Origin of the sequence: Stenotrophomonas panacihumi (genome assembly GCF_001431645.1) — a bacterium.
Classification (GTDB): Bacteria; Pseudomonadota; Gammaproteobacteria; order Xanthomonadales; family Xanthomonadaceae; genus Stenotrophomonas_A; species Stenotrophomonas_A panacihumi.
This window is the reverse complement of the sequence record NZ_LLXU01000074.1, coordinates 1-170,109: the sequence shown is the minus strand read 5'-3', so window position 1 is coordinate 170,109 and position 170,109 is coordinate 1. Positions and strand designations below refer to the sequence as shown.

General features: G+C 68.5%; 155 protein-coding genes and 4 pseudogenes. 94 read left to right on the top strand and 65 right to left on the bottom strand.

What is annotated here, in order from left to right; genetic code table 11:
* The first annotated feature begins 245 nt into the window (after nucleotides 1-245).
* Both ARC20_RS08890 and ARC20_RS08885 read left to right on the top strand, forming a co-directional pair.
* Nucleotides 246-689: a DUF1801 domain-containing protein gene (locus ARC20_RS08890; protein ID WP_057646420.1), complete on the top strand. Its 444-nt coding sequence runs from the start codon at nucleotides 246-248 to the stop codon at nucleotides 687-689.
* Between the two features lie 31 nt (nucleotides 690-720).
* On the top strand, nucleotides 721-1,125 hold the full coding sequence (locus ARC20_RS08885) for a DUF1801 domain-containing protein (protein WP_057646419.1): 405 nt from the start codon (nucleotides 721-723) through the stop codon (nucleotides 1,123-1,125).
* A gap of 15 nt (nucleotides 1,126-1,140) precedes the next feature.
* On the opposite strand, the gene ARC20_RS08880 is transcribed toward ARC20_RS08885, so the two are convergent.
* The 4 genes from ARC20_RS08880 to ARC20_RS08865 are packed head-to-tail and all read right to left on the bottom strand — an operon-like array spanning nucleotide 1,141 to nucleotide 6,762.
* The gene (locus ARC20_RS08880) at nucleotides 1,141-2,259 is read right to left on the bottom strand and encodes a hybrid sensor histidine kinase/response regulator (protein WP_057646418.1); all 1,119 of its coding nucleotides are present in this window, start codon (nucleotides 2,257-2,259) and stop codon (nucleotides 1,141-1,143) included.
* Nucleotides 2,256-2,840, bottom strand: a complete 585-nt coding sequence (locus ARC20_RS08875) for a chemotaxis protein CheB (protein WP_057646417.1) — start codon at nucleotides 2,838-2,840, stop codon at nucleotides 2,256-2,258. Before ARC20_RS08875 ends, ARC20_RS08880 begins: the two co-directional genes overlap by 4 nt.
* On the bottom strand, nucleotides 2,837-3,661 hold the full coding sequence (locus tag ARC20_RS08870) for a CheR family methyltransferase (RefSeq protein ID WP_057646416.1): 825 nt from the start codon (nucleotides 3,659-3,661) through the stop codon (nucleotides 2,837-2,839). The genes ARC20_RS08875 and ARC20_RS08870 overlap by 4 nt, the downstream gene beginning before the upstream one ends.
* On the bottom strand, nucleotides 3,658-6,762 hold the full coding sequence (locus tag ARC20_RS08865; RefSeq protein WP_057646415.1) for a response regulator: 3,105 nt from the start codon (nucleotides 6,760-6,762) through the stop codon (nucleotides 3,658-3,660). The genes ARC20_RS08870 and ARC20_RS08865 overlap by 4 nt, the downstream gene beginning before the upstream one ends.
* 187 nt (nucleotides 6,763-6,949) lie before the next feature.
* Here ARC20_RS08865 and ARC20_RS08860 point away from each other — a divergent pair, with 187 nt between their 5' ends.
* Nucleotides 6,950-7,309 carry a response regulator gene (locus ARC20_RS08860; protein ID WP_057646414.1) on the top strand — a complete coding sequence of 120 codons (360 nt, stop codon included), beginning with the start codon at nucleotides 6,950-6,952 and terminating at the stop codon, nucleotides 7,307-7,309.
* 5 nt (nucleotides 7,310-7,314) lie between these two features.
* Here the strand turns inward: ARC20_RS08860 and ARC20_RS08855 are convergent, their stop codons facing one another.
* Entirely contained in the window at nucleotides 7,315-9,060 is a 1,746-nt protein-coding gene (locus ARC20_RS08855; protein ID WP_057646413.1) for an SH3 domain-containing protein, read from the bottom strand.
* A gap of 151 nt (nucleotides 9,061-9,211) precedes the next feature.
* Here ARC20_RS08855 and ARC20_RS08850 point away from each other — a divergent pair, with 151 nt between their 5' ends.
* Nucleotides 9,212-9,406: a hypothetical protein gene (locus ARC20_RS08850; RefSeq protein ID WP_057646412.1), complete on the top strand. Its 195-nt coding sequence runs from the start codon at nucleotides 9,212-9,214 to the stop codon at nucleotides 9,404-9,406.
* Between the two features lie 12 nt (nucleotides 9,407-9,418).
* On the opposite strand, the gene ARC20_RS08845 is transcribed toward ARC20_RS08850, so the two are convergent.
* Entirely contained in the window at nucleotides 9,419-10,621 is a 1,203-nt protein-coding gene (locus ARC20_RS08845; RefSeq protein ID WP_057646411.1) for an FAD-dependent oxidoreductase, read from the bottom strand.
* Nucleotides 10,622-10,826: 205 nt separating this feature from the next.
* Between ARC20_RS08845 and ARC20_RS08840 the strand changes: the two genes are divergently transcribed.
* The 4 genes from ARC20_RS08840 (at nucleotide 10,827) to ARC20_RS08825 (ending at nucleotide 15,070) form a co-directional block, all read left to right on the top strand.
* A complete protein-coding gene (locus ARC20_RS08840) occupies nucleotides 10,827-12,182 on the top strand; it encodes a histidine kinase (RefSeq protein WP_081418107.1) in 1,356 nt (451 codons plus the stop codon).
* A gap of 2 nt (nucleotides 12,183-12,184) precedes the next feature.
* Nucleotides 12,185-12,961, top strand: a complete 777-nt coding sequence (locus ARC20_RS08835) for a LytR/AlgR family response regulator transcription factor (RefSeq protein WP_081418106.1) — start codon at nucleotides 12,185-12,187, stop codon at nucleotides 12,959-12,961.
* Between the two features lie 25 nt (nucleotides 12,962-12,986).
* The gene (locus tag ARC20_RS08830; protein WP_057646409.1) at nucleotides 12,987-13,343 is read left to right on the top strand and encodes a hypothetical protein; all 357 of its coding nucleotides are present in this window, start codon (nucleotides 12,987-12,989) and stop codon (nucleotides 13,341-13,343) included.
* A 116-nt stretch (nucleotides 13,344-13,459) separates the two neighbouring features.
* On the top strand, nucleotides 13,460-15,070 hold the full coding sequence (locus ARC20_RS08825; RefSeq protein WP_057646408.1) for an APC family permease: 1,611 nt from the start codon (nucleotides 13,460-13,462) through the stop codon (nucleotides 15,068-15,070).
* Nucleotides 15,071-15,163: 93 nt separating this feature from the next.
* On the opposite strand, the gene ARC20_RS08820 is transcribed toward ARC20_RS08825, so the two are convergent.
* Nucleotides 15,164-15,763 (bottom strand): hypothetical protein, encoded by a 600-nt coding sequence (locus ARC20_RS08820; RefSeq protein ID WP_057646407.1) that lies wholly within the window; start codon nucleotides 15,761-15,763, stop codon nucleotides 15,164-15,166.
* Nucleotides 15,764-15,992: 229 nt separating this feature from the next.
* Between ARC20_RS08820 and ARC20_RS08815 the strand changes: the two genes are divergently transcribed.
* A complete protein-coding gene (locus ARC20_RS08815) occupies nucleotides 15,993-16,910 on the top strand; it encodes an oxygenase MpaB family protein (protein ID WP_057646406.1) in 918 nt (305 codons plus the stop codon).
* Nucleotides 16,911-16,980: 70 nt separating this feature from the next.
* On the opposite strand, the gene ARC20_RS08810 is transcribed toward ARC20_RS08815, so the two are convergent.
* The gene (locus ARC20_RS08810; protein WP_057646405.1) at nucleotides 16,981-19,086 is read right to left on the bottom strand and encodes a M13 family metallopeptidase; all 2,106 of its coding nucleotides are present in this window, start codon (nucleotides 19,084-19,086) and stop codon (nucleotides 16,981-16,983) included.
* 196 nt (nucleotides 19,087-19,282) lie between these two features.
* Here ARC20_RS08810 and ARC20_RS08805 point away from each other — a divergent pair, with 196 nt between their 5' ends.
* On the top strand, nucleotides 19,283-22,261 hold the full coding sequence (locus ARC20_RS08805; protein WP_081418103.1) for a bifunctional diguanylate cyclase/phosphodiesterase: 2,979 nt from the start codon (nucleotides 19,283-19,285) through the stop codon (nucleotides 22,259-22,261).
* A gap of 22 nt (nucleotides 22,262-22,283) precedes the next feature.
* Here ARC20_RS08805 and ARC20_RS08800 read toward each other — a convergent pair whose 3' ends face one another.
* Complete coding sequence (locus tag ARC20_RS08800; RefSeq protein WP_057646404.1) at nucleotides 22,284-23,279, bottom strand: aldo/keto reductase; 996 nt, start codon at nucleotides 23,277-23,279, stop codon at nucleotides 22,284-22,286.
* Between the two features lie 360 nt (nucleotides 23,280-23,639).
* Between ARC20_RS08800 and ARC20_RS08795 the strand changes: the two genes are divergently transcribed.
* Nucleotides 23,640-24,452, top strand: a complete 813-nt coding sequence (locus ARC20_RS08795; RefSeq protein ID WP_057646403.1) for a DODA-type extradiol aromatic ring-opening family dioxygenase — start codon at nucleotides 23,640-23,642, stop codon at nucleotides 24,450-24,452.
* A gap of 1 nt (nucleotide 24,453) precedes the next feature.
* Here ARC20_RS08795 and ARC20_RS08790 read toward each other — a convergent pair whose 3' ends face one another.
* Nucleotides 24,454-24,840 carry a YciI family protein gene (locus ARC20_RS08790; protein ID WP_057646402.1) on the bottom strand — a complete coding sequence of 129 codons (387 nt, stop codon included), beginning with the start codon at nucleotides 24,838-24,840 and terminating at the stop codon, nucleotides 24,454-24,456.
* Between the two features lie 164 nt (nucleotides 24,841-25,004).
* On the opposite strand from ARC20_RS08790, the gene ARC20_RS08785 reads away from it, so the two are divergent.
* The 3 genes from ARC20_RS08785 (at nucleotide 25,005) to ARC20_RS08775 (ending at nucleotide 28,433) form a co-directional block, all read left to right on the top strand.
* Complete coding sequence (locus tag ARC20_RS08785) at nucleotides 25,005-26,639, top strand: Na+/H+ antiporter (protein WP_057646401.1); 1,635 nt, start codon at nucleotides 25,005-25,007, stop codon at nucleotides 26,637-26,639.
* A 100-nt stretch (nucleotides 26,640-26,739) separates the two neighbouring features.
* Nucleotides 26,740-27,675: an ABC transporter ATP-binding protein gene (locus ARC20_RS08780; RefSeq protein ID WP_057646400.1), complete on the top strand. Its 936-nt coding sequence runs from the start codon at nucleotides 26,740-26,742 to the stop codon at nucleotides 27,673-27,675.
* A complete protein-coding gene (locus ARC20_RS08775; RefSeq protein ID WP_057646399.1) occupies nucleotides 27,672-28,433 on the top strand; it encodes an ABC transporter permease in 762 nt (253 codons plus the stop codon). Before ARC20_RS08780 ends, ARC20_RS08775 begins: the two co-directional genes overlap by 4 nt.
* A gap of 159 nt (nucleotides 28,434-28,592) precedes the next feature.
* Here ARC20_RS08775 and ARC20_RS08770 read toward each other — a convergent pair whose 3' ends face one another.
* Nucleotides 28,593-28,847 carry a DUF3297 family protein gene (locus tag ARC20_RS08770; RefSeq protein ID WP_057646398.1) on the bottom strand — a complete coding sequence of 85 codons (255 nt, stop codon included), beginning with the start codon at nucleotides 28,845-28,847 and terminating at the stop codon, nucleotides 28,593-28,595.
* Nucleotides 28,848-28,970: 123 nt separating this feature from the next.
* On the opposite strand from ARC20_RS08770, the gene ARC20_RS08765 reads away from it, so the two are divergent.
* Complete coding sequence (locus ARC20_RS08765) at nucleotides 28,971-29,516, top strand: DUF6630 family protein (RefSeq protein ID WP_057646397.1); 546 nt, start codon at nucleotides 28,971-28,973, stop codon at nucleotides 29,514-29,516.
* 7 nt (nucleotides 29,517-29,523) lie between these two features.
* On the opposite strand, the gene ARC20_RS08760 is transcribed toward ARC20_RS08765, so the two are convergent.
* Nucleotides 29,524-29,808: a DUF4031 domain-containing protein gene (locus ARC20_RS08760; protein WP_057646396.1), complete on the bottom strand. Its 285-nt coding sequence runs from the start codon at nucleotides 29,806-29,808 to the stop codon at nucleotides 29,524-29,526.
* Between the two features lie 32 nt (nucleotides 29,809-29,840).
* Nucleotides 29,841-30,293: pseudogene (locus ARC20_RS08755) on the bottom strand (hypothetical protein); the annotation flags it as partial.
* A 122-nt stretch (nucleotides 30,294-30,415) separates the two neighbouring features.
* On the opposite strand from ARC20_RS08755, the gene ARC20_RS08750 reads away from it, so the two are divergent.
* Nucleotides 30,416-30,802, top strand: a complete 387-nt coding sequence (locus tag ARC20_RS08750) for a BlaI/MecI/CopY family transcriptional regulator (RefSeq protein WP_057646395.1) — start codon at nucleotides 30,416-30,418, stop codon at nucleotides 30,800-30,802.
* A gap of 1 nt (nucleotide 30,803) precedes the next feature.
* The gene (locus tag ARC20_RS08745) at nucleotides 30,804-32,849 is read left to right on the top strand and encodes a M56 family metallopeptidase (RefSeq protein ID WP_057646394.1); all 2,046 of its coding nucleotides are present in this window, start codon (nucleotides 30,804-30,806) and stop codon (nucleotides 32,847-32,849) included.
* Between the two features lie 24 nt (nucleotides 32,850-32,873).
* On the opposite strand, the pseudogene motB reads toward ARC20_RS08745, so the two are convergent.
* The 4 genes and pseudogenes from motB to msrB all read right to left on the bottom strand — a co-directional run.
* Nucleotides 32,874-33,893 (bottom strand): annotated as a pseudogene (gene motB / locus ARC20_RS08740) (flagellar motor protein MotB); the annotation flags it as partial.
* A 13-nt stretch (nucleotides 33,894-33,906) separates the two neighbouring features.
* Nucleotides 33,907-34,761, bottom strand: a complete 855-nt coding sequence (gene motA / locus ARC20_RS08735) for a flagellar motor stator protein MotA (RefSeq protein ID WP_057646393.1) — start codon at nucleotides 34,759-34,761, stop codon at nucleotides 33,907-33,909.
* Nucleotides 34,762-34,858: 97 nt separating this feature from the next.
* Complete coding sequence (locus ARC20_RS08730) at nucleotides 34,859-35,326, bottom strand: MliC family protein (protein ID WP_057646392.1); 468 nt, start codon at nucleotides 35,324-35,326, stop codon at nucleotides 34,859-34,861.
* A 74-nt stretch (nucleotides 35,327-35,400) separates the two neighbouring features.
* Complete coding sequence (gene msrB / locus ARC20_RS08725; RefSeq protein ID WP_057646391.1) at nucleotides 35,401-35,865, bottom strand: peptide-methionine (R)-S-oxide reductase MsrB; 465 nt, start codon at nucleotides 35,863-35,865, stop codon at nucleotides 35,401-35,403.
* Between the two features lie 83 nt (nucleotides 35,866-35,948).
* On the opposite strand from msrB, the gene ARC20_RS08720 reads away from it, so the two are divergent.
* The 3 genes from ARC20_RS08720 (at nucleotide 35,949) to ARC20_RS08710 (ending at nucleotide 37,214) form a co-directional block, all read left to right on the top strand.
* Entirely contained in the window at nucleotides 35,949-36,416 is a 468-nt protein-coding gene (locus ARC20_RS08720; RefSeq protein ID WP_237642541.1) for a DUF3224 domain-containing protein, read from the top strand.
* 3 nt (nucleotides 36,417-36,419) lie between these two features.
* Nucleotides 36,420-36,845: a hypothetical protein gene (locus ARC20_RS08715; RefSeq protein WP_057646390.1), complete on the top strand. Its 426-nt coding sequence runs from the start codon at nucleotides 36,420-36,422 to the stop codon at nucleotides 36,843-36,845.
* A gap of 183 nt (nucleotides 36,846-37,028) precedes the next feature.
* Nucleotides 37,029-37,214, top strand: a complete 186-nt coding sequence (locus ARC20_RS08710; RefSeq protein ID WP_057646389.1) for a hypothetical protein — start codon at nucleotides 37,029-37,031, stop codon at nucleotides 37,212-37,214.
* A gap of 66 nt (nucleotides 37,215-37,280) precedes the next feature.
* Here the strand turns inward: ARC20_RS08710 and ARC20_RS08705 are convergent, their stop codons facing one another.
* Nucleotides 37,281-37,760 (bottom strand): winged helix-turn-helix transcriptional regulator, encoded by a 480-nt coding sequence (locus ARC20_RS08705; protein ID WP_057646388.1) that lies wholly within the window; start codon nucleotides 37,758-37,760, stop codon nucleotides 37,281-37,283.
* A 147-nt stretch (nucleotides 37,761-37,907) separates the two neighbouring features.
* Between ARC20_RS08705 and ARC20_RS08700 the strand changes: the two genes are divergently transcribed.
* Together ARC20_RS08700 and alr are read left to right on the top strand one after the other, a co-directional pair.
* On the top strand, nucleotides 37,908-39,215 hold the full coding sequence (locus ARC20_RS08700) for a D-amino acid dehydrogenase (RefSeq protein ID WP_057646387.1): 1,308 nt from the start codon (nucleotides 37,908-37,910) through the stop codon (nucleotides 39,213-39,215).
* The gene (gene alr / locus ARC20_RS08695) at nucleotides 39,194-40,273 is read left to right on the top strand and encodes an alanine racemase (RefSeq protein WP_057646386.1); all 1,080 of its coding nucleotides are present in this window, start codon (nucleotides 39,194-39,196) and stop codon (nucleotides 40,271-40,273) included. Before ARC20_RS08700 ends, alr begins: the two co-directional genes overlap by 22 nt.
* Nucleotides 40,274-40,315: 42 nt before the next feature.
* Here the strand turns inward: alr and ARC20_RS08690 are convergent, their stop codons facing one another.
* Nucleotides 40,316-40,885, bottom strand: a complete 570-nt coding sequence (locus tag ARC20_RS08690) for a DUF3016 domain-containing protein (RefSeq protein ID WP_057646385.1) — start codon at nucleotides 40,883-40,885, stop codon at nucleotides 40,316-40,318.
* A 194-nt stretch (nucleotides 40,886-41,079) separates the two neighbouring features.
* On the opposite strand from ARC20_RS08690, the gene ARC20_RS08685 reads away from it, so the two are divergent.
* The 5 genes from ARC20_RS08685 (at nucleotide 41,080) to ARC20_RS08665 (ending at nucleotide 45,758) form a co-directional block, all read left to right on the top strand.
* Complete coding sequence (locus ARC20_RS08685) at nucleotides 41,080-41,529, top strand: hypothetical protein (RefSeq protein WP_057646384.1); 450 nt, start codon at nucleotides 41,080-41,082, stop codon at nucleotides 41,527-41,529.
* 4 nt (nucleotides 41,530-41,533) lie between these two features.
* Entirely contained in the window at nucleotides 41,534-41,785 is a 252-nt protein-coding gene (locus tag ARC20_RS08680) for a hypothetical protein (RefSeq protein WP_057646383.1), read from the top strand.
* A gap of 154 nt (nucleotides 41,786-41,939) precedes the next feature.
* Nucleotides 41,940-43,913: a hybrid sensor histidine kinase/response regulator gene (locus ARC20_RS08675; protein WP_425478472.1), complete on the top strand. Its 1,974-nt coding sequence runs from the start codon at nucleotides 41,940-41,942 to the stop codon at nucleotides 43,911-43,913.
* A 68-nt stretch (nucleotides 43,914-43,981) separates the two neighbouring features.
* The gene (locus ARC20_RS08670) at nucleotides 43,982-44,275 is read left to right on the top strand and encodes a DUF3247 family protein (RefSeq protein ID WP_057646381.1); all 294 of its coding nucleotides are present in this window, start codon (nucleotides 43,982-43,984) and stop codon (nucleotides 44,273-44,275) included.
* Nucleotides 44,276-44,399: 124 nt separating this feature from the next.
* Nucleotides 44,400-45,758 carry a PQQ-dependent sugar dehydrogenase gene (locus tag ARC20_RS08665; protein WP_237642540.1) on the top strand — a complete coding sequence of 453 codons (1,359 nt, stop codon included), beginning with the start codon at nucleotides 44,400-44,402 and terminating at the stop codon, nucleotides 45,756-45,758.
* Between the two features lie 19 nt (nucleotides 45,759-45,777).
* Here ARC20_RS08665 and ARC20_RS08660 read toward each other — a convergent pair whose 3' ends face one another.
* Complete coding sequence (locus tag ARC20_RS08660; protein ID WP_057646379.1) at nucleotides 45,778-46,041, bottom strand: hypothetical protein; 264 nt, start codon at nucleotides 46,039-46,041, stop codon at nucleotides 45,778-45,780.
* Between the two features lie 143 nt (nucleotides 46,042-46,184).
* On the opposite strand from ARC20_RS08660, the gene ARC20_RS08655 reads away from it, so the two are divergent.
* The 4 genes from ARC20_RS08655 to ARC20_RS08640 all read left to right on the top strand — a co-directional run bounded on the left by ARC20_RS08655 (nucleotide 46,185) and on the right by ARC20_RS08640 (nucleotide 49,503).
* Nucleotides 46,185-47,240 carry a class I SAM-dependent methyltransferase gene (locus ARC20_RS08655; protein ID WP_057646378.1) on the top strand — a complete coding sequence of 352 codons (1,056 nt, stop codon included), beginning with the start codon at nucleotides 46,185-46,187 and terminating at the stop codon, nucleotides 47,238-47,240.
* Complete coding sequence (locus ARC20_RS08650) at nucleotides 47,237-47,944, top strand: pseudouridine synthase (protein WP_057646377.1); 708 nt, start codon at nucleotides 47,237-47,239, stop codon at nucleotides 47,942-47,944. Before ARC20_RS08655 ends, ARC20_RS08650 begins: the two co-directional genes overlap by 4 nt.
* The gene (locus ARC20_RS08645; protein ID WP_081418101.1) at nucleotides 47,890-48,624 is read left to right on the top strand and encodes an HAD family hydrolase; all 735 of its coding nucleotides are present in this window, start codon (nucleotides 47,890-47,892) and stop codon (nucleotides 48,622-48,624) included. Before ARC20_RS08650 ends, ARC20_RS08645 begins: the two co-directional genes overlap by 55 nt.
* A gap of 180 nt (nucleotides 48,625-48,804) precedes the next feature.
* Nucleotides 48,805-49,503: an NYN domain-containing protein gene (locus ARC20_RS08640; protein WP_081418100.1), complete on the top strand. Its 699-nt coding sequence runs from the start codon at nucleotides 48,805-48,807 to the stop codon at nucleotides 49,501-49,503.
* A gap of 5 nt (nucleotides 49,504-49,508) precedes the next feature.
* Here ARC20_RS08640 and ARC20_RS08635 read toward each other — a convergent pair whose 3' ends face one another.
* From ARC20_RS08635 to ARC20_RS18770, 4 genes are all read right to left on the bottom strand, one after another.
* Entirely contained in the window at nucleotides 49,509-50,315 is an 807-nt protein-coding gene (locus tag ARC20_RS08635; protein ID WP_081418099.1) for an SDR family oxidoreductase, read from the bottom strand.
* 62 nt (nucleotides 50,316-50,377) lie between these two features.
* Nucleotides 50,378-50,941, bottom strand: a complete 564-nt coding sequence (locus ARC20_RS08630; protein ID WP_237642539.1) for a DUF1415 domain-containing protein — start codon at nucleotides 50,939-50,941, stop codon at nucleotides 50,378-50,380.
* Nucleotides 50,934-51,416, bottom strand: a complete 483-nt coding sequence (locus ARC20_RS08625; RefSeq protein WP_057646374.1) for a YajQ family cyclic di-GMP-binding protein — start codon at nucleotides 51,414-51,416, stop codon at nucleotides 50,934-50,936. Before ARC20_RS08625 ends, ARC20_RS08630 begins: the two co-directional genes overlap by 8 nt.
* A gap of 33 nt (nucleotides 51,417-51,449) precedes the next feature.
* Nucleotides 51,450-51,587 carry a hypothetical protein gene (locus ARC20_RS18770; RefSeq protein ID WP_237642544.1) on the bottom strand — a complete coding sequence of 46 codons (138 nt, stop codon included), beginning with the start codon at nucleotides 51,585-51,587 and terminating at the stop codon, nucleotides 51,450-51,452.
* On the opposite strand from ARC20_RS18770, the gene ARC20_RS08620 reads away from it, so the two are divergent.
* The 4 genes from ARC20_RS08620 to ARC20_RS08605 all read left to right on the top strand — a co-directional run bounded on the left by ARC20_RS08620 (nucleotide 51,544) and on the right by ARC20_RS08605 (nucleotide 55,121).
* The gene (locus ARC20_RS08620; protein ID WP_237642543.1) at nucleotides 51,544-52,401 is read left to right on the top strand and encodes a DMT family transporter; all 858 of its coding nucleotides are present in this window, start codon (nucleotides 51,544-51,546) and stop codon (nucleotides 52,399-52,401) included. The two genes, ARC20_RS18770 and ARC20_RS08620, sit on opposite strands and share 44 nt — an antisense overlap.
* A gap of 112 nt (nucleotides 52,402-52,513) precedes the next feature.
* Nucleotides 52,514-53,521 carry a methionine ABC transporter ATP-binding protein gene (locus tag ARC20_RS08615; RefSeq protein WP_057646372.1) on the top strand — a complete coding sequence of 336 codons (1,008 nt, stop codon included), beginning with the start codon at nucleotides 52,514-52,516 and terminating at the stop codon, nucleotides 53,519-53,521.
* Nucleotides 53,518-54,216, top strand: a complete 699-nt coding sequence (locus tag ARC20_RS08610) for a methionine ABC transporter permease (RefSeq protein WP_057646371.1) — start codon at nucleotides 53,518-53,520, stop codon at nucleotides 54,214-54,216. The genes ARC20_RS08615 and ARC20_RS08610 overlap by 4 nt, the downstream gene beginning before the upstream one ends.
* Nucleotides 54,217-54,317: 101 nt before the next feature.
* Entirely contained in the window at nucleotides 54,318-55,121 is an 804-nt protein-coding gene (locus ARC20_RS08605) for a MetQ/NlpA family ABC transporter substrate-binding protein (protein WP_057646370.1), read from the top strand.
* A 77-nt stretch (nucleotides 55,122-55,198) separates the two neighbouring features.
* On the opposite strand, the gene ARC20_RS08600 is transcribed toward ARC20_RS08605, so the two are convergent.
* Nucleotides 55,199-55,840 (bottom strand): OmpW/AlkL family protein, encoded by a 642-nt coding sequence (locus tag ARC20_RS08600; protein ID WP_057646369.1) that lies wholly within the window; start codon nucleotides 55,838-55,840, stop codon nucleotides 55,199-55,201.
* A 185-nt stretch (nucleotides 55,841-56,025) separates the two neighbouring features.
* On the opposite strand from ARC20_RS08600, the gene ARC20_RS08595 reads away from it, so the two are divergent.
* The 4 genes and pseudogenes from ARC20_RS08595 (at nucleotide 56,026) to lpdA (ending at nucleotide 60,597) form a co-directional block, all read left to right on the top strand.
* A complete protein-coding gene (locus ARC20_RS08595) occupies nucleotides 56,026-56,556 on the top strand; it encodes a DNA-deoxyinosine glycosylase (protein ID WP_057646368.1) in 531 nt (176 codons plus the stop codon).
* A 98-nt stretch (nucleotides 56,557-56,654) separates the two neighbouring features.
* A pseudogene (aceF, locus tag ARC20_RS08590) lies at nucleotides 56,655-58,109 on the top strand (dihydrolipoyllysine-residue acetyltransferase); the annotation flags it as partial.
* Entirely contained in the window at nucleotides 58,106-58,759 is a 654-nt protein-coding gene (locus ARC20_RS08585) for a hypothetical protein (protein WP_057646367.1), read from the top strand. The pseudogene aceF and the gene ARC20_RS08585, both read left to right, overlap by 4 nt.
* Nucleotides 58,760-58,779: 20 nt before the next feature.
* Nucleotides 58,780-60,597, top strand: coding sequence for a dihydrolipoyl dehydrogenase (lpdA, locus tag ARC20_RS08580; RefSeq protein WP_057646366.1), 1,818 nt, complete (start codon nucleotides 58,780-58,782; stop codon nucleotides 60,595-60,597).
* A gap of 121 nt (nucleotides 60,598-60,718) precedes the next feature.
* Here the strand turns inward: lpdA and ARC20_RS08575 are convergent, their stop codons facing one another.
* Nucleotides 60,719-61,534, bottom strand: a complete 816-nt coding sequence (locus ARC20_RS08575) for an outer membrane beta-barrel protein (protein WP_057646365.1) — start codon at nucleotides 61,532-61,534, stop codon at nucleotides 60,719-60,721.
* A gap of 408 nt (nucleotides 61,535-61,942) precedes the next feature.
* On the opposite strand from ARC20_RS08575, the gene ARC20_RS08570 reads away from it, so the two are divergent.
* From ARC20_RS08570 to ARC20_RS08530, 9 genes are all read left to right on the top strand, one after another.
* A complete protein-coding gene (locus ARC20_RS08570) occupies nucleotides 61,943-62,311 on the top strand; it encodes an ATP synthase subunit I (protein WP_181360131.1) in 369 nt (122 codons plus the stop codon).
* A 29-nt stretch (nucleotides 62,312-62,340) separates the two neighbouring features.
* A complete protein-coding gene (gene atpB, locus ARC20_RS08565; protein WP_057646363.1) occupies nucleotides 62,341-63,135 on the top strand; it encodes a F0F1 ATP synthase subunit A in 795 nt (264 codons plus the stop codon).
* Nucleotides 63,136-63,198: 63 nt separating this feature from the next.
* Nucleotides 63,199-63,504, top strand: a complete 306-nt coding sequence (atpE, locus tag ARC20_RS08560) for a F0F1 ATP synthase subunit C (protein ID WP_057646362.1) — start codon at nucleotides 63,199-63,201, stop codon at nucleotides 63,502-63,504.
* Between the two features lie 121 nt (nucleotides 63,505-63,625).
* Nucleotides 63,626-64,096 (top strand): F0F1 ATP synthase subunit B, encoded by a 471-nt coding sequence (locus ARC20_RS08555; protein ID WP_057646361.1) that lies wholly within the window; start codon nucleotides 63,626-63,628, stop codon nucleotides 64,094-64,096.
* Nucleotides 64,097-64,099: 3 nt separating this feature from the next.
* The gene (locus tag ARC20_RS08550) at nucleotides 64,100-64,627 is read left to right on the top strand and encodes a F0F1 ATP synthase subunit delta (RefSeq protein WP_057646360.1); all 528 of its coding nucleotides are present in this window, start codon (nucleotides 64,100-64,102) and stop codon (nucleotides 64,625-64,627) included.
* Between the two features lie 46 nt (nucleotides 64,628-64,673).
* The gene (gene atpA / locus ARC20_RS08545; RefSeq protein WP_057646359.1) at nucleotides 64,674-66,221 is read left to right on the top strand and encodes a F0F1 ATP synthase subunit alpha; all 1,548 of its coding nucleotides are present in this window, start codon (nucleotides 64,674-64,676) and stop codon (nucleotides 66,219-66,221) included.
* 76 nt (nucleotides 66,222-66,297) lie between these two features.
* Nucleotides 66,298-67,161, top strand: a complete 864-nt coding sequence (atpG, locus tag ARC20_RS08540) for a F0F1 ATP synthase subunit gamma (protein WP_057646358.1) — start codon at nucleotides 66,298-66,300, stop codon at nucleotides 67,159-67,161.
* A gap of 40 nt (nucleotides 67,162-67,201) precedes the next feature.
* A complete protein-coding gene (gene atpD / locus ARC20_RS08535) occupies nucleotides 67,202-68,629 on the top strand; it encodes a F0F1 ATP synthase subunit beta (RefSeq protein ID WP_057646357.1) in 1,428 nt (475 codons plus the stop codon).
* Between the two features lie 65 nt (nucleotides 68,630-68,694).
* Nucleotides 68,695-69,120 (top strand): F0F1 ATP synthase subunit epsilon, encoded by a 426-nt coding sequence (locus tag ARC20_RS08530; protein ID WP_057646356.1) that lies wholly within the window; start codon nucleotides 68,695-68,697, stop codon nucleotides 69,118-69,120.
* A 63-nt stretch (nucleotides 69,121-69,183) separates the two neighbouring features.
* Here ARC20_RS08530 and ARC20_RS08525 read toward each other — a convergent pair whose 3' ends face one another.
* The gene (locus ARC20_RS08525; protein ID WP_057646355.1) at nucleotides 69,184-69,564 is read right to left on the bottom strand and encodes a GtrA family protein; all 381 of its coding nucleotides are present in this window, start codon (nucleotides 69,562-69,564) and stop codon (nucleotides 69,184-69,186) included.
* 84 nt (nucleotides 69,565-69,648) lie between these two features.
* Between ARC20_RS08525 and glmU the strand changes: the two genes are divergently transcribed.
* Entirely contained in the window at nucleotides 69,649-71,013 is a 1,365-nt protein-coding gene (glmU, locus tag ARC20_RS08520) for a bifunctional UDP-N-acetylglucosamine diphosphorylase/glucosamine-1-phosphate N-acetyltransferase GlmU (RefSeq protein WP_057646354.1), read from the top strand.
* Between the two features lie 40 nt (nucleotides 71,014-71,053).
* Here the strand turns inward: glmU and ARC20_RS08515 are convergent, their stop codons facing one another.
* The 7 genes from ARC20_RS08515 to ARC20_RS08485 form a co-directional block, all read right to left on the bottom strand.
* A complete protein-coding gene (locus ARC20_RS08515) occupies nucleotides 71,054-72,394 on the bottom strand; it encodes a sensor histidine kinase (protein ID WP_057646353.1) in 1,341 nt (446 codons plus the stop codon).
* The gene (locus tag ARC20_RS08510; RefSeq protein WP_057646352.1) at nucleotides 72,391-73,734 is read right to left on the bottom strand and encodes a sigma-54-dependent transcriptional regulator; all 1,344 of its coding nucleotides are present in this window, start codon (nucleotides 73,732-73,734) and stop codon (nucleotides 72,391-72,393) included. Before ARC20_RS08510 ends, ARC20_RS08515 begins: the two co-directional genes overlap by 4 nt.
* A gap of 81 nt (nucleotides 73,735-73,815) precedes the next feature.
* On the bottom strand, nucleotides 73,816-74,997 hold the full coding sequence (locus ARC20_RS08505; RefSeq protein WP_057646351.1) for an ABC transporter permease: 1,182 nt from the start codon (nucleotides 74,995-74,997) through the stop codon (nucleotides 73,816-73,818).
* A gap of 13 nt (nucleotides 74,998-75,010) precedes the next feature.
* Nucleotides 75,011-76,225 (bottom strand): ABC transporter permease, encoded by a 1,215-nt coding sequence (locus ARC20_RS08500; protein ID WP_057646350.1) that lies wholly within the window; start codon nucleotides 76,223-76,225, stop codon nucleotides 75,011-75,013.
* A 78-nt stretch (nucleotides 76,226-76,303) separates the two neighbouring features.
* Nucleotides 76,304-77,605, bottom strand: a complete 1,302-nt coding sequence (locus ARC20_RS08495; RefSeq protein WP_057646349.1) for an ABC transporter permease — start codon at nucleotides 77,603-77,605, stop codon at nucleotides 76,304-76,306.
* 10 nt (nucleotides 77,606-77,615) lie between these two features.
* Entirely contained in the window at nucleotides 77,616-78,341 is a 726-nt protein-coding gene (locus ARC20_RS08490) for an ABC transporter ATP-binding protein (RefSeq protein WP_057646348.1), read from the bottom strand.
* 44 nt (nucleotides 78,342-78,385) lie between these two features.
* Nucleotides 78,386-79,660, bottom strand: coding sequence for an efflux RND transporter periplasmic adaptor subunit (locus ARC20_RS08485; RefSeq protein WP_057646347.1), 1,275 nt, complete (start codon nucleotides 79,658-79,660; stop codon nucleotides 78,386-78,388).
* 202 nt (nucleotides 79,661-79,862) lie between these two features.
* Here ARC20_RS08485 and glmS point away from each other — a divergent pair, with 202 nt between their 5' ends.
* Nucleotides 79,863-81,692, top strand: a complete 1,830-nt coding sequence (glmS, locus tag ARC20_RS08480) for a glutamine--fructose-6-phosphate transaminase (isomerizing) (protein WP_057646346.1) — start codon at nucleotides 79,863-79,865, stop codon at nucleotides 81,690-81,692.
* A gap of 32 nt (nucleotides 81,693-81,724) precedes the next feature.
* Here glmS and ARC20_RS17945 read toward each other — a convergent pair whose 3' ends face one another.
* Both ARC20_RS17945 and ARC20_RS08470 read right to left on the bottom strand, forming a co-directional pair.
* Nucleotides 81,725-84,520 (bottom strand): PAS domain-containing hybrid sensor histidine kinase/response regulator, encoded by a 2,796-nt coding sequence (locus tag ARC20_RS17945; protein ID WP_237642538.1) that lies wholly within the window; start codon nucleotides 84,518-84,520, stop codon nucleotides 81,725-81,727.
* Nucleotides 84,521-84,648: 128 nt separating this feature from the next.
* Nucleotides 84,649-87,105: a mechanosensitive ion channel domain-containing protein gene (locus ARC20_RS08470; protein ID WP_057646345.1), complete on the bottom strand. Its 2,457-nt coding sequence runs from the start codon at nucleotides 87,103-87,105 to the stop codon at nucleotides 84,649-84,651.
* 256 nt (nucleotides 87,106-87,361) lie between these two features.
* On the opposite strand from ARC20_RS08470, the gene ARC20_RS08465 reads away from it, so the two are divergent.
* Both ARC20_RS08465 and ARC20_RS08460 read left to right on the top strand, forming a co-directional pair.
* On the top strand, nucleotides 87,362-88,606 hold the full coding sequence (locus ARC20_RS08465; protein ID WP_057646344.1) for a putative DNA modification/repair radical SAM protein: 1,245 nt from the start codon (nucleotides 87,362-87,364) through the stop codon (nucleotides 88,604-88,606).
* Between the two features lie 6 nt (nucleotides 88,607-88,612).
* Nucleotides 88,613-90,055, top strand: a complete 1,443-nt coding sequence (locus tag ARC20_RS08460; RefSeq protein WP_057646343.1) for a UdgX family uracil-DNA binding protein — start codon at nucleotides 88,613-88,615, stop codon at nucleotides 90,053-90,055.
* 15 nt (nucleotides 90,056-90,070) lie between these two features.
* Here ARC20_RS08460 and def read toward each other — a convergent pair whose 3' ends face one another.
* From def to ARC20_RS08435, 5 genes are all read right to left on the bottom strand, one after another.
* Complete coding sequence (gene def / locus ARC20_RS08455; RefSeq protein ID WP_057646342.1) at nucleotides 90,071-90,583, bottom strand: peptide deformylase; 513 nt, start codon at nucleotides 90,581-90,583, stop codon at nucleotides 90,071-90,073.
* A 65-nt stretch (nucleotides 90,584-90,648) separates the two neighbouring features.
* On the bottom strand, nucleotides 90,649-91,179 hold the full coding sequence (gloA, locus tag ARC20_RS08450; RefSeq protein ID WP_057646341.1) for a lactoylglutathione lyase: 531 nt from the start codon (nucleotides 91,177-91,179) through the stop codon (nucleotides 90,649-90,651).
* Between the two features lie 91 nt (nucleotides 91,180-91,270).
* Nucleotides 91,271-92,239: a copper resistance protein B gene (locus tag ARC20_RS08445; protein WP_057646340.1), complete on the bottom strand. Its 969-nt coding sequence runs from the start codon at nucleotides 92,237-92,239 to the stop codon at nucleotides 91,271-91,273.
* The gene (locus ARC20_RS08440) at nucleotides 92,236-93,987 is read right to left on the bottom strand and encodes a copper resistance system multicopper oxidase (protein ID WP_057646339.1); all 1,752 of its coding nucleotides are present in this window, start codon (nucleotides 93,985-93,987) and stop codon (nucleotides 92,236-92,238) included. The genes ARC20_RS08445 and ARC20_RS08440 overlap by 4 nt, the downstream gene beginning before the upstream one ends.
* A gap of 114 nt (nucleotides 93,988-94,101) precedes the next feature.
* Nucleotides 94,102-94,494: a CopL family metal-binding regulatory protein gene (locus ARC20_RS08435; protein ID WP_057646338.1), complete on the bottom strand. Its 393-nt coding sequence runs from the start codon at nucleotides 94,492-94,494 to the stop codon at nucleotides 94,102-94,104.
* 106 nt (nucleotides 94,495-94,600) lie between these two features.
* Between ARC20_RS08435 and ARC20_RS08430 the strand changes: the two genes are divergently transcribed.
* Both ARC20_RS08430 and ARC20_RS08425 read left to right on the top strand, forming a co-directional pair.
* Complete coding sequence (locus ARC20_RS08430; protein ID WP_057646337.1) at nucleotides 94,601-95,707, top strand: PLP-dependent cysteine synthase family protein; 1,107 nt, start codon at nucleotides 94,601-94,603, stop codon at nucleotides 95,705-95,707.
* Nucleotides 95,708-95,753: 46 nt separating this feature from the next.
* Nucleotides 95,754-97,778, top strand: coding sequence for a M3 family metallopeptidase (locus ARC20_RS08425; protein WP_057646336.1), 2,025 nt, complete (start codon nucleotides 95,754-95,756; stop codon nucleotides 97,776-97,778).
* A gap of 43 nt (nucleotides 97,779-97,821) precedes the next feature.
* Here ARC20_RS08425 and fabB read toward each other — a convergent pair whose 3' ends face one another.
* Both fabB and fabA read right to left on the bottom strand, forming a co-directional pair.
* Entirely contained in the window at nucleotides 97,822-99,033 is a 1,212-nt protein-coding gene (gene fabB / locus ARC20_RS08420) for a beta-ketoacyl-ACP synthase I (RefSeq protein WP_057646335.1), read from the bottom strand.
* 2 nt (nucleotides 99,034-99,035) lie between these two features.
* Nucleotides 99,036-99,551 (bottom strand): 3-hydroxyacyl-[acyl-carrier-protein] dehydratase FabA, encoded by a 516-nt coding sequence (gene fabA / locus ARC20_RS08415; protein ID WP_057646334.1) that lies wholly within the window; start codon nucleotides 99,549-99,551, stop codon nucleotides 99,036-99,038.
* Nucleotides 99,552-99,765: 214 nt separating this feature from the next.
* Here fabA and dinB point away from each other — a divergent pair, with 214 nt between their 5' ends.
* Together dinB and gph are read left to right on the top strand one after the other, a co-directional pair.
* The gene (dinB, locus tag ARC20_RS08410) at nucleotides 99,766-100,851 is read left to right on the top strand and encodes a DNA polymerase IV (protein WP_057646333.1); all 1,086 of its coding nucleotides are present in this window, start codon (nucleotides 99,766-99,768) and stop codon (nucleotides 100,849-100,851) included.
* A gap of 40 nt (nucleotides 100,852-100,891) precedes the next feature.
* A complete protein-coding gene (gene gph / locus ARC20_RS08405) occupies nucleotides 100,892-101,554 on the top strand; it encodes a phosphoglycolate phosphatase (protein WP_057646332.1) in 663 nt (220 codons plus the stop codon).
* 7 nt (nucleotides 101,555-101,561) lie between these two features.
* Here gph and ARC20_RS08400 read toward each other — a convergent pair whose 3' ends face one another.
* Both ARC20_RS08400 and ARC20_RS08395 read right to left on the bottom strand, forming a co-directional pair.
* Nucleotides 101,562-101,945: a TfoX/Sxy family protein gene (locus ARC20_RS08400; protein WP_057646331.1), complete on the bottom strand. Its 384-nt coding sequence runs from the start codon at nucleotides 101,943-101,945 to the stop codon at nucleotides 101,562-101,564.
* Nucleotides 101,942-102,424, bottom strand: a complete 483-nt coding sequence (locus ARC20_RS08395; RefSeq protein ID WP_057646330.1) for a GAF domain-containing protein — start codon at nucleotides 102,422-102,424, stop codon at nucleotides 101,942-101,944. The genes ARC20_RS08400 and ARC20_RS08395 overlap by 4 nt, the downstream gene beginning before the upstream one ends.
* A gap of 86 nt (nucleotides 102,425-102,510) precedes the next feature.
* On the opposite strand from ARC20_RS08395, the gene bioD reads away from it, so the two are divergent.
* Entirely contained in the window at nucleotides 102,511-103,188 is a 678-nt protein-coding gene (gene bioD, locus ARC20_RS08390; protein ID WP_057646329.1) for a dethiobiotin synthase, read from the top strand.
* A gap of 94 nt (nucleotides 103,189-103,282) precedes the next feature.
* Here the strand turns inward: bioD and ARC20_RS08385 are convergent, their stop codons facing one another.
* Nucleotides 103,283-103,672: a phasin family protein gene (locus ARC20_RS08385; RefSeq protein WP_057646328.1), complete on the bottom strand. Its 390-nt coding sequence runs from the start codon at nucleotides 103,670-103,672 to the stop codon at nucleotides 103,283-103,285.
* A gap of 139 nt (nucleotides 103,673-103,811) precedes the next feature.
* The gene (gene queD, locus ARC20_RS08380; RefSeq protein ID WP_057646327.1) at nucleotides 103,812-104,168 is read right to left on the bottom strand and encodes a 6-carboxytetrahydropterin synthase QueD; all 357 of its coding nucleotides are present in this window, start codon (nucleotides 104,166-104,168) and stop codon (nucleotides 103,812-103,814) included.
* Nucleotides 104,169-104,310: 142 nt separating this feature from the next.
* Between queD and ARC20_RS08375 the strand changes: the two genes are divergently transcribed.
* The 3 genes from ARC20_RS08375 (at nucleotide 104,311) to ARC20_RS08365 (ending at nucleotide 108,212) form a co-directional block, all read left to right on the top strand.
* Nucleotides 104,311-105,105, top strand: a complete 795-nt coding sequence (locus ARC20_RS08375) for a DUF4198 domain-containing protein (RefSeq protein ID WP_057646326.1) — start codon at nucleotides 104,311-104,313, stop codon at nucleotides 105,103-105,105.
* 26 nt (nucleotides 105,106-105,131) lie between these two features.
* The gene (locus tag ARC20_RS08370) at nucleotides 105,132-105,659 is read left to right on the top strand and encodes an EF-hand domain-containing protein (RefSeq protein WP_057646325.1); all 528 of its coding nucleotides are present in this window, start codon (nucleotides 105,132-105,134) and stop codon (nucleotides 105,657-105,659) included.
* A gap of 180 nt (nucleotides 105,660-105,839) precedes the next feature.
* Nucleotides 105,840-108,212 carry a TonB-dependent hemoglobin/transferrin/lactoferrin family receptor gene (locus ARC20_RS08365; RefSeq protein WP_057646324.1) on the top strand — a complete coding sequence of 791 codons (2,373 nt, stop codon included), beginning with the start codon at nucleotides 105,840-105,842 and terminating at the stop codon, nucleotides 108,210-108,212.
* An 87-nt stretch (nucleotides 108,213-108,299) separates the two neighbouring features.
* Here ARC20_RS08365 and ARC20_RS08360 read toward each other — a convergent pair whose 3' ends face one another.
* Nucleotides 108,300-109,679, bottom strand: coding sequence for a DEAD/DEAH box helicase (locus ARC20_RS08360; RefSeq protein WP_057646323.1), 1,380 nt, complete (start codon nucleotides 109,677-109,679; stop codon nucleotides 108,300-108,302).
* A 366-nt stretch (nucleotides 109,680-110,045) separates the two neighbouring features.
* On the opposite strand from ARC20_RS08360, the gene ARC20_RS08355 reads away from it, so the two are divergent.
* Nucleotides 110,046-111,035: a fumarylacetoacetate hydrolase family protein gene (locus ARC20_RS08355; RefSeq protein ID WP_057646322.1), complete on the top strand. Its 990-nt coding sequence runs from the start codon at nucleotides 110,046-110,048 to the stop codon at nucleotides 111,033-111,035.
* Between the two features lie 17 nt (nucleotides 111,036-111,052).
* Nucleotides 111,053-111,709: a maleylacetoacetate isomerase gene (gene maiA / locus ARC20_RS08350; protein ID WP_057646321.1), complete on the top strand. Its 657-nt coding sequence runs from the start codon at nucleotides 111,053-111,055 to the stop codon at nucleotides 111,707-111,709.
* A gap of 37 nt (nucleotides 111,710-111,746) precedes the next feature.
* On the opposite strand, the gene ARC20_RS08345 is transcribed toward maiA, so the two are convergent.
* Nucleotides 111,747-112,880 carry a PilT/PilU family type 4a pilus ATPase gene (locus tag ARC20_RS08345; RefSeq protein WP_057646320.1) on the bottom strand — a complete coding sequence of 378 codons (1,134 nt, stop codon included), beginning with the start codon at nucleotides 112,878-112,880 and terminating at the stop codon, nucleotides 111,747-111,749.
* 98 nt (nucleotides 112,881-112,978) lie between these two features.
* Between ARC20_RS08345 and ARC20_RS08340 the strand changes: the two genes are divergently transcribed.
* The 20 genes from ARC20_RS08340 (at nucleotide 112,979) to ARC20_RS08245 (ending at nucleotide 138,354) form a co-directional block, all read left to right on the top strand.
* Nucleotides 112,979-113,359 carry a DUF4398 domain-containing protein gene (locus ARC20_RS08340; RefSeq protein ID WP_057646319.1) on the top strand — a complete coding sequence of 127 codons (381 nt, stop codon included), beginning with the start codon at nucleotides 112,979-112,981 and terminating at the stop codon, nucleotides 113,357-113,359.
* Complete coding sequence (locus ARC20_RS08335) at nucleotides 113,359-114,246, top strand: coiled-coil domain-containing protein (RefSeq protein ID WP_057646318.1); 888 nt, start codon at nucleotides 113,359-113,361, stop codon at nucleotides 114,244-114,246. The genes ARC20_RS08340 and ARC20_RS08335 overlap by 1 nt, the downstream gene beginning before the upstream one ends.
* Before the next feature lie 335 nt (nucleotides 114,247-114,581).
* The gene (locus ARC20_RS08330; RefSeq protein ID WP_057646317.1) at nucleotides 114,582-114,800 is read left to right on the top strand and encodes an HP1242/YdcH family protein; all 219 of its coding nucleotides are present in this window, start codon (nucleotides 114,582-114,584) and stop codon (nucleotides 114,798-114,800) included.
* Nucleotides 114,801-114,984: 184 nt separating this feature from the next.
* Complete coding sequence (locus ARC20_RS08325) at nucleotides 114,985-116,355, top strand: pyridoxal-phosphate dependent enzyme (protein WP_057646316.1); 1,371 nt, start codon at nucleotides 114,985-114,987, stop codon at nucleotides 116,353-116,355.
* Between the two features lie 82 nt (nucleotides 116,356-116,437).
* Nucleotides 116,438-117,622 (top strand): cystathionine gamma-synthase, encoded by a 1,185-nt coding sequence (locus ARC20_RS08320; protein WP_057646315.1) that lies wholly within the window; start codon nucleotides 116,438-116,440, stop codon nucleotides 117,620-117,622.
* A 64-nt stretch (nucleotides 117,623-117,686) separates the two neighbouring features.
* Nucleotides 117,687-119,018, top strand: a complete 1,332-nt coding sequence (locus ARC20_RS08315) for a glycosyltransferase (protein WP_108143372.1) — start codon at nucleotides 117,687-117,689, stop codon at nucleotides 119,016-119,018.
* Nucleotides 119,011-119,805, top strand: coding sequence for an ABC transporter permease (locus ARC20_RS08310; protein ID WP_108143361.1), 795 nt, complete (start codon nucleotides 119,011-119,013; stop codon nucleotides 119,803-119,805). The genes ARC20_RS08315 and ARC20_RS08310 overlap by 8 nt, the downstream gene beginning before the upstream one ends.
* On the top strand, nucleotides 119,802-121,046 hold the full coding sequence (locus tag ARC20_RS08305; protein ID WP_057646312.1) for an ABC transporter ATP-binding protein: 1,245 nt from the start codon (nucleotides 119,802-119,804) through the stop codon (nucleotides 121,044-121,046). The genes ARC20_RS08310 and ARC20_RS08305 overlap by 4 nt, the downstream gene beginning before the upstream one ends.
* 10 nt (nucleotides 121,047-121,056) lie before the next feature.
* Nucleotides 121,057-122,880, top strand: a complete 1,824-nt coding sequence (locus ARC20_RS08300; RefSeq protein WP_057646311.1) for a methyltransferase domain-containing protein — start codon at nucleotides 121,057-121,059, stop codon at nucleotides 122,878-122,880.
* The gene (locus ARC20_RS08295) at nucleotides 122,877-123,797 is read left to right on the top strand and encodes a GDP-mannose 4,6-dehydratase (RefSeq protein WP_057646310.1); all 921 of its coding nucleotides are present in this window, start codon (nucleotides 122,877-122,879) and stop codon (nucleotides 123,795-123,797) included. Before ARC20_RS08300 ends, ARC20_RS08295 begins: the two co-directional genes overlap by 4 nt.
* Nucleotides 123,797-124,762: a GDP-mannose 4,6-dehydratase gene (locus ARC20_RS08290; RefSeq protein ID WP_057646309.1), complete on the top strand. Its 966-nt coding sequence runs from the start codon at nucleotides 123,797-123,799 to the stop codon at nucleotides 124,760-124,762. Before ARC20_RS08295 ends, ARC20_RS08290 begins: the two co-directional genes overlap by 1 nt.
* Nucleotides 124,763-124,788: 26 nt before the next feature.
* Complete coding sequence (locus tag ARC20_RS08285; RefSeq protein WP_057646308.1) at nucleotides 124,789-128,490, top strand: glycosyltransferase; 3,702 nt, start codon at nucleotides 124,789-124,791, stop codon at nucleotides 128,488-128,490.
* 148 nt (nucleotides 128,491-128,638) lie between these two features.
* Nucleotides 128,639-129,589 (top strand): UDP-glucuronic acid decarboxylase family protein, encoded by a 951-nt coding sequence (locus ARC20_RS08280; RefSeq protein WP_057646307.1) that lies wholly within the window; start codon nucleotides 128,639-128,641, stop codon nucleotides 129,587-129,589.
* A 29-nt stretch (nucleotides 129,590-129,618) separates the two neighbouring features.
* Nucleotides 129,619-130,539, top strand: coding sequence for a glycosyltransferase (locus ARC20_RS08275; protein WP_108143360.1), 921 nt, complete (start codon nucleotides 129,619-129,621; stop codon nucleotides 130,537-130,539).
* Nucleotides 130,523-130,921 carry a GtrA family protein gene (locus ARC20_RS08270; RefSeq protein WP_057646305.1) on the top strand — a complete coding sequence of 133 codons (399 nt, stop codon included), beginning with the start codon at nucleotides 130,523-130,525 and terminating at the stop codon, nucleotides 130,919-130,921. The genes ARC20_RS08275 and ARC20_RS08270 overlap by 17 nt, the downstream gene beginning before the upstream one ends.
* A gap of 25 nt (nucleotides 130,922-130,946) precedes the next feature.
* Nucleotides 130,947-132,605 carry a DUF6311 domain-containing protein gene (locus tag ARC20_RS08265; protein WP_146165812.1) on the top strand — a complete coding sequence of 553 codons (1,659 nt, stop codon included), beginning with the start codon at nucleotides 130,947-130,949 and terminating at the stop codon, nucleotides 132,603-132,605.
* A gap of 79 nt (nucleotides 132,606-132,684) precedes the next feature.
* The gene (locus ARC20_RS08260) at nucleotides 132,685-133,284 is read left to right on the top strand and encodes a hypothetical protein (RefSeq protein WP_057646303.1); all 600 of its coding nucleotides are present in this window, start codon (nucleotides 132,685-132,687) and stop codon (nucleotides 133,282-133,284) included.
* A 13-nt stretch (nucleotides 133,285-133,297) separates the two neighbouring features.
* Complete coding sequence (locus ARC20_RS08255; protein ID WP_057646302.1) at nucleotides 133,298-135,349, top strand: DUF6311 domain-containing protein; 2,052 nt, start codon at nucleotides 133,298-133,300, stop codon at nucleotides 135,347-135,349.
* Nucleotides 135,350-135,529: 180 nt separating this feature from the next.
* Nucleotides 135,530-137,191 carry a hypothetical protein gene (locus tag ARC20_RS08250; RefSeq protein ID WP_057646301.1) on the top strand — a complete coding sequence of 554 codons (1,662 nt, stop codon included), beginning with the start codon at nucleotides 135,530-135,532 and terminating at the stop codon, nucleotides 137,189-137,191.
* Entirely contained in the window at nucleotides 137,188-138,354 is a 1,167-nt protein-coding gene (locus ARC20_RS08245; RefSeq protein ID WP_057646300.1) for a nucleotide sugar dehydrogenase, read from the top strand. The genes ARC20_RS08250 and ARC20_RS08245 overlap by 4 nt, the downstream gene beginning before the upstream one ends.
* Before the next feature lie 39 nt (nucleotides 138,355-138,393).
* On the opposite strand, the gene ARC20_RS08240 is transcribed toward ARC20_RS08245, so the two are convergent.
* The 4 genes from ARC20_RS08240 to ARC20_RS08225 all read right to left on the bottom strand — a co-directional run bounded on the left by ARC20_RS08240 (nucleotide 138,394) and on the right by ARC20_RS08225 (nucleotide 143,677).
* Nucleotides 138,394-140,802 (bottom strand): glycosyltransferase family 39 protein, encoded by a 2,409-nt coding sequence (locus ARC20_RS08240; protein WP_057646299.1) that lies wholly within the window; start codon nucleotides 140,800-140,802, stop codon nucleotides 138,394-138,396.
* A 5-nt stretch (nucleotides 140,803-140,807) separates the two neighbouring features.
* The gene (locus tag ARC20_RS08235) at nucleotides 140,808-141,872 is read right to left on the bottom strand and encodes an FkbM family methyltransferase (RefSeq protein ID WP_057646298.1); all 1,065 of its coding nucleotides are present in this window, start codon (nucleotides 141,870-141,872) and stop codon (nucleotides 140,808-140,810) included.
* 117 nt (nucleotides 141,873-141,989) lie between these two features.
* Nucleotides 141,990-142,931: an electron transfer flavoprotein subunit alpha/FixB family protein gene (locus ARC20_RS08230; RefSeq protein WP_057646297.1), complete on the bottom strand. Its 942-nt coding sequence runs from the start codon at nucleotides 142,929-142,931 to the stop codon at nucleotides 141,990-141,992.
* Complete coding sequence (locus ARC20_RS08225; RefSeq protein ID WP_057646296.1) at nucleotides 142,931-143,677, bottom strand: electron transfer flavoprotein subunit beta/FixA family protein; 747 nt, start codon at nucleotides 143,675-143,677, stop codon at nucleotides 142,931-142,933. The genes ARC20_RS08230 and ARC20_RS08225 overlap by 1 nt, the downstream gene beginning before the upstream one ends.
* Nucleotides 143,678-143,875: 198 nt before the next feature.
* On the opposite strand from ARC20_RS08225, the gene rfbB reads away from it, so the two are divergent.
* Genes rfbB through ARC20_RS08200 form a run of 5 tightly spaced genes read left to right on the top strand, consistent with a single transcriptional unit; the run spans nucleotide 143,876 to nucleotide 148,574 of the window.
* Nucleotides 143,876-144,931 carry a dTDP-glucose 4,6-dehydratase gene (gene rfbB, locus ARC20_RS08220; RefSeq protein ID WP_057646295.1) on the top strand — a complete coding sequence of 352 codons (1,056 nt, stop codon included), beginning with the start codon at nucleotides 143,876-143,878 and terminating at the stop codon, nucleotides 144,929-144,931.
* Nucleotides 144,932-144,951: 20 nt separating this feature from the next.
* The gene (gene rfbA, locus ARC20_RS08215) at nucleotides 144,952-145,839 is read left to right on the top strand and encodes a glucose-1-phosphate thymidylyltransferase RfbA (RefSeq protein ID WP_057646421.1); all 888 of its coding nucleotides are present in this window, start codon (nucleotides 144,952-144,954) and stop codon (nucleotides 145,837-145,839) included.
* Nucleotides 145,836-146,393, top strand: coding sequence for a dTDP-4-dehydrorhamnose 3,5-epimerase (gene rfbC, locus ARC20_RS08210; protein WP_057646294.1), 558 nt, complete (start codon nucleotides 145,836-145,838; stop codon nucleotides 146,391-146,393). Before rfbA ends, rfbC begins: the two co-directional genes overlap by 4 nt.
* On the top strand, nucleotides 146,390-147,313 hold the full coding sequence (gene rfbD / locus ARC20_RS08205; protein ID WP_057646293.1) for a dTDP-4-dehydrorhamnose reductase: 924 nt from the start codon (nucleotides 146,390-146,392) through the stop codon (nucleotides 147,311-147,313). The genes rfbC and rfbD overlap by 4 nt, the downstream gene beginning before the upstream one ends.
* A gap of 43 nt (nucleotides 147,314-147,356) precedes the next feature.
* The gene (locus ARC20_RS08200; protein WP_161809477.1) at nucleotides 147,357-148,574 is read left to right on the top strand and encodes a sulfotransferase family 2 domain-containing protein; all 1,218 of its coding nucleotides are present in this window, start codon (nucleotides 147,357-147,359) and stop codon (nucleotides 148,572-148,574) included.
* 53 nt (nucleotides 148,575-148,627) lie between these two features.
* Here ARC20_RS08200 and ARC20_RS08195 read toward each other — a convergent pair whose 3' ends face one another.
* Together ARC20_RS08195 and ARC20_RS08190 are read right to left on the bottom strand one after the other, a co-directional pair.
* Nucleotides 148,628-150,031 carry a mannose-1-phosphate guanylyltransferase/mannose-6-phosphate isomerase gene (locus tag ARC20_RS08195; RefSeq protein WP_057646291.1) on the bottom strand — a complete coding sequence of 468 codons (1,404 nt, stop codon included), beginning with the start codon at nucleotides 150,029-150,031 and terminating at the stop codon, nucleotides 148,628-148,630.
* 23 nt (nucleotides 150,032-150,054) lie between these two features.
* Nucleotides 150,055-151,404 carry a phosphohexomutase domain-containing protein gene (locus ARC20_RS08190; protein WP_057646290.1) on the bottom strand — a complete coding sequence of 450 codons (1,350 nt, stop codon included), beginning with the start codon at nucleotides 151,402-151,404 and terminating at the stop codon, nucleotides 150,055-150,057.
* 148 nt (nucleotides 151,405-151,552) lie between these two features.
* Here ARC20_RS08190 and ARC20_RS08185 point away from each other — a divergent pair, with 148 nt between their 5' ends.
* Together ARC20_RS08185 and ARC20_RS08180 are read left to right on the top strand one after the other, a co-directional pair.
* Nucleotides 151,553-152,284 (top strand): CoA transferase subunit A, encoded by a 732-nt coding sequence (locus ARC20_RS08185; protein WP_057646289.1) that lies wholly within the window; start codon nucleotides 151,553-151,555, stop codon nucleotides 152,282-152,284.
* Entirely contained in the window at nucleotides 152,284-152,913 is a 630-nt protein-coding gene (locus ARC20_RS08180) for a CoA transferase subunit B (RefSeq protein ID WP_057646288.1), read from the top strand. The genes ARC20_RS08185 and ARC20_RS08180 overlap by 1 nt, the downstream gene beginning before the upstream one ends.
* Before the next feature lie 8 nt (nucleotides 152,914-152,921).
* On the opposite strand, the gene ARC20_RS08175 is transcribed toward ARC20_RS08180, so the two are convergent.
* Both ARC20_RS08175 and ARC20_RS08170 read right to left on the bottom strand, forming a co-directional pair.
* Nucleotides 152,922-155,732: a rhamnan synthesis F family protein gene (locus ARC20_RS08175; protein ID WP_057646287.1), complete on the bottom strand. Its 2,811-nt coding sequence runs from the start codon at nucleotides 155,730-155,732 to the stop codon at nucleotides 152,922-152,924.
* Nucleotides 155,733-155,745: 13 nt separating this feature from the next.
* On the bottom strand, nucleotides 155,746-157,395 hold the full coding sequence (locus ARC20_RS08170; RefSeq protein WP_057646286.1) for an electron transfer flavoprotein-ubiquinone oxidoreductase: 1,650 nt from the start codon (nucleotides 157,393-157,395) through the stop codon (nucleotides 155,746-155,748).
* Between the two features lie 116 nt (nucleotides 157,396-157,511).
* Here ARC20_RS08170 and ARC20_RS08165 point away from each other — a divergent pair, with 116 nt between their 5' ends.
* Nucleotides 157,512-158,090, top strand: coding sequence for an alpha-ketoglutarate-dependent dioxygenase AlkB family protein (locus tag ARC20_RS08165; protein WP_057646285.1), 579 nt, complete (start codon nucleotides 157,512-157,514; stop codon nucleotides 158,088-158,090).
* A gap of 2 nt (nucleotides 158,091-158,092) precedes the next feature.
* On the opposite strand, the gene ARC20_RS08160 is transcribed toward ARC20_RS08165, so the two are convergent.
* From ARC20_RS08160 to ARC20_RS08145, 4 genes are read right to left on the bottom strand one after another with little or no spacing between them, the layout of a single operon-like run.
* Nucleotides 158,093-158,731: an ABC-type transport auxiliary lipoprotein family protein gene (locus ARC20_RS08160; protein WP_057646284.1), complete on the bottom strand. Its 639-nt coding sequence runs from the start codon at nucleotides 158,729-158,731 to the stop codon at nucleotides 158,093-158,095.
* Nucleotides 158,728-159,654 (bottom strand): MlaD family protein, encoded by a 927-nt coding sequence (locus tag ARC20_RS08155; protein WP_057646283.1) that lies wholly within the window; start codon nucleotides 159,652-159,654, stop codon nucleotides 158,728-158,730. Before ARC20_RS08155 ends, ARC20_RS08160 begins: the two co-directional genes overlap by 4 nt.
* 1 nt (nucleotide 159,655) lies before the next feature.
* Entirely contained in the window at nucleotides 159,656-160,480 is an 825-nt protein-coding gene (locus ARC20_RS08150) for an ABC transporter ATP-binding protein (protein WP_057646282.1), read from the bottom strand.
* Nucleotides 160,480-161,601 (bottom strand): ABC transporter permease, encoded by a 1,122-nt coding sequence (locus ARC20_RS08145; protein WP_057646281.1) that lies wholly within the window; start codon nucleotides 161,599-161,601, stop codon nucleotides 160,480-160,482. The genes ARC20_RS08150 and ARC20_RS08145 overlap by 1 nt, the downstream gene beginning before the upstream one ends.
* 162 nt (nucleotides 161,602-161,763) lie before the next feature.
* Here ARC20_RS08145 and ARC20_RS08140 point away from each other — a divergent pair, with 162 nt between their 5' ends.
* Nucleotides 161,764-163,023, top strand: a complete 1,260-nt coding sequence (locus tag ARC20_RS08140) for a threonine/serine exporter family protein (protein WP_057646280.1) — start codon at nucleotides 161,764-161,766, stop codon at nucleotides 163,021-163,023.
* Between the two features lie 61 nt (nucleotides 163,024-163,084).
* Here ARC20_RS08140 and ARC20_RS08135 read toward each other — a convergent pair.
* The 3 genes and pseudogenes from ARC20_RS08135 to ARC20_RS08125 all read right to left on the bottom strand — a co-directional run.
* Nucleotides 163,085-163,459 (bottom strand): annotated as a pseudogene (locus ARC20_RS08135) (H-NS histone family protein); the annotation flags it as partial.
* Between the two features lie 175 nt (nucleotides 163,460-163,634).
* Nucleotides 163,635-165,332, bottom strand: a complete 1,698-nt coding sequence (locus ARC20_RS08130; RefSeq protein WP_057646278.1) for a proline--tRNA ligase — start codon at nucleotides 165,330-165,332, stop codon at nucleotides 163,635-163,637.
* Nucleotides 165,333-165,433: 101 nt separating this feature from the next.
* Nucleotides 165,434-165,814 (bottom strand): DUF4124 domain-containing protein, encoded by a 381-nt coding sequence (locus tag ARC20_RS08125; RefSeq protein WP_057646277.1) that lies wholly within the window; start codon nucleotides 165,812-165,814, stop codon nucleotides 165,434-165,436.
* A gap of 148 nt (nucleotides 165,815-165,962) precedes the next feature.
* Here ARC20_RS08125 and pssA point away from each other — a divergent pair, with 148 nt between their 5' ends.
* Genes pssA through rimI form a run of 3 tightly spaced genes read left to right on the top strand, consistent with a single transcriptional unit; the run spans nucleotide 165,963 to nucleotide 167,664 of the window.
* A complete protein-coding gene (gene pssA, locus ARC20_RS08120) occupies nucleotides 165,963-166,739 on the top strand; it encodes a CDP-diacylglycerol--serine O-phosphatidyltransferase (RefSeq protein ID WP_057646276.1) in 777 nt (258 codons plus the stop codon).
* Nucleotides 166,736-167,185, top strand: coding sequence for a hypothetical protein (locus tag ARC20_RS08115; protein ID WP_057646275.1), 450 nt, complete (start codon nucleotides 166,736-166,738; stop codon nucleotides 167,183-167,185). Before pssA ends, ARC20_RS08115 begins: the two co-directional genes overlap by 4 nt.
* Entirely contained in the window at nucleotides 167,182-167,664 is a 483-nt protein-coding gene (gene rimI / locus ARC20_RS08110; protein WP_057646274.1) for a ribosomal protein S18-alanine N-acetyltransferase, read from the top strand. Before ARC20_RS08115 ends, rimI begins: the two co-directional genes overlap by 4 nt.
* Before the next feature lie 59 nt (nucleotides 167,665-167,723).
* Here rimI and ARC20_RS08105 read toward each other — a convergent pair.
* The coding region (locus ARC20_RS08105; RefSeq protein ID WP_057646273.1) for a valine--tRNA ligase at nucleotides 167,724-170,109 on the bottom strand (2,386 nt) is incomplete at its 5' end.

Below are 170,109 nucleotides of genomic sequence, written 5' to 3'. Positions count from 1 at the left end.
TCGGCAGCGTCAAGTGTGTATAAGAGTCAGGTTTGGGCTGTTGGCGGTGGCTGCACGGCCCGGGGGGCTGGGGCCTTTTCGGGACACGCCGTAAACCCATCCATGGGGGCTCGATGGCGACATCCATGTCGCCAACGGTCCCGAAAAGGCCCCGCCCCCGCAGACCCCACGGTTTACCTCGACCGGATGACAAAAGCGGAGGGCTTCTGCGCTAGATTGGTTTCCCTTGCTGATGGAGCGCTCGCATGCCTGCAAAGCGTTCACCGGATGTCTTGCCGTCTGCATCGCCCAAGCTGTTGTCGGGTGGCAATCCGCAGATTCCCAAGGGCGAGGGCGATGCGCCCGTGCAGGCGTATATCGCGGCGATGCCGGGCTGGAAGCAGACGGTGGGGCGCGAGCTCGATGCGCTGATCAGTCAGGCGGTGCCTGGCGTGCGCAAGGCGGTGAAGTGGAATTCGCCCTTCTATGGCGCGCCCGACGGGGAGGGCTGGTTCCTCGGTTTTCATTGCTTCGCGCGCTACGTGAAAGTCGCGTTCTTTCGCGGCGCAGCCTTGGATCCGCCGCCGCCGGAAACATCGCGGCAGGCCGGGGTGTGCTACTTCCATGTCCATGAAGGCGATGCCATCGACCCGGCGCGGTTTGGCGATTGGGTGAAGCAGGCCAGCCAATTGCCCGGCGAGACGATGTAATGTCTGCGCCACCGCCGATGCCAGGATCGACATGAGCCCCAAGCCCGTGCAGTCAGAAGATGATTCCCAGGCCGATGCGCCGCAGCGCATCGATGCCCGCATCGCCGAGTTGGGCGACTGGCGCGGCGAGGCACTGGCCAGGGTGCGCGCGCTCATCCACGCCGCCGACCCGCAGGTGGTGGAGGAGATCAAATGGCGCGGCACGCCGGTGTGGTCGCACGACGGCATCCTGTGCACCGGCGAAAGCTACAAGGACAAGATCAAGCTGACCTTCGCCAAGGGCGCGAAGCTCGCCGATCCCAAGGGCCTGTTCAATTCGAGCCTGGACGGCAATACGCGCCGCGCGCTGGACATCTTCGCCGGCGACAAGCTCGACGAGGCCGCCTTCAAGGCGCTCATCAAGGCGGCCGTGGCCGCCAACCAGAAGAAGCGCTGAGCCCCCGCGGCGAGGTCAGACGCCCCGGCGCGGCAGGCGCATCTCGAAGCGCACTTCGTCCTCGACATTGGCGGCGGTCAACTCGCCGCCATGCGCCAGCACGAACTGGTGGGCGATGAACAGGCCCAGCCCCAGGCCGTGGCTGGCGTGGAAGCGCGTCTTGAACGGCTCGAACAGGCGCGGCAACAGGTCTTCGTCGATCCGCCCGCGGTTGCTCACCCGCAGCCACACGCGCGCGCCTTCGCGTCCGTCGATCTCGATGCGCACCGGGGCGCCGCCGCCATGGATCAGCGCGTTGCCCACCAGGTTGGAGACGATCTGCGAGATGCGGTCGGCGTCGGCATGCACCATCAGGTCGCCTTCGACCTGCACGTCCAGCACCGCGTCGGCGTGCAGGCCGCGCGCTTCCTCCAGCACCGCTTGCACCACCTCGCCGCAATGGCACGGGCCCGGCTGCACCGCGATGCCGCCGGTGCGGATGCGCGAGAAGTCCAGCAGCTGCTCCACCATGCGCGCCATGCGCAGGCCGCTGCTCTCCATCTGGCCGAGCGTGCGCTGCACCGGGGCCTCCGGCGGCAGCTGCATGGCCAGTTTCTCGGCGCACAGCAGCACCACCGACAGCGGCGTGCGCAGGTCGTGGGTGAGCACGGCCATCATGGTTTCGTTGAGCTTGAGCGCGCGTTCCAGCGATTCGTTGCGCAGCTTCAGCAGCCGGCGCTGCTGGTAGAGCTCGATGAAAACGTTGATCTTGCCGAGGATGACGTGCGGCTCGATCGGCTTGTGCAGGAAATCCACCGCGCCGGCGCCATAGCCCTGGAACGAGCGCATCGGGTCGCTTGGGGAAGCGGTGAGGAAGATGATCGGCACTTCGCGGCTGCGCGCGGCGCCGCGCATCAGCTCGGCCAGCGAGAAGCCGTCCATCTCCGGCATGTGCACGTCGAGCAGCGCCACGGCCACTTCGTGCTGCAGCAGCAGTTCCAGCGCCTCGGCGCCCGAGCGCGCGCACAGCACGCGCACGCCGTCGCGGCGCAGCAGCGCTTCCATTGCGATCAGGTTTTCCGCGACGTCATCCACCACCAGGACATTGACGGTCTCGGTGGCATCGGGTGGCAGCGTGGGGGCAACCAGGTTCATGGGTGGAACTCCGCCAGTCGTTGGCACAGGGCGTCCAGGGTCAGCACCGCATCGGCACCGGCATGGGCCAGGGCCGAGGCCGGCATCAGCGGGGCCACGGCGTCGGCCGGCTGCTGGATCCAGGCGGTGCCGCCGTGCTCGCGCACCGCGGCCACGCCCTGGCTGCCGTCGCTGCTGGCGCCGGTGAGCAGCACGGCCAGCAGGCGTTCGCCGAAAGTGTCCGCGGCGCTCTCGAACAGCGGATCGATCGCCGGCCGCGAGAATAGCACCGGCTCGTCCACGGAAAGCGCGAGCGTGTCGCGGTCCTCGACCAGCAGGTGGTAATCCGGCGGGGCAAAGGTGACCGTGCCGGGCAGCAGGGGCTGTTTGTCGATGGCCTCGCGCACGGGCAGGGCGCAGTCGCCGTCGAGCACCTCGCTGATGCTGCTGGGCCGGTCGCGCGGCAGGTGGATCACGATCAGCACCGGCACCGGCAGGTCCGCGGGCAGGGCGCCGAGCACGTCGCGCAACGCAGCCACGCCGCCGGCGGAGGCGCCGATGACGATGGCATCGAAGTGGCGGGCCAGGGCCGAGGCGCTCATGCCAGCTTCCGGTACAGGCGCTGTTCGCGCGCGCAGGATTCGAACGACCCGGCGTGCGCGCCGAACTGCAGGCTTTCCTTGCTGCCCAGCCCCAGGAAGCCGCGGTGCACCAGCGCTTCGCTGAACAGGCCGACCGCGCGGTCCTGCAGGCCGCGGTTGAAGTAGATCAGCACGTTGCGGCACGAGACCAGGTGGACTTCGGAAAACACGTTGTCCGTGGCCAGGCTGTGGTCGGCGAACACGACCTGGCGCTTGAGGCGGCGGTCGAACAGCGCGCCGTTGTAGGCGGTGCTGTAGTAATCCGAAAGCGAGGCGCGGCCGCCGGCCAGGTGGTAGCTGCGGCTGAACTGCGCCATGCGCGAGATGTCGTAGACGCCGGCTTCGGCGGCGGCCAGGGCCTCGGGGTTGATGTCGGTGGCGTAGATCAGCGTGCGGTCGAGCAGGCCTTCCTCGTGCAGCAGGATCGCCAGCGACCACACTTCCTCGCCGGTGCTGCAGCCGGCCACCCAGATCTTGCTCGAGGGATACGTGCGCAGCACCGGCACCACCTGCTCGCGCAGGACGCGGAAGTAGTCCGGGTCACGGAACATCTCCGAGACCTGCACGGTGAAGTACTGCATCGCCTGCGCGAACAGGTCCGGCTCGTGCAGTAGGCGGTGCTGCAGGTCGGCCACGCGCGGGCAGTCGAAGCGGCCCATCGCCTGGCGCACGCGGCGGCGCAGCGAGGACACCGCGTACTGGCGGAAGTCGTAGTGGTAGCGGCGATACACCGCTTCCAGCAGGACCCCCAGTTCCAGGTCGAACAACGCGCTTTCGCTCATTGCCGGGCGCACCACACGCGGCACAGCGAGACCAGCTTGTCCACGTCGATGGGCTTGGCGATGTAGTCGTTGGCGCCGGCGGCCAGGCAGTGCTCGCGGTCGTCGGCCATCGCCTTGGCGGTCAGCGCGATCACCGGCAGGCTCTGCCATTCCGGCTTGCGGCGGATCTCGCGCATCGCGGCCAGGCCGTCCATCTCCGGCATCATGATGTCCATCAGCACCAGGTCGACGTCGCGTTCGGCCAGGCGCTCCAGCGCCTCGCGGCCGTTGCGCGCGATCTCCAGCTTCACGCCGAGTGGTTCGAGCACGCTGGAGAGGGCGAAGATGTTGCGCACGTCGTCCTCGGCCAGCAGCACGGTGCGGCCATCGAGCACGGCGTCGCGGCGGCGTGCTTCGCGCAGCAGGCGCTGCTGGTCGGTGGGCAGCGAGGCCTCCACGCTGTGCAGGAACAGCGTCACTTCGTCGAGCAGGCGCTCGGGCGAACGCGCGCCCTTGATGATGATGCTCTTGGAATAACGGCGCAGGCGCTGTTCCTCGTCGCGGGTGAGCGCGCGGCCGGTGTAGACGATCACCGGCGGGAAGGCGACGGCATCGTGGCCGGCCATGCGCTCGAGCAGGTCGTAGCCGCTGCCGTCGGGCAGCGCCAGGTCGGTGATCATGCAGTCGAACGGCGTGCCCACCAGCTGGTCGATCGCCTCGGCGATGGTGCCCACGCCGACGATCTCCAGCTGCTCGCGCGCCAGCAGGCGCTGCAGGTTCTGCCGCAGGTCTTCGTCGTCCTCGACGATGAGCAGGCGGCGCACCGCGCGGGCGCTGGTTTCTTCCAGCTGCGCGATGGCGCTGGCCAGCCGCTCGCGCGTGGCCGGCTTGATGAGGTAGCCGACCGCGCCCAGCTCCATCGCCACCTGGCTGCGTTCAAGCGCCGAGACGACGTGCACGGGGATGTGGCGGGTGGCCGGGTCGCGCTTGAGGCGTTCGAGCACGCTCAGGCCGGAGACGTCGGGCAGGCCGATGTCGAGCAGGATGCCGCTGGGACGCAGCTCGACGGCCAGCGCCAGGGCTTCCTCGGCGGTGCCGGCGACCACGCAGTCGAAATCCAGCTCATGGGCCAGGTTGACCAGGGCGCGGGCGAACTCGACATCGTCCTCGACCACGAGGATCAAACGGCCCGGGCGCCGCCGCTGGCCACGGTCGTCATCGACGCTGGCCGGCGCGAGCGCGGCCGCCACCGGCGCCACCGCTTCCACGCGCGCGGCGATCTCCTGCATCGCGCTTTCCACGCGCGCCTGCACCGGCGGCGGCAGGGGGGCCTGCGCTGCGTCGGCCGGCGCGCCGTCGGCCGGCAGCTCCAGGGTGAAGCAGCTGCCGCGGCCCGGTTCGCTCTGCACGGTGATGCCGCCGCCCATGCGCAGGGCCAGGTCGCGCGAGATCGACAGGCCCAGGCCGGTGCCGCCGAAGCGGCGACGCGTGCTGCCATCGGCCTGGCGGAAGGCCTCGAAGATCACCTCGGTCTGGTCGCGCGCGATGCCGATGCCGGTGTCGTTGACCACGAAGCGCAGGCGGCGCGGGCCATGCGCCTGCACGCGCAGCGAGACGCTGCCGTGTTCGGTGAACTTCAGCGCGTTGGCCAGCAGGTTCTTCAGGATCTGCTGCAGGCGCTGGCCGTCGGCGACGAAGTGTGCGGGCGCGCCAGCATCGCTGCCGATGTCCAGCTGCAGGCCCTTCTGCCGCGCGAGCGGTTCGAAGGTGTCGCGCAGGCGCGCCAGCAGGGTATCGGTGGCCAGCGTGTCGTCGGCCAGCTCGACGTGGCCGGCCTCGATCTTGGAGAGATCGAGGATGTCGTTGATCAGCGCCAGCAGGTCGTTGTTCGACGAGTGGATCGCCTGCGCGTACTTCACCTGCTCGGCGGTGAGCGTGCCGTCGCGGTTGTCGGCCAGCAGCTTGGCCAGGATCAGCGAGCTGTTCAGCGGCGTGCGGAGCTCGTGCGACATGTTGGCCAGGAACTCGGACTTGTAGCGCGAGGCGCTCGCCAGCTCCGCGCCGCTGCGCACCAGGTCGGCCTGCGCCACGAGCAGGTGCTGGCGCTGCGATTCCAGCTCGTGCGTGCGCTCTTCCAGCTGCACGTTGGTCTGTTCCAGCTCGGCCTGCTGCTGTTCGAGGTTGACCTGCGAGTGCTGCAGGCTGCGGCTCTGCTCTTCCAGTTCCTCATTGGCCACGCGCAGTTCTTCCTGCTGGGCCTGCAGCTCCTCGCCCTGGCGCTGCGTTTCTTCCAGCAGTTCGAGCAGCTCGGCGCGCAGCAGCGCGGTGCGCAGCGCCACGCCGATGGTCTCGCCGCAGCGGCCGAGCAGTTCCAGCGCGCTGCCATCATGCCTGGCGCCGGCGACGCGGCCGATTTCCAGCACGCCCACCAGCTTGCCGTCCACGCTGATCGGTGCCATCAGCAGCTCGTTCGGCGCGCTGCGGCCCAATGCGGAGGTGATCGGCAGGTGCGAAGCGTCCACGCCATGGATGCGGCGCGCGGTGGCCATGCGCAGCGTTTCGCCCAGCTGCCCTTCGCGTGCGGAGAGTTCGCGCGGGACCTGCGGCGACAACGCCACGCCGCCGGACAGCAGCAGGCGCTCGCCTTCCAGCCGGTACAGCGCACCGACCTGCGCGCCGGCATAGGCGCACAGCACGCCGAGCGCGGACTGCGCCAGTTCGTGCGGCGCCTGTTCGCCCTGCAGGCTCAGCGCCACGCCGTTTTCGCCTTCCTGCAGCCACAGCGAGCGCTCGGCCTGGCGGCGCGCGCGGATGGCCTGCATCACCACGAAGGCGGTGAGCAGGAAGCAGGTGCCACCGATGCTGCGGTTGACGAAGGAGAACGCCGAGTTGGTGCTCGACGGGGCGATGTTGTAGCCCACCACCAGCAGGACGCACGAGAGCACGGCCATCGCCAGCGGCAACGAGGTGCGGTTCTGGAAGACCGTGACGGCCACGGCCATGAAATACAGCAGCCACACCGCGTAGCCGAGCGGCGTGATCGATTCCAGACCGATGGTGGCCAGGGCGAGCGCACATGCTGTCGCGCCGATCGCCGTATCGCGGCCGGTGGCTTGTTTCATGGTCCCTGTTCCGATGCGGAAAACACGCGATACTAACCGAACGATCCCGGCTGCCGCGCAGCCCGGGCCGGGAGGCACGGCCTCCACGCGGCCTTCACGCGGCGATCGGAATCCTTCTGCGTTTTTCCGTCCAGGGGGGCACCATGCACGACGATCGACAGGCACCGGCACGCGCCGGGCAAGGCCGATGAGCACGCCCATCCGGGTGCTGCTGGTCGAGGACCAGGAGGACCTGCGCGAGCTGCTCGCCGACGTGATCCAGGGCGCGGGCGCGGAAGTACGCACCGCCGAGACGGCCAATGCGGCGATGGCGCTGTTGCGCGAGGGCTATCGCTGCGACGTGCTTTTCAGCGACATCCACATGCCCGGCACGCTCAGCGGCGCGGACCTGGCCAGCTACGTGCAGCGCACCTTGCCGGAAGCCACGGTGATCCTCGCCTCCGGGCATCCGCGCTTCCAGCTCGCGCCGCTGCCGGCCGGCACGCTGTTCCTGCAGAAGCCGTTCCGCCTCAACCAGTTCATGGAACTGATCCAGCCCCGCGCCTGAAACCTTCAGGCGTGGATCCAGAAGGCAAACTCGGCAAAGGTCTCGCGGTTCCACCACGCGCCTTGCCCGGTGCCGTAGCGGAAGTTGCTGGCGCCTGCCTGGCTCTGCAGCGGCGCGGTGACGCTGCCGGCGGCGTCGCGCCGCGCACGTTGCGCATCGGTTTCCGGCACCACCATCACGATATGGCCGGAGCGGCCATCCTCCTTGCGCCGCGCCACGATCAGGCCAAGCGCGCCCTGGTTGGCGGCCAGCTGCAGCTTGTCCAGCGTGCCGGTCTGGCGCCAGCCGAAATCCGCGCCGAAATCGCGTAGCCAGCGGAACAGGTCATTGGCGCGCATCTCGCGCAACGTGTCGCCGATCAGCGGCTGCACCGTCTGACCTTGTTGCCATTTCAGCAGGGCCGGCGAGGACCACCACACGCGCGGCAGGTAGGCGCCGGCAAGGTGGCAGAAGTCGTGGGTGTAGATGTTGCAGAAGGTCAGCCCGTTGCGCGGCTGGTAGCGCTTGTAGGCGGGATTCTCGCTGTCGAGCCAGGCGATGATCGCCGCGATCTCCTTGCGCAGATCCTCCGGCGTGGTGCCCTGGCGGCCGGGCTGCCCGGTTTCGTTGAGCGAGTGCGCGTCCGCCGGCGCGGTGCGGCGGGTGATGCTGTTGCCCGCGCGCGGCATCCACACGGCGGGAATGGGGCCACTCGGCACGGTGCGGGTATCGGCGGCACCCGGCGCGGTGGTGGTGGCCGGTGGCGGGGGCAGCACGGGGATCTCGTGCAGGTCCGGCGCCGGCACCAGGTAGCGGGTGGCGGCCCAGCCGCGCAGCAGCGCGCCGGCCAGGCTGGTTTCGACGGCGAGGAAGCCGTTGACCGGCGTGTCGTCCAGTGCGCGAACCGGCTGGCCGTCGGGCAGTTCGCCGACGACATTGGCGCGGGTGGGCGTGCTGATCTTCGGCGCGCTGCGCAGGTAGAGCGTGGACACGCGCGTGTCCACGCGCAGGATCGCCCCGGTCGCGGTGACCGGCGAGGGCGGCGGCACGATGGCTTCGCCGGGCGCGGCGGCGGGAATCAACGCCGGTGCGCCGCCGCCGGCGACGGTCTCGCTCAGGCGCAGGTAGTCGAACACCGATTCGCCGTAGTACTTGCCGCCGGGTGGCCGATAGCCCTGCTTGAGCCCCTTGCGCGGATCGTAGCGGCCGGTGTTGTAGGCGATGGCGATGGCGACCATGTCGAGCACGCTGAGCGGGTCGACATGATCCAGGCCGATGCGCTTGCGCTTGTCCACCAGTTCCTGCAGCGCATGGGCGAGGGTGTCCTGGAATTGGGCATAGCGTTGCTGCAGGAAATACTGCGGATCGGTCTTGAAGAACTGCAGGTCGCGCTGGAACAGGCCGAAGCCGTGGCAGAACTTGTCGGGCTTCTTCGCCGGCGGGCGGTACTCTGGAACGTACTGCGCCATCTCCACCAGCGCCTGCCGCGCAATCTGGAACATCTGCGGCCCCTGCGGCGCGGCTTCCAGTTCGGCGCGGGTGCGGGGGAACGCGCCGCGGCCGGCGCTGGCGTCGAGCGTATCGCCCACGCACAGCGCGAGGATCTTCGCTTCCGGCAGGCCGGCACGGCGCAGCAGCGGCCACACCTCGCCGGTTTCCTGGCAGGCGAGGGCGACGAGGAAGTCGAGGCTGAAAGGCGTGCCCGCGAGGGCGGCCTGCAGGCGCGTGGCGAACGTCTGCTTGAACCACGCGATGTCTTCCCGGTTCGGCATGACACGGCTCCCTGGAGGGACGGGTGGCTTCCTGCGCTGTATGGCCGGCCACATCGGGGACAACGCCGATGGGCGGGAGGGGCGGACAGCGCTGACGCGGGAATCACCCCCGCTGCGGCAGGTTGGCGGCGGGTCTTCGGAGGAATGCGTGATGACGCCGCTGGACAAGCCGCTGCGCCGCGAACTGCAGGTGGAAGGGCGTGCCTACACGCTTACCGTGGATCCTGAAGGGTTGAAGCTGGTGGAGAAGGGCCACCGCAAGGGCGTGGCCCTGGCGTGGGTGGACCTGCTCAATGGCGATGCCGCGCTGGCGGCGGCGCTGCAGGCTTCGGTGCAGGGGCGTTGAGGCTGGCGGCCCTCAGCCCGCCGTACCGAACAACTTCGCCAGCTGCGCCACGGCCTGCTCCGACAACGCGCGGTCCGGCGTGATGTCCGGGTTGTCGTAGTCGTCATCGCGCTGCGCCTGCACCAGGATGCCGTCGCGACGGGGAATCACGTTGAGGTTGTGCCCGCGCCAGAACAGCGAGTAGTCCACCTCCGGCTGCGGCACCAGGCGCGCGGTCTGCCCGCGCACCGGCACGATGCTGTCATCGCCCAGCAGCGCCCGCGCGCCGTAGCCGGTGGCATTGAAGACCACCTTCTCGCGCAGGTCGGCGAACTGTCGCGGGCTCTCGAACTCGCGCGTATGCAGCGTGCCGCCGTTGGCGAGGAAGTCGTCCATCAGCAGCCGCGAATAGGCGGTGATGTTGAAGGTCATCTGCGTATAGCGCCGCGCGTACGGCACCGGGAACGGATGCTCGCCGGGCATCAGCTGGCGCGCGCCCGGGTGCAGGTCGGCGAGCAGCCGGCGTTCGAGGTCGGGGTATTCGGGCTCGCGGCTTTCGCTGTCCGGGCCGGCCGGCTGGTCGAACGGGACGTCGGAAAGGAAATAGCCGTCGCGCCATTCCACCGGCTCGCCCGGCAGGCCGAGCAGGGTCTGGAAGCGATGGAAGGAGGTACGCGCCATGGTTTCCCAGCGCTTTTCGAACTCGGGCGTGGTGTGCGCCTGGGCGATCACGCGCGAATCCGGCGACCACACGCCGGTCGCATAGAACGAGCGCACGTCCGGCAAGCGGTCCTTGGCGTAGATGCGCACGCGCAAGCCCGCGCGCTGGGCCACCAGCGCGGTGGTCAGGCCGATCGCGCCGCAGCCGATCACCGCCACCTCCTCGCCGGGTTGCGCCTGGGCCAGGCGCACCGCCAGCTCGGCCGAGCCCCAGGACAGCGACCAGCCGCTGCCGCCATGGCCATAGTTGTGCACGATGGTCTTGCGGCCGATACGCTCGGCCTCGATGCGCGGTCCCTGCGGGCGGAACGGCCGCGTGCACACGCTCAACGCGATGATGCGGTCGGCGCTGGCGCGGATCGGCGCCAGGGCGCGCGGCGGGGCGAAGTGGTCGGCGATGGCATCGGCCGGGGCCGGCGGCACGGCTGGTCCGCGCGGCGGGGCGGCGGCGAAGGCGCCGGTCGAAGCGAGCGCGACGGCGGCACCGGTGCCGCGCAGGAACTGGCGTCGTTGCATGGGCATCCCTTCTCGAACGTGGCCGGAGCATAGCGGGCGCGGGCGGCCCGCGGCGCGGGCAAGGCGCCGGATTGGGACGCCGTCCCGGATTCGCGGCGCCGATCCGGGCTTTCGTCGGCAGGCCGGCCGCCCCGTCGCGGGCGCATCCCCAAGCCCGCCGGGGCGGTCTATGCTCGGCCGCACTGAAAACCTCGAGTCCGTCCCCGTGTCCGCCAGCCTGTTCCTGATCGCGCGCCTGCTGTTCATCTGGATGATCCTGCTGATCGTCGTCGCCAACGTCTGGGGCGAACTGTTCGGCCATACCGGCACCCTCTACACGCTGATCACCTTCGCCACGCTGGCGATCGTGATGACCAGCGCCCTCACCCACCTGCGCCGGGTGAAGCTGCTCGCCGGCCGGCTCGACCACGACACCCTCAGCAGCCGCCAGCGCCGGCAGATCGAAGTGCCGCTGGACGGCAAGACCGCCTTCGCCGTGGTGGAAAGCGCGATCCGCCAGCTGCCGCGCGTGGAGGACATCGAAAGCTCTCCCAGCAGCCTGCAGATCCGCGCCAAGGTGCGCCGGCTCGATGCGCGCGACGATGACCAGGTCTCGCGCTGGAACGTGTTCGCGCGCTTTGCGATCAAGCGCAACCAGATCCTGGCCACGCTGACCCCGGCCACCGGCGTGAGCAGCGTGACCCTGCTGTGCGAGCCGGATGCCGGCGCGTGGGTCGACCTGCTGGTGGTGGACGAGGGCAGCAACTACGAGAACGCCGAAGCGGTGACGCGCTCGATCACCAACCGCGTGTCCGACCAGCGCCGCGACGAGCAGGCCGCGGCGGTGCAGTCCGAGACCGAGAAGGAGCTGGCGGTGGCGCGCCTGAACCTGCTGCACGCGCAGGTCGAACCGCACTTCCTCTACAACACGCTGGCCAGCGCGCAGGTGCTCACCCGCACCGACCCGCCGCGCGCCGACCAGATGATCGGCCACCTGATCCAGTACCTGCGCCGCTCGCTGCCCAGCGCCGACGATGCGATGTCCACCCTGGGCGAGGAGCTGGAGCGCACCCAGGCCTACCTGGAGATCCTGCGCATCCGCATGGGCGCGCGGCTGGCGATGCAGGTGGAGGTGGCGTTCGAACTGCGCAGCCTGCAGCTGCCCTCGATGATGCTGCAGACGCTGGTGGAGAATGCGATCAAGCACGGCCTGGAGCCCAAGCCCGGCGGCGGCACGATCTGGATCCTGGCGCGCACCTTCGAGGACCACGCCACGCTCACCGTCGCCGACGACGGCCAGGGCTTCAACGAGCACAGCCGCGGCACCGGCGTTGGCCTGCGCAACCTGCGCGAGCGCCTGCGCCTGACCTACGGCGACGCGGCGTCGTTCGCCATCGTCTCCAACTTCCCCGCCGGCGTGGCCGCCACGATCAGCGTGCCGCTGCGCTACGCGCCCACGCGCACGCCGCCGCCGTGGGTGTCGCCGGAAACCCCGGCGCCCGGCGCGCGCGACGGCGCGCAGCGGACCGCCACGCCGCCGCCGCTGCCCGGCGCCACGCCGTCCACCGGGGGTGCCGCATGAACCTGCATGCCGTGCGCGCGGTGGTGGCCGAGGACGAGGCGCTGCTGAGGCAATCCCTGCTGGGCCTGCTGGCCGAGGTGTGGCCGACGCTGGAGGTGGTGGGCGAATGCGAGGACGGCGCCAGCGCGCTGGAGAGCATCGCCGAGCTGCAGCCGGACGTGGTGTTCCTGGACATCCGCATGCCGGGCCTGACCGGCATCGAGGTGGCCCGCGCGATGGCCGAAGCCAGCCCGCGCTCCCAGGTCGTGTTCGTCACCGCTTACGACCAGTACGCCATCGATGCCTTCGAGCAGGGCGCCATCGACTACCTGCTCAAGCCGATCTCGCGCGAGCGACTCGCCGCCACCGTGCAGCGCGTGCAGTCGCGGCTGGCGGCCGGGCAGCCGGACACCGACGTGCTCGACGCCCTGCTGGCGCGCCTGTCGGCGCGGCCGGGGCAGCCGGGCGAGCGTCCGCCGATGGCCTGGATCACCGCCAGCAGCGGCCGCGAGACGCGGCTGATCCAGCTCGACGAAGTGGCGTACTTCCAGGCCGACCACAAATACACCGTGGTGATGACCGCCGATGGCGAGTCGGTGCTGCGCACCTCGCTGCGCGAATTGCTCGACGTGCTGGACCCGGTGGCGTTCAAGCAGATCCACCGCTCCACCATCGTCAACATGAAGGCCGTGGCCTCGGTGATCCGCGACGACACCGGCAAGGGCAAGCTGCGGCTGAAGAACCGCCCGGAAATGCTCACCGTCAGCCAGCCGTTCATGACCCTATTCCGCGGCATGTAGCCGCGGCCGGGGAGGAGGAAGCGCCATGCGTATCGTTGCCGCGATCGTCTATTGCCTGGTGGCGCTGTCCGGCTGCCACCAACGCGCGGGCGTGACCTCGATCACCCGCGCCACCACCGATGGCCACGACACCCTTTTCAGCAAGACCGAAAGCCGCGACGGAGTGGCCGACTTCCATTGCCTGGCCAGCACCACCGGCCACTGCCACTACCTCGTGTTCGTGGAGCATTGCGTGGCCGGGCAAGCCGGCCCCTGCCCGCGCGAGACCCTGCAGCGGCTGGACCTGCGGCCCGGCCAGACCTGGCAGGTGAAGGGCCTGCCGAAGGGCTTCGGCCAGTGCGTGGACGGCAAGGCGCCGGGCGAGGGCTGCGCGCGCAGCTGAAGCGGTTCATCCGCTGCACCGGCTTGGTGCGTGCAGGCTCATGGCGCGCTGCGCTATGACTCGGCCCCCCTGCATCTGCGATCATGCGCGATTCTTTGCCGTCCCGCCGATCGCCCATGACCGTTCCGCAGCACCCCACCGCGCTCCGCCGCGAAGTCGGACCCTTCGCCCTCATGCTCACCGGCCTGGGCTCGATCATCGGCTCCGGCTGGCTGTTCGGCGCCTGGCGCGCGGCCGGCCTGGCCGGCCCCGGCGCGGTATGGGCCTGGGTGCTGGGCGCGGCGATCATCACCACCATCGCGCTGGCCTACGCCGAACTGGGCGCGATGTTCCCCGAATCGGGCGGCATGGTGCGCTACAGCCACTACTCGCACGGCTCGCTGGTCGGCTTCATCGCCGGCTGGGCGAACTGGATCGCCATCGTCTCGGTGATCCCGGTCGAGGCCGAGGCCTCGGTGCAGTACATGGCCTCCTGGCCGTGGCAGTGGGCGCAGAACCTCTACGTGTCCCACCCCGGTGGCGCCGGCGAGCTCACCGTGCCGGGCCTGCTGATCGCCGCGGTGCTGGTGCTGGTGTACTTCCTGCTCAACTTCTGGAGCGTGAAGCTGTTCGCGCGCTCCAACACCGCCATCACCGTGTTCAAGCTGGTGGTGCCGGCGGCGACCGGCCTGGCGCTGATCGCCAGCGGCTTCCATGGCGAGAACTTCTCCGTCGGCGTGCATGGCGATGCGCATGTCATCGACTTCGCCGCCGTGCTCACCGCCGTGGCCACCGCCGGCATCGTCTTCAGCTTCAACGGCTTCCAGAGCCCGGTGAACCTGGCCGGCGAGGCGCGCAACCCCGGCCGCAGCATCCCGTTCGCGGTGCTGGGCTCCATCGCGCTGGCCACGGTGGTGTACGTGATCCTGCAGGTGGCCTACATCGGCGCGGTGCCGCCGGACCTGCTGGCCAAGGCCGGCTGGCACGGCATCGACTTCCGCTCGCCGTTCGCCGAACTGGCCATCATCGTCAACCTGCACTGGCTGGCGATCCTGCTGTACGTGGATGCCTTCATCAGCCCCTCGGGCACCGGCATCACCTACACCGCCACCACCGCGCGCATGATCTACGGCATGGAGAAGAACGGCACGATGCCGAAGATCCTCGGCCAGGTGCACGCGCACTGGGGCGTGCCGCGCCCGGCGATGATCTTCAACCTCGCCGTGTCCTACCTGTTCCTGTTCTTCTTCCGCGGCTGGGGCACGCTGGCGGCGGTGATCTCGGTGGCGACGATCATTTCCTACCTCACCGGCCCGGTCAGCGTGATGTCGCTGCGCCGTACCGCCCCGGAATTCCACCGCCCGCTGCGCGTGTTCGCGCTGCCGGTGATGGCGGCGGTGGCGTTCGTGATGGCCACCGAGCTGCTGTACTGGGCGCGCTGGCCGCTGACCGGCGAGATCATCCTGCTGATGGGCGTGGCGCTGCCGGTGTATGCGTACTACCAGGCGAAGGCGCGCTGGCACGATTTCGGCCGCCAGCTCAAGGGCGCGTGGTGGATGATCGTCTACCTGCCGGTGGTGGCGCTGCTGTCGTGGGCGGGCAGCACCACGTTCGGCGGCCATGGCTACCTGCCGTATGGCGTGGACCTGGCCGTGGTGGCCGCGGTCGGCCTGGTGTTCTACGTGTGGGGCGTGCGCAGCGGCTGGCGCACGCCGTCGGTGGAGCAGGCGGCTGCCGCGGTGCATTGATCGGTGGCGGTCACGCGATAAGCAGAACGGGGGCGAAAGCCCCCGTCCTGCGTTCTGGATCCGTGGTTCGCGGCGGGAGCCGCTCCGCTGCCGTCAGCCGTTGACGACCAGCTTCGGCGCGCCGTCGTAGCGATCCAGCTCGCGCACGATTTCCGAGTACTGCCGCAGGTGGCCCATCTCGCGCATGATCACGATGTCCTCGTGGCGCATCTCGCGGTGGTTGGTGACTTCCTGCTTGTAGCGCAGCACTTCCGGGTAGCGGCGCGCCATCTCCAGCGCGTCGGCCACGCATTCGACGGTGTCGGCGTCCGGCGCCAGGCGCGCGCGGCTGTTGAAGGCGCGCAGCCAGCGCTCGAAGCCGGCGCTGTGGTCGAACAGGTCGGCGATGTACCACATCACGAACAGGATCGAGACCCACGAGGTGAACACGATCACCACGCGGCTGAATGTGACGTGGTAGTCGTGCTGCCACAGCTGGTGGGCGATGACGCCCAGCAGCATCAGCGAGATCGCCTGCCAGCCGATGATCGAGGCGATCACCCACTGCTTCTTGGCGACGGTGAGCAGTTCGACTTCCTCGTCGATCTGCTTGTCGGTCTTGTCGCGCCAATGCGCGACCTGTACTTCGAACGGCTCGCGATGCAGCGCGTTGTCATCCAGCAACAAACCCAAACCCTTGAACAAAGCGATCATGACGAGCTCCCGAACAGTTGGCTGGTACGAACGGCTTGCGGCACTGGCGGATCTTCAGGCGCCTTATTTCTAGCACTTCCACCGCGCTTGGCAATGGGGTGCCGGGCCGTTGCCGCCTTGCTGCGACCGCACATGCCGTCCCGTGGGGCGGCGGGCGCGCTGCGTCTGGCGACGTTTCCAGTATCCAAAGGCGGGGTCGGCATGGCGTGAGCGCGTTACGATCGCGTCCATGTCCGCGATGTTCAAAACGCTGTCCGCGCCGGCTGCCGCGCAGATCCGCCGCTGGGTCCTGGGTGCCTTTCCGCGCGGGGAGAGCGGCATCGAGTACGACCTGCCGGCGGGCGATCCGGGGCTGTTCGGCCCCGGCAGCGTCACCTGGCGCGTCCATGCCGAGTTCCCCGGCATGCTGGCCGGCGGGCTGTGCGCGCTGATGCTGCAGACCCTGCACCCGCGCGCGCTGGCGGCGGTGTACGACCACTCCAACTTCCGCGACGACCTGGTCGGGCGGCTGCGCCGCACCACAGCGTTCGTCGCCGGCACGACCTATGCGCCGCGCGGCGAGGCGGACAAGCTCATCGCCCGCGTGCGGGCCATCCATGCGCGCATCGGCGGGCAGACCGCGGACGGTGTGCCCTACCGCGCCGACGATCCGGAACTGCTGACGTGGGTGCACGTCACCGAGGCCTACGGTTTCCTGGAAGGATGCCGGCGCTACGGGCGAGAGGTGCCGCCCACCATCGCCGACCGGTACTACGAGGAAGTGCGCCGCGTGGCCGAGGCGCTGGGCGCGGTGGACGTGCCGGAAAGCGAAGCGGGGGTGGCAACGTATTTCGCGCGCGTGCAGACGCAATTGCGGGTGGATGCGCGCACCTGGGAAGTGCTGGGGGTCCTGGGGCGCGCGCGGCTGCCGGTACCGGCGGCGGGGTTGTCGCGCGACGTGTTCCTGCGTGCCGGCGCGGCGTTGTTGCCCGATTGGGCGTGCGCGCGGCTGGGGCGCACGGCGTGGCAACGGGCGCGTGACCGCGCCGCGGCGCGGATGATGCGCGGCATGGCGCCGCTGTTTCGCGCGGCGTTGCCGGATGGGCTGGCGCCGCGGGCGTGCCGGCGGATGGGATTGCCACCGGAAGTGCTGGGCCGCTGGCCATAGCCCCCGTCGCATGCAAAAACAAACGGCGGCCACTGGCCGCCGTTCGTCGTTCCAGGCAAGCGTCAAGCGCTTACCAGATCTTCACCCGCTGCTCCGGCGCCAGGTACAGCTGCTGGTCCGGCTTCACCTCGAACGCCGGATACCACGCATCCAGGTTGCGCACGGTCTGCGCGCGGAAGCGTCCGGGCGCATGCACGTCGGTCAGCACGGCATTGCGCAGCGCGGCATCACGGTACTTGCCGCGCCATGCCTGCGCGAAGCCGAGGAAGAAGCGCTGGTCCGGCGTGAAGCCTTCCAGCGCCTGCGCCGGCTTGCCCTGCTGCGAGAGCACGTAGGCGTCATGCGCGGTCGCCAGGCCGGCGACGTCGGCGATGTTCTCGCCCAGGGTGAGCTTGCCGTTCACCGCCAGGTCGTCGAACGGCTTGTAGGCGCTGAACTGCGCGGCCAGGGCGTTGCCGGCGGCCTCGAACTTCTTCAGGTCTTCGGCCGTCCACCAGTCGTGCAGCGCGCCGTGCTCGTCGAACAGCGCCCCGGTGTTGTCGAAGCTGTGGCTGATCTCGTGGCCGATCACCGCGCCGATCGCACCGTAGTTCACCGCATCGTCCGCGGCCGGGTCGAAGAACGGCGGCTGCAGGATCGCCGCCGGGAAGATCAGGCGGTTCTCCAGCGGCACGTTCAGCGCGTTGACCGTCTGCGGCAGCATGTACCACTCGCCGTGGTCCACCGGCTTGCCCAGCTTGGCCAGGTTGCGCTTGTACTCGAACAGCTCGGCGCGCTCGACGTTGCCCAGCGCGTCGTCGCGGCGCACGTCCAGCGCGCTGTAGTCGCGCCACTTGTCCGGGTAGCCCACGGCCACGGTGAGGCCGGCGATCTTCGCCTTGGCATGCGCCTTGGTCTGCGCGCTCATCCACTCGACCTTGTCGATGCGGCGGCTGAAGGCGTCGATGATGTTGTGCACCATCGCCTCGGCGCGTTCCTTGGTTTCGGTGCTGACGTACTTCTCGACGTAGCGCTTGCCCACCGCCTCGCCGAGCGCGTCGTTGGTGGCGTCGATGCCGCGCTTCCAGCGCTCGCGCTGCTGCGGGGTGCCGTCCAGCGTGGCACCGTAGAAGGCGAAGCGCTCGTCGGCGAAGGCCTTGGACAGGTACGGCGAGGCGCGATCCAGCGTGCGGAACGCCAGGTATTCCTTCCACGTCTCCAGCGGCTGCGAGGCGATCAGCGCGGCGGTGCCGGCGACTGCCTGCGGCTGCCAGACGATGAAGTCCTGCTGCGCGCCCAGGCCGGCGGCGTCGAAGAACGCGTTCCAGTCCAGGCCCGGCGCCTTGGCGGCGAAGTCGGCCTGCTTCCACGCGTTGGCGCCGGCCTTCACGTCGTTGGTCTGTTCCTGCGTGGCGTGCACGCGGGCAATGGCGGTTTCCAGCGCGAGGATGCGCGTGGCCTGGCCCTGCGGGTCCGGCTGGCCGGCCAGTTCCAGCACCTTGGCGATGTGCGCCTTGTAGGCATCGCGCAGCTGCGCCATGCGGCCGCCTTCCAGGTAGAAGCTGCGCTCGGGCATGCCCAGGCCGCCCTGCACCAGGTACGGCGCGTAGCGTTCGGGCTGCATCAGGTCGGCGGTGACCCACAGGCCGAACAGGCGGTCGGTGTAGAAATCGGTGGCGTTGAGCAGGTCGACGTCGGCCCGCAGTTCGCCGCCGAGTTCACGTGCCAGCGCCTGCTTGTCGGCGATCTGCGCGATGGCGTCCAGTTCCGGCTGCACCGGCGCCACGCCCTTGGCTTCGATGCCGGCCTCGTCCATGAAGGCGGCGTAGTAGTCGCCGATCTTCTTCTCTTCGCCGCTGGCGCGGTCGTTGGCCGAGGCCCCTTCGATGATATCGCGGGTGTGCTGCTCGGTATCGACGACGATGCGGGTGAAGCTGTTGTAGCTGGCGCGGTCGGCGGGAATCTCGGTGGTCTTCACCCAGCTGCCGTTGGCGAAGCTGAAGAAGTCGTCCCCGGCGGCGACCTGGCGGTCCATGCCGGCGGCATCGAAGCCGAAGGCCCCCAGTTGGGGTTTGGTGCTGGGGGCCGGCGCGGTGGCGGCCGTGGCGGATTCGGCGGGCGCGTTGCGCTGGCAGGCGGCCAGGGGCAGGGCGGACAACAGGGCGAGAAGCAGGGTGGAGCGGTGCAGCTGTGGCATGGAGCGGCTCGACGGTGCGACGGACGGAAACGTTGGAGTGTAGGCCGGCAGCCCGCGGGCAGGTACCGCTACCCACCTGAATAGGTCGATTTCACCTTCCGCGCGCCCCATGCGGTTCAGTGTGGTGGACGACGACGTTCAAGAACCCCGCCGAGCCGCCGATGAGCGGAATGAAACCGGAGACGAACGACACGTAATGCCGCCGCCCCTCGTCGCCCCCTCCGTGCTTCCGGCACCGCCGGAACTGCCACATCTGCGTCGCGTGACCTTGGCCGGCATCGTGCTGGGCGTGCTGCTCGGCGTGGGCCTGGCGTTGGTGCTGGTGCATGACTGGCACGCGCGAAGCGAGGCGGCGCAGCGCCAGGCGATGGCGCTGGCCACCGGCACGCAGCGGCTGATGGCCGTGGAGCTGCGCAACCTGGAGCGCGCGATGCAGGGCATCGCCGGGGATGCGCATGAGTTGTTCGGCCGCGTGCCCGACCAGGCCCCGGACCTGCTGAGCGAATCCATGCGCGGCGTGGTGAGCCGGCATGCGGAGATCGAGAGCATCGTGGTGGTGGACGATGCCGGCGAAGCGCTCACCGACGGCCGCGGCGACCCCACGCTGGCGCAGTGGACCGTGCCGGCGCGGCGCGGCGAAGGCAGCGTGCTGTACATCGGCGCGCCCGAGCGCGGTCCCGACGGCGAATGGCTGCTGCGCCTGGCGGTGGACATGGGCGACGACCGCTGGGTGCTGACCCGCCTGCGCCGCAGCGAGCTGCAGCGGCTGGTCGCCGACCTGGACGTGGGCCGGCGCGGCGTGGTGTCGATGACCGATGTCGAGGGCATCGTGCTGGCGCGCAGTTCCGAGCCGCCCCACGCCACCGGGCAGGCGCCGGTGCGGATGCCGCCAGGCAGCTTCCGCCACGAAACGCGCATCGTGCCGGTCGGCGATCACGTCAGCGTGCTCGATGGCACGCGGCGCATCGCCGCCGCCGGCACCTCGCCGCCGTATCCGATCCGCGTGTACGCCGGCCTGGATAAGCGCGAGGTGCTGGCGCCGTGGTGGACGTTGTTCGCGCTCTCGCTCGGCGTATACGTGTGCTACCTGGCCGGCTATGCCTACCTGCTGCGCAGCCTGCGCCGCGCCGAGCGCCGGCAATCGCGCCTGCAGGCCGACCTGCGCGCCGGCGACGAGGAGCTGCGCCTGGCCCATCAGGCCGGCGGCATCGGGACGTGGTCGGTCGCGCCGGACGGCGAACAACTGCTGTGGTCGCCGCAGGCGGCGGAGATTTTCGAATCCGACCTGCCGGGCCTGACCGTCAGCGAGTTGCTGCGCCATGTGCACGCGCACGACCGCCGCCGCCTCGCGCGCGCGTTCGCCCGCGCGTGGCGCGGCGAGGAGACGCTGGACATGACCTTCCGCCTGGTGCTGCCGGAACTCGGCGAGCGCTGGGTGTCGGTGCGCGGCGCGCTGGTGCCCGACGGCCATCCAAGCCGGCGCATGACCGGCACGGTGGTGGACATCAGCGAGCGGGTGGAAATCCAGTCGCTGGCGCTGGACGCGCAACGGCAGTTCCGCCTGATCTTCGAACTCAGCCCGCTGCCCTGCTGGCTGTTCGATGCGCAGACCGGCATGTTCCTGGAAGTGAACCCGGCCGCGGTGCGCGAATACGGCTACAGCCGCGAGGAATTCCTGCGCATGCACCTGGCCGACATCGAGCCGGCGCTGCAGGACCGCCTGCACGCGCCGGCCCTGCCGCCGGCCGGCGAGAGCGTGGTGCCGCTGCTGCACGTGCACCGCCGCCGCAACGGCAGCCTGATCGACGTGCGCGTGCACACCTCGCAGCTGGAAATCGCCGGCATCCGCGCGCGCCTGGCGCTGGCCGAGAACGTCAGCGACCACATGGCCTACCAGCGCGAGCTGGCGTATCGCGCCAGCCACGATGCCGCCACCGGCCTGCTGACGGTGCGCGCGCTGGGCGAATGGCTGGACCGCGAGCTGGGCGAGTCGCGCTACCACGTGGCCCATGTCGAGCTGCGCGGCTTGCAGCTGATCGGCGACACGCTCGGGCGCGAGACCGGCGAGGCGGTGTTGCGCAACCTCAAGCAGCGGCTGAAGTCGCTGGCCGACCGCTATGGCTGGCTGGCGTTCCAGCCGGCGGAAGACTTCGTGTTCGCCATTTCCGGCCAGCATGCGCTCGATACGGTGATCGAGGTGCTGGTGGCGAGCCTGTCCGAGCCGGTGCAGGGCCGCGATTCGTTCCACCAGCTCGACCTGCGCATCGGCGTGGCCAGCCATCCGGACAACGGGGCGCATGCCGAGGAGGTCATCGCCAAGGCCGCGCAGGCGGCGCACGCCGCGCGCGAGGAAAGCGAGCCGGTGGTGCGCTTCCATGCCGGCATCGAGATGCGCCTGAGCGAGCGGCTGCGTTTGGCGGGCCGCCTGCACCAGGCGATCGACCGGCGCGAGTTCGAGCTGCATTTCCAGCCGATCTCGAACTGCATCACGCGCGCGCCAGTGGCGCTGGAGGCGCTGCTGCGCTGGCGGGCGGCGGACGGCGGCTGGATCCTGCCGGGCGAGTTCATCCAACTGTGCGAGGACACCGGGCTGATCCTGCCGCTGGGGCGCTGGGCGCTGCGCGAGGCGGCGCGTGCGCAGCGCCGCCTGGCCGACCACGGTTGGCGTGATTTGCCGATCGCGGTGAACGTGTCGGCCCTGCAGTTCCACCACAGCGACCTGGCCGCCGACGTGGCCGCGGCCTGCGAAGAGCACGGCGTGGCGCGCGGCGGCCTGCATGTGGAGCTGACCGAGAGCAGCCTGATGCGCCAGCCGCTGCGGGCGCTCAAGGCGATGCATGGCCTGCACGCGCAGGGCGTGTGCATCTCGCTGGACGACTTCGGTACCGGTTTCTCCAGCATGTCCTACCTGCAGCACATGCCGCTGGATTCGCTGAAGATCGATCGATCGTTCGTCACCGACGTGGAGCGCGAGGAGCGCAATGCCTCGATCTGCCGCGCGCTGATCACGTTGGGGCACAACCTCGGGCTGAAGGTGATCGCCGAGGGCGTGGAGGACGAGGCGCAGCTGCAATGGCTGGCGGCCAACGGCTGCGACCAGGTGCAGGGCTGGCTGCTGGGGCGGCCGGCGCCGCTGGAGCAGGTGATCGAACGCCTGCGCCACGCGCCGGGCTGAGCCGGCGCGCGGGCAGTGCGCGTCAGCCGTTGACGAGGGCCATCGGGGCGTCGGGGTAACGCGCGCCGGCGGCGGCATCGGGCGGGAACACGGCGTCGATCTGGTCCAGTTCGTCGGGCGTGAGGTGCACGTCGAGCGCGCCGAGGTTTTCTTCGAGGAAGGCGATGCGCTTGGTGCCGGGGATCGGCACGAGGTCGTCGCCCTGCGCGAGCACCCAGGCCAGGGCGAGCTGGCTGGCGGTGACGCCCTTGGCGGCGGCCATCGCGCGCACCTTGTCGACGAGGGCGAGGTTGCGGGCGAAGTTGTCGCCGAGGAAGCGCGGGGAGCGGCGGCGGTAGTCGTCGGCGTCGAAGTCTTCCGGCGAGCGGATGGCGCCGGTGAGGAAGCCGCGGCCCAGCGGGGAGTAGGGCACGAAGCCGATGCCCAGTTCGCGCGTGGTGGCCAGCACGTCGTTGCTCTCCGGGTCGCGGGTCCACAGGGAGTATTCGGTCTGCACGGCGGTGATCGGGTGCACGGCGTGGGCGCGGCGGATGGTGCCGGCGGCGGCTTCCGAGAGGCCGAGGAAGCGCACCTTGCCCTGTTCGACCAGGCGCGACATGGCGCCGACGGTGTCTTCGATGGGAACGTTCGGGTCGACGCGGTGCTGGTAGTAGAGGTCGATGTGCTCCACGCCCAGGCGCTTGAGGCTGGCTTCGCACGAGGCGATGACGTATTCGGGGCGGCCATCGGCGCCGCGCGCGGCGGGGTTGCCCGGGTCCAGGCGGATGCCGAACTTGGTGGCGAGGAACACGCGCTGGCGGCGGTCGGCGATGGCGCGGCCTACGAGCACTTCATTGGTATGCGGGCCGTAGATGTCGGCGGTGTCGAGCAGGTCGACGCCCAGGTCCAGGGCGCGGTGGATCACGGCGATCGATTCGGCATCGTCGCGGCCGCCGCCGTAGAAGGCACTCATGCCCATGCAGCCCAGGCCGAGGGCGGAAACGACGGGGCCTTGGCGGCCGAGCGTGCGGGTTTGCATCAGGAACTCCGTGGGGGTGGGGGCTATTGGTTCTGGACTGACAGCATCGGGGATCGGAAGTTGCGTGGGCGTCACCGTGGGCTGCCCATCGGTGCGACGCTTCGTTCCGGCGATCGCGCGCGGCCCCTGGGCCCAAGCCCCTTTCGGGACACGCCGTGAATCCATCCATGGAGGCTCGTAGGCGACATCCATGTCGCCTACGGTCCCGAAAGGGGCTTGGGCCCAGGGGCCGCGCGCGATCGTCGCGACCGGATCCATCGTGGCGCTGATCGTTGCTTTGATGGAACGAACCTTCGACCGGGGTGGGCTTTCGTTGCACTTATGGCGCGCTAGCCTAGGCTTTCCTTGTTGGAGACCACCATGGCCACGTTGCCGTCGCTCTATGTTTCGCATGGGTCGCCCATGACCGCCCTGGCACCGGGGCGGGTCGGGCCACGCCTGGCCGAGATCGGGCAGGCGCTGCCGCGCCCGCGCGCGATCGTGGTGGCCACCGCGCATTGGCTGGCGACACGCCCGCTCGTGGGCGCCGCGGCGCAGCCGGAGACGGTCCATGACTTTGGCGGCTTCCCACCCGAGCTGTACACGCTGCAGTACCCGGCGCCGGGTGATCCGGCACTGGCCGGGGAAATCCAGCAATTGCTCGACGACGCCGGGCTGCCGGCGTTGCAGGATCCCGCGCGTGGGCTCGACCACGGCGTGTGGGTGCCGCTGCGCTTCCTCTATCCGCAGGCCGATATCCCGGTGGTGCCGGTGTCGATCCAGCCACGGCTGGGGCCGGCGCATGCGTTCGCGGTGGGACGGGCGCTGGCGCCGCTGCGCGAACAGGGCGTGCTGGTGATCGGCTCGGGCAGCATCACCCACAACCTGCACGATTTCCGCGGCGGCTATGGCGAAGGGCGCGAGGCGCCGTACGTGAAGCCCTTCATCGAGTGGACGGAGGCGCGCCTGCGCGCCAGCGACATCCCCGCGCTGCTCGACTACCGCCGGCAGGCGCCGCACGCCGAGCGCGCGCATCCCACCGACGAACACCTGCTGCCGCTGTTCGTGGCGGCGGGCGCGGCCGGGGGCGAGGAACTGGGCGCGCAGCGCATCGATGCCGGCATCGACATGGGTTTCCTGGCGATGGACATCTACCGCTTCGACGGCGCCGCCACGCAGCGCCAGGCCGCCTGAGTCAGGGCGCGGGCGGGGCGCCGACGCGGCGCCGCACCGCGTCCATGTCGCGGATCGGCCGCACTTCCACGCAGCCCGCGCTGGCCCACGGGAATTGGCTGGCGATTTCGATCGCCTCTTCCAGGCTGTCGGCTTCGATGAGGTTGAAGCCGCCGAGCATCTCGCGGGTTTCGGCGAAGGGGCCGTCGCTGACGCTCAGCCGGCCGTCGCGGATGCGCACGCTGCGCGCCTGCTCCGGGCCTTCCAGTTGCTGCGACTGGATCAGCTGGCCCTGCGCCTTCATTTCGTCGGCGCCGGCGAAGCAGTGTCGCATCATGCTGTCGGCCTCGCCCTCGGGGAGCGCCTGCAGCAGCGTGTCGTCGGTATAGATCAACAGCAGGTACTGCATGGGCCGCGCTCCCTTCGGATCAGGGCGCGAGTGTAGCCGGCCCGGCACGCCGGGCGGTTTTCTCCGCGGCGCTGGCCGGTTAAGGTTCGGGGAGGGGCGCCGTGTCATCGGCGCCATGGTTGTCTCGCCACCGCCCGCCGGTGGCCCCTCCCCCTGGATCCGTCATGCATTCGATCGACGTCGTCCTGGCGATGCTGCTGGCCGTGGCGGCCAGCGGCTACCTGGTACGCCTGCTCCCGTTTTCGCTGCCGTTGCCGCTGGTGCAGATCGCGCTGGGCGCGGTGATCTCCGGCGTGTTCGACCGCGGCCACGAGCTGGAGCCCGAGCTGTTCTTCCTGCTGTTCCTGCCGCCGCTGCTGTTCCTGGACGGTTGGCGCATCCCCAAGCAGGGCCTGTTCCGCGACAAGGGCGTGATCCTGGAACTGGCGCTGGGCCTGGTGGTGTTCACCGTGGTCGGCGCGGGCCTGCTGATCCACTGGATGATCCCGGCGATGCCGATGGCCGTGGCGTTCGCGCTGGCGGCGGTGATCTCGCCCACCGACCCGGTGGCGCTGTCGTCCATTTCGGCGAAGGTGCCGATCCCCAAGCGGCTGATGCACATCCTGGAAGGCGAGTCGCTGCTCAACGATGCCTCGGGCCTGGTGTGCTTCCAGTTCGCCATCGCCGCGGTGATGACCGGCGCGTTCTCGCTGGCCTCCGCCTCGGCGACATTCCTGTGGGTGGCGCTGGCCGGCGTGGCCTGCGGCGTGCTGGCGACCTTCGCGCTGAGCCGCGCGCAGGGCTGGATCTGGCGCCATTTCGGCGAGGAGCCGGGCTCGGCGATCCTGGTCAACCTGCTCACCCCGTTCGCCGCCTACCTGGCGGCCGAGGCCATCCAGGCCTCGGGCATCCTGGCCGCGGTCGCGGCGGGCATCACCATGAGCTACGTGGAGCTCAGCGGCAACGCGCCCGGCGCGCTGCGCGTGCAGCGCGGCGCGGTGTGGGACACCGTGCAGTTCACCCTCAACGGCATCGTGTTCGTGCTGCTGGGCGAACAGCTGCCGGGCATCCTCGATGGCGCCGTGCACAGCGTGCGCGAGGCCGGGCACGTCAACCCGTGGTGGCTGGTGGCCTATGTGCTGGCGATCAACGCCACGCTGGCGCTGCTGCGGCTGGCGTGGGTGTGGATCTCGCTGCGCTGGAGCCTGTTCACCGCGCATCGCCGCGGTGAGCAGCGTGCGAGCCCGCCGTGGCGCATCGTGGTGGCGACCTCGCTGGCCGGCGTGCGCGGCGCGATCACCCTGGCCGGCGTGCTCACCATTCCGCTGCTGCTGCCCGACGGCACGCCGTTCCCGGTACGCCAGCTCACCATCTTCCTGGCCGCGGCGGTGATCCTGGTGTCGCTGCTGGTGGGCAGCCTGGTGCTGCCACGGTTGTTGAAGGGGCTGGAGTTCCCGGAGGAGTCCAGCGAACAGCAGCAGGAAGACCTCGCGCGCACCGCGTCGGCGAAGGCCGCGCTGGAAGCGGTGGAGCAACTGCGCCGCCAGGGCGTGGTGAACGAGGCCGACGCGGATTACTACAACCGCGCCGCCGAGCGGGTGAGCCAGCTGTACCAGCGCAAGGTGGGCGATGGCGACGCCGCCGAGACCGACCCCGAGCAGGCCAAGGCGTACGAGCAGGTGCTGCGCAAGATGCGCGGCGCCGGCCTGAGCGCCGAGCGCAACGAGCTGTTCAAGCTGGCGCGGCGCGGGCAGATTTCCGATGAACTCTCGCGCCGGCTGGTGCGCAACCTGGACTTGATCGAATCGCGCCAGCGCTAGGCCAGCGTCCGGCTGGGATGGTTTCTCCCGCCCACGGGCCTTCAAACCCGTGGGCCGGGGCACTACGCTGTGCGGCCATCGCCCTCCCCATGGACACTTCGTGGATCCCATCGTTTCCATCCAGGGACTCAACAAGACCTACGCCGGCGGCTTCCAGGCCCTGCGCGGCGTGGACCTGGACATCCGCCGCGGCGAAATCTTCGCCCTGCTCGGTCCCAACGGCGCCGGCAAGACCACGCTGATCAGCATCGTCTGCGGGCTGGTCAACCCCAGCGCCGGGCAGGTGCGCGTGGACGGCCACGACATCCTCGCCGACTACCGCGCCGCGCGCACGCTGATCGGCCTGGTGCCGCAGGAACTGTCCACCGACGCGTTCGAGAGCGTGTGGGCGACGCTGCGCTTCAGCCGCGGGCTGTTCGGCAAGGCGCCCGATGACGCATTGCTCGAACGGGTGCTGCGCGACCTCTCGCTGTGGGACAAGCGCCACAACAAGATCTCCACGCTCTCCGGCGGCATGAAGCGCCGCGTGTTGATCGCCAAGGCGCTGGTGCACGAGCCGAAGGTGCTGTTCCTGGACGAGCCCACCGCCGGCGTGGACGTGGAGCTGCGCCACGACATGTGGCAGATGGTGCGGCGCCTGCGCGAGCAGGGCACCACGATCATCCTCACCACGCATTACATCGAGGAGGCCGAGGAAATGGCCGACCGCGTGGGCGTGATCACCCGCGGCGAGCTGGTGCTGGTGGAGGACAAGCACACGCTGATGCGCAAGCTCGGCAAGAAGCAGCTCACGCTGACCCTGCAGGCGCCGCTGGCCGCCATCCCCGAAACGCTGGCCGGCCTGCCGCTGGAACTGGCAGGCGATGGCCACCAGCTGGTCTATACCTTCGACGCGCAGGCCGACGACACCGGCATCGCCCCGCTGTTGCGCCGGCTCAACGAGCACGGCATCGACTTCAAGGACCTGCATTCGAGCGAGAGCTCGCTGGAGGACATCTTCGTCAGCCTGGTGCACGATGCGGAGGCCCGCCCATGAACCTCCATGCGATCCGCGCGATCTACCGCTTCGAGATGGCGCGCACCTTCCGCACGCTGACCCAGTCCATCGCCTCGCCGGTGCTGTCGACCACGCTGTACTTCGTGGTGTTCGGCGCGGCCATCGGCTCGCACATGGGGCCCATCGACGGGGTCAGCTACGGCGCCTTCATCATCCCGGGCCTGATCATGCTCTCGCTGTTGAACGAGAGCATCTCCAACGCCTCGTTCGGCATCTACATGCCGCGCTGGTCCGGCACGATCTACGAGGTGCTGTCCGCGCCGGTGTCGTGGCTGGAAATCGTCATCGGCTACGTGGGCGCGGCGGCGACCAAGTCGGTGATGCTCGGCCTGCTGATCCTGGCCACCGCGCGGGTGTTCGTGCCCTACGAGATCGCCCATCCGCTGTGGATGCTGGGCTTCCTGGTGCTGACCGCGCTGACCTTCAGCCTGTTCGGTTTCATCATCGGGGTGTGGGCCGACGGCTTCGAGAAGCTGCAGGTGATCCCGCTGATGGTGGTCACGCCGTTGACCTTCCTCGGCGGCAGTTTCTATTCGATCTCGATGCTGCCGCCGGTGTGGCAGAAGATCACCCTGTTCAACCCGGTGGTCTATTTGATCAGCGGCTTCCGCTGGGCGTTCTACGACAAGGCCGACGTGCACATCGCGGTGAGCACCGGCATGACGCTGGTGTTCCTGGGCGCCTGCCTGCTGGTGGTGTGGCTGATTTTCCGCAGCGGGTATCGCCTGAAGTCGTGACGTAGTCCGCGCAGCGGACTACGTCCCCAAGGTTTGCGCAGCAAACCTCGGGCCCCACTCCCGCCTTGCCTATCCCCCGCGGCTGTCGCCGCGCCCCCCTTAACAGAAGGGGGGCTTTCCTCCAGAGGCTGGGCGTGGGGTTGGGGCGGGTATGTTGGCTTACTCTGCCTTGGCGTTGAGGTTCAGCCAGTACGGTTCCACCGTGCCCTTGACCTTCATCGTCATCGGGTTGCCGCGGCGGTCGCGCGACTTGCCGACCTGCACCTTGATCCAGCCTTCGCTCACCGAGTATTCCTCGACGTTGTCGCGCTCGATGCCGTTGAAGCGCACGCCGACGCCACGCGCCAGCACGGCTTCGTCGTGGAACGGGCTGCGGGGATCGACGGCGAGGTGGTCGGGCGGGGTATCGGACATGGGGAAAAACTCGCGGGAATGAGCGCGATAGGATAGCCGGGTTCACCGGCGGGGTGATCCGGCGATTGCCGGATGCCGCCTTCGCGCGCAGACTTTCCCGCCTCCCCTACCGCACCCGCCGCCATGCCCGACAACAGCGCCGATTACGAAGACGAAGAAGGCCTCATTTCCGATTTCGACGACGTCGACGGCCACGCCGCGCGGATCTGGAACCTGCTGGTGCTGATCAACCCCGGCGACGAGGAAACCGCGCTGCGGCAGTTCGACGACTGGCGCGAGACGATGGCCGAGGAGGCCGACGATCCGGAAAGCGAGCGCTGGTTCGAGGTGTTGGCCGAGGCGATCGACTGGACGTCCGGCTTCCACGTGGCCGCCGACGACGTCGAGGCGCTGGTGACCGCGCTGGATGAACTGGCCGGGCGCTGGAACCTGCGCATCGACTGGGGCGGCGACCTGGACGACGAGGATTTCGCCGACGCGGTGGACGTGCCGACGCTGATGGGCGTGGCCTACGACGGCCTGCGCGAGCACGGCTATTCGCTGTGGACCTGGAACACCGGCGGCGATGGCCATGCCGGCTGGGTGGCGCTGAGCCGCGACGACGAGGCGATGCTGGCGCTGTGTTCGCTGCTGGGCGTGGAAGTTCGCCCCGCAAGCGATCCGTTTTAAGCCGGGCTCAAGCCTGCTCGCCGCGCGCCTGCGCGCGGGCGTTGGCGATCACCGCCTTCAGCAGTTCGCGGTCGGTGTGCCGCGAAATCGGCCGCGCGCCGTAGGCGATGGCCTGCTCGCGCAGCGGCGCGGGCACGTCGTAGTGCGCGCCGCTGAGCTTGTTCTGGAAGGCGCGGCGGGGAATGCCCAGCCGCGCCGCCATCTCGTGCAGTTCCGTCAGCGTGTCGGCCATCAGGTGCGCCCAGCGCTGGTCGCGCCATAGCTGGACGGCATCGTCGATGTAGACCGCCACCGGCGCGCTCAGGCGTCCTTGGACGCCGGCGGGGCGTCTTCGCCTTCCGCGGCCGCCGGGGCATCGGCGTTCTCGCCTTCTTCCTCGTCCTCGGCCGCGCCGGTGTCCTCGAACTCGGACACCAGCATCGCCAGGTACTCCTCGGAGGTCTTGCCCTCGTCGGCGGCGAGGTCGTCGATCATCTGCTGCAGCTGCTCGGAGTACTGCACCTCGACCTTCTTGCCTTCCTTCTCCTGCAGGCCGGCCAGGTGCTTGAGCATGGCCAGCATCGGCACCGGGTTGTCGGCATTGCCCATGGTCTGGCCGCCGATGGACAGCAGCCACTCGCCGCCGTCCTGCTGGCCGATCGCCGCCACCACGCGCTGCTCCTCGTCGATCATCACCGCGTGGTTGACCACCTGCTGGTCGCGGTTGAGGCGAAGGAACGGACGCTTGGGCTGGCGCTTCTTGCGCTGGTCGCGCTTGGCCTTGGAATTGCGGGACATCGGCGGAACTCGGTTCGAATGGATCGCCATTCTACGGCGAGCAGGGGGAGGCCTTTGGTCACGCTTGACTACAGCTGTCGACAGGACTAGCGTGTCTACAAACGTAGACACGGAGTTTGGCCATGTCCCAGAAGACCATCGGCGACCAGGAACTGGCGCTGCTGCAGTTCGTCGCCGGCGAAGGCGATGCCTCGGCCAGCGAGGTGGCCAGCGCGTTCGGCGAGCCGCGCGGGCTGGCCCGCTCCACCGTGCTGACCATGCTCGAACGCCTGCGCGGCAAGGGCTACCTGCGGCGCCGGCAGGCCGGGGGCGTCTACCGCTACGCCAGCGCCGCCGCGCCGGACGAGGTGGTGCGCTCGGCGGTCGGGCAGTTCGTGGAGAAGACCCTGCAGGGGTCGGTCTCGCCGTTCGTGGCGTGGATGTCCGAGCGCCGCGACGTCAGCGACGACGAGCTCGCCGAGCTGGAGGCCCTGGTGACCTCGCTGCAGTCGCGCCGGCAGGAGCGCTGACATGGACGCCCTCGTCGATCTGATGCAGGCGGGGTTGGGGCGGCTGGCCTGGGCCACGCTGCAATCGCTGCCGCTGACCGCGCTGGTCTGGGCGCTGTGCCGCTGGCTGCCGCGGCTGGGCGCCAATGCGCGCTGCTGGCTGTGGTGGCTGGTGTCGCTGCAGCTGGTGATCGGGCTGTGCTGGCCGAGCCCGCTTCAGCTGGCACTGCTGCCTGCCCCGCAGTCCGCGCCGGTCGCCGCGATGGCGCCGCCGGTGACGCTGACGGCGGATGTTGCGCCGGCCGCGGTGGCGTTGCCCGACGTGGCTTTGGCATCCGTGCCCGCCGCCGCCGCGCCGGTCACCGGCCGCGCGCCGATGTGGATGGCGTGGGCGCTCTGTTTCGCATGGCTGGCCGGCGTGCTGGCGATGTCGATGCGCAGCCTGGCCGACCTGCGCGTCACCCGCGCCCGCCTGCGCGCCAGCACGGATGAGCTGCCGCCCGCGCTGGCGGCGCAGTACCGCGAACTCACCACGCGGCTCGGGCTGCGTCGCGCGCCGGTGCTGCGCCTGAGCGAGGGGCTGGACTCCCCGCAGCTGGCCGGCCTGTGGACGCCTGCGTTGCTGATGCCGGCGCAGCTGCTGCCGCGCATGACGCCGGCCGCCATCGAGATGGCGCTGCACCACGAGCTGGTGCACTGGCAGCGCCGCGATCTGTTCTGGGGATGGGTGCCGGCCTTGGCGCAGCACCTGTTCTTCTTCCATCCGGTGGCCCACCTGGCCGCCCGCGAATACGGGTTGGCCCGCGAGGCCGCCTGCGACGCGGCGGTACTCGTCGACGATCGCCATGCACCGCAGGACTACGGCCGGCTGCTGTTGCAGTTCGGCGTGGCCCCGCGCGCGGTGGCGGTGGTCGGCGCGGCGTCGCCGAGCTTCGTCCTGCTCAAGAGGAGACTCACCATGCTGCAGTCCCGTTCCGCTCCCTGGCGCGCCAGCGCCTTCGTGCTGGTCGCCGCGGTCGCCGCGATCGGCGTGTTGCCCTGCCGCGTGGTCGCCGCAGCGCCGGACGATGTCGATCCGGCCGAACGCGCCAACCAGGCGGCGTCCGCGCAACCGGCCGCCAAGCCCGTCGCCAAGCCGGCGCCGAATCCCGTGGTCAAGCCAGTGCCCGCCGCGCAGGCGCAGCCCGTGGTGGCGGCCGCGCCGGTCGTGCGCAGCGTGTCGGTGACCTCGCCGCGCGTGGCCGTGGCCGGCACGCCGGGCATGGGCGATGTGCTGCCCGTGCCGCCGGCCCCGCCTGCACCGCCGGCCCCGCCCGCGATCGTCGTCCCGAAGGCGCCGCCGGTGCCGCGCGCACCGGCCGTGGCCGTGCCGCCGCTTCCCGCTGCCCCCGCCGCGCCGATGGCCCCGGCTGCGCCGCCGGCCCCGCCTTCGCCGGCGCCCATGCGCGGCACCTTCACCTTCATGGACCAGGGCGAGGCGCGTAACGCGTGGGTGCTGATGGAAGGCGACCACGTGCACGCCTTCGGCACGCCGGACGACCTGCGCGCGGCGCGTGCGCAGCAGCAGCGCGGCGAAGCCCTGTGGTGGCTGCGCGAGGGCAACCAGCGCTATGTCGTGCGCGATGCGGCCACGCTGGCGCAGCTGCGCGATGCCTACAAGCCGCTGGCCGCGCTCAGCGCGCAGCAGAGCGCGCTCGGTGAGCAGCAGGGCGCACTGGGTCGCGAGCAGGGCCAGCTTGGCGCCCGCCAGGGTGCGCTGGGCGCCAGGCAGGGCGTGATGTCGGCCCGCATCGCGCAGCTGGCGCTGGAGCAGAGCAACGCGGCGCTATCGGGCAAGCCGCTCTCGCCCGAGCGCCAGCAGGCGGCCGAACGCGAGCAGCAGGCGTTGTCGCGGCAGATGCAGGCGCTGGCCGCCGAGCAAGCCGCGCTGGGGAGCCGCCAGGGCGTGCTCGGCAAGCAGCAGGGCGAGCTGGGCAAGCAGCAGGAAGTGGCGCTGGCGCAGCTGCGCGAGAAGGGCGACAAGCTGGCGCGCGAGGCGATCGCCAGCGGCAAGGCGCAGCGGCTCTAAGGCCGCCGCGCAGGTTCAGTGCTGTGCCGGCGCGGTGGCCTGCGGGTTGCTGCCCGCGCCCGGCACGGCGGATACCGCCGGCGCCGAGGGTTCAGGCACGGCTGCCGGCGCGGCGCCGGTGCCGGGCGCATCCGGCATGCGGGTATCGGCATCGGGCAGCACCGGGCCCACGGCCAGCGGCGCGCCTTCGCCCAGCAGTGCTTCCTCGGCATCGTGGGTCATCACCACGATGCTGATGCGGCGGTTGATCGGGTTCTCCGGCTGGGTCTTGTCGAACAGCACCGAGGACGCCAGGCCGACCACGCGGCTCACCTTGTCCTCGGTCATGCCGCCTTCGATCAACGCCCGGCGCGCGGCATTGGCGCGGTCCGCGCTCAGCTCCCAGTTCCCGTAGCCGCGCGTGTTGGTGTACGCGGTGATGTCGGTGTGGCCGGTGATGCTGATGTGGTTCGGCACCTGGTTGATGAACTGCGCCAGCTCGTGAAGGATGCCGCCGGTGTAGTCCTTCAGTCGCGCGCTGCCCATGTCGAACATCGGCCGGTTCTGCTTGTCCACGATCTGGATGCGCAGGCCGTCGGGCGTGAGGTCCAGCAGCAGCTGGTCCTTGAACGGTTCCAGCGCCTGGCTCTTGCCGATGGCTTCGGTCAGCTCCTGCATCAGCGATTCGAGCTGCGCCTTCTCCTGCGCCTTGCGTTCTTCGTCCGTCGGGCCGGCGGCCTTCTTGTTGAACGGATCCGGCCCCTGGCCCTTGGGGATTTCCATCGTGCCGCCGAGCTTGATCATCGACGTGCTCGCGCCACCGGGCCCGTTCATGCCGGGCGCCGGCGCAGGGCTCTTGCCTTCCAGCGGGCTGGGGTTGCGGAAATATTCCGACACCGCTTCGCGCTGCTTGGTCGTGGTCGCGCCGACGAGCCACATCACCAGGAAGAAGGCCATCATCGCGGTGACGAAGTCGGCATAGGCCACCTTCCAGGCACCGCCATGGTGGCCGGCGGCCTGGACCTTCTTCACCCGTCGCATGATGACGGTGGATTTCTCCGGCATGGCCGCGCGTCCCTTACTTGATGCTCTTCAGGTGGGCCTCGAACTCGGAGAAGCCCGGGCGCACGTTCGACGGCAAGGTCTTGCGGGCGAACTCGAGGGCAATCTTCGGGTTGTAGCCGCGCAGGCAGGCCAGCAGGGCGGTCTTGACCGACTCGTAGATGCGCGCGTCCTGTTCGGCGCGCGCTTCCACGGCCGCGGCGATCGGGCCGATGAAGCCGTAGGCCAGCAGGATGCCCAGGAAGGTGCCGACCAGCGCGCCGGCGACGTGCGCGCCGACCTCGGCGATGTCGCCGCCGATGGCGCCCATGGTGATGACGATGCCCAGCACCGCGGCGACGATGCCGAAGCCCGGCAGGCCGTCGGCGACCTTGGTCAGCGCGTGCGCCGGGGCCATCACTTCGTGGTGGTGCTTCTCCAGCTCCAGTTCCAGCAGCGGCTCGAGCTCGTGCGGCTCGATGTTGCTGCCGATCATCAGGCGCAGGCAGTCGGTGATGAAGTCGATCAGGTGGTGGTCGGACAGCACCTTGGGATAGTTGGCGAACAGCGCGCTTTCCTGCGGGCGCTCGACATGGTCTTCCAGCGCCATGAAGCCTTCGCGCCGCGCCTTGTTGAGCAGCTCGTAGATCAGGCTCAGCACGTCCAGGTAGTCCTGGTTCTTGTACTTGGGGCCCTTGAACACCGCCGGCACCGCGGCCAGCGTGGCCTTGACGGTCTTGGCCGGGGTGCCGACCAGGAAGGCGCCGAGCGCCGCGCCGCCGATGATGACCAGCTCGAACGGCTGCCACAGGGCGGCCAGCTTGCCGTGCGCGCCGACGTAGCCGCCCAACACGCTGAGGACGACGATGATGAGACCTACGATGATGAGCATAGCGGCAGGGGGGCGGACGGATATCACAGTTTTCGGCCCCCCGGCCGATTTCTGAAGGCCCAACTGACGGCCGGGCTTGCCCGGCCGCTGAACCGCCTCAGCCGCCCGCGGCGGTCGCCTTCGTGCAGGCCTGTGCCTTGCCGCCTGCCAGCGTAAGTGTCGATTCGCCCTGGTGTTCCCAGAATTCGTTGCCGGCCGCGTCGGCATAGCGGGCGCCGGAGCCGGACGGGGCGCCGGGCAGGGTCAGCAGCTCGGGACCGATCTGCAGGCGGACATCGTGGCGGGTGTTGTTGTAGTCGGCGGTGACCGGCTTGCCGTCACAGTTCCAGGCCACGGTGATGTGCGCGTTGTCGGCGACCGGCGTGCGGGGCTGGGCGGCGCCCGCCGCGCCCGGGTCGTGGCCAGTGGGCGGCGCCGGCAGCGGTTCGGCCATGGGCGCGGAGGCCGAGGCGCTGGCGTCGGCGTCGCGGCCGGAAGGGTGGCAGCCGGCCAGCACGAGCAGGGACAGGCCCAGCGGCAGGAGCGCCGGCAGGATGGCGGGGATGTCGACGAGGCGGATACGCACCGGCGTCTCCAGGTGGGGGATACCGATGCAGGCTAGCCGCGCACGCGGTGCGCGGCCGTGAACGTGGCGCCGCTTCAGGCCGTGCCGGCCTCGGCGCCTTCGCGGTGCAGCGGGTTTGGCAGCGGCTGCCCTTCCTCGGTGAAGCCCAGCGAGACCGAGTTGAGGCAATGGCGTTCGCCGGTCGGCGGCGGGCCGTCCGGGAACACGTGGCCGAGATGGCTGCCGCAGCGGGCGCAGGTGATCTCGGTGCGGATCATGCCGTGGCTGGTGTCGCGGATTTCGTGGACGTGCGCCGGATCGAACGGGGCGAAGAAGCTCGGCCAGCCGGTGCCGGAATCGAACTTGGCGCTGGAGCGGAACAGCGGCAACCCGCACAGGCGGCAGGTGTAGACGCCTTCGAGCTTGTTGTCGAGGAACACGCCGCAGAACGGCGCCTCGGTGCCGTGCTGCAGCAGCACGCGCTTTTCTTCACCGGTCAGGCCGGCGATCAGCGCGTCGCGCTGCGCGGGGGAGGGCGGCGTGAGGTCGAAGTCATGCATGGCGATGCGTTCCAGGGGAGCGGCGGGAGCGCCGGGTCTGCGGTGGTAGTGTGGGCACATCGGCCGTGTTCAAGGAAACCGCCATGTCCAGGTTGTCGTGGTGGGTCTGCCTGTCCGCCCTGCTGGCGGCACCGGCCTTCGCCCGCGAGGAGATCCCCGTCATGCATCACGCCACCGGAAGTTTCGAAGTGAAATTGCAGCCACAGCCCGCCCGCGAGGATGCGGGGCTGGGCCGGATGTCGCTGGACAAGACCTTCAGCGGGCCGCTGAGCGCGACCTCGCGTGGCGAGATGCTGGCCGCGCGCACCGCGCAGGAAGGCTCGGCGGCGTATGTCGCCATCGAAACCGTGGAAGGCACGCTCGACGGGCGCCAGGGTGGCTTCGTGCTGGTGCACCGCGGTTTGATGGATCGAGGCGCGCAGGACATGGCGATCAGTGTCGTGCCGGATTCGGGTACCGGTGCGCTGGCCGGGCTGCGCGGCGAGATGAAGATCCGCATCGAGGGCGGCGCGCACTACTACGACTTCGACTACACCCTGCCCGCGGAGTAACGCATGCCGAAGAAGAAGCCGCTGGTCGTGGCGATTTCGCTGTTGTGCCTGGCCGCCAGCCTGCCGGCGGCCGCGCAGGTCGTCGACCCGACGCAGACGCGCTCGACCACCCGCGTCGTGTCACCGCCGCCACCGCCTCCGCCGCGACAGGTGGATACGCCGCGCCCGGTATCACCGCCGCCGTCGATGCCCACCAGCCTGGGCCAACGCGAACAGGCACCGCCCATCCAGGCGCCCGCGCCACGCACGCCGCGCAAGGAAGATGACGGCGCGCGCCGCATCGGCGCCGAGTCGGCCAAGGTGTACGACCGCAACGGCCGCGAACTCCCTGGCATGGAGCAGGCCGGCCCCAACCGCGTGCGCGATACGCGCACCGGCCGCTACTACGACACCGTGCCGATGGGCGACGGACAGCGCATCAAACCGTGAGCGCCTGAACCGGTCACGCGTCGTGCCGACGCATGAACCGTTCAATCCGTTGCCGCGCAGTCAGCTCGATCAAGCCCGGAATCACCCGCATTTCTCGCGTGATTAACCGCTTCGGCGCGACCTTGTACGTGCGCCACAGACACATCGAATGCGGTGCATCCCCAACCAATAGAGAGTGCAGTCATGGGTAACCAGAATCAGCAGAACCAGCGCGGTCAGCAGGGTCAGCAGGGTGGTATGCAGCAGGACCAGCACGGCCGCCAGCCGGGTCAGCAGGGGCAGCAGCAGTGGGACAAGGACCAGCAGAGCGGCAAGCAGGACCAGAAGCAGGACCAGCAGCGCGGATCCCAGAAAGACCAGCAGCGCTGATTCCCCTCGCTGACACAGGACACGCGGCGCGCCCTTGGCGCGCCGTTCTGCGTCTGGCGGCACGGATCAATCCGGGATCGGCAGCGCGAGCGTCTCCTTGACCTCTTCCATCACGATGTAGCTCTTCGATTCGCGCACGTGCGGCAGCGTCAACAGCGTGCTGCCGAGCAGCTTGCGGTAGGACGCCATCTCGTTGATGCGCGCCTTGATCAGGTAATCGAAGTCGCCCGAGACCAGGTGGCACTCCAGCACGTTGGGCAGCTTCAGCGCGGCGCGGCGGAATTCCTCGAAGATGTCGCCGGACTTGTAGGCCAGGCTGATCTCCACGAACACCAGCAGGCTGGCCTTGAGGTACTGCGGGTCCAGCCGCGCGTAGTAGCCGGTGATCGCGCCCTCGCGCTCGAGCCGGCGCACCCGCTCGGTACACGGCGTGGTCGACAGCCCCACCCGCTCGCCCAGTTCGGTGAAGGAAATGCGCCCCTCCTGCTGGAGGATGCGCAGGATCTTGCGGTCGATCTTGTCGAGTTCGCGGCTGCGGGTGGCCATGGGCGCTGGTCTCGGGTGGAAAGTCTGGTGAATTTCACTGGGCAGGATAGATCAAACGGGAGAATGCCCTGAAGGTCCGCGCATACAATGCGCCGGATTGGCTGCCTGCCGCCTCCGCGGCAGGGAAATGACCGGAACGAGGCGAACATGCGGGTACTGGTGCTGGGCAGTGGAGTGATCGGCACGACCAGTGCCTGGTATCTGGCGCAGGCCGGGTTCCAGGTCACCGTCGTGGACCGCCAGCCGGCGCCGGCGCTGGAGACCAGCTACGCCAACGCCGGCCAGCTGTCCTTCGGCTACACCTCGCCGTGGGCCGCGCCGGGCGTGCCGCTGAAGGCGGTGAAGTGGCTGTTCGAACAGCACGCGCCGCTGTCCATCCGCCCGACGCTGGACCTGCACCAGTACGCCTGGCTGGCGCGGATGCTGCACAACTGCACCGCCGAGCGTTACGCCATCAACAAGGCGCGCATGGTGCGCATGTCCGAATACAGCCGCGACTGCCTGGACGCCCTGATGGCCGAGACCGGCATCCAGTTCGAAGGCCGCCGGCTGGGCACCACCCAGCTGTTCCGCACCCAGGCCCAGCTGGACGCCGCCGCGCAGGACATCGCGGTGCTGGCCGAATACGGCGTGCCGTATGAAGTGCTCGATGCGCGCGGCATCGCCGCCGTCGAACCGGGGCTGGCCGATGCCGGCGTGGAACTGGTCGGCGCGCTGCGCCTGCCCAACGACCAGACCGGCGACTGCCGCCTGTTCACCCAGCGCCTGGCGAAGATGGCCGCCGAGGCCGGCGTCGAATTCCGTTTCGAGCAGAACATCGAGAAGCTGGTGGGCACCGGTGGCTGCATCGAAGGCGTGGTCATCGACGGCCGCCTGGAGAAGGCCGACCGCTACGTGTTGGCGCTGGGCAGCTATTCGCCGCTGCTGGCGCGCCCGCTCGGCCTGAACTTGCCGGTGTACCCGCTCAAGGGCTTCTCGCTGACGCTGCCGATCGTCGACGCCGCACGCGCGCCGACCTCCACCATCCTCGACGAAAGCTACAAGATCGCCATCACCCGCTTCGACGACCGCATCCGCATCGGCGGCATGGCCGAAGTGGCCGGTTACGACCTGTCGCTCAACCCGCAGCGCCGCGCCACGCTGGAGATGGTCGTGCGCGACCTGTACCCCGGCGGCGGCGACCTGGCCCGCGGCGAATTCTGGACCGGCCTGCGCCCGGCCACGCCGGACGGCACGCCGGTGATCGGCGCCAGCCCGTATTCGAATCTTTTCCTCAACACCGGGCACGGCACGCTCGGCTGGACGATGGCCTGCGGCTCGGGCCGCTACCTCGCCGACCTGATGAGCGGCCGCGCGCCGCAGATCAGCCGCGAGGGCCTGGACATCTTCCGCTACCGCCAGGCCGCCGCGCCCCGCACCACCGGAGCTGCCGCGTGCGCCCAGCCCACGCCCTGATCGACCTCGGCGCCCTGCGCCACAACTATCGTCTCGCCCGCCGCATCGCCGGCGGCAAGTCCCTGGCCGTGATCAAGGCCGACGCCTACGGCCACGGCGCGGTGCGCTGCGCGCAGGCGCTGGAACCGGAGGCCGACGGCTTCGCCGTGGCCTGCATCGAGGAGGCGCTGGAACTGCGCCAGGCGGGCATCCGCGCGCCGATCCTGCTGCTGGAAGGCTTCTTCGACAACGAAGAACTTTCGCTCATCGCCGAGCACGACCTGTGGACCGTGGTCGCCACGCCCTGGCAGGTGCAGGCGCTGGCCGCGTTCAAGAGCCCGCGCCCGCTGCGCGTGTGGCTGAAGATGGACAGCGGCATGCACCGCCTGGGCCTGACGCCGGAGGATTTCCGCGCCGCGTGGTTGCGCCTGCACGGGCTGCCGCAGGTCGCCTCCATCGTGTTGATGACCCACCTGGCGCGCGCCGACGAGCTGGACAACAGCCGCACCGACGAACAGGCCGTCGCTTTCGCGCTGGCCAGCCGCGGCATGCAGGCAGAAACCAGCCTGTGCAATTCGCCGGGCTTGCTGGGCTGGCCGGCATTGCGCGGCGACTGGGCGCGCCCGGGCCTGATGCTCTACGGCGCCAATCCGTTCCCGGCGCACAACACGTTCACCGACCAGCTGCGCCCGGTCATGTCGCTGCGCTCGAAGATCATCTCGGTGCGCGAACTGGGCCCGCACGAACCGGTGGGCTACGGCGCGCGTTTCGTCACCGAGCGGCCGGTCACCCGGATCGGCGTGGTGGCCATGGGTTACGCCGACGGCTACCCGCAATTCGCGCCGAACGGCACGCCGGTGATCGTGGACGGGCATGCGTGCCCGCTGGCGGGGCGGGTGTCGATGGACATGCTGACCGTCGACCTGAGCGACCATCCCGCCGCCACGTTGGGCAGCGAGGTCCAGCTGTGGGGCGATGCGCTCGATGCCTCGACCCTGGCCGCGCGCTGCAACGTCAGCGCCTACCAGATGCTGTGCGGCGTGAAGCGCGTGCCGCGCCTGTACCTCGACGAGGCGTGACCCGCCGGCCGGGGCGCCTCCGCCCCGGCCCGGCCCGGCAACTCAGCGGCCCGCGGTCGCCTTGCCGTCGAACTCGCTGCGCGTCCAGTCGTCGATCATGCGCTTCTCGTAGCGCAGCTGGTCGCTGTCGGTAATGTTGATGCTGTTGGTGAGGAAGCCCGCGTCGATCAGCCGCTTCTCGCCCTGCGACACCACCTGGCCGTTGGCATCCGTCCACACGTAGTTGAAGCGGATGCGGGGCGGATAGATGTCCTTGACCACGCGGATGTCCTGCCCGCGCGGGCCGTGCCACGGCTCGTACTCGCCGGCACGCTTGATGTCGGTGATGGTGATGTCGAGCTTGTCGCCGGCGGGCAGCTGCTTGGCGGCCGAGGTGCGGAAGTAGGTGGCCAGCGTGGTCACCCAGTCGCCCTGCTGGGCCTGGAAGCGGTTGCCGCTGTAGCGGATCTCGGTGAACTGGTTGGGGTCGGTCCATTGCACCGAGACCGGGCCGTCGGCCGGCAGGGCGCGCGGTGCGTTGGGGTCGGTGACGTTGCGCACGCGCGCCTCGGCCGCGGACAGGCCGAGCAGGCAGGTGAGCAGGATGGCGGCGCAGGTGAGGGTACGTTTCATGGCGGCGCGCTCTTGGCGGTGTCGTGGGTCGAGTGTGCGCCTGCGCCGACGGGACCGGCAACGACCGCGCACCCCCGCGCCGCAAGGTGTTGCGCCCGGTTCATGCATCCACGCGCGGTTCACCACGCTTCGGCGCGCGCTTCACGCCACGGTCGGCAAAATCGCCGCCAATTCCCCCTCTTTATTCCGGCCTGATGAAGCCTACCCAGCCGCCTGCCCACGACCTGCGCCTGCAGTTCATCGACTGGGCCAAGCAACACGGTCACAGCCCGCAGACCGGCGCGGCGCCGTTCGTGGACCTGCAGAGCGATTACGACCTGTCGGGCGAGCAGCCCACCGGCGATGGCGTGCGCGAGCGCCTGCGCCGCGACCTGGCGGCGCTGGGGCAGGAGAGCGACGTGGCGGTGCAGTTCCCTCCGGTTTACGCCTGCACCAATTCCCGGGGCGAGCAGTACCGCTATTCGTTGATGCTGGTCATCGCCGAGGACAGCGTGGAATGGACCGGCCGGGTCTGGCGCGGGCTGGATTACCAGGGCGTGCTGACGGGGCGCGGCTCGGGCCCGCGCAGCAACTACACCCACCTGGCGCGCATGGCCATCGAGCGCGAGCTCGAACTGCCGCAGCCGCACTACACCCGGGGCTGAGGCCATGCGCGAACCGGCCATTCCACTGCAGTCCGAAGCCTGCTGGCGCCAGTGCGAGCAGTTGGGCGTGTCGCGCGTGCGCCTGCTGCTCGCCCGCGAAGACCTTGCCGAGCCGTTCCCCGGTTGGCGCAGCGATGCCCGGGAATGGCTGGATGCACGGTTGGCCCGCCAGGGGGTCTACGCCTTCCGCGGCGTGCTCGGGGCGATCGCCGCGTTGGGCGCGCTGATCGTGGCCCTGGCGTGGTGGGGTTGGTGAGGGCAATTGTCAGGGGCGCGCTTGACGCGCCCGCCGCCGGTTTCCACTCTATGCGAAGGCGCGACGGCGCAGGCGGCGCGGGCGCATCCCGCGGGTGGGATCCATGCAAGCAGGCGATCGATTGAACAAGGCCGGCTCTGCCGTCGAAACTTCCGTGTCCGGCACCGATTCGCCGCTGGATGACGGCGTGCATCGCGAAATCTTCGAGAACGTCGACGCGGGCTTCAGCCTGGTCAAGGTCGTCTTCGAGGACGGGCAACCGGTCGACTATGTCTTCCTGGAGGTCAATGCGGCCTTCGAGCGCTTCACCGGCCTGCAGGACGCGGTGGGCAGGTCGATGCGCGAGCTGCGCCCGCAGCACGAGGAAGAGTGGTACCAGCGCTACGGCGAAATCGCCCGCACCGGCCGCCGCATGCGTTTCGAACTGCAGGCGCGCGCGCTGGGGCGCTGGTACTCGGTCGATGCGTTCCGCATCGGCGAGGCGGCCGCGCACCAGGTGGCGATCCTGTTCATCGACATCACCGAGCGCAAGCGCATCGAGCGCGAGCTGGCCGAGAGCGAGGCCCGCTTCAGCGCGCTGGCCGACGGCCTGCCGATGCCGGTATGGGTGCTCGATGTCTCCGGCGTGATGCGCTTCGTCAACAGCGCCTATGGCGATTATTTCGGCCTGGATATTTCCAGCGGCGTGGTCTCGGCGTGGAGCGAGCTGCTGCACCCGGAAGACCTGCCGGTGTTCCAGTTCGAGCTGGCCGAGGCCTTGGCGCAGCAGCGCGGCATGCGCGCGCTGGTGCGCGCGCGCCGACACGACGGGCGCTGGCGCTGGATGGAGATGAGCGCCACGCCGCGCTATTCCGCCGACGGGCGTTTCATCGGCCTGGCCGGCAGCAGCCCGGACGTCACCGAGCGCCGCGAGATCGAGCTGGCGCGCGAACAGCTGCTGGAATCGGAGCGCATCGCGCGCGGCGAGGCCGAAAGCATGGCGCGCCTGAAGGACGAATTCCTGGCCACGCTGTCGCATGAGCTGCGCACGCCGCTGACCACCATCCTGGGCTGGAGCGAGCTGCTGCTGCAGCGCGTGGGCGAGGGCGACCAGAACTTCAAGGGCCTGTCGGTGATCGCCAGCAGCGCGCGCGCGCAGAAGCGGCTGATCTCCGACATGCTCGACCTCAGCAGCATGCTGCTGGGCAAGGTGCAGCTGGAAGTGGAGACGCTGGACCTGGCCGAAGTGCTGCGCGAGTCGATCGGCGCGCAGGACCTGGTGGCCGAGGGCAAGGACCAGACGGTGACGCTGTCCGTGCCGGAAACCCCCTGCCTGGTGCTGGGCGACGGCACGCGCCTGCAACAGGTGTTCTGGAACCTGCTGTCCAACGCGATCAAGTTCACGCCGGCGCATGGCAGCATCGACGTGAAGGTGAGCCGCGAGGACAACCACTTCGTGGTTGCCATCCAGGACTCCGGCGACGGCATCGCCCCGGAGTTCCTGCCGCACCTGTTCGGCCGCTTCCGCCAGGCCGACGGCACCACCACGCGCAAGCACGGCGGCCTCGGCCTGGGCCTGGCGATCGTGCAGCAGCTGGTGGAGATGCACGGCGGCCAGGTCAGTGCGAGCAGCGCCGGCCGGGGCTGCGGCGCCACCTTCCGCGTGCGCCTGCCGGAGCGGCCGGCCCAGTCGCAGCGCCCGCGCCGCGAACTGCGCCGCCATCTCGGCCACGACCTGGTGGTGGAAGCGCAGGCGCTGGCGGGATTGCGCCTGCTGGCGGTCGAAGACCAGCCGGACATGCTCGAGTACCTGCGCCGCCTGCTCGAGGAACAGGGCGCCGAGGTGGTGATGGCCGGCAGTGCCACCGACGCGCTCGCGCTGCTCGATGACGGCGGCCACGAACGTTTCGACGCCCTGCTGACCGACATCGGCATGCCCGGCATGGATGGCTACGGCCTGATCCGCACGCTGCGCGAGAACATGGGGCTGGATGCCGGCGCCATGCCGGCCATCGCGGTGACCGCGCTGGCCCGCGCCGACGACCGCAACCGCGCGCTGGCCTCCGGCTTCCAGGAACACCTGGCCAAGCCCTACAGCGTGGCGCAGCTGGTATCGGCGGTGCGCGGGGCGCGCAAGCACCGCGTCTGAGCCTGCATTGCCCCGCCTTTCACGGCGGGCGGCCTAGGGTGGGGACGTTCCAACCCGGAGTTGCCCGCATGGCCAAGTACGCCAAACACGTCTATACCGACCAGGCGCAGATCGCCGCGCTGGAAGCGTGGGTGCGGCAATTGCCGGGCGAGGCGCGCGTGCAGTTGACCCTGGACGACGGCAGCCGCCTGCTGGGCACCGTGGCGGTGCAGCCGACGGTGCAGTCGTTCCGCGACGAATCCGAGAACGAAGGCGTCAACGGCCTGCTGCGGCTGGACGACCTCGACAGCCCGGTGCAGCAGCACCTGGTCTGGCTGGACAGCATCCGCGAAGTGCGACCGCTGCCGCCGATCCAGCCCTGAGGGCGCCGCGCGGCGTCCGCCGACCCGCGCGTTTGACGTTCTCTTTACCCCCTGCCGGTCGCGCTGGGGCATCATCCGGGGCCCCACACCGCAGACCGAGGGTGCCCCTTCGATGCAACCGCGCGTGCTTTTCCTGTCCCGTCCGCTGGCGCGCCTGGCGACGCCGACCTTCGCGCTGCTGGCGCTGGCCTCCTGTGGCGATACCGCCCGCTACCCGGTGGAAGCCGGCATGGGGCCGGACCCGCAGCTGCCCAAACCGGTCGAACGCGTCATCCCGACGGTGAAGGTCGCCCCGGTCAAGCGCTGGACGGGCGATGCCACGCCGGTGCCCGCCGACGACCTGCGCGTGGTGGCCTTCGCCCGCGACCTGGACCACCCGCGCTGGATCTACGTGCTGCCCAACGGCGACGTGCTGGTGGCCGAAGCCAATGCGCCGCCGCGGCCGAAGGAAGAGCAGGGCGGCATTCGCAACAAGGTGATGACCTCGATGATGCAGAAGGCGGGCGCCGCCACGCCCAGCGCCGACCGCATCACCCTGCTGCGCGATGCAGACGGCGACGGCGTGGCGGAGATCCGCACCCAGTTCCTCACCGGGCTGTATTCGCCGTTCGGCATGGCGCTGGTGGGTGATCGCTTCTATGTCGCCAACGCCGATGCGCTGGTCAGCTTCCCGTACAAGGCCGGCGATACCCACATCACCGCGGCGCCGAAGTTCATCGCCAACCTGCCGGGTGGCCTCAACCACCACTGGACCAAGTCGCTGGTGGCCAACGCCGACGGCAGCCGGCTGTATGTCGGCGTCGGCTCCAACAGCAACGTCGCCGAGAACGGGATGGATGCCGAACTGAACCGCGCGGCGATCCTCGAGGTGGATCCGGCCAGCGGCAGCACGCGCGTCTACGCCAGCGGCCTGCGCAACCCGGTGGGCATGGCGTGGGAGCCAGCGAAGCAGTCGTTGTGGGTGGTGGTCAACGAGCGCGACGAACTCGGCAGCGACCTGGTGCCCGACTACCTCACCCAGGTGAAGGAAGGCGCCTTCTACGGCTGGCCGTACAGCTACTACGGCCAGCACGTGGACGAACGCGTCAGCCCGCAGGATCCGGCGAAGGTGGCTTCGGCCATCAAGCCCGATTACGCGCTCGGCGCGCATACCGCCTCGCTCGGCCTGGCCTTCGGCACCAGCGAGACCTTGCCCTCGCGTTACCGCGGTGGCGCCTTCATCGGCCAGCACGGCTCATGGAATCGCGATCCGCCAAGCGGCTACAAGGTGATCTACCTGCCGTTCGCCGATGGCAAGCCGCAGGGCAAGCCGGTGACCGTGCTCGATGGCTTCCTCGACTCGGACGGCAACGCGCAGGGGCGCCCCGTGGGCGTGGCGATCGACGCCAAGGGTGGCCTTTTGGTGGCCGACGACGTGGGCAATGCCGTGTGGCGCGTGACCGCCAAGGTCGCCGCGCCGGTGATCGCGCCCGCCTCCCCATGAGGCGGCAGGCCGGTGCGCTTCAGCGCACCGGCAGCGTGGGCGTGGCCTCGAAGCGCCGCGCGTAGCCGCGCTCTTCGGCGATGCGGTCCACTTCCTCGTCGGGCAGCTCCGGCGCGCCGTACACCACGTAGGCCACGGTGCCATCGCCCTTGGTGCCCACCTGGTGCAGGCGATAGCGCGGACGCCCGGCCCCGGTGTTTTCGGGGTAATGCAACGGCGGAGGCGCGTTGTCCAGGTCCATTTCGCTGTTGTCGACCACGCCGCCGATGAACAGGGCACGCATGCGTTCGCTCCTTCATGTGGGGTCGCAACCCACCCTACGCAGGTGATTGTTCGCATCACATCAATGCCGCGTGGACGCCGCGCCCGGCCGGACGGCACCACACAGGGGCGTAGAATGCCCGTCCCCGCACACCGTCCGACCCGATGTCCGCCGCCGCCGACGCTCCGCTGCACACCCTGTTCCTGCCCTTCGCCCAAGGCCTGCTGCGCTGGCCGCCCGGCCCCGTGCTGTTCCTGCGCGCCCGCGAGGGCTGGCCGCTGCGCGAGCAGGGGCAGGTGGCCCAGCTGGACTGCGTGCAGAGCTTCCGCCCGTTCGCCCAGGCGCTGGAGCGTGCCGGATGCACGGTGCATGCCGACATTCCGCAAGGCGACCCGCGCTACGCGCTGGTGCTCGTCCTGCCGCCGCGCCAGCGCGACGAAGCGCGCGCGCTGCTCGCGCAGGCGCTGGCGCACCTGGCGCCCGGCGGCATCGTCGTGGCCTGCCAGTCGAACAACGAGGGCGCCCGCTCCGGCGAAGCCGACCTCAAGCAGCTGGCCGGGCTGGGCGGCAACCTCACCAAGCACCACTGCCGGGTGTACTGGACCGCCCCGCAGCACGGTGGCCACGACGACGCCCTGGCGCAGCGCTGGGCGAAGCTGGATGCACCGCGCCCGGTGCTCGGCGGGCGCTTCACCAGCCGCCCGGGCGTGTTCGCCTGGGATCGGGCCGATCCGGCCTCGGTATTGCTGGCCGAACAACTGCCCGCCGACCTGGCGGGCCACGGCGCGGATCTCGGCGCGGGCTTCGGCTTCCTCTCGGCTGAAGTGCTCGCGCGCTGCCCGCGCGTGACCGGCCTGGACCTGTTCGAGGCCGAAGGCCGCGCACTGGCGCTGGCCGAGCGCAATCTCGCGCCGCTGGCCGGCCAAGTGGCGCTGGGCTACCACTGGCATGACGTCACCGCCGGCCTGCCGCGCAGCTACGACTTCATCGTCAGCAACCCGCCGTTCCACACGCCGGCGCGCGAAGACCGCCCGGACATCGGCCAGCGCTTCATCGCGGTGGCCGCGCAATCGCTGCGCCCGGGCGGGCGCCTGTTCGTGGTCGCCAACCGGCACCTGCCTTACGAGCAGATCCTCAACGACCGCTTCGGCGAAGTGCGCGTGGCCGCCGAGCGCGATGGCTTCAAGGCCATCGTGGCCCGCAAGGCAGGCCGCGCATGAAGCTGGTCAAGCACCTGGCCAACCTGGGCTACGGCAGCCGCAAGGACGTGACCTGGATGTTCCGCGAGGGCCGCATCACCGATGCCGCCGGCGAAGTGCTCTATGCCGACGACCAGGTCGCGCACGAGGACATCCGCGTGGATGGCGAGCCGCTCGACCCGCCCGCCGGGCTGACGGTATTGCTGCACAAGCCCGCCGGCTACACCTGTTCGACCAAGGACAGCGGCCGCTTGATCTACGACCTGCTGCCACCGCGCTTCCGCCTGCGCTCGCCGTTGCTTTCGCCGGTGGGCCGGCTCGACCGCGATACCAGCGGCCTGCTGCTGATGACCGACGACGGTGCGCTGCTGCACCGGATCGTTTCGCCCAAGTCGCGCCTGGACAAGGCGTACGAAGTGACCCTGGCGCAGGACCTGCGCGGCGACGAGGCCGCGCAATTCGCCAGTGGCACGCTGATGCTCGAATCGGAGGACAAGCCGTTGCTGCCTGCGGAGATGGACGTGCTGGGGCCGCGCGCGGCACGGCTGGTATTGCATGAAGGCCGCTACCACCAGGTGCGGCGGATGTTCGCCGCGGTGGGCAACCACGTCGACGCGCTGCACCGAAGCCGTGTCGGCGGGCTGGGCCTGGGCGACCTGCCGGAAGGGCAATGGCGCGTACTCGACGCGGCCGACCTGGCGCAGCTGTTCGGAGGCCAGGCGTGAACGTACCTGCGTTGCCGTTCCTGCCGCAGGCGGTGATCTTCGACATGGATGGCCTGATGCTCGACAGCGAGCGCGCCATCACCCGCTGCCTGTCCAAGGCGGCCAACGAGCAGGGCCACGCGATCGAGCCGGCGTTCTGGCTGCGCATGGTCGGCAAGGGCGATGCCGCCTGCCGCGCCATGCTCGCCGAGCGGATCGGTGACGACGCCGGGCAGGTGCTGCTGGATCGTTGCCATGTGCTGTACGACGAGGTCGTGGAAGCCGGCGTGCCGTTGCGGCCGGGCATCCTGGCGCTGCTCGACCTGCTGGTCGCGCGCCGCATCCCGCGCGCGGTGGCCACTTCCACGCGTCGCCCGCTGGCGCTGCGCAAGCTGGCCGCGGCCGACCTGCTGCGTCGCTTCGATACCGTGTGCACCAGCAGCGATGTCGTGCATCCCAAGCCGGCGCCGGATATCTACCTGCTCGCCGCCGAACGCCTGCGCGTGGCGCCGGCGCAATGCCTGGTGCTGGAGGATTCGCCGACCGGCGTGCGTGCCGCGCTGGCGGCAGGCATGACGCCGATCCAGGTGCCCGACCTGCTGGCGCCGGACGAGGAAGTGCGCGCGATGGGGCATCGCATCGTCAACTCGTTGTCCGATGCGCAGAAGCTGCTGGAGCTGCGGTTGGAGGCGGGGGCGTAGCCTGCGACAGTGGCGAGATTTCCGACAGGAATATCATTCAAAAGCCGAGTTGACGACGCGCTACACCAAGGCTAAATTGGCTCCACGACTCCCCCCTTGTCGCGTCATCATTGACTCACCGGCTTGGGAAGAAAAAACCGCCGCAAGGCGGTTTTTTCATGCCCGAAGGATCAGGTGGGAATGGTCAGGAAGACAGCGGTCCATATCGACGGATACAACCTCTACTACGGACGCCTGCGCGGCACGCGCTTCAAGTGGCTGGACGTGGTGTCGCTGTTCGAAGGCCTGTTGCGTCGGCAGGATGCGGACGCGGAGCTGCAGCTGGTTCGCTATTTCACGTCACCCGCGCTCGGCCGCTTCGCTACCCATGGCGAGGCCTCGGTGCTGGCACAGCAGGATTACCATCGCGCGCTGCGGGCACTGCACCCGCAGCGCCTGCTCATGACATTCGGCCACCACAGCATGGATCGCGGTGGCACATGGCTTCCCGAATACATCGCCGGCGCATCCTGCGACCGTCGCCGGCGCGTCCGCGTCTGGAAGATCGAAGAGAAGCAGACCGACGTCAATCTCGCGTTGGCAATGTACCGGGATGCGGCTTCGGGAAACTTCCAGCAGCTCGTCGTGTGCACCAACGACAGCGATGTTGCGCCAGCCTTGGCTGCGATACGCGAGGATTTCCCCGGCATTAGGCTGGGCGTGGTGGCCCCGCGTCCGCCTGCCTTGGCGCGCGAGCGCGCCCGTGCGGCCAGTGCGACGTTGGCGCTCCACGCGGATTGGGTGGTGCGCCACCTGCTGGACGAAGAACTGGCGCGGACACAGTTGCCGCCACGCGTTCCAGTGCGCAAGCGGGCCATTGCCCGGCCCGCCCACTGGTGACCGTTTCAGGCGTACTGCATCTTCCGCGTCATGCCGCCATCGACAATGAAGTCCTGGGCCGTGATGAATCCCGACAAGGCAGGCGCCAATAGATAGACCGCCAGTTGCGCGATATCGCCCGGCACGCCCACGCGGCCCGCCGGATGCTGCGCGTGATCCTGCCGCGACAGCTTCGGCTGGCGGCGACGTGACGGCGCGCGCCATGCATCGGTCGCGATCCAGCCCGGGCTGATGCTGTTCACGCGTATCCGCGGCCCTTCGCTCATCGCCAAGGCGTGGGTGAAGGCCACCAGTCCGCCTTTCGCCGCGGCGTAGGCCTCGCTGTGGGGTTCGGACTGCCATGCGCGGGTCGAGGCGATGTTGACGATCGCGCCACCGCCTTCCGATTGCGCCAGGTCTGGCAGCGCATGCTTGCTGCACAGGAACGCCCCGTGCAGGCTCGAGAGCCGGCGTTGCCATTGCGCCCAATCAAGCGCGGGCAGCGGCGCGACATGCGGATCGGCGATGCCCGCGTTGTTGACCAGGCCGTCGATCCGGCCGAAGCGCTTCAACGCCGCGGCGACGAAGGCCGCCACGCTGCGCTCATTGGCCACGTCCAGCCGCTTGAACAGCGAGCGGGCCGGCAAGGCCCATTCGGCCAGGCACGCGCGCCCGGCCTCGATGTCGAGATCACCGATCGCTACCGTGCCACCCGCACCGAGCACGGCCTGCGCGATGCCGCGTCCAATCCCCTGCGCACCCCCGGTGACGAGGATGACGCGGCCGGCCAGCGGCTGCTCGGGCCAGGGGGTGAGGGGAGGGGCCAGGGTCAAGGCGGTGCCTGCATGTGGAGGAACGCCATCATCGCGCGCCGGCGTGCAACGCGCGTGCACGCTCAGTCGCGCAGCAGCTTCCGCCAGCCCTCGACGCCCAGCTTCTCCAGCGTTTCCAGGTTGCGCTCGACGATCACGTCCGGATCCGGGAACGCCGCCACCGCGCGCTCCACGCTGTCCTCGCGCAGCAGGTGCAGCGTCGGCCACGGCGAGCGGTTGGTGAAGTTGCCCACGTCATCCGGCGCGGTGCCGGCGAACTGGTACTGCGGGTGGAAGCTGGCCACCTGCAGGAGGCCTTGCAGGTCCAGCGCGTCGAGCGCGGCGTCGGCGTTGTCGAGGAAGTCGTTGTAGTCGAGGAAATCCTCGAGCACGAACGGGTGCACGATGAGCGTCGTGTCGATCTCCTCGGCGGGCGTGTCGCGCAGGCGCAGCAGTTCCTCGGCCAGTTCCTCCAGCAGCGCTTCGGGCGTGCTGGCGTCGCTGAGCACCAGGCGCACCTGCTGCTTGACATACACCGCCTTGGCGAACGGGCACAGGTTCAGCCCGATCACCGCGCGTTCGATCCAGCGCCGCGTGTCGCCGAGATAGTCCGGCGCGCCGGCGTCGAGGGCGGGCAGGTCAGTCACGGAAGTTGTCGTACTGCAGCGGCAGCTCGAACTCGCTCTTGCGCAGCAGCGCGATCACTTCCTGCAGGTCGTCGCGCTTCTTGCCGGTGACGCGCAGCTTGTCGCCGTTGATCTGGGTCTCGACCTTGATCTTGGCTTCCTTGATCTTCGCGGCGATCTGCTTGGCCAGCTTCTGCTCGATGCCCTGCTTGACCGTGATCTTCTGCCGCGCGCCGGCCAGGTTGGTTTCCACGTCGCCGAATTCCAGGCAGCGCGCGTCGATCTGGCGGGCGATCAGGCGCGCGCGCAGGATGTCGGTCATCTGCTTGAGCTGGAAATCGCTCGGGGCGGACTGGTTGATGATCTTGTCGTCGAGCTCGAACTTGGCATCCACGCCCTTGAAATCGAAACGGGTGGACAGTTCGCGGTTGGCCTGGTCGACCGCGTTGGTGAGTTCGTGCTTGTCGACTTCCGACACGACGTCGAAGGAAGGCATGGCGGGCTCCTGTGGGGCTTGCGGGCGGTGATTTTAGTCGATCACGCCGGAGGCGTCGTGGCGGGCCGGCTGCGGCGATAATGCCGCCATGTCGACTTCCCGTTCTCCCTTGGCCGCGGTGGCCTGGATGCTTGCGGCCGTGGTGTGCTTCTCCGGCATGGATGCGGGCATGAAGCTGCTTTCGGCCCATTACCCGGTGTTGCAGGTCACGCTGCTGCGCGGCGCCGCCTCGCTGCCGTTCGTGTTGGTGTGGGTGCTGCTCACCGCCGGGCCGCGGTCGATCCTGCCGGTGCGCTGGCCGCTGCACCTGCTGCGCGGCGTGCTCGGCATCGCGATGATCGGCTGCTTCGTCTACGCGCTGCAGGACCTGCCGCTCTCCACCGCCTACACGATCTACTTCGTCGCCCCGCTGCTGGTGGCCGCGCTGTCGGTGCCGCTGCTCGGCGAGCGGGTCGGCCCGCGCCGCTGGACGGCGATCGGCATCGGGCTGGTCGGGGTGATCGTGGTGCTGCGCCCGGGCGTGGATGGCTTGATCTCCTTCCCCGGCCTGATGGTGCTGCTGGCGGCCACGGCCTATGCCATCGCCGCGGTCACGGTGAGCCTGCTGACCCGCACCGATACCCCGCAGTCGATGGTGGTGTGGTTCCTGGCGCTGATGGCGCTGGGCGCCGGGCTGCTGGCCATCCCCGGCTGGGTGCCGCTGCGGGCCGAGCACGGGTGGTTGATCGCCGGCATGGGCCTGGCCGGCGCGCTGGGCCAGATCGCCCTGACCCAGGCCTTCCTGCGCGGCGAGGCCTCGATGATCGCCCCGCTCGAATACACCGGGCTGGTCTGGGTGATCGGCTGGGATTGGCTGCTCTGGCGAACCCTGCCCGATGGCTGGACCTGGACGGGCGCTGCGATCATCGTCGCCAGCGGCCTGTACCTGCTGCGGCGCGAGCGGGTGCGGCAGGTCGAGCATGCCCGCCAGATCGATCACCCCTGACGGCCGGAGCCCGGCACTTAGAACAAAAGGGAATAAGTAGGCCGGGCAAAGCGCGGGCGCGGCCGGCCCGCCGCTGGTAGGCTGCACGCCCCCCACGTCCGATGTCCGCGCGGTGATCGAATTCCAGCGCCTGCACAAGTCCTATGAAGTCGGCGGCCGCCCGGTCGCCGCGCTGCAACCGCTCGACCTGAGCATCGGTGCCGGCGAGGTATTCGGCATCATCGGCCACTCCGGCGCCGGCAAGTCGACCCTGATCCGGCTGATCAACCGGCTCGAGGAGCCCACCGGCGGGCGGCTGCTGATCGACGGCGAGGACGTGACCGCGCTGGACCGCGAAGGCCTGCGCGCGCTGCGCCGGCGCATCGGCATGATCTTCCAGCACTTCAACCTGCTGTCCTCGCGCACGGTGGCCGGCAACGTGGCCTTCCCGCTGGAGCTGGCCGGCCTGCCGAAGGCCGAGATCGCCAGCCGCGTGCAGGCGCTGCTGGCGCGCGTGGGCCTGGAAGCGCATGCAGGCAAGTATCCGGCGCAGCTGTCCGGCGGGCAGAAGCAGCGCGTGGGCATCGCCCGCGCGCTGGCCACCCAGCCGCGCATCCTGCTGTGCGACGAGGCCACCAGCGCGCTCGACCCGCAGACCACCGGCGCGGTGCTGCAGCTGCTGGCCGAGATCAACCGCGAGCTCGGCCTGACCATCGTGCTGATCACCCACGAGATGGAAGTGATCCGCCGCGTCTGCGACCGCGTGGCCGTGCTCGATAACGGCCAGCTGGTCGAAAGCGGCCCGGTCACCCAGGTGTTCCTGCATCCGCAACACCCCACCACGCGCCGCTTCGTCGCCGAAGCCGAGCACGTGGACGAGGGCGAGCTGCATCGCGACTTCGCCGCCGTGCAGGGCCGCATCGTGCGCCTGACCTTCCTCGGCGGGGATACCTACCAGCCGCTGCTGGGCCGCATCGCGCGCGAGACCGGCGTGGACTACAACATCCTCAGCGGGCGCATCGACCGCATCAAGGACACGCCTTACGGCCAGCTCACCGTCGCGCTGGTGGGCGGCGACCAGGCCGCGGCGCGCGCCGCGTTCACCGCCGCCGGCGTCACCGTGGAGGACCTGCGCCCGTGAACCCCGTGCTCATCGCCGCCGCGGACGGCTTCTTCCGCAACCTCGACGCCCGCAAGTGGGCCGACATCGGCCAGGCCACGCTGGACACCCTGCTGATGCTCGGCGGCGCGCTGCCGCTCACCTTGCTGATCGGCCTGCCGCTGGGCGTGCTGCTGTTCCTGAGCGGCTCGGCGCAACTGCGCCGCCGGCCGGTGCTGCACGGCGTACTGGCGTTCGTGGTGAATCTGCTGCGCTCGGTTCCTTTCATCATCCTGATGATCGCGATGATCCCGCTCACCCTGTTCGTCATGGGCACCTCGCTGGGCGTGCGCGGGGCGATCCTGCCGCTGGTGGTGGGCGCGGCGCCGTTCTACGCGCGCCTGGTGGAAACCGCCCTGCGCGAGGTGGACCGTGGCGTGGTCGAGGCCAGCCAGGCCATGGGGGCCACCACCTGGCAGCTGGTGTCCAAGGTCCTGCTGCCCGAAGCGCTGCCCGGGCTGATCGCCGGCGCCACGGTGACCACCATCGCGCTGATCGGCTTCACCGCGATGGGCGGCGCGATCGGTTCCGGCGGCCTGGGCGACGTGGCCTACCGCGAGGGCTACCTGCGCTCGCATGCCGATGTCGCGCTGGTCACGGTGATCGCGCTGCTGGTGCTGGTGCAGCTGCTGCAGATGCTCGGCGACCGCCTGGTTGCCCGCTACTCGCGGCGCTGAGCGCGCCGCGGCCGGATGCCGCCCGGCCATGCCGCCGGTGCGGCGAACCTGTTACGTTCCATGGCGGCCGCCGGCCGCTCCTCCCCGAACCCGGATCCACCATGAAGAAGACCCTGTTCCGCTCCGCCCTGATCGCCGCGACCTTCGCGCTGGCCGCCTGCGGCCGTTCCGGAGGCCAGGCCGGCAGCGAGCACCTGACTGTGGCCGCCACCGCCGTGCCGCATGCCGAGATCCTGGAAGTGGTCAAGCCGATCCTGGAGAAGGAAGGCCTGCAGCTGGAAGTGCGCGTGTTCAACGACTACGTGCAGCCCAACGACCAGGTCGCGCAGAAGCAGATCGACGTCAACTACTTCCAGACCGAGCCCTACCTGGATGCCTACAACCGCGACCGCGGCAGCCAGCTGGTCACCATCGTCGGCGTGCACATCGAACCGTTCGGCGCGTACTCGCACCGCTTCAAGTCGCTGGCCGACCTGCCGCAGGGCGCCGAAGTGGCGATCCCGAACGACCCCAGCAACAACAGCCGCGCGCTGATCCTGCTGGACAAGGCCGGGGTCATCAAGCTCAAGGACCCGAGCAACGCGCTGTCCACGCAGCGCGACATCGTCGAGAACCCGAAGCAGCTGAAGTTCCGCGAGCTGGACTCGGCGATGCTGCCGCGCGTGCTGGAGCAGGTGGACCTGGCGATGATCAACACCAACTACGCGCTGGACGCGGGCCTGAACCCGACCCAGGACGCACTGGTGATCGAGAGCAAGGATTCGCCGTACGTGAACTTCCTGGTCGGCCGCCCCGACAACAAGGACGACCCGCGCGTGCAGAAGTTGGCCAAGGCGCTTACCAGCCCGGAAGTGAAGGCCTTCATCGAGCAGAAGTACCACGGCGCGGTGCTGCCGGCGTTCTGAGCCGTCGCGCGCTGGCCGCCAGACAGCAGAAAGGGCCCGCAAGGGCCCTTTCCTTTTTGCAGCGTCGGACGCGGGTCTTAGAAGCGCGCGCCCAGGCCGATGCCCACGGTCCACGGGTCGACCTTCAGGTCTTCGCCGGTACCGGCGCCGCCCACGTTGAGTTCCGGGCGCGAATGCATGTAGCGCGCGTCGGCACGGGCGAACCAGGTCGAGTTGATGTTCATGTCCACGCCCACGGTGCCGATGGCGCCCTTGGCGGTGTCGAGCGAGACGTGCTGGCCGCTGGCCGAGGCGCCGTCGATCTTCTCGTTGCTGAAGTTCGACTCGTAGTAGCCCACGCCGACGAACGGGCGGAAGGTGTTGTCCGCCTGGCCGAAGTGGTACTGGGCGCTCAGCGCCACCGGCTGCTGCTCGACGGTGCCGATCTTGCCGGCGTCGCCGCGCACGCGGTGGTTGAACTTGTCGGCCGCGCCCCACAGTTCAACGGCGAAGTTGTCGTTGATGTAGTAGCTGGCACTGATGGTCGGCGCCGGGCCGCCGTCGATCTTGCGGATGCCGGCGGCCGCGTCGTCCTTCGGCTGCAGCAGGGTGACGCCACCGGTGACTGCCCAATGCTTGCCCGAGGCGGTGTCGGCGGTGGTGCTGTCCTGCGCGAACGCGGACGGCGCGAAGGCGAGAGCGGAAACGGCGGCCAGGCCCAGGATGGAAATGTTGCGCATGAGGTGACTCCTCTTTCTTTTATTCTTGGGTCCGCGAATCGCGGACGCCGCCAACCTAAGAAAATGCGGATGAATCGAAACATGCTCGCGAACGCGCACCGCCCCATGCGTTCAGGAACTTTCCGTCCATCGCCCGTGCGCATTGGCGATGCGTCGCGCGGGGCTTTCATGCAGATGAAACGCGCGTGAGCGAACCGGCGCGTATCCAGGGCCTGCCTGCGCAGATCGCGGGCGATTGCCGCGTGTTGGTGCTCGGTTCGATGCCGGGCGTGGCGTCGCTGCAGGCAGCGCGCTACTACGCGCATCCGCGCAACCGCTTCTGGCCGTTGATGTCGCAGCTGCTGGGGATCGACGCCACGGCGCAGTACCCCGCGCGCCTGGCCCAGCTGCAGGCGCGCGGCGTCGGCCTGTGGGACGTGATCGGCGAATGCGTGCGCCCCGGCAGCCTGGATGCGTCGATTGACCGCACCAGCGTCATGCCCAATGACTTGCCCGGGCGCATCGCCACGCTGGCGGACCTGCGCGCCGTCGCCTGCAATGGGGCCGAAGCCCATCGGCTCTGGCTGCGCTGGATCGCCCCGCGCCTGCCGGCCGAGTTGCGGGAACTGCCGGTGCTGGCGCTGCCATCGACCAGCCCGGCCAACGCGGCGTTCGGCCTTGAACGGCTCGCCGAGGCCTGGCGTCCGCTGCGGGGCGCGCTGTCCCCAGGGCCATGAAGCCCACGCCATCGGGGGCTGGACTATGCGCCTGCGTATCGTGCCGGGGCGAACGCTTCGTCCCGCCGCCGTGGCCACTATTTCGCCGGTAACGGTTGGCGCGTGGGCCCCAGCCAGCCACAATAGGCGTTTCCCCACCTGTTGCCCGGAGTACTGTAATGGCCGAAATCAAGGAAGCACTTGTCCCCGATATCGGTGACTACAGCGATATCCCGGTGATCGAGGTGCTGGTCGCCGTGGGCGACACGGTCAAGAAGGACCAGGGCCTGGTGACGCTGGAATCGGACAAGGCCACGATGGAAGTGCCGTCGTCGGTGTCCGGCGTGGTCAAGGAAATCAAGGTCAAGGTCGGCGACACGATGTCCGAAGGCGGGCTGGTCGCGCTGATCGAGGTCGCCGAGGGTGGCGAGGCCAAGCCGGCCGCCGCCGCGCCCGCCAAGGCCGAAGCGCCCAAGCAGGTCGCCGCCGCCGAGACCGGCACGAAGGTGGAGCCGGTCGCCCCGTCGCCGCAGCCGGACAAGCTGGCGCAGCGCGAGATCGCCCAGGAAGACGCCGCGCCCGCCGCGCAGCCGTCGGCCGGCGCGCGCAACGTGCCGCCGGTGACCTTCGACGCCGACAGCGTGCTGCCGTCCAAGGTGGCCTATGCCAGCCCGGCCGTGCGCGTGTTCGCGCGCGAACTCGGCGTGGACCTGCTGCAGCTCAAGGGCACCGAGAAGGGTGGCCGCATCACCCGCGAGGACGTGCAGCGTTACGTCAAGGCCGCGCTCAGCGGTGGCGTGCCCGCCGCGGGCGGCGCCGTGGCCGGCGGTGGCGGCCTGAACCTGCTGCCGTGGCCGAAGGTGGACTTCAGCAAGTTCGGCGAGACCGAAACCCAGCCGCTGTCGCGCATCAAGAAGATCTCCGGCGCCAACCTGGCGCGCAACTGGGCGATGATCCCGCACGTCACCCAGTTCGAGCAGGCCGACATCACCGACCTGGAAGCCCTGCGCGTGGCCCTCAACAAGGAAAACGAGAAGGCCGGCATCAAGCTGACCATGCTCGCCTTCCTGATCAAGGCCAGCGCCGCGGCGCTGAAGAAGTTCCCCGAATTCAACGCCTCGCTGGACGCCAGCGGCGAGAACCTCACGTTGAAGAAGTACTTCAACATCGGTTTTGCCGCCGACACGCCGAACGGCCTGGTCGTGCCGGTGATCCGCGACGTGGACAAGAAGGGCGTGGTCGAGATCGCGCAGGAAACCGGCGAGCTGGCCAAGAAGGCGCGCGACGGCAAGCTGGGCCCGGCCGACATGAGCGGCGGCTGCTTCTCGATCAGCTCGCTGGGCGGCATCGGTGGCACCGCGTTCACCCCGATCGTCAACGCGCCGGAAGTGGCCATCCTCGGCGTGTCGAAGTCCTCGATCCAGCCGGTGTGGGACGGCAAGCAGTTCCAGCCCAAGCTGATGCTGCCGCTGTCGCTGAGCTACGACCACCGCGTCATCGACGGCGCGCTGGCCGCGCGCTTCACCACCTACCTGGGCCAGGTGCTCGCCGACATGCGTCGCGTGCTGCTGTGAGGGCAGGCCTGCTGATCGCGGTCGCGGCGCTGGCCGCGGCCGCCCCGGTGTCCGCGCTGGCCTGGGGCAGCTGCAGCGTCAACCTCGGCCGTGGCTGGCCGCCGGCCGTGGGCAACTACGGCGGCGCGGTGGAGAAGCTGTTCGATGGCGACAAGGTGCCGGCGCTGTCGCTGGTGACCCTGCCGCCGCGCGGCGTGGAAACCGGCGTGGCGCTGTACCCGGCTGCCGACGGTGGCGAGTGGACGCTGCGTTACAGCCGCGCCGACGAGCGCGTCTACAGCTGGATCGCCAACGGCGCGCGCAGCGGCGTGCAGCTGAACACCGAACAGGTGCCGGAAAGCTTCGAGATCCCGATCCCGGCCGCGCTGGCGCAGCGCCTGCTCAGTGGCTGGAGCAGCGCACTCGGCCAGATGTCGCCGCAGGGCCGCGATGCCCCGGTGATGGACGGCGAGGTGCTGTCGTTCGTGGTCAACGGCGTGCGCTACAGCGGCGCGCGCCCGACCTGCGGCGCAGGCGAGCTGATGTTGCAACAGGTCGCGCTGCTGATCGAGGCCAGCGAAGGCAAGGAAAAGAAGCGCGAGAAGCGCTGGAACGAAATCGAATCGTCGCTGGATGAACTCCAGCAGGCGCTGGCCGGCACTGCCGGCTGATCCCCCACAGGAGAAGTTTCATGGCTGTCATCGAAATCAAGGTCCCGGACATCGGCGACTACAGCGACGTCCCGGTCATCGAGGTGCTCGTCGCCGTCGGCGACAAGGTCGCCAAGGACCAGGGCCTGGTGACGCTGGAATCGGACAAGGCCACCCTGGAAGTGCCTTCCAGCGCCGCCGGCGTGGTGAAGGAACTGAAGGTCAAGCTCGGCGACACGCTGTCGCAGGGCGACGTCGTGTTGCTGCTCGAAGCCGAAGGCGAGGGCGCCGCGCCCGCGCCGACCGCCGCCAAGCCGGAGCCGGCCAAGGTCGAGGCCCCGGCCAGCAAGCCGCCGGTGACCCCGTCGCACCGCGCCCCGGCCGAGCCGGCCGCGCCGAAGCCGGCGCTGTCCACCGGCAAGCCGGCCGACATCGAATGCCGCATCGTCGTGCTGGGCTCGGGCCCCGGCGGCTACACCGCCGCGTTCCGCGCCGCCGACCTCGGCCTGGACACCGTGCTGGTCGAGCGCTACAGCGCGCTGGGCGGCGTGTGCCTCAACGTCGGCTGCATCCCGTCCAAGGCGCTGCTGCACGCGGCCAACATCATCGACGAGGCGCACCACGCCGGCGAAGACCTGGGCATCGAGTTCGGCAAGCCGAAGATCACCCTGGACAAGCTGCGCAGCTACAAGGAAAAGGTGGTCGGCAAGCTCACCGGCGGCCTGGCCGCGATGGGCAAGCAGCGCGAGGTGCGCGTGGTGCAGGGCACTGGCACGTTCGTGTCGCCGAACGAGCTGGAGATCGTCGGCGCCGATGGCAAGACCCAGCTGCTGCGCTTCGAGCAATGCATCATCGCCGCCGGTTCGCAGGCGGTGAAGCTGCCGAACTTCCCGTGGGACGACAAGCGCGTGATGGATTCCACCGACGCGCTGGACCTGGCCGACGTGCCGAAGAAGCTGCTCGTCGTCGGCGGCGGCATCATCGGCCTGGAAATGGCGACCGTGTACGGCGCGCTGGGCAGCCAGGTCACCGTGGTCGAGTTCATGGACCAGCTGATGCCGGGCGCCGACAAGGACCTGGTCAAGCCGCTGGCCGACCGCCTGAAGAAGCAGGGCATCGAAGTCCACCTCAAGACCAAGGCCGCCGGCGTGAAGGCCGACAAGGCCGGCATCACCGTCAGCTTCGAAGCCGCCGCCGAAGGCGAGAAGCCGGCGCTGGAATCGGGCACCTATGATCGCGTGCTGGTGGCCGTGGGCCGTTCGCCGAACGGCAAGAAGATCGGCGCCGAGCAGGCGGGCGTTACCGTGAGCGACCGCGGCTTCATTCCGGTCGACCGCCAGATGCGCACCAACCAGCCGCACATCTTCGCCATCGGCGACATCGTCGGTAACCCGATGCTGGCCCACAAGGCCACGCACGAAGGCAAGCTGGCCGCCGAAGTGGCCGCCGGCGAGAAGAAGGAGTGGGTGGCACGGGTGATTCCGTCGGTGGCCTACACCAACCCGGAAATCGCCTGGGTCGGCGTGACCGAGACCGAAGCCAAGGCCAAGGGCCTGAAGGTCGGCGTGGCGAAGTTCCCGTGGGCGGCCTCGGGTCGCGCGATCGGCATCGGCCGCACCGAAGGCTTCACCAAGCTGATCTTCGACGAGGAAACCCATCGCGTGATCGGTGGCGCCATCGTCGGCGTGCATGCGGGTGACCTGCTGGCGGAAATCGGCCTGGCCATCGAGATGGGCGCGGAAGCCGAGGACATCGGCCGCACCATCCACGCGCATCCGACGTTGAGCGAATCGGTCGGCATGAGCGCGGAGATCTACGACGGCACCATCACCGACCTGTATATCCCGAAGAAGAAGTAAGCAAAGCTGCTTCGGATGCAGAACGCGGAACGCCCCCGGATACCGGGGGCGTTCTTGTTTGTGCAGTGGCCATCGCATTGGATGGCAGGCATCGGGCGCGCGGCTCGACGCCTCCTGGCAATCAGAACGCCAGGGTCACGCCCGCCACCGGGCCCTTGAACTCCTGCTTCAGGCCGATCAGGCCATCGCTGCCACTCTTGTCCACGTCGAGCTTGAACCAGTCGTAGCCGGCGAAGATGCCGAAGTTGCGGGTGAAGCGGTATTCGACGATGGCGTTGGCACGGGTGAGGTCGCCGTCGTAATCGTCGAAGCTGCCCCAGTTGGTGTTGAGGTACTGGCCCTGCACGTTGAACAGCCAGTGCTCGCTCGGACGCGCGGTGAAGCGCACGCCGACCACCGGCGCCACGCCGTCCTCGCTCTCGTCGGCGAAGGTGCCCTGGTAGAGATCGGGGCCCAGGTCGGCGTAGCCGGTCGCTTCGACCTTGGCCCACTCCGCACCCAGTTCCAGGCCCATGCTGAAGTGCTCGGTGTCCACCACCGAGTAGTCGTACACCAGGCTGGCGACCTGGTACTTCAGTTCGCCCTTGATGAAGCTGCCGGCGGGCACGGTGACGCCTTCGTAGCTGTAGGTGTCACCCAACTCCTCGCGGCGATCCTTGTCGTACTTGAAGTAGTCGAAGATCAGGCGCTGGCGCTGGCTGATGCGGAACGTGCCGTCCACGCGCGGCTCCCATTCCTTGCCACCAAAGTCGAAGTCCTGCGCGAAGGAGATGTCGTTGCCCATCACGTCGGTGCTGCCGCGGATGGTGTTGTTGTTATCGATGTTCATCATGCCCAGGCGCAGCTCGAAGCGGTCGTCGGTGTCCGCGGCGTGGGCGGGCATCGCGAAGGCGGCGGCCAGGGCGAAAGCGAGGGAGGAAGGAACCAGGTACTTCATGCGGGGGAACTCCGATGTTCGCGGCAACAACGCCAAGTGCGGCGACTATCGGCAACCGCCGGTCGAACATCGGTGAACAGGTTGTCCAGCGTGTGTGAAACGCTGGCGTATGGAAGGCGCGGGTGGGGCCGGCGCGCCTTCCGGGCGGGATTGCCCCCCCGGGAAAGGTGAAGCCCCGGTTGCCCGGGGCTTCTGGGGCCTGACTTAGGAGCTGTCGACGAGGTTGAAACGCAGGCCTCGGGAGATCTGACCCCGCCCGCGGGTGGAAGTTCCCGGGCAAAAACATGCTGCGGTGCGGCAGGAGGGTGACTTGTCCCGGTTGTCTCGCGATTCGCCCAATTGCTATAATTTGGCGGCTCGACGAGGCGCATCCGCGCCCAACCTCCTCCAAACCGTTAAGGGATACGTGTGCTGAACTCCGTTGACTCGGGTCGGCGGCTGATGCTGCGCGCAGCGCTGTATCCCCTGCTGGCGGTAGTAGTGGCAGCAGCAGGTTTCTACCTGCTGTCGGGCCTGAAACAGGCGCTGGCGGTCCTGCTGACCGGCCTGGCGACTGTGGCGGGCGGGTGGTTGGCAGCGCGTACCGCGCTGGGTGGCGGGGTCCAGGCCGCAGGCGCGGCGATGGCCCGGCTGATCCTGGCGATGGTGTTCAAGTGGGTGCTCGTCATTGCGGCGCTGGTCCTGGGCTTCGGCCTGTGGCGGCTGCCGCCCCTGGGGTTGCTGGCGGGTATCGCCATCGGCCTCATCTTCCAGGTGCTGGCTCTGGCCAAGCGCTGACCGAATTCATAAATCAAGGTTCCGGACACATGGCGGGCGAGGCAGAAACCCCTACCTCCTATATCCAGCATCACCTGCATAACCTCACCTTCCATATCCAGGAAGGCGGTTTCTGGGCGATCCACGTCGACACCATCGTGACCGCGGTGCTGATGGGCCTGGTCATGGTCGTCGCCTTCTGGCTCGGCACCCGCAACGCCACCTCCGGCGTGCCGGGCAAGTGGCAGGCGTTCGTGGAGATCTGCCTGGAGTTCGTCGACCGCCAGGCCAAGGACACCTACCACGGCCACAGCAAGCTGGTGACGCCCATCGCGATCACCATCTTCTTCTGGATCCTGTTGATGAACCTCATCAAGATGATCCCGGCCGACTTCATCGCCATCCCGCTCGGCTGGGCCGGCATCCACTTCTGGAAGCCGGTGCCCACCGCCGACGTCAATGCCACCCTGGGCATGTCGATCAGCGTGTTCTTCCTGATGCTGTTCTTCGCGCTGAAGTCCAAGGGCCTGGGCGGTTTCACCAAGGAATTCCTGACGGCGCCGTTCGGCAAGTGGATGCTGCCGTTCAACCTGATCCTCAACATCGTCGAATGGCTGAGCAAGCCGATTTCGCTGGCGATGCGACTGTTCGGCAACATGTTCGGCGGCGAGATCGTCTTCCTGCTGATCTGGGTGCTGGGCGGCGCGGGCCTGTTCGGCGCCATCGCCGGTGGCGCGTTCGGCCTGGGCTGGATGCTGTTCCACCTGCTGGTGATTCCGCTGCAGGCGTTCATTTTCATGATGCTGTCGATCGTGTACCTGAGCCTGTCGGAAGACAGCCACTAAGCTTTCACCGTTTCACCCTTCATCCGTTTCATCACCCTTAGCAAAACGTTCCTGGAGACAACCATGTTCCTCGCCGTCCTGACCAACTTCGCCCAGATCCAGAGCTCCACCGCCCTTGCCGTCGGCATCATGATCGGCCTCGCCGCGCTGGGCGCCGGTCTGGGCCTGGCCATCATGGCCGGCAAGTTCCTGGAGTCGGCCGCCCGCCAGCCGGAACTGATCCCGGTCCTGCAGGTCCGCATGTTCATCACCGCCGGCCTGATCGACGCCGCGTTCATCATCAGCGTCGCCGTCGGCCTGCTGCTGGCCTTCGCCAACCCGCTGTCCGCCGCGCTGGCCGAAGCGGCCGCCAAGGCCGTCGCGGGCTGATCCAGCGATAGCGGGATGCGGCCGGAGCCCGCCAGGCGGGTTCCGGCTGCGGATGAAGGTTAGGACGCGCCGCCCTTCGGGGCGGTGCGGCCACCCCGTCAACATCGATTGAGCGAACCCCATGGATATCGGCTTTACTCTCATTGCCCAGGCGCTGGCGTTTGCCGGTCTGATCTGGATCGTCGCGACCAAGATCTGGCCGCCGCTGATGAAGGCGATCGAAGAGCGCCAGCAGAAGATCGCCGAAGGCCTTGCCGCGGCTGATCGCAGCCAGAAAGACCTGGCGCAGGCGCAGGAAAAGGTCAACGAGGCGCTGAAGGAAGCCCGCACCAAGGCCAACGAGATCATCGACCAGGCCCACGCGCGCGCCAACCAGATCGTCGACGCCGCCAAGAGCGAGGCCATCGCCGAGGCGAACCGTCAGAAGGACCTGGCCCAGGCCGAGATCGACGCGGCTGCCACGCGTGCCCGCGAAGACCTGCGCAAGCAGGTGTCGGCGCTGGCCGTGAGCGGCGCGGAAAAGCTGCTCAAGCGCGAGATCGACGCCAACGCGCACAAGGCGCTGCTGGACGAACTCGCTTCGGAGATCTGATTCATGAGCCAGGCCCTCACCCTTGCCCGTCCGTACGCCCGCGCCGCTTTCGCGATCGCGCGCGACGAAGGCCGCTTCCCGCAGTGGGGCGATGCGCTGTCGTTCTCGGCGCAGGTCGCCGGCGACCCGCGCGTGGCCGGACTGCTGCTGAACCCGGAGCTGGGCCAGGGCGATGCCGTGGGCCTGCTCGCCCCCGAAGGCGCCAGCGAGGAATTCCAGCGCTTCCTTGCGCTGCTGGCGCAGTCGCAGCGTTTGACCCTGCTGCCCGAGATCTCCGGCCTGTATGACCAGCTGCGCGCCGATGCCGAGCGTGTGGTCAAGGCCACCGTCACCAGCGCCGCGGAACTGGCGCCGGCCGAGCTGGACAAGATCGTCACGGCGCTGAAGAAGCGCTTCGGCCGCGAGGTGGAAGTCACCACCGCGGTCGATGCCTCGCTGATCGGCGGCGCGGTGATCGACGCCGGCGACGTCGTGATCGACGGCTCGGTCAAGGGCAAGCTCGAGCGCCTGCAGAACTCGCTCGCACACTGAATTCTCATAAACGCGCGGCCTTGCGGCCGGCACCTAGGACTGAACGATGGCAACCACGCTCAACCCCTCCGAAATCAGCGAACTGATCAAGACCCGCATCGAGAAGGTCAAGCTGTCCGCAGAGTCGCGCAACGAAGGCACCGTGACCAGCGTGTCCGACGGCATCGTGCGCATCTTCGGCCTGGCCGACGCGATGCAGGGCGAAATGATCGAACTGCCGAACAACACCTTTGCGCTGGCGCTGAACCTGGAGCGCGACTCGGTCGGCGCCGTGGTCCTGGGTGACTACGAGCACCTGCGCGAGGGCGACGTGGCCAAGACCACCGGCCGCATCCTCGAAGTGCCAGTCGGCAAGGAACTGCTGGGCCGCGTGGTGAACGCACTGGGCGAGCCCATCGACGGCAAGGGTCCGCTGGGTGCCCAGCTGACCGCGCCGGTCGAGCGCGTCGCGCCGGGCGTGATCTGGCGCAAGTCGGTCGACCAGCCGGTGCAGACCGGTTACAAGTCGGTCGACTCGATGATCCCGATCGGCCGTGGCCAGCGCGAGCTGATCATCGGCGACCGCCAGACCGGCAAGACCGCGATGGCCATCGACGCCGTCATCAACCAGAAGGGCACCGGCATCAAGTGCGTGTACGTGGCGATCGGCCAGAAGGCCTCGACCGTCGCGAACATCGTGCGCAAGCTGGAAGAGAACGGCGCCCTGGCCCACACCATCGTCGTGGCCGCCACCGCGTCCGAGTCGGCCGCCATGCAGTACATCTCGGCCTACGCCGGCTGCACCATGGGCGAGTACTTCATGGACCGCGGCGAAGACGCGCTGATCGTGTACGACGACCTGTCCAAGCAGGCCGTGGCGTACCGCCAGATCTCGCTGCTGCTCAAGCGTCCGCCGGGCCGCGAAGCCTACCCGGGCGACGTGTTCTACCTGCACTCGCGCCTGCTCGAGCGTGCGGCCCGCGTGTCGGCCGAGTACGTCGAGAAGTTCACCAATGGCGAGGTGAAGGGCAAGACCGGTTCGCTGACCGCGCTGCCGATCATCGAGACCCAGGCCGGCGACGTCTCCGCGTTCGTGCCGACCAACGTGATCTCGATCACCGACGGCCAGATCTTCCTGGAAACCGACCTGTTCAACGCCGGCATCCGTCCGGCCGTGAACGCCGGTATCTCGGTGTCGCGCGTCGGTGGCGCCGCCCAGACCAAGATCATCAAGAAGCTGTCGGGCGGCATCCGCATCTCGCTCGCCCAGTACCGTGAGCTGGCTGCGTTCGCGCAGTTCGCCTCGGACCTGGACGAAGCCACCCGCAAGCAGCTCGAGCGCGGCCAGCGCGTCACCGAGCTGATGAAGCAGAAGCAGTACCTGCCGATGTCCATCGCCAACCAGGCGCTGACCATCTACGCCGTCAACGAGGGCTACCTCGACGACGTGCCGGTCGCCAAGCTGCTGTCGTTCGAAGACGGCCTGCACGCCCACTTCGCCAACACCCAGGGCGAGCTGGTCGGCAAGATCAACAGCACCGGCGACTGGAACGGCGACATCGAGGCCGCTTTCAAGAAGGGCATCGAAGAATTCAAGACCACCGGCAGCTGGTAATACCGGCAACCGGGCAGGGTGACGGGGCGCGGCGACGTGCCCCGGCCCAACCAGACAGCGATCAGAGCGAGCGAAGATGGCAGGCGGACGCGAAATCAAAACCAAGATCAAGAGCGTGCAGAACACCCGCAAGGTGACGCGCGCGCTCGAAATGGTCTCGGCCTCGAAAATCCGCAAGGCCCAGGAGCGGATGAAGACCTCGCGGCCGTACGCGCAGGCGATGAAGCAGGTGATCGGCCACCTGGCGCAGGCCAGCACCGATTACCAGCACCCGTTCCTGGTCGAGCGTGAGCAGGTGAAGCGGGTCGGCTACATCGTGGTCTCTTCCGACCGCGGCCTGGCCGGCGGCCTCAACAACAACCTGTTCCGCAAGATGCTGGGCGAAATGCGCCAGTGGCAGGACAAGGGCGCCGACGTGGACGTGGTGACCATCGGCCAGAAGGCGTCGACCTTCTTCCGCCGGGTCAAGGTCGACATGGTCGGCAGCGTCACCCACCTGGGCGACACCCCGCACGTGGAGCAGCTGGTCGGCGTGATCAAGGTCATGCTGGACGCCTTCACCGAAGGCCGCGTGGACCGCGTGTACCTGGTCTACAACCACTTCGTGAACACGATGACGCAGAAGGCCAGCTTCGACCAGCTGCTGCCGCTGCCGGCATCCGAAGCGAAGGTCGCCCACCACGACTGGGATTACCTGTACGAACCCGATGCCGCGACCGTGCTCGAGCACGTGATGACGCGCTACATCGAGTCGCTGGTGTACCAGGCCGTGCTGGAGAACGTGGCGTCCGAGCACGCCGCGCGCATGGTGGCCATGAAGGCCGCCAGCGACAACGCCAGCAAGCTGATCGGCACCCTGCAACTGGTCTACAACAAGGCCCGCCAGGCAGCGATCACCCAGGAAATTTCCGAAATCGTCGGCGGCGCAGCGGCAGTCTGACGCGCGCGGCTCAACAGCATCACTTCTAGAGGATCCATCCATGAGTCAGGGCAAGATCGTTCAGATCATCGGCGCGGTCGTCGACGTCGAATTCCCGCGTAGCGAAGTGCCGAAGGTGTACGACGCGCTGAAGGTCGAGGGCACCGCGGTCACGCTGGAAGTCCAGCAGCAGCTGGGCGACGGCGTCGTGCGCGCCATCGCGCTCGGTTCGACCGACGGCCTGAAGCGCAACCTGGTCGCCACCAACACCGGCCGCGGCATCTCCGTGCCGGTCGGTGCCGGCACCCTGGGCCGCATCATGGACGTGCTGGGCAACCCGATCGACGAGGCCGGCCCGGTCAAGAGCACCGACAGCTGGGAAATCCACCGCGCGGCCCCGAGCTTCGACGAGCAGGCCTCGGCCACCGAGCTGCTGGAAACCGGCATCAAGGTCATCGACCTGATGTGCCCGTTCGCCAAGGGCGGCAAGGTCGGCCTGTTCGGCGGCGCCGGCGTCGGCAAGACCGTCAACATGATGGAACTGATCAACAACATCGCCAAGGCGCACTCGGGCCTGTCGGTGTTCGCTGGCGTCGGTGAGCGTACCCGCGAGGGCAACGACTTCTACCACGAGATGATCGAGTCCAACGTCGTCAACGTCGAGAAGCCGGAAGACTCGAAGGTGGCGATGGTCTACGGCCAGATGAACGAGCCGCCGGGCAACCGCCTGCGCGTCGCGCTGACCGGCCTGACCATGGCCGAATACTTCCGCGACGAGAAGGACGCCAGCGGCAAGGGCCGCGACGTGCTGTTCTTCGTCGACAACATCTACCGCTACACCCTGGCCGGCACCGAAGTGTCCGCGCTGCTGGGCCGCATGCCGTCGGCGGTGGGCTACCAGCCGACCCTGGCCGAGGAAATGGGCGTCCTGCAGGAACGCATCACCTCGACCAAGACCGGTTCGATCACCTCGATCCAGGCCGTGTACGTGCCCGCGGACGACCTGACCGACCCGTCGCCGGCCACCACCTTCGCCCACCTGGATTCGACCGTGACCCTGTCGCGTTCGATCGCCTCGCTCGGCATCTACCCGGCGGTCGACCCGCTGGACTCGACCAGCCGCCAGATGGACCCGAACGTCATCGGCAACGAGCACTACGACACCGCCCAGCGCGTCCAGCAGACCCTGCAGAAGTACAAGGAGCTGAAGGACATCATCGCGATCCTGGGCATGGACGAGCTGTCGCAGGAAGACAAGCAGGCCGTGTCGCGCGCACGCAAGATCGAGCGCTTCTTCAGCCAGCCGTTCCACGTGGCCGAAGTGTTCACCGGCTCGCCGGGCAAGTACGTGTCGCTGAAGGAAACCATCCGCGGCTTCAAGGGCATCGTGGACGGCGAGTACGACCACCTGCCGGAGCAGGCGTTCTACATGGTCGGCACGATCGACGAAGCCGTCGAGAAGGCCAAGAAGATGGCCGAGAAGGCCTGATCCCCGGCCCCTGACCTGGTGCCTTCCCGCGTGCGGGAAGGCATCGAACGGAAGAGAAGCGAACCATGAGCAGCACCATCCGTTGCGACATCGTCAGCGCCGAGCAGGAGATCTTCCGCGGCGAGGCGACCCTGGTCGTGGCTACCGGCGAACTCGGCGAGCTGGGCATCGCGCCCAAGCACGCGCCGCTGATCACCCGCCTGAAGCCGGGCAAGGTGGTTGTCACCACCGCCAGCGGCGAACACCTGGATTTCGCCATCTCCGGCGGCATCCTGGAAGTGCAGCCGCAGGTCGTCACCGTGCTGGCGGACACCGCCGTGCGCGCGCAGGACATCGACGAAGCCGCCGTGCGCAAGGCCAAGGAAGAAGCCGAACGCATCCTGGCCAACCGCGGCGAGGCGATGGAAGTGGCCGAGGCCCAGGCCAAGCTGGCCGAAGTCACCGCCCAGCTGCAGGCGCTGGAGCGCCTGCGCCGCAACCTGAAGCACTGAGCCGCCTGGCGGCTTGAGCGAAAACGCCGGCCCTGGGCCGGCGTTTTTGTTTGGGGCGTTCCCTCAGCGGTAGACCACGTGGCGCCACAGGAAGAACGTGACCGCCGCCAGCCCGCCTTCCACCAGTGGCTTGGCCAGCCAGGCCCACTGCAGGCCGAGCGAGTGCGCCACCGTGGCGACCAGCCAGGTGCTGAGCACCGTCATCACCGACCACACCACCGCGAAGCGGCCGAAGCGGTGCCAGCCCAGCCGCGCGCCATCGCGGGCGAAGGTGATGCGTCCGTTCAACCAGAAGCCCAGCAGCGCGCCGGCCACGCGGCCGGTGATGTTGCCGGCGGGTACCGGCATGCCCAGCGCGGTGGCGCCGACGAACACCAGCCAATCCAGCAGCAACTGCAGCAGGCCGATGAGGACGTAATGCGTGCCTTGGCGCAGCAGGCTCATGGACGGTGTCTGGCGGGAAACGGAAGACGCCATGCTAACCGGCAGCGCTTAGAATCGCCTTCTCTCCTCGCAGATCGCCCGCCCATGTCGCTTCCCCTGCACGTCATCATCCTCGCCGCCGGCGAGGGCAAGCGGATGAAGTCCGCGCTGCCGAAAGTGCTGCAGCCCATCGCCGGGCGGCCGATGCTCGCGCACGTGGTCGACACCGCGCGGCAGCTGCATCCGGAGGCGATCCATGTGGTGCACGGCCATGGTGGCGAGCAGGTGCGTGCCGCCTTCGCCGGGCAGGACGACCTGCGCTGGGCCGAACAGACGCAGCGCCTGGGCACCGGCCATGCGGTCGAACAGGCCATGCCGCAGGTGCCCGACGCCGCCAACGTGCTGGTGCTGTACGGCGACGTGCCGCTGATCCGCACCGAGACGCTGCAGCGCCTGCTCGACGCCCAGGCGCGCCTGGCGGTGCTGGTGGCCGAGCCCGCCGACCCCACCGGCTATGGCCGCATCGTGCGCGATGCCGAAGGCAAGGTCGCCGCCATCGTCGAGCAGAAGGATGCCGACGACGAGCAGCGCCGCATCCGCGTCATCAACACCGGCATCATTGCCGCCGAATCCACCGCGCTGCGCCGTTGGCTTTCGCAGCTCTCGCCGAACAACGCGCAGGGCGAGTACTACCTCACCGACGTCTTCGCCAGCGCCGCCGCGGAGTTCAGCCCGGCGGACATGGTCGGCGTGGCCGACCCGCAAGAGGCCGAAGGCGCCAATGACCCGTGGCAGCTCGCCCAGCTCGAACGCGCGTTCCAGCTGCGGGCGGCGAAGGCGCTGTGCCTGCAGGGCGCGCACATGGCCGATCCGGCGCGCGTGGACCAGCGCGGCACGGTCAAGGTCGGGCTCGATGTGCGCATCGACGTCGATGTCGTGTTCGAAGGCGACGTGGAGCTGGGCGACGGCGTGGTGATCGGCCCGTTCACCCGCCTGCGCGACGTGAAGCTCGCCGCCGGTACCGTGGTGCGCGCGCATTGCGACCTGGAGGGCGTGGTGGCCGAAGGCGCGGTGCAGATCGGTCCTTACGCGCGCCTGCGTCCCGGCACCGTGCTGGCCGACGGCGTGCATGTCGGCAACTTCGTCGAGACCAAGAAAGTGCGGCTGGGCGTGGGCAGCAAGGCCAACCACCTCACCTACCTGGGCGATGCGGAGATCGGCGCGGGCGTGAATGTCGGCGCCGGCACCATCACCTGCAACTACGATGGCGTAAACAAGTGGGTCACGAAGATCGGCGATGGCGCCTTCATCGGCTCCAACAGCGCGCTGGTGGCGCCGATCGAGATCGGCGACAACGCCAGCATCGGCGCGGGTTCGGTGCTCACCCGCAACGCGCCGGCCGGGCAGCTGACGGTGGCGCGCGCCAAGCAGGTCAGCATCGAAGGCTGGCAGCGGCCGAAGAAGAAGTAATCACCGCTCGAATGTGGCACGGCCCGCGCCGCGGGACGTGTCAGCCCGGCAGCAGGATCGCGACGCACAAGCCGCCGTCGTTGCGGTTCTGCAGCGAGATGCGCCCGCCATGGGCCTCCACGATCTCCCGCGTCAACGCCAGGCCCAGGCCGGTGCCGTTGCGCTTGGTCGAATAGAACGGCATCAGCGCGTTTTGCAGCACCGCCTCGTTCATGCCGTTGCCGCGGTCGAGCACCTCGATGCGCAGCCACTGCGGCAGACGGGTCAGCCGCAGCTCCACGTCTTCGTTGGGCGGGTTGGCCTCGCTGCAGGCCTCGTGCGCGTTCTTCAGCAGGTTGAGCAGCGCCTGGCCCAGCTGCGCCACGTCCACCCGGCTGCACAGGTCCGGTGACTGCATGTGCAGGCGGAACGGAATCTGCTGCTGCAGCCCGCCGAGGAACTGCTCCCACTGCACGGTCTGCAACTGCGGCTGCGGCAATTTGGCGAAGCGGGCGTAGCCGCGGATGAAGCCTTCCAGGTGGCGCGCGCGATCTTCGATGGTGCCGAACACCTCGCCCAGCCGCTCGGTCTTCTGCCGCCGCACCAGCTCGGCGCCCGAATGCGCCAGCGAGGCGATCGGCGCCAGCGAGTTGTTCAATTCGTGGCTGATGACGCGGATCACCTTCTTCCACGTCTGCACTTCCTGGCGGCGCAGCTCCGGCGTGAGCAGGCGGATCAGCAGCAGTTCGTGCACGCGGCCATTGAGATGGAAGCTGCGATGGGCGAGGTGGTAGATCTGTTCGTCGTCCTCGTCGCCATCCTCCTCGCGTACCGCGAACAGGCTGTCACCGCCACGCGCGATGGCATCGCGCAGTTCGGCCGGCATCTGCTCCAGCAGCGCGTCGATGCGCTGGCCTTCCAGTCGCCAACCGCCATGCAGCAGCTTGCGCGCGGCCACGTTGGAGAAGGTGATGCGGCGGATGCCGTCGCCACCCGCCGCCACCAGCAACATCGCCACCGGCGTGTTCTGCACCATGGTGTCGAGCATCAGCTCGCGCTGCACCAGGCTCTGGCGCTGCTCGCGCAGCACGTCGCCCAGGTCCATGTGCGCCTGCACCAGCTGCGCCAGCTCGTCGTCGCCGCGCCAATGCACGCCGAAGTTGTACTCGCCGTCGCGGTAGCTGCTGGTGGTGCCGGCCAAGGCGCGGAACAGCGAGCGCATCGGTGCGGTCGCGCGGCGCAGCACCCACCACATCAGGGTGAGCAGCAGCACGCCGGAGACGACGGCCACTTCCCAGCCGCGGTCGAGCCAGTAGGCGAGCAGCCACGGCATCGCCGCGGCCAGCGCCAGCACCGGCAACAGGCGAAGGAACAGGCGGAAGGTGAAGGAGCGGCTCATCATCCCTCGCGCGGAATGCCGTAACGGTCCATGCGCCGGTACAGCGCCTGGCGGCTCATGCCCAGGTCGGCGGCGGCCTGCGCGATGACGCCGTGCGCGCGCGACAGTGCCTGCTCGATGCGCGCGCGATCCGGTTCCTGCCCGTTGCTGGCCAGTCGCACGGCCGGCGGCGCGGGCAGGTTGAGATCGGTGGACTCGATGCGCACGCCCTGCGAGAGCAGTTCGGCACGCTGGATCACGTTGCGCAGCTCGCGCACGTTACCCGGCCACGGGTGTCGCTGCAGCAGGCTGCGCGCCTGCGGCGACAGCGGCTTACCGCTGGCGAGGAAGTGCTGCGCCAGCGGCAGGATGTCGCCCGGCCGTTCGACCAGCGGCGGCATCGCCACTTCCACCGTGTTGAGGCGGTAGTACAGGTCTTCGCGGAAGCTGCCTTCGCGGATCATCGCCGGCAGGTTCGCATTGGTCGCGCTGATCACGCGCACCTTGGCCTGGCGCTCGCGATTGGAGCCCAGCCGCTCGAAGCGTCCGGTTTCCAGCACGCGCAGCAGCTTCATCTGCCCGGCAGCGGAGAGGTTGCCGATCTCGTCGAGGAACAGCGTGCCGCCGTCGGCCGCCTCGAACTTGCCTTCGCGCGCCTTGTTGGCGCCGGTGTACGCGCCGGCCTCAGCGCCAAACAGTTCGGCCTCGATCAGCTCGGAAGGAATCGCGCCGCAGTTGAGCGCCACGAACGGTCCGTGACGCACGGACGAATTGGCCTGGATGATCTCGGCGATCTTCTCCTTGCCGCTGCCGTTCGGGCCGGTGATCAGCACCGGCAGGTCCGAGCGCGCGACCTGGCAGGCCAGCGCGATGGCGCGCTCGCTGGCCGGGTCGGCGAACACCGCACCGCGCAGGTCGAAGCGCTCGGCCAGCTGCTGGCGGCTGCGCTGCTCGCGGTCGCGGCGGCGGTCGAGTTCGCGCCGCGCCTCGGACAGTTCGAGCAGGTTGTTGACCGTGGTCAGCAGCTTGCGGTCGTCCCAGGGCTTGGCGATGTAATCCGCCGCGCCGGCCTTGACCAGTTCCACCGCGCTGTCCAGGTGCGTCCAGGCGGTGAGCAGGATCACCGGCAGGTCGGGATGGCGGTCGCGAATCTGCGCGAACAGCGCCTGGCCTTCCTCGCCGGACGTGGTGTCGGCGGTGAAGTTCATGTCCTGGATCACCAGGTCGAACGCCTGCTCCTCCAGGCGCGCCAGGCCGGCCTGCGGCGAATCGGCGTGGCGGGTCTCGATGTCATGCAGCGAGAACAGCACTTCCAGTGCCGTGGCGACTGCGTGGTTGTCATCGATGATCAGGACGTTGGACATCGTGTCGAGGGCAGTGGAGTGTGGGGTCTGGCGGATGATCGCAGTTGCGCAGGGGAAAGTCGCGCCGCAGCGCCGAAGGGCTCAGGCAGGGCGCATGCCACCGGTGAGTGGCACCGCATCGGCCTCGCGCGTGATCGGCCACATCGCGCACTGGCCGGTGAGCAGCATCAAGCCGACGGCGAAAGCTTGCAGCCCGACGCCGCCGGTGCCGAGCTGCGCGCCCAGCCAGGGCCATGCCAACAGCAACAGATGCAGCAGCACGAGCCCGGCGAGCGCGCCGGCGCCGGCGAGCAGCAGGTTCTCGCGCCGCAGCTGCCAGCGGATCTGCGCGCTGCGGGCGCCCAGCGCGCGGCACAGGCCGATCTGCCGCAGGCGTGCCTGCAGCAGCAGGTCGGCCAGGTTGGCCAGGCCCACGCCGGTACACAGCAGCCATAACCCCATGCCCAGCAGCAGGGCCGCGACCCACCAGCGGTCATTCCGGTAGTAGGCCTCGCGCAGCTCGGGCAGGCTGCGATAGTCCACGACCCATCGGTGCGACGCCGGCGTTTCGACCGCCGCGCCCACGGCGTGCGCGTCGGGCGGCGCGGGGTCGTGCAGGCGGAGCAGGTAGGTGTTGGCCTGCCCGGGCGCGAAACGCATCGGCAGGATCAGCGTCGGCCGCTCGTCGGCACGCGGCCCCTGCAGGGACGCGTATACGCCGACCACGCGCAACGGCCGTGTACCGACTGCATGGAGGGTGCGGCCCACCGCCGGTTCGCCATGGAACATCTTGCGGGCGAAGGCCGCATCCACCTGCACGCTGTCCACCGCGTGCAGGTCCATAGCGGTGTACTCCGCCGGCAGGAAATCACGCCCGGCCAGCAGCGGCGCGCCCAGCTGCGCACGCAACCCTTCGTCGCCCAGGTACAGGGTGGCGCGCACCATGCCGTTCGCCCAGCCAGGTGCGGGGCTGAAATCCGCCGACCAGTAGTCGATGCCGAACGGCACCTGGTTGATCGCGCTGACGCGGGCCACGCCGGGCAATCGCGCCAGCGCCAGCCGCTCGCGCGACTGCACCGCGGCGTCGGCCGGGCCGCGGACAACGAGCCGCACCAGCCGCGATTCGTCCGTGCCGCTGGGCGCGGCGATCCGCGCCCGCAGCTCGCCGGCCTTGGCGAGTGCCAGCACCAGCACCACGGTGGTGAGCGCGCACTGCAGCACGATCAGGCCCGCGGCCAGCCGGTGCCGCCGCAGCGATGCCAGGAACGGATCGGCGCCCAGCATCGCTGCACCTGCCTCAGGCGCTGCGCGTGGCAACCGCCGGCGGCACCGCCGCGGCGCGCCGCGCCGGGCCGAGCACCGCCAGCTGCCCCAGCAGCCACAACGCGATGGCGCCGCACGGCAGGTAGATCAGCGGCAGGCGCGGCAACTCGTAGCGCTCCATCAGCCACAGGTTCGCCGAGTAGGCCAGGGTCATGCCGATCACGATGCCGATGGTCGCCAGCAGGAAGTTCTCGGTCTGGAAGTAGCGCAGGATCTGGCCGCGCGTGGAGCCCAGCGCGCGACGGATGCCGATCTGCTTGGTGCGCTGCTGCACCCAGAAGCTGGCCAGGCCGACGATGCCCAGCGCGGTCACCACCAGCAGCGCCATGCACACCGCCACCAGCAGCCACGCCATCGAGCGATCCTGCTGGTAGTAGCTTTGGCGCATTTCCTCCAGCGTTTCCTGCTTGAGGATGATGCGGTTGGGGCTGTTGCGTTCCAGCGCGGCCACGGCGGCCTTCATCACCTCGTCGCGGCGCGCCGGGTCGGTGCGCAGCAGGTAGTTGCCACCCATCGCGTAGGAGATGTGGATCGGGAACATCATCGAGTATTCGTAGGAGTCCGCGCCGCGGTTGCCCTCGTTGGGACGCGCGAGGTGGTCGACCACGCCGACCACCTTGATCGGGTTGTCGCCCCAGCTGTAGATGCTCTTGCCCAGCGCCGACTGCCCGGGGAACAGCTTGTTGGCCATCGCGCGGGTGATGATGACGGCCGGGATCTTGGCCGTATCGTCCTCGGCGTCGAGGAACTCGTCCGGGTTGAACTTGCGGCCTTCCACCAGCTGCAGGCCCAGCGTGTCGAGCAGCTGCTCGCCGCCCAGGTAGGTGGTGGCGTTGAGCGTGGCGCGCTTCTGGTCCGGGGTGAGGTTCACGCCGCTGTTCCAGGACGAATTGCCGAACATCACCTGGTTGGCGACGCTGGCGAACTTCACGCCGGGCACGTTGCGCAGCACGGCCTCGTCGGAGGCGGTGATCGCGCGGGGGTTGTCGTCGCGGCCGATGCCGGTGATCTGCACGCGCACGACCTCGTCCTCGGCCGCGCCGCTGACGCGGTCCATGCGTTCGAGGCGGTTGCCGATCAGGAACAGCGCGTTGCAGATGATGGCGCAGCTCAGCGCGATCTCGACCACGATCAGCGCCGCGGCCGTCTTGTGCCGGCGGAGCGTGGAAAGGATGGGGCGGATTTCCATGAGGGTCTTCCCGAGAAGGTCCGCTGCCCCGGCCGCTGGAGAGAGAGCTCCGCGCGCGGCCGGGTCAACGGAAAGCGGTTATTGGGACTTGAGCTGCAGCGCCGGGGCGACCTGGCAGGCGCGCCAGGCCGGCAACAGGCCGGCAAGCAGGCTGGCCACCAGGGCGAGGACGAACGTGGTCACCAGCATCAGCGGATCCAGGTGCGCCAGTTCGGCGTAGCTGGCCGGCTGCTGCCGTACCGCCCACAGGCCGAGCAGCGCCAGGCCCAGGCCGAGGATGCCGCCGGCCAGGCCGATCGTGCCGGCCTCCACCAGCGCCTGGGCGAAGATCGAGCGACGCGAGGCGCCGAGCGCGCGACGCACGCCGATCTCGCCGCTGCGGCGCATGAACTTGGCCAGCAGCAGGCCGATGGTGTTGACCAGGCACACGACCAGGAAGCCGAACGCCAGCCAGGTCTGCAGGCGCACGTCGTTGGGCACCACGTTCTTGAACTCCAGCCACTCCATCACGTTGCGCAGGCGCACGTTGGTCGGGCGCTCGAAGCGGCCGGCCTGGCGCTGCTGGTCGGAGTAGTTGGACAGGTACTGGCGGAAGTCGGACGCTTTGGCGGCGCTGTCCAGTTGCACCCAGTACTGCAGCCACACGCACGGCGCGTTGACCGAGGTCTCGTCCTTGTTCGAGTCGCCCCAGCAATCCATCGAGCCGGAGCGGCTGAACTTCAGGTCCACCGCGCTGGAGAACGGCACGAACACTTCTTCCACGGTGCCGTAGCGGTCGCTGTTGAGGTCGTAGAAGCGCGGGGTGGGGCGCCAGTACTTGAGCACGCCGATGATGCGGAAATCGTTTTGCTCCAGGCGGATGGTCTTGCCGACGCTGTTCTGGCCGTCGAACAGCTTCTCGTTGAGCTCCTTGGAAATCACCGCCACGCGCGCGCGCCCGGCGTCATCGGCGGCGCTCCACGCGTTGCCGTACTCGAAGGGCACGCCGAACATCTGGAAGAAGTCGGCCGAGGTGAAACGCGCATCGGTGTTGAACGGGCGCAGGCCGGACTTCTGTGGTTCCAGCGCGATGTTGCCGCCGGTCATCACTGCCTGGCGGTCGGCCTTCTTCTCGGCCAGCATCTTCTCGGCGTCGAAGCGGGTGACCTGTTCGGCCGGCTCCTCGCCGGCGAGATAGCCGTCCATCGAGGCCGGGTCCATCTGCACGTAGTACAGGTTCTGGCTGCGGCCCGGCAACGGGTCGCCGGAGAGGATGTAGAACACCGTCAGCGTGGTCATGCTGGTGCCGATACCCAGCGCTATGGCCACGACCATCAGCGAGGTGAGCACCTTGTTGCGGCGGAAGCTGCGCAGGGCGAGGTTGAAGTAGTAGCCGAACATGGCGGGGGCCTCACTCGTGGGCGGCGATCGGGGTGGCCACGCCGTGCGGGCGCACCAGCACGGCTTCGCGTGCCAGGTCGGTCGCCTGGCCGTCGACGATGTGCACGTTGCGCTGCGCGCGCGCGGCCAGTTCCGGGTCGTGGGTCACCATGACGATGGTGGTGCCCTGGGCGTTGATCTCCTCCAGCAGCTCCATCACGCCGCGGGCCATCTGCGAGTCGAGGTTGCCGGTCGGTTCGTCGGCCAGCAGCAGGCGCGGGCTGCCGGCCAGGGCGCGCGCGATCGCCGCGCGCTGCTGCTGGCCACCGGACAGTTCGGCCGGGTAGTGCTTCATGCGCGAGCCCAGGCCCACCTTGCCCAGCGCGTCCTCGATGCGCTGCTTGCGCTCGGCGGCCGGCATGCCGCGGTAGCGCAGCGGCACGTCGACGTTGTCGAACAGGTTGAGGTCGGGGATCAGGTTGAAGCCCTGGAAGATGAAGCCGATCTTGCGGTTGCGCAGGCGCGAGCGCGCGTCGTCGCTGAGGTGGCTGACGTCCTCGCCATCGAGCAGGTACTGGCCGCTGGTGAAGGTCTCCAGCAGGCCGGCGATGTTGAGGAAGGTGGTCTTGCCCGAACCGGACGGGCCGGTCACGGCGACGAATTCGCCCTCGCGCACGTGCAGGTCGAGCGAGCGCAGCGCATGGGTTTCCACCTGTTCGGTGCGGAAGACCTTGGAGACCGACTGCATCTGGAGCATGGGGCGTTCCTTCTGGTGATGTGGGATGACGGGTGGAAAGGGAATCAATGGATGGTGACGCGCTCGGCGTCGGCGAACTGGTCGCTGCCGGAGACGACCACGCGGTCGCCGGGCTGCAGGCCGGAGAGCACTTCGATCTCGCCCAGGCTGGCGGCGCCCAGCTGCACCGGGCGGCGCACGGCGGCGTTGCCGTCCATGACGTAGGCGTAGCGGCCACCGGACTGCTCGACGAACGGGCCGCGCTCGACCTTGAGCACGTTGCGGCGCGTATCCATCACCACCCGCGCGCTCATGCGCTGGTTCTGGCGCAGGCCGGCCGGCTGCTTGTCGCTGAAGCGGATGCGCGCGTTGACCTCGCCGTTGACCACTTCCGGCGACACCGCCGAGATCGCGCCGGGGAACGGTTCGCCGCTGCCGCTGGTGAGCTGCGCCGGCATGCCGATGGCGAGATCGCGGGCGAAGCTCTCCGGCACCTTGATCTCGATCTCGAACTTGGACAGGTCCACCACGCCGAGGATGGGCGCGTTGGCCGCCACGTTCGTGTGCTGGGTGGCCTGCACCTGGCCGACCTGGCCGTCGAACGGCGCGCGCAGGGTCAGTGCGTCGACCTGGCGCTGCACTTCGGCCACCACCGCGCGCTGGCGGTCGGCCAGCAGGCGCTTGTTGCGCGCGTCGAGGTCGGCGCCCTGGCTTTCCAGCGCCGAATCCTTCTGCGCGTGCTGCAGTTCGATCTCGGCCTTCTTCAGTTCGTCACGCGCCTTGGCCAGGTCGACCTCCGGCACCGCGCCGCCGTCGAAGCCGCGCTGGTAGCGGGCGAGGTCGCGTTCGGCGGCGGTGCGTACCAGGCCGGCCTGGTCGGTGGTCTTGCTGGCGGTGGCGCGGGCCAGCACGGCGTCGAGCGCCGCGCGGCTGGCTTCGGCTTCCAGGCCGGCCAGGGTGGCCTGTTCCTGCGCCAGCTTGCTGCGCAGCTCGGGGCTGTCGATCACCGCCAGTTCCTGGTCCTGCTTGACCACGTCGCCCGCCACCACCTTCAAGGTCACCGTGCCGGCGGAGATCGCATACAGCACCGGGCTGTTGGCGGCGATCACGCGGCCGTCGGCGGAGATGTCGCGCACCAGGTCGCCGCGCTGCACTTCGGCGATGCGCACCCGCGAGGCCTGGAAGGAGCGGCTGCCGGCACTCCAGCCGGAGACCGCCCAGGCGATGCCGGCCAGCACCACGGCGGCGCCGACGCCCGGCCAGATCCAGCGGCGCCACGGCGCGGGGGCAGCCTGGCGGGAGATGACGTGGTCCTGGGCGGAGGTGTCGCGGATGGCCATGGGTGTCTGGGTGGGTGGAGTCCGTGGGATCAAAGCAGTTTCCGTGCCACATGCAAGCCATTGAATCCAAAGGCTGTCCGGGCGTGCGAAAAGTGTCCGCAGTGTCCGCGGACACCGCGGCGGACGCGCTGTCCGGCCAGGGTCAGGGGTCGGTCAGAAACGGACATGGCAGAATGTCCGCCTTTACCCCGGCAGACTTTCCATGTGCGGCATTGTTGGCGCGATCGCGGATCGCGATGTGGTTCCCGTCCTGATCGAAGGCCTCAAGCGCCTCGAATATCGCGGCTACGACTCCTCCGGCATCGCCGTCCTTGACCAGGCGCGGCTGCGCCGCGTGCGCCGTACCGGCCGTGTTTCCGAGATGGCCGCTGCCGCCGCCGAGGAGGGCTTCGCCGCGCGGCTGGGCATCGGGCATACCCGCTGGGCCACGCATGGCGGCGTCACCGAGGCCAACGCGCATCCGCATATCAGCCAGGGCGTGGCGCTGGTCCACAACGGCATCATCGAAAACCACGAGGCCAAGCGCGAGGAACTGCGCGCGCTGGGCTACACGTTCGAGTCGCAGACCGACACCGAGGTCATCGCGCACCTGATCCACCACCACCTGCAGCAGGGCCATGACCTGCTGGCGGCGCTGCAGGTGACGGTGAAGGAGCTCACCGGCGCCTACGCGCTGGCGGTGATCAGCCAGGCCGAGCCGGAGCGGCTGGTGGTGGCGCGCATGGGCTGCCCGCTGCTGGTGGGCGTGGGCGAAGGCGAGCAGTTCGTCGCCTCGGACGTCTCGGCCATCGTGCAGGCGACGCGGCAGGTGATCTTCCTGGAGGAGGGCGATACCGCCGAGCTGCGCCGCGAAGGCGTGCGCGTGTTCGACGAGCACGGCGCGCAGGTCGAGCGGCCGGTGCATGTGTCCGACGTCTCGCTGGCCTCGCTGGAGCTGGGCCCGTACCGCCACTTCATGCAGAAGGAAATCCACGAACAGCCGCGCGCGCTGTCCGATACGCTGGAAGCGGCGATCGACGCGGGTGGCTTCCCGGCCGAACTGTTCGGTGCGAATGCCGCCGAGGTCCTGCGCGGCATCGAGGGCGTTCAGATCCTCGCCTGTGGCACCAGCTACTACGCCGGCCTGACCGCGCGTTACTGGATCGAGGCCATCGCCGGCCTGCCGTGCTCGGTGGAGATCGCCAGCGAATACCGCTACCGCGCCGCCTATGCGAACCCGAAACACCTGGTGGTGACGATTTCCCAGTCCGGCGAGACGCTGGACACGATGGAGGCGCTCAAGTACGCCAAGTCACTGGGCCACAAGCACACGCTGTCGATCTGCAACGTGCCGGAGAGCGCGATCCCGCGCGCCAGCGAGCTGGTGTGCTACACGCGCGCCGGCGCGGAGATCGGCGTGGCGTCCACCAAGGCGTTCACCACGCAGCTGGCCGTGTTGTTCCAGCTCACCGTGGTGCTGGGCAAGCTGCACGGCAAGGTGGATGCGGCGCAGGAAGCGGATTACCTGGAGCAGATGCGCTTCCTGCCGGGCAGCGTGCAGCACGCGCTGAACCTGGAGCCGCAGATCATGGCCTGGGCCGAGCGTTTCGCCACGCACCAGAACGCGCTGTTCCTGGGCCGCGGGCTGCACTACCCGATCGCGCTGGAAGGCGCGCTCAAGCTCAAGGAAATCTCCTATATCCACGCCGAGGCGTACCCGGCGGGCGAGCTCAAGCATGGGCCGCTGGCGCTGGTGGATGCCTCGATGCCGGTGGTGGTGATCGCGCCGAACGACCGCCTGCTGGAGAAGGTGAAGTCCAACATGCAGGAAGTGCGTGCGCGTGGTGGCGAGCTGTTCGTGTTCACCGACCAGGACAGCCAGTTCACCGAATCCGAAGGCGTGCACCTGATGCGCACGCCGCGCCATGTGGGCGTGCTGAGCCCGATCGTGCATACGATTCCGGTGCAGCTGCTGGCGTATCACACGGCGCTGGCGCGCGGTACGGATGTGGACAAGCCGCGCAACCTGGCGAAGTCGGTGACGGTGGAGTAAGGCGAGCGCGTCGCGCCGGCTTTGCGCTCAGCTCAGCCGGCGTCGTCGAGCACCGCGCGCACGCGCGATGCCAGCTCCTCCACGGTGAACGGCTTGCCGATCAGCTGCACGCCCGGATCGAGCACGCCGTTATGCACCACCGCGTTGCGGCTGTAGCCGGTGGTGAACAGCACCTTCAGCCCGGGCCGCCGCTTGAGCGCCTCGTCGGCCAGCTGCCGCCCGTTGACCTCGGGCATCACCACGTCGGTGAACAGCAGCACGATCTCCGGATGCGCGTCGAGCAGCATCAGCGCAGTGGCCGCGCAGTCGGCAGCCAGCACCTGGTAACCCAGCTCGGTCAGCGCATCGGTGGAGAACTGCCGCACCAGCGGCTCGTCCTCCACCACCAGGATCAATTCCTGCCCATCGCCCAGCGGCAGCGCGCTACCGGCCAGGCTTTGCGCGCGCTCGCCGGCATCCACCATCAGGCGCGGCAGGTACACCTTCACCGTCGTGCCCTGGCCGACTTCCGAATAAATCTTCACGTGGCCGGCGGATTGCTTCACGAACCCATAGACCTGTGACAGGCCCAGCCCGGTGCCCTGGCCCACCTTCTTGGTGGTGAAGAACGGATCGAACGCCTTGGCGATGACCTCCGGCGGCATGCCGCTGCCGCTGTCGCTGACGGCGATCAGGATGTATTGCCCCGCCGGCACGCCGAGGTGGTCGGCCGCGTAGTGGTGGTCGAGGTGGCAGTTGGCGGTTTCCACGGTGAGCCGGCCGCCGCCTTCCATCGCATCGCGGGCGTTGACCGCCAGGTTGAGGATCACGTTCTCGAGCTGGTTGGCATCGGCATACGTCCACCACAGCCCGGCGGCCAGCACGGTTTCCAGCCGCACGCTGCCACCGAGCGAATGCACGAGCAGGTCCGACATGCCGGCCACCAGCCGGTTCGCGTCCACCGGCACCGGCTGCAGCGGTTGCTGGCGCGAGAAGGCGAGCAGGCGCTGGGTCAGCTGGGCGGCGCGGCGCGCGCCGTCAATGGCCATGTCGATGTAGCGCTTGGCGCGTGCATCGTCCGCGCCGATGCGCGTGGCGAGCAGGTCCAGCGGGCCGATGACGGTCGCCAGCATGTTGTTGAAGTCGTGCGCGATGCCGCCGGTCAGCTGGCCGACGGCCTCCATCTTCTGGCTCTGGCGCAGCGCATCTTCCACGCGCGTGCGCTCGGCCACCTCTGCCAGCACGCGGCTTTCGAGGCGTTCGTTCAATTCCTGCAGCTTGGCCTCGGCTACCTTGCGCGCGGTGACCTCAATCGCCACGCCGACCACGCGCACGCAGGTGTCACCCTCGAACAGACCTCGTCCCTTGGCCGCGACCCAGCGCACGATGCCGTCCTCCTTGCCGACGGTGCGGTACTCCACGTCGTAGAGCGCGCGCTGGTGCGGGTCCGCCGCGGCGGCGAAGGCCAGGCTGGTGGCGACGCGGTCTTCCGGGTGCAGGCCGGCGTAGAAGTCGCGCATGGAGACTTCCACGTCCGGGGAAATGCCGAACATGGCTTTCGTGCGCGCCGGCCACACCAGCACGTCCTGCAGCATGTCCACGTCCCAGAAACCCAGGTCGCCGGCATCGGTGGCCAGCCGCAGGCGCTCCTCGCTTTCCTGCAGCGCGGCCTGCGCGGCCCTGCGTTCGGACAGGTCAAGCATCGCGCCGATCATGCGCAGCGGCTCGCCCCCGGGCCCGCGCAGCACGGTGCCGCGATCGAACACCAGGGCGAAGCTGCCATCGGCGCGACGGAAGCGGTACTCCCCCTTCCAGGTCGTGCCGCCGTTTTCGATCACCGTATGGATCTCTTCGTCGATGCGCGCCAGGTCATCGGGGTGGATGTGGTCGAGCCACCATTGCGCGGAGGTCTCGGCGTAGGCGTGGCCGAACAGCGTGGTCAGCGCCTCGTTCCAGATGACGTGGCCATCGGCGAGGCGCCAGTCCCAGATCGCGTCGTTGGTGGCATGCGCCGCCAGCCGGTAGCGTTCCTCCACTTCCAGGTGGCGGGCTTCGGCGGCCTTGCGCGCGGTGATGTCCAGCGAGGTGCCGACAAGGCCGACGACCTGGCCCGCGGCATCGCGCAACGGCGACTTGGTCGAAAGCCAATGGGCCTGCCGGCCATCAGGGAAATTGATTTCTTCTTCCAGCTGCTCGGTCACGCCGCTGGCCATGATGCGTTCGTCGGTCGCCATCACCGCGGCGGCCTGCGCGGAATTGCCGAGCAGTTCGGCGTCGGTGCGGCCGACATAGACCTCCGGCGGCGCGCCGATCAGCTCGGTGGCGCCGCGGTTGCCGATCAGGATCCGGCCTTGCCGGTCCTTGGCGTACACCACGCCCGGCGCCGCTTCGACGAAGGAACGCAGCAGCGTCTGGGCCTCATCGCGCTCGGCCTCGATGCGGCGGCGGTCGTCGATGTCGATCAGCACCCCGGGGAAGCCGATGGGCTGCCCGGCGGCATCCACGTCCACGCGGCCGATGGCCTCCAGCCACCGGTACTGGCCGTCTTCTCCGCGTGCGCGGTACTGGTGCGCGTAGCGGCCACCCATGCGCAGCGCCTGCGAGATGGCCGCGGCCAGCCCGGCCTGGTCGTCCGGATGCACGGCGGCCACGACCTGCTCCAGCCGCAGGTTGGTGCGACCCAACGCGGGATCCAGGCCGAAGGCCTGGGCGAGGGCATCGTCCACCGTCATCCGGTCCTGCTGCACGTCCCAGAACCAGGTGCCCACGATGGCGCCGGCGGCGAGGGCGAGGCGGACGCGTTCGGTATCGCGCTCGGGGTAGAAGTGGTCGGAGGTATCGGTTTTCACGAGATGGACAGTCTTTCGGCCCAAGGCCCCAGGTGAGCGCGCGCGCCACCCATGGCGGCGTCGGCAGTGTAGGTCAATCCATCAGGCGGGAAGTGAGGCCGTCTTTCTGCTGGGAGGCCGTGCCCGCCTCAAGAAGGCTGCGAGTTCCCTTTGGCGTCGGGGTCGTCCCGCGGGTCGACCCGCACGCCGCCATGCAGGTGCACGTCCTGCTGCGGAAACGGGATTTCGATGCCGGCCTGCGCCAGCGCCTCGTAGATGCGCGCGTGCAACGCGCTGCGCAGTTCGGCGAAATGGTCGTAGTCCGGCGTCCAGGCGCGCACCACGAAATCCAGCGAGCTGGCGCCGAAGCCGGAGAACAGCACGCTCACCGGCGGGGTACTGGCAATGCCCGGCGTCTGCGTTGCGGTGGCCTCCAGCAGCTCGGCCACCTGGCGGGCATCGCTGCCGTACGCCACCCCGACGGGGACCTCGATCCGCCGGCTGCGATCGAACAGCGTCCAGTTGGTGAGCCGGTCGGACAGCAGCGTGCCGTTCGGCACGATCACGTCGGCACCGTCGAACGTGCGGATACGCGTGGCGCGCAGGCCGATCTCGCGTACGCGCCCGGAGGTGGGCCCCACGTCGATGACATCGCCCGGCTGCACCGGCCGTTCGAACATCAGGATCAGGCCAGAAACGAAGTTGTTCACCACGTTCTGCAGGCCGAAGCCGATGCCCACGCCCAGCGCGCCGAAGATCAGCGCCAGCTGGCTGGTCTTGAAGCCGGCGATGGACAGCGCGCCCAACAGGCCCAGCAGCAGCACGCCGTAGTACGCCAGCGAGGCCACGCTGTTGGCGGTGCCGCGTTGCAGCTTCAGGCGGCTGTCGGCGACCTCGTGCAGCACCAGGCGCGTCGCCTTCGCCGCCCAGAACGCGATCACCGTGGCGACCACGAACAGCAGGATGTGGCCCAGCGACAGGCTGAAGTCCCCGATGGCGAATTCATGCCCGAGCACTCGCCGCGCCAACGTGTACAGCGGACGCAGGATGCGGAAGCTCTCCATCGCATACAGCCCCCAGCCGATCATCGCCGCGCCTACGGTCAGCCCGAACAACCACGACACCAGTGGCGGCGCATGTTCCGGCGCCACCCGGAAACGCGAGGCGCCGGGGCGGCCCAGCAGCAGCTGCAGCAGCGTGGTCACGACGTTGACCATCACGTACAGCACCAACCCGAAGTACGCGCTGTAGATCACGCCATCGAGCAGCATTTCGGCCAACGAGACGTTGCCGGCGATGTTGCAGGCCACGGAGACCAGCAACAGGCCCGAGGCAAACCAGGCCGCACCGCGCAGCCAGCGGCCGAGCCGCCCCTGCAGGCCATGGCCACGACGCCGTGAGCGCCACAGCAGCCACCACGTCGCCGCCAGGGCCAGCAGTGCCAGCGCCAGCGAGAACACGCGGTACACCAGCGCGCTGCCCATGAAGATCGCGCCGAAGCTCGCGACCAGGTACAGGATCGTCGCCACGTACGGCCACACGTCCAGCAGCTCGCGATGCCCCGGCGGCAGCAGGCGCAGCACCGGGATCAGCGCGATCATCATCGCGATCTGCCGGATCAGCAGCGGCGCGTCCTGTTCGATTACCAGCAGCGCGGCGACACAGAGCAGCAACCACGACGACCATGGACGGCTCATCACCCGCGCCGCGACCGGGCTCATCTCGCCGGCGCCGATCGCGCGCCGGCTCACGTGTGACAGCCACAGCAGCACGGGCAGCATCAGCAGCTGCAGCAGGTTGAGCAGCAGGCGCTGGGCGCCGGTCTCCTCGGTGTAGGCGGCGGCGAAGTCGGCTTCGATCTGCAGGCTCGAACTGATCACCTCGCCCGCGCGCGAGGCTTCCTGCGGCGCGGCATGCGCGCGCCAGATCGGCGGCGCATCGATGTGCAGGAGCTGGCGGTCGATGCGCTCGATGGCCTGGGTGACGCGGTCCTGCCCCTGTTGCAGGCGCACGTCCAGGCCGTTGGCGCGCTGGCCCAGCGCAATCTGCTGCGTCATCACCGTGGAGAGGGCCGTGTCGGCCTGTTCCAGTTGCTGGCGCACCTGCGTGATGCGGGCGCTCAATGCCGGCAGCTGGCTGGCCTGGCGGGCGTCGAGCGCATCCCACGCCGCGCGCCGCTCGGCCAGCAGCGAGGCATCGGCCAGGTAACCCGAGCGCGCATCGTTGAAGGTGTTGCGCCAGCGCTCGAAGCGCCGGCGGTCGAACGTCCAGTGCCGGGCGAGGCTCTCCAGCCGCATGATGGGCAAGGCCTGCAGGCGGCTCACGGGGAAGTCGGCGCTGCGCGTGTCCACCGAATCGGCGATCTTCTGCAGCGGTATCGCCATGGCCGCGGTGGGATCGGGTGCGGTCGCCAGTTGCAGGGCGGCCACGGCGAGGCGCTCGTCAGCGTCGGCGTGCTCGACGATTTCCTGCGCGGATATCGGTGGCGGAGGCTGCGCCGCCGTGGGCGCAGTCTGGGCGCTTGCCCACCCCGATACGCACAGCGCCACCGCCAACCACGCAGGCCAGGTGCGCTTCGGCAATGCGTTGCGGAATGCGCCGCGCATGCAGGTCACCGCACGCGCCGGTAGCGGACTTCGTTCTGCCGGTCGCCCGCCTGCGAGGTTGCCCCACCCTCGCGTGACTGGTCGATGTCGAACACGACCTTGCCCATCGCGTGTCCCCTCCCGTCGTGGGGTGATAGGGCACGTTCACGGGCGTGAAAGTCAAGTCGGGTGCCGGCGGCTGAACGCGTCAGGTGCCGACCGCGCCCACGCGGGGAGCGTCTCACGGATTGAGACGCGCGCTGTCCAGAGTTCGGCCATGAAGCTCACGGACAAACTGGCGGTGCTGGCCGACGCCGCGAAATACGATGCGTCGTGCGCTTCCAGTGGTGCGGACAAACGCCATTCGCTGGGGACCGGCGGAATCGGCAGCACCGAAGGCATGGGCATCTGCCATTCGTATACGCCCGACGGCCGCTGCGTGTCGCTGCTGAAGATCCTGCTGACCAACTTCTGCATTTTCGATTGCGCCTACTGCGTCAACCGCGTGTCCAGCAACGTCACCCGGGCGCGCTTCACCACGCAGGAGGTCGTGGCGTTGACGCTGGACTTCTACAAGCGCAACTACATCGAAGGGCTGTTCCTCTCCAGCGGCATCATCCGCGACAGCGACTACACGATGGAGCAACTGGTCGCGGTGGCACGCTCCCTGCGCGAACAGCACCGCTTCGCCGGCTACATCCACCTGAAGACCATTCCCGACGCGGCGCCCGAACTGCTCGCGGCCGCAGGTCGCTACGCGGACCGGCTCAGCATCAATATCGAATTGCCGACCGAAGGTGCCTTGGGGCGCCTGGCGCCGGAGAAGAGCCAGCCCCGGATCCGGGCCGCGATGGGCGAATTGCGCTGGCGCATCGAGGAAGGCGTCGAGGCGCGCAAGGCCACCGCGCGCGGCCGCCCCAAGCCTCCTCGCTTCGCGCCCGCCGGGCAGAGCACGCAGATGATCGTCGGCGCCGACGGCGAGGCGGACCGCACGATCCTGGCCACGTCGGACAACCTGTACGGCAACTTCCGGCTGCGGCGCGTGTACTACTCCGCTTTCAGCCCGATTCCGGATGCCTCCTCGCGCCTGCCATTGCAGGCGCCGCCGCTGCAGCGCGAAAACCGGCTCTACCAGGCCGACTGGCTGCTGCGGTTCTATGGCTTCTCCGTCGAAGAAATCGTGCCGGCGCAGTCTTCCGGCATGCTCGAGCTGGACGTGGATCCCAAGCTGGCATGGGCGCTGCGGCACCCGGAACAGTTCCCCGTCGATATCAATGCCGCCTCCCGCGAGATGCTGTTGCGCGTGCCTGGCCTGGGCACGCGCAGCGTGGGCCGCATCGTCACCGCGCGCCGGCATGGGCGCCTGCGCCTGGCCGACCTGCAACGCCTGCGGTTGCCGATGAAAAAAGTCACCCCTTTCGTCCGCGTGCTCGACCACCATCCACGCAAACAGTTGGACGACCCCGCGCGCCTGCGCGCCGCCCTGGCGCCCGCACCGCGGCAGGCCGGCCTGTTCGACTGAGCGGCGATGCACTTCCTCCCTGTCGAACCCCAGTGGGACGCTGGCATATGGCGTGCGCGGGCACGCGAGGCGCTGCGTGCGGGCTGGCCGCCCGAATCGGTCCGGTGGGAGGGGGCGACGCAGGCCGGGCTGGCCTTTGCGTCCTCCGGGGAGGTGGCGGACGGGCCAGCAGCACCTGCCGGGCTGCGCGTGCCGCGCGACTTCATTGCATTGGCCGAAGCGGTGGCCTGCCACCAGGATCCGCAACGCCACGCCCTGCTGTATCGGGTCCTGTGGCGGATGGCGCATGGCGAGCCGCGGTTGATCGAGCGCGCGACGGACGTGGACGTGCATCGGCTGCGCGAGTTGGAAAAGGCCGTGCGTCGCGACTGCCACAAGATGAAGGCGTTCGTGCGCTTCCGTGCGCTGGCGGGCGAACCGGAGCGCTTCGTGGCCTGGTTCGAGCCGGCGCATTGGATCCTCGACCGCGTGGCCCCGTTCTTCGCCCGCCGCTTCGCGGGGATGCGATGGGCGATCCTGACCCCTTACCGCAGTGTGTGTTGGGACGACGGGCAGCTCCACTTCGGGGAAGGCTCCACCCGTGCCGCTGCCCCGGCCGACGACGAGCATGAATCGTTGTGGCGCACCTACTACGCGAACATCTTCAATCCGGCGCGGATCAATCCGCGGATGATGCGACAGGAGATGCCGCAGAAATACTGGAAACTGCTGCCGGAGGCGCAGCTGCTGCCGCTATTGATCCGCGACGCCGGCCCGCGCATGCAGGAGATGGCCGACCGCGCGCCCATGCCCGTGCGGCGCCGGCTACCGGATCGGCCGCGCGATGCGGCGGCGCCCGCCCCCGCGACCCTGGACGCCATGGCGCAGGATCTGGCGGCGTGCCGGCGCTGTCCGCTGTGGGAGCCGGCGACGCAGGCAGTGCGCGGCGAGGGGCCGTCCACCGCGCGCATCATGCTGGTCGGCGAGCAGCCGGGTGATGCCGAGGACCTGACCGGGCGTCCGTTCGTCGGGCCCGCCGGGCAACTGCTTGATGACGTGTTGCGAGGTCTCGGGCTGGACCGGCGCGCGATGTTCGTGACCAACGCGGTGAAGCACTTCCGCTTCGAGCAGCGTGGCAAGCGGCGCCTGCATCGCAACCCCGAGCGTGCGCATGTGCACGCGTGCGGTCCCTGGCTCCAGCGTGAGCTGGCGCTGGTGCAGCCGCGCGTCGTGGTCGCGCTCGGCGGCACGGCGGCACTGGCGTTGTTCGGCCCGGACTTCCGCCTTGCCGCGCAGCGGGGTCAATGGCAGCGGATGGAAAGTGGCGTGCGCGCCTTCGCGACCTATCACCCTTCCGCCGTGCTGCGGCAGCCGCCCCGGCAGCGGGATGCCTGGCGACAGATGCTGGCGGCGGACTTGGCCTTGCTGCAAGGCGAACCACTTCCCGCGCCCGCCACGGCCGTGCCATGAGCGCCGACGCTGCCGCTACAGCTCGTAGGACAGCACGTCCTCGAAGCCGAACTTGCTGAAGTCACGGATGCGCGAGGGATACAGCCGGCCGATCAGGTGGTCGTGCTCGTGCTGCACGACGCGCGCATGGAAGCCTTCGGCATCGCGCTCCAGCCACTGGCCGTCGGGCGTTTGGCCGCGGTAGCGGATCACGCGCCAGCGCGGGATCACCGCGCGCAGCCCGGGGATCGACAGGCAGCCTTCCCAGCCGTCTTCCAGTTCGTCGGACAGCGGCGTGATCTCCACGTTCGCCAGCGCGGTACGCGGCACCGCGGGCGCGTTGGGATAGCGGGCGCTCTGGTCGAAGCCGAACACCATCAGCTGCAGGTCCACGGCGATCTGCGGGGCGGCCAGGCCCACGCCGTTCGCGTCATCCATGGTCTCGAACATGTCGTCGACGAGCGTGCGCAGGTCGGCATCGAACACGGTAACGGGCGGGGCGATGCGCAGCAGGCGCGGATCGCCCATGCGGATGATGTCGCGGATCATGGCGGGGCTTCCGGGAGGCTCGCCCCATTCTAGAACGTCCGCGCCGGCACGCAGGCGAAGGCGGCTCAGCCCGCCAGCGGCGTGTTGGAAATGATCTCCACCCAGTAGCCGTCCGGATCCTTGATGAAAGCCAGGTGCTTCATGCGGCCGTCTTCCAGGCGCTTCTGGTACGGCACTTCCAACGCGTCGAAACGCGCGCAGGCGGCGTGGATGTCGGGCACCGACACGCAGATGTGGCCGAAGCCGCGCGGGTCGCTGTTGCCGTCGTGGTAGACGGGGCCTTCCTGCGTTTCGGTGCCGTGGTTGTGCGTGAGTTCCAGCACGCCGGGAATGCCGGCCATCCATACGCGGCGTTCGGCGTCATCCGTGGGGACCTGCGTGCCGGCCGGCAGCAGCGCCAGGAAGTAGAGGCTGAACTGCGCTTCGGGGAAATCGCGCTGGTCCAGCAGGCGGAAGCCGAGGACGCGCGTGTAGAAGTCCAGCGACTTCACGATGTCCTTGACCCGCAGCATGGTGTGGTTGAAGACGAAACCGGCGGTCTCGGCCGGGGGCTGCGCGGCGACGCCGGGCTGCTGCTGGATGTCCTTCAGGCTCATGGCAATACCTTCGTGTGCGGGGAGGGATGCGCCGGGCGCATCGGGCGTGCGGCCATTGTAACCGCCGCTTCCCGATGGCCCGGTGGAACACTCAGAACCAGAAGCGCACGCCGGCCACGAAGCGGCTCGCACGCGACGCCTCGCCGTCCGCTTCGGCCAGGCGCGCGGCGTCGCCGAAACGACGTTCGTGCTCCCAGCCGATGTAGGGCGCGAAACGCCGGCTGATTTCGTAGCGCAGGCGCAGGCCGACGCTGGCGCTGTCCAGGCCGCCGCCCTCGCCACGTTGCGCGTCCTCGTGGGCGGAGACGTTGGCCTCCAGGCGGGGTTGCAGGATCCAGCGCGAGGTCAGCAGCAAGGTGTACTCGCCTTCCACGCGCAATGCCGCGTCGCTGCCGTCGCCGATATAAGCCGTGGCCGAAAGCTCGAACTTGTACGGCGCCAGTCCCTGTATGCCGAAGGCCGCGCGCGTGCGCGAGGCGCCCGGAGCGAAATCCTGGCGAACGCCCGCCACCAGTTCCCACCACGGCGAGATCGCCCGGCCATACAGCAGCTCGGCGTCGGCCGAATGCGTGCGTCCGTCTTCGCGCTCGCCTTCGCTGCGCAGGCGCAGGCGGTGGATGTCGCCGCCATACCAGCCGTTGACCTCCCAGGCCTGGCCACTGCCGGCATCGCGGTCCCAGCCTTCCAGGCGATCGACGAGCAGGTAGTGCACGGGTGCGCCCGCGTGCGCATGGCTGCCGTGGAGCGTGGGGAAGGCTGCGGCGAGATCGTCGGCGGTGACCGGTGGAATCGGCGTGCGGGGCGCGCTGGACGAGTGGTCCATCTGCGAGTGGTCCATCCGCGAGTGGTCCATCTGCGAGTGGTCCATCTGCGAGTGGTCCATCTGCGAGTGGTCCATCTGCGAGTGGTCCATCTGCGAGTGGTCCATCTGCGAGTGGTCCATCTGCGACATGTCGTCGGCGGCGGCCGACGACGCCTGCCGCGCGGCGGCAGGATCCTGCGCCGCCGCCAGCGGCGCGGACAGCACCAGCCCGCAGGCCAGCAAGATTCGGGCGCTCATGCGTCCACCCGCACTTCCCGCATCATGCCGGCTTCCATGTGGTACAGCAGGTGGCAGTGGTAGGCCCAGCGCCCGAGCGCATCGGCACGCACGCGATAACTTCGCCGCGTGCCGGGCGGCATGTCGATGGTGTGCTTGCGCACCTGGAACGCGCCATGTTCGTCCTCCAGGTCGCTCCACATGCCGTGCAGGTGGATGGGGTGCTGCATCATCGTGTCGTTGACCAGCACGATGCGCAGCCGCTCGCCGTAGTTCAGCCGCAGCGGTTGCGCCGAAGCGAACGGCACGCCATCGAACGACCACGCGAAGCGCTCCATGTGGCCGGTGAGGTGCAGCTGGACCTCGCGCCCGGGTTCGCGGCCATCCGGATCCTCGAACACGCTGTGCAGGTCCGCATAGCGCAGCACGCGGCGGCCGTTGCCGCGCAGCCCGATGCCGGGGTCATCGAGCTTCGGCGAGGTCGCGTTGCTTTGCATGTCGACCAGCGGATTGCCGCGTTCGCTGGCCGGATGCGTCGTGGTCGCCATCGCATGGTCGTGCGACATCCCCGGCATCTCCATGCCCATCGCCGCGCCGCAGCCGCCTTCCATGCCCTTGTGCACGCCGCCCGCCATGTCGTGGCCCATGTCGGCCATGCTCAGCAGCGGGCGGCGATCCAGCGCCGGCACCGGTGCCTCCAGGCCATGGCGCACCGCCAGCGTGGCCCGCGCATGGCCGGTACGGCCCATGTCCTGCGCGAACACGGTGTAGGCATCCTGGCCGCCGGGTTCGACGATCACGTCGAACGTCTCCGCCGGCGCGATGCGGAACTCGTCCACCGTCACCGGATGCACGTACTGGCCATCGGCGGCGACCACGGTGAGTTTCAGGCCCGGGATGCGCACGTCGAAATACGTCATCGCCGCGCCGTTGATGAAGCGCAGCAGCACCTTCTCGCCCGGGCGGAACAGCCCGGTCCAGTTGCCGGCCGGCGAGGTGCCGTTGGCGAGGTAGGTATAGGTGTGGGCGTTGATGTCCGACAGGTCGGTGGGCGTCATCCGCATCCGGCCCCACAGGCCGCGGTCGGCCAGCGTCGCCGACAGGCCTGCCTCGCGCGCGTCGCGGAAGAAGTCGCCCACCGTGCGCTGGTAGGTGTTGTCGTGCATGGGCATCTGCTTCATGCGCCGGTACAGCGCGGCCGGGTCGAGGTCGGTCCAGTCGGAGAGCAGCACGACGTGCTCGCGGTCGTGGCGATACGGCGGCGGTTCCAGCGGGTCGATCACCAGCGCGCCGTACAGGCCGGACTGTTCCTGGAACATCGAATGGCTGTGGTACCAGTAGGTGCCCGACTGCCGCAGCGTGAAACGGTACTGGTACGCCTCGCCGGGCGCGATGCCATCGAAGCTCATGCCGGGCACGCCGTCCATGTTGGCGGGCAGCAGCAGGCCGTGCCAGTGGATCGAGGTGGGGGCGTCGCGCAGGGTGTTGGCCACGCGGACGGTCACCGTGTCGCCTTCGCGCCAGCGCAGCGTCGGCGCCGGCAGGCTGCCGTTGACGGTAATGGCCGAGCGTGCGCGGCCGGTGAAATCGACCGGCGCGCGGCCGATGGACAGGCGCAGGTCGTTGCCGCGCAACTCGGGCACGGCGGAGAGGTTGGCGGCACTGGCAGGCAGGCGCCACAGGCCGGTGCCGGCGGCAACGCCGCCCAGCGCCAGGCCCTGGACGAAGCGGCGCCGGCTGAGCGCGCCGCGAAGGACATCGTGGGTCATGAAGGCTCCATGCGCGGCCGGTCCCGGGGGAGGGGCCGCGCGATCACGGAAGAATCGTCGGGGAGGGCCGCACAGCGGCCACGGTCAACGGGCGGCTACTGCCGCCGGAGCGCTTCAGGCGATGGGAGGTCGGACGGGCTGGTAGGGCTGCGGCAGGCCGCGGTCATGCCGCAGGCTCGCGGCGGGGCCAGTGCCCGGCGGGGGCGACAGCGCCAGCGTGGCCGGCAGGCTGATGGAGGTGCCGCAGTGCTGCAGGCAATCGCACCCGGCATGGGCGCAGCAGCCGGCATCGTGCGCGCCGTGCTTGCTTGCGGCTTTGTCGATGTGACCGCCGTCATGGTGCATTGCTGCCATGGCATCGGCGGAAGGCGCGCCGTCGTGGCAGCCCTGCATGGCCATCTGCGGCGCGTCGGCCCGCACCCCGCCGGTAGCCTGCATGGCCCACGCGCCGCCGGCCGTATTGGCCAGCAGGGTGAGGCACAGCACCAGGCGGAGGAGCAGCGGCATGGCGGGGGATGGCGAAAATGAAGCCGAAGGATAGCACCCTGCCATGGCCCGGCCGGGCGGGGGAGGCGGGGCGTAGAATTGGATTTTTCTCAAACCATCGCCAGCCATGTCGCATCGTGAGTGGGTCAACGCGGCCATCCACAAGATCGAAGCGGACTTCAACCGCTCCGCCGATACCCATCTGATCCCGCTGGCGCTGCCCGGCTTTCCCGGCATCGACGTCTACTTCAAGGACGAATCCAGCCACCCCACGGGCAGCCTGAAGCACCGCCTGGCGCGCTCGCTGTTCCTCTACGCGCTGGCCAACGGCTGGCTGCGCGAGGGGCGGCCGGTGATCGAGGCGTCGAGCGGTTCGACCGCCGTCTCGGAAGCGTATTTCGCCCGCCTGCTCGGCCTGCCGTTCATCGCGGTGATCCCGGCCTCGACCTCGCCGGAGAAGATCGCCGCCATCGAGTTCCACGGCGGCCGCTGCCACCTGTGCGAACGCGCCTGCGACCTCAACGACACTTCCGAGCAGCTGGCCCGCGAGACCGGCGGCCATTTCATGGACCAGTTCACCTACGCCGAACGGGCCACCGACTGGCGCGCGAACAACAACATCGCCGAGTCGATCTTCAAGCAGATGGCCGAGGAGCCGCACCCGGTACCGGAATGGATCGTGTGCAGCCCGGGCACCGGCGGCACGGCGGCCACGCTCGGCCGCTATGTGCGCTATCGCCGGCACGAAACCCGCATCCTGTGCGCGGATCCGGAAGTGTCGGTGTTTTTCGACGGCTACCGCGGCGCGCTGGCCGGCGATGCGCAGGCGCGCCGCCTGGAAATCACCGGCGGCTCGCGCATCGAAGGCATCGGCCGCCCGCGCGTGGAGGCCAGCTTCATCCCCAGCTGCGTGGATGGCATGGTCAAGGTGCCCGATGACCTCAGCCTGGCCGCGATGCGCCACGTGAGCGCGCGGCTGGGCCGGCGCGTGGGCGGTTCGACCGGCACCAATTTCGTCGGCGTGCTGCTGGCCGCGCAGCAGATGCGCCAGGCCGGTCGTGGCGGCTCGATCGTCACCATCCTGTGCGATGCCGGCGAGCGCTACGCGCACAGCTACTACAACCCGGCCTGGTACGCCGAGCGCGGCATCGACGTGGCCGGCTGCGATGCGGTGGTCGCCGCGGCGGTGGGCGGCCACGGGCTGCCGGAATTGCCTTGCGCCTGGCAGGAATGACCGCCATATCTTGGTATCCCGTGAACGTTGCCCTGTTGGAGTCGCCATGAACAATCCGCTGCTCGATTTCTCCGGCCTGCCGCGCTTCGACGCCATCACGCCCGAGCATGTCGCGCCCGCCATCGACCAGCTGCTGGCCGAGGCCGAGGCGGCGGTGAAGCACGCCGAGCAGGTCGCGCCGGTGACGTGGGAAAGCTTCGTGGTGCCGCTGGACGACGCCACCGAGCGCCTGTGGCGCGCCTGGGGCCAGGTCGGCCACCTGCAGGCGGTGGTGAATACCCCGGCGCTGCGCGAGGCCTACAACGCCAACCTGCCGAAGGTGTCGCGCTTCGGCAGCGCGCTGGGGCAGAACCTGGCGCTGTATGCGCAGTACAAGCAGCTGGCCGCCGCGCCGGAAGCCGCGGGCTACGACGAGGCGCGCCGCAAGGTGATCGACAACGCACTGCGCGACTTCCGCCTGGGCGGCGCCGAACTCGACGATGCCGGCAAGCAGCGCTTCTCGGCGATCCAGGAGGAACTGTCGGCGCTGTCGGCGAAGTTCTCGCAGAACGTGCTCGACGCCACCGATGCGTGGTCGCTGCACGTCGAGGATGAAGCACGCCTGGCCGGCCTGCCGGCGGAAGTGCGCGCGGCCGCCCGTGCCGCTGCCGAAAAGGAGGGATTGGCCGGCTGGAAACTCACCCTGCAAATGCCGTGCTACCTGCCGGTGCAGGCCTACGCCGACGACCGCGAACTGCGCGCCACCCTGTATCGCGCCAATGCCGAGCGTGCCTCGGAGTTCGGCGACGCCACGCTGGACAACAGCGGCCACATCGAACGCATCCTGGCCCTGCGCGGCGAGCTGGCGGCGCTGCTGGGTTTCTCCAGCTACGCCGAATATTCCATCGCCACCAAGATGGCCAAGGACCCGGGCGAAGTGCTCGGTTTCCTGCGCGACCTTGCGGCGCGCGCGCTGCCGCATGCGCGGCGCGACCGCGCGGAGCTGGAAGACTTCGCGCGCGACGAGCTGGGGCTCGATGCGCTGGAAGCCTGGGACCTGGCCTATGCCAGCGAAAAATTGAAGCAGGCGCGCTACAGCTTTTCCGAGCAGGAGGTGAAGGCGTACTTCACCGAACCGAAGGTGCTGGCCGGGTTGTTCGGCCTGATCCAGTCGCTGTACGGCCTGCGCGTGGAGGCGGACACCGCGCCGGTGTGGCACCCGGACGTGCGCTTCTACCGGCTGGTGGATGAGAACGGCCAGCTCGTCGGCCAGTTCTACCTCGACCTGTATGCGCGCGAAGGCAAGCGCGGCGGCGCGTGGATGGACGATTGCCGCAACCGTCGCGACCGCGCGAGCGGCGCGCAGACGCCGCTGGTCTACCTGGTGTGCAACTTCGGCCGCGGCAGCGACGGCCAGCCGGCGACGTTCCGGCACAACGAGGTCACCACGCTGTTCCATGAAATGGGCCACGGCCTGCACCAGCTGCTGACGCGCATCGGCGAGCTCGGCGTGGCCGGCATCAATGGCGTGGAGTGGGACGCGGTGGAACTGCCCAGCCAGTTCATGGAGAACTTCTGCTGGGAATGGGATCGCGTGCAGGCGATGACGGCGCACGTGGAAACCGGCGCACCGCTGCCGCGCAACCTGTTCGAGCGCATGCTGGCCGCGCGCAATTTCCAGAGCGGCATGTTCACCGTGCGCCAGCTGGAATTCGCGCTGTTCGACATGCAGCTGCACAGTGCCTACGACCCCGCGCAAGACAGCGTGCTGCAGTTGCTGGAGCGCGTGCGCGACGAAGTGGCGGTGAACCGCCCGCCGGCCTGGAACCGCTTCCCGCACCAGTTCAGCCACATCTTTGCCGGCGGCTATGCGGCCGGCTACTACAGCTACAAGTGGGCCGAGGTGCTGAGCGCCGACGCGTACGCCGCGTTCGAGGAAGCGCCGGAGCAGGTGGCGGCCACCGGTGCGCGCTTCCGCGACGAGGTGCTTTCGCGCGGTGGCAGCCGCAGCGCGGCGGAGAACTTCCGTGCGTTCCGTGGCCGCGCGCCGCAGATCGACGCGCTGCTGCGCCACAGCGGCATGACCGGCTGAGGCCTGGAAGGAGGGCAGGCCATGGCCTGCCCTTCGTGCCGGATCAGCCCGGGCGGCCGAACACCAGCGCGGCGTTGGTGCCGCCGAAGCCGAAGCTGTTGGACATCACGGTGTCCAGCGTCGCCTGGCGGGTTTCGCGCAGGATCGGAAAGCCCTCGGCGCGCGGATCCAGCGCGTCGATGTGCGCCGAGCCGGCCATGAAGCCGTCGCGCAGCATCAGCAGCGAATAGATCGCCTCGTGCACGCTGGCCGCGCCGAGCGAATGGCCCGACAGCGCCTTGGTCGAGGACAGCGGCGGCACGTCCTGGCCGAATACCTCGCGCACCGCGTTCAACTCGGTGATGTCGCCCAGCGGCGTCGAGGTGCCGTGGGTGTTGAGGTAGTCGATGCGGCGGTTCACGCCGGCCATCGCCATGTGCATGCAGCGCACCGCGCCTTCGCCGGACGGCGCGACCATGTCGGCGCCGTCGGAGGTGACGCCGTAGCCGAGCAGCTCGGCATGGATGCGCGCGCCGCGCTTCACTGCGTGGTCGTAATCCTCCAGCACCAGCATGCCGCCGCCGGAGCCGATGACGAAGCCATCGCGCTCGGCGTCGTACGGACGCGAGGCGACCTGCGGACGGTCGTTGTAGCCGGTGGACAGCGCGCCCATCGCGTCGAACATCACGCTCATGGTCCAGTGCAGTTCCTCGCCGCCACCGGCGAAGACGATGTCCTGCGCGCCGTGGCGGATGAGGTCGGCGCCGGCGCCGATGCAGTGCGCGGAGGTCGCGCAGGCGGCGGAGATCGAATAGCTCAGGCCGCGGATCTTGAAGGCGGTCGCCAGCGAGGCCGACACCGCCGAGCACATCGTGCGCGGCACCATGTACGGGCCGACCTTGCGCACGCCACGCGCGCGCAGGATGTCGGCGGTCTCGACCTGCCACTGGCTGGAGCCGCCGCCGGAGCCGACGATCAGGCCGGTGCGCAGGTCGCTCACCTGCGCCTCGTCCAGGCCGGCGTCGGCGACGGCGTCGCGCATCGCCAGGTAGGCATAGGCCGAGGCATCGCCCATGAAGCGCTTGAGCTTGCGGTCGATCAAGGCATCGAGATCGAGCTCGACCTTGCCGCCGACCTGGCTGCGCAGGCCGACCTCGGCGTGGTCGGGCAGGTACTGCAGGCCGGAGCGGCCTTCGCGCAGCGCGCTGGACACGGTGTCCAGGTCGTTGCCCAGGCAGCTGGTGATGCCCATGCCGGTAATGACGACGCGACGCATGCTCAGAAGCCCTCGGTGGAAGTGAACAGGCCCACGCGCAGGTCCTTGGCGGTGTAGATCTCGCGCCCGTCGACCAGCATGCGCGCGTCGCTCTGCGCCATCACCAGCTTGCGGTTGATCACGCGCGCGATGTCGATCTCGTAGCGCACCAGCTTGGCATCGGGCAGCACCTGCCCGGTGAACTTCACCTCGCCCACGCCGAGCGCGCGGCCGCGGCCGGGCGCGCCCAGCCAGGTGAGGAAGAAGCCGGTGAGCTGCCACATCGCATCCAGGCCCAGGCAGCCCGGCATCACCGGGTCGCCGATGAAGTGGCAGCCGAAGAACCACAGGTCCGGGCGGATATCGAGCTCGGCCACGACCTGGCCCTTGCCGTGGGCACCGCCTTCCTCGGCGATGTGGACGATGCGGTCGAACATCAGCATCGGGTCGTTCGGCAGGCGGCCGGCGTTGGCGCCAAACAGTTCGCCACGCGCGCTGGCCAGCAACTGGTCGCGCGTATAGGCAGATTCGCGGGTCATGCGGAAGGTCTCGGGAAAACGCGCCCGTGCGGCGCGAAAGTGCGCCAGCCTGCACGACCGCATCGCAGCAAAGCAAACGCTTTTTTCCGTACGCAAGCGTAGTGTTTTGCGGCGATCTCGGGCAAAGCTTTGCGCCGCTTGGCGTGCGGCGGATCAGCGCACGGCGGCTGCATTATGATGGTGGGGCAACGTTCGCCGCCGTAGGGTTCCCGGGATGCGCAAGATCATTCACGTCGACATGGATGCGTTCTATGCGTCCGTGGAGCAGCGTGACGATCCTTCCCTGCGCGGCCGCCCGGTGGTGGTGGCCTGGAAGGGCGCGCGCTCGGTGGTCTGCGCGGCGTCCTACGAGGCGCGCAAGTTCGGCGTGCGCTCGGCGATGCCCGCGCTGCGCGCTGAACGGTTATGCCCGGAGGCGGTGTTCGTGCCGCCGGATTTCACGCGCTACAAGGCGGTGTCGCGGCAGGTGCGCGAGATCTTCCATCGGCAGACCGACCTGGTCGAGCCGCTGTCGCTGGACGAAGCCTATCTCGACGTCACCGAGGCCAAGAGCGGGATGACCGTGGCGACCGAGATCGCGCGGCTCGTACGCGAGCAGATCCGCGAGGAGACGCAGCTCACCGCTTCGGCCGGCATCGCGCCGAACAAGTTCCTCGCCAAGATCGCCTCGGACTGGCGCAAGCCCGATGGCCAGTTCGTGGTGCCGCCCTCGCGGGTGGAGGAGTTCCTCACGCCGCTGCCGGTGAACCGCATTCCCGGCGTGGGCAAGGTGATGGAGGGCAAGCTCACCGCGCTGGGCATCCATACTGTCGGCGACCTGCGGGCGCGTCCGCTGGAAGAACTGCAGGCGCACTTCGGCAGTTTCGGCCAGGGCTTGTACAACCGGGCGCGCGGTGTCGACGAACGCCCGGTGGAGCCGCACCAGGAAGTGCAGCAGGTCTCTTCCGAGGACACGTTCGTGGAGGATCTTCCGCTGGATGCGTTGGGGCCGGAAATCGCGCGCCTGGCCGAGCGCACGTGGGCGGCGACCGAGCGCACCGGTCGCGTCGGGCGCACGGTCGTGCTGAAGCTCAAGACTTCGCAGTTCCGCATCCTTACCCGCAGCCTCACGCCCGAGCGTGCGCCGGCTTCGGCGCAGGAACTGGTGGAGATCGCGCAGGCGCTCGTGCAGCGCGTGCAGTTGCCGGACAGCACGCGCTACCGGCTGGTGGGCGTCGGTGTCTCCGGCTTCGCCGGACAGGACGAGGACGAAGTGGTGCAGGGCGAGCTGTTCGCCAGTGAAGCGATGGGCGATCACTGAGGCTGTCTTACACTGTGGCGCCCCACGTCGCGCGCACCGCATGAGCTATCCGTTTCCGCTGGTGATCTTCGACCTCGACGGCACGCTGGTCGACAGCCTGTCCGATATCGCCGAGGCCCTCAATCTCACGCTGGCGGATCTGTCGCTGCCGCAGGTCGATGAAGCGACCGTGCGCGGCTGGATCGGCGAGGGCGTGCGTTCGCTGGTGGGCAGCGCATTGCAGGCCGCGCAGGCAAAGGTGCCGCTGGACAAGGTGATGCCGGGTTTCATGCGTCACTACGGCGAATGCCTGCTGCATCACCCGCGCCTGTATCCCGGGGCAGCGTCCGCGCTGGAAGGCTTGCATGCGCGCGGCGTGACCTTGGCGATCTGCACGAACAAGCCTTCGCGCTTCGTCGAGCCGCTGCTGGAACACCTCGGCGTCGCCGGCTATTTCGCCGCCGTGCTGGGCGGGGATTCCCTGCCGGAACGCAAGCCGGCGGCCGCGCCGCTGCTGCATCTATGCACGCAGTTCGGGCACGCCCCGACGGAAGCCTTGATGGTGGGGGATTCGGCGGTGGATGCCGCGGCCGCGAATGCGGCGGGCGTGCCGCTGGCGCTGGTGCGCTACGGCTACCTGCGCGGCCTGGACCCGGCGCATTCGGGCGCGCGCTGGGTGATGGACGACCTGCAGGAACTGCTGCGCCTCGATACCGCGCGCTGACGCGGGCTCAGTCGGCTTCCGGGTCGTCGCTGTCCGCGTCGTTATCGGCGTCGGCATCCGCCGGGCCGGCGTCTTCGTCGACATAGCGGGTGGTCGAAACCGGGCCGCCTACCGGCGTGCCGCGCGGCGCGGGCAGCTGCGCGCTGGCCTGCTCCAGTTCGGCCAGCAGCTGGTGGCGGCGGTCTTCGGGGATTTCCTGCCAGTGGCTGCCCACCAGCGCGCCTTCCAGCGAGTAGAGCAGGTTGAGGCTGGGCTTGAAGCCCGCGCGTCGCACCTTGAGGAACGCGCCCACCGCGCCGGTGGCCTGCAGGTCCTCGACGCTGCGCAACCCGACCTGCCGCAGCCAGGCCGCGCTCTTGGGGCCGATGTTGCGCAGGCGTTCGGTACTCACGCCAGGCTGTCCACGAAGACCCGTGCGATGGCTTCCAGTCCGCGCTGGTCGTCTTCGTCGAAACGCGCCAGCTCCGGGCTGTCGAGGTCGAGCACGCCGACCAGCGTATCGCCCTTCACCAGCGGCACGACCAGCTCCGAACGCGAGGCCGAATCGCAGGCGATGTGGCCAGGGAAGGCGTCGACGTCCTCGATGCGCTGGGTCTGGCGGGTACGGGCGGCGGCACCGCACACGCCCTTGTCGAGCGGGATGCGCACGCAGGCCGGCAGGCCCTGGAACGGACCAACCACCAGTTCCTGTCCGTCGTACAGATAGAAACCGGCCCAGTTGAGGCTGGGCAGCGAGTTGAAGATCAGCGCCGCCAGGTTCGCGGCATTGGCGATGCGGTCGCGTTCGCCGTGCACCAGCGCCTGTGCCTGGGCCTGCAGCTGTGCGTACTGTTCCGGCTTGCTGCCGGTGAGCGTGGAAGAGGTGAACATGCTGGCAGTCTAGCAGCGCGGGCCGGCGCCACTGACGCCACGCCCGGGACGGCTTATCCTGCCCGCCCCCGAGCCGGACCCCGCGCATGTTTCCCTTTCCCGCCTTCTTCGTTACCGGCACCGATACCGGCATCGGCAAGACCGTCACCAGCAGCAGCCTGTTGCATGCATTGCGGGGCAAGGGGCTGCGTGCGGTCGGCATGAAGCCGCTGGCCAGTGGCTGCGAGGCGACGCCTGAGGGCCTGCGCAACGAGGACGCGCTGGCGCTGCAGGCGGCCAGCCAGCCGCGTCCCGATTACGCGCTGGTCAACCCGTATGCGCTGCCCGAGCCGCTGGCGCCGGAAATCGCGGCTGCCGAGGCCGGCGTCACCATCGAACTGCCGCCGCTGCGCGCCGCGTTCGACCAGCTGCGTGCGATGGCCGACGTGGTAGTGGTCGAGGGCGTCGGAGGATGGGCAGCGCCGCTGAGCGCCACGCTCGACCAGGCCGACCTGGCGCGCGCGTTGGACCTGCCGGTGGTGCTGGTCGTGGGCATGCGGCTGGGTTGCCTCAACCATGCGCGCCTGAGCGCGGCGGCGATCGCGGCCGACGGCCTGCAATGCGTGGGCTGGGTGGCGAACGAGGTCGACCCGGAGATGGCGCGGCGCGACGAGAACTTCGCCCTGCTCAACGCACGCCTGCCGATGCCGTGCTGGGGCCGCATCCCGTACCGGCCGGACGCCGACCCGGCGGCGCTGTCGGCGCATCTGCGCCTGCCGGGCTGAGCGGACGCCGGAAAAGAAAAAGGCCCGACAGAGGGAGGGATCTGTCGGGCCTGTTTGCGTGGGGGGAGGGACCCACGCAAATACAGAAAAACTTTTACTTGCGACGAGCAGTGCGCGTTGGCGCCACGTTCGCCTGGAACTGTTCGTTGGCCGTCTCGAACTGGCTGCGTGCCAGCTGGCCGATCGCCTCGGAGGCCTTCAGGCTCAGGCCGACCGCTTCCTGGTTCGCCGTAGCCAGGCGCTCCAGGTTGTCGCGGGCGATCTGCAGGCCCTTGGGCCACAGCGACTGGACCGTGCCCAGGTCGTTCACGTCGGCGAACTGGCCGAGGAAATCGGCCGTCGCGTTGACGTTCTTTTCCAGCGTCTTCAACTGCAGTCCGAACACGCTTTCGGCGTTTTCGAGGGCCAACCGGTTGGCGCGCGATGCCGCGGCGGCGAACTGGTGGGTGTACTGGCTGAAGCTGCTATCGAACTGGGCGGACATCGCGGATTCCAGTGGAGCTGCGCTACCGTGTTGCGATGCAGCATAACGCGTTTCTGCTGCGATGCAACAACTTTTTTCGGGGCAAAGAAAAGGCCCCGGCGGGGCCTTTCGAATCAATGGCTTGCCGACCGTCAGGAGCTCATTGGCCCCGGTAGCGGCAGCCCGAGGTGCAGGTTTCGTGGATCACCACCTCGCGCAGGGCGGGCAGGGTCGGCTTGAGCTGTTCCCAGATCCACATCGCCAGGCGTTCGCTGGTCGGGTTCTCCAGCCCCTCGATGTCGTTGAGGTAGTGGTGGTCCAGGCGATCGTAGATCGGCTGGAAGGCGGCTTTGACGTCGCCGAAGTCCATGATCCAGCCGGTGTCCGCGCCCGGCTCGCCTCCGACATGCAACTCGATGCGGAACGAATGGCCATGCAGCCGAGCGCATTTGTGGCCCGGCGGGACGTTCGGCAGGCGGTGCGCCGCCTCGACCATGAAGACTTTGAAGATTTCCATCCGCGCATTGTGGACGCGCGCGGGCGGCGCGTCATCGTCCGGCCCTCTTGATGAGAATCCCTCGCATTCATACAATGCGCGGGTCAGCCAGCGGGAAGCGTCATCCAGCCAGCGATCCACATCACCCTCAGGGGATCGCTCGATGAAACGCATGCTGCTTGCCGCGGCGCTGGCCGCCCTGGCAGGGCCGGTCGCGGCCCATACGCCTTATTTCGCTCCCGCCACCTTCCAGGTGCAGCCGGGCGGCACCGTCACCCTCGACGCCTCCTTCTCCGAAGCCTTCTTCGTGCCGGAAGCCGCGTTCGACGACAGCCATTTCAGCATCCTTGGCCCCGACGGCCGCGAAACGACGCCCGGACGCGTGGTGCCGCTGCGTACCCGCGTGGTGGTCGAGCATGCGCTGCCGAAGGATGCCAAGGGCACCTACCGCTTCAGCACCGGCGAACGCCTCGGCGCGGTGTTCCGCACGTGGGAAATCAATGGCCGCAAGGTGTCCTCGCGTGATGCGAAGGAAGCGGTGCCGGCCGGCGCGAAAGTGATCTCCAACTTCCAGTCGCGCATCCGCGCCGAGACCTACCTGACGGTGGGCGCGCCGGACCGCGGTGCGCTGCGTCCCTACGGGCAGGGCCTGGAACTGGTGCCGGTCACCCATCCGGATGACCTGTATTCCAACGAGCCGGTCGAATTCGAACTGCGCTTCGACGGCAAGCCGCTGGCCGATACGCCGGTGCAGATCAGCGAGGCGGTGTGGTCCTCGGACCGCAAGGCGCGCGAAGTCGAGCTGCGCAGCGATGCGAAGGGTCATGTGCGCTGGGAACAGCCCGCCAGCGGTACGTGGCTGGCGCTCGCCCGCCATCGCAGCCCCGCGCCTGCCGGCGCCGCGGCGCCGGAATACAGCAACAGCTACAGCCTGGTCTTCCACGTGCTCAATCCCTGAGCCGATACAACCTCCCGGAGATTTCCATGAAGATGCATTCCCTCGCCATCGCCTGCAGCCTGCTGCTGGCGCCGGCCCTGGCGCTGGCCGCCACCGAAACCGTGGACCAGAAGGTCCAGGACAAGGTCGGTGGCCACGGTGAAGACCCCACCGCGTTCATCGCCGAGCATGACCTCAACGGCGACGGCCAGGTCGACGCGGCCGAGTTCGAGAAGTTCCGCCGCGCGCGCTTCGCCGAGACCGACACCAACGGCGATGGCGTGTTGAGCCGCGACGAGTACGTCGGCGAGTTCGAGCGCCGCCTGAAGCATGTCGAAGGCCAGACCAACGAGCGCCAGATGAAGCAGGCCGACGTTCGCTTCAACGTCCTGGACAAGGACAAGGACGGCAAGATGACCTGGGACGAGTACGCCGCTTCCGGCGACCGCCTGTTCAAGCGCGCCGACCGCAACGGCGATGGCGTGGTGGACGCGCGCGACAACCAGGCTGCCGACCCGGAAGCCGAGCAGGCCGCCAAGCCCGCCACCAAGCCGGCGTCGAAGCCCGCCAAGTAAGACCTTCCTCGCGGACGCGGGGAGCGTCCAGCCAGGTGCGCCGCGCATGACGCGGCATCCGTGCCGGCCATGTGCCGGCACGTTCTCCATTCGAGCAACGCGTCCTGACCGGGACTACGCAGCCATCCCCGCCGCACGCCGTGCGGCGTTCGTACCCATTTCCCACTGCGGAGTTCCGTCATGAACCACACCCGATGCCAGCTCGCGCTGGCCATTGCCCTTTGCCTGCCGATCGGCGCCGCGCTCGCGGCCGATGCCGCCGACGCGGCCGCGCCAGGCGCCACGCTCGACCCGGTCGAAGTGCGCGAGACGCGCGCCAAGTCCGACAACCAGAATGTCACCACGCTCTCTTCCAAGGACCTGCGCGCACAGGGCGCGCAGGGCATGGAGGACGTCATCCGCTACGTGCCGGGCGTCGAGATGGTCGACCTCGGCCGCGCCGGCTTCAACGGCTTCAACATCCGCGGCCTGGAAGCCGATCGTGTCGCCATGACGCTGGATGGCCTGAGCTTCCCGCAGAGCCTGGACCCGGGCACCTACCAGCCGTACGAGTTCTTCCGTTCGGGCCGCGGCAGCGTGGACCTGGAGTCGGTGAAGGCGGTGGAGATCATCAAGGGCGCCGACGCGATCACCGCCGGCAGCGGCGCGCTCAGCGGCGCGGTGATGTTCACCACCAAGGACCCGGCCGATTTCCTCAAGGCCAGCGGCAACGACAGCTACGGCTCGATCAAGTACGGCTACACCGGCTCGAACGACGAGAACATGGGCTCGCTGACGTTCGCCAACCGCACCGGCCAGTTCGAGTCGCTGCTGGTCTACACCAAGCGCGACGGCCACGAGACCGAGTCCTGGTACGACACCACCATCGCCCAGTACGGCCCCGATCGCCGCACGCCGGACCCGATCGACCGCGAGAGCGACAACGTCCTGGCCAAGGTCAACTTCCTCGCCACCGACACCCAGACCCTGGGCGTGGTGTACGAACGCGCGCGCGGCACCAACGATGTCGACAACTGGTCGCGCAGCGATGGCGTCGGCTCCTACTACCGCCGCACCGCCGAAGACCGCAACGACCGCGACCGCTACGGCCTGAAGTACACCTGGCAGGCCAACACCCCGCTGTTCGACAGCCTGGAGGCCACGGCCGACCACCAGAAGAGCTACATCCAGGGCCAGACCAACATCGATGTCGCCAGTGGCACCACCGGCGGCACGCGCTGCTCGGCCACCGCGCTGTGCGCGCGCCAGGAAAACCGCTGGGATACGCAGAAGCTCGACCGCGCCGCGCTCGACTTCACCAAAAGCTTCGAAGCCGGCGGCGTGCATCACGACATGGTCTACGGCGCCGCGTGGCAGGAAGGCAAGATCCACTGGAACTCGGTCGACTCGCGCTGGGACAACGCCGGCAACCTGGTGAGCCAGGACACCGATCCCTCGCTGTGGCCCGATACCAAGGAGACCGACTGGACCGTCTACCTGCGCGACAAGGTCCGCCTGCTCGACGACCGCCTGAGCTTCACCGGCGGCGTGCGCTATGACAGCTACAAGTACGTGCCGCAGACGCGCGCCACCTCGGGCGGCGACTCCGGCTACGAGGACGGCGGCGGCAGCGTCGGCACGTCCAAGTTCTCCTCGCCGACCTGGAACCTGGGCAGCGAGTTCAAGTTCACCGACACCCAGTCGATCTGGGCGCAGGCCGGCCGCGGCTTCCGCGCGCCGAGCGTGAACGACATGTACGGCACGTCCTCGACCACGGAAGTCACCCGCGTCTCAGACGGCGCCACCGTGACCGTGCCCGATGGCAAGAGCAACCCGGACCTGGAAGCCGAGCGCAGCCTCAACCTGGAAATGGGCTGGCGCTACCAGAGCGAGCGCCTGCGCCTGGGCGTGTCGGTGTTCCGCGACAAGTACAGCAACTTCATCGACACCGCGACCTACACCGCCGATGAAGACGTGCAGTACAGCACCACGGTGCGCGGCGTCACCACCATCACCAATGGCTACAGCTACACCATGCCGATCAACCGCGGCGAGGTGGTGGTGAAAGGCGTGGAGGCCGAAGGCCTGTGGCTGATGGCGGACGACTGGATGGCCCGCCTGGCGTACTCGTACAACGAGGGCAAGGACAACGACGGCGAGCCGCTGGGCAGCATCAGCCCGGCCAAGACCGTGGTGGGCGTGAGCTACAACGCGCCGTCGCGGCGCTGGAGCGTCACCGCCAATGTCACGCACCAGGATCGCAAGGACCCGGACGACTACGGCACCAGCGTGACCAACTCCAGCTATGGCGAGGAGGTCGTGCCGATGTATGCCTACAAGGCGCGTGAGTACACCCTGCTGGACGTGTTCGGCAGCTACGACATCACCTCGCGCCTGCACCTGACGGCCGGCGTCTACAACGTGTTCAACAAGGAGTACTACCTGTGGAACCGCGTGCGGACCGCGGGCTCGGGTACGGCGGTGTTCGCCGGCAACACCAGCCCGGAGGGCATCGGCCGCTGGTCGCAGCCGGGGCGCAACGTGCGCTTCACGCTGAGCTTCGATTTCCTCTGAAGCAGGTGCCAGGCCGCAAGGCCTGAAACGACGACGGCGCGCGGAAGGATCCGCGCGCCGTCTTTTTTTTCATCTACCGCCGCTGGTTCAGCGCGGGCCGCTGCCCGGGCCGCGCCCGCCGCCACCGCCGTTGCCACCACCACCGCCACGACGGCGACGGCCCTGCGGCTTGGCGCCGCCCGGCTGCTTGGCGCCGGCATGGGCATGCGTTTGCGGACGGCCGCCATCGGCATGCGGGCGACGCGCGCCCTGGTGCTTGCGCGGCGGACGCTGGCCGGCCGGCTGCTCGGCCTTGCCCGGGGCGCTGTTGCCCCAGCGGATCGGCACCTGCGGCTCGAAGCCCGGCAGGTCGCGGATATCCATGTCGCGGTTGAGCAGGCGCACGATCTGGCGCAGGTACTTGGCATCTTCCTGCGCGACCAGCGAGATCGCCTCGCCGCTGGCGCCGTTGCGGCCTGTACGGCCGATGCGGTGCACGTAGTCCTCGGCGACCATCGGCAGGTCGTAGTTGATGACGCGCGGCAGCTGGTCGATGTCGATGCCGCGCGCGGCGATGTCGGTGGCCACCAGCACGGTGACACGGCCTGCCTTGAAGTCGCCCAGCGCGCGCAGGCGCTGGCCCTGGCTCTTGTTGCCGTGGATCGCCGCGGTCTTGATGCCGGACTTCTCCAGGAACGTGGCCAGCTTGTCGCTGCCGTGCTTGGTCTTGGCGAACACCAGCGTCTGCACGCGGCTGTCCTTGGCGATCAGGTCCAGCAGCAGCTCGCGCTTGCGCGCGGTGTCGACCGGGTGCACGCGGTGGGCGATGGTGTCGGCCACGGTGTTCTGCGGGGTGACCATGACCTCACGCGGGTGGCGCATGAACTCCATCGCCAGCTGCTTGATCGACTCCGGGAAGGTGGCCGAGAACAGCAGGGTCTGGCGGTTCTGGCGCGGCAGCTTGGCCAGGATGCGCTTGATCGAGGGCAGGAAGCCCATGTCGAGCATGCGGTCGGCTTCGTCGAGCACCAGCACCTCGATGCCGGACAGGTCGACGCTGCGACGCTCCAGGTGGTCGATCAGGCGGCCCGGGCAGGCGACCAGTAGGTCCACGCCACGGCGCAGGGCGTCGAACTGGTTGCCCATGCCCACGCCACCGTAGATGACGGTGCTGGGGATGCGCTGGTACTTGCCGTAGCCACGCAGGCTGTCATGCACCTGGGTGGCCAGCTCGCGGGTCGGGGTGAGGATCAGCGCGCGCGGCTTGCGCGGGCCGTTGACGGTCTGCGGGGTGGTGGCCAGGTACTGCAGCACCGGCAGGCCGAACGCGGCGGTCTTGCCGGTGCCGGTCTGCGCGCCGGCCAGCAGGTCGTGGCCTTCGAGCACTTGCGGAATGGCTTCGCGCTGGATCGCGGTCGGGGTTTCGTAACCCTCTTCGGCGAGCGCACGCAGCAGGAAGGGCGCAAGGCCCAGGGATTCAAACGACATGGGTTTTCTCCGGAAATACCCGCCCACGCGACCAGTTGGCCGGCAAGGGCTGGGGGGCGACTCGGAGCGTTCCCGTGTAACCGCGCTGCGAGAAGAGGGGACGACCAGGCGCAGGTTGCGCATGACCGGTATGCAAGTCGAACGGCGTCGGATGGGGCGGGCGGACCGGGCGAACCCGATGGCGCCGGCGATCCCTGAGGGAAACGGACGGCCGCTGGCAGACCTGTTCAGTTTACGCGAAATGTGGCCGCCGTCCCAGCGGAGGCGCGTGAGTCCGTTCAGGGAGCCCGTACCGCCTTCCGTTGCAGATGTAACCAATGGCTCGGCGGCCTACAATCGGCCTCCCAGCCAGTGATCGGATCCACCATGAAGCTAGGTTCCCTGAAGGAAGGCGGCCGCGACGGCACGCTCATCGTCGTCTCCCGCGACCTGCAGCGGGGCGTGCGCGCCACCGGCATCGCGCCGACCCTGCAGCGCGCGCTGGAGGACTGGAGCCATGTCGCGCCGCGCCTGAACGCCCTGTACGAGTCGCTGGAGGACGGCAGTGCGGATGGCCAGTTCGACCTGGACATGGCTGCCCTGGCCGCGCCGCTCCCGCGCGCCTATGAATTCGTGGATGGCAGCGCCTACCTGCCGCACGTCGAGCGCGTGCGCCGCGCGCGCAACGCCGAGGTGCCGGAAAGCTTCTATACCGATCCGCTGATGTACCAGGCCGCCAGCGCCGGCTTCTACGGCCCGCGCGATGCGGTGAAGGTGGCCAGCGAGGACTACGGCATCGACCTGGAGGCCGAGCTGGTGGTGATCACCGACGACGTGCCGATGGGAGCCGATGCGGCGCAGGCGGCCGAGCACATCCAGCTGATCGGCCTGGTCAACGACGTCTCGCTGCGCAACCTCATCCCGAACGAACTGGCCAAGGGTTTCGGCTTCCTGCAGTCCAAGCCGCGCTCGGCGCTCTCGCCGGTGTTCGTTACCCCGGACGAGCTGGGCGATGCGTGGCAGGGCAGCAAGGTGCACCTGCCGCTGGTCACCCACATCAACGGCGAATGGTTCGGCGCGCCGGAAGCGGGCGAGGACATGCAGTTCGATTTCGCGCAGCTCGTGGCGCACGCCGCCAAGACGCGCCCGCTGGGCGCGGCGACCATCGTCGGCTCGGGCACCATCGCCAACCAGGACACCTCGCGCGGCGCGTCGTGCTTCGCCGAGCAGCGCGTGGTGGAGACGTTGCGCGATGGCAAGCCGAGCACGCCGTTCATGCACTTCGGCGACGTGGTGCGGATCGAGATGTTCGACCGCGCGGGCCACAGCATCTTCGGCGCGATCGAGCAGCGCATCGAAGCGCAGGCCAAGCCCTGAGCCACCGGGAGGACGCCATGGGCGAGGCCTTGCAGCTGTATACCTATTGGCGCTCGAGTGCCGCGTACCGGGTGCGCATCGGGCTCAACCTGAAGGGGCTGGCGCACGACCTGGTGCCGGTGCACCTGGTGCGTGACGGTGGGCAGCAGCATGCCGCCGACTACGTCGCGCTCAACCCGCAGCACCTGGTGCCCACGCTGCGGCATGGCGAGCGCGTGCTCACGCAGTCGCTGGCGATCCTGGAGTACCTGGACGAGGTTTTCCCGCAAACCCCGCTGCTGCCGACGTCCGCCGAAGCGCGTGCCCGCGTGCGTGCACTCGCGCAGGTCGTGGCCTGCGACATCCATCCGCTCAACAACCTGCGGGTGATGCAGTACCTGGAGCGGACGGTGGAGGCGGATGCCGCCCGGCGCGAGGAATGGACCCGGCACTGGATGCGGGAGGGCTTCGCCGCGCTGGAAACGATGCTGGCCGGCAGCCCGGACACCGGCCGCTTCTGCCACGGCGACACGCCCGGCCTGGCCGATTGCTGCCTGGTGCCGCAGCTCTACAACGCGCACCGCTTCGGCGTGGACCTCGCGCCGTACCCGACCCTGCAGCGGATCGAGCAGGCCTGCCTGGCGCTGCCGGTGTTCGACCGCGCCCGTCCCGAGCAACAGCCGGACGCGCAATGAAGAACGGCGCCGTTTCCGGCGCCGTCCTGGGGTTCGATCAGCTGAAACCGTGGCTGATCCGCGGCGGCGAGGCCGCCTCGTAATCCGCGTAGGGATCGTGTTCGCCGGAGGCGCCCTCGGACAGGCGGAACTTCAGCGCCAGGCCGTCGCGCGAGTCGGCCGCGCGCAGCGCTTCCTCCTGCTCGATGGTGCCGCCCTTGGCCATGCGGAACAGGCACTGGTCGAAGGTTTCCATGCCTTCCTCCAGCGATTCCTCCATCGCCTGCTTGATCTCGTGCACCTGGCCGCGGCGCAGCAGGTCGCGAATCATCGGCGTGTTGAGCAGCACTTCGGTCGCCGGCAGGCGGCGGCCGTCGGCGCCCTTCACCAGGCGCTGCGAAATCACCGCGCGCAGGTTCAGCGCGAGGTTCATCAGCACGTTCTTGTGCGCGCTTTCCGGGAAGAAGTTCAGGATGCGCTCGATGGTCTGGTCGGCGTTGTTGGAGTGCAGCGTCGCCAGGCACAGGTGGCCGGTTTCGGCGAAGGCGATGGCCGCCTCCATCGTCTCGGCGTCCAGGATCTCGCCGATCAGGATGACGTCCGGCGCCTCTCGCATCGCGTTCTTCAGTGCGTTGTGGAAGGCGTGGGTGTCCAGGCCGACCTCGCGCTGGTTCACGATCGACATCTTGTGCTTGTGCAGGTATTCGATCGGGTCCTCGATGGTGAGGATGTGCCCGGTCGTGGTGCTGTTGCGGTGGTCGATCATCGACGCCAGCGAGGTCGACTTGCCCGAACCGGTCGAGCCGACCACCAGCACCAGGCCGCGCGGCGTCATGATGACGTCCTTCAGCACCTGGGGCAGGTTGAGCTCCTCGATGCTCGGGATCTTGCTGCGGATGGCACGAATGACCATGCCGACCTCGCCGCGCTGCTTGAAGACGTTGACGCGGAAGCGTCCGGCGTCGGGCAGGGCGATGGCCATGTTCAATTCCAGGTCCCGCTCGAACTGCGGCACCTGCCCCTCGTCCATCAACGAATAGGCGATCTTCTTGACCATGCCGGGCGGCAGGCCGGTGTTGCCGAGCGGATAGAGCTTCCCCTCGATCTTGATGTAGACCGGCGCCCCGGTGGTCAGGAACATGTCCGAGGCGTTCTTTTCGGTCATCAGCTTCAGGAAATAGCCGATATCCATGCGCAATGCTTCCCCAACGATCGGCGGCGTCCCGTTGCAAGCGCGCCGCAGGCTTCCGACAATGGCCGTGCTCCAATCCCAAAAGCAACGGCACCCCAATGACGGCTAGCTTCGCACAAATACGTCGATCCCTGTATGTGATCGCCTTTGCACTCGCGCCTCTTTCCCCGGCCATGGCCCAGGTGGCGCCGGAATTGACCGAGGCCGAGCAGGCGGTGCAGCGCGCGACCCAGGCCGATGCGGACCAGTACGCGCCGGACCTGATCAGCCAGGCCCGGCAGGAGCTGATGCAGGCCCAGCAGGCCGCCCTGGACCGCAGCCAGCGCAAGCAGCTGCCGGCCCTGGCCAGGCGTGCCGCAGTCGACGCGGACCTGGCGCGTGCCCGCAGCGAGGAGGCCGTGGCCACCGCGCAGCTGCAGCAGCGCCGGGCCGAGGTTTCCCAGTTGCAGAACACCCTGGGCACCGGGGAGGGCCGTTGATGAAGCTGCGCAACCGAGTCCTTCTCCTCGCCCTGCTGGCCGCGACGGCTGGCACCGCCTTCGCCAAGGAAGACCTGCCGCAGGTCGTGGCGCTGCGCCAGCGCCTGGCGGCCCTGCAGGCCGACCCGCAGTCTTCCGATATCGCCCGCTACGAGCGCCTGCAGGCCGAACAGGCCATCAACGCGGTGGCCGAGGCCAAGCGCAAGGAGCAGGACCAGGCCCTCTACATCGCCGACCGCCGGGTCGAGATCGCCGAGATCAGCGTGCGCACCACGCAGGCCCGTCGCGACCTGGATCGCCTGGACGGTACCCGCAACGAGCTGCTGATCGAGGCCAGCCGCCGCGACGCGGCCCGCGCCCGCCAGGAGGCCGAGCAGCTGCGGGTGCAGGCGCAGATCCAGGCCGAGGAAAGCGATCGCCTGCGCCAGGCCGCCGAACAGGAGACCCTGGCCCGCCAGGATGCCGAGGCCGCCCTGACCAGCGTGGCCGGCAAGCAGACCGCCAAGCTCAACGCCGCCCAGCAGAAGGCCGCCCAGCTGGCCCGCGAGGAAGCCGAGCTGATGTCCGGCACCAAGCTGCCGGCCTCGCGCTTCGAGGGCCGCGGTGAAGTCTTCACGCTGGCCGGGGATGCCTACAGCGGCAAGGCCGATCTCTCCGGCAACGCCCAGGGGCAGGCCAAGGCGCTCGCCGAGTACCTCAACATCGGCAAGAAGGGTCGGGTGACTATCCAGGCGTACGGCGCCGATGCGGCCACCGCCAAGGCCCGCGGCGAAGCCCTTCGCGACGCGCTGGTCGCTGCCGGCGTCAGCGCCAGCCGCTTCCAGGTGAGCACCGGCAAGGGTGCGCCGACCAAGGCCCGCGCGGCCGAGGTCGTCGTCGCGCCGTGACGCGTATCTGATTGTTTATGAACGAAATTCAGGGTCGCCCAGGGCGGCCCTGATTTTTTCCGTAATGAATGCGCCGGGGTGTTCCGAAAGTGTGCTCGCGGCTATTGCCGGGGGCGGGGGACAGGCGTAGGGTCGAATACCCAGGTGGCATGCCGTCGCCTGGATCCGTGGAGGACGATCCGGTGGAACAGCGGCCCGAATCGAGCGTTGGCGTCCCGAAGCCCCAGGGCTCGGCCGTTACCGCCTGTCGCGCCGGCTCGCCTTCCGATTCAGCGCCCCGTGCCGGGTCCGGCCGGGGCGTTCTTGTTTTCCGGAACCACGTAGGAGGCCAAGCCATGTTCGAAGGGCAACCGCAGAGCCAAATCGATGCATTGATGAAGGCGGATCCCGAATTCAAGCAGCTCTACCAGCGACACAAGCTGCTGGACAAGAAATGCATGGATGCCGAACTCGGCGTTTTGCCGATCGACGATATGACCCTCGGCCAGATGAAGCGCGAGAAGCTGCTCGCCAAGGAAAAGCTCACCCGGATCTATGACCGGATGACGCACTGACCCTCTCCCCCAACCGGAACCGCTCACCGTCGCGGGCGGTGGCAGCCCTCCTCGTCGGGCTTGCCACCGTCCGCGTCGCCTTTTCTGGCTTCGCGCGGTTCATTATGAACATGCCGCCGAGCATTTCCGTGGTCTTCCGTCGATAATGCGGGGTCAGCCCTTTGGGCATCACCACGAAGAAGCGATGGCCATCCACACCTCGGTACTGGAACTGATCGGCGAGACCCCGATCGTCAAGGCGCAGCGCCTGGACACCGGCGTCTGCGAGCTCTACCTCAAGCTGGAGAGCGCCAACCCGGGTGGGTCGATCAAGGACCGCATCGGGCTGTCGATGATCGAAGCGGCCGAGAAGCGCGGTGACCTCAAGCCCGGCGCCACGCTGGTAGAGGGCACCGCCGGCAACACCGGCCTGGGCCTGGCGCTGGTCGCCCAGCAGAAGGGCTACCGGCTGATCCTGGTGGTGCCGGACAAGATGAGCCGGGAAAAGATCTTCAACCTCAAGGCCATGGGCGCCGAAGTGGTGCTGACCCGCTCGGACGTGGCCAAGGGCCATCCGGAGTACTACCAGGACCTGGCCGCGAAAATCGCCGCCGACACCCCGGGGGCCTACTTCATCAACCAGTTCGGCAACCCGGACAACCCGGCCGCGCATGAGTTCGGCACCGGCCCGGAGATCCTGCGGCAGATGGACGGCCAGCTCGACGCGGTGGTCTTCGGCTGCGGCAGCTCGGGCACGATGACCGGCCTGTCGCGCGCGTTCGCCAAGCATTCTCCGCAGACCGAGCTCGTGCTGGCCGACCCGGTCGGCTCGATCCTGGCCGAATACATCAACGATGGCCGACTCAACGACAAGTCCGGCAGCTGGCTGGTGGAAGGCATCGGCGAGGACTTCCTGCCGTCGATCTCGGATTTCAGCCGGGTCAAGAAGGCCTACGCCATCACCGACGCGGAGAGCTTCCATACCGCGCGCGAACTGCTGGCCAAGGAGGGCGTGCTGGGCGGTTCGTCGACCGGCACCCTGCTGGCCGCGGCGCTGAAGTACTGCCGCGAGCAGGCCACGCCGAAGAAGGTGCTGGTGCTCGTGCCGGATACCGGCAACAAGTACCTCTCCAAGATGTACAACGACTACTGGATGCTGGACAACGGCTTCCTGGAGCGCCCGCAGTACGGCGACCTGCGCGACCTGATCCTGCGCCCGTACAGCCAGCGCGACACCGTGGTGGTGGGCCCGCGCGACCTGCTCACCACCGCCTACCAGCGGATGAAGCTGTACGACGTCTCGCAGCTGCCGGTGATCGACGAGGGCGAGCTGGTCGGCATCGTTGACGAGAGCGACGTGCTGCTGCACGTCTACGGCGACGAGTCGCGGTTCCGCGACCCGGTGGCCACGGCCATGGTGAGCAAGCTCGACCGGCTGGACGTGAAATCGCCGATCGAGGCCCTGCTGCCGGTGTTCGACCGCGGGCAGGTGGCCATCGTGATGGATGGCAAGCAGTTCCTGGGGCTGATCACCCGGATCGACCTGCTGAACTACCTGCGGCGGCGGGTGCAGTAGTGTGATGTTCATCACGCGAATAGCGTGAAAATTTCGTTTCATAACCGCTTGCTAGAATCCCGCACCTTTTACGGAAGTGCCCATGTCGGACCGTCATTCCCGCCATCCTGACGGCCAGCGCGAACTCGCGTTGGCCACCCTGGCCATCCATGGTGGCCAGGCGCCCGACCCGAGCACGGGCGCGGTGATGCCGCCGATCTACGCGACCTCCACCTACGCGCAGTCCAGCCCGGGCGAGCACCAGGGTTTCGAGTACTCGCGCACCCACAACCCGACCCGCTTCGCCTACGAGCGTTGCGTGGCGGCGCTGGAGGGTGGCACCCGCGGTTTCGCGTTTGCCTCGGGCATGGCGGCGACCTCGACGGTGATCGAGCTGCTGGACAGTGGCGACCACGTCGTGGCGATGGATGACCTGTACGGCGGCAGCTACCGGCTGTTCGAGCGCGTGCGCCGTCGCAGCGCCGCGCTGGACTTCAGCTTCGTCGACTTGACCGACCTTGCGGCGTTCGAGGCCGCGATCACGCCGAAGACGAAGATGGTGTGGATCGAAACCCCGACCAACCCGATGCTGAAGATCGTCGACATCGCCGCGGTGGCGGCGGTGGCGCGCAAGCACGGGTTGATCGTGGTGGTGGACAACACGTTCGCCTCGCCGCTGCTGCAGCGCCCGCTGGCGCTGGGCGCGGACATCGTGGTGCATTCGGCCACCAAGTACCTCAATGGCCATTCGGACATGGTGGGTGGCATGGCGGTGGTAGGCGACAACGCCGACCTGGCCGAGCGCATGGCGTTCCTGCAGAACTCCATCGGCGGCGTACAGGGCCCGTTCGACAGTTTCCTCGCGCTGCGCGGGTTGAAGACCCTGCCGCTGCGCATGCGCGCCCATTGCGAGAACGCGATGGCGCTGGCGCAGTGGCTGGAACAGCACCCGGCGGTGGAGAAGGTGATCTACCCGGGGCTGGCCTCGCACCCGCAGCACGCATTGGCGAAGCAGCAGATGAGCGGCTTCGGCGGCATCGTCTCCATCGTCCTGAAGGGTGGCTTCGAGGCCGCCAAGCGGCTGTGCGAGCGCACCGAGCTGTTCACGCTGGCCGAGTCGCTCGGCGGCGTGGAAAGCCTGGTCAACCATCCGGCGGTGATGACGCATGCGTCGATCCCGGTGGAGCGCCGCGCGCAGCTGGGTATCAGCGATGCGCTGGTGCGGTTGAGCGTGGGCGTGGAAGACGTGGCGGATCTGCAAGCGGACCTGGAGGGGGCGTTGTCGTGATGTCCGCGCCGCGCAGGCCCCGTCCGTGAGCGGCCGATCGCGAAGCGCCGGAACCGGCGTGGGGCTGTTGAACTTCCTGGCCTGGATTCGCAGGCAGGCGCCGCTGCGCAAGGCTTACCACCTGATTCCCGCGCGTGGGCGCGTTGCATTGGCTGGCGTGATGGCGGCACGTGCCAACGCGCGCGTGCGATTTTCCCGCACGCCCGCATGGGATCGCGCCGTGCCCGTGGTGGCAGCGCCTGCCGTCGCCACGGCGGACAAGCACGCGCCGGGCGTCAACATCATCGGTTACATCCGCGGGCAGTTTGGCCTGGCGGAAAGCGCCCGGCACTACGCGCGCGCGCTGATCAACGCGGGCGTGCAGGTGCGGCTCCACGACGTCGACCTCGACCTGCCGCATAGCTGGGACGATCGCAGCCTGGAAGCGTGGATCGGCGACGACGTCCCGCACCGGGTCAGCATCATCTTCATCAACCCGGACTTCCTGCACCAGGCGCTGGACAAGATCGGGCGGGCGCGCATGGCGAACCAGCACCTGATCGCGTGCTGGTTCTGGGAGCTGGAACGGATCCCGGCGCCGTGGCTGCCGGTGATCGCCGAAGTGGACGAAATCATGGTGGCGAGCGAGTTCGTCGAGCGCGCCTTCCGCCGCGTCACCGACAAGCCGGTCCTGCGGATTCCGCAGCCGCTGGAAGACGTGCCCGACAGCGGCCTGCAGCGCACCGACTTCGGCCTGGAGGAAGGCAAGTTCACCTTCCTGGTGACCTTCGATTTCAACTCGTGGGTCGCGCGCAAGAACCCGCAGGCCGCGGTGCAGGCGTTCCTCGCCGCATTCGCGCCGGGGCGCGACGACGTCCGCCTGGTGGTCAAGTCCAGCAACGGCTTCCGGCATCCGGAGGCGTTCCGCGCGCTGCTCAATGCCACGGCGCGGGATCCGCGCATCATCGTTCGCGACGAAGTCATCGAACGTGCCCATCTGTATGCGCTGCAGCGCTGCGCGGACGCATACGTGTCGCTCCACCGCGCCGAGGGCCTGGGTCTGGGCCTGGCCGAATGCATGGCCATGGGCAAGCCGGTCATCGCCACCGGCTGGTCCGGGAACCTGGAATTCATGACGCCCGAAGCGGCCTGCCTGGTCGATTACACGCTGGTCCCCGTGCGGGAAGGGGAATATCCGCACGCCGAGGGTGCCCAGTGGGCCCAGGCGGACATCGCCGATGCCGCGCGCGCGATGCGCCGGCTGGCGGACGATCCCGCGGCGGCGGCCGCGTTGGGCCTGCGGGGCCAACGGCTGGTGAGGGAGCGTTTGTCTCCGGAGCGCAGCGCCAACCTGCTGAAGGCCCGGCTGGAAGAACTTGAGAAATCCGACGTGGAGGGTCGAGCGTCCCATGCGTGACATGCTGAGAGCGATCATTTCGTATCGCTTCTTCATCCTTTCTTCGGTCAAGAACGACCTGAAGATCCGTTTCCTGCGCAGCAAGCTCGGCACGCTGTGGATGATCATCCATCCGCTGATGCAGGTGCTGATCTTCGCGCTGATCCTGTCCGAGGTGCTGTCGGCCAAGTTGCCGGGCATCGACAACAAATACGCCTACGCGCTCTACCTGATGGCGGGCACGCTGGGCTGGAGCCTGTTCACCGAAACCATCACCAAGTGCGTGGGGTTGTTCATCGACAACGCCAATCTGATGAAGAAGATGGCGTTCCCGAGGATCTGCCTGCCCTTGATCACGCTGGGCACGATGCTGGTGCAGAACATGCTGCTGTTGCTGGCGATCTTCATCGTGTTCGCCGCGCTCGGCCACTTCCCGGGCGTGCAGATCCTCTGGGTGCCGGTGCTCACGCTGCTGACCTTGTTCCTGTCGTTGTCGCTGGGCACCCTGCTCGGCGTGCTGAACGTCTTCGTGCGCGACATCGGCCAGGTCATCCCGGTGGTGCTGCAGGCGCTGTTCTGGCTCACGCCCATCGTCTACAACCTGCAGATCCTGCCGCCGGCCACGCAGGCGTGGTTCCGGCTCAACCCGCTGTATCCGCTGATCACCAGTTACCAGAACGTGATGGTCTACAACAAGCCGCCGCTGTGGGGCGACCTGACCGGCCTGATCGTGGGCACCTTGGTGCTTGGCGTGATCGCGCTCGTCGTGTTCCGCAGGGCCAGCGCTGAAATGGTGGACGTCCTATGAGCGGCCGGGTCATTGTCCAGGGTGTTGGCAAGGCCTACACCCAATGGCGCAGCGAATGGCAGCGTTTCGCGCGCTGGTTCGGCGCCAATCCGCGGCCGCTGGTCGAGCATTGGGTGCTGCGTGATGTCAGCTTCGAGGTGGCGCCTGGCGAGGCGGTCGGCATCATCGGCCAGAACGGCGCCGGCAAGAGCACGCTGCTCAAGCTGATCACCGGCACGGCGCGGCCCACCGAGGGCCACGTTGCCCTGACCGGGCGCGTGGCGGCCATCCTCGAACTCGGCATGGGCTTCAACCCGGAGCTGACGGGGCGCGAGAACGTCAGGCATGCCGCCGGCCTGCTGGGTTACACGCAGGAGGAGACCGAGCGGATCCTGCCGGAAGTCGAGCGTTTCGCCGAGATCGGCGAGTACTTCGACGAACCCGTGCGCTCCTATTCCAGCGGCATGCAGGTGCGCGTGGCCTTCAGCATCGCCACCGCCACCCGCCCGGACGTGCTGATCGTGGACGAGGCGCTGTCGGTGGGTGACGCTTACTTCGTCCACAAGTGCTTCCAGCGGATCCGCCAGTTCCGCACGGCGGGCACCACGCTGCTGTTCGTGTCGCACGACCCTACCGCGGTGCAGGCGCTTTGCGACCGCGCGATCCTGCTGGTCGGCGGGCGCAAGCTGCTCGACGGCGATCCGCGCGAAGTCTTCGATTACTACAACGCGCTGATCGCCGAAAAGGAGAACAGCAAGTTGCTGGTCGAGAAGACCGCCGATGGCGCGGCCAAGACCGAATCGGGCACGCGCGAGGCCGAGGTCGAGCGCGTCAGCCTGCTGGACAAGACGGGCGCGCCGGTCGAATACATCGGCGTCGGCGAGCCGGTGGAGCTGGAAGTGCTGGTGCGCGTCAACGAGCCCGTCGAGCGCCTGGTGTTCGGCTACATGATCCGCGACCGCCTGGGCCAACCCGTGTTCGGAACCAATACGCACCACACCGAACAGGTGTGTGAGAATCTGCCGGCAGGGGCGTTGATGCGGTTCCGCGCGGCCTTCCAGATGTCGCTGGGGCCGGGCAGCTACTCGATTTCCGTAGCGCTCTCCAGCACCGAGACCCACCTGGTCAGAAACTACCATTGGCGCGACCTGGCCCTAGTATTCCAGGTGGCCAACGTCGGGTTGGATGCGTTCATCGGGACTGCGTGGTTGCCGCCTGTCATCGTCGTGGAAAGCGCCGAAGCCGGCACTGCATTGAATTGAGGGCGACCACATGAACGTCAAATTGGAAGAGGCTTCCGGCAGCATCATGCAGCGCGTGCGCGAAGAGCTGCTTGCGCGCCGGGCGCAGGAAGCAGGCGTGACCGGTGGCGACGCCGCGGGCTGTGTGGCCGGCCCGGTATTCTGGCGGCCGGAGGGTCGTTTCAACGAGAGAGACCAGTACCGCCTCGACGACCTGTTGCAGTACGAGGACGAGGAGTTCGTCGAGAACGCCTACCGGGCCGTCCTGCGGCGTGCCCCGGACGACCAGGGCTTGTCGCAGTTCACCGGCGAGCTGCGTGCCGGTGCATTGACCAAGGTCGAGATCCTGGCGGCGCTGCGCTGGTCGCCCGAGGGCTTGGCCAAGTCGGTTCACGTCGATGGCCTGCTGATTCCGACCACGTTGCAGAAATGGAAGCGCAAGCCCGTGGTGGGCCCGCTGATCGACTGGCTGCACACGCTGGCGCGGTTGCCGCGCCTGGCGCGCCAGCAGGCGATCCAGGGCGCCCGCAGTGTCCGCGAGGCCCGGCGTGTCGGCGAGCTGCTCAATGCGCTCGCGGGCAATAGCGTGTCCCGTGCGAGCCAGCTCGAGCGGCGCCTGGCGGAACTGGCGGTGGACGTGGCGTCTTCCGCGGCCGATACCGCCTCCCGTTCGGCCGTGGTGGAAAACATCCTCTCGGCCGAGTTCGGCCAGGAAGTCTTCGCCAGTGCGGCCGCGGGCGCGGGGAACGCGGATCCTTCCGCGCCGGCTCGCCCGAGCCTGCTCGTGCGCCTGAGCCGGGCGGAAGAGCGCCTGGACGGATTGTCGGACGACGTCGTCGCAATCAAGGCGGCCGTCGAGCGCGTGGAGCAGGAAGTGGCGCGGCTGGCGAGCGTGCAGGCCGCGCGCATCGAAGGCGAAGCGGCGCTGCTTGAGCGCGAAGCGGCGCGGCGCGAAGCGCTGGCCGCGCGCGACCGTCAGCTGGATGCGCTGCAGGTGCATACCGATGAGCGCCTGCGGTTCCTCGAATCGGCCAGCGTCCAGATGGGCAACATAGTCAACGCGCTGGCGGTGGCCCCCATCCCCGCGGCGCCCCTCGAATCCCCCGAAGAAGCCGCGAACGAGGACGACGCCGTGCCGGCTGTCCGCCCGCCCGCACCGTCCGCTTCCGGGATGGATGCGCTGTATTCGGCGCTGGAAGACTCGTTCCGCGGCTCCCGCGAATTGGTCCGCGAACGCGTGCGTCCCTACCTGGCCGAAATCGAGACCGCGAGCCGCGGCATGCCGCAGGACAGCCTGGTGATCGACATCGGCTGCGGCCGTGGCGAATGGCTGGAACTGGTCCGCGATGCCGGCTACCAGGCGCGCGGCATCGACATGAACACCATGTTCGTGCAGAACTGCCGGGCCCTGGGCCTGGACGTGGTGCAGGGCGACGCCTTCGACGTGCTGCGCGGCATGCCGAGCGGTTCGGCGGCCGCCATCACCTCGATCCATCTGATCGAACACCTGCCGTTCGAGACGATGATCGCCCTGATGGACGAGTGCCGCCGCGTGCTGCGTCCGGGTGGTTTGATGATCCTGGAGACGCCGAACCCCGAGAACCTGATGGTGGGCGCGTTCTCCTTCTACATGGATCCGACGCATCGCAATCCGTTGCCGCCGGGCCTGATGTTCTGGCTGGCACGCTCGCGTGGCTTCGCCGAGGTGCGCATCGAACGACTTACGCACGCACGTGCCGTGGAGTTCCCCGCGTTGCTGGATGAAGACCAGCCGGGTGCGTCTTCGCTCAACCGCATCATCGAGCAGTTCCGTGCGCCGCTGGACTACGCCGTGATCGCGAGGAAGCTCGCATGACCGATCCGCGTCCCGCATTGCTGGTGACCGGTGCCAGCGGCTTCGTCGGGCATCACGTGCTGGCGGCGGTCGAGCAGGGCCTGTTCGGCCCGGTGCGGGCGGTCGTGGCGCCGCAGGGCTGGGACATCCAGGACCTGGCCGCGGTGCGCGAAGTGGTGGCGCAGGCCCAGCCGTCGGCCGTGCTGCACCTGGCCGCGCAAAGCTTCGTGCCGCGTTCGTTCGAGGACCCGGCGGGCACGCTGTCCATCAACGTCATCGGCACGTCGAACCTCATCCAGGCCCTGTCCGACGCGGGTTTCGGCGGGCGGATGTTGTATGTCAGCTCGGGCGACATCTATGGCGCCGTCGCCGACGCCGACCTGCCGGTGGACGAGAACACGCCGCCGCACCCGCGCAGCCCGTACGGCGTCAGCAAGTGGGCGGCAGAGCAGCTGTGCCTGCAGGCCCAGCGCATCGGCAAGCTGGATTGCGCGATCGCGCGGCCTTTCAACCACATCGGCCCGGGTCAGGGCGAGCAGTTCGTGCTGCCCTCCATCGCGCGCCAGATCGTGGCCATCGAACGCGGCGAGCAGGAGGCCGTGATCGACCTGGGCGACGTCGACAGCACGCGCGACTTCACCGATGTCCGCGATGTCGTCGCGGCCTACGCGGCGATCCTGCGCGCGGGCCACCCCGGCAGCGTCTACGTCGTGGGAAGCGGCAGGGAGCGCAAGGTGCGCGACCTGCTGGCCGACATGCTCGACCTGGCGGGCGTCACCGCGACGCTGCGGCAGGATCCGGCGCGCATGCGCCCCTCCGAACAGCGGCGCATGTGCGCCGATGCCACGTCGTTGTCCAGGGACACCGGCTGGCGACCTACCCTCGATATCAGAACCACCCTGTCCGACATTCTCGAATTCGCAAGGAACCGCAAATAATGACCAAGACTGCATTGATTACTGGCGTCACCGGCCAGGACGGCGCGTACCTCTCCAAGCTGCTGCTGGAGAAGGGTTACGAGGTGTACGGCCTGTTGGCCCGCCGCAGCACCGATACCCTGTGGCGCCTGCGCGAACTGGGGATCGACGCGGACGTGCGCATGATCGACGGCGACCTCACCGACCTCTCCTCGCTGATCCGCGCCATGCAGATCTCCTCGGCCAGCGAGGTTTACAACCTCGGCGCGCAGAGCTTCGTCGGCACGTCGTGGCAGCAGCCGATCGTCACCGCGCAGATCGACGGCGTGGGCGCGCTGAACGTCCTGGAAGCCGTGCGCACGGTCAACGACAAGGCGCACTTCTACCAGGCCTCCACCAGCGAGATGTTCGGCCTGATCCAGGCCGAGAAGCAGGACGAGACCACCCCGTTCTATCCGCGCAGCCCCTACGGCGTCGCCAAGCTGATGGCGCACTGGGCGACGGTGAACTATCGCGAGAGCTTCGGGCTGCACGCGTCCAGCGGCATCCTGTTCAACCACGAGTCGCCGCTGCGCGGCATCGAGTTCGTGACCCGCAAGGTCACCGACGCGGTCGCCCGCATCAAGCTCGGCAAGCAGAAGGAACTGCGCCTGGGCAACATCGACGCCAAGCGCGACTGGGGCTTTGCCGGTGACTATGTCGAAGCCATGTGGCTGATGACCCAGCAGCCGGCCGGCGACGACTACGTCGTGGCCACCGGCCTGACCACGACCGTGCGCGACATGTGCGACATCGCGTTCGGCCATGTCGGCCTGAAGGCCCAGGACCACGTCGTGATCGATCCGCGCTTCTATCGCCCGGCCGAAGTGGACGTGCTGCTGGGCAATCCGGCCAAGGCGATGGCCAAGCTGGGCTGGAAGCCGAAGACCTCGCTGGAGCAGCTCATCACGATGATGGTCGACGCAGACATGCGGCGCCTGGGCTGAGCGGCGGCGGGGGAAGGAGCACGTTGATGCGCATCGCGCTGGATCTGCAGGCCTGCCAGACCGCATCCCGGCATCGGGGTATCGGTCGGTATTCGCTTGATTTCACCCAGGCCCTGCTGGCCAATCCGGAAGGAATGGAGTTCCTGGTCGGGCTGGATGGCACGTACGCGGGCGAGGCCGACGAAGTCCTCGCCGCGCTCGAAGGGCGGCGCTCGCGTGCGGCTTTCAGCCGTTACTACTATCCGGGGCCGGTGCAGCCGCATGGCCATCCGGCCGACGGCCTGCGGCCTGCGGCCGATGGCCTGGTCGCGAACCATTACGCGGGGCTGTCGCCCGATCTCGTGCATGTCCACAGCCTGTTCGAGGGTTTCGTGGAGCATGCGGGCGGTTCGCGCGGCCTGGCCTCCGTGCCGGGGGCGATCAGCTCGGTCACGCTGTACGACTTCATCCCCAAGGTCTTTGCCGAGCAGTACCTGGCGCAGCCGGAATACCGGGCGTGGTACCTGTCGCGGCTGCAGGCGCTGCAGCGCTTCGACGTGATGCTCTGCATCTCCGAGGCCACCCGGCGCGACGCGATCCGCCTGCTGGGCATCCAGCCCGAGCGGTTGGCGGTGATCCACGCGGGCGTCGGCGCCGAGTTCAAGCCACTGGGGGGCGATCGTTCTGAACATGCGGCGCTGATGCGGCGTTTCGGCATCGAGGATCGCTTCGTGCTCTATACGGGCAACGGCGACTTCCGCAAGAACCTCACCGGCGCGATCGAATCGTTCGCGAAGGTACCTGCTGCCGACCGTCGCAACGTGCAGCTGGTGCTCAACCAGGTGGGCGACGAGAAGTCGCTGCGCGAGCATGCCAGCCAGTGCGGGCTGCGTCCGCGCGACCTGGTCATTACCGGCAAGATCTCCGACGCCGAACTCATCGCGATGTTCCAGTCGTGCGATGTGTTCTTCTTCCCCTCCTTGTACGAAGGGTTCGGCCTGCCGGTGCTGGAGGCGATGGCCTGTGGCGCGCCCACGATTTCTGCCGACAATTCCAGCCTGGGTGAAGTCGTCGCGCGCAAGGACGCGATGTTCGACGCATCGCGCCCCGAGTCCGGCGCCGAACTGCTGGCGCGCGCCCTGCGCGACGGCGATTACCGCGAGAACCTGCGCGAATTCGGCTTGCAGCGTGCAGGCGAGTACACGTGGGAGCGCACCGCGGCCTTGTCGATCGCCGCCTGGCGCGAGGCCAGGCAGCGCAAGGAGGAGATGGTCCGCGCGCCGCGGTTGGGCATGCCGAAGCGGCCGCGCGTCGCGATGGTGACACCGCTGCCGCCGCAGCGGACGGGTATCGCCGACTACGTGGACGAGCTGGTGTCCCCGCTGTCGCGCTACCTGGACGTGGACCTGTTTACCGACGCCGATCCGGAGTCGTTGCAGGCCTATCGCCTGCGCTTCAACGTGCGCCCGTGGCAGTCGCTACCGGGGCTGGCCTCGCGCTACGACAGCGTGATCTACCAGTTCGGCAATTCGCCCTTCCACGCCCACATGGTCGGCCTGCTGGAGCAGGTGCCCGGCGTGGTGGTGCTGCATGACGTATTCCTGAGCTCCCTGTTCTGGTACATGGAGCGGCACGGTGGCGTGGCGGATGCATTCCGCGATGCGCTGGCCCATTCGCATGGCCGCGGGGCGCTGTCCGTGCTGGCCGACGAGGGCGAGATGGCGGCCCGCAGCCGGTATCCCGCATCGCTGCGCGTCATCGAGGGTGCCGAGGCGCTGATCGTCCATTCCGCGCATTCGCTGGAAGTGATCGAGCGCTACTTCCCGGATAGCCGGCGTCCCGTCGTCTCCGTCGCGCCGATGCCCCTGCGGCTGCGCCCGTCGTCCGACGGCACGCCGGACCTGCGGAAGGCCACGCGCTCGCGGCTGGGCCTGACGGCCGATGAAGTGCTGCTGGTCAGCTTCGGGTTCCTCGCCGATACCAAGCTCAACCACCTTCTTCTCGAAGCGGTGGCCGGGCTTCCGTCCGCCTTGCAGCAGAAGATCCGCCTCGTCTTCGTGGGCGAGAACGATGGCGGCGAGTACGGCGCTTCCATCACGCAGCAGGTGCGCGCCCTGGCCGGCCAGGTCAAGGTGGAAATCACCGGTTTCGCGGACGACGCGCTCTACCGGGATTACCTGGAGGCGGCGGATATCGCGGTGCAGCTGCGCGCCATCAGCCGGGGTGAAACCTCCAAGGCGGTCTACGATTGCATGGCGCATGGCCTTCCCACGATCGTCAACGATTACGCCAGCTTTGCCGAGCTCCCGGCGCAGGTCGTGCGCAAGGTCGAAGCGCGGCCGGACGCCGCGGTGCTGTCGGCGGCCATCGCGGCGCTGATCGAGGACGACGAAGGGCGTCGCCTGCTGGGCAGTTACGCGTACGGCTACATCCGTCGCCAGCATGACCCCGATATCACCGCGCGCGTCTATGCCAGCGCGGTCGAGGAAGCCCGGCGCCACCGCAGTTGGGCCAGTGGCGAGCTGGTGGTCAAAAGCATCGCGGATGCGCTCGATGGTACGGCCAGCTCACCGCGCGAATTGGATGCAGTGGAGCATTCGCTGGCTGTCGCCACGAGGAGCAGCGGGTCGCCGCGCCTGTTGCTCGACCTGAGCGAGCTGGTCGAGGCTGATTACCGCACCGGCGTGCATCGCGTGGTGCGCAATATCGCCCGCGAATGCCTGTTGGCCGAACGACCCACCCAGCTGAAGGTGGATGTCGTGGCGCACGACCGGCAGGGGCGGCTGCGTTCCGCCGAAACCTACGCCAGCACGGTGCTGGGGGTTCCTCCGGGCGGTGGTCCGGACGACGTAAGCATCCAGGGCGGCGATGTCCTCATGCTGCTCGACTCCGCGTGGGAGGCCGTCGAGCGTTATGACGCCTCGATCGCGTGCGTGCATACCCGCGGGGGCAGGGTGGGGGCGTTCGTGCACGACCTGATTCCGCTTCGCCAGCCGCAGTACTGCGTCGACTACATGCCTGCCGTCTTCGAGCAGTGGCTGCGGTACGTGGTGAAGCACTGCGATTTCCTGGTGTGCAATTCGCGGGCGACCGCGGACGACCTGTCCGCATGGATCAAGGAAACGGGCGCCGAACGCCGCGAACTGCAGCGGATCGGCCATGTCCACCTGGGCAGCGATCTGGTGGAAGGCGCGAGCGACGTGGCGCCGGCCCGCCTGCGCACGATCTTCGAGGGCGAGGCGTTGCTCATGGTCGGTACCGTCGAGCCGCGGAAGGGGCACGACCTGGCCCTGGACGCGTTCGAGGAAGCCTGGAGAGCGGGTAGCGAACGCCGGCTGGTCATCGTCGGCAAGGAAGGCTGGAACGTGACGGCGATGGCCGATCGCCTGCGGCGCCACCCACAGTTCGGACGCCGGCTGTTCTGGCTGGAAAGCGTCGACGACGAGGAGCTGCGCTACGCCTATGGCGCATCCGCTGCACTGCTCCAGGCGTCGCGGTCCGAAGGTTTCGGCTTGCCGATCGTGGAGGCCGCTCGCTACGAGCTGCCGCTGCTGCTCAGCGACATTCCTGTTTTCCGCGAGATCGCGGGCGACCACGCGCGCTATTTCACCCTGGGTGACGGTTCGGCGCTGGCGCGGCTGCTGATGGAAGACCTGCCGCCGGCACCACCCAAGGACCTGGGGCGCACGTGGTCGCAGTCTGCACAGGCACTGTTACACCTGGTTGATCGCGGGGGCTGGGATTACTGACCCCGCGTGCGGGCAGCGGGGGGCGGGCGCGATGACGCGTGCCCCGTGGGCTTGCAACGGCTGATGTGCGGTAACGTATTATCCCGTTATTACGGATTCCTCGGCCGGTATATGCCCCGAGGCCTGAACTTTCTACCCAAGGATTAGAATGTATACGAACGATAGCCGGGTACTTGTGACCGGAGGCGCGGGTTTCCTGGGTTCCCACCTCTGCGATCGGCTGATCGAGGCGGGCCACGACGTCCTTTGCGTGGACAACTTCTACACGGGCCGAAAGGCCAACGTCGAGCAGCTGCTCGGCAATGCGCGTTTCGAGCTGATGCGCCATGACGTCACCTTCCCGCTGTACGTGGAAGTCGACCGCATCTTCAACCTGGCCTGCCCGGCCTCGCCAGTGCATTACCAGGCCGACCCGGTGCAGACGACCAAGACCAGCGTGCACGGCGCGATCAACATGCTCGGCCTGGCCAAGCGGGTGCGCGCGCGCATCCTGCAGGCGAGCACCAGCGAAGTCTATGGCGACCCGGAAATCCATCCGCAGGTGGAAGGCTACTGGGGCCGCGTGAACCCCGTCGGCATCCGCAGCTGCTACGACGAAGGCAAGCGCTGCGCCGAAACCCTGTTCTTCGATTACTGGCGCCAGCACCAGCTCGAGATCAAGGTCATGCGCATCTTCAATACGTATGGCCCGCGCATGCATCCCAACGATGGCCGCGTGGTCAGCAACTTCATCGTGCAGGCCCTGCGCGGCGAGCCGATCACCATCTACGGCGAAGGCACCCAGACCCGCAGCTTCTGCTACGTGGACGATCTCGTCGAGGGCATGCTGCGCCTGATGGACAGCGAGGGCGGCTTCACCGGCCCGGTGAACATCGGCAACCCGCGCGAGTTCACCATGCTGCAGCTGGCCGAGACCGTGCTGCGTCTGGTCGGCGGCAAGTCGAAGCTGGTGTTCGAACCGCTGCCCTCGGATGACCCGAAGCAGCGCCAGCCGGATATCAGCCTGGCCAAGGAAAAGCTCGATTGGGAGCCGAAGGTCGCCCTGGAGGATGGCCTGAAGGAAACCATCGCCTACTTCCGGAAGCGACTGGAGGAGTGACCGTGGGCCTTGGTCGGTTGGTCGTGGTCATGCCGGTGTACGAGGACGTCGAAGCCTCCAGCCGGTTGTTCAAGGAACTTGCGCGCACGCAGGGGCCGCAGACGTACGTCGTCGCCGTGGACGACGGCTCGGTCCGCCAGCCGGTCGATCCGGCGGCGATCTCCGCCGCCGGTCTCGAAGGCGTGGTGATCAAGCTGCGGCGCAATGTGGGGCACCAGCGCGCCATTGCGATCGGCCTGGGCTACGTCGCCGAACACTTCGGCGACGACCAGCGCGTGGTCGTGATGGACTCCGATGGCGAAGACACGCCGGAAAGCATCACCGAGCTCGTGCAAGGGCTCGATGCGCCGGATGTCGATGTCGTGGTCGCCACGCGCAAGAGCCGCGTGGAGACGATGCGCTTCCGCGCCTTCTATGTCGTCTACAAGTGGCTCTTCGCGCTGCTGAGCGGGCGCAAGATCAGTTTCGGCAACTTCATGGCGATCAAGATGGCCGGCGTGCGCCGGCTGGCGGCCATGCAGGAGCTGTGGACGCACGTGGCTGCCTGCGTTCTGAGCTCCAAGCTGCGCGTGACGACGTGCGCGTTGAACCGCGGTCCGCGTTATGCCGGCCGCAGCAAGATGAACTTCGTCGGCCTGGCGTTGCACGGCTTCCGCGCCCTGATGGTGTTCGCCGAGGACGTGCTGGTGCGGGTGGGCATCGCCTGCACGCTGGTGGCCGGCCTGTCGATCCTGGGCGGCGTGGTGGCGCTGGTCCTGAAGGCCATCGGTGTCGCGACCCCGGGCTGGTTCTCGCTGGCGGCCGGCATCCTGCTGCTGGTGTTCCTGCAGACCGCGGCGCTGACGCTGATCATCCTGATGCTGTCGGGCATGATGCGTGGCGGCGGCGTGCTGTTGAGCGGAAGCTATCGCGACTTCGTGGCAGAGGTCCTGCATGCGCGTCCTGAGTAAAGGGGCGCTCGGCGGGCAGTTCGTACGCTATGTCATCAACGGCCTGGCGGCCACGGCGATCCACTTCCTGGTGCTGAAGTTCAACCTGGAAGTGGTGGGCATGGCCTCGGCCGGTGTCGCCAACGGCGTGGCGGCGATCTTCGGCATCACCGCCTCCTTCATCGGCAGCCGCTATTTCGTGTTCCGCGGAACGTCCGGCCCGTTGCTTCGGCAGGGCATGCTGTTCCTGCTGCTGTACGCCTGCATCGCGGCGCTGCACGCGCTGGTCATGCATATCTGGGCGGACCGGCTCGGGTACGACTATCGCATCGGCTTCGTGCTGGCCACCTTCATGCAGATGGCTTTCAGCTTCGTCGCCAATAAATTCATGGTGTTCAAGTGAGACGGCAGCCCGGGACGCCGATGCCATGAGCGGGATGGCCCTTCACCGCGAACGGCGCGCCTTCTGGATCTGCCTGGCGGCGGTGGGCATGCTGTGCGCGGTATGGGCCCGCTACGTGCTTGGCCCCATGCCACTGCACGTACATGACACGCGCTGGATCTGGAGCGACCTGTCGCAGGTCTACGTGGCGTGGGGGCAATATCTGGCCGATCCGGACAAGCGCTGGCTCGCATCCGCGCGGCAAAGCCATCCGCTGCCGATGAGCGTGTCCCTGTTCGATCCGATGCCGCTGTTCCTGCTGCTCGCGCGCGGCGTGTCCTGGGCGATTCCCGACGGCCTGCAATTCATCGGGTGGTACTTCCTGGCCTGCGTGGTGCTGCAGGGCGTCTTTGCCTTCCTGGCCGCGCGCCAGGTATTGCACCGCTTGGGTGAGGCGGCGGATTCGCGTGCCGGCTTGGCCGTGGCGGCGGTCATCGCCCTGATCGTGGCGACGCTGCCGTTTACCTTCCATCGCTTCCAGTGGCACATCGCGCTGTCCTCGCAGTGGGTGCTCGTGCTGTCGATCTGGATGGCGCTGCGCACGCTGGATAGCCCGCGGCGGGCATGGTGGCTGGGCAACGGCGCGGTGGTCCTGCTGGCCACCGGGATCAATCCCTACCTGACCCTCATGGTGGTGGCCAACCTGTGCGGCATCACGGTGTTGCGCTACCGGACGCTCGGTTGGGGCGTGACACTGGAGCGGGTCGTCCTGGTCTGTCTCGTCGCCGCGCTGGGGTTGGCGGTGTTCGGATTCCTGGACGCCAGCGGCGCGAGGACCGGCGACTACGGGCGCTATTCGTCGAACGTCCTCGGCCCCATGGATTCCAATGGGCTCGCGCGGCTGTTCCCGCTCGACATCGCGGACCCGACCGGCGGCCAGGCGGCCGAAGGCTTCAACTATCTCGGCCTCGGCGTGCTGGTTCTTTGCGCGGCCGCACTGGTGCTGCTGCCGATCCGGCGGCTGCGGGCCGTCGAATTCCCGTTCTTCCCGGCGCTGGTGGTCACGCTGGCCTGCTTCGCGCTGGCCCTGTCGACCACCGTGTACGTCGGTTCCGCCGGACACCACTTCGCGGTGCCTGCCGTGTTGGAGGACATGCTCGGGAAGTTCCGCTCCAGTGGCCGCTTCTTCTGGATGTCGGGGTTCTGGCTGGTATTCCTGGCCCTCGCCAGCTGCGTACTGCGGCTGGGGACACGGCGGGCGCTGCCGCTGCTTGTCGTCCTGCTGGCCGTGCAACTGGTCGATATCCAGCCGATTGCACGCCATGTGAAGTTCGCCATCGCCGACGGCAAGGCGCAGGTGCTCGACGGCGTGCCGCCCGGAACCTATTCGGCGATCCTGGTTTATCCGGCCTGGCAGTGCGACCACCAGGCCACTCCGCTGGGCATCCGCAACTTCGAGTCGGTCGGCCAGTTCGCACTGCGCCAGCGGATTCCGACCAACAACTTCTACGCGGCCCGGAACCTCCCGTCTCAGCTGGCATACCACTGCGACTATCCGGCCAGGCTGGCGAAGCCGGACCCGACCGCCGTGTATCTGTTGTCCGATGCGCTTTTCCGGGCTTACGGCAGCGGATTCGAGGCGGGATTCGATTGCCGTTCGCACGTCAATGGAGATGATTCCTGGCTGTGCGTGCCCCGCCATTGAAACAGAATACGAGTGCCCATCCCCGCCTCCACGGAACGCGGGCGGGCCATCACGAATGCAAATGAACCCTGGTTTTCCAATGAACAAATACGTACGCGCCCTCCTGGCCACCGTTGCCTTCGTGGCAGTCCTGCTGGTGGTCTACTACATCCACATGCGCCATTTCCGGGTGGAAGTGGTGTTGTACGCCACCATCCTGGATGCCTTCATCGCCGTCGTCATCGTGGCGGGCGCCGGTTTCGCGCTGCGTGCATTCAATGGCCTGAACCGCCTGGAGCTCATCCAGCTGGTGTTGATCTGGCTGCTCGGCGGTTACCTGTTCGCGATCTCGGTGCCGACGGTGATCGACCGCTCGCTCTCCTTCTACATCCTGGAGAAGTTGCAGCAGCGCGGCGGCGGCATCCGCGAGGACGCATTCCGCCAGGTGTTCACTGACGAATACGTGCGCGAGCATCACCTGGTCGAGGTTCGCCTGACCGAACAGCTGCAGTCGGGCACCATCGAAATCCACGATGGCTGCGTACGACTGACCGCGCGCGGCGAGCGCCTGGCCGGGTTCAGCCGGTTCTATCGCAAGAACCTGCTGCCGACCCATCGGCTGCTGATGGGCCAGTACACCGACGCACTGACCGATCCGTTCCGTGATAGCCGGATGAGCTCCGACTATCGCTGCCAGTAACCGGGGGAAGGCCATGCAGCAGGGTTTGGGGTTGGGCCGTCATCGCAACGACCAGGACTGGCGCTGGCTGGCGCCGGTCGTGCTGCTCGCGCTGGGGTTCTGGTTCGTGCCGCTGGCGCATACCTGCCACATGGCCTGCGTGCCGGGTGACCTGGGCGACGCCCGTTTCAATGGCGTCATTCTCGAGCACTTCTACCGATGGCTGGCGGGCAAGGAAGCGAGCCTGCTGAGTCCTTCGTTCTTCTTCCCCATGCCCGGTGCGGTGACGTTCTCGGACAACCACTGGGGCACCGGCTGGCTCTACTCGTTGTACCGCCTGTTGGGTGCGGATCGTTACCAGGCGTTCGACCTCTGGTACATGGGCGGCTATGTCGCCAACTTCATCGCTTGCCATTGGGTGTTGCGCAAGCTGGGCTTCTCGCCGGTCGCCGGCGCGCTGGGCGCGTTCGCGTTCGCCTTCGCGATGCCGGTGATCGCGCGCCATGGCCACGCACAGCTGGTCTATCGCTTCCTGATTCCGGTGGCGCTGCTGCTTTGGCAGCGCTTCCGCGAGACCGCGCGATGGTCGTGGCTGGGCTGGCTGGCGCTGGCGATCTGCGGGCAGTTTTACCTGTCGATCTACCTGGGCTATTTCCTGGCGCTGTTCCTGGGCGCCTGGGCGGTCGCGCAGGCGGTGGTCGAGCGCAGCGCGCCATGGCGCTGGTTCACGCCGGGGCTTCGGCTCTCCGAGCCCACCGCGCGTCGCGACCTGTTGTTCGCGGTGGCGATGGGGCTGGTGGCGCTGGTGGCACTCGCCGGTTTGATGTATCCGTACCTGCACTACTCCAAGCTGTATGGCTTCCAGCGTGACGCGCAGGAAATCGCATCGTTGCTGCCGCGCCTGCGCAGCTACGTGCTGGCCGACGGTTCGGCGATCTGGGCGGGCGTCAGTGCACGCCTGGCGGGCGACCTGCCAATGCGCCACGAGCAGCAGATCTTCTTCGGGCTGGGCATCAGCGGGCTGGCCCTGCTGGGGTTGCTGAAGTCTTCCCTGCGCATGCGGTGGGTGGCGCTGCTGGCCATCGCCTTGCTGGTCGTGTTGACCGTCAGCGTGCGGGGTCATTCCCTGTACCTGCTGCTGGCAAGCCTTCCCGGCGTGAACTCGATTCGTGCGATGGCGCGCATTGGCCTCGTGCTGGCGATGCCCGTCGCGGTGCTGGTGGCCGTCGGCGTGGACGCGGTGCGCGGTCGCGGCGAGTTCTGGCGCCTGCCCGTCGCGGCGCTGGCGCTGCTCATGATCGTCGAGTCCACCACCATGCGGACCGTCAACTTCGACGCGGCGCAGGCGCGAACCGGCACCCTGGCGTTGCAGGCCGGCCTGCCGACGCCGCTGCCGGCGGACGCGCTCGTCTTCGTGCCGCTGCGTCCGGACAATACCTTCATCAACGCGCAGCTGGACGGCATGGTGCTCGGACAAACCGTCGACCGGCCGACGCTCAACGGCTACTCGGGCAATCTCGCGCCGGGGTATTGGCCGTTGCCCCGGAATGATGTACCGGCGTGCGCGCAGGCGGCCCGACGGCTCCGCGCCGCGGCAGCCTTCTACATGGACCATCTGCATGCCCCGTTGCCTGCCGCGGCGGGCGGCCCGGTCGTGCTGCCGGGACAACCGGCGTGCCCGCCGGGCAGCTGGACGGCGCTGCCGCTGGAAGACTTCCGGTTGGTTTCGCTCAACGTGCTCTCGGTGCAGCGGGAGCCCTCCCAGTACCGCGTGCGGGTGCAGGTGCGCAACGGCTCGGACTTCGTGCTCGATGCCACGCCTGCCGCGCAGCCCACGCGGCTGTCGTGGCAGAAGTTGCAGCCGGGCGCCGCGGTCGATCCGGCCGCCTGGAGCGCGCGCGTGGAAATCGGCGATGGCCTGGACCTGGCGCCCGGAGAGCAGCGTGAGATCGAGTTCGTCGTACCCGCTTCGACCCACGATGGCGACAGGCTTGCGCTGGGCATGTTGATCGAGGGGCGTGCCTGGTTCCATGACCAGGGCGTCCCGCCCGTGATCACGCCGTTGCCGGTCGAGCAGGTGCAATAGCGGAGCGCGGCATCGCCATCCTGCGGTCATGGGATGGTTTCAGCATCGAGGCCGGGGCAAGGCGGCTGTGGCCGCACCCGCCCTCGGTCCTCGTCGTTCAATACTCAAAGGCCCCGGAGCAGGGGGAGAACACAGATGCGGCAAGGTGCTGCGGCTTGGTCGGGAAAGGGTGGAAGCAGTGTGTTCGTCGCGCTTGCATGCGGCGTCCTTTTCGCGGCTTTGCTTTGCTGGGTCACGATTTTCCGGCCCTATGCCAACACGCCGGACATCCGGTCCGACGGCGTGGGTTACCACATCTGGGTGCATGGCCTGGCACATGGGGACCTGAGCTTTTGCGAGTACCGGGAATTGCTCGATCCGGTGAACGCAATCTCGAGCGAAAACCTTGAGCAGCAGCGATGCCGGGTCAAGTATCCGCCGGGCGTGGGCTTGCTGCAGTTGCCGTTCTCCTTGCCGTGGTTGGCCAACGACCCGGTCGGCACCGGATTCTCGGTCGGTGAGCATCGCGTGGTCCTGTGGGGCGGGGCGCTGATGCTGTTGGCCATCGCCTGCATGATGTACGTCGTGCTGTTGCGGCGGGGCATACACCAGGGCCTGGCGCTGGCGTCGGTAGCCCTGGTGACGTTCGGAACGGGCCTGTTCCACTACGGCACGTTCGATGCGTCCTTCAGTCACGTCTACACCAGCTTCGGCGCCGCGCTTCTGCTCTGGATGGGCACTGGCCGGCGTGACGTCACCGTGCCGTGGCTATGCGCCTTCATGCTGGTGTGCGGCTGGCTGTACCTGGTGCGCCAGACCAACGGCCTGTTGACCCTGGCGATTGCCTACCTCCTGTTCGGCGGCATCGCCGGCCCTACGCGCTGGCGCGTGTGGTTCGGCTGGGCGGCAGGTACGGCGGCGGCGCTGGCATTGCAGATTGCCTACAACCGGTATGCCAGCGGTGCCACCACCATCTCGAGCTACGGCAACGAGGCCTTTCCCAGCTTCGCCCGGCACTCGTTCGAGGTCCTGTTCTCCTACGAGCGGGGCCTGTACACCTATTACCCGGTGATGTTGCTCGCCACCTGGTTCGCCTTGCGTGCCTGGCGGGCGCCGGCTTCCCAGGTCCTGCTGGTCTGCAGTGCGATCTTCGCGCTGTTGTATGGCTCCTGGCATTCCTGGGCGCTGGGCGCCGGCTTCGGACACCGTGGGTTCGTGGAACTGGCGCCGATCGCCATGATCGTGCTCGCCGAAGGCCTGGCTTCCGCCAAGCCGTTCGCACGCAGGCTATGGCTTGCAGCGGCGGCGGTATGTTGCGCCGTGACCGTGTTGGCGATGTGCGCCTATTGGCGCGGTGACCTGCCCGGCGCCGGCGCGACGCGAGGCGACTACTGGTGGAGCGTGTCGCCCAAGTCGCTGGTCGCCAAGCGGGTGCAACTGCAATATTCACAGGACCAGGTGCGAAACATCGAGCTCGTCTACGCCGGCGCGCAGCCACAGCCGGATGGGCGGATTGAAGTTTCCTTGCGGATCTTGAACCACAACGACGCGATCGGCCTGAACACCTCGGGAAGACTGTATGCTCCCTTGGCGTTGTCATGGCGGCTGGTCACGGATACCGACGCAGGCACCGGAAGCTGGGATGCGCGTGCGAGCCTGCCCGCGATCGAGCCCAAGGGAGCGGGGGAGCTGCGCATCTTCGTGATGCCGGAAGCATTCCCCCGCGATGCGCGCTGGCTGCAGGTCTCGGTGGTGCAGGAGGGCGTGTTCTGGGCCCACACCATCGGCGTGCCGCCACTGACGGTGGATTGGCCTGCGCCAGCCACTGGATCACTTATCGGCAACAAGGGCGATGGAAGATGAAGATTGCAATTGCGGGTACCGGCTATGTGGGGCTCTCCAACGGTGTGTTGCTTGCCCGCCACCATGAAGTCGTGGCACTGGACATCATCGAAGAGAAGGTGCGGATGCTCAACGAAGGGCGTTCGCCCATCGTCGACGCCGAGCTCGAAGAAGCCCTGGCCAGCGGCGGCCTGAATTTCCGCGCCACGCTGTCTCCCCGGGAAGCCTATGAAGGGGCGGACTTCGTCATCATTGCCACGCCGACGGACTACGACCCCGGCACCAACTATTTCAATACGCGCTCGATCGAGGCCGTCATCGCCGACGTGGTGGCGACCAACCCGGCAGCGACGATGGTGATCAAGTCGACCATCCCGGTCGGTTACGTCGCCAATGCGCGCAAGAAATTCGGCGTGGACAACATCATTTTCTCGCCGGAGTTCCTGCGCGAGGGGCGTGCGCTGTACGACAACCTGCATCCGTCGCGGATCATCGTCGGCGAGCACTCCGAGCGCGCCCGTGTGTTTGCGGGTTTGCTGCAGGAAGGCGCCATCAAGCAGGACGTCCCCGTGCTCTTCACCGAGCCGACGGAGGCGGAAGCCATCAAGCTGTTCGCCAATACGTACCTCGCGATGCGGGTGTCCTACTTCAACGAACTGGATACCTATGCCTTGATGCACGGGCTGGACAGCCGCCAGATCATCGAGGGCATCAGCCTGGATCCGCGGATCGGCGGGCACTACAACAACCCGTCCTTCGGTTACGGCGGCTACTGCCTGCCGAAGGACACCAAGCAGCTGCTGGCCAACTACCAGAGCGTCCCGCAGAACCTCATCCGCGCCATCGTCGACTCGAACACCACGCGCAAGGATTTCATCGCCGAGGACATCCTCAAGCGCAAGCCGAAGGTGGTGGGCATCTACCGCCTGATCATGAAGAGCGGCTCGGACAACTTCCGCTCCTCCAGCATCCAGGGCGTGATGAAGCGCATCAAGGCCAAGGGCGTGGACGTCATCATCTACGAACCGTGCCTGCAGGAAGACGAGTTCTTCCGTTCGCGCGTCATCGGCGACCTGGAGGCCTTCAAGCGCGAGGCGGACGTGATCATCAGCAACCGCATGTCCGACGCCCTGCAGGACGTGGCGGACAAGGTGTATACGCGCGACTTGTTCGGCGACAACTGACGTTGCGCGCGGGCGGGATATCTCCGCCCGCCGCGTCGGTCATTCGGCTGGGCGGGCAAGATCGTCCGGCCAGCGCAGCGTGGCGGTCGTCAGGCCGATCGATCGGCCCCAGAACATGCCTTCCTGCACGAGATCGGCTTCCAGGGTGCCGCCGGGGACGACGGCTCGTGGATCGATCCGCAGGGGCACGGTCAACACGCCGTGCGCCGGGATATCCGCCGGCAGGTTGATGCGTGGATCGAAGCCGCCGACGGCCTGGCCATCGCGGTCGAGGAAGCGCCAGGACACCCGCAGCGGGGTGTTGTTCGTCGTCATGGCCGCCAGCCGTTGGCCGCTGTTGTTGGCGATGCGCAGGTCCACGTAGAGGTGCCCGCCGCTGCGGCGGGGTGGGGCCAGCTGGAAACCGAGACCGCTGAGCTCCGCTTCCGTATACGCACGCGAGGTCACGGAAATCCCGGGGGCCGGCCAGGGCAGGGTGGCCGGCGGCATGCCGATGGCTTGCCCCCAGAATGTGCCTTCCTGCACGAGGTCGACCTGGAGCGTGCCGCCGGGGACGATCTTGCGGCGGTCGATGCGAATCGGAAGCACGGCCTCGCCATGCGCCGGAATGTCCCTGGGCAGCTTGAGGCGTGGCTCGAAGCCGCCGGCCGGCAGGTCGTTGCGGTCGAGGAATCGCCAGGAGACATGGATCGGATTGTTTCCGGAAGTCAGCGCCGCGATCTTCTGGTCGCCGGAATTGACGATCTTCAGGTCGACATACGTGGCGCCCGCCACCTTGCGCGCAGGGGCCAGTGAGTAGCTCAGGCCCTTGAACTCCTCTTCGGTGTAAGCGCGCGTGGCGCGGGAGATGGCGTCTTCCGTGGACGTGTCCACCCGCTTGAGAACGGTCACGACGACTTCCTCGCCGACCTTCCTTTCGTAGAACGGCGCATAGCCCGGGAAGCGGCGGGGATCGATGCCCTTGGGCTCGCCCCGGTAGTTGGTCAGCAGGTATCGCGGCCGTTCCACCCAATCGACGAGCAGCAGGCGTTCGGCTTCCGATGGCGCAAACGCGCGCGTCGACGGTTCCAGGGAGGTCATGCCGACGACCCGGATCGTGATGAGCGGCGACTTGTCTGCTTCGAGGATCGCGCGCAGGGCGTCACGGTTGGACAGCCCCCAATAATCGAGATCGAAGTGCTGCTTCCAGTTCGACCCGGCCAGCACGTTGAAATACACGTTCTGGAGCGGATGGGCCCTGGCCATCCACGCGACATTGCACGACAGCGCCAGCGCAATACAGCCGAGGAATGCGATGCGGAGCGTACGAACGTGCCGCACGTGGCGCGCTATCGCGACCGCGCCACCGGTGGCGACCAGCAGGAAGGCCGGATACACGAAATAGAGGTGGCGCCATCCGTCATAGAGCACCGACCCCACGGCGATGACGGCGACGATGGGGCCCAGGAAAAGCGCCAGGAAACTCAGTTCGCTCATCTGCGCCGGCGTCGCCCACAGGGCGACTCGGTTGGCCAGCAGGTTCCTGCCGATGTGCACCGCGCCCGCCAGCATCAATGCCGTGAACAGCGGCGGAGTCGTCAGCAGGAGCCAGACGGGAATGTAGTGCCAGGGCAGGTCGGTCGATCGCAGCAGTTCACCCAGGTACAAGACCTGGTTGCTCCAGCGGAATTTCGACATGTTGCCGAAGGTGAGCAGGAAGTTGCCCAGCGGGTCTTCCCACAGGAACGGGAACAGCGCGACGACCACGACGACCGTCGTCACGGCGAACGTCACGCCGGCGATGACCAGGTCGCGTACGGAAATCTCGCGCTTGAGCAGCCGGACCAGCAGGAACGCCAGCGTGAGCGGGATCATCACCACGCCCATCACCCGCACGTCGATGGCAAAGCCGCAGGCCAGGCCGTGCAGCACGGCCCAGCGCCATCCCGGTGTCCAGAGCAGCCTTGTCATCGTGTACGTGGACAAGGCGATGACGGTCAGGAACACCACGTCCTTGGAGTTGTAGAAGGACTCGCCGAACAGCCGGGGCGACAGCACCAGCATCAGCGCGGCCAGCAGCCCGGCGCGATAGTCGCGATAAACGAACGCGGCCGTCTTGTAGAGGGCCAGCACGCCGAGGGTCGAGAACAGGAAGGTAAGCAGGTGCCGGAAGGGATACACCGCCGCGCCGGTCACGCCGAACGCCTGCTCCAGCGCGGCCAGCGGCAGTTCGAACGCCACGCCGTAATCGCGGTCCACCCAATCCTGCAAATCCGGATAGCGGGCGACGTCCGGCGTAAGCATGGCCGGGAAGTACGTCTTCTCGAGGTACTTCAGGTTCACCATTCCGTTGGTGCGCGAAATGGGCTCGTCCCACGAGACGCCGTAGTCCGGGTAAATGCACAGGCCCAGCAGGATATACAGGCCGAACAGCGTGACGAGTAGAAGGTTTCTGGTGCGCAGGGGCACCGGTCTCATAGAGGCAGCAGGGCCGGGTTACGCCATCCCTGCACGCCATCCACCTTGACCCGGGGATGCCCATCCACGATGTCGAACAGGGCGGGGCGCTCCATTTCCAGGTGCCAGCCCGCATCGAGCAGCGCGGCGTAGAGGCGGCCCTCGATCTGTTTCGAGTGGGTGCCGATCAGCATGTAGGCCACCTTCCGGTTGAGCAGCGCCAGGCTCTGCTCCACCAGGTCCGCTTCACCACCCTGGATGTCGATGTGGAGCAGGTCGATCCTGGGTTCGTTGGCGATGACGTCGGCCAGCGGCACCATCGTGACTTCGTCGTAATGCCCCGATTCGGTGGCCTGCCGGCGCTGTTCCTCGGTGGCGTTGAAGATGGGTTCGCTGCCCCAGCTCATCCCGGGGACTTCCTGTCGCGGAAACAGCGCCACGCCCGCCTGGAACGTGGCGATGCCACGGTGCAGTTCGATCTCGTCGTCCGTGAAGCCATTCGTCGCCAGGGATTCGCGCGCGAATTCGATGTGGCCGCTGTCGCCTTCGATGCCGATGACCTTGACCTGGCGCCCGGTCGCGCGCGCCGCCACGCCGGTGTTGTTCATCCAGCAGCCCCAGCCGCAACCGAGCTCGGTGACGACGAACCTTTCGCCCGACAGTTCGACCGCGCGCAATGCCGCGGCCCACTCGGCGATGTCCGCGTGCCAGTTCGCCGGGATCGGCACGCCTTCCACTTCTCCTGCGCGATCCTGCAGGAGTGAGGGAAAGAACTTGGGGTCGATCGCGACGCCGAGGAAATTGACCAGGTAGCCCGGCTTTTCCGTCGATTCGACTGCATGGCGGCGTATCAACGGCAATGCGTCGAAAGTCGCGGCATAGTGGAAATAAGGGCTTTGCCCGTTCGACTGCGCCTCGTCGAACTTCTCGCGGTACTCGACCGAATTGACGAAGTTCAGTCGAAGCTCGCGCATCGATTGCAACCTGCCGAGGGTGTCCTCGACGACCTGCTCGCTTTCCGGCTCGCGCTCGAGCAGGATTCGATACGCCCACGCCACCGCATCTTCCGTAACGCCTTGCATACGCTGGGCCCCGTCAGTCGGATGCCCGGAGTATACCCAGAACCCGCGTACCGCCAGCGACGGTGCCCACGAAACCGGCGGGCACGTCGCTTTACGGTGCGACGTGCCCGGCGTGGATCAGGCCAGCGCTTTCTCGAGCTCCGGCAGCAGCGTGAACAAGTCACCCACCAGTCCGATATCGGCGATCTCGAAGATCGGCGCCTCGCCGTCCTTGTTGATCGCCACGATCGTCCCGGCGTCCTTGATGCCGGTCAGGTGCTGGATCGCGCCGCTGATGCCCACCGCCACGTACAGCTCCGGGGCGATGATCTTGCCGGTCTGGCCCACCTGCAACTCGTTGGGCACGTAGCCGGCATCCACTGCCGCGCGCGAGGCGCCCACCGCCGCGCCGAGCTTGTCGGCCAGCTGGTAGATGACCTTGAAGTTCTCCTCCGAGCCGACGCCGCGGCCGCCGGAGACGACGCGCTTGGCGCTCTGCAGGTCGGGGCGGTCGGACTTGCCGGCCGCCAGGCCGACGAAGCGGGTGTGGCTCGGCAGCGTGGCCTCGGCCTGCGCGGCTTCCACCGCGGCGCTGCCGCCCTTGGCCGCTTCCGGCCACGAGGCCGTGCGCACGGTGGCGACGACGACCTGGTCGGCCGGTGCCTCGACGGTGATGATCGCGTTGCCCGCGTAGATCGGGCGCTGGAAGACATGCGTGCCCTCCACCGCCATCAGGTCGGAGACCTGGTTGACGCCCAGCAGGGCCGCCACGACCGGCATCAGATCCTTGCCGAAGGTGGTCGACGGGCCGAAGACGTGGCTGTAGCCGGCGGCCAGCTTCGCGATCTGCGGGCCCAGCACCTGGGCGAGCGCGTGTTCGTTGGCGGCGTTGGCCACGGTCAGCACGCGCGCCACGCCGGCAATCTGCGCGGCCTGGGCGGCGACGCCGGCCGGGTCGGCGGCCAGCACGACGATGTCGATGGCTTCCGGCTGCAGGGCCTGCGCGGCGCTGACGGTCTTGGCGGTGGCGGTATTGAGCTGCCCGCCCAGGTGTTCGGCGACGATGAGTACCTTGGCCATTACAGCAACCCCTTCTGCTTGAGTGCGGCCACCAGTTCGGCGGCATCCTTCACCATGACGCCGCGGCTGCGCTTGGCCGGCGGGGCGTAACGAGTGGTCTTCAGGCTGTCGTTGGCGTCCACGCCGAGATCGGCGAAGGCGATCGTCTCCAGCGGCTTGCTCTTGGCCTTCATGATGTCCGGCAGCTTGATGAAGCGCGGCTCGTTGAGGCGCAGGTCGGTGGTGACCACCGCCGGCAGGTCGACTTCCAGCGTCTCCAGGCCAGCGTCGACTTCGCGCGTCACCGTGGCCTTGCCGTCGGCGACGGCGAGCTTGGAGGCGAAGGTCGCCTGCGGGCGGCCCCACAGCGTGGCCAGCATCTGGCCGGTCTGGTTGGCGTCGTCGTCGATCGCCTGCTTGCCCAGGATCACCAGCTGCGGCTGCTCCTTCTCGACCAGCTTGAGCAGGGCGCGCGCGGCGGTGAGCGGCTGCACGGCGGCGTCGGTGACGACGTGGATGGCGCGGTTGGCGCCCATGGCCAGGCCGTTGCGCAGGTGCGCGGCGGCATCGGCGGGGGCGAGGGTGACGACCACCACTTCGGTGGCGATGCCGGCATCGCGCAGGCGCAGCGCTTCTTCCAGGGCGATTTCATCGAACGGGTTGGGCGAAAGCTTGACGCCGTCCGTGACCACGCCGGAGCCGTCCGGCTTGACCTGGATGCGGACGTTGTAGTCCACCACGCGCTTGTAGGCGACGAGGATTTTCATCTTTTACGAGATCCTTCAGCTGTTGCGGGAAGGCCCGGCCGCGGCGGCTGGCGCGGGGCAGTGCACCGATTTTAGCCGGCAAACCACCTCCGTGCGATGGCGTATGGAAATGCTGCGGCGCGTCATCCTGAAGGGCATGCGGGCGGTGGTCGCGCCAAAGCGGATATCCTTTCGCTCTTTGCACGACGGGAGTTCCAGGTGGCAACGTGGCTGGTAACCGGCGGCGCCGGATTCATAGGCGGCAATTTCGTCCGCGAAGCGGTCGCCCGCGGCGTGAAGGTGGTCAACCTCGACCTGCTGACCTACGCCGGAAACCTGAATACGCTGGCCTCGCTGCAGGGTGATTCGAACCACGTCTTCGTGCAGGGCGACATCGGCGACCGCGACCTGGTGTCGCGCCTGCTGGCCGAGCACCAGCCCGAGGCGGTGGTGAACTTCGCCGCCGAGAGCCATGTGGACCGCTCCATCGATGGCCCGGGCGCCTTCATCCAGACCAATGTCGTGGGCACGCTGGGGCTGCTCGAAGCCGCGCGCGACTACTGGAAGGCGCTGCCGGATGGGCGTCGCGAGGGCTTCCGCTTCCTGCACGTCTCCACCGACGAGGTCTACGGCACGCTGGGCGAGACCGGCAAGTTTTCCGAGACCACGCCTTACGCGCCGAACTCGCCGTATTCCGCCTCGAAGGCCGCATCCGACCACCTGGTGCGCGCGTTCCACCACACCTACGGCCTGCCGACGCTGACCACCAACTGCTCGAACAATTACGGCCCGTACCATTTCCCGGAAAAGCTCATCCCGCTGGTGATCGCCAAGGCGCTGGCCGGCGAAGCGCTGCCGGTGTACGGCGATGGCAAGCAGGTGCGTGACTGGCTGTTCGTCAGCGACCACTGCGAGGCGATCCGCACCGTGCTGGCGAACGGTCGTGTTGGCGAGACCTACAACGTCGGCGGCAATGCCGAGCGGCAGAACATCGAAGTGGTGCGCGCGATCTGCGCGCTGCTCGACCAGCGCCGGCCGCGCGCCGATGGCCAGCCGCGCGAAAGCCAGATCACCCATGTCGCCGATCGCCCAGGCCACGATCGCCGCTACGCGATCGACGCCTCCAAGCTGAAGGACGAACTGGGCTGGGAACCGAAGCACACCTTCGAGCAGGGCATCGCCTTCACCGTGGACTGGTACCTGGACAACCAGGACTGGGTGCGCGGCGTGCTCGATGGCAGCTACCGGCTCGAACGCATCGGCACCGCCGCCTGATCACGGAGCGATCCCACATGATGAGCAAGCGCAAGGGCATCATCCTCGCCGGCGGTTCCGGCACGCGGCTGTATCCGATCACCCAGGGCGTCAGCAAGCAGCTGCTGCCGGTGTACGACAAGCCGATGATCTACTACCCGCTCAGCGTGCTGATGCTGGCGGGCATCCGCGACGTGCTGATCATCAACACGCCGCACGAGCAGGCGCTGTTCCAGAACCTGCTGGGCGACGGTTCGCAGTGGGGCATGAACATCCAGTACGCGGTGCAGCCGAGCCCGGACGGGCTGGCGCAGGCGTACGTGATTGGCCGCGACTTCGTCGATGGCCAGCCGAGCTGCCTGGTGCTGGGCGACAACATCTTCCATGGGCATGGCCTGACGGAGACGCTGCGCCGCGCCGATGCGCGCGAGCATGGCGCAACGGTGTTCGGTTACTGGGTCAACGATCCGGAGCGCTATGGCGTGGCCGAGTTCGATGCCAGCGGGAAGGTGATCGGCATCGAGGAGAAGCCGGCCCAGCCGCGTTCGCAGTACGCGGTCACCGGCCTGTATTTCTACGACAGGCGCGCGAGCGACTACGCCGCCGCGTTGAAGCCGTCGCCGCGCGGCGAGCTGGAGATCACCGATCTCAATCGCTGCTACCTGGAAGACGGCTCGCTGCACCTGGAGGCGCTGGGTCGCGGCTATGCGTGGCTGGACACCGGCACGCACCAGTCGCTGCACGAAGCGGCGAATTTCATCGAGACCATCCAGGCGCGCCAGGGATTGCAGGTTTGCTGCCCGGAGGAGATCGCCTTCGGGTACGGCTGGATCGGCGCGGAAGACCTGGAACGGCTCGCCGCGCCGCTATCCAAGAATGCCTACGGAAAGTACCTGCACGACCTGGCCCGACGGGGGAAGATGTTTTGAAGTTGATTGAAACCGCATTGCCGGGTTGCCTGGTCATCGAGCCCGTCGTCCATGGCGACGAGCGCGGCTTCTTTTTCGAGAGCTGGAACGCGGAGCGTTATGCGGCCCACGGGTTGGACATGCGCTTCGTGCAGAGCAACGTGTCCTCCTCCAGCCGTGGCGTGCTGCGCGGCCTCCATTACCAGTGGCCGCGCCCGCAAGGGAAGCTGGTCAGCGTGCTGGAAGGCGAGGTCTACGACGTGGCGGTCGATATCCGCCGTGGTTCCCCGCATTTCGGTCGCTGGGCCGCCGTGATCCTCAGTGGCGAGAACCGCCGGCAGTTCTGGATTCCGGAAGGCTTCGCGCATGGCTTCGCGGTGTTGTCCGAGCGCGCGGTGTTCAGCTATCTCTGCACCGATGTGTACGTGCGCGAAGCCGACGCGAGCGTGCGCTGGGACGATGCCAGCATTGGCGTGGACTGGCCGCTGGACGCGCCGATCCTGTCGGCGAAGGACACGCTTGCGCCGTTCCTCGAGGACGTGGCGCCGGATCGGCTGCCGGTCTTTGCACCATGACCACGCTGGTGCTGGGCGCGAACGGGCAGGTCGGGCAGGAGCTGATGCGTGCGCTCGCGCCGCTGGCACCCGTGGTCGGTGCGACGCGCAGCGGCCGTCTGGCCGATGGCAGCGCCTGCGAGACCGCGGACTTCACCGAGCCGACCACGCTGCCGGCGCTGCTCGATCGCCTGCGCCCGCACCGCGTCATCAATGCCGCGGCCTACACGGCGGTCGACCGAGCCGAGCAGGAGCGCGAGCTGGCCTTCTGCGTCAACGGCGAGGCGCCCGGCGTCCTCGCACAATGGTGCGCGGCGCATGACGTGCCGCTGGTGCATTACTCGACGGATTACGTGTTCGACGGTGAAGGCCGCCGCCCCTACCGGCCCGAAGATCCGACCGCCCCGCTGGGCGTGTACGGCGCCAGCAAACTGGCGGGCGAGCAGCGCATCCAGGCGGCGGGCGGAAGGCACCTGATCTTCCGCACGGCATGGGTCTACGCGGCACACAGCCGCAATTTCCTGCTCACGATGCTGAAGCTGGCCGCTGAACGTGAAGAGCTCCGTGTCGTGGCCGACCAGACCGGCACGCCGACATCCGCGACCCTGGTCGCAAATGTGACCCGCGATATTCTCGTGGGTGATCAGCTTATGACAGGAGTGTGGCATCTTACGGCCACTGGCCAGACCAGTTGGCACGGCTTCGCCGAGTCGCTGTTGGGCCACGCCCATGGCATGGGCTTGCTTGAAAGGATGCCGCGCGTCGTGCCGGTCACGACGGACGCGTATCCGACGCCCGCGCGGCGTCCTCGCTACTCGTGCCTGGACTGCAGCAGCCTGGTCGCGGATTTCCCTGTCGAGCTGCCGGATTGGCGGCGGGAGATGGAGGCCGTGCTCGGGCAAGTGGCGCGGTTGGCGGTGGAGGGCCGACTGCCGCGCTGAGCAGCGTCATGTACCCGGGAGGGCATAGATGCAGCACGGCGGCGTGTCCCAGTTTCCTGCTCCGGCGAAGGCGCCGGTGTACTTCCTGCATATCCCGAAGACGGCCGGCACCACGCTGATCGCGTTTCTCGACGCGCAGTACGCGCGAGGCGATATCTGTCCTGGCCAGTTGTTGCCCGAACTGTTCGCGCTGGATCGCGCGCGCGTGGGCGACTACCAGTTCTACCGCGGTCATCTCTGGCATGGCGTGGAGCGGTACGTCGGCAAGCCGTTGCAGTACCTGACGATGCTTCGCGATCCGCTGCAAAGGACGCTCTCCTGGTACCTGCACGTGCGGCGCAATCCGGATGCCTACCGGCACGAGCGCATGGTGAGCGAACAGTGGTCGCTGCTCGATTTCGTCAACGATCCTGAAACCCGCTGGGACCTGCTCAATACGCAGACGCTGTTCCTGGCGGCCGACCTGGACTTCGAGCGGCTGGCCGCCGATCCCGTCGGATACGGGCAGCGCACCATCCGCGCCTATGCCGAGCGCGGCCACGACCCCGCGTTGCTGGAGACCGCCAAGCGCAGGCTGGAGACGATGCAGTTCGGGATTGCCGAGCGCATGGAGCATTCCCTGTCCCTGCTGTCGCATGCGTTCGGCTTCGACCCGGGCATGCCGGCGCAGCGCTTGAACGTCTCGCCCAACGCCCTGGCGGCGCCGGATATTCCCGCCGACGTCCGTGCGGCGATCGAGGCCGCGACGTCGATGGATCGGGCGCTTTATGCCTGGGCGTGCGAGCGGTTCTCCGAACGCTTCGATGCGATGGTGCACTCGCTGGTGCTGAAGGAGGCGGCGCGCGAGGGATGCGTGGGGGCGGCCTGGCGCACGCCCTTGCAGGCGACCTCGCTCGAACACATCGGCGTCGAATCGGTGGCCTGTTCGGCCGCGCTGGTGGCCAACGACACGACGCGCGTGCGGGTCACCGTGCGCAATGATTCGGACGAGGTGCTCAGCAGCCGGCCGCCGCATCCCGTCCACGTGGCGTACCACTGGGTGGACGCCGGCAGCGGCGTAACCGTGGTCCATAACGGCGAACGCACGCCGCTGCCCGCGGTGTTGCCCGCGGGCGGGCGCCTGGAGATGAGCGCATGCGTGCGGGCGCCGGAGCACGCGGGCAGGTTTCGCCTGCAGGTGCGGTTGGTGCAGGAAGGCGTGAGCTGGATCGAGCGTGCCGCACCCGGCGAAGACCCCGAAGTGGTCGTGCAGGCCGCCTGAAACAGAAACGGCGGCCTTGCGGCCGCCGTTTCCTGTCGAGTGGTACGCGGGGCTCAAGCCCGGCCGTACGTATCCTCGAACCGCACGATGTCATCCTCGCCGAGGTAGCTGCCGGACTGCACTTCGATCAGCTCCAGCGGCAGCTTGCCCGGGTTGCGCAGGCGGTGCGTCACGCCCAGCGGGATATAGGTGCTCTGGTTTTCCGTCAGCAGCAGCACGTCCTCGCCACGCGTCACTTCCGCGGTGCCGCTGACCACGATCCAGTGCTCGGCACGATGATGGTGCATCTGCAGGCTCAGCGTCGCGCCCGGCTTGACCGTGATGCGCTTGACCTGGAAACGCTGGCCATTGTCGATCGAATCGTAGGCGCCCCACGGGCGGTAGACCTTGCGGTGCCAGGTGGCCTCGGAGCGCTTGTCCTGCTTGATGCGCGCCACGACCTCCTTGACCTCCTGCATGCGCTCGCCCTTGCCGACCAGCACGGCGTCGGCGGTTTCGACCACCACCACGTCGTCCAGGCCCACCAGCGCGATCAGGCGGTCGCCATAGGCGTAGGTGTTGCGGCAGTCGATGGCGATCACGTCGCCATGGTGCGCATTGCCGTCCGGATCCTGGCGCGACACGTCGCGCAGGGCGGTCCACGAACCGACGTCGCTCCAGCCCGCGTCCAGCGGCAGCACGGCCGCGTCCTGGGTCTTCTCCATCACCGCGTAGTCGATCGAATCCGACGGCACGACCTTGAAGGTTTCCTTGTCGAGGCGGACGAAATCCGAATCGCGCTTGGCGCCTTCCCAGGCCTTGCGGGTCGCTTCGAGGATGGCCGGGTTGAGCTTGCCCAGTTCCTCCAGGTAGCGCGAGGCCTTGAACAGGAACATGCCGCTGTTCCAGAAGTATTCGCCGGAAGCGACGTAGCCCTGGGCCGTGGCCAGGTCGGGCTTCTCGACGAAGCGCTCGACCGGACGGGTGCCGGTGCCGGCGGCGGCCTTGATGTAGCCATAGCCGGTCTCCGGCGTGGCGGGCACGATGCCGAAGGTCACCAGCTTGCCATCGCGCGCGGCCTTGGCGGCTTCGAGCACGGCGTCCTGGAAGGCCTTCTCGTTGCTGATGACGTGGTCCGACGGCAGCACGAGCAGCAGCGCGTCACCGCCTTCGCGGGTCGCTTCCAGCGCGGCCACGGCAATCGCCGGCGCGGTGTTGCGGCCGATCGGCTCGAGCATGATCGCCTGCGGTGTGGCGCCAACCTGCTGCAGCTGTTCGGCGGCGACGAAACGATGTTCCTCGTTGGCGATGATCAGCGGCGCGCGGCCGGCGATCGGGGCCACGCGGTGCCAGGTCGCCTGCAGCATCGTCAGCTCGCTGGTGAGCGGGAGGAACTGCTTGGGATAGCTCTCGCGCGAGAGCGGCCACAGCCGGGTGCCGGAGCCGCCGGACAGGATGACGGGAAGAATGTCGTTCATGGGCACAAGTCCTTGGCTGTAGGTCAGGATACGAGGAGGCGGGAGATTTCATCGGTGCGCGACTGCATCAATGCCGCATCGCCCCGCGCTTCCACGTTCAAGCGCAGCAGCGGCTCGGTGTTGGAGCTGCGCAGGTTGAAACGCCAGCTGCCGAAATCGGCACTCACGCCATCGGTATGTTCCAGCGTCGGCGACAGCGGCGCGAAGTGCGCCAGCACGCGGGCCACCGAGGCCTTGGCGTCCGCCACCTTGAAGTTGATCTCGCCGCTGCACGGGAAGGCGGCCATGCGGTCTTCCACCAGTTCGGCCAGCGAATGGCCCGAACGCGAGACCAGGTCGGCGATCAGCAGCCACGGGATCATGCCCGAGTCGGCATAGGCGAACTCGCGGAAATAATGGTGCGCGCTCATCTCGCCGCCGTACACGGCATTCTCCGCGCGCATCTTCTCCTTGATGAAGGCGTGGCCGCTCTTGCACAGCACCGGCACGCCGCCGGCCGCTTCCACCATCTCCACGGTGTTCCAAGTCAGGCGCGGGTCGTGCACGATCTTGCCGCCCGGCTGCTTGCGCAGGATCGCCTGGGCGAGCAGGCCCACGAGGTAATAGCCCTCGATGAAGCGGCCGGTCTCGTCGAAGAAGAAGCAGCGGTCGAAGTCGCCGTCCCAGGCGATGCCGAAATCCGCGCCATGCGCGCGCAACGCATCGGCGGTGGCGGCGCGGTTTTCCGGCAGCAGCGGGTTGGGGATGCCGTTGGGGAAGTTGCCGTCCGGCCCGTGGAAGACGCGCACGAATTCGAAGGGCAGGTGCGGGGCGAGCAGGTCGATGACCGCGCCCGCGCCGCCATTGCCGGCGTTGACCACCAGCTTCAGCGGCTTGAGCCCGTTGCGGTCGATGTAGCTGAGCAGGTGTTCGATATAGGCGGACTTGTCCGGCGCGCTGCTGATGCCGGCGGCCGGCGCGGCGGGGGCGGAGGTGTCGGCCTGCACCGCATCGGAAATGGCGAACAGGCCGGTATCCGAGCTGATCGGCTTGGCGCTCTCGCGCACCAGCTTCATGCCGTTGTAGTCCATCGGGTTGTGGCTGGCGGTCACCATCACGCCGCCGGCCGCGCCGCGATGGTCGGTCTGGAAATAGACCTCCTCGGTGCCGCACAGGCCGATGTCGATCACTTCGCGGCCGGCACCGCGCAGGCCAGCGGCCACCGCGTCGCTCAGGCCGGGGCTGGTCAGCCGCACATCGTGTCCCACCACCACCGGCCCGGCGTTCTCCAACTGCGCGGCAAGGGCCGCGCCGATCCGCCGTGCCATGTCCTCGTTGAGTTCATCGGGAACGCGACCGCGGATGTCATAGGCCTTGAAGGCAGGCAACGTCATGCGCAACTCCTGGGGCTTGCTCTGGGGGAGCCTGAGTTTAGCGGGGCCGGGCGCCTCAAAACACGCTCCCCTAGTCCTTTCGGCCAACGGGACAGGTTCGGGTCAGCGGCTAGAATGGGGGCCTGACATCAACGAGGTGAGGGCGGTGATGAGCAATACCCGGGCGGCCGGCGCGCAAGGCAAGCAATTTGCCGATGCCGCGCAGGCCCTGAAAGGCGTGGTGGCCGATGGGCAGACCCTGGCGGTCGGCGGTTTCGGCCTGTGCGGCATTCCCGAAGCGCTGATTGCCGCGCTGCGTGATAGCGGCGTGAAAAACCTGACCGTCATTTCCAACAACGCGGGCGTGGATGGCTTCGGCCTCGGCCTGCTGCTGGAAACCCGGCAGATCCGCAAGATGATTTCGTCATACGTCGGTGAGAACAAGGAATTCGAGCGGCAGTTCCTGTCGGGCGAACTGGAGCTGGAATTCAACCCGCAGGGCACGCTGGCCGAGCGCCTGCGCGCGGGCGGTGCGGGGATCCCGGCGTTCTACACCGCCACCGGCTACGGCACGGTGGTGGCCGAGGGCAAGGAAACGCGCGAATTCGACGGCAAGCAATATGTGATGGAGACGGCACTTCGCGCCGACGTCGCGCTGGTGAAGGCGTGGAAGGCGGATGCCGCCGGCAACCTCGTGTTCCGCAAGACCGCGCGCAACTTCAACCCGGCCTGCGCGATGGCGGGGCAGCTGTGCATCGCCGAGGCGGAGGAACTGGTCGAGGTCGGCCAGATCGATCCGGACCAGGTGCACCTGCCGGGCATCTACGTGGACCGCATCGTGGTCAACGCCCATCCGGAGAAGCGCATCGAGCAGCGCACCGTGCGCAAGGAGACCCCCTGATGGCCTGGACCCGTGACGAGATGGCCGCGCGCGCCGCGCGCGAGCTCAGCGACGGCGCCTACGTGAACCTGGGCATCGGCCTGCCGACGCTGGTGGCCAACCACATCCCCGAAGGCGTGGACGTGTGGCTGCAGTCCGAGAACGGCCTGCTGGGCATTGGCCCGTTCCCGACCGAGCAAGAGATCGACGCCGACCTCATCAACGCCGGCAAGCAGACCGTGACCGCGCGCCCCGGCGCGAGCTACTTCGGCAGCCACGATTCGTTCGCGATGATCCGCGGCGGGCATATCGACCTGGCGATCCTCGGCGCGATGCAGGTGACCGACAAGGGCGACATCGCCAACTGGATGGTGCCCGGCAAAATGGTCAAGGGCATGGGCGGGGCGATGGACCTGGTGGCCGGCGTCAAGCGCGTGGTCGTGCTGATGGAGCACGTCGCGAAGGACGGCAGCCACAAGATCCTGCCGCAATGCGATTTGCCGCTCACTGGCGTGGGCGTGGTGGATCGCATCATCACCGACCTGGCGGTGTTCGATGTCACGCCGGAGGGGTTGAAGCTCGTGGAAGCGGCCGAGGGCGTCGGCGACGACGAGCTGAAGCAGAAGACCGGCGTGGCGTTTTCGCGCTGAGGCGTGGATCAGCGGCCGGGGACAACCCGGCCGCGACCGGTGAAGGCATCTTCGGTGCCCAGCGCGGTCAGCCAGCCATCGTGCTGCCATTGGCCGCTGGCGAAGCAATCGAGCGGCGTGGTGACGCCTTGCGGATCGAACTGCAGATGAGCGATGTCCGGCCCCGCGATGCGCGCCGCATCCTCGATGAAATCGAGTGCGCCGCGGTGCAGGCGTTCGAGCACGGCCACGCCGCGTGCATCCAGTTCCATGGGGGCGAATTCCGCAACGCGTTCGCCGCCTTCGCTGTGGAAGCGGCAGAACTGCCCGCTCGGCGCGGCCAGCAGCGCTTCCAGCAGGAGGTCATGCTGCAGGATCGGTGACGCTTCATGGTCCTGTTCACGGCCGTCGTGATGCCGGGCCATGGCCCAGCCGAGTCCCTGCAACTGGTGCGCGCCACGCCGCAGCGCGAAGTAGGCGCCGCCCAATGGGCGACCGGTCATCCGCGACAGGTATTTCTGGATACTGCCGGCGTAACCGATGTCGGCGACCATCGCGGCGGCGTCGCCGACTTCGGATTGCCAGTAGTGCAGGTACGCCTCGCGTTCGGTCTCGGCGACCGCCAGCAGCGCCGGCACCGCGGGCGCCAGCCATTGCATGACCTGAGCGTGCATGTCCGGCAGGAACACTTCCTGCGCCAGGCGCGCGTCCAGTACGGACGCCACGGACGCGAGCGCGGCATCGCCGAGGCGCGCCAGCAGCAGGTTGCGCAGCGTGCCGGTGTAGCTGCCGCCCAGCAGCGCGGCGAGGTCCTCGTCCGTTCGCATCGCCGCCATGCCCGCGGCGCGACGCGAAACCAGCAGGTAGCGACCGCGCAGCCGCTCGGCCTCGGGCACATGTCGCATGAGTGCCGCGTGCGCCTGTGCCAGCAAGTGGCCTTCGCGGGAGAGGAACAGCACGGTGTCGATGCCGGTCTCCCTGGCCACGCGATGCAGCCAGGCGAGGTAATCGAGCAGCAACGGACCGAGCACGGCATAGCCGGCGCTTTCGGCCGTGAGGCGTGGCGCCGGTGCGATGCGGGCGGGGTCGCGATCGGCGAGGGCCGCGAAGTGGTTGGCCACCAGGCCGCGCCACAGCTGCTCCGGCCAGGCCGCCCGATCTCCCCCGGGGTGACGCAACGAACGCAGCGCGGGCACCACGTCGAGCAGCGCGGCGGGCCGCAGCACATGCACGGGCGTCAGCAGGCGCTGCAGTTGCGGCATCTGGATGTCGGCGCGTTCGTTGTCGCCGACATGCAGCCAATGTGCGGGCGCGACATGCTCGCGTGCGGCGATGTGTTGCCAGGTCTGCGCTTCATCCTTGCGCCTGCCGGTTTCGCAGGAAACCCACCAGGTATCGATGGCCGCGGAGACCGCGGCGGGAAGCACGCGGCGCAAGGTCTCCGTGGAGAGGTACATGTCCGACAGCGCGGCTACGCATTTGTCGCGCAGGCCCGCCAGTGCGCCGAGCATGCCTTCGCGCGGACGCAGCATGAGCGCTTCGTGCTCGCACTCCAGCGTGAGCAGCCCGGCGTCGCCCAGCGCGGGACGCAGCTGCGCGAGGCTGGCATGGATTTCCTCCAGCGTCGGATCGCGGCCATGCTCGATGCGCGCGCGCGTCTCGGCACGCTCGCGCAAGGCAGCGAAATCCGTTGCGCCCGTGCGTTGTTCGACACGCAGGGCCAGGTGCGCGCGCGCCGCTTCCGGCGTGAGGAAGGGGCGCGTGACCAGTGTGTCGAAGATGTCCACGGTGACGAGTTCGGCATCCACCGCCGACAGCCTCACGCGGGTGGCGAGGTCCATCTCGAATGCCGCGGTCCAGTTTCGCGCGCCTTCGGTGGCGAGGGCCAACGCGCCGTCCTGCGGCAGGATGCCGAGCAGGAAATCCCCCCGTTGCACCGTGCACGCCAACAGCCGCTCGACCGCATGCTGCAACGTGCCGTCCACCTGGCCGCGTTCCTCCGGGAAATCCTCCAGGCGCAGGTCCAGGCCGTAGAGCGGCCGCAGCGCATCCACCCGTGCCCAGAACATCGAGCCGGCCGGGAAGTCCAGGTAGCGGCCGCGCTGGATGGCAAAGCCCAGGCGGGCGGCCAGCGCTTCGCACACATCCGCGTTGCTGAGCCAGGTATGGGCCCACAACGGCACGCCGGCATAGGACTCCGGGTAGATCATGCCGAGCCGGGATTCGGCCGCGAACATGCCCAGCAGCCAGGCGAGGCGGTCGCGGCTGCCGAACAGCGAGGACATCAGGTAACGGCGCCACGCGGACTGCTCGCTGCCCGTGTAGAGCGACTTCTTGGTGTGGACGTGGCAGACCAGGTCCAGCTGCAGCACTTCCTCGCGGAAGGCGACCAGCAGCGGCGCGATGTCCCGGCCGCGGTTGGGCACCACGCGCACGACCAGCCTGGACATCAGCGGCAGGGAGGACAGGTGTTGCCGCACCTGCGCGGCGGCCGGTTCGTCCACGACCGACACCAACAGCTCGTACGGCACGGGCATGTGGGCCAGGTCGCGCGCGAGCTCCTCCGCCAGGTCGGCATAGAACACGTGCGCCATCACGCCGACGCGCTGCGTCACCTGCGCGAGCGGCAGCGGCTCGGGGAAGGCGTGGTGGGTGACCGGGGCGAGCGTGGGCGCCTGGCCACCGGCGCGGCGCAGGCGGTTCACGAAGCCCGCCACGCCGAGCGCGCGAACCACCTTGAGGCTGCGCACGACCACGGCGCGCAGGCCGCGCCAGCCGCCGCCATGGCGTTCGATCGCCTGCCTGGCCGCCTCCAGGTACCGCTGCGCGCCGCCGATCATCGTTCGATAGGGCTCACAGGTTCTGGTAGTTCGGCCCCGAACCACCCTCCGGGGTCACCCAGTCGATGATCTGGTACGGGTCCTTGATGTCGCAGGTCTTGCAGTGCACGCAATTGGCCGCGTTGATCTGCAAGCGCTTGCCGCTGCCGGCGGTGGCGTCGGCGACGATCTCGTACACGCCGGCCGGGCAGAACCGCGTGCACGGGTTGTCGTACTCCTGCGCGCAGCGGGTGACGCAGATGTCGGTGTCGGCCACGCGCAGGTGCACGGGCTGGTCCTCGTCGTGCTCGGTCGCGGCGAAGTACACCGCCTGCAGGCGGTCGCGCGGCGCCAGGTCGCGCTGCACGTAATCGCGCTTGGGCTCTTCGTGCTCGCCTACCTTGTCCAGCGAACTCCAGTCCGGCTTGTTCTTCAGCGTCCACGGCGAATGCCCGCCGGTGGCGGTTTCCCATGCCGCATTGGCCAGGCCGAACCACAGGCCCTTCTTGAAGCCGGGCTTGATGTTGCGCACTTGCTTGAGCTCGGCCATCGCATCGGAGGCGCGCAGCTTCGCATCGAAGCCCTCCGGCGCCAGCTGCGAGGCGGCCAGGTGCTCGGCGGCCAGCATGCCGCTGCGGATCGCCTGGTGCGTGCCCTTGATCTTGGGCACGTTGAGCAGGCCGGCGGTATCGCCGATCAGCAGCGCGCCGGGCATTTCCACCTTCGGCAGCGACTGCCAGCCGCCGGTGACGATGGCGCGCGCACCGGCCGACAGGATGTTGCCGCCTTCCAGCAACGGCTTCACCGTCGGGTGGTTCTTCCACTGCTGGAAGGCCTCCCACGGCTTGTATTCGGGGTCGTGGTAATCCAGTCCGCTCACGTAGCCCAGCGCGACCTGGTTGTTCTCCAGGTGGTACAGGAAGCTGCCGCCGTAGGTATTCGGATCCGCCGGCCAACCGAGCGTATGCACGATCTTGCCCGGCGTGACGCGGCCTTCCGGCACCTGCCACAGCTCCTTGATGCCGATCGAGTAGCTCTGCGGGTCGCTGTCGGCATCCAGCCCGAAGCGCTTGACCAGCCGCTTGGTCAGATGGCCGCGCGCGCCTTCGGCCAGCACGGTGACCTTGGCGCGGATGTCGATGCCGGGCGTGAAGCCGGGCTTGTGCGAACCGTCCTTGGCCACGCCCATGTCGCCGATGCGCACGCCGACGACCTGGCCGGCCTCGTCATGCAGCGTCTCGGCAGCGGCGAAGCCGGGGTAGATCTCCACGCCCAGCGCCTCGGCCTGCGGCGCCAGCCAGGCGCACATCGCGCCCAGGCTGACGATGAAGTTGCCGTGGTTGCGCATGCCCGGCGGCACGACGGGGAACTTGCGCCCGCCGTCCCTGGTGAGGAACCAGAACTCGTCCTCGCCGGCCGGCACGCAGATCGGCGGCGGGTTGTCGCGCCAGCCCGGCAGCAGGCGGTCGAGCGGCTCGGGCTCGATCACCGCGCCGGACAGGATCTGCGCGCCGATGGTGCTGGCCTTTTCGATGACGCAGACCGACAGCTCAGGGTTGAGCTGCTTCAGGCGGATGGCAAAGGCCAGCCCCGACGGGCCGGCGCCCACGGTGACGACGTCGTACTCCATCACGTCACGTTCGATTGTTTCGGACGCGACTGCGCCGACTCCGGTTTCCGACATCTGGTCCGCTCCCGTTTGGCTCGATGGCTGGGGCCTATTTTCAGGGTTTGCGCAGGGGCGGGCAAATTCCGAACGGCGGCGTATGGCGGCCCGGCCCCCCGTGCTAGCGTGGCGCGATGCGGATCGACCTGCCCGGCGCGGATGTCCAGTGGTTTCCGGGGTGGCTGGCCGCCCCGGACGCCGAGGCCTTGCGCCTGGCGCTGCTGGCGCAGGTGGCCTGGGAAGTGCACCGCATCCGGCTGTTCGGGCGCGAGGTGGATTCGCCGCGGCTGAGCAGCTGGATCGGCGACCCGCAGGCCCGCTACCGATATTCAGGGGCCGAATTCCGGCCGCACCCCTGGCCCGACGTACTGGCGCCGCTGCGCGCCCGGCTGGAGGCGGAGCTGGGCGCCGGCTTCAACAGCGTACTGGTCAACCGCTACCGCGATGGACGCGATGCGATGGGCTGGCACAGCGACGACGAGCCGGAGCTGGGCGCGCGGCCGGTGATCGCCTCGCTCAGCCTGGGGGCGCCGCGGCGTTTCGCGCTACGCCACCGGCAGGACAAGACCCTCAAGCGCGAGATCGCGCTGGGTCACGGCGACCTGGTGGTGATGGCCGGCGACACCCAGCGGCTGTATCACCACGCGGTGCCGCGCACGGCGCGGCCGGTGGGCGAGCGGATCAACCTGACGTTCCGGCGGATCGCGCCATAGCTTCAGCGCGGCATCTGCACCGCATCGCGTTGCCCGGTCTGCAGCGTCCAGCCCACGAGTTCGCCCGTGACTTGCTGCAACGACTGCTCGAACGCCGCCGCCACCGAGGCGACGTCGGTCGCGCTCGCCGGCCGTGCGATCAGGAACGTGCGCGAACCCACCACGCGCTGGTCGGTGCTGTGCAGCAGCTTGGCGTTGAGCTCGATCGTGGCCGAGGGCAGCGCCTGCCCGGCGTAGTCGGACTCGAAGCGGCGCAGGTCCAGCACCAGCCGGTAATCGGCGCGGATGCCGTCGCTGGTACGCCCGACGCCGGGAATCTTCCCGCTGTCCTCGAACGCACGCAGTACCGTGCCCTCGACGATGTCGGTGGCCGGCTGCGCCCAGGTCGCGCCCTGGTAGACCTGCAGTTCGGCGGGGGTCGGCCGCACGTTGATGCGCGGGCTGTCCACCAGCCGCGAGGCGGTCGGCTTGACGATCGCCAGCTGCCAGGTCACCTGCGGCCACGCCGGATCGGCGGTGACGCGCACGTCGGGCGAGAAAATCGTCACCGGTTCGCGCGAGCCGGTCGACAGGATGGAGCAGCCGCCCAGCGCGAGCAGCGACAGGCAGAGCCAGGCACGGACGGGACGCATCGGCTTCATTTCGGTTCGAACTCCTTCGGGGCGTCGCGACCGAGCAGGTAGCGCGCGGGATTGTTCTCGAGGCGGTCGCTGACCCGGCGCAGGTCGCGGATCAACCCGCGCAGCTCGTTGAGCGTGGGGCCGAGCTGGCCGAGGCCGTCATTGGCGAAGCTGTTGATGGCCGCGCGGTTGTCGCCCAGGATGCCGTTGGCGTTGGCGGCCGCCGCATCGAGCTTGGTCAGCGTGGAATCGAGCTTGTCCAGGATCGGCGGCAGCTGCTGCACCAGGTTCTTGTCCAGGTGCTCGATGGCGCCGTTGGTGGTGTTCAACGTGCGGTCCAGGTTGCGCGCCGCATCGCGCGCGCTGACGAGCAGCGCGCCCACGCCTTCGTCCTGGTTGTTGAGCGAATTGCTGATCTTCTCCAGGTTCTGCAGCGTGGCCGAGATGCTGGCCACGTTGCGGTCGCTGAGCACCTGGTCGAGCCGCTCGACGATGCGGTTGGCGGTGTCGGTGATGTTCTGCAGCGCCGAGGGCGTGGTCTGGATCACCGGGGCGTCGCTCTTGTCCACCGAGGTGAGCGCCGGGGATTCGGGCGTGCCGCCGCTGAGCTGGATGATCGACGGGCCAGTCAGGCTGGTGATGGCCAGCTTGGCGCGGGTGTCGACCTTGATCGGTGTGGTGGAGTTCAGGCGGATGCGCGCCACCACCTGGCGCGGATCGTTCGGCGCCAGGGTCAGCTCGGTGATCGAGCCCACCGCGATGCCGTTGTACTGCACCGGGCTGCCCACCGACAGGCCGGTCACCGCCTCGCGGAACACCACGCGGTAGTACTGCCAGGTGCGGTCGGAGGAGTACTTGGCGGCCCACAGGCCGAACAGCAGCAGGGCCAGGCCCGCCACGATCGTGAAGGCGCCGATCAGCACGTAGTTGGCTTTGGTTTCCATCTCAGGCGGTCTCGCTTGATTCGTTCTTCGCCTCGCGCGCGGCACGCGCGCGGGGGCCGTGGAAATATTCCTGCACCCACGGATGGTCGATCTTCTCGACTTCCGCCAGCGGGGCGTTGGCGATCACCTGGCGGTCGGCCAGCACCGCGACGCGGTCGCAGATCGCATACAGGGTGTCCAGGTCGTGGGTGATCAGGAACACGGTCAGGCCCAGCGCTTCCTGCAGCGTCTTGATCAGCCGGTCGAACGCGGCCGCGCCGATCGGGTCCAGGCCGGCGGTGGGCTCGTCGAGGAACAGCAGCGGCGGGTCCAGCGCCAGCGCGCGCGCCAGGCCGGCGCGCTTGCGCATGCCGCCGGACAGCTGCGAGGGCAGCTTGTCGAGCGCATCGGCCGGCAGGCCGGCGAGCTTGATCTTCAGCAGCGCCAGTTCGTAGAACCAGCGGTCCGGGAAATCGCGATGGCGTTCCTTCAGCGGCACCTGCACGTTCTCGCCCACGCTCAGCGAGGAGAACAGCGCGCCATCCTGGAACAGCACGCCGGTGTTGCGGGTGATGTGGTCGCGGTCGGCCGGGTTCTCGGAGATCGGGTCGGCGCCGAGCACTTCGATCTGCCCGGCATCGGGGCGGCGCAAACCCAGGATGCTGCGCATCAGCACCGACTTGCCGGTGCCCGAGCCGCCCACCACGCCGAGGATCTCGCCGCGGCGCACGTCCAGGTCCAGCCCTTCGTGCACCACCTGGCTGCCGAAGCGGTTCACCAGCCCGCGCACGGAGATGGCGATCTCCGGGCCGGCCTCGGCGTCGTCGCGGCGCTTGTCGATCGCCATTACCAGCCCACCTTCATGAACCACAGCGCGAACATCGCATCGAGGATGATGACCAGCGAGATGGTCTGCACCACGCTGGAGGTGGTGCGCTCGCCGACCGACTGCGCCGTGCCGGTGACCTTGAGCCCTTCCAGGCAGCCGATCAGCGCGATCACCAGCGCGAACACCGGCGCCTTGGACATGCCGACCAAAAAGTGCCGCACCTGCATCGTTTCGTGCATGCGCGCCAGGTACATCTGCGGCGGGATGCCGAGGTCGAACGCGCCCACGGTGACGCCACCGGCCAGGCCGGCGATCATCGCGATGAAGGTCAGCAGCGGCAGCATGACCAGCAGCGCCAGCAGGCGCGGGATGACCAGCAGGTCGATCGGGTCCAGGCCCAGCGTCTGGATCGCGTCGATCTCCTCGCGCGATTTCATCGCACCGATCTGCGCGGTGAACGCGCTGGCGGTGCGGCCGGCCAGCACGATGGCGGTGAGCAGCACGGCGAACTCGCGCAGGAAGGCGATGCTCACCAGTTCGACGACATAGATCTCCGCGCCGAAGTCGCGCAGGATCGTCGAGCCGAGGAAGGCGATCACCGCGCCCACCAGGTAGGAGAGCAGCACCACCAGCGGCACGGCGTCCAGGCCCACCTGTTCCATGTGGCTGACGGTGGCGGTGAGGCGGAAGCGGCGAGGCTCGCGGAACAGCCGCGCCAGCTTCACCAGGTTCTCGCCGAGGAAGCTGGCGAGCTGCACGATGTCCTTGCCGGTGTTGTGCACCGCGCGGCCCAGGCGCTCCAGCGCCGCGGCGAAGCCGTAGTCGCGGCGCGGCTTGGGCCGGTCGTCCTCGAGCTCCTCGATGGTGCACACCAGCGCGCGATGGTCGTCGCGGAAGGTGATCGCGTCGTCTTCCAGCCCCGCGCGCCGCGCGAAGCGCAGCAGCTGCAGCACGCCGGCCGAATCGAGCTGGGCGATGCCGCTGGCGTCGATGCGGCACGGTTCGGCCGGCAGGTCGCGCAGCAGTTCGGCGGCATCGAGGGCGGTATCGAGTACCCAGCTACCGGCCAGCCGAATCCGTCCAGGGTCGGCCTGGTCGCGGTCGAGCGTCGGGGGCTGGGGGGAAATGTGGTCGCGCATCCGTGCGGGAGCATACATGGGCAGGTGTGTTTGGCGTATCGACTCGCGTGCATGCGCGCAACGACGGGTTCAATGGTTTACCGCCGGCAAGCGGCTGGACATACACTGGCGGGGCCTGGCCGGATGCTCCGGCGGGCCTACCCGCCGCCCCGACGCCGCCGAATGTCCGTTGCCACGCCCGCACCCGCCACCACCCGCGCCAGCTACGCGCAGCGCGTGGCCTTCGTTTCCGAGATCGCCAGCCGCCTGCACAGTTACGGCACCACCGCGCAGCGGCTGGAAGCGGCGCTGATCGCGCTCTCGCAGCAGCTGGACCTGGATTGCGAGCCGTGGTCCAACCCGACGGGCGTGATCCTGAGTTTCAGCGACCCGAGCAAGGCGATCGGCTCCAGCGACATCACCCGCGTGATCCGGCTGGCGCCGGGCGAAAACGATCTCTACAAGCTCAGCGTCGCCGACTACATCGCCGACAGTGTCGCGCAGGGGCGCATGAGTATCGCGCAAGGCCACACCGCGTTGCGCCGGCTCGATCGCGAAGTGGACGGCCGCGGCAAGACGATGCAGGTCATCGCCTTTGGCCTGGCGGCGGCGGGCGTGGCGGGGCTGTGGAAACTGCCATGGCTGGATATCGCCACCGCCGGCGTCATCGGCCTGCTGATCGGCCTGCTCACGCAGTACACCGACCGCAAGCCGGCCACCAAGGAAGCCGGCGATGCCTTGGCTTCGCTGCTGGCCGGTTTTGTCGCCACGCTGGTGGCCTCGCTGGTGGGTTCGCTCAACCTCAACACGGTGATCATCGCCTCGCTGGTGGTGCTGCTGCCCGGCATGGCGCTCACCAACGCGGTCAACGAACTGGCCAGCCAGCACTGGGTATCGGGCACGGCGCGGCTGGCCGGTGCGGTCACCACGGTGCTCAAGCTCACCGTGGGCGCGGTGATCGCGGTGACGCTCACGCAGTATCTCGGCCTGGAACCGCAGGTGCGCGCGGCACGCCCGCAGGCGCACTGGGTCGAATGGGCCTCGCTGCTGGTGGCCGCCTACGCATTCGCCGTGCTGTTCAAGGCGCACCGGCGTGACTACGGCTGGGTGATGGCCGCGGCGATCGCCGGTTACGTGATCGCGCGGTATGCGGGGCAGGAGTGGGGCAGCCCGGCCGGCGTGTTCGCTTCGGCCATGTTGCTCACGGCCGCCGGCAACCTGTTCGGCCGCACCATCCAGAAGCCCGGCGCGCTGATCCGCCTGCCCGGCATCATCATGCTGGTGCCCGGCAGCACGAGCCTGCGCGGTTTCCTCAACCTGGTGCAGCAGCAGAACGTGGACGTCGGCCAGGCCGCGCTGCTGGCGGTGACGAATATCGTCATGGCGCTGGTCGCCGGCCTGCTGTTCGGCAACCTGCTGGTGCCGGCGCGCAAGAACCTCTAAATACGGAAAACAAAAACGCCGGCGATGCCGGCGTTTGTTTTCAGTAAGAAGTGACTTACTTCTTCTTGATGAGGAAATCCTCGACCTTCTTGCCCTTGGCGATCAGTTCCGCCATCCAGCGCGGGTGCTTGCCACGGCCGGTCCAGGTTTCCTTGGTATTGGCCGGGTTGCGGTACTTCGGCGCGACCTTGCCGAGCTTGCGGCCAGCGCGCGAAGAGGGGGCCTTCACCGCCTTGGCGGCCTTGCCACGCCCGGCGGGGGCCGGCGCGCCAAACAGTTCCTCGATGCTGTAACCCTCGGCCTTCGCGACGCGGGTCAATTGCGCGCGCACCTTGGTGATGGGGGTGCGCTTGGCGACAAGGGTCTGCCGCTTCTTTGCGTTCTTGATCAGGGCGTCCAGCTGTTTGGCCGACAGGCCGGTGAGATCGATCGACATCGCGACTCCAATTGCGGTGGGAAGGGGCAGCCTGTCCCTGGCCACGCGAGCGATCATAATGTCAGGTTATTGACGTTTACAAACCCGGCGCGTGAAAGCGCCGGGTTTTCCTGACCATTTTGCGAGGGATATTCCCTGTGAAAAGCATGCGGGGCGTGGCCACGCCCCGCTGTTTTCAGCGGCCCAGGCGCGACAGCAGCGCCGCCTTGTCGAGATTCTCCGCCTCGGCCGCGTTGCGTGCGCGGTACTCGAAGGTGCCCGCGGCCAGGCCACGCTCGGACACGACGATACGGTGCGGAATGCCGATCAGCTCCATGTCGGCGAACATCGCGCCCGGGCGCAGGCCGCGGTCGTCGAGCACCGCGTCGACGCCGGCGTCGAGCAGTTCGGCGAGCAGGCTTTCCGAGGCGGCGGCCACATTGGCATCGTTCTTCGGGTTGATCACGCACACTACCGCTTCCCACGGCGCCATCGGCGCCGGCCAGACGATGCCGGCCGCGTCGTGGTTCTGCTCGATCGCCGCGGCGACGATGCGCGACACGCCGATGCCGTAGCAGCCCATGCTCGGCGTGGCGGCCTTGCCGTTCTCGTCCAGCACGCTGGCCTTGAGCGACTCGGCGTACTTGCGGCCGAGCTGGAACACATGGCCCACCTCGATGCCGCGGGCGATGCGGATCTCGCCACCATCGGCGGCGCGGTCGCCGGCGACGACGTTGCGGATGTCGGCCACGGTGTCCGGCTCGGCGAGGTCACGGCCCCAGTTCACGCCGGCCAGGTGGAAGCCGGCCTCGTTGGCGCCCACGACGAAATCGGCCATTGCCGCGACTTCGCGGTCGGCCACGATGCGGATCGGCTTGCGCGGATTGAGCGGGCCGAGGAAGCCCGGTTCGCTGCCCAGGTGCTCGGCGATCTCGCCCTCGTTGGCCAGCCGGTAGCCGGCCAGGCCGGCGACCTTGCCCAGCTTGATCTCGTTGACCGCGTGGTCGCCGCGCACCAGCGCCAGCACGAACACGCCGTCCTCGCCGACCACCGCGACCGACTTCACCGTGCGCTGCAGGGCGATGCCCATCAGCGCGGCGACGTCCTCGCAGGTCTTCTGGGTCGGAGTGTCGATCTTGCGCAGCGCTTCGCTGGCGGCCGCGCGCGGCGCCGGCTCGGCGGCGACCGCCGCTTCGACGTTGGCCGCGTAATCCGACCCCGTGGAGAAGGCCAGCGCGTCCTCGCCCGAATCGGCGATGACGTGGAATTCCTGCGAGGCGTCACCGCCGATGGCGCCGGAATCGGCCTGCACGGCGCGGAATTCCAGGCCCAGGCGGGTGAACACGCGGGTGTAGGCCGCCTTCATGTTCTCGTACTCGCGCACCAGGTCGGCGTCGGTGAGGTGGAACGAGTAGGCGTCCTTCATCAGGAACTCGCGCGCGCGCATCACGCCGAAACGCGGGCGGATCTCGTCGCGGAACTTGGTCTGGATCTGGTAGAAGTTCACCGGCAGCTGCTTGTAGCTGCCCAGCTCCTGGCGCGCGTAATCGGTGATCGCCTCTTCGGCGGTCGGCGAATAGCAGTAGTCGGCCTGCTTGCGGTCCTTGATCTTCAGCAGCTGCGCGCCGAACTTCTCCCAACGCCCGCTTTCTTCCCACAGCTCGCGCGGCTGGATGGTCGGCAGCAGCAGTTCCACCGCGCCGGCACGGTTCATTTCCTCGCGCACCACGTTCTCGACCTTGCGCAGCACGCGCAGGCCCAGCGGCGACCAGGTGTACAGGCCCGCGGCCAGCTTGCGGATCATGCCCGCGCGCATCATCAGCTGGTGGCTGACCAGCTCGGCGTCGGCCGGGGTTTCCTTGGTGGTGTGGAGGTGGAACTTGGACAGGCGCATCGGCGGCTTCGCGGGAGCGGAAAGCGCCTATTTTGCCCTGCCGCGCCCCCGAAGGGGACTGCGGCCGGGGCGCGGGGGCGCCGCCGGCCGCGGGGCGATGCTCAGCCGCCCGCCTGCGGGCAGTACGCCTTGACCCCGGCGTCGGCCAGGTTGCGCTGGGCTTCGCGCTGGCTCTCGTCCAGCTTGGCGTCGGGCTTGCCGTCGCCGTCGGTGTCCTGCATGACCGGGCGGCTGTCGCTGAGGGCCTTCAGGTTCTGGCGCGCCTGGGTGCACTGTGGCGATTCCTTCGCCGCGCCCGTCTCTTCCTGGGCCAGGCCGACCCCGCCACGCGAATCGATGCGCCGGGCCTCGAACTTCTGGCCGGCGGGCGGGCTTTCCGAGTAATGGGTGACGCCATTGGCGTCCTTCCACTTGTACAGGTCCGCGGCGCCGGCGGTGCCGGCGAGCAGACACAGGCCGAGCAGGCCGGTCTTCAAACGCATGTTGGTGTTTCCCCAAGGGTGAATCCCCGGCTGATTGCAGCACCGTGGGGCGGGGCTGGCAAGCAGCAGGGCGCAAACCGGGCGGGCCGCCGCCGGGCGGCCCGCGGCCGCGTTCGCCCTGACTGCCGACTGCCACTAAACTGGCGGGATGGAAGAAACCCGCCCCCCGCCGCGTTCGCGCACCATCTACCTGCTGCCGAACCTGTTCACCACCGCCGGGCTGTTTTCCGGCTTCTACGCGATCGTGGCCGCCGCCAACGGCGATTTCGTGCCCGCCAGCATCGCGGTGTTCGTGGCCGCGATCATGGACGGCCTCGACGGCCGCGTGGCGCGCCTGACCGGCACCAGCAGCGAATTCGGCGTGCAGTACGACTCGCTGGCCGACCTGGTCAGTTTCGGCATGGCCCCTTCCCTGGTGATGTACCACTGGTCGCTGTCGGCGCTGAAGTTCGACGGCGACGTGCTGGGCCGCGTGGGCTGGGCCGCCGCGTTCCTGTACGCCGCCTGCGCCGCGCTGCGCCTGGCCCGCTTCAATACGCAGGTCGGCGTGGTGGACAAGCGCTGGTTCATCGGCCTGGCCAGCCCGGCGGCCGCCGGCCTGATGATGTCCTTCGTGTGGGCCTTCGCCGACGGCAAGCTGGGCTGGAGTGGCGATGAGCTGCGCTATGTCGCGCTGGCGGTGACGCTGGTCGCCGCGCTGCTGATGGTCAGCCGCATCCGCTTCTGGAGCTTCAAGGGCGGCGACAAGGGCCCGCGCGCCGACCGCGTGCGCTTCCTGCAGCTGGCGGTGGTGGCGATCGTGTTGGCGGTGGTGTTCATCGACCCGCCGCGCACGCTGCTCACCATCGGCGTGGTCTACGCGCTGTCCGGCCCGGGGCTGTGGCTGTGGCGCCGCGTGCGCAAGACGCCCGAGTCCGCCGCATGAGCGAGGCGGCCGCCGGCATGCCGTGGTCGAGCGAGCAGCTGTCCTGGCTGCAGGCGCTGGGCCATGTGGTGTACCTGGACCGCGACAGCGTGGTCGAGGCGCCGGCGCCGGTGCGCAGCATGGAAATCGACACGCCCGCGGCCCGGCAGGCACCGGTGGAGCGGGCCGCGCCGCCGCGTCGACAGGCGCCGGCGGCCCCTGAAACGCAGGCGCCCGATACCACGCCCGAGCCCGTGGCCAGCGCGCCGCGCCGCGGCCGCGCCGGCTTGCCGGACCGCCTGCAGATCGCCCTGCTGCGCGCCTCGGGCCTCAATCCGAACGACGCGGCCACGCAGACCCTGATGGCGACCTGGCCACTGGCCGAGCTGCGCGCCAACCCGCGCGCCAAGCGTGCGCTGTGGCCGCAGCTGCGCGCGCTGCGCAAGCAGAACAAGGCGCGCCCATGAGCGCGGTGAGCGCGCCGGCACCGGTCGTGCTGCGGCCGATGCGCGAGGAAGACCTCGATACGGTGATGGAGGTCGAGCGCCGCGCCTATCCGTTCCCGTGGACGCGCGGCATCTTCCGCGACTGCCTGCATGCCGGATACCCGGGGCGGGTGATGGAGCAGGGCGGGCTGCTGGTCGGCTACGGCATGCTCAGCATCGCCGCCGATGAAGCCCACATCCTCAACGTGTGCGTGGATCCGGCGCTGCAATCGCGCGGCCATGGCCGCGTGCTGCTGCGCGCGCTGGTCCGCCTGGCGCGCGAACGCGGCGCCAGTCGCGTGTTCCTGGAAGTGCGGCCGTCCAATACCTCGGCCATCGCGCTGTACCACTCCGAAGGCTTCAACGAGATCGGCCGGCGTCCGCGGTATTACCCGGCCAACAGCGGCCGCGAGGACGCGCTGGTGATGGCGATGGAGCTGGCGTTCGAGGGAATGGGCTGAGCCCGCCCGCCATCAGGTAAAGAAAAACGCCGCTGTTTCCAGCGGCGTTTTCGTATCCCTCAGAGCTTGGCGCGCTGTCCGCGCAAGCCATCCAGCTGCGCGGTCCACTCGGCCAGGCGCACGCGCTCCTGGTCGACCACCGCGGCCGGCACCTTGTCGGTGAACTTGGCCAGCTTCGCTTCGCTCTTGTCCTTCTCGCCGGCGACGCGGGCGATTTCCTTGTCCAGGCGCGCGCGTTCGGCGTCCAGGTCGACCAGGCCTTCCAGCGGCACCAGCAGCTTGAGCTCGCCGACGATGGCCGCGGCGGCGGCCGGGGCCTCCTGCGCGGGGTCCAGCCAGTCGATCGACTCCAGGCGCAGCAGGAACTTCAGCGGCGCGGCGAAGCGGTCGGCGCGCGCGCGATCCTGCGCCTGGCCGCCCTGCAGCAGCAGGCGCACCTGCTTGGACGGCGGCACGTTCAACTCGCTGCGCACGCGGCGCAGGGCCGAGACCATGCCCTTGAACCACTCGATGTCGGCTTCGGCGGTGGCGAAATCCTGGCCAGCGAAATCCGCCGGCTGCGGATAGGCCTGCAGCGACAGCGTGCCGCCCTCCAGGCCCAGGCGCGGGGCGACCTGCTGCCACAGCTCCTCGGTGACGAACGGGATCAGCGGATGCAGCAGGCGCAGCAGCTGGTCGAGCACGTACAGCAGGGTGTGGCGGGTGCTGTCGGCGGCCGCGGCGTCCTCACCGTTGAGCGCCGGCTTGGCCAGCTCAACGAACCAGTCGCAGAACTCGTTCCAGGCGAATTCGTACAGCGCCTGCGAGAGCAGGTCGAAGCGGTAGTCGGCGAACTGCGCCTGCGCCTCGGCGCTGACCTTGGCCAGGCGCGAGAGGATCCACTTCTCCGCGTCGGTCACCGCCTGCGGCACGCCCTGGAACTGCGCGCCTTCGGTGTTCATCAGCACGAAGCGGCTGGCGTTCCACAGCTTGTTGCAGAAATTCTTGTAGCCCTCGGCGCGCGACATGTCGAACTTGATGTCGCGGCCATGCGTGGCCAGCGCGGCGATGGTGAAGCGCAGCGCGTCGGCACCGTGCGGGATGATGCCGTCCGGGAATTCCTTGCGCGTGGCCTTCTCGATCTTCTCGGCCATGCGCGGCTGCATCAGCCCGGTGGTGCGCTTGGCGACCAGGTCCTCGATGGAGATGCCGTCGATGATGTCCAGCGGGTCGAGCACGTTGCCCTTGGACTTGGACATCTTCTGGCCCTGCGCGTCGCGGATCAGGCCGGTGATGTAGACGTCGCGGAACGGCACCTTCCCGGTGAAGCTGTCGGTGGCCATGATCATGCGCGCCACCCAGAAGAAGATGATGTCGAAACCGGTGACCAGCACCGAGGACGGCAGGTAGCGCTCGAACCCGCGCTCGGCCATCGCCGCTTCGTTCGGCCAGCCCAGCGTGGAGAACGGCCACAGCTGCGAGGAGAACCAGGTCTCCAGCACGTCGCTGTCCTGGGTGAGCACGACATCGTCGCCGAGGCCGGCATTCGCGCGCGCCTGCGCCTCGTCGCGGCCGACGTAGCACTTGCCCTCGGCGTCGAACCACGCCGGGATGCGATGGCCCCACCACAGCTGGCGGCTGATGCACCAATCCTGGATGTTCTCCATCCAGTGGCGGTAGGTGTTGATCCAGTTCGGCGGGACGAACTTCACGTCCCCGTTCTCCACCAGTTCCAGGCCGCGCTGGGCCAGCCCGTCCATCTTCACGAACCACTGGTCGGTGAGGTACGGCTCGATCACCTGGCCGGTACGGTCGCCGCGCGGCACCTGCAGCTTGTGCGGCTTGGCTTCCACCAGCAGGCCCAGGTCTTCCAGTTCGGCCAGCACCTGCTTGCGCGCTTCGTAGCGGTCCAGGCCGCGGAAGCGTTCCGGCGCGTTGTCGTTGAGCGCGGCGACCGGGGTGAACAGGTTGATCAGCGGCAGGCTGTGGCGCAGGCCCACCTGGTAGTCGTTGAAGTCATGCGCGGGCGTGACCTTGACCACGCCGGTGCCGAACGCGCGGTCGACGTAGTCGTCGGCGATCACCGGCACGCGGCGGCCGGTCAGCGGCAGGGTGACGGTCTTGCCGATCAGGTGCGCGTAGCGCTCGTCTTCCGGGTGCACCATCACGGCGGTATCGCCGAGCAGGGTTTCCGGGCGCGTGGTGGCGACGACGAGGTAGCCGCGCGTCTCGCGCAAGGTTTCGTGGCCGTCTTCGTCACGCTCGACGTGGTCGTACGTGGCGCCGTCATCGAGCGCATAGCGGATCGACCACAGGAAACCGTCTTCCTCGACGTTCTCCACTTCCAGGTCGGAGATGGCGGTCTTCAGCACCGGGTCCCAGTTGACCAGGCGCTGGCCGCGGTAGATCAGCCCCTGCTCGTACCAGCGCACGAACGCTTCGGTGACCGCGGCCGAGGGCTGCGGG

Excerpts from the sequence above, each read along its gene's own strand:
- ARC20_RS08890 (WP_057646420.1), top strand. The coding sequence starts at position 246 with ATGCCTGCAAAGCGTTCACCGGATGTCTTGCCGTCTGCATCGCCCAAG.
- ARC20_RS08885 (WP_057646419.1), top strand. The coding sequence starts at position 721 with ATGAGCCCCAAGCCCGTGCAGTCAGAAGATGATTCCCAGGCCGATGCG.
- ARC20_RS08880 (WP_057646418.1), bottom strand. The coding sequence starts at position 2,259 with ATGAACCTGGTTGCCCCCACGCTGCCACCCGATGCCACCGAGACCGTC.
- ARC20_RS08875 (WP_057646417.1), bottom strand. The coding sequence starts at position 2,840 with ATGAGCGCCTCGGCCCTGGCCCGCCACTTCGATGCCATCGTCATCGGC.
- ARC20_RS08870 (WP_057646416.1), bottom strand. The coding sequence starts at position 3,661 with ATGAGCGAAAGCGCGTTGTTCGACCTGGAACTGGGGGTCCTGCTGGAA.
- ARC20_RS08865 (WP_057646415.1), bottom strand. The coding sequence starts at position 6,762 with ATGAAACAAGCCACCGGCCGCGATACGGCGATCGGCGCGACAGCATGT.
- ARC20_RS08860 (WP_057646414.1), top strand. The coding sequence starts at position 6,950 with ATGAGCACGCCCATCCGGGTGCTGCTGGTCGAGGACCAGGAGGACCTG.
- ARC20_RS08855 (WP_057646413.1), bottom strand. The coding sequence starts at position 9,060 with ATGCCGAACCGGGAAGACATCGCGTGGTTCAAGCAGACGTTCGCCACG.
- ARC20_RS08850 (WP_057646412.1), top strand. The coding sequence starts at position 9,212 with ATGACGCCGCTGGACAAGCCGCTGCGCCGCGAACTGCAGGTGGAAGGG.
- ARC20_RS08845 (WP_057646411.1), bottom strand. The coding sequence starts at position 10,621 with ATGCAACGACGCCAGTTCCTGCGCGGCACCGGTGCCGCCGTCGCGCTC.
- ARC20_RS08830 (WP_057646409.1), top strand. The coding sequence starts at position 12,987 with ATGCGTATCGTTGCCGCGATCGTCTATTGCCTGGTGGCGCTGTCCGGC.
- ARC20_RS08825 (WP_057646408.1), top strand. The coding sequence starts at position 13,460 with ATGACCGTTCCGCAGCACCCCACCGCGCTCCGCCGCGAAGTCGGACCC.
- ARC20_RS08820 (WP_057646407.1), bottom strand. The coding sequence starts at position 15,763 with ATGATCGCTTTGTTCAAGGGTTTGGGTTTGTTGCTGGATGACAACGCG.
- ARC20_RS08815 (WP_057646406.1), top strand. The coding sequence starts at position 15,993 with ATGTCCGCGATGTTCAAAACGCTGTCCGCGCCGGCTGCCGCGCAGATC.
- ARC20_RS08810 (WP_057646405.1), bottom strand. The coding sequence starts at position 19,086 with ATGCCACAGCTGCACCGCTCCACCCTGCTTCTCGCCCTGTTGTCCGCC.
- ARC20_RS08805 (WP_081418103.1), top strand. The coding sequence starts at position 19,283 with ATGCCGCCGCCCCTCGTCGCCCCCTCCGTGCTTCCGGCACCGCCGGAA.
- ARC20_RS08800 (WP_057646404.1), bottom strand. The coding sequence starts at position 23,279 with ATGCAAACCCGCACGCTCGGCCGCCAAGGCCCCGTCGTTTCCGCCCTC.
- ARC20_RS08795 (WP_057646403.1), top strand. The coding sequence starts at position 23,640 with ATGGCCACGTTGCCGTCGCTCTATGTTTCGCATGGGTCGCCCATGACC.
- ARC20_RS08790 (WP_057646402.1), bottom strand. The coding sequence starts at position 24,840 with ATGCAGTACCTGCTGTTGATCTATACCGACGACACGCTGCTGCAGGCG.
- ARC20_RS08785 (WP_057646401.1), top strand. The coding sequence starts at position 25,005 with ATGCATTCGATCGACGTCGTCCTGGCGATGCTGCTGGCCGTGGCGGCC.
- ARC20_RS08775 (WP_057646399.1), top strand. The coding sequence starts at position 27,672 with ATGAACCTCCATGCGATCCGCGCGATCTACCGCTTCGAGATGGCGCGC.
- ARC20_RS08770 (WP_057646398.1), bottom strand. The coding sequence starts at position 28,847 with ATGTCCGATACCCCGCCCGACCACCTCGCCGTCGATCCCCGCAGCCCG.
- ARC20_RS08765 (WP_057646397.1), top strand. The coding sequence starts at position 28,971 with ATGCCCGACAACAGCGCCGATTACGAAGACGAAGAAGGCCTCATTTCC.
- ARC20_RS08750 (WP_057646395.1), top strand. The coding sequence starts at position 30,416 with ATGTCCCAGAAGACCATCGGCGACCAGGAACTGGCGCTGCTGCAGTTC.
- ARC20_RS08745 (WP_057646394.1), top strand. The coding sequence starts at position 30,804 with ATGGACGCCCTCGTCGATCTGATGCAGGCGGGGTTGGGGCGGCTGGCC.
- motA (WP_057646393.1), bottom strand. The coding sequence starts at position 34,761 with ATGCTCATCATCGTAGGTCTCATCATCGTCGTCCTCAGCGTGTTGGGC.
- msrB (WP_057646391.1), bottom strand. The coding sequence starts at position 35,865 with ATGCATGACTTCGACCTCACGCCGCCCTCCCCCGCGCAGCGCGACGCG.
- ARC20_RS08720 (WP_237642541.1), top strand. The coding sequence starts at position 35,949 with ATGTCCAGGTTGTCGTGGTGGGTCTGCCTGTCCGCCCTGCTGGCGGCA.
- ARC20_RS08715 (WP_057646390.1), top strand. The coding sequence starts at position 36,420 with ATGCCGAAGAAGAAGCCGCTGGTCGTGGCGATTTCGCTGTTGTGCCTG.
- ARC20_RS08710 (WP_057646389.1), top strand. The coding sequence starts at position 37,029 with ATGGGTAACCAGAATCAGCAGAACCAGCGCGGTCAGCAGGGTCAGCAG.
- ARC20_RS08705 (WP_057646388.1), bottom strand. The coding sequence starts at position 37,760 with ATGGCCACCCGCAGCCGCGAACTCGACAAGATCGACCGCAAGATCCTG.
- ARC20_RS08700 (WP_057646387.1), top strand. The coding sequence starts at position 37,908 with ATGCGGGTACTGGTGCTGGGCAGTGGAGTGATCGGCACGACCAGTGCC.
- ARC20_RS08690 (WP_057646385.1), bottom strand. The coding sequence starts at position 40,885 with ATGAAACGTACCCTCACCTGCGCCGCCATCCTGCTCACCTGCCTGCTC.
- ARC20_RS08685 (WP_057646384.1), top strand. The coding sequence starts at position 41,080 with ATGAAGCCTACCCAGCCGCCTGCCCACGACCTGCGCCTGCAGTTCATC.
- ARC20_RS08680 (WP_057646383.1), top strand. The coding sequence starts at position 41,534 with ATGCGCGAACCGGCCATTCCACTGCAGTCCGAAGCCTGCTGGCGCCAG.
- ARC20_RS08670 (WP_057646381.1), top strand. The coding sequence starts at position 43,982 with ATGGCCAAGTACGCCAAACACGTCTATACCGACCAGGCGCAGATCGCC.
- ARC20_RS08660 (WP_057646379.1), bottom strand. The coding sequence starts at position 46,041 with ATGCGTGCCCTGTTCATCGGCGGCGTGGTCGACAACAGCGAAATGGAC.
- ARC20_RS08655 (WP_057646378.1), top strand. The coding sequence starts at position 46,185 with ATGTCCGCCGCCGCCGACGCTCCGCTGCACACCCTGTTCCTGCCCTTC.
- ARC20_RS08650 (WP_057646377.1), top strand. The coding sequence starts at position 47,237 with ATGAAGCTGGTCAAGCACCTGGCCAACCTGGGCTACGGCAGCCGCAAG.
- ARC20_RS08645 (WP_081418101.1), top strand. The coding sequence starts at position 47,890 with ATGGCGCGTACTCGACGCGGCCGACCTGGCGCAGCTGTTCGGAGGCCA.
- ARC20_RS08640 (WP_081418100.1), top strand. The coding sequence starts at position 48,805 with ATGGTCAGGAAGACAGCGGTCCATATCGACGGATACAACCTCTACTAC.
- ARC20_RS08625 (WP_057646374.1), bottom strand. The coding sequence starts at position 51,416 with ATGCCTTCCTTCGACGTCGTGTCGGAAGTCGACAAGCACGAACTCACC.
- ARC20_RS08620 (WP_237642543.1), top strand. The coding sequence starts at position 51,544 with ATGCTTGCGGCCGTGGTGTGCTTCTCCGGCATGGATGCGGGCATGAAG.
- ARC20_RS18770 (WP_237642544.1), bottom strand. The coding sequence starts at position 51,587 with ATGCCCGCATCCATGCCGGAGAAGCACACCACGGCCGCAAGCATCCAG.
- ARC20_RS08605 (WP_057646370.1), top strand. The coding sequence starts at position 54,318 with ATGAAGAAGACCCTGTTCCGCTCCGCCCTGATCGCCGCGACCTTCGCG.
- ARC20_RS08600 (WP_057646369.1), bottom strand. The coding sequence starts at position 55,840 with ATGCGCAACATTTCCATCCTGGGCCTGGCCGCCGTTTCCGCTCTCGCC.
- lpdA (WP_057646366.1), top strand. The coding sequence starts at position 58,780 with ATGGCTGTCATCGAAATCAAGGTCCCGGACATCGGCGACTACAGCGAC.
- ARC20_RS08575 (WP_057646365.1), bottom strand. The coding sequence starts at position 61,534 with ATGAAGTACCTGGTTCCTTCCTCCCTCGCTTTCGCCCTGGCCGCCGCC.
- atpB (WP_057646363.1), top strand. The coding sequence starts at position 62,341 with ATGGCGGGCGAGGCAGAAACCCCTACCTCCTATATCCAGCATCACCTG.
- atpE (WP_057646362.1), top strand. The coding sequence starts at position 63,199 with ATGTTCCTCGCCGTCCTGACCAACTTCGCCCAGATCCAGAGCTCCACC.
- ARC20_RS08555 (WP_057646361.1), top strand. The coding sequence starts at position 63,626 with ATGGATATCGGCTTTACTCTCATTGCCCAGGCGCTGGCGTTTGCCGGT.
- ARC20_RS08550 (WP_057646360.1), top strand. The coding sequence starts at position 64,100 with ATGAGCCAGGCCCTCACCCTTGCCCGTCCGTACGCCCGCGCCGCTTTC.
- atpA (WP_057646359.1), top strand. The coding sequence starts at position 64,674 with ATGGCAACCACGCTCAACCCCTCCGAAATCAGCGAACTGATCAAGACC.
- atpG (WP_057646358.1), top strand. The coding sequence starts at position 66,298 with ATGGCAGGCGGACGCGAAATCAAAACCAAGATCAAGAGCGTGCAGAAC.
- atpD (WP_057646357.1), top strand. The coding sequence starts at position 67,202 with ATGAGTCAGGGCAAGATCGTTCAGATCATCGGCGCGGTCGTCGACGTC.
- ARC20_RS08530 (WP_057646356.1), top strand. The coding sequence starts at position 68,695 with ATGAGCAGCACCATCCGTTGCGACATCGTCAGCGCCGAGCAGGAGATC.
- ARC20_RS08525 (WP_057646355.1), bottom strand. The coding sequence starts at position 69,564 with ATGAGCCTGCTGCGCCAAGGCACGCATTACGTCCTCATCGGCCTGCTG.
- glmU (WP_057646354.1), top strand. The coding sequence starts at position 69,649 with ATGTCGCTTCCCCTGCACGTCATCATCCTCGCCGCCGGCGAGGGCAAG.
- ARC20_RS08515 (WP_057646353.1), bottom strand. The coding sequence starts at position 72,394 with ATGATGAGCCGCTCCTTCACCTTCCGCCTGTTCCTTCGCCTGTTGCCG.
- ARC20_RS08510 (WP_057646352.1), bottom strand. The coding sequence starts at position 73,734 with ATGTCCAACGTCCTGATCATCGATGACAACCACGCAGTCGCCACGGCA.
- ARC20_RS08505 (WP_057646351.1), bottom strand. The coding sequence starts at position 74,997 with ATGCTGGGCGCCGATCCGTTCCTGGCATCGCTGCGGCGGCACCGGCTG.
- ARC20_RS08500 (WP_057646350.1), bottom strand. The coding sequence starts at position 76,225 with ATGGAAATCCGCCCCATCCTTTCCACGCTCCGCCGGCACAAGACGGCC.
- ARC20_RS08495 (WP_057646349.1), bottom strand. The coding sequence starts at position 77,605 with ATGTTCGGCTACTACTTCAACCTCGCCCTGCGCAGCTTCCGCCGCAAC.
- ARC20_RS08490 (WP_057646348.1), bottom strand. The coding sequence starts at position 78,341 with ATGCTCCAGATGCAGTCGGTCTCCAAGGTCTTCCGCACCGAACAGGTG.
- ARC20_RS08485 (WP_057646347.1), bottom strand. The coding sequence starts at position 79,660 with ATGGCCATCCGCGACACCTCCGCCCAGGACCACGTCATCTCCCGCCAG.
- glmS (WP_057646346.1), top strand. The coding sequence starts at position 79,863 with ATGTGCGGCATTGTTGGCGCGATCGCGGATCGCGATGTGGTTCCCGTC.
- ARC20_RS08470 (WP_057646345.1), bottom strand. The coding sequence starts at position 87,105 with ATGCGCGGCGCATTCCGCAACGCATTGCCGAAGCGCACCTGGCCTGCG.
- ARC20_RS08465 (WP_057646344.1), top strand. The coding sequence starts at position 87,362 with ATGAAGCTCACGGACAAACTGGCGGTGCTGGCCGACGCCGCGAAATAC.
- ARC20_RS08460 (WP_057646343.1), top strand. The coding sequence starts at position 88,613 with ATGCACTTCCTCCCTGTCGAACCCCAGTGGGACGCTGGCATATGGCGT.
- def (WP_057646342.1), bottom strand. The coding sequence starts at position 90,583 with ATGATCCGCGACATCATCCGCATGGGCGATCCGCGCCTGCTGCGCATC.
- gloA (WP_057646341.1), bottom strand. The coding sequence starts at position 91,179 with ATGAGCCTGAAGGACATCCAGCAGCAGCCCGGCGTCGCCGCGCAGCCC.
- ARC20_RS08445 (WP_057646340.1), bottom strand. The coding sequence starts at position 92,239 with ATGAGCGCCCGAATCTTGCTGGCCTGCGGGCTGGTGCTGTCCGCGCCG.
- ARC20_RS08440 (WP_057646339.1), bottom strand. The coding sequence starts at position 93,987 with ATGACCCACGATGTCCTTCGCGGCGCGCTCAGCCGGCGCCGCTTCGTC.
- ARC20_RS08435 (WP_057646338.1), bottom strand. The coding sequence starts at position 94,494 with ATGCCGCTGCTCCTCCGCCTGGTGCTGTGCCTCACCCTGCTGGCCAAT.
- ARC20_RS08430 (WP_057646337.1), top strand. The coding sequence starts at position 94,601 with ATGTCGCATCGTGAGTGGGTCAACGCGGCCATCCACAAGATCGAAGCG.
- ARC20_RS08425 (WP_057646336.1), top strand. The coding sequence starts at position 95,754 with ATGAACAATCCGCTGCTCGATTTCTCCGGCCTGCCGCGCTTCGACGCC.
- fabB (WP_057646335.1), bottom strand. The coding sequence starts at position 99,033 with ATGCGTCGCGTCGTCATTACCGGCATGGGCATCACCAGCTGCCTGGGC.
- fabA (WP_057646334.1), bottom strand. The coding sequence starts at position 99,551 with ATGACCCGCGAATCTGCCTATACGCGCGACCAGTTGCTGGCCAGCGCG.
- dinB (WP_057646333.1), top strand. The coding sequence starts at position 99,766 with ATGCGCAAGATCATTCACGTCGACATGGATGCGTTCTATGCGTCCGTG.
- gph (WP_057646332.1), top strand. The coding sequence starts at position 100,892 with ATGAGCTATCCGTTTCCGCTGGTGATCTTCGACCTCGACGGCACGCTG.
- ARC20_RS08395 (WP_057646330.1), bottom strand. The coding sequence starts at position 102,424 with ATGTTCACCTCTTCCACGCTCACCGGCAGCAAGCCGGAACAGTACGCA.
- bioD (WP_057646329.1), top strand. The coding sequence starts at position 102,511 with ATGTTTCCCTTTCCCGCCTTCTTCGTTACCGGCACCGATACCGGCATC.
- ARC20_RS08385 (WP_057646328.1), bottom strand. The coding sequence starts at position 103,672 with ATGTCCGCCCAGTTCGATAGCAGCTTCAGCCAGTACACCCACCAGTTC.
- queD (WP_057646327.1), bottom strand. The coding sequence starts at position 104,168 with ATGGAAATCTTCAAAGTCTTCATGGTCGAGGCGGCGCACCGCCTGCCG.
- ARC20_RS08375 (WP_057646326.1), top strand. The coding sequence starts at position 104,311 with ATGAAACGCATGCTGCTTGCCGCGGCGCTGGCCGCCCTGGCAGGGCCG.
- ARC20_RS08370 (WP_057646325.1), top strand. The coding sequence starts at position 105,132 with ATGAAGATGCATTCCCTCGCCATCGCCTGCAGCCTGCTGCTGGCGCCG.
- ARC20_RS08365 (WP_057646324.1), top strand. The coding sequence starts at position 105,840 with ATGAACCACACCCGATGCCAGCTCGCGCTGGCCATTGCCCTTTGCCTG.
- ARC20_RS08360 (WP_057646323.1), bottom strand. The coding sequence starts at position 109,679 with ATGTCGTTTGAATCCCTGGGCCTTGCGCCCTTCCTGCTGCGTGCGCTC.
- ARC20_RS08355 (WP_057646322.1), top strand. The coding sequence starts at position 110,046 with ATGAAGCTAGGTTCCCTGAAGGAAGGCGGCCGCGACGGCACGCTCATC.
- maiA (WP_057646321.1), top strand. The coding sequence starts at position 111,053 with ATGGGCGAGGCCTTGCAGCTGTATACCTATTGGCGCTCGAGTGCCGCG.
- ARC20_RS08345 (WP_057646320.1), bottom strand. The coding sequence starts at position 112,880 with ATGGATATCGGCTATTTCCTGAAGCTGATGACCGAAAAGAACGCCTCG.
- ARC20_RS08340 (WP_057646319.1), top strand. The coding sequence starts at position 112,979 with ATGACGGCTAGCTTCGCACAAATACGTCGATCCCTGTATGTGATCGCC.
- ARC20_RS08335 (WP_057646318.1), top strand. The coding sequence starts at position 113,359 with ATGAAGCTGCGCAACCGAGTCCTTCTCCTCGCCCTGCTGGCCGCGACG.
- ARC20_RS08330 (WP_057646317.1), top strand. The coding sequence starts at position 114,582 with ATGTTCGAAGGGCAACCGCAGAGCCAAATCGATGCATTGATGAAGGCG.
- ARC20_RS08325 (WP_057646316.1), top strand. The coding sequence starts at position 114,985 with ATGGCCATCCACACCTCGGTACTGGAACTGATCGGCGAGACCCCGATC.
- ARC20_RS08320 (WP_057646315.1), top strand. The coding sequence starts at position 116,438 with ATGTCGGACCGTCATTCCCGCCATCCTGACGGCCAGCGCGAACTCGCG.
- ARC20_RS08310 (WP_108143361.1), top strand. The coding sequence starts at position 119,011 with ATGCGTGACATGCTGAGAGCGATCATTTCGTATCGCTTCTTCATCCTT.
- ARC20_RS08305 (WP_057646312.1), top strand. The coding sequence starts at position 119,802 with ATGAGCGGCCGGGTCATTGTCCAGGGTGTTGGCAAGGCCTACACCCAA.
- ARC20_RS08300 (WP_057646311.1), top strand. The coding sequence starts at position 121,057 with ATGAACGTCAAATTGGAAGAGGCTTCCGGCAGCATCATGCAGCGCGTG.
- ARC20_RS08295 (WP_057646310.1), top strand. The coding sequence starts at position 122,877 with ATGACCGATCCGCGTCCCGCATTGCTGGTGACCGGTGCCAGCGGCTTC.
- ARC20_RS08290 (WP_057646309.1), top strand. The coding sequence starts at position 123,797 with ATGACCAAGACTGCATTGATTACTGGCGTCACCGGCCAGGACGGCGCG.
- ARC20_RS08285 (WP_057646308.1), top strand. The coding sequence starts at position 124,789 with ATGCGCATCGCGCTGGATCTGCAGGCCTGCCAGACCGCATCCCGGCAT.
- ARC20_RS08280 (WP_057646307.1), top strand. The coding sequence starts at position 128,639 with ATGTATACGAACGATAGCCGGGTACTTGTGACCGGAGGCGCGGGTTTC.
- ARC20_RS08275 (WP_108143360.1), top strand. The coding sequence starts at position 129,619 with ATGCCGGTGTACGAGGACGTCGAAGCCTCCAGCCGGTTGTTCAAGGAA.
- ARC20_RS08270 (WP_057646305.1), top strand. The coding sequence starts at position 130,523 with ATGCGCGTCCTGAGTAAAGGGGCGCTCGGCGGGCAGTTCGTACGCTAT.
- ARC20_RS08265 (WP_146165812.1), top strand. The coding sequence starts at position 130,947 with ATGAGCGGGATGGCCCTTCACCGCGAACGGCGCGCCTTCTGGATCTGC.
- ARC20_RS08260 (WP_057646303.1), top strand. The coding sequence starts at position 132,685 with ATGAACAAATACGTACGCGCCCTCCTGGCCACCGTTGCCTTCGTGGCA.
- ARC20_RS08255 (WP_057646302.1), top strand. The coding sequence starts at position 133,298 with ATGCAGCAGGGTTTGGGGTTGGGCCGTCATCGCAACGACCAGGACTGG.
- ARC20_RS08245 (WP_057646300.1), top strand. The coding sequence starts at position 137,188 with ATGAAGATTGCAATTGCGGGTACCGGCTATGTGGGGCTCTCCAACGGT.
- ARC20_RS08235 (WP_057646298.1), bottom strand. The coding sequence starts at position 141,872 with ATGCAAGGCGTTACGGAAGATGCGGTGGCGTGGGCGTATCGAATCCTG.
- ARC20_RS08230 (WP_057646297.1), bottom strand. The coding sequence starts at position 142,931 with ATGGCCAAGGTACTCATCGTCGCCGAACACCTGGGCGGGCAGCTCAAT.
- ARC20_RS08225 (WP_057646296.1), bottom strand. The coding sequence starts at position 143,677 with ATGAAAATCCTCGTCGCCTACAAGCGCGTGGTGGACTACAACGTCCGC.
- rfbA (WP_057646421.1), top strand. The coding sequence starts at position 144,952 with ATGAGCAAGCGCAAGGGCATCATCCTCGCCGGCGGTTCCGGCACGCGG.
- rfbD (WP_057646293.1), top strand. The coding sequence starts at position 146,390 with ATGACCACGCTGGTGCTGGGCGCGAACGGGCAGGTCGGGCAGGAGCTG.
- ARC20_RS08195 (WP_057646291.1), bottom strand. The coding sequence starts at position 150,031 with ATGAACGACATTCTTCCCGTCATCCTGTCCGGCGGCTCCGGCACCCGG.
- ARC20_RS08190 (WP_057646290.1), bottom strand. The coding sequence starts at position 151,404 with ATGACGTTGCCTGCCTTCAAGGCCTATGACATCCGCGGTCGCGTTCCC.
- ARC20_RS08185 (WP_057646289.1), top strand. The coding sequence starts at position 151,553 with ATGAGCAATACCCGGGCGGCCGGCGCGCAAGGCAAGCAATTTGCCGAT.
- ARC20_RS08180 (WP_057646288.1), top strand. The coding sequence starts at position 152,284 with ATGGCCTGGACCCGTGACGAGATGGCCGCGCGCGCCGCGCGCGAGCTC.
- ARC20_RS08175 (WP_057646287.1), bottom strand. The coding sequence starts at position 155,732 with ATGATCGGCGGCGCGCAGCGGTACCTGGAGGCGGCCAGGCAGGCGATC.
- ARC20_RS08170 (WP_057646286.1), bottom strand. The coding sequence starts at position 157,395 with ATGTCGGAAACCGGAGTCGGCGCAGTCGCGTCCGAAACAATCGAACGT.
- ARC20_RS08165 (WP_057646285.1), top strand. The coding sequence starts at position 157,512 with ATGCGGATCGACCTGCCCGGCGCGGATGTCCAGTGGTTTCCGGGGTGG.
- ARC20_RS08160 (WP_057646284.1), bottom strand. The coding sequence starts at position 158,731 with ATGAAGCCGATGCGTCCCGTCCGTGCCTGGCTCTGCCTGTCGCTGCTC.
- ARC20_RS08155 (WP_057646283.1), bottom strand. The coding sequence starts at position 159,654 with ATGGAAACCAAAGCCAACTACGTGCTGATCGGCGCCTTCACGATCGTG.
- ARC20_RS08150 (WP_057646282.1), bottom strand. The coding sequence starts at position 160,480 with ATGGCGATCGACAAGCGCCGCGACGACGCCGAGGCCGGCCCGGAGATC.
- ARC20_RS08145 (WP_057646281.1), bottom strand. The coding sequence starts at position 161,601 with ATGCGCGACCACATTTCCCCCCAGCCCCCGACGCTCGACCGCGACCAG.
- ARC20_RS08140 (WP_057646280.1), top strand. The coding sequence starts at position 161,764 with ATGTCCGTTGCCACGCCCGCACCCGCCACCACCCGCGCCAGCTACGCG.
- ARC20_RS08130 (WP_057646278.1), bottom strand. The coding sequence starts at position 165,332 with ATGCGCCTGTCCAAGTTCCACCTCCACACCACCAAGGAAACCCCGGCC.
- ARC20_RS08125 (WP_057646277.1), bottom strand. The coding sequence starts at position 165,814 with ATGCGTTTGAAGACCGGCCTGCTCGGCCTGTGTCTGCTCGCCGGCACC.
- pssA (WP_057646276.1), top strand. The coding sequence starts at position 165,963 with ATGGAAGAAACCCGCCCCCCGCCGCGTTCGCGCACCATCTACCTGCTG.
- ARC20_RS08115 (WP_057646275.1), top strand. The coding sequence starts at position 166,736 with ATGAGCGAGGCGGCCGCCGGCATGCCGTGGTCGAGCGAGCAGCTGTCC.
- rimI (WP_057646274.1), top strand. The coding sequence starts at position 167,182 with ATGAGCGCGGTGAGCGCGCCGGCACCGGTCGTGCTGCGGCCGATGCGC.